Annotated in this window: 176 protein-coding genes, 4 tRNA genes, 3 pseudogenes and 1 riboswitch (1 of these 184 running past the window's edge); of the genes and pseudogenes, 85 read left to right on the forward strand and 98 right to left on the reverse strand. The window is 70.9% G+C overall.

The annotated features are described in order from the left end of the window. Both ACGFIM_RS14270 and ACGFIM_RS14275 read left to right on the forward strand, forming a co-directional pair. On the forward strand, positions 1 to 892 hold the 3' end of the coding sequence (locus tag ACGFIM_RS14270) for a tetratricopeptide repeat protein (protein ID WP_393200008.1). The gene continues 1,256 nt to the left of window position 1, outside the view; the window shows 892 of its 2,148 coding nt (coding positions 1,257-2,148); its start codon lies off the left edge, out of view; it ends in the stop codon at positions 890 to 892. Between the two features lies 1 nt (position 893). Then, entirely contained in the window at positions 894 to 2,399 is a 1,506-nt protein-coding gene (locus ACGFIM_RS14275; RefSeq protein WP_393200010.1) for a DUF2207 domain-containing protein, read from the forward strand. On the opposite strand, the gene ACGFIM_RS14280 is transcribed toward ACGFIM_RS14275, so the two are convergent. Further along, on the reverse strand, positions 2,396 to 3,304 hold the full coding sequence (locus ACGFIM_RS14280; RefSeq protein WP_393200012.1) for an asparaginase: 909 nt from the start codon (positions 3,302 to 3,304) through the stop codon (positions 2,396 to 2,398). The genes ACGFIM_RS14275 and ACGFIM_RS14280 overlap by 4 nt on opposite strands. Positions 3,305 to 3,366: 62 nt before the next feature. Here ACGFIM_RS14280 and dtd point away from each other — a divergent pair, with 62 nt between their 5' ends. Continuing rightward, the gene (gene dtd, locus ACGFIM_RS14285) at positions 3,367 to 3,792 is read left to right on the forward strand and encodes a D-aminoacyl-tRNA deacylase (RefSeq protein ID WP_393200014.1); all 426 of its coding nucleotides are present in this window, start codon (positions 3,367 to 3,369) and stop codon (positions 3,790 to 3,792) included. Between the two features lie 69 nt (positions 3,793 to 3,861). On the opposite strand, the gene ACGFIM_RS14290 is transcribed toward dtd, so the two are convergent. The 4 genes from ACGFIM_RS14290 to ACGFIM_RS14305 all read right to left on the reverse strand — a co-directional run bounded on the left by ACGFIM_RS14290 (position 3,862) and on the right by ACGFIM_RS14305 (position 6,405). After that, positions 3,862 to 4,800: a YgfZ/GcvT domain-containing protein gene (locus ACGFIM_RS14290; protein ID WP_393200016.1), complete on the reverse strand. Its 939-nt coding sequence runs from the start codon at positions 4,798 to 4,800 to the stop codon at positions 3,862 to 3,864. Positions 4,801 to 4,907: 107 nt separating this feature from the next. After that, complete coding sequence (locus ACGFIM_RS14295; protein ID WP_393200018.1) at positions 4,908 to 5,321, reverse strand: Fur family transcriptional regulator; 414 nt, start codon at positions 5,319 to 5,321, stop codon at positions 4,908 to 4,910. A gap of 297 nt (positions 5,322 to 5,618) precedes the next feature. Then, complete coding sequence (locus ACGFIM_RS14300) at positions 5,619 to 5,915, reverse strand: DUF2470 domain-containing protein (protein WP_393200020.1); 297 nt, start codon at positions 5,913 to 5,915, stop codon at positions 5,619 to 5,621. Position 5,916: 1 nt separating this feature from the next. Then, positions 5,917 to 6,405 carry an FABP family protein gene (locus ACGFIM_RS14305; protein ID WP_393200022.1) on the reverse strand — a complete coding sequence of 163 codons (489 nt, stop codon included), beginning with the start codon at positions 6,403 to 6,405 and terminating at the stop codon, positions 5,917 to 5,919. Between the two features lie 50 nt (positions 6,406 to 6,455). Between ACGFIM_RS14305 and ACGFIM_RS14310 the strand changes: the two genes are divergently transcribed. After that, positions 6,456 to 6,818 (forward strand): DsrE family protein, encoded by a 363-nt coding sequence (locus ACGFIM_RS14310; protein ID WP_393200024.1) that lies wholly within the window; start codon positions 6,456 to 6,458, stop codon positions 6,816 to 6,818. A gap of 108 nt (positions 6,819 to 6,926) precedes the next feature. Here the strand turns inward: ACGFIM_RS14310 and ACGFIM_RS14315 are convergent, their stop codons facing one another. From ACGFIM_RS14315 to ACGFIM_RS14330, 4 genes are all read right to left on the reverse strand, one after another. Further along, positions 6,927 to 7,646 (reverse strand): type 1 glutamine amidotransferase, encoded by a 720-nt coding sequence (locus ACGFIM_RS14315; RefSeq protein WP_393200026.1) that lies wholly within the window; start codon positions 7,644 to 7,646, stop codon positions 6,927 to 6,929. Continuing rightward, on the reverse strand, positions 7,636 to 8,865 hold the full coding sequence (locus ACGFIM_RS14320; protein WP_393200028.1) for a MurT ligase domain-containing protein: 1,230 nt from the start codon (positions 8,863 to 8,865) through the stop codon (positions 7,636 to 7,638). The genes ACGFIM_RS14315 and ACGFIM_RS14320 overlap by 11 nt, the downstream gene beginning before the upstream one ends. 271 nt (positions 8,866 to 9,136) lie before the next feature. Further along, positions 9,137 to 12,061, reverse strand: a complete 2,925-nt coding sequence (locus ACGFIM_RS14325) for an ATP-binding protein (protein WP_393200030.1) — start codon at positions 12,059 to 12,061, stop codon at positions 9,137 to 9,139. A gap of 167 nt (positions 12,062 to 12,228) precedes the next feature. Beyond that, positions 12,229 to 14,175, reverse strand: coding sequence for a hypothetical protein (locus ACGFIM_RS14330; RefSeq protein WP_393200033.1), 1,947 nt, complete (start codon positions 14,173 to 14,175; stop codon positions 12,229 to 12,231). A gap of 170 nt (positions 14,176 to 14,345) precedes the next feature. On the opposite strand from ACGFIM_RS14330, the gene ACGFIM_RS14335 reads away from it, so the two are divergent. The 3 genes from ACGFIM_RS14335 to ACGFIM_RS14345 all read left to right on the forward strand — a co-directional run bounded on the left by ACGFIM_RS14335 (position 14,346) and on the right by ACGFIM_RS14345 (position 18,800). After that, entirely contained in the window at positions 14,346 to 15,011 is a 666-nt protein-coding gene (locus tag ACGFIM_RS14335) for a hypothetical protein (RefSeq protein ID WP_393200035.1), read from the forward strand. After that, positions 15,008 to 15,658, forward strand: coding sequence for a hypothetical protein (locus ACGFIM_RS14340; RefSeq protein ID WP_393200037.1), 651 nt, complete (start codon positions 15,008 to 15,010; stop codon positions 15,656 to 15,658). The genes ACGFIM_RS14335 and ACGFIM_RS14340 overlap by 4 nt, the downstream gene beginning before the upstream one ends. 2,134 nt (positions 15,659 to 17,792) lie before the next feature. Beyond that, positions 17,793 to 18,800, forward strand: coding sequence for a hypothetical protein (locus ACGFIM_RS14345; RefSeq protein WP_393200039.1), 1,008 nt, complete (start codon positions 17,793 to 17,795; stop codon positions 18,798 to 18,800). A 103-nt stretch (positions 18,801 to 18,903) separates the two neighbouring features. On the opposite strand, the gene ACGFIM_RS14350 is transcribed toward ACGFIM_RS14345, so the two are convergent. The 10 genes from ACGFIM_RS14350 to ACGFIM_RS14395 form a co-directional block, all read right to left on the reverse strand. Then, positions 18,904 to 20,145, reverse strand: coding sequence for a hypothetical protein (locus ACGFIM_RS14350; protein ID WP_393200041.1), 1,242 nt, complete (start codon positions 20,143 to 20,145; stop codon positions 18,904 to 18,906). Between the two features lie 246 nt (positions 20,146 to 20,391). Continuing rightward, positions 20,392 to 20,691, reverse strand: a complete 300-nt coding sequence (locus tag ACGFIM_RS14355) for a DUF1416 domain-containing protein (RefSeq protein WP_393200043.1) — start codon at positions 20,689 to 20,691, stop codon at positions 20,392 to 20,394. After that, positions 20,691 to 21,530, reverse strand: coding sequence for a sulfurtransferase (locus ACGFIM_RS14360; protein WP_393200045.1), 840 nt, complete (start codon positions 21,528 to 21,530; stop codon positions 20,691 to 20,693). Before ACGFIM_RS14360 ends, ACGFIM_RS14355 begins: the two co-directional genes overlap by 1 nt. After that, entirely contained in the window at positions 21,527 to 21,943 is a 417-nt protein-coding gene (locus ACGFIM_RS14365) for a DUF4395 family protein (protein ID WP_393200047.1), read from the reverse strand. Before ACGFIM_RS14365 ends, ACGFIM_RS14360 begins: the two co-directional genes overlap by 4 nt. Before the next feature lie 61 nt (positions 21,944 to 22,004). Next, positions 22,005 to 22,088 (reverse strand): putative leader peptide, encoded by an 84-nt coding sequence (locus tag ACGFIM_RS14370; protein ID WP_350668905.1) that lies wholly within the window; start codon positions 22,086 to 22,088, stop codon positions 22,005 to 22,007. Positions 22,089 to 22,160: 72 nt separating this feature from the next. After that, a complete protein-coding gene (locus ACGFIM_RS14375) occupies positions 22,161 to 22,478 on the reverse strand; it encodes a thioredoxin family protein (RefSeq protein ID WP_393202548.1) in 318 nt (105 codons plus the stop codon). 266 nt (positions 22,479 to 22,744) lie between these two features. Beyond that, positions 22,745 to 23,665 (reverse strand): zf-HC2 domain-containing protein, encoded by a 921-nt coding sequence (locus ACGFIM_RS14380; protein ID WP_393202550.1) that lies wholly within the window; start codon positions 23,663 to 23,665, stop codon positions 22,745 to 22,747. Beyond that, entirely contained in the window at positions 23,665 to 24,177 is a 513-nt protein-coding gene (locus ACGFIM_RS14385; protein ID WP_393200049.1) for a sigma-70 family RNA polymerase sigma factor, read from the reverse strand. Before ACGFIM_RS14385 ends, ACGFIM_RS14380 begins: the two co-directional genes overlap by 1 nt. Before the next feature lie 37 nt (positions 24,178 to 24,214). After that, positions 24,215 to 24,880 carry a DUF2993 domain-containing protein gene (locus tag ACGFIM_RS14390; protein ID WP_393200051.1) on the reverse strand — a complete coding sequence of 222 codons (666 nt, stop codon included), beginning with the start codon at positions 24,878 to 24,880 and terminating at the stop codon, positions 24,215 to 24,217. Positions 24,881 to 24,964: 84 nt separating this feature from the next. After that, on the reverse strand, positions 24,965 to 25,216 hold the full coding sequence (locus ACGFIM_RS14395; protein ID WP_393200053.1) for a MoaD/ThiS family protein: 252 nt from the start codon (positions 25,214 to 25,216) through the stop codon (positions 24,965 to 24,967). 175 nt (positions 25,217 to 25,391) lie between these two features. Between ACGFIM_RS14395 and ACGFIM_RS14400 the strand changes: the two genes are divergently transcribed. The 3 genes from ACGFIM_RS14400 to ACGFIM_RS14410 all read left to right on the forward strand — a co-directional run bounded on the left by ACGFIM_RS14400 (position 25,392) and on the right by ACGFIM_RS14410 (position 30,723). Further along, on the forward strand, positions 25,392 to 26,099 hold the full coding sequence (locus ACGFIM_RS14400) for a response regulator transcription factor (protein WP_393200055.1): 708 nt from the start codon (positions 25,392 to 25,394) through the stop codon (positions 26,097 to 26,099). Positions 26,100 to 26,250: 151 nt separating this feature from the next. After that, entirely contained in the window at positions 26,251 to 29,703 is a 3,453-nt protein-coding gene (locus ACGFIM_RS14405; RefSeq protein ID WP_393200057.1) for a tetratricopeptide repeat protein, read from the forward strand. 651 nt (positions 29,704 to 30,354) lie between these two features. Next, a complete protein-coding gene (locus tag ACGFIM_RS14410; protein ID WP_393200059.1) occupies positions 30,355 to 30,723 on the forward strand; it encodes a hypothetical protein in 369 nt (122 codons plus the stop codon). Here the strand turns inward: ACGFIM_RS14410 and ACGFIM_RS14415 are convergent. Beyond that, a complete protein-coding gene (locus tag ACGFIM_RS14415; protein WP_393200061.1) occupies positions 30,701 to 31,378 on the reverse strand; it encodes a hypothetical protein in 678 nt (225 codons plus the stop codon). The genes ACGFIM_RS14410 and ACGFIM_RS14415 overlap by 23 nt on opposite strands. 81 nt (positions 31,379 to 31,459) lie before the next feature. On the opposite strand from ACGFIM_RS14415, the gene ACGFIM_RS14420 reads away from it, so the two are divergent. The 5 genes from ACGFIM_RS14420 to ACGFIM_RS14440 all read left to right on the forward strand — a co-directional run bounded on the left by ACGFIM_RS14420 (position 31,460) and on the right by ACGFIM_RS14440 (position 38,266). After that, positions 31,460 to 32,071 (forward strand): dienelactone hydrolase family protein, encoded by a 612-nt coding sequence (locus ACGFIM_RS14420; RefSeq protein ID WP_393200063.1) that lies wholly within the window; start codon positions 31,460 to 31,462, stop codon positions 32,069 to 32,071. A gap of 120 nt (positions 32,072 to 32,191) precedes the next feature. Beyond that, positions 32,192 to 32,833 (forward strand): ATP-binding cassette domain-containing protein, encoded by a 642-nt coding sequence (locus tag ACGFIM_RS14425; protein WP_393200065.1) that lies wholly within the window; start codon positions 32,192 to 32,194, stop codon positions 32,831 to 32,833. Next, positions 32,817 to 34,049: a hypothetical protein gene (locus ACGFIM_RS14430; RefSeq protein ID WP_393200067.1), complete on the forward strand. Its 1,233-nt coding sequence runs from the start codon at positions 32,817 to 32,819 to the stop codon at positions 34,047 to 34,049. The genes ACGFIM_RS14425 and ACGFIM_RS14430 overlap by 17 nt, the downstream gene beginning before the upstream one ends. A 66-nt stretch (positions 34,050 to 34,115) precedes the next feature. Then, positions 34,116 to 35,831: an ABC transporter permease subunit gene (locus ACGFIM_RS14435; protein ID WP_393200069.1), complete on the forward strand. Its 1,716-nt coding sequence runs from the start codon at positions 34,116 to 34,118 to the stop codon at positions 35,829 to 35,831. Then, entirely contained in the window at positions 35,828 to 38,266 is a 2,439-nt protein-coding gene (locus ACGFIM_RS14440; RefSeq protein WP_393200071.1) for a hypothetical protein, read from the forward strand. The genes ACGFIM_RS14435 and ACGFIM_RS14440 overlap by 4 nt, the downstream gene beginning before the upstream one ends. A gap of 151 nt (positions 38,267 to 38,417) precedes the next feature. On the opposite strand, the gene ACGFIM_RS14445 is transcribed toward ACGFIM_RS14440, so the two are convergent. Beyond that, positions 38,418 to 39,116 (reverse strand): zf-HC2 domain-containing protein, encoded by a 699-nt coding sequence (locus tag ACGFIM_RS14445; RefSeq protein ID WP_393200073.1) that lies wholly within the window; start codon positions 39,114 to 39,116, stop codon positions 38,418 to 38,420. A gap of 34 nt (positions 39,117 to 39,150) precedes the next feature. Next, positions 39,151 to 39,648 carry a sigma-70 family RNA polymerase sigma factor gene (locus ACGFIM_RS14450; RefSeq protein WP_393202552.1) on the reverse strand — a complete coding sequence of 166 codons (498 nt, stop codon included), beginning with the start codon at positions 39,646 to 39,648 and terminating at the stop codon, positions 39,151 to 39,153. Positions 39,649 to 39,859: 211 nt separating this feature from the next. Between ACGFIM_RS14450 and ACGFIM_RS14455 the strand changes: the two genes are divergently transcribed. Together ACGFIM_RS14455 and ACGFIM_RS14460 are read left to right on the forward strand one after the other, a co-directional pair. Then, positions 39,860 to 43,999: an FtsK/SpoIIIE domain-containing protein gene (locus tag ACGFIM_RS14455; protein ID WP_393200075.1), complete on the forward strand. Its 4,140-nt coding sequence runs from the start codon at positions 39,860 to 39,862 to the stop codon at positions 43,997 to 43,999. A 144-nt stretch (positions 44,000 to 44,143) separates the two neighbouring features. After that, entirely contained in the window at positions 44,144 to 44,269 is a 126-nt protein-coding gene (locus ACGFIM_RS14460; RefSeq protein WP_393200077.1) for a hypothetical protein, read from the forward strand. 41 nt (positions 44,270 to 44,310) lie between these two features. Here the strand turns inward: ACGFIM_RS14460 and ACGFIM_RS14465 are convergent, their stop codons facing one another. The 4 genes from ACGFIM_RS14465 to ACGFIM_RS14480 are packed head-to-tail and all read right to left on the reverse strand — an operon-like array spanning position 44,311 to position 47,770. Then, a complete protein-coding gene (locus ACGFIM_RS14465) occupies positions 44,311 to 45,552 on the reverse strand; it encodes a hypothetical protein (RefSeq protein WP_393200079.1) in 1,242 nt (413 codons plus the stop codon). A gap of 54 nt (positions 45,553 to 45,606) precedes the next feature. Further along, positions 45,607 to 46,020: an NUDIX domain-containing protein gene (locus ACGFIM_RS14470; protein WP_393200081.1), complete on the reverse strand. Its 414-nt coding sequence runs from the start codon at positions 46,018 to 46,020 to the stop codon at positions 45,607 to 45,609. After that, entirely contained in the window at positions 45,996 to 47,036 is a 1,041-nt protein-coding gene (locus ACGFIM_RS14475; protein ID WP_393200083.1) for a sulfotransferase family protein, read from the reverse strand. Before ACGFIM_RS14475 ends, ACGFIM_RS14470 begins: the two co-directional genes overlap by 25 nt. Next, entirely contained in the window at positions 47,033 to 47,770 is a 738-nt protein-coding gene (locus tag ACGFIM_RS14480; protein WP_393200085.1) for a hypothetical protein, read from the reverse strand. The genes ACGFIM_RS14475 and ACGFIM_RS14480 overlap by 4 nt, the downstream gene beginning before the upstream one ends. A gap of 355 nt (positions 47,771 to 48,125) precedes the next feature. Here ACGFIM_RS14480 and ACGFIM_RS14485 point away from each other — a divergent pair, with 355 nt between their 5' ends. Then, entirely contained in the window at positions 48,126 to 48,857 is a 732-nt protein-coding gene (locus tag ACGFIM_RS14485; RefSeq protein ID WP_393200087.1) for a class I SAM-dependent methyltransferase, read from the forward strand. On the opposite strand, the gene ACGFIM_RS14490 is transcribed toward ACGFIM_RS14485, so the two are convergent. The 5 genes from ACGFIM_RS14490 to ACGFIM_RS14510 all read right to left on the reverse strand — a co-directional run bounded on the left by ACGFIM_RS14490 (position 48,839) and on the right by ACGFIM_RS14510 (position 51,665). Continuing rightward, positions 48,839 to 49,522 (reverse strand): HIT family protein, encoded by a 684-nt coding sequence (locus tag ACGFIM_RS14490; RefSeq protein ID WP_393200089.1) that lies wholly within the window; start codon positions 49,520 to 49,522, stop codon positions 48,839 to 48,841. The two genes, ACGFIM_RS14485 and ACGFIM_RS14490, sit on opposite strands and share 19 nt — an antisense overlap. 229 nt (positions 49,523 to 49,751) lie before the next feature. Beyond that, the gene (locus ACGFIM_RS14495; protein WP_393200090.1) at positions 49,752 to 50,054 is read right to left on the reverse strand and encodes a WXG100 family type VII secretion target; all 303 of its coding nucleotides are present in this window, start codon (positions 50,052 to 50,054) and stop codon (positions 49,752 to 49,754) included. 7 nt (positions 50,055 to 50,061) lie between these two features. Beyond that, positions 50,062 to 50,649, reverse strand: coding sequence for a hypothetical protein (locus ACGFIM_RS14500; protein WP_393200092.1), 588 nt, complete (start codon positions 50,647 to 50,649; stop codon positions 50,062 to 50,064). Continuing rightward, complete coding sequence (locus ACGFIM_RS14505; protein WP_393200094.1) at positions 50,642 to 50,932, reverse strand: hypothetical protein; 291 nt, start codon at positions 50,930 to 50,932, stop codon at positions 50,642 to 50,644. Before ACGFIM_RS14505 ends, ACGFIM_RS14500 begins: the two co-directional genes overlap by 8 nt. Beyond that, positions 50,925 to 51,665 (reverse strand): hypothetical protein, encoded by a 741-nt coding sequence (locus ACGFIM_RS14510; RefSeq protein ID WP_393200096.1) that lies wholly within the window; start codon positions 51,663 to 51,665, stop codon positions 50,925 to 50,927. The genes ACGFIM_RS14505 and ACGFIM_RS14510 overlap by 8 nt, the downstream gene beginning before the upstream one ends. 197 nt (positions 51,666 to 51,862) lie before the next feature. On the opposite strand from ACGFIM_RS14510, the gene ACGFIM_RS14515 reads away from it, so the two are divergent. Next, the gene (locus tag ACGFIM_RS14515; RefSeq protein WP_393200098.1) at positions 51,863 to 52,468 is read left to right on the forward strand and encodes a hypothetical protein; all 606 of its coding nucleotides are present in this window, start codon (positions 51,863 to 51,865) and stop codon (positions 52,466 to 52,468) included. 3 nt (positions 52,469 to 52,471) lie between these two features. Here ACGFIM_RS14515 and ACGFIM_RS14520 read toward each other — a convergent pair. Further along, positions 52,472 to 53,422, reverse strand: a pseudogene (locus ACGFIM_RS14520) (DNA polymerase domain-containing protein). A gap of 48 nt (positions 53,423 to 53,470) precedes the next feature. After that, positions 53,471 to 53,566: riboswitch (TPP riboswitch) on the forward strand. Between ACGFIM_RS14520 and thiD the strand changes: the two are divergent. The 6 genes from thiD to ACGFIM_RS14550 all read left to right on the forward strand — a co-directional run bounded on the left by thiD (position 53,554) and on the right by ACGFIM_RS14550 (position 59,680). Beyond that, positions 53,554 to 54,363 carry a bifunctional hydroxymethylpyrimidine kinase/phosphomethylpyrimidine kinase gene (gene thiD, locus ACGFIM_RS14525; protein ID WP_393200100.1) on the forward strand — a complete coding sequence of 270 codons (810 nt, stop codon included), beginning with the start codon at positions 53,554 to 53,556 and terminating at the stop codon, positions 54,361 to 54,363. Its footprint overlaps the riboswitch before it by 13 nt. Before the next feature lie 39 nt (positions 54,364 to 54,402). Then, entirely contained in the window at positions 54,403 to 55,077 is a 675-nt protein-coding gene (gene tenA, locus ACGFIM_RS14530; RefSeq protein WP_393200102.1) for a thiaminase II, read from the forward strand. A 210-nt stretch (positions 55,078 to 55,287) separates the two neighbouring features. Next, a complete protein-coding gene (locus ACGFIM_RS14535; protein ID WP_393200104.1) occupies positions 55,288 to 57,306 on the forward strand; it encodes a GxGYxYP domain-containing protein in 2,019 nt (672 codons plus the stop codon). A 94-nt stretch (positions 57,307 to 57,400) separates the two neighbouring features. Beyond that, on the forward strand, positions 57,401 to 58,132 hold the full coding sequence (locus ACGFIM_RS14540) for a Clp protease N-terminal domain-containing protein (protein WP_364062866.1): 732 nt from the start codon (positions 57,401 to 57,403) through the stop codon (positions 58,130 to 58,132). A 450-nt stretch (positions 58,133 to 58,582) separates the two neighbouring features. After that, on the forward strand, positions 58,583 to 59,050 hold the full coding sequence (locus ACGFIM_RS14545) for a Clp protease N-terminal domain-containing protein (RefSeq protein ID WP_393200107.1): 468 nt from the start codon (positions 58,583 to 58,585) through the stop codon (positions 59,048 to 59,050). Positions 59,051 to 59,077: 27 nt separating this feature from the next. Then, positions 59,078 to 59,680 (forward strand): hypothetical protein, encoded by a 603-nt coding sequence (locus ACGFIM_RS14550; RefSeq protein ID WP_393200109.1) that lies wholly within the window; start codon positions 59,078 to 59,080, stop codon positions 59,678 to 59,680. Between the two features lie 28 nt (positions 59,681 to 59,708). Here ACGFIM_RS14550 and ACGFIM_RS14555 read toward each other — a convergent pair whose 3' ends face one another. After that, on the reverse strand, positions 59,709 to 60,293 hold the full coding sequence (locus ACGFIM_RS14555) for a TetR/AcrR family transcriptional regulator (RefSeq protein WP_393200111.1): 585 nt from the start codon (positions 60,291 to 60,293) through the stop codon (positions 59,709 to 59,711). A gap of 76 nt (positions 60,294 to 60,369) precedes the next feature. Here ACGFIM_RS14555 and ACGFIM_RS14560 point away from each other — a divergent pair, with 76 nt between their 5' ends. Both ACGFIM_RS14560 and ACGFIM_RS14565 read left to right on the forward strand, forming a co-directional pair. Further along, a complete protein-coding gene (locus tag ACGFIM_RS14560) occupies positions 60,370 to 60,876 on the forward strand; it encodes an FBP domain-containing protein (RefSeq protein WP_393200113.1) in 507 nt (168 codons plus the stop codon). A 218-nt stretch (positions 60,877 to 61,094) separates the two neighbouring features. Continuing rightward, entirely contained in the window at positions 61,095 to 61,298 is a 204-nt protein-coding gene (locus ACGFIM_RS14565) for a hypothetical protein (protein WP_393200115.1), read from the forward strand. Positions 61,299 to 61,471: 173 nt separating this feature from the next. On the opposite strand, the gene ACGFIM_RS14570 is transcribed toward ACGFIM_RS14565, so the two are convergent. Continuing rightward, the gene (locus ACGFIM_RS14570; protein ID WP_393200118.1) at positions 61,472 to 62,266 is read right to left on the reverse strand and encodes an inositol monophosphatase family protein; all 795 of its coding nucleotides are present in this window, start codon (positions 62,264 to 62,266) and stop codon (positions 61,472 to 61,474) included. A 247-nt stretch (positions 62,267 to 62,513) separates the two neighbouring features. Here ACGFIM_RS14570 and ACGFIM_RS14575 point away from each other — a divergent pair, with 247 nt between their 5' ends. Together ACGFIM_RS14575 and ACGFIM_RS14580 are read left to right on the forward strand one after the other, a co-directional pair. Continuing rightward, positions 62,514 to 63,755, forward strand: coding sequence for an MFS transporter (locus ACGFIM_RS14575; RefSeq protein WP_393200120.1), 1,242 nt, complete (start codon positions 62,514 to 62,516; stop codon positions 63,753 to 63,755). A 31-nt stretch (positions 63,756 to 63,786) separates the two neighbouring features. Then, positions 63,787 to 63,987, forward strand: coding sequence for a GNAT family N-acetyltransferase (locus ACGFIM_RS14580; protein ID WP_393200122.1), 201 nt, complete (start codon positions 63,787 to 63,789; stop codon positions 63,985 to 63,987). Positions 63,988 to 64,013: 26 nt separating this feature from the next. Here ACGFIM_RS14580 and ACGFIM_RS14585 read toward each other — a convergent pair whose 3' ends face one another. The 3 genes from ACGFIM_RS14585 to ACGFIM_RS14595 all read right to left on the reverse strand — a co-directional run bounded on the left by ACGFIM_RS14585 (position 64,014) and on the right by ACGFIM_RS14595 (position 65,573). Next, entirely contained in the window at positions 64,014 to 64,394 is a 381-nt protein-coding gene (locus ACGFIM_RS14585) for a VOC family protein (RefSeq protein ID WP_393200124.1), read from the reverse strand. A gap of 371 nt (positions 64,395 to 64,765) precedes the next feature. Beyond that, positions 64,766 to 65,227, reverse strand: coding sequence for a hypothetical protein (locus ACGFIM_RS14590; RefSeq protein WP_393200126.1), 462 nt, complete (start codon positions 65,225 to 65,227; stop codon positions 64,766 to 64,768). Positions 65,228 to 65,499: 272 nt separating this feature from the next. Next, a tRNA-Gly gene (locus ACGFIM_RS14595) sits at positions 65,500 to 65,573 on the reverse strand. A 98-nt stretch (positions 65,574 to 65,671) separates the two neighbouring features. Between ACGFIM_RS14595 and dcd the strand changes: the two genes are divergently transcribed. The 3 genes from dcd (at position 65,672) to ACGFIM_RS14610 (ending at position 68,132) form a co-directional block, all read left to right on the forward strand. Further along, the gene (gene dcd, locus ACGFIM_RS14600) at positions 65,672 to 66,247 is read left to right on the forward strand and encodes a dCTP deaminase (RefSeq protein WP_393202554.1); all 576 of its coding nucleotides are present in this window, start codon (positions 65,672 to 65,674) and stop codon (positions 66,245 to 66,247) included. Between the two features lie 251 nt (positions 66,248 to 66,498). Beyond that, on the forward strand, positions 66,499 to 67,116 hold the full coding sequence (locus tag ACGFIM_RS14605) for a DUF47 domain-containing protein (protein ID WP_043625094.1): 618 nt from the start codon (positions 66,499 to 66,501) through the stop codon (positions 67,114 to 67,116). A gap of 8 nt (positions 67,117 to 67,124) precedes the next feature. Continuing rightward, entirely contained in the window at positions 67,125 to 68,132 is a 1,008-nt protein-coding gene (locus ACGFIM_RS14610) for an anion permease (RefSeq protein WP_393200128.1), read from the forward strand. Between the two features lie 29 nt (positions 68,133 to 68,161). Here ACGFIM_RS14610 and mshD read toward each other — a convergent pair whose 3' ends face one another. Beyond that, a complete protein-coding gene (mshD, locus tag ACGFIM_RS14615; protein ID WP_393200130.1) occupies positions 68,162 to 69,061 on the reverse strand; it encodes a mycothiol synthase in 900 nt (299 codons plus the stop codon). Between the two features lie 108 nt (positions 69,062 to 69,169). On the opposite strand from mshD, the gene ACGFIM_RS14620 reads away from it, so the two are divergent. Continuing rightward, positions 69,170 to 70,957, forward strand: a complete 1,788-nt coding sequence (locus ACGFIM_RS14620) for a bifunctional metallophosphatase/5'-nucleotidase (protein WP_393200132.1) — start codon at positions 69,170 to 69,172, stop codon at positions 70,955 to 70,957. Positions 70,958 to 70,991: 34 nt separating this feature from the next. On the opposite strand, the gene ACGFIM_RS14625 is transcribed toward ACGFIM_RS14620, so the two are convergent. Both ACGFIM_RS14625 and ACGFIM_RS14630 read right to left on the reverse strand, forming a co-directional pair. Beyond that, on the reverse strand, positions 70,992 to 72,083 hold the full coding sequence (locus ACGFIM_RS14625; RefSeq protein ID WP_393200134.1) for a sensor histidine kinase: 1,092 nt from the start codon (positions 72,081 to 72,083) through the stop codon (positions 70,992 to 70,994). A gap of 114 nt (positions 72,084 to 72,197) precedes the next feature. Beyond that, the gene (locus ACGFIM_RS14630; RefSeq protein ID WP_393200136.1) at positions 72,198 to 73,598 is read right to left on the reverse strand and encodes an MFS transporter; all 1,401 of its coding nucleotides are present in this window, start codon (positions 73,596 to 73,598) and stop codon (positions 72,198 to 72,200) included. A 263-nt stretch (positions 73,599 to 73,861) separates the two neighbouring features. Between ACGFIM_RS14630 and ACGFIM_RS14635 the strand changes: the two genes are divergently transcribed. Together ACGFIM_RS14635 and ACGFIM_RS14640 are read left to right on the forward strand one after the other, a co-directional pair. Then, positions 73,862 to 75,295 (forward strand): purine-cytosine permease family protein, encoded by a 1,434-nt coding sequence (locus ACGFIM_RS14635; RefSeq protein WP_393200138.1) that lies wholly within the window; start codon positions 73,862 to 73,864, stop codon positions 75,293 to 75,295. 4 nt (positions 75,296 to 75,299) lie between these two features. Further along, on the forward strand, positions 75,300 to 75,785 hold the full coding sequence (locus ACGFIM_RS14640) for a hypothetical protein (protein ID WP_393200140.1): 486 nt from the start codon (positions 75,300 to 75,302) through the stop codon (positions 75,783 to 75,785). A gap of 26 nt (positions 75,786 to 75,811) precedes the next feature. On the opposite strand, the gene ACGFIM_RS14645 is transcribed toward ACGFIM_RS14640, so the two are convergent. After that, positions 75,812 to 77,614: an alkyl/aryl-sulfatase gene (locus ACGFIM_RS14645; protein WP_393200142.1), complete on the reverse strand. Its 1,803-nt coding sequence runs from the start codon at positions 77,612 to 77,614 to the stop codon at positions 75,812 to 75,814. A gap of 95 nt (positions 77,615 to 77,709) precedes the next feature. Here ACGFIM_RS14645 and ACGFIM_RS14650 point away from each other — a divergent pair, with 95 nt between their 5' ends. The 3 genes from ACGFIM_RS14650 to ACGFIM_RS14660 all read left to right on the forward strand — a co-directional run bounded on the left by ACGFIM_RS14650 (position 77,710) and on the right by ACGFIM_RS14660 (position 79,363). Continuing rightward, entirely contained in the window at positions 77,710 to 78,348 is a 639-nt protein-coding gene (locus tag ACGFIM_RS14650; protein ID WP_393200144.1) for an HAD family hydrolase, read from the forward strand. A gap of 172 nt (positions 78,349 to 78,520) precedes the next feature. Beyond that, positions 78,521 to 79,027 carry a hypothetical protein gene (locus ACGFIM_RS14655; protein WP_393200146.1) on the forward strand — a complete coding sequence of 169 codons (507 nt, stop codon included), beginning with the start codon at positions 78,521 to 78,523 and terminating at the stop codon, positions 79,025 to 79,027. 123 nt (positions 79,028 to 79,150) lie between these two features. Next, positions 79,151 to 79,363: a hypothetical protein gene (locus tag ACGFIM_RS14660; RefSeq protein ID WP_393200148.1), complete on the forward strand. Its 213-nt coding sequence runs from the start codon at positions 79,151 to 79,153 to the stop codon at positions 79,361 to 79,363. Here ACGFIM_RS14660 and ACGFIM_RS14665 read toward each other — a convergent pair. Next, positions 79,350 to 80,165: an SDR family NAD(P)-dependent oxidoreductase gene (locus tag ACGFIM_RS14665; RefSeq protein ID WP_393200150.1), complete on the reverse strand. Its 816-nt coding sequence runs from the start codon at positions 80,163 to 80,165 to the stop codon at positions 79,350 to 79,352. The two genes, ACGFIM_RS14660 and ACGFIM_RS14665, sit on opposite strands and share 14 nt — an antisense overlap. A gap of 10 nt (positions 80,166 to 80,175) precedes the next feature. Here ACGFIM_RS14665 and ACGFIM_RS14670 point away from each other — a divergent pair, with 10 nt between their 5' ends. After that, on the forward strand, positions 80,176 to 80,904 hold the full coding sequence (locus ACGFIM_RS14670; RefSeq protein WP_393200152.1) for a nucleotidyltransferase domain-containing protein: 729 nt from the start codon (positions 80,176 to 80,178) through the stop codon (positions 80,902 to 80,904). A 99-nt stretch (positions 80,905 to 81,003) separates the two neighbouring features. Beyond that, complete coding sequence (locus tag ACGFIM_RS14675) at positions 81,004 to 81,639, forward strand: maleylpyruvate isomerase N-terminal domain-containing protein (protein WP_393200154.1); 636 nt, start codon at positions 81,004 to 81,006, stop codon at positions 81,637 to 81,639. A gap of 52 nt (positions 81,640 to 81,691) precedes the next feature. On the opposite strand, the gene ACGFIM_RS14680 is transcribed toward ACGFIM_RS14675, so the two are convergent. The 6 genes from ACGFIM_RS14680 to ACGFIM_RS14705 form a co-directional block, all read right to left on the reverse strand. Beyond that, positions 81,692 to 82,696, reverse strand: a complete 1,005-nt coding sequence (locus tag ACGFIM_RS14680; protein ID WP_393200156.1) for an ABC transporter ATP-binding protein — start codon at positions 82,694 to 82,696, stop codon at positions 81,692 to 81,694. Next, positions 82,693 to 83,670 (reverse strand): ABC transporter ATP-binding protein, encoded by a 978-nt coding sequence (locus ACGFIM_RS14685; protein WP_393200158.1) that lies wholly within the window; start codon positions 83,668 to 83,670, stop codon positions 82,693 to 82,695. Before ACGFIM_RS14685 ends, ACGFIM_RS14680 begins: the two co-directional genes overlap by 4 nt. Next, on the reverse strand, positions 83,667 to 84,548 hold the full coding sequence (locus tag ACGFIM_RS14690; protein WP_393200160.1) for an ABC transporter permease: 882 nt from the start codon (positions 84,546 to 84,548) through the stop codon (positions 83,667 to 83,669). Before ACGFIM_RS14690 ends, ACGFIM_RS14685 begins: the two co-directional genes overlap by 4 nt. Next, complete coding sequence (locus tag ACGFIM_RS14695) at positions 84,545 to 85,597, reverse strand: ABC transporter permease (protein WP_393200162.1); 1,053 nt, start codon at positions 85,595 to 85,597, stop codon at positions 84,545 to 84,547. Before ACGFIM_RS14695 ends, ACGFIM_RS14690 begins: the two co-directional genes overlap by 4 nt. After that, the gene (locus ACGFIM_RS14700; protein WP_393200164.1) at positions 85,594 to 87,408 is read right to left on the reverse strand and encodes an ABC transporter substrate-binding protein; all 1,815 of its coding nucleotides are present in this window, start codon (positions 87,406 to 87,408) and stop codon (positions 85,594 to 85,596) included. Before ACGFIM_RS14700 ends, ACGFIM_RS14695 begins: the two co-directional genes overlap by 4 nt. Positions 87,409 to 87,558: 150 nt before the next feature. After that, complete coding sequence (locus ACGFIM_RS14705; protein ID WP_364062761.1) at positions 87,559 to 88,398, reverse strand: helix-turn-helix transcriptional regulator; 840 nt, start codon at positions 88,396 to 88,398, stop codon at positions 87,559 to 87,561. Between the two features lie 88 nt (positions 88,399 to 88,486). Here ACGFIM_RS14705 and ACGFIM_RS14710 point away from each other — a divergent pair, with 88 nt between their 5' ends. Beyond that, the gene (locus ACGFIM_RS14710) at positions 88,487 to 89,194 is read left to right on the forward strand and encodes an SDR family NAD(P)-dependent oxidoreductase (protein ID WP_393200167.1); all 708 of its coding nucleotides are present in this window, start codon (positions 88,487 to 88,489) and stop codon (positions 89,192 to 89,194) included. An 8-nt stretch (positions 89,195 to 89,202) separates the two neighbouring features. Here ACGFIM_RS14710 and ACGFIM_RS14715 read toward each other — a convergent pair whose 3' ends face one another. Then, the gene (locus ACGFIM_RS14715; RefSeq protein WP_393200169.1) at positions 89,203 to 89,478 is read right to left on the reverse strand and encodes a heavy-metal-associated domain-containing protein; all 276 of its coding nucleotides are present in this window, start codon (positions 89,476 to 89,478) and stop codon (positions 89,203 to 89,205) included. 119 nt (positions 89,479 to 89,597) lie between these two features. On the opposite strand from ACGFIM_RS14715, the gene ACGFIM_RS14720 reads away from it, so the two are divergent. Both ACGFIM_RS14720 and ACGFIM_RS14725 read left to right on the forward strand, forming a co-directional pair. Next, positions 89,598 to 90,146 (forward strand): type 1 glutamine amidotransferase domain-containing protein, encoded by a 549-nt coding sequence (locus ACGFIM_RS14720; protein ID WP_393200171.1) that lies wholly within the window; start codon positions 89,598 to 89,600, stop codon positions 90,144 to 90,146. A gap of 139 nt (positions 90,147 to 90,285) precedes the next feature. Further along, positions 90,286 to 91,818, forward strand: coding sequence for an amino acid permease (locus ACGFIM_RS14725; protein ID WP_393200173.1), 1,533 nt, complete (start codon positions 90,286 to 90,288; stop codon positions 91,816 to 91,818). Between the two features lie 58 nt (positions 91,819 to 91,876). On the opposite strand, the gene ACGFIM_RS14730 is transcribed toward ACGFIM_RS14725, so the two are convergent. The 3 genes from ACGFIM_RS14730 to ACGFIM_RS14740 all read right to left on the reverse strand — a co-directional run bounded on the left by ACGFIM_RS14730 (position 91,877) and on the right by ACGFIM_RS14740 (position 94,799). Further along, positions 91,877 to 93,403, reverse strand: a complete 1,527-nt coding sequence (locus ACGFIM_RS14730) for an alpha/beta fold hydrolase (RefSeq protein ID WP_393200175.1) — start codon at positions 93,401 to 93,403, stop codon at positions 91,877 to 91,879. Between the two features lie 121 nt (positions 93,404 to 93,524). Next, positions 93,525 to 94,160 (reverse strand): lipoyl(octanoyl) transferase LipB, encoded by a 636-nt coding sequence (gene lipB, locus ACGFIM_RS14735; protein WP_378786023.1) that lies wholly within the window; start codon positions 94,158 to 94,160, stop codon positions 93,525 to 93,527. Between the two features lie 54 nt (positions 94,161 to 94,214). Beyond that, positions 94,215 to 94,799 (reverse strand): TetR/AcrR family transcriptional regulator, encoded by a 585-nt coding sequence (locus tag ACGFIM_RS14740; RefSeq protein ID WP_364062740.1) that lies wholly within the window; start codon positions 94,797 to 94,799, stop codon positions 94,215 to 94,217. Positions 94,800 to 94,882: 83 nt separating this feature from the next. On the opposite strand from ACGFIM_RS14740, the gene ACGFIM_RS14745 reads away from it, so the two are divergent. Together ACGFIM_RS14745 and ACGFIM_RS14750 are read left to right on the forward strand one after the other, a co-directional pair. Next, complete coding sequence (locus ACGFIM_RS14745) at positions 94,883 to 95,107, forward strand: hypothetical protein (RefSeq protein WP_393200178.1); 225 nt, start codon at positions 94,883 to 94,885, stop codon at positions 95,105 to 95,107. 15 nt (positions 95,108 to 95,122) lie between these two features. Beyond that, the gene (locus ACGFIM_RS14750; protein ID WP_393202556.1) at positions 95,123 to 96,103 is read left to right on the forward strand and encodes an MFS transporter; all 981 of its coding nucleotides are present in this window, start codon (positions 95,123 to 95,125) and stop codon (positions 96,101 to 96,103) included. Here ACGFIM_RS14750 and ACGFIM_RS14755 read toward each other — a convergent pair. From ACGFIM_RS14755 to ACGFIM_RS14765, 3 genes are read right to left on the reverse strand one after another with little or no spacing between them, the layout of a single operon-like run. Continuing rightward, positions 96,066 to 96,257 carry a PspC domain-containing protein gene (locus ACGFIM_RS14755; RefSeq protein WP_364062734.1) on the reverse strand — a complete coding sequence of 64 codons (192 nt, stop codon included), beginning with the start codon at positions 96,255 to 96,257 and terminating at the stop codon, positions 96,066 to 96,068. The genes ACGFIM_RS14750 and ACGFIM_RS14755 overlap by 38 nt on opposite strands. Positions 96,258 to 96,314: 57 nt before the next feature. Continuing rightward, positions 96,315 to 96,830: an HAD domain-containing protein gene (locus tag ACGFIM_RS14760; protein ID WP_393200180.1), complete on the reverse strand. Its 516-nt coding sequence runs from the start codon at positions 96,828 to 96,830 to the stop codon at positions 96,315 to 96,317. Beyond that, positions 96,827 to 97,747: an AraC family transcriptional regulator gene (locus ACGFIM_RS14765; RefSeq protein ID WP_393200182.1), complete on the reverse strand. Its 921-nt coding sequence runs from the start codon at positions 97,745 to 97,747 to the stop codon at positions 96,827 to 96,829. The genes ACGFIM_RS14760 and ACGFIM_RS14765 overlap by 4 nt, the downstream gene beginning before the upstream one ends. A gap of 318 nt (positions 97,748 to 98,065) precedes the next feature. Between ACGFIM_RS14765 and ACGFIM_RS14770 the strand changes: the two genes are divergently transcribed. Then, positions 98,066 to 98,896, forward strand: coding sequence for an undecaprenyl-diphosphate phosphatase (locus ACGFIM_RS14770; protein ID WP_393200184.1), 831 nt, complete (start codon positions 98,066 to 98,068; stop codon positions 98,894 to 98,896). Here ACGFIM_RS14770 and ACGFIM_RS14775 read toward each other — a convergent pair. Further along, positions 98,865 to 100,010: an MFS transporter gene (locus ACGFIM_RS14775; protein WP_393200186.1), complete on the reverse strand. Its 1,146-nt coding sequence runs from the start codon at positions 100,008 to 100,010 to the stop codon at positions 98,865 to 98,867. The genes ACGFIM_RS14770 and ACGFIM_RS14775 overlap by 32 nt on opposite strands. A gap of 92 nt (positions 100,011 to 100,102) precedes the next feature. Between ACGFIM_RS14775 and ACGFIM_RS14780 the strand changes: the two genes are divergently transcribed. Genes ACGFIM_RS14780 through ACGFIM_RS14790 form a run of 3 tightly spaced genes read left to right on the forward strand, consistent with a single transcriptional unit; the run spans position 100,103 to position 103,630 of the window. Next, entirely contained in the window at positions 100,103 to 100,471 is a 369-nt protein-coding gene (locus ACGFIM_RS14780; RefSeq protein WP_393200188.1) for an ArsR/SmtB family transcription factor, read from the forward strand. Between the two features lie 34 nt (positions 100,472 to 100,505). After that, positions 100,506 to 102,986, forward strand: a complete 2,481-nt coding sequence (gene hrpB / locus ACGFIM_RS14785; protein WP_393200190.1) for an ATP-dependent helicase HrpB — start codon at positions 100,506 to 100,508, stop codon at positions 102,984 to 102,986. Further along, positions 102,938 to 103,630 carry a hypothetical protein gene (locus ACGFIM_RS14790; RefSeq protein ID WP_393200192.1) on the forward strand — a complete coding sequence of 231 codons (693 nt, stop codon included), beginning with the start codon at positions 102,938 to 102,940 and terminating at the stop codon, positions 103,628 to 103,630. The genes hrpB and ACGFIM_RS14790 overlap by 49 nt, the downstream gene beginning before the upstream one ends. A 122-nt stretch (positions 103,631 to 103,752) precedes the next feature. Here the strand turns inward: ACGFIM_RS14790 and ACGFIM_RS14795 are convergent, their stop codons facing one another. After that, positions 103,753 to 104,928 (reverse strand): pyridoxal-phosphate dependent enzyme, encoded by a 1,176-nt coding sequence (locus ACGFIM_RS14795; protein WP_393200194.1) that lies wholly within the window; start codon positions 104,926 to 104,928, stop codon positions 103,753 to 103,755. Between the two features lie 56 nt (positions 104,929 to 104,984). Between ACGFIM_RS14795 and ACGFIM_RS14800 the strand changes: the two genes are divergently transcribed. Next, positions 104,985 to 106,424, forward strand: coding sequence for an amidase (locus tag ACGFIM_RS14800; protein WP_393200196.1), 1,440 nt, complete (start codon positions 104,985 to 104,987; stop codon positions 106,422 to 106,424). Positions 106,425 to 106,491: 67 nt separating this feature from the next. Here ACGFIM_RS14800 and ACGFIM_RS14805 read toward each other — a convergent pair whose 3' ends face one another. From ACGFIM_RS14805 to deoC, 4 genes are read right to left on the reverse strand one after another with little or no spacing between them, the layout of a single operon-like run. Next, positions 106,492 to 107,337, reverse strand: coding sequence for an aldehyde dehydrogenase family protein (locus ACGFIM_RS14805; protein WP_393200198.1), 846 nt, complete (start codon positions 107,335 to 107,337; stop codon positions 106,492 to 106,494). After that, on the reverse strand, positions 107,330 to 107,527 hold the full coding sequence (locus tag ACGFIM_RS14810) for a hypothetical protein (RefSeq protein WP_364062700.1): 198 nt from the start codon (positions 107,525 to 107,527) through the stop codon (positions 107,330 to 107,332). Before ACGFIM_RS14810 ends, ACGFIM_RS14805 begins: the two co-directional genes overlap by 8 nt. Beyond that, positions 107,517 to 108,941: an aldehyde dehydrogenase family protein gene (locus ACGFIM_RS14815; RefSeq protein WP_393200201.1), complete on the reverse strand. Its 1,425-nt coding sequence runs from the start codon at positions 108,939 to 108,941 to the stop codon at positions 107,517 to 107,519. The genes ACGFIM_RS14810 and ACGFIM_RS14815 overlap by 11 nt, the downstream gene beginning before the upstream one ends. Before the next feature lie 3 nt (positions 108,942 to 108,944). Further along, positions 108,945 to 109,874: a deoxyribose-phosphate aldolase gene (deoC, locus tag ACGFIM_RS14820; RefSeq protein ID WP_393200203.1), complete on the reverse strand. Its 930-nt coding sequence runs from the start codon at positions 109,872 to 109,874 to the stop codon at positions 108,945 to 108,947. Positions 109,875 to 110,103: 229 nt separating this feature from the next. Between deoC and ACGFIM_RS14825 the strand changes: the two genes are divergently transcribed. Continuing rightward, a complete protein-coding gene (locus ACGFIM_RS14825; protein ID WP_393200205.1) occupies positions 110,104 to 110,250 on the forward strand; it encodes a hypothetical protein in 147 nt (48 codons plus the stop codon). Positions 110,251 to 110,395: 145 nt separating this feature from the next. Continuing rightward, positions 110,396 to 113,245, forward strand: coding sequence for an ATP-binding protein (locus ACGFIM_RS14830; protein WP_393200207.1), 2,850 nt, complete (start codon positions 110,396 to 110,398; stop codon positions 113,243 to 113,245). Positions 113,246 to 113,251: 6 nt separating this feature from the next. On the opposite strand, the gene ACGFIM_RS14835 is transcribed toward ACGFIM_RS14830, so the two are convergent. From ACGFIM_RS14835 to ACGFIM_RS14885, 11 genes are all read right to left on the reverse strand, one after another. Then, entirely contained in the window at positions 113,252 to 113,818 is a 567-nt protein-coding gene (locus ACGFIM_RS14835; RefSeq protein ID WP_393200209.1) for a TMEM165/GDT1 family protein, read from the reverse strand. A 408-nt stretch (positions 113,819 to 114,226) separates the two neighbouring features. Then, positions 114,227 to 115,261, reverse strand: a complete 1,035-nt coding sequence (locus ACGFIM_RS14840; RefSeq protein ID WP_393200211.1) for a UDP-N-acetylmuramate dehydrogenase — start codon at positions 115,259 to 115,261, stop codon at positions 114,227 to 114,229. Positions 115,262 to 115,272: 11 nt separating this feature from the next. After that, positions 115,273 to 116,352: a hypothetical protein gene (locus tag ACGFIM_RS14845; RefSeq protein WP_393200213.1), complete on the reverse strand. Its 1,080-nt coding sequence runs from the start codon at positions 116,350 to 116,352 to the stop codon at positions 115,273 to 115,275. Positions 116,353 to 116,633: 281 nt separating this feature from the next. Then, positions 116,634 to 117,062 carry a MaoC family dehydratase gene (locus ACGFIM_RS14850; RefSeq protein WP_393200215.1) on the reverse strand — a complete coding sequence of 143 codons (429 nt, stop codon included), beginning with the start codon at positions 117,060 to 117,062 and terminating at the stop codon, positions 116,634 to 116,636. Position 117,063: 1 nt separating this feature from the next. Next, a complete protein-coding gene (locus ACGFIM_RS14855; RefSeq protein WP_393200217.1) occupies positions 117,064 to 117,513 on the reverse strand; it encodes a MaoC family dehydratase N-terminal domain-containing protein in 450 nt (149 codons plus the stop codon). A 695-nt stretch (positions 117,514 to 118,208) separates the two neighbouring features. After that, a complete protein-coding gene (gene rpmG, locus ACGFIM_RS14860) occupies positions 118,209 to 118,373 on the reverse strand; it encodes a 50S ribosomal protein L33 (protein WP_101786011.1) in 165 nt (54 codons plus the stop codon). 71 nt (positions 118,374 to 118,444) lie between these two features. Continuing rightward, a tRNA-Met gene (locus ACGFIM_RS14865) sits at positions 118,445 to 118,518 on the reverse strand. A 1,167-nt stretch (positions 118,519 to 119,685) separates the two neighbouring features. Then, positions 119,686 to 119,761 (reverse strand) — tRNA-Thr (locus ACGFIM_RS14870). Positions 119,762 to 119,800: 39 nt separating this feature from the next. After that, complete coding sequence (locus ACGFIM_RS14875) at positions 119,801 to 120,067, reverse strand: transposase (RefSeq protein ID WP_393200219.1); 267 nt, start codon at positions 120,065 to 120,067, stop codon at positions 119,801 to 119,803. A gap of 75 nt (positions 120,068 to 120,142) precedes the next feature. After that, complete coding sequence (locus ACGFIM_RS14880) at positions 120,143 to 120,664, reverse strand: C40 family peptidase (protein WP_393200221.1); 522 nt, start codon at positions 120,662 to 120,664, stop codon at positions 120,143 to 120,145. A 20-nt stretch (positions 120,665 to 120,684) separates the two neighbouring features. Next, positions 120,685 to 121,689 carry a GH25 family lysozyme gene (locus tag ACGFIM_RS14885; protein ID WP_393200224.1) on the reverse strand — a complete coding sequence of 335 codons (1,005 nt, stop codon included), beginning with the start codon at positions 121,687 to 121,689 and terminating at the stop codon, positions 120,685 to 120,687. 163 nt (positions 121,690 to 121,852) lie between these two features. On the opposite strand from ACGFIM_RS14885, the gene ACGFIM_RS14890 reads away from it, so the two are divergent. The 3 genes from ACGFIM_RS14890 to ACGFIM_RS14900 are packed head-to-tail and all read left to right on the forward strand — an operon-like array spanning position 121,853 to position 123,012. Beyond that, positions 121,853 to 121,996 carry a hypothetical protein gene (locus ACGFIM_RS14890; protein WP_393200226.1) on the forward strand — a complete coding sequence of 48 codons (144 nt, stop codon included), beginning with the start codon at positions 121,853 to 121,855 and terminating at the stop codon, positions 121,994 to 121,996. Positions 121,997 to 122,020: 24 nt separating this feature from the next. Next, on the forward strand, positions 122,021 to 122,431 hold the full coding sequence (locus tag ACGFIM_RS14895; RefSeq protein ID WP_393200228.1) for a hypothetical protein: 411 nt from the start codon (positions 122,021 to 122,023) through the stop codon (positions 122,429 to 122,431). Positions 122,432 to 122,463: 32 nt separating this feature from the next. Further along, on the forward strand, positions 122,464 to 123,012 hold the full coding sequence (locus ACGFIM_RS14900; RefSeq protein WP_393200230.1) for an NUDIX hydrolase: 549 nt from the start codon (positions 122,464 to 122,466) through the stop codon (positions 123,010 to 123,012). Here the strand turns inward: ACGFIM_RS14900 and ACGFIM_RS14905 are convergent. Beyond that, positions 122,934 to 123,638 carry a flavin reductase family protein gene (locus ACGFIM_RS14905; RefSeq protein ID WP_393200232.1) on the reverse strand — a complete coding sequence of 235 codons (705 nt, stop codon included), beginning with the start codon at positions 123,636 to 123,638 and terminating at the stop codon, positions 122,934 to 122,936. The two genes, ACGFIM_RS14900 and ACGFIM_RS14905, sit on opposite strands and share 79 nt — an antisense overlap. A 68-nt stretch (positions 123,639 to 123,706) precedes the next feature. Beyond that, positions 123,707 to 124,759 carry a serine hydrolase domain-containing protein gene (locus ACGFIM_RS14910; protein WP_393200234.1) on the reverse strand — a complete coding sequence of 351 codons (1,053 nt, stop codon included), beginning with the start codon at positions 124,757 to 124,759 and terminating at the stop codon, positions 123,707 to 123,709. Between the two features lie 129 nt (positions 124,760 to 124,888). On the opposite strand from ACGFIM_RS14910, the gene ACGFIM_RS14915 reads away from it, so the two are divergent. Further along, positions 124,889 to 126,520, forward strand: a complete 1,632-nt coding sequence (locus ACGFIM_RS14915) for an AMP-binding protein (protein ID WP_393200236.1) — start codon at positions 124,889 to 124,891, stop codon at positions 126,518 to 126,520. A gap of 125 nt (positions 126,521 to 126,645) precedes the next feature. On the opposite strand, the gene ACGFIM_RS14920 is transcribed toward ACGFIM_RS14915, so the two are convergent. Beyond that, on the reverse strand, positions 126,646 to 127,200 hold the full coding sequence (locus ACGFIM_RS14920) for a dihydrofolate reductase family protein (RefSeq protein ID WP_393200238.1): 555 nt from the start codon (positions 127,198 to 127,200) through the stop codon (positions 126,646 to 126,648). 201 nt (positions 127,201 to 127,401) lie between these two features. On the opposite strand from ACGFIM_RS14920, the gene ACGFIM_RS14925 reads away from it, so the two are divergent. The 5 genes from ACGFIM_RS14925 to ACGFIM_RS14945 all read left to right on the forward strand — a co-directional run bounded on the left by ACGFIM_RS14925 (position 127,402) and on the right by ACGFIM_RS14945 (position 132,916). Continuing rightward, entirely contained in the window at positions 127,402 to 128,118 is a 717-nt protein-coding gene (locus ACGFIM_RS14925; protein ID WP_393200240.1) for a hypothetical protein, read from the forward strand. A gap of 211 nt (positions 128,119 to 128,329) precedes the next feature. After that, complete coding sequence (locus ACGFIM_RS14930) at positions 128,330 to 129,814, forward strand: tannase/feruloyl esterase family alpha/beta hydrolase (RefSeq protein WP_393200242.1); 1,485 nt, start codon at positions 128,330 to 128,332, stop codon at positions 129,812 to 129,814. A 118-nt stretch (positions 129,815 to 129,932) separates the two neighbouring features. After that, positions 129,933 to 130,877, forward strand: coding sequence for an acyltransferase domain-containing protein (locus ACGFIM_RS14935; protein ID WP_393200244.1), 945 nt, complete (start codon positions 129,933 to 129,935; stop codon positions 130,875 to 130,877). 165 nt (positions 130,878 to 131,042) lie between these two features. Further along, entirely contained in the window at positions 131,043 to 131,585 is a 543-nt protein-coding gene (locus ACGFIM_RS14940) for a VOC family protein (RefSeq protein WP_393200246.1), read from the forward strand. A gap of 140 nt (positions 131,586 to 131,725) precedes the next feature. Beyond that, positions 131,726 to 132,916, forward strand: coding sequence for an NAD(P)/FAD-dependent oxidoreductase (locus tag ACGFIM_RS14945; protein ID WP_393200248.1), 1,191 nt, complete (start codon positions 131,726 to 131,728; stop codon positions 132,914 to 132,916). A 58-nt stretch (positions 132,917 to 132,974) separates the two neighbouring features. Here the strand turns inward: ACGFIM_RS14945 and ACGFIM_RS14950 are convergent, their stop codons facing one another. Continuing rightward, positions 132,975 to 133,856, reverse strand: coding sequence for an RNA polymerase sigma-70 factor (locus ACGFIM_RS14950; protein ID WP_393200250.1), 882 nt, complete (start codon positions 133,854 to 133,856; stop codon positions 132,975 to 132,977). Between the two features lie 467 nt (positions 133,857 to 134,323). Here ACGFIM_RS14950 and ACGFIM_RS14955 point away from each other — a divergent pair, with 467 nt between their 5' ends. Then, positions 134,324 to 139,051, forward strand: a complete 4,728-nt coding sequence (locus tag ACGFIM_RS14955) for a hypothetical protein (RefSeq protein WP_393200252.1) — start codon at positions 134,324 to 134,326, stop codon at positions 139,049 to 139,051. Continuing rightward, positions 139,048 to 139,665: a hypothetical protein gene (locus ACGFIM_RS14960; RefSeq protein WP_393200254.1), complete on the forward strand. Its 618-nt coding sequence runs from the start codon at positions 139,048 to 139,050 to the stop codon at positions 139,663 to 139,665. Before ACGFIM_RS14955 ends, ACGFIM_RS14960 begins: the two co-directional genes overlap by 4 nt. Positions 139,666 to 140,001: 336 nt before the next feature. Here ACGFIM_RS14960 and ACGFIM_RS14965 read toward each other — a convergent pair whose 3' ends face one another. Both ACGFIM_RS14965 and ACGFIM_RS14970 read right to left on the reverse strand, forming a co-directional pair. Further along, positions 140,002 to 140,802 (reverse strand): hypothetical protein, encoded by an 801-nt coding sequence (locus tag ACGFIM_RS14965; protein ID WP_393200256.1) that lies wholly within the window; start codon positions 140,800 to 140,802, stop codon positions 140,002 to 140,004. Further along, on the reverse strand, positions 140,799 to 141,794 hold the full coding sequence (locus ACGFIM_RS14970) for a transglycosylase SLT domain-containing protein (protein ID WP_393200258.1): 996 nt from the start codon (positions 141,792 to 141,794) through the stop codon (positions 140,799 to 140,801). The genes ACGFIM_RS14965 and ACGFIM_RS14970 overlap by 4 nt, the downstream gene beginning before the upstream one ends. 310 nt (positions 141,795 to 142,104) lie before the next feature. Between ACGFIM_RS14970 and ACGFIM_RS14975 the strand changes: the two genes are divergently transcribed. Genes ACGFIM_RS14975 through ACGFIM_RS14995 form a run of 5 tightly spaced genes read left to right on the forward strand, consistent with a single transcriptional unit; the run spans position 142,105 to position 147,408 of the window. Further along, positions 142,105 to 142,386 carry a hypothetical protein gene (locus ACGFIM_RS14975; RefSeq protein WP_393200260.1) on the forward strand — a complete coding sequence of 94 codons (282 nt, stop codon included), beginning with the start codon at positions 142,105 to 142,107 and terminating at the stop codon, positions 142,384 to 142,386. After that, complete coding sequence (locus ACGFIM_RS14980) at positions 142,383 to 143,243, forward strand: hypothetical protein (RefSeq protein WP_393200262.1); 861 nt, start codon at positions 142,383 to 142,385, stop codon at positions 143,241 to 143,243. The genes ACGFIM_RS14975 and ACGFIM_RS14980 overlap by 4 nt, the downstream gene beginning before the upstream one ends. Further along, positions 143,243 to 144,406, forward strand: coding sequence for a hypothetical protein (locus ACGFIM_RS14985; protein WP_393200264.1), 1,164 nt, complete (start codon positions 143,243 to 143,245; stop codon positions 144,404 to 144,406). The genes ACGFIM_RS14980 and ACGFIM_RS14985 overlap by 1 nt, the downstream gene beginning before the upstream one ends. Then, positions 144,393 to 145,889: an SCO6880 family protein gene (locus ACGFIM_RS14990; protein WP_393200266.1), complete on the forward strand. Its 1,497-nt coding sequence runs from the start codon at positions 144,393 to 144,395 to the stop codon at positions 145,887 to 145,889. The genes ACGFIM_RS14985 and ACGFIM_RS14990 overlap by 14 nt, the downstream gene beginning before the upstream one ends. A 28-nt stretch (positions 145,890 to 145,917) precedes the next feature. Further along, entirely contained in the window at positions 145,918 to 147,408 is a 1,491-nt protein-coding gene (locus ACGFIM_RS14995) for an ATP/GTP-binding protein (RefSeq protein ID WP_393200268.1), read from the forward strand. 83 nt (positions 147,409 to 147,491) lie between these two features. On the opposite strand, the gene ACGFIM_RS15000 is transcribed toward ACGFIM_RS14995, so the two are convergent. The 4 genes from ACGFIM_RS15000 to ACGFIM_RS15015 form a co-directional block, all read right to left on the reverse strand. After that, the gene (locus ACGFIM_RS15000; protein WP_393200270.1) at positions 147,492 to 147,806 is read right to left on the reverse strand and encodes a hypothetical protein; all 315 of its coding nucleotides are present in this window, start codon (positions 147,804 to 147,806) and stop codon (positions 147,492 to 147,494) included. 264 nt (positions 147,807 to 148,070) lie between these two features. Next, positions 148,071 to 148,967, reverse strand: a complete 897-nt coding sequence (locus ACGFIM_RS15005; RefSeq protein WP_393200272.1) for a hypothetical protein — start codon at positions 148,965 to 148,967, stop codon at positions 148,071 to 148,073. Then, entirely contained in the window at positions 148,964 to 150,007 is a 1,044-nt protein-coding gene (locus ACGFIM_RS15010; protein WP_393200274.1) for a CU044_5270 family protein, read from the reverse strand. The genes ACGFIM_RS15005 and ACGFIM_RS15010 overlap by 4 nt, the downstream gene beginning before the upstream one ends. Then, complete coding sequence (locus tag ACGFIM_RS15015) at positions 150,000 to 150,617, reverse strand: RNA polymerase sigma factor (RefSeq protein ID WP_393200276.1); 618 nt, start codon at positions 150,615 to 150,617, stop codon at positions 150,000 to 150,002. The genes ACGFIM_RS15010 and ACGFIM_RS15015 overlap by 8 nt, the downstream gene beginning before the upstream one ends. A 123-nt stretch (positions 150,618 to 150,740) precedes the next feature. On the opposite strand from ACGFIM_RS15015, the gene ACGFIM_RS15020 reads away from it, so the two are divergent. Beyond that, complete coding sequence (locus ACGFIM_RS15020) at positions 150,741 to 154,004, forward strand: S8 family serine peptidase (RefSeq protein ID WP_393200278.1); 3,264 nt, start codon at positions 150,741 to 150,743, stop codon at positions 154,002 to 154,004. Between the two features lie 293 nt (positions 154,005 to 154,297). On the opposite strand, the gene ACGFIM_RS15025 is transcribed toward ACGFIM_RS15020, so the two are convergent. Beyond that, on the reverse strand, positions 154,298 to 155,125 hold the full coding sequence (locus tag ACGFIM_RS15025) for a helix-turn-helix domain-containing protein (protein WP_393200280.1): 828 nt from the start codon (positions 155,123 to 155,125) through the stop codon (positions 154,298 to 154,300). A 173-nt stretch (positions 155,126 to 155,298) separates the two neighbouring features. Here ACGFIM_RS15025 and ACGFIM_RS15030 point away from each other — a divergent pair, with 173 nt between their 5' ends. Next, the gene (locus ACGFIM_RS15030; RefSeq protein WP_393200282.1) at positions 155,299 to 156,318 is read left to right on the forward strand and encodes an aldo/keto reductase; all 1,020 of its coding nucleotides are present in this window, start codon (positions 155,299 to 155,301) and stop codon (positions 156,316 to 156,318) included. A 40-nt stretch (positions 156,319 to 156,358) separates the two neighbouring features. Here ACGFIM_RS15030 and ACGFIM_RS15035 read toward each other — a convergent pair. Continuing rightward, positions 156,359 to 156,649 (reverse strand): annotated as a pseudogene (locus ACGFIM_RS15035) (alpha/beta fold hydrolase); the annotation flags it as partial. 388 nt (positions 156,650 to 157,037) lie between these two features. On the opposite strand from ACGFIM_RS15035, the gene ACGFIM_RS15040 reads away from it, so the two are divergent. From ACGFIM_RS15040 to ACGFIM_RS15055, 4 genes are all read left to right on the forward strand, one after another. Beyond that, positions 157,038 to 157,892 (forward strand): RDD family protein, encoded by an 855-nt coding sequence (locus tag ACGFIM_RS15040; RefSeq protein ID WP_393200284.1) that lies wholly within the window; start codon positions 157,038 to 157,040, stop codon positions 157,890 to 157,892. A gap of 6 nt (positions 157,893 to 157,898) precedes the next feature. Continuing rightward, positions 157,899 to 158,081, forward strand: a complete 183-nt coding sequence (locus ACGFIM_RS15045; protein WP_393200286.1) for a hypothetical protein — start codon at positions 157,899 to 157,901, stop codon at positions 158,079 to 158,081. A 4-nt stretch (positions 158,082 to 158,085) separates the two neighbouring features. Further along, positions 158,086 to 158,349, forward strand: coding sequence for a hypothetical protein (locus ACGFIM_RS15050; RefSeq protein WP_393200288.1), 264 nt, complete (start codon positions 158,086 to 158,088; stop codon positions 158,347 to 158,349). 1,358 nt (positions 158,350 to 159,707) lie between these two features. Further along, positions 159,708 to 159,938, forward strand: coding sequence for a hypothetical protein (locus tag ACGFIM_RS15055; protein ID WP_393200290.1), 231 nt, complete (start codon positions 159,708 to 159,710; stop codon positions 159,936 to 159,938). Between the two features lie 108 nt (positions 159,939 to 160,046). On the opposite strand, the gene ACGFIM_RS15060 is transcribed toward ACGFIM_RS15055, so the two are convergent. The 3 genes from ACGFIM_RS15060 to ACGFIM_RS15070 form a co-directional block, all read right to left on the reverse strand. After that, a complete protein-coding gene (locus tag ACGFIM_RS15060) occupies positions 160,047 to 160,346 on the reverse strand; it encodes a hypothetical protein (RefSeq protein ID WP_393200292.1) in 300 nt (99 codons plus the stop codon). Positions 160,347 to 161,119: 773 nt separating this feature from the next. Beyond that, the gene (locus ACGFIM_RS15065; RefSeq protein WP_393200294.1) at positions 161,120 to 161,752 is read right to left on the reverse strand and encodes a 2'-5' RNA ligase family protein; all 633 of its coding nucleotides are present in this window, start codon (positions 161,750 to 161,752) and stop codon (positions 161,120 to 161,122) included. Continuing rightward, entirely contained in the window at positions 161,749 to 162,891 is a 1,143-nt protein-coding gene (locus tag ACGFIM_RS15070; RefSeq protein ID WP_393200296.1) for a hypothetical protein, read from the reverse strand. The genes ACGFIM_RS15065 and ACGFIM_RS15070 overlap by 4 nt, the downstream gene beginning before the upstream one ends. A 212-nt stretch (positions 162,892 to 163,103) precedes the next feature. On the opposite strand from ACGFIM_RS15070, the gene ACGFIM_RS15075 reads away from it, so the two are divergent. The 8 genes from ACGFIM_RS15075 to ACGFIM_RS15110 all read left to right on the forward strand — a co-directional run bounded on the left by ACGFIM_RS15075 (position 163,104) and on the right by ACGFIM_RS15110 (position 169,841). After that, a complete protein-coding gene (locus tag ACGFIM_RS15075) occupies positions 163,104 to 163,499 on the forward strand; it encodes a hypothetical protein (RefSeq protein ID WP_393200298.1) in 396 nt (131 codons plus the stop codon). After that, a complete protein-coding gene (locus ACGFIM_RS15080) occupies positions 163,496 to 163,768 on the forward strand; it encodes a hypothetical protein (protein ID WP_393200300.1) in 273 nt (90 codons plus the stop codon). Before ACGFIM_RS15075 ends, ACGFIM_RS15080 begins: the two co-directional genes overlap by 4 nt. Before the next feature lie 1,952 nt (positions 163,769 to 165,720). Continuing rightward, positions 165,721 to 166,197 carry a GntR family transcriptional regulator gene (locus tag ACGFIM_RS15085; protein ID WP_393200302.1) on the forward strand — a complete coding sequence of 159 codons (477 nt, stop codon included), beginning with the start codon at positions 165,721 to 165,723 and terminating at the stop codon, positions 166,195 to 166,197. Beyond that, on the forward strand, positions 166,194 to 167,102 hold the full coding sequence (locus tag ACGFIM_RS15090) for a phosphotransferase (protein ID WP_393200304.1): 909 nt from the start codon (positions 166,194 to 166,196) through the stop codon (positions 167,100 to 167,102). Before ACGFIM_RS15085 ends, ACGFIM_RS15090 begins: the two co-directional genes overlap by 4 nt. Positions 167,103 to 167,349: 247 nt before the next feature. After that, positions 167,350 to 168,294, forward strand: a complete 945-nt coding sequence (locus tag ACGFIM_RS15095; RefSeq protein ID WP_393200306.1) for a hypothetical protein — start codon at positions 167,350 to 167,352, stop codon at positions 168,292 to 168,294. A gap of 85 nt (positions 168,295 to 168,379) precedes the next feature. Then, positions 168,380 to 168,736: an RDD family protein gene (locus ACGFIM_RS15100; protein WP_393200308.1), complete on the forward strand. Its 357-nt coding sequence runs from the start codon at positions 168,380 to 168,382 to the stop codon at positions 168,734 to 168,736. A 6-nt stretch (positions 168,737 to 168,742) separates the two neighbouring features. Next, a complete protein-coding gene (locus ACGFIM_RS15105; RefSeq protein ID WP_393200310.1) occupies positions 168,743 to 169,561 on the forward strand; it encodes a hypothetical protein in 819 nt (272 codons plus the stop codon). A gap of 4 nt (positions 169,562 to 169,565) precedes the next feature. Then, on the forward strand, positions 169,566 to 169,841 hold the full coding sequence (locus tag ACGFIM_RS15110; RefSeq protein ID WP_393200312.1) for a hypothetical protein: 276 nt from the start codon (positions 169,566 to 169,568) through the stop codon (positions 169,839 to 169,841). Positions 169,842 to 170,302: 461 nt separating this feature from the next. On the opposite strand, the gene ACGFIM_RS15115 is transcribed toward ACGFIM_RS15110, so the two are convergent. Continuing rightward, positions 170,303 to 170,384, reverse strand: a tRNA-Tyr gene (locus ACGFIM_RS15115). A gap of 461 nt (positions 170,385 to 170,845) precedes the next feature. On the opposite strand from ACGFIM_RS15115, the gene ACGFIM_RS15120 reads away from it, so the two are divergent. Both ACGFIM_RS15120 and ACGFIM_RS15125 read left to right on the forward strand, forming a co-directional pair. Beyond that, on the forward strand, positions 170,846 to 171,346 hold the full coding sequence (locus ACGFIM_RS15120; protein ID WP_393200314.1) for a YajQ family cyclic di-GMP-binding protein: 501 nt from the start codon (positions 170,846 to 170,848) through the stop codon (positions 171,344 to 171,346). A 164-nt stretch (positions 171,347 to 171,510) separates the two neighbouring features. Continuing rightward, the gene (locus tag ACGFIM_RS15125; protein ID WP_393200316.1) at positions 171,511 to 171,975 is read left to right on the forward strand and encodes an NUDIX hydrolase; all 465 of its coding nucleotides are present in this window, start codon (positions 171,511 to 171,513) and stop codon (positions 171,973 to 171,975) included. Between the two features lie 5 nt (positions 171,976 to 171,980). Here ACGFIM_RS15125 and htpX read toward each other — a convergent pair whose 3' ends face one another. The 7 genes and pseudogenes from htpX to ACGFIM_RS15160 all read right to left on the reverse strand — a co-directional run bounded on the left by htpX (position 171,981) and on the right by ACGFIM_RS15160 (position 181,279). Then, positions 171,981 to 172,832 (reverse strand): zinc metalloprotease HtpX, encoded by an 852-nt coding sequence (gene htpX / locus ACGFIM_RS15130; protein WP_393200318.1) that lies wholly within the window; start codon positions 172,830 to 172,832, stop codon positions 171,981 to 171,983. A gap of 136 nt (positions 172,833 to 172,968) precedes the next feature. Continuing rightward, positions 172,969 to 174,432: an NADH-quinone oxidoreductase subunit N gene (locus ACGFIM_RS15135; protein WP_393200320.1), complete on the reverse strand. Its 1,464-nt coding sequence runs from the start codon at positions 174,430 to 174,432 to the stop codon at positions 172,969 to 172,971. After that, positions 174,429 to 176,156, reverse strand: a complete 1,728-nt coding sequence (locus ACGFIM_RS15140) for a NuoM family protein (protein ID WP_393200322.1) — start codon at positions 176,154 to 176,156, stop codon at positions 174,429 to 174,431. The genes ACGFIM_RS15135 and ACGFIM_RS15140 overlap by 4 nt, the downstream gene beginning before the upstream one ends. Further along, complete coding sequence (locus ACGFIM_RS15145; RefSeq protein WP_393200324.1) at positions 176,153 to 178,045, reverse strand: NADH-quinone oxidoreductase subunit L; 1,893 nt, start codon at positions 178,043 to 178,045, stop codon at positions 176,153 to 176,155. Before ACGFIM_RS15145 ends, ACGFIM_RS15140 begins: the two co-directional genes overlap by 4 nt. Positions 178,046 to 178,578: 533 nt before the next feature. Then, a pseudogene (gene nuoK, locus ACGFIM_RS15150) lies at positions 178,579 to 178,875 on the reverse strand (NADH-quinone oxidoreductase subunit NuoK); the annotation flags it as partial. Then, on the reverse strand, positions 178,875 to 179,855 hold the full coding sequence (locus tag ACGFIM_RS15155; RefSeq protein ID WP_393200326.1) for an NADH-quinone oxidoreductase subunit J: 981 nt from the start codon (positions 179,853 to 179,855) through the stop codon (positions 178,875 to 178,877). The gene ACGFIM_RS15155 and the pseudogene nuoK, both read right to left, overlap by 1 nt. After that, on the reverse strand, positions 179,852 to 181,279 hold the full coding sequence (locus ACGFIM_RS15160; protein WP_393200328.1) for a 4Fe-4S binding protein: 1,428 nt from the start codon (positions 181,277 to 181,279) through the stop codon (positions 179,852 to 179,854). Before ACGFIM_RS15160 ends, ACGFIM_RS15155 begins: the two co-directional genes overlap by 4 nt. Positions 181,280 to 181,488: 209 nt before the next feature. Between ACGFIM_RS15160 and ACGFIM_RS15165 the strand changes: the two genes are divergently transcribed. Next, positions 181,489 to 182,733 (forward strand): serine/threonine-protein kinase, encoded by a 1,245-nt coding sequence (locus ACGFIM_RS15165; RefSeq protein ID WP_393200330.1) that lies wholly within the window; start codon positions 181,489 to 181,491, stop codon positions 182,731 to 182,733. Positions 182,734 to 183,509: 776 nt separating this feature from the next. Here the strand turns inward: ACGFIM_RS15165 and nuoH are convergent. Genes nuoH through ACGFIM_RS15180 form a run of 3 tightly spaced genes read right to left on the reverse strand, consistent with a single transcriptional unit; the run spans position 183,510 to position 185,525 of the window. Further along, entirely contained in the window at positions 183,510 to 184,451 is a 942-nt protein-coding gene (nuoH, locus tag ACGFIM_RS15170; RefSeq protein WP_393200332.1) for an NADH-quinone oxidoreductase subunit NuoH, read from the reverse strand. Next, positions 184,444 to 184,998 (reverse strand): NADH-quinone oxidoreductase subunit C, encoded by a 555-nt coding sequence (locus ACGFIM_RS15175; protein ID WP_393200334.1) that lies wholly within the window; start codon positions 184,996 to 184,998, stop codon positions 184,444 to 184,446. The genes nuoH and ACGFIM_RS15175 overlap by 8 nt, the downstream gene beginning before the upstream one ends. Beyond that, the gene (locus ACGFIM_RS15180; protein WP_393200336.1) at positions 184,995 to 185,525 is read right to left on the reverse strand and encodes an NADH-quinone oxidoreductase subunit B; all 531 of its coding nucleotides are present in this window, start codon (positions 185,523 to 185,525) and stop codon (positions 184,995 to 184,997) included. Before ACGFIM_RS15180 ends, ACGFIM_RS15175 begins: the two co-directional genes overlap by 4 nt. Positions 185,526 to 185,663: the final 138 nt, after the last annotated feature.

Consider the following 185,663-nt stretch of genomic DNA (forward strand, 5'->3'; position numbering starts at 1 on the left):
GATGTCGGCGCGCAACAAGCTCGGCCACTTCCTGGAGACGAGGAAGGAGGCGGCGAAGGTCGTCGAGGAGTACCGGGCGCTCGGCCACGAGCTGCACCCGGGGTGCCTCGACGCCATGATGGTGCAGGCCACGGCTCTGATCATCACCGATTACCCGTCGCACGAGAAGAAGAAGAACGAGGCTGCGGCCATCACGCTCATGGAGTGCGTCCACCGGGCTCGCAAGGACGTGCTCGGCCGCGACAACCCGCACACGCTCGCGGCGGCGGCCATGTACGGCCGCACGCTGGTGCGGGCGGGGCGCACGAGCGCGGGCCTGGCGGTCCTAGGAGAGGCGGCGGCCGGGCTGAAGCGGCAGTTGGGGACGGGGCACCCCGTTCTGCTCGACGCTCTTCATTGGTATGCGCAGGGGCTTCTCGAGGACAACCAATACAAGCGGGCCGCCGAGATCTTCTCCGATGTGCTGGAAGGCCGCCGCCGCATCCTCGGCGAGAGCCATGTCGACACCTTGGCCACCCAGTGCCGGCTGGCGATCTCGACGGCGCTGCAGGGACGCCGGGCGACGTTCCGCGCCGTGCGGATCGCAGGTGAGGCGCTGATGAGGGCGGTCAAGGGCGGTTACCGGTACCGGTGGGACCTGCTCGGCGAGGGAGGCCTCACCCTGCTCAGCTCTACTGTTTTCGCTCCGGTCATGCAGTTCTTCAGCATCGCACAGCCACGCCTGCACCCGCCGACCTGGCAGGACGCGAGCGACGAAGACAAATCAACACGAACCGATACCATGTCCCGCCATGACGGGTTTCAGACTCACGATGGCCGCCCTGGCGGCCACCGCTCTGACGTTGACCACCGCGCCGACCGCGGTAGCGGCCCAGGCAGGGATCACGGATGAGGTGACGCTGACCCTAGGCAAGAACGGCACCCTGCACGTGGTCGAGAAGATCGGCGGGGCGTCGGGAGAGCTCAAGCGCACGTTCATCACCAAGACGCGCTACGACGACACCAACGACCGCCTCTACCAGATCTCGAACGTCAAGGGCGGCACGCTGTCGGGCGACGTGCTCACCGTGACGGGCCAGACCGTCGAGTACGACGTCAAGGGCGCGGTCACACCGTCGGGCGACATCGAGGAGCTGCGCTGGTTCGCGGTCAGCGGCTGGAACCAGCCGGTCGCCAAGGCCACCGTGCACGTCAAGGGCCCCGGCCAGGTCCAGAACCTGTCGTGCTTCGCCGGTGCGCTGACCTCGGCCATCGGCTGCACCTCCGCCTCGATGGACCACGAGGCGATCCAGGCCGACTTCGAGCAGGAGGACCTCGCCCCCGGCGAGGCGCTGACCGTCGTCGTCGGCTACCCCAAGGGCGCGACCGGCGCCGAGCCCATCCTGGACCGGCGGTTCTCGCTGTCGGCCGCCTTCACGCTCAACGCCGTCACCGGCGGCGCCCTGGCCGGCCTGCTGGTGCTGCTGCTCGGCGGCGTCGGCCTGCTCTACTGGACGCGCGGGCGCGACGCCAGGGCGGCGAGCCACGAGGGCGCGGTCAACCCCGTGCAGAACGGCCAGTTCGCCCCGCCCGAGGGGGTGCGGCCGGGCCAGATCGGCACGCTGGTGGACGAGCAGGCCGACGTCATCGACGTCACCGCCACCATCGTGGACCTCGCCGTCCGCGGCTACCTGCGCATCGACGAGCAGCCGCGGCAGGCGTACGACGCGCCGGACTGGATGCTCGTCAGGCTGCACAACGCGCCGGTCGACGCGCTCCTGCCGTACGAGCGGGCGCTCTACGACGCCATCTTCGAAGGCCGCGACGCGGTGCTGCTGTCGCAGCTGTCCGGCACGTTCGCCAGCCACCTGGGCAAGGTGCGCGACGCGCTCTACACCGACGTGGTCAAGCAGGGCTGGTTCGCCCGCAGGCCCGACACCGAGCGCACCCGCTGGACCACGATCGGCGTGGTGCTCATGGTCGTCGGGCTGCTCGCGACCGCGGCGCTGGCCTGGTTCACCACGTACGGGCTGCTCGGCCTGGCCGTCATCATCGCGGGCGGCGCGCTGGCGGTCGGCGGGCAGTACATGCCGGCCAAGACCGCGAAGGGCTCGGCCGCGCTCGCGCAGACCCTGCGGTTTCGCGAGTTCCTGTTCTCCGGCGAGCTGGGCAACGTGCCCGAGCAGCACCGGGTGGAGCTGTTCTCCCGCTACCTGCCGTACGCGGTGATCTTCGACGGGGTCGAGCACTGGTCGCGCGTGGTGGCCTCCGTCACCGGGAACGGGCAGCAGGCCGACAACCTGTACTGGTATCACGGGCCGGCGGAGTGGGACCTGTCGAAGTTCGCCGGATCGATGCGCACGTTCACCGCGACGACGTCGGGCGCCATCTCCGCCACCCGCCAGTTCCGCAGCCTCTAGCGCACCCTCAGCTCGCCGACCGGCCTCCCGCCGCCCAGCACGGCGGGTGCGCCCAGCTCGGCCAGCTCGGGCGCGTCCAGGCCCACCGAGCGCAGCGCGGCCACGGTGACCGGGGTGCGGGCGCGCGCGTGCCCGTCCTCCACCTTGATCGCCCCGGCCCGGCCGTCCTCGAACGCGAACGCCTCGAACGCCTCGGCCCCGGCCTTCACCATCAGGCCGGGCAGGGCGCGCATGAGCTTGGCCTCGGGCCGGTCGGTGCCCGATGTCCACTCCGGGTAGGTGCGCATCGCGTCGAAGATCTTGCGCTCGTACGAGTCGGGCGACGACAGCGGGAACGCGCGGAACGCCTTGACCACCCCGAGCATCGAGACGAAGAACAGCGGCGCGCCGCAGCCGTCCACGCCCGACGCGGCGACCCGCTCGCCGGTCAGCTCCTCCACGGTCTCCCTGATCGCCCGCTGCAGCGGGTGCGCGGGCTCCCGGTACGTCTCCAGTGGCCAGTCGTTGACCACGCAGGTGGCCAGCATGGCCGCGTGCTTGCCCGAGCAGTTCATGTAGACCCGCCCGCGCTCGGTCACCGCCCGGTCGAACGGATAGTCCTCAGGGCACTGCAGCGCCGACTCGTCGAGCCCCGCGTCCGAGAGGATCTTCCTGACGCCCTCCACGTGGAACGGCTCGCCCGAGTGCGACGCGCAGGCCAGCGCCAGCAGCTCGTCCTCCAGGCGCAGCCCGGCACGCAGCATGGCGAGCGCCTGGAGCGGCTTCATCGACGACCGTGGCGAGGCGGGAACGTGCACCGCACCTCTGGTCTCGACCGGGCGCGCCTGCGCGTCCACGGTCAGCACACGGGCCAGATGCGTGGACTCCACGAACCCGGACCGGACGACTTCCACAATCATCGACATGTTCACAACCCCTTTCGACACGAGTCTATGGAGGGGTTTGTCCTGGTCCAGAATGGGTGCCCATGCGAGCAGTCGTACAGAGAGTCAGGTCGGCCTCGGTCGAGGTCGAGGGGCGCACGGTCGGAGCCATCACGGAGCCCGGCCTGCTGGTACTGGTCGGCGTCACGCACACCGACACGCGGGCCGAGGCCGCCAAGCTCGCCGCCAAGCTGTGGGGGCTGCGCATCCTGCACGGCGAGAAGTCCTGCTCCGACGTGTCGGCGCCGCTGCTGGTGGTCAGCCAGTTCACGCTGTACGGCGACGCGCGCAAGGGCCGCAGGCCCACCTGGCAGGCCGCGGCCCCCGGCCATGTCGCCGAGCCGCTGGTCGACGCCGTGGTGGAGGAGCTGCGGGCGCTGGGCGCGCACGTGGAGACGGGCGTGTTCGGGGCCGACATGCAGGTGTCCCTGGTCAATGACGGCCCCATCACGGTCATCCTGGAGATGTGACCCCTTCCGGGGGCCTGGGGCGGCTCACGGACGCTCTCCGCGGCCGTGCACGGCGAGCCGGCCGGGAAGCTAGCGGATGCGGCGGCGCAGCGCCGGGTCGATGGTGACGTTGCGGCCCGCGTCCGGCGGCACCACGACCTCCTGCGCGGCGGCCACCCCGCCGGCCAGGAGCTGCGCGTCGACCGGCACCGTACGCTTGATCACCGCCAGCGCGATCGGCCCCAGCTCGTGGTGGCGGGCCGACGAGCCCACCACGCCCACCTCCTGGCTTTCGAAGATCACCGGGGCGCCGTGCGGCGGCAGCGTGTCGACGCTGCCGTCGAGGTGGAGGAAGACCAGGCGGCGCGGCGGATGCCCGAGGTTGTGCACCCGCGCCACCGTCTCCTGCCCGCGGTAGCAGCCCTTGCTGAGGTGGACGGCCGTGCCGATCCAGCCCACCTCGTGGGGGATCGTCTTGTGGTCGGTCTCGAAGCCGAGCCGCGGCCGGTGCGCCTCGATCCGCAGCGCCTCGTACGCCCACAGGCCGGCCAGCGGCCGCCCCATGTGCTCTGCCAGCTCGGACCTGGGCACCAGGAAGTCCTCGTTCGCCGTGGACAGCACCGCGAGGTCGTCGGCCCGCGACACCTCCACCCGCAGCATGAACCGCATGCGGTCGAGGTAGTCGATCAGGCTCTGCGCGGTGCCGGGCTCGACGTGGGCGAGCACGCTCTCGCCGTCGTCCACCAGCGTCAGGTGGTGTTGCACGCGGCCCTGCAGGTCGAGGTCGAGCGTCTGCGTCCACTCGCCGGGCCGCAGCGTGTCTAGCTTCTGCGAGGTCAGGTCGTTGAGCCATTTCAGCCGGTCGGCGCCGGAGATGCGGACCACCTCGCGGTTGCTGCGGTCGACGATCGCCTCCCCCTTGGCCAGCGCGCGCTGCTCGGCGAACAGGTCGCCGTAGTGGGCGGCTACGTCGGAGTCCGGCGCGTCCGCGGGGACCGCGCCGGGAAGATCGAGCAGAGGGCTACGCATGCCTTCCAGGCTATCCGCACCGCAGATCGCGCCGCCGCCGCCCCGGCGTGCCGGCGGCGGTCTGTCCGGCGGCCTGGTCAGCCCGGGCGTCGGCGGGGCGGCCGGGGTCAGCGGCAGTCGCTGCAGCGGCCGAACACCGTCAGATGGCGGACGTCGGCCACGAACCCCATCTCCTTGTCGAGCCCCTCCACCAGCCCGTCGGCCAGCTCCGGGCGCACCTCGAACACCTGCTCGCACCCCCGGCACACCAGGTGAACGTGGTCCGCCTCGGCGGCGAGGTGGTAGGTGGGCGCGCCGTGGCCGAGATGGGTGTGGGTCACCAGGCCGAGCTCTTCGAGCAGCTCCAGCGTGCGGTAGACGGTCGAGATGTTCACGCCGCGCGCCGTCTCCCGCACCTTGACGCAGATCTCCTCCGGCGTGGCGTGCTCCAGCGCTTTGATGGCCTCGAGGACGAGCTGACGCTGCGGGGTGACCCGGTAGCCCTTGGCACGGAGTTCTTCGTGCCACTGCGTCTCCGTCATGACCCGAGTCTATGCCGCGACGATATTCGCTTGCCCCTTTCGCGCAGGACCACATAGCTTCTGGGGTACGCGGAAAGGAGGTGGTCCGAATAATGAGTAGTCATAATCGGGCTAGCGAGGTGGTTGTCCGCTGACCTCGCGGACTGTTGTCTCGTGACGTCAGCGAATACGAGGCAATCACCGGGGCCCCTGGCAGCCGGAGGGCGGGACGTCGTTCCCGTCCGTAGCCCAGCCGGCCCGCCTGCACCGCAGGCGGAAAGTTGCCCGGGGCCCTTTTTCATGCCCGCGAGAGCGGGGTCAGTGCTCGCCGCGGGCCGGGACGCCGAGCCGGGCGCACGCCTCGCGGTAGAGGCGTACGACGGCCTTGCGCACCTGGGCGCGCTCGGTCAGCGTCTCGCCCCACGGCACCCGCACCCGCTCACCGCCGTCGATCGTGAACGTGATCGCCTCGGCGTCCACGTCGCTCGTGACGGCGCCGGCGGCATCCGGCCTGCCGCCCAGCGCGCGCACGATGAGCAGGGCGTCCTCGGCGTGGTCGTCGTTCATGTGGCGCTTGATCGCCTCGACCGCGTCGGGGGTGAACGGCGTGCTCACCTCAGGCGACCTTCTTCAGCTCGGCCGACATGTGGTCGCTGAGCGGCTGGCCCATGGCGGCCATCTCGTACGCCCACATGAGGTTGCCGTTGACCAGGCCGTAGAGACGGTGGCCCGCGGTGTACTCCTTCGCCGACGCCGTACGGGCGACCACGTCGGTGCGCAGCTCGATCTTGTGGAAGACGACCTCGCCGATGTAGATCTCGACGATGCCCGTCGGATGGGAGAGCACCACCTCGATCTGCCGATCGGGCTGGGGCCGCCAGTAACCCGACTCCGTGGCGAGCGGCCTGACGCGGTTGCCGGCCTCGTCGAGCAGCCAGGTGCGGCTCACGTAGGTCAGGAACGGCTTGCCGTTGTGGCTGAACTCGATCTCCTGGCCGAAGTTGAAGCTCTCGATCGTGGGGTAGCCGCCGACGCCCGCGCCTTCCCAACGCCCCAGCAGGAACGCGATCGGCTCCAGGTCGGGGTGCACCTCAGGTTCTTCCATGGTGTCCAAGACTAGTGGCGGTGGAGGACCGGGGCGTTAGGGTGGCGAGCATGGCACGATCACTGGTGATCAAGGTGACCGCCGGGGCCGACGCCCCCGAGCGCTGCAACCAGGCGTTCACGGTCGCGACGGCGGCGCTCGCGAGCGGCGTGGACGTCTCGCTCTGGCTGACCGGCGAGTCGGCCTGGTTCGCGCTGCCGGGCCGGGCCAAGGAGTTCAGCCTGCCGCACGCCGCGCCGCTCACCGACCTGCTCGACGCCCTGCTGGCGGGCGGCCGGGTGACGCTCTGCACGCAGTGCGCCGCCCGCAGGAACATCACGGCCGACGACGTCATCGAGGGCATCCGCATCGCGGGCGCGCCGGCGTTCGTCGAGGAAGTGACCGCGGAGGGCGTGCAGGCGCTCGTCTACTGACTAGGCGCCCGGCGGCAGCGGCCGGCCGGTCTCCGGCAGGGTCTTGAGGCTGGAGACGATCTCCGGCCGGCCCCGGCCGACGCCGGGCCGAGCAGGCACGGAAAAGGGTCAGCGCTGCTGTTCGAGCACCGTGGTGAGGCGTTCCTGGCGGAGGGCCTCGTAGCGGGAGTCGTCGAGGGGCGGGAGGTCACCCACGCGCCACGACAGCAGCAGGTCGGCCAGGGCGGGGTTGCGGGCCAGGGCGGGGCCGTGGAGGTACGTGCCGACGACGTGGCCGGCGTAGCAGCCTTCGAAGCCGTCGCCGTTGCCCACGCCCACGACCGTCTTCGACAGCGGCTTGACGCCGGGACCGAGGTGGGTGACGCCCATGTGGTTTTCGAAGCCGGTCAGCGTGGGGATGTTGAGCGCGGCGTCGACCTCGGCGACCAGCTCGCCGACGGCGCGGGCGGGGCCGCGCGAGCTGCTGATGTCGAGCAGGCCGATGCCCTCGACCGGCTGCCCCTCCTCGCCGCCGAACGTGCTGCCCATGATCTGGTAGCCGGCGCACACCGCGAGCACCGAAGCACCGCGCGCGACGGCGCGGTGCAGGCCGCCGTCCTTGCGCAGGCGCCCGGCGGCCAGGATCTGCGGACGGTCCTCGCCGCCGCCGATGAGGTAGATGTCACCGGTCTCGGGCACGGGGTCGGCCGAGCGTACGTGGATCGTCTCGGTCTCGATGCCACGCCGCCGTGCCCGCGCTTCGAGCACCAGGACGTTGCCCTGGTCGCCGTACGTGCTCAGCAGGTCGGGATAGATCCAGACGATGCGAAGGGCGCTGTCAGACGGCACGGCCGAACTCCGATCGGATGTGCTGGAAGGCGGTGTAGTTGGCGATCACGTCGACTCGGCCCGGCGGCTGCATCGCCAGCGCCTCGTTGAACGTCTCGCACAGCGTGAACGCCACCTCGGCGACGTCGAGCCGCAGCGCCAGGTCGAGCCGGCGCTCGCCGGTGACGAACACCGGGCGCCCGCGCAGGATGCGGTAGTCGACGTCCCACAGCCACGAGGTGTCGCGGCCGTCGGGGCCCTGGGCGTTGACCGACAGGATGACGGGAAGCTGCGGGTCGGCGACGTCGAACGCCTCGAGCCAGCCCGCGGGGTTCTTCGCCAGCAGCAGGCGGGCGTGGCGGCCGTCGCGCTCGACGGTGGTGTAGCGGCCGGCCACCGAGGTGACCTCGCGCAGCCGGGGCAGCGCCCGGTCGGCCGTCACCCCGAACGCCTCGGCCACGGCCAGCGCCATCACCGCGTTGGAGCGGTTGGCCTGGCCGGGAAGCTGGATGTCGAGCAGCCACCGCCGGCCCTGCGGGTCGATCGCGGAGTCGCCGTCGACCGCCCACTGCGGCTCGGGGCGGTGGAAGGTGCACTCGCGGCAGGCCCAGTCGGCGTCTTTGCGGTCGAGCGGGCCGCCGCACTCGGGGCAGCACCAGGAGTCCTCTTTCCACCGCTGGCCGCCGGCCACCCAGGTGACCTTGGCGGCGGTGGAGGCGGCCCAGGTGACGAGCGGGTCGTCGCAGTTGGCGATGACATGGGTGGGCCTGCCGGACAGCGCCTTGCGCCACTTCTGGGCGAGCAGCCAGATCTCGGCGGCGCGGTCCATCTGGTCGCGGCTGAGGTTCATCAGGCAGACGACGCCCGCGCCGGTGGTGTCGAGCACCTGCGGCAGGTATTTCTCGTCCACCTCCAGCACGCCGTAGGGGGCGCGCTTGTGCTGGGCGAGCGCCGAGACGTGACCGGCCGGCATGTTGGCGCCGAACGCGTTGGTGGCGACCTCGCCGAGCTCGAGAAGGGCCGAGGTGATCAGGCGGGTCGTGGTGGTCTTGCCGTTCGTCGCACTGACCAGAGCCAGCTTGCGGTCACGGGCCAGCTGGCGCAGCAGGTCGGGTTCGAGCAGCAGACCGATCCGCCCGCCGATCACCGATCCGTCACCGCGCCCGGTCATCCTGGACAGCGTGGCGGCGCTGCGTCCCAGGGCGCTGGCGAGCTGGGCCCGCAGAGGAAGCTGGGTCATGAGCATGGATCCTAGTCGGGGTTGCCGCCTGCTACGCAGGAGCACGCGGAAACGCCGTCCGGTTTGCCACCTCGTGCGAAGCTTCACGTGGGCGGATCCCCGATGTTCCGCGAGCGAACGCCCGGCCGCCCTCACACGGCCCCGGCCACCGCTCGCCGGCTCCCCGGCCCGGCCGCCACTTGCCGGCACCCCGGCCCGGCCGCCCTCACACGGCTCCAGGCGCCACTTGCCGGCTCCCCGGCCGGGCCGCCCTCACGTGGCCACGACCGCCTTACGTGACCGGGGTGCTGTAGGCGGGCGCCGCGTTCACGGGTGCCGGCGGCGGCTCGGCGAAGGCGATCTCCGGCGCTCCGCCCTGCTCGAACGGCAGCACGAACCGGCGCGGCCACGACAGCACGCCCTCCAGCCAGCCCGCGCCCATCGTCTGCCCCACGTGCCGGATCCTGGCCGCCGCCTCGACCCCGATGGCCACGGTGAGGATGTCGCGCTGCACGCTCTCGCTCTCGTCGTCGCCGAGGATGACCCGCCAGGCCAGCTCCCTGTTGTGCTCCACCTCCATGGACAGCGGGTGGTGGCGCAGCGCCTTGGCGCGGTGGCCGAGCAGCTCGGTGTGCCCCAGGTCGCCGGCGGTGCCGGGGGTCTGGCGGAACAGGGCGTACTCCATGGGCGGTGCGGGGCTGCGCGGATTCGGCGCGGGGTGACCGTACGGGAAGAGTCTCTCCACCTCGTGCAGCCAGCGCACCTGCGGGATCACCCACGACGCGCCGGGACGCTCGCCGCCGCTGTCGAGGCCGTTGAGCAGGCGGGTGGCGATCTCCGCGGCCTTCTCGGTCAGCAGCGACGGGTCGAACCACGTGCGCAGCGACCAGGCGCGCCGCTGCACGCAGCGCTCGATGAGGGTGGCGAGCAGGCACTCCCTGCGCCGGGCCGGCAGCTCGTTCCAGGCGGCCGACAGCGCGCGCGGCACGCCGGGCAGCGGGCGGTTGGTGACGAAGGCGAGCACGACCGTGTCGCACCAGATGCGCAGCCAGGCCCACTCCTGCGCCCCCGCGAGCACGTCGGCCTCGCGCAGCTCGACCAGCGTGCACGCCTGCCCGGTACGGCACTGCGCCCCGCACGCGGCCGACCTGCGCCCCCTGATGGGCGGCGGCGGCCCCGGCAGCACCTTCTCCCGCGACTCCCCCAGCGGCACGCGGACGCGCAGCGGCCGGTCCATGCCGTCGGCGAAGACCGCCGCCGCGCCCGGCTGGAGCGAGACCACGTGGCGTGACTGCTCGTCGCTGAGGTTCATGGCCGCGCCGACGAGCCTCCTGTCGTCCTCGGCGGGCAGCCGGTGCACCACCTTCAAAGCGGTGTTCTTGACCACGTCGGTGACGAGCTTGGTGGGGATCTGCTCGGCCACCACGATGCCCTCGCCGTACGCCCTGATCTCGGCGAGCAGCCCGGCGAGCAGTTCGACGGCGTGCGTGGAGGCCCGGCCGTGGCCGCGGTCGCGCAGCAGCCGATGCGCCTCCTCGATGACGATGACGTGCCGCAGCCCGGTGGAGCGCTCGCGGCGGGCGCGCATGCGCAGGTGCTCGACGATGCGGATGATCAGCGTGCCCATGAGGAACGCCTTGTCCTCGTCGTTGGCGACGTCCTCGATGGCCAGCACGACGTTGCGTTCGAGCAGGCCGCCGATGTCGGCGGGGTGCCCGCCTTCGAAGAAGCGCCCGGCCGAGCCGACGCGCAGCGAGCGCAGCCGCAGCGAGATGAAGCCCTCGACGTCGGCCTGCACCTCGCGGCCGTAGCCGATCTCCTTGATGACGTCCATGGCGTGCTGCTGGAGCTGTTCGAGCGTGGGCACGCTGGGCGGGACGTCGGAGCCGGGCACGGCGCCGCCGGTGACGACGTCCCAGCCGGTGGCCTCGTAGACGCGCTGCAGGGCAAGCGACATGATCTGCGGGAACGGCTCCTCGGCGTCGAAGGCCGCCATGAACAGCGCCCTGACCATGTCGATGTGGGCCTGGACGGGGTAGCCGGGCTCGGGTTCGAGCGGGTTGACGCTGAACGGCACGCCGTCGGGGGCCGACGGGTTGATCACGGTGACCGGCTCGGTGACCCGGCCCGCCATGGCGGCGTACTCGGACTTGGCCGGCTCGATCGCAAGCCACGGGATGCGGGCCCTGCTGAGCTGCTCCAGCATGTGCCGCACGGTCTGCGACTTGCCCGAGCCGGTCGCGCCGGTGACGAACGCGTGCCGGTTGAGCGTGGCAAGCGGCACGCGGAACGAGCCGACGCCGCGGTCCTGGCCGTCCAGGATCTCGCCGAGCAGCAGCTCCCCGCCCTCGCCCGCGGTGTTCCCCGGGCCGTCGGACTCGGACGTCACGTCGAAGAAGCCCGAGTCGAGCACCCGTACGCCGGGCACCTCGCGGCGGGGCAGCCCGGCCAGCGCGGCCAGCGCCCCCGCCGTGGCGGCGAACGGGGCGGCGGCGCCGTCGGCGGGGTCCTGCATGGTGATGGCGAGCGCCTCGGTCAGCGCGTACGCGGCCCCGTGCGAGCTGCGCAGCCGGTACGGGTGGTGGCTCATCTCGACCGACCCGACGAGCACCGGGGCGATCTGCCGCAGCTCCTCGGCGGTGGCGCCGCCGGCCAGCACGCGCACGTTCCACAGGCCGGCCTCGCGGAAGGCGTCCAGCTCCTGCATGCGCCGCTCGGCGCGCTCGGCGTCGAAGCGGGAGCGCTCGGAGGCGTCGCCGTACTGGCGCAGCACGTTGAGCTGGGTGCGCAGATGCGCGACCTCGGCGTCGAGCAGGTCGGTCGGCTCGGCCACCACCAGCCAGCCGAACGGCCGCGACATGAGCGTCACCAGCGTCGACTCGAACAGCGTCGGCCGCTTGAGCTCGTCGGGGTCGAACTCGCGCCCCTTGCTGCCCAGCGGCGGCGCCTGGCGTCCCGGGCACGGGGTCCACACCAGGTCGGCCAGATCCGCCAGGTACTCCTCATCGAGCCGCACGCCGCGCGCGCCCCCCGGGAACAGCAGCGGCTGCGGCCCGCTCGGATGGTCGGGCAGGTCGGTGGACCTGCGCGGCTGGCGCGGCGGCGACAGCGGCCCGGCATTGGTGATCAGTTCAAGAGGCGCTCCCGATCCGCGCGACAACCAGCCGATCACGAACGGCCGGTCGCGTTGCGCCGCCGACAACACCGCGGGAAGCACGGTGACGAAATCCCATTCCGCCGACGAGCTTCGCGAGGGTGCTGCGATCGACTGAATTCGATACCAGGGCCCGCTCAACGAGACGCTCGGCTGCATTTCATTCCCCCACAGACGGTTCTTTGCTAAATTCCGCCAACCGTCAGCTCGTCACCTTGACATTGACCATGTCATTGCCTGCCCTTGCGCCAGTCCAGGCGCGGCGGTGGCGGCCCGAGATTCGGCGGCGGCTCGCCGTCTCCGTCGCCCGCCCGGGGGTCGAGCGACAGCACCGCGTCCTTGACCTCCTCGAACTCGCCGAGCGTCGTCTTGGGGAAGGTGAGGATGGCGGGGTTCGCGTCCGCCAGGCGGACCCGGCGCCCCTGCGCGGTGGCGTCCGTGACGATCACGGACGTGGTGGGGAGCTGCTGGAGCTGGTGCGGCTCGACGAGGAACTCGCGCGAGCGCTGCAGCACCCGCTCCTTCTCGGAGATCTTGTCGGCGGTGCGCCCCCATTCCGTGGACTCGGTGATGTCGCCCTTCAGGTCGGGCGCGTGCTCGCCGTGGGCCTGCGCGCCGTCCTCGACCTGCGCGATCGTCGAGGTGTAGCCGCCGTCGAGGCCCGGCAGCGTCTCGCTGATCGTCTCGGTGAGCTGGGCCAGCTCCAGGCGGTGCTCGGTGCCGACGTGCTCGCTCGCCACCCTGGCGTCCTCGGCGTTGCCGAGCCGCATGAACGCCACCGCCGCGTGCCCCCTGCCGAGCCGCTCCCTGACCGTGGGGGTGAGCGACCGGTAGGTGAGGACGAGTCCCGTACGGGAGGTCTCGCAGGCGTCCATGAGCCGGTCGAGCACGTCGCCGCGCAGCTTCTCCGCGCCCGCCACGATGATCGTGTGGTACCAGGGCCGGTCGGACGCGGGCGACTGGCGCAGGATGTGGGTGAGGGCGGTGGCCACGTACGTGCCGAGCACGCGGTTGCCGAACACGCCCGCCTGCCGGTCCATGCTCACCACCCGCAGCCTGGCGGGCGGCAGCCGCACGGCCTCCGTGCCCAGCGACTCCAGCTTGCGCAGCTGCGACTCCAGCGCCCAGGCCCGCTCGATCACCACCCGGTCGCTGACCCCGCGGCCGAACAGCGTGCCGATGCGTTCGAGCTGGGTGGCGGTGATCAGGCCGAACCGCAGGTCGTCGCGTGGGTCGCCCACCTGCGCCAGGGCCCGCAGCGCCGCGGTGACCTGCCTGATCGTGGCGTTCTCGCCGAGCACCTCCAGCACCCGCTCCAGGATCGCGTTGTCGAAGCTGAGGTCCCGGGTGGTGTGGTTCTCCTCGCTGACGCTCACCACGTGCGCCAGCACGTCCGCGAACGCCTCGGGCTTGAGCGTGGCGCCCAGGTCCAGCCTGGGCAGATCGACCGGCAGCACCCACACCAGCGGGTCGTCGCCGCCCTTGCGCGCCAGCTCGATCAGGTCCTTGGCGATCGCGCCCTCCGACAGGTCGAGCACGGTCAGATGGCCGCCGCTGTAGAGCCGGGTCGCCCCGATCAGCGTGATCAGCGCCGACCAGCCGGGTAAGGTGCCGCCCGCCACGTCGATGCGGTCGATCTCGTCGGGCACCGCCACCGCGTACCAGGTGAGCTGCTTGTCGTGGCGCTCCTTCGACTCCTGCCACTCGCGGTAGCGCTGCGCGTGCTCCTCCTGCGCGCGGAACAGCTCCTTGTCACGTTCCTGCCGCCGCCGCTCGTCGCGCGCCTGCTGCTCCATCACCCGGTACCTGACCGCGCGGTCGCCCTGGAACAGCGCGTAGCTGCAGAAACCTGCGACGCCGCCGGTCGCGATCAGCCCCAGCGCCGCGAACGACCAGGCGAGATAGCCGGTCAGCGCGGCGCCCACGATCACGATCGACAGCACCAGCATGGCCATGCGGACGTGGCGTACCGGCCGGTTGAGCATGTCCTCGAGCTGGCGCTCCCGGCGCAGCAGATCGGCGGTGGCGGGGTCGGGCTGCTCCTGCGCGGACGGCTCCTCGACCGGCGAGGGACGTTTGGGCGGCGGTCCTGGGTCGGGATGGAGCAGGATGTACTGCCAGCCCAGGTAGATGCGGTCCGCCTGGAGCTGGGCATGCTCGGGATGCACGTCCGCCACGTGACCCTCCGGCCGCCGATATGTCATTAGGTGTAGGGCTCAGCCCATTCCCGCTCCGTGACAGCGTATGAGCTAGAACCACCGTAGCGGCAGGGTTCTCGGCAATTTGACCGGTCCGATGGGAGCATTGCGACAGATGGGGCAAGCGAGAGCTATTACCATCCATACCCATGACGGAACCCTCCGGCGACCGCAGCGACAAGCCGAGACGCCCGGTAGTGGTGCCCGCAATCGCCCTGACGGCGCTCACCGTCATCGGCATCACCGCCCTGCTCGGCGGCCTCGACGAAGCCCCCGATGAGGTCGAGCCCCTCGGCCAGGGCGCCGTGCTCGACCAAGGGCTGTACGACACCAAGTTCGTCGAGTCGCGCGTACGGGTCGAGCGCGCCCAGAACGACTTCGACCAGGACAAGCGCTTCCTCGAAGTCGTCTTCAACGTCACCAACAAGGGCGACGAGACGATGCCCGTCGGCGTGCCGCCGGACAAGCTCGAGCACGCCTTCACCTCCACCACCTTCGCCGGATCCCTGGTCAAGATCACGCCCGCCTTCGACAAGGACTCGGGGCCGTTCACGTTCGCGCTCAGCAAGGGCGGCGAGACCCGGCAGCTCCACCCCGGCGTGCCCAGCCAGGTCATCCTCCGCTACCGGCTCAAGGACGGCCAGCAGCCGCCCGACAAGGTCACCCTCGACGTGGCCTCCTTCGAGGAGACCGAAGGTTTCAACAACGGCGAACTCGAATGGGGCATGGTCGCCGAAGAGGCCGGCGAACGGTCGTACCTGCCCGTCGTCAAGGCACGTGTCACCCTGCCGGTCAAGAAGGGCGGCACGTCATGACCGTCACAGAACAACGCTCCGAGATCGCCCCCTCCCGCCGGCCGCGCCGGGGCAACCGCCGCAGGAACGCCGGGACCGGCGCCGTCGGCGTCATCGCCGGGCTCGCCATGCTCACCGCCGCCGTCCTGCTGCAGACCAAGGCGCTCGGCGAAGGAGCGATGAGCGACCCGCTCAGCTACACCGGGACCAAGGGCGAGGCCGTCGACGCCCGCCGGTTCACCGTGCGTCTCGACTCGTTCACCACGGCCAGGAAGATCAAGAAGTCCGACACCGAGACCATCGAGACCGGCAACCTCTTCCTCATCGTCAAGGCGTCGGCCAAGTCCAGCATGAAGCCGTACCACCTGGGACAGCCCGACCTGCTCACCGCCGACGACAAGCGGTTCGCCGCCACCGACCGGGTGGACAGGCAGCAGACCATGGCCAACGTCTGGGTGCAGCCCGACATCTGGGTCAGCGGTTCGTTCTTCTTCGAGATCCCGCCCGACGCGCTGCCCGGGGCGCGGGTGGTCTTCAAGCTGCCGCCGCAGGCGGGGCCGCAGGAGCCGTACCGGCCTGAGGTCGAGATCGATCTCGGCCTGGACGAGGCGGGGGCGCGCAAGCTCGCCGACTCGCCGCAGGACGTCTACTCGATCGTTAAGAAGTGATCTCAGGATGAGCACGAACGAGCGTGACTGGTTCTCGCCACGCGTGAACCCGACGCCTGCCCCCGACCCCGCCTCCGGCGCCCAGGACGGCGCTGCGGCCGGCAGCGGGAACGGCTCTGGGGGCGCGTACGGCGCCGGCGCCGAAGCCGGGACCGGATACCGGGCCGGTAGCGAGTTCGGCGCCCGCGACGGGGCCGGTGCCGCGTTCGACGCCCGCGACGGGGCCGGTGCCGCGTTCGACGCCCGCGGCGGGGCCGGTGCCGCGTTCGACGCCCGCGGCGGGGCCGGTGCCGCGTTCGGCGCCGATGCCGAGGCTGAGGGCGAGGCGCCGCCGCAGTCCGCTCACGAGCAGGTGCCGGGCAAGGGGCTCCCTCCCGGGCCCGGGATGCGCGGTGGCCTGCCCGGCCGCCCACCCGCGCAAAGCACCACCTCCGCGTACGACTGGACACCGTCAGCACACGACTGGTCCCCCACGGACGCTCCCGCCCCCGCGGCGGGCACCGGCCGCACCCCGGGACCGGCCATGACACCGCCCCCCGGCCGCCCCTCGGCACGCCCCGCCACCCCGACGGGACCCGGCGCCCCCGCGAGGTCCGGCACCGGCGCGGAGGCAGGCCGCCGCACGGACGCGGGCCACCACACGGAGGCAGGCCACCGGACGGAAGCGGGCCGCCGCACTGAGGCAGGCCGCCGCGCGGAAACGGGTCACCGCGCGGAAACGGGCCGCGCTGGCGAGCAGCCGGGCGGCGAGACGCCGCACGCCTGGCCGTCCGTCGCGGGCGGGCAAGCCGACCAGGGCTCCACGCCCCCGCCCCGCCGCCGCCACGCCGCCCCGGCCTCGGAGGCCGGGACCTACGGCTCGTCCGGCCACTACGACCCGAGCCACGGCCGCCCCACTCAGCAGCGGGGCTGGGACGCGAGCTCCCAGCCGGCCCGAGACGCCGACCCGCAGCAGGGCTGGGCCGCCGGCCGCGAACCCGGCCCGCCCCCGGGCTGGGGCAGGCCCTCCGAGCCTGCCGCCGACCCCGAGACCACCTACGACTACAAGCGCAATCTGGAACCAGGCCACAACGGCCCCCACGCCGCCGCCGACCCCGCCTACACGCGCGAGAGCAGCCACAGCGGCCCCCACACCGCCGGCGGGTCCGACTACGCCTCCGGGCAGGGACACGGCGGCCAACACTCTGCCGGCGGACCCGGCTACACCCCAGAGCGAGAGCACAGCACCCCGCCCACCGCCGGAGGTTCCCGCTACACGCCCGAAACCGGCCACAGCGGTCCGCAGGCCGGTGAGCCCGGCTACGCGTCCCAGCACGGACACCGTGCCCCGGACACCGTCGCGAGCCGCTACGGCGCTGAGGGCGGCCACAGCGGTCCCCACGCCACCGCTGGCGACCTCGCCTTCGGAACCGGTCACGGTCCGGGGCAGGCCGGCGACCCCCTGTTCGGGGGTGGGTCACCGCGCGGCCAGGCTGCGGCGGAACGGCCCGAGGCCGAGCGTGGACAGGCACAAACGGAACGGCCCGAGGCCGGGCGCGGACAAGCACAAACGGAACGGCCCGGAGCCGGGCGCGGACAAGCACAGGCGGAACGGCCCGAGGCCGGGCGCGGACAGGCACAGGCGGAACGGCCCGAGGCCGGGCGCGGACAGGCTCAGGCGGAATGGCCCGAGGCCGGGCGCGGGCAAGCTGGGCCGGAGTGGCCAGGAGCCGCCGGGCGTGGGCAGGGGCGGGCCGAGGAGTCCTCGTTCGGGGCCGGGCAGAGTGGCGGTAGGCACTCGAGTGGCCCCGCATACGACGAGCAGGCGCCGACGACGCCCTTCGGTTCCGTCCCCGGGCCTGGACCCGACGCCCCCCTCGGACCCGACGCCCCCCTCGGACCCGGCGACACCTTCGGACAGGCCGGCGAAGGCACCGGCCCAGGGCGGCTCGCCGGCGGCCACGGCGCCGGGCCGCAGCCCGCTGATGGCCGCGGTCACGGGCAGCCCGGCGAAGGCGGTGCTTTCGGACGGCACGGCGGCGGCCGTGGTGCTGGGCGGCGTGGCGAGGGTCGTGCTGCTCAGCATGGGGCTGAAGGGCGGGCGCGGCCGGTCGCGACCGATCAGCAGGTGTGGCCGCCCGCGCCCAAGGAGCCGGTGAACAGTGCGACTCAGCCCATGCCCGCCGTCAGGGCGGGCGGCCCGCCGCCTCCTTACCGGCCGGGTGGCGTGGGGCAACCGGGCGACCCGATGCGGCCCGGTGGTCCGGGCGCGTACGACCCGTCCGCACAGCCCGGCGGTCCAGGACCGTACGACCCGTCCGCGCAACCCGGCGGTCCAGGACCGTACGACGCCTCCGCCCAGCCCGGTGGTCCGGGTGCGTACGACGCCTCGGCGCAGCCCTCGACCGACGAGACGGGTTTTCATGCTTTTCCGGTGCCGCCCGGCGGGGCCGCCTCGCACATGCATGACCGCTCGGCGCCGTACGACGGTCCCGGCTCGTACGGCCTCCCCGGGCAGGCCCCCGTAGGTGGACCGGGTGCGTCCGGGGGCCAGGGCGGGCCGCCCTCCGGTGAGGCGGGCGGCGGCACGGGCGGGTCGAAGCGCCGTACGGCGCTGGTGGCCGCCGCGGCCGTGCTGGCATGCCTGCTGACGACGGCCGCGCACACCTACGACGGCCACGTCTTCTATGAGAAGGTCGCCGAGGAGGAGACCAGGGAGACGGTCGTCCCCGCGGGCCAGGCGGGCAAGGTGAACGGCATCGAGTGGCGGGCGGCCGTGGAGCGGATGAAGCCGCCCGCGAGCAGCACGCACGGCCCCGAGGTGACCTGGCTGAAGGTGGACATCACCAAGAAGGCCGTGGACGAGAAGAGCGTCACGATGGTGGCCGAGCCGCGCGACGTCCAGGTGCAGGACCGCTCTGGCCGGACCTGGACGGTGCCGATCGAGCCGGTGGGCGACCGGCCGACCGACAAGCTGGTGGTCGGCAGGGAGTACAAGATCCAGGGCGCGGCGATCGTGCCGACGGCGGTGGCGGACGAGGTGGAGCTGTCGTTCCGGCCGAGCAACTACCGTTCGGACACCCCGGTCGACGACCTGTTCACCCGCGAGGGCGCCGAGAAGCTGGTGCCGGACGTGGACGTGCTCCGCTTCAAGCGCCGCTGACGCCGCGCAAGGCGGGCGGCCAAGCAACAAGCGCCGCCATGCCGCAGGGCGTGCGGCCGAGCACAGCTCGGGGCAGGCGCCGCGAGACCGGCGGCCAGGCGGGTCAGATCTCGTCGAGCGGGCGGCCGGCGTGGCGGGCGCGGGTGGCGGCGATGTCGTACGTGGCCGCGAGCAGCGCCATGGTGAGCACGGTCACCACCAACTCGCGCACGAACGCGACCGGCTGGGCCTGGTAGATGGCGACCCAGTCGTCACGGGCGCCGATGAGCATCATGATGCCGCGCTGGGCGTACTGGCCGCCGATCTGGAGGACCGAGTAGCACAGGCACATCATGCCGAAGAGCGGCAGCCCCCCGTTGAAGATCATCCGGAGGGCGTTGGCGAGCGGCACCCAGCGCTCGCGGAAGCCGCCGGTGACCCGGTCGAACGACTTCTGCGTGAGGTCGTGGCTGCTCTCCAGCCTGTCGAGGCCGCGTTCGAGCCGGGTGCCCCTGAGGAGGGCGCGGGTCTCATCGGAGTAGACGCCGAAGACCAGCATGGCGACGGTGAGCCAGGCGAGCGGCACGGCGACGCCGTCGATGACCAGCGGCCACACCTCGCCGAACCAGTCGGTGATGTCCTCCCACAGCGGCACGCTCTCCTTGGCCTGGGTGAGCAGTTCCTGGGTGCCGGCGACGGCTCTGCGGTGCTCGATCCACTCCGAGCGGGCGTCACCGAAGGCGACCGTGGCGTTCAGTCCGTAGAAGACGAAGGCGAACTCGGAGAAGGCGGCGAGGAAGCCGTAGAACCTGCCTTTGCCCTGCTCGACGAGCCTGGCGAAGAGCCACTTCAGGCCGAACATGACGGCCATGGCGCCGAGCGAGACGCGCCAGTCGAGGTCGATGAGGCCGCGCCCGACGTCGCTCTCCTCGCCGAACCAGGACGCCTCGGTCTGGTCGAAGTAGTGATGGAAGATGTCCATCTGGTAGACGTCTCTGGCGTCCTCGGTCTGGAAGCCCCAGGCGAGGTAGAGCACCGCGAAGGTGGGGGCGACCCGGTCGAGGGTGCGGAAGAACGGTTCGTCGGGTATGCCCTCGCGGGTCCTGACGCGCATCTCCCACAGGGCGCCGCGCAGCGCGTGCAGCATGCCGGTCGCGACGGTCATCGCGGCGAGCACGATGAGCGTGAGCAGGGTCATGACGCCGACGTAGCGCACCTGCTTGAAGTCCCCGTACGGGACCTCGCTGGCCGCGTAGAGCAGCACGAAGCGGACGAGCTCGCCCGCGGCGAACCAGAGGATCAGCGGCAGCGCGCTCTTGCCCGCCACGCGGAGGGTGTGCAGGGGCAGTGAGTACGGCGACGGCATCTGTTGAGCCGGCGCAGGCCCTGGTTGCGGGGGCGGCGCCATCACACCTGTCGAACCGGACATCTGTGGAATCGTAGCGTTCTGTCCCTCGTGACGCAGCCGCAACCCCCGAAAACGCTCCGCGATCAAGCACAGGTGAACGGGCACGTGAGCTGGGGCGGCGACAAGGGCCCCAGCCGCTCGGCGTCGCGGCATGCGAAAGGGCCCGCGTCCGGAGGGTGGACGCGGGCCCCGACGTGTCGCCTGTCAGACGGCCACGGCGAGCTGGGCGACCTCGCCCAGCTTGGCGTGGACCTTGACGTCGCGGGTGACGCCGCCGCCCGCGATGATGCGGACGGTCCAGTCGCCCGGCGCGGCGAAGAAGCGGAAGATGCCGTCGTCGGAGACCACGACCTCGCCGGTGAACTCACCGGTGTGGTCGAGCAGCCGCGCGTACGCGGTGCCGGCGCCGGTCACGACGCCCTGGATGACGGCCTGGTTGGACAGATCGATACCGGCGGGGAGCGTCACGGTCTGCTCCGGCGCCCCGCAACCCTGAGCGGTCATCAGCGGGCCTCCCCCAACTCGATCGGCACGCCCACGAGCGAGCCGTACTCGGTCCACGAACCGTCGTAGTTCTTGACGTTGGGCTGCTCGAGCAGCTCGTGCAGCACGAACCAGGTGTGCGCCGACCGCTCGCCGATGCGGCAGTAGGCGATGGTGTCCTTGCTGAAGTCGACGCCGGCCTCCTGGTAGAGGGCGCGCAGCTCCTCGTCGGACTTGAACGTGCCGTCGTCGTTGGCCGCCTTGGACCACGGGATGTTGCGGGCGGTCGGCACGTGGCCGGCGCGCTGCGCCTGCTCCTGCGGCAGGTGGGCAGGGGCGAGCAGCTTGCCGGTGAACTCGTCGGGCGAACGCACGTCGACGAGGTTGAGCTTGCCGATCGCCGCCACGACGTCGTCGCGGAAGGCGCGGATGTTGGTGTCCTGCTCCTTGGCGACGTACTGGGTCTTGGGCCGCTGCGGCACCTCGGTCACCAGCTCGCGGGAGTCGAGCTCCCACTTCTTGCGGCCGCCGTCGAGCAGCTTGACGTTCTCGTGGCCGTAGAGCTTGAAGTACCAGTAGGCGTAGGCGGCGAACCAGTTGTTGTTGCCGCCGTAGAGGACGACGGTGTCGTCGTTGGAGATGCCCCGGTCGGACAGCAGCGCCTCGAACCCCGTCTTGTCGACGAAGTCGCGGCGCACCGGGTCCTGCAGATCGTTGCGCCAGTCGACCTTGACCGCGCCACGGATGTGGCCCTTGTCGTAGGCGCTGACGTCTTCGTCGACCTCGACGATGACGACCCCGGGCGTGTCGAGGTTGGCTTCGACCCAGTCGGCGTCCACCAGGGCGGCGGAGCGGCTCATTGAGATACCTCCATGTTGGCGGCGGGCAGTAGTCGGCGAATGAGCAGGTACATCGCGCAGCCAAGGCAGATACCGAAGGCTGCGATGAGGAAAGCGGCGAGGAAAGCCGCAGCCGTGGCCATGGGGGCCGCCGGCATGATTCCGGAGGCGGATCCGGCCACGCCCGCAACCGCGACTGCAGGCCCGATCTCCGGCCGGAGCCGGAGCGAGCCTTGCGTCCTTCGGTCTTTCCGCTCCTTCAGCGCACTAGCGGCGAGCGCCGAGCCGAGCATCGCGTGCGGCCTGCGCGAGAACGCGCCCAGCATGCGGTCGGGCACCCGGACGGCGAGCAGCCGGCGGCTCTCGGTGACCGGGGTGGGGACGACCAGGGTGGCTGCCGCGCCGAAACGCGGCGTTCTGGGATAGGCACGCATCGCGGGATGCTCCCTGAAGGGTCGATTTGGGGCGGATGGCGAGATCCGCGCGAGATCGTCCTCAGGCAGCGCGACAGAGCGCGGTGGCGACGCGGCAGAAGTCGACCGCGCGCCGCTTCGTGAGCAGCTCTGTCGATGGGTTCATGAGCAAGACACTACTCGGCGTCTCGTCATCTGTCACATCTCGTCCGGTTAGTGAGACAGCGTGTGAGACGGCTCACGCTCCGGGCTCGGGTACGGCCAGCGCCAGCGCGGCCAGCACCTCGTGCTTGCGCGGCAGGCCGGAGGCCCTTTTGACCACCGCGCCCTCCGGGTCGAGCACCAGCACGGTGGGGGTGCCGGTGATCTCGAGACGGCGTACGAGATCGAGCCGCGACTCGGCATCGACCTCGATGTGACGCACGCCCGGCACCAGAGCGCTGACGTCGGAGAGGACCCGCCTGGTGGCCCGGCACGGCTGGCAGAACGCGGTCGAGAAGTGCACCAGAGTCGCCCGCTCGCCCAGGCGCTCCGTCCCCAGCTCCCCCGCCGACAGCCTCTCCCCCGCAGGGGCGCGCCCGGCGGCGATGTCAGACGCGCCGCCCCCCGGCCGCTCGGGGGCGGCGGGTCGCGCGCGTCCGTCACGAGGCTCGGCGGCGCGTCGCGCGCTGTCGTCGGGGCGCAGGTGGATCACCTCGTCTCAGTGTGCCGGGGCGCCGGTGCCCCGCCGGCGCCGCCCATCCGGTCGTCCACCCCGGTGCAACCGCGCACGCCCGTGTTTGCTTCCCGCACACCGGATCCACCGGCGGCGCGGGCGCGCGGTCACTTCCGCACCGGGACCTCGACCAGCAGCCTGCCCGACGCGTCGAGGATCTCGAACCGGGCGATCTCGTCCATCGCCATCGACGTCCGCCGCGAGAAGACGGTCTTGTCGCGGTAGGTGTCGGGGCCGATCGTCCAGCTCTCGGTGGCCTCGCGCCGCCCGTCGCCGCCGACCGCGACGAGGGAGCAGGTGGTGCCGACCGGGATGCCGGTGACGCGCACGCCAAGCTCGGTGCCGCCGTCGCCGGGCAGTGCCTGCACCGTGGCGCCGTAGCCGTCGGCCTTGTTGGCGCCGCTGAACTCGCGGCCCTCCATGGCCTTGCGCCGCAGCGGCGACGCGCTCTTCTCGGCCTGCTCGGGCGCCGGCGTGGCGGCCTGCCCGTACGGCTGCTCGGTCGGGGCGGCGCGCGACGGGCTGGGCCGCACGTTACGCGGCTCTGCGGAGCTCGGCGCGCCGGCGTCGCGTTCCGCGCGGCCGGACTCGGGCGCGTCCTGCTCGGCGAGCACCCGGGGCGCGGCGTCACCGGGCTCGGCGGACTCCGCGGACCGCTGGGACTGCGCCACCGGGTGCGCGGCGGACGTCTCGGCCGCCTGCCGGGCCTGGACCGCCGTCCAGACCGTGCCGCCCACCACGAGCACCGCCGCGCAGGCCGCGACCGCGGCCAGGATCCGGCCGCGGCGCGACCGCTTGGCGCGGTCGTTCAGCAGCCGGTCGAGCACCTGGCGCGGGGGGCTGCTCACCACCTCGACGTCGCGCTCGGACACCTTGCCGAGGAACGTCGTCACCCCCGCGAGCTCCTCCAGCTCGGCGCCGCACGCCTCGCAGGTGGCCAGGTGGTTGTCGATCTCCAGCGCCTCCTCCGGATCGAGCGCGCCCAGGGCGTGCGCGCCGAGCGCGATCCGGACCTCCTCGCAGGTCATCACGGTGCGAGCCCCCGTTCTTCGAGCGCCAGCTTCAGGGCGCGCAACGCGTAGTACGTACGGGACTTGACCGTGCCCGGCGGAATGCCCAGCGTCGCCGACGCCTCCTTCACCGATCGCCCCCGGTAGTAGACCTCCAGCAGCACGTCGCGGTGCTCGGGCCGCAGCGCGGCGAGCGCCTCGGCCACCGCCCACGACTCGACCGCGCGCTCGAGCTCGTCGTCGGCCGGCAGGACGGAAAGCGCCTCGTCGCCGGTCTCCGGCGGCCTGGCCTTCCTGGCGCGGTGCTGGTCCACGACGAGATTACGGGCCACCGTGAACAGCCACGCCCTGATCGACCGGCCCGACATGGCCTCGGGATGCCGCCAGGCCCGGAGCAGGGTCTCCTGGACGACGTCCTCGGCCCTGCCGGAGTCGCCGGTCAGCCGCAGGACATAGCCGTAGAGCGGCCCAGCGTGCTCGTCGAAGAGGGTCCTCACGAGTTCCTCGTCGGCGGTGTCCGCTGCTGTCACGTCCTCATCACGTACGCGGGGGCGCGACGGTTCACGCTCATCCACGGATCGGCACGTTCGTCGCTTCCGCCGAGAGCCTGAGCCCGTCCGGCACGCTCTCGACGCTGGTCACCTTCACGTCGAAGGGCAGCTTCCCCTTGAACGGGATCGTGTAGGAGACCATGCGGGCGACCTGGTCGGGCACACCCTCGATCTTCTCCGCCTGGACCCTGATGCCTCCGTCCGCCAGCTCGACCCGCACCTCGGCGTTGAACTTCACCTTCTGGACCCCCACCGTCACCTCGCCCGACGCGGTGAGCCTGTCGCCGTTGCCGCCGATCTTGACGCCCTGGGGTGCGAACTTGTCGATGGTCGCCCTGCTGATCGTGCCGGTGACGGCGACGCGCCCGGCCCTGATGTCGGGGCGGTTCTGCAGGATCCCGGCCAGCGGGGCCGTCACGTCGTACGCCGCCCCGTGCAGATTCCTGATCGGCACGCCGCCGTAGGTGAACGTGCCGAGATCGAACTCGACCTCGGGATAGCGGCCCGAGAACGCCTGAGTGAGAAAGGGGATGCCCTTAATGGTCACCGTGGGGGTGCCGGACAGGTCGGCGGAGGCGGCGATCCTGTTGGCGAGGTCGCGCTCGACCCCTGCGACCGCGACCCTGTCGGCGGCGACAAGGAGAATGATGAGCACGATCAGCGAAACGATCAGCTTGCGCATGGGGCTCCTTGTCGCGAGCGGGGGTCAAGAGCCTACCGATCCGATTTGACTCATTCCCTCGACGAGCACGCGTTCACGTGCGGATCAGCCGCCGGCGAAGGGCGGCAGCACCTCGACGGTCGCGCCGTCGGCGAGAATCACCTGATCGTGGGCGCGCTTGCCCACCGGAGAGCCGTCCACCAGGAAAGAGCAGCGGCGGACCACCCGCGCCAGTTCGGCACGATTCTGTGTGATTTTCGTCATGAGTTCACCAAGAGTGACCGCGTCGAACGGCTCTTCCGCGACGCCCGCGGCATCCTTGGCCGCCGCCCAATAACGTATCTTTCCTGTGGCCATGCCTTCCTCACAATCGGTTCAATCTAATTGTGCGCCGCCCTTAACGAGCTTGTTTCAGGAGACGCGCTGTTCACCTGTTGGACGCGCAATGGACGCGACTTACTCGTGGGATATCCTCACCTACAGGACTCGGGCGACGTAGCCCCCGGGTCCTTGTGTGTTTGAGGAGGCCGTAATGAGCAACCTGCTCCTGCTGACCAACGCCCTCGAGCCGTCCTCCGAGGTGCTTCCGGCGCTGGGGTTGCTGCTCCACTCGGTTCGCGTCGCGCCCGCCGAGGCCTCCGCGCTCATCGACACGCCGCCCGCGGACGCCGTTCTCGTGGACGCCCGCAAGGAGCTCGTGCAGGCCAAGAGCCTGTGCCGGCTGATCCGCACCACCGGCATCGACTGCCCGCTCCTGGTCATCGTCACCGAAGGCGGACTGGCAGCGATGACCGCCGAATGGGGCGTTGACGACGTGCTGCTCGACAGCGCGGGCCCGGCCGAGGTGGAGGCCCGGCTGCGCATGGCCACCGGCCGCATCTCGCAGCAGGCGGCCGAGGATGTGCCCGACGAGATCCGCAGCGGCGACCTGTCGATCGACGAGGCCACCTACACCGCGCGGCTGCGCGGACGCGTGCTCGACCTCACCTTCAAGGAGTTCGAGCTGCTGAAGTACCTCGCCCAGCACCCCGGCAGGGTCTTCACCCGCGCCCAGCTGCTGCAGGAGGTGTGGGGCTACGACTACTTCGGCGGCACCAGGACGGTCGACGTCCACGTGCGGCGGCTGCGCGCCAAGCTCGGCACCGAGTACGAGTCGCTGATCGGAACGGTCCGCAACGTCGGCTACCGCTTCGTGCCCGACCGCGCCGAGAACGACAAGGCCGAGTCGGCCAGCGTCTGATCGCCCGGGTCTGACTTTCCGGATCATCCCCGCAGATCCGGATTGACAGCGGCAGCACGCTGTCGTCAACTGATGTGACAGGTCGTCGCGCAGGCTGTTGCTGCCTGTCATGTCGGGGACACCGCCGTCCCATCCGGGGTGTGGTGTCACGGTGGGTCTGTTCGAAGCGCTGGTCGACGAGGGCGCCCGCCCGCACGTCTTCCACCGTAACGAGACGATGTGCTCGCCGTTGCGGCCCGCCCACTGCGTTTACCTGATCGACTACGGCTACGCCCGCGAGTACATCCCGGCCGGAGAGCGCGAGGTCGTCCACGACCTGCGCGGCGGCGGCGACCTCGTCGGCGAGCTGGCCTTCTGGAGCCCCGCCGACCGGGTCAAGGCGGACGCGCTCACCGAGGTCCGCGCCTGGCCCATCGACCTGCGCCGGCTGCGCGAGCAGGCCGCGGCGGCCCCCGCCGTGGCGACCGCGCTGGTGCAGGAGCTGTTCGCGCGCAACCTCGCCGCCCGCAGGCACGAGGCGCTGGCCCGCGCGCCGGTCGCCGCCCGGCTCGCCGTCTGGCTGCTGCATTTGGACGAGCGCTACGGGCTCGCGTCGGAGTCCGCGCCGCCGCTGTCCATGGAGACGCTGGCCGACCTGGTGGGCAGCTCGTCCGACGTGGTGCAGCGCCAGGTCAACCAATGGGTGCAGCGGCGCTGGCTGGTCAGGACCGGCTACCGCCGGCTGCACATCGCCGACCCGGTCGCGCTGCGGGCCGCCGCCGGCAGCTGGGAGCACCTGTCGGCGCCCTGGCGGGGGCGGGTGACGCCGTTCCTGACCCGGCCGGGCGGTCCCGAGCCGGGCAGCCAGATCCCCGTACGCGAAATGCCCAAGCCGCGCCAGCTCCCCGCCGACGTGCCCGACTTCACCGGCCGGCAGCAGAGCCTCGACCTGCTGACCGAATGGCTCGACCGGCCGCGGCGCCCCAACACGATGGTCGTGCAGGGCCTCCCTGGCGTCGGCAAGACCGCGCTGGTGACCCACTGGGCGCACCTGCACGCCGGCCGGTTCCCCGACGGGCAGATCTTCATCGACCTGCGCGGCCAGTCGCCGAGCCAGCCGCCGATGACCGTCGCCGAGGCGCTCGGGCAGATCCTGCGCTCGCTCGGCGTCGGCGAGCACATGCCGGCCTCGGACGAGGCCGAGCTGATGCTGCTGTATCGCAGCAGGATCGCCGGGCGGCGGCTGCTGCTCGTCCTCGACAACGCCGCCGACGCCGCCCAGGTGCGCGCGCTGCTGCCGGGCAGCAAGGACTGCGTGGTGCTGGTGACCAGCAGGACGCGGATGGCGCCGCTGCGCGCCACCGGCCACGCCGACCTGCTGGATCTGCAGGTGCTCGACCCGGGCAACGCGGTGGCGCTGCTGGTCGCCGTGCTGGGCGAGGACTCGCCGCAGGCGGCCGACAGGGACGCGCTGGCCGAGCTGGCGCGAGTGTGCTTCTACCACCCGTTCGCGCTGCGGATCTCGGCCGCCAAACTCGCCGAGAACCCCGGGCTGAGCGTGCGCGGGCGGGTCGAGGAGCTGCGCAAACCCGACCGGCTGCTGGTGGGCGACCCCGAGGAGGCGTTCAGGTCGGCGCTCGACCTCGCGTACGAGTCGCTGAGCCCGGCGCAGCGGCGGGCCTTCCGCCACGTGGGGCTGCTGCCGGGGCGCGACTTCACGCCCGAGGTGCTGGCGGCGGCGCTCGGCGTGCCGGTGGACGAGGCGGTCGCCGCGCTGGCCGGGCTGCACCGTGCGTACCTGGTCGAGCCGCTGCCCGGATCGCGCTACCGGGTGCACGACCTGGTCAAGCGGCTGGCGCGGGAGCTGGGCAGGCACGCCGAGGCCGGCGTGCGCGAGGCCAGGGCGCGGCTGCTCGACCACTACCTGGCGGTGGCCTCCGACCCGGACACGCCCGCCGAGTGGTTCGAGGCCGAGCGGCGCTCGCTGGTCTCCGCCGTGCGGTTGGCCGGGGAGAGCGGCGCGCACGGCATGGCCTGGCGGCTGGCGGCCGCGGTGTTCGAGCCGTTCAGGCGGCTGCGTTACTACGAGAACAACCTGGAGGTCCAGCAGGGCGGGCTGGCCTCGGCCATGCAGGTGAGCAACCGCGCGGCCATCGCGCTCATGCGCGGCAACCTCGGCTCGATCCACCGCGACATCGGGCCGTCCACGCTCGCGGCCAGGTTCATCGGCGAGGCCCTGGCCGACCACGTCGCGCTGGGCGACCGCGAGGGCCAGGCGCGGGCGCTCAACGACCTGGCCGAGGTGCACGGCATCGCCGGCAACAGCGAACAGGCGCTGCGCCACGCCGCCGAGGCGCTCGCCCTGTACATGGAGATCGGCGACCGGTCGGGGGTGGCGAAATGCCTGCACACGCTCTCCCGGCTGCACCTGTCGCAGGAGCGCTACGAGCTGGCGCTGCAGTACGCGGGCCAGGCCCTCGACGTACGCGAAGAGCTGGGCGACCGGCGCGGCACCGCGCAGAGCCTGATCATCCTGGCCACCGTGCAGCGCAACCTGGACGAGCCGAACGCCGCGCTGTCGGAGGGCCTGGAGGCGCTGTCGATCTGCCACGACTTGGGCGACGAGCACGCCGAGGCCGAGACGCTGCTCTGCCTCGCCGAGATCTACGACCTGCTGCGGCTGCCGCACGACGCCAGGCGCGACGCCGAACGCGCGCTCGCCGGCTACACGGCGACCGGCGACCAGTACGGCTGCGGCCGCACCCTGTGCGCGCTCGGCCGCATCGCGCGCAACGGCTCGCGCTACGACGAGGCGCTGTCCTACTACGAGCAGGCCCTGACCGTGCAGAACGAGCTGCACCACGAGCAGGGCAGGGCCGAGACGCTCGGCGAGATCGGGCTCGTCCACTGGCGGCTCGCCGACTACCGGCGCGCCGACGACTACCTCAACCAGGCGCTGGCCATCAGCAGGATGATCAGGGACGAGCCGGTCGAGGCGCGCATGCTCAACCGTCTCGCGCGGGTGCGGCGGCGGCAGGGCAAGCCGCAGGTGGCGTTCACGTACGCGCTGGAGGCCCTCGACATCGTGCAGGGCAAGAACATCCGGCGGGCCGAGGCCGACGTGCAGGAGACGCTCGCCTACACGTACCTGTCGCTGGGGTTGCACCGGTACGCGCTGCGCGCGGCCGAGTCGGCGCTGGCGATCAGGGAAGAGCTGCGCGACAACCGGGCGAGCGCGCTGCTGTCGGTGGCGCAGGCGCTGCACGCCGCCGGACGGCCCGCCGCGGCGCTCGACCCCGCGCGGGAGGCCGTCGAGCTGCAGCACGAGAGCGGCACGCGCGACCGCTGGGCGGCGGCCCTGACCACGCTCGCCATGATCCTGCTCGACCTCGACCGGGCCGAAGAGGCGCTGCCGTACGCGCGCCAGGCCAGGGACGTGCACCAGGAGTGCGGCACGCGGCGCGACCTCGGGTGCGCGGCGCGGGCGCTCGGCCTCATCGCCGCCCGGATGGGGCGGCAGGAGGAGGCGGTCAGGTACCTGAAGGAGGCCGTGCACACGCTCGAAGAGGTCGGCGACCTGGTGGAGGCGCACCGCGCCGCCGAGGAGCTCCGGCTGCACGCCTGACCCCTCGGCCCAGCACCACCTGCGCCCCGCCCACCCGGGTGACCTCGCACCCCCGCTCGCAGCGCCCCCCGCTTGCAGCACCTCACACCTTCGCGGCCCCCACGACCGCCGCGACCGCGCGCGGGTCTCCGCTCTCGCCTCCGCATCGCGCGCTGCGCCACGCGCCCCCGTGCTTTCGCCTTCCGCGCCACGCGTCTCCGCACCTCACCGGCACCATCGCGGGCGTTGGGCGAGGAGGCGTGGACGCGAGGCGCCTCACAGGTAGGAAAGCGCGCGAAGTGCGGCGCAAGGCACGGGGCGCAAGACGCAAAAGCGCGAGGCGCGCCGTGGGGTGCGAGGGGCGGGGCGCGGAGTGCCACGCAAGGCACGGGGCGCAAGACGCAAAGGCGCGAGGCGCGGGGTGCGAGGGGCGGGGTGCGAGGGGCGGGGTGGGCAGGGGGTGTGGGGGGCGGGTGGAAGTTGTGGGGGTTCTGACGGGAGGTGGCATGGCTTCGGTGCGGGCGAAGTCCGGCTTTGGACGGGAATCGCTCCGGCTTCAACCCGAAATACCGACAAAAGTCGGAAAATCGCCGTACTAAGGTCGCAGATCTTCCTCTGAGCTTGTCGTTACCTGGACTCACCGGCCGAATCGACGACACGGAGGTGATCCGGATGCTCAAGAACCATCTGCGGCGCGACCTTCAGTGGCTCAAGCGACAGGCGCGTAAGGACCGGCGGATCACCGTCGCGATGCTCGCCGGGCTGCTCGCGGCCTGGACGTACCAGCTCTCCGGCGGGCCGGGCGCGTCGCCGTCGCCGCTGCTGCTCGCGCTCTCGGCCGCGCTGATCTTGGGGTCGGGGGGCGCGTGGCTCGTCTCGGCGTACTTCGTCACGAGGACGCTGCGGGCGCGCCGGGAGCCGGCCGAGGAGCTGCGCTGGGTCGCGCGGATCAGGCTGGGCAAGGAGTGGGCGTTCGCCTCGCTCAGCGCGTACGTGGCCTGGCACCTGCTCCACTTCGTCATCGGCCTGGTGATGAGGTGAGCGGGGCGAGCTCCAGGCGGTCGACCCTGATCGCCGAGCCGGTGTGGACGTACTGGACGATCTCCGCCGCCGGCAGCTCGGCCAGGCCGACGTCGGCGTCCGCGTGGGCGTCGCACCAGGCGACGATCTCCTCGGCGTTCGTCAGGGGCGCGGCGAAGTGGACGAGGCTGATGTACCAGCGGTCGCGGACCCGTCCGTGCTCCAGGTCGCGCACGCCCCGCGACGCAAGGTTCGCGGCGAAGCGCTTGTGCAGCGTCTCCAGCGTCTCGTCCACGGGGTGCGCGCCCACCAGGACGCCGCCCCGGTGCGGCGCGACGCCCGCGAGGTAGACCCAGGCGGGCGGCAGCCCGTCGGCGGCCTCGGCCAGCGCCTCGCCGTACGCGCGACGCAGCGGGTCGTCCTGCGGGATCACGCTCCGGTACGGCTCCAGCGACCTGAGCGTGACGTGCAGGGCGGGGCCGCCGTGCACCCAGTGACCGGGGGCATGCACGGTGGCCGCCAGCTCCGTCAGCCGCTGGACGACCTCACCCGAGGGCCGCAGCACGGCCGCCGCGCCCCAGCGCTGCCGCCCCTCCGTCATGGGCACGTCATGGGTGGCCTCGCCGGCCAGCAGAGCGGCCCTCCCCCGCTCCCGGAACTCCGCGAAATCGGACATCCGCCCAGTATGCCAACGTACGGGGCGATAGAGCCGGGTGTAACCGGGTAGCGGCAGGTCGCGGTGAGGGGAGGGTGAGAGATGACGGGGGATCTGGTCGTTCCTGACGCCGCCCTCGGCGTGGTGGTCTTCGTCCACGGCAGCGGCAGCAGCCGGCACAGCCCGCGCAACCGGTACGTGGCCGGGGCGCTCAACGAGGGCGGCCTCGGCACGCTGCTGTTCGACCTGCTGACTCCGGAGGAGGAGTTCGACCGGGCGAACGTGTTCGACATCGAGCTGCTGGCGGGGCGGCTGCTCGAGCGTACGGCGCGGGTGCGCGAGCAACCGGAGACGGCGGGGCTGCCGATCGGCTACTTCGGCGCGAGCACGGGAGCGGCGGCGGCGCTGTGGGCGGCGGCCGAGCCGGGCAACGAGGTCGCCGCGATCGTCTCGCGCGGCGGGCGTCCCGACCTGGCCGGCGACCGGCTCGCCGCGGTGCGCGCCCCGACGCTGCTCATCGTGGGCGGCCGGGATCCGGTGGTGGTGGCGCTGAACAAGGAGGCGCAGCGGCGGCTGCGCGCCGAGAACCGGATCGTGGTGGTGCCGGGGGCCACGCACCTGTTCGAGGAGCCGGGCGCGCTGGACGCGGTGGCCGATCATGCACGCGAGTGGTTCGTCACGCACTTTCGCGCTGTTCGGCCCGCCAGCAAATGAAAGATTTCCGGCGTTCAATCGCAAACACCAGCAGAAGCCGCGTTGGTTCGTTGAAGTAGATCGTTGTTTATGCGAACGTCAGGGACGGATCACTTCCCGACCTGACGAACGGTTACAGACGTGTCCCTGCTGGAGATCGACGGTCTCATCTGGGAGGCCCACGGAGTCCGGCGACGCCTGTCACCCGATCCGCTGAAGCTCAACGAGAACAAGGCGGCGGTCGTGGTGGCCCGCGACTCCGAGGAAGGCGAGGCGTTCACCGACGTCCTGCTCGGGCTGGCAGAGCCGGTCGCCGGCCGGATCCTTCTCGACGGCGAGGACATCACCGGCATGCCCACGGCCGAACGCGAGATCGGGCTGGTGCCCGCGGGCGGCGGCCTGCTGCCGCACCTGACGATCAGGCGCAACCTGGAGCTGGCCGCACAGGCGCGCAGGGAGCTCGCGCCGCTGTCGCACGGCCGTGTCGGCTTCGTCAGCAAGAGGCTGCACATCGACGGCCGCATGGACGACAAACCACACCAGCTCGGCCACGAAGACCGGCTGACGGTCGCGCTCGCGCGGGTCCTGTGCCGGCCGGTGACGACGAAAGTGGTGGTGATCGAGGACCGTACGGGGGTCGAGCCGTGCCACGGAGCGGTCAACCGGGCACTCAGTGAAGATCACCGGCTGACCGTGCTCATCGTCACCGACGACCGCACGCGGGTGGCCAGCCTCGCCTCGTCATCGGACTTGCTGGAGATCACCGATGCCGATCAGTCGTAGGGCGTTCCTGCTGGCCGTGCCGGCCGTGGCCGCCGCGGGCTGCGCCGGCCAGCCGCCGCTGCGGGTCGCGGTGGTGTGGAGCGGCGACGAGTTACAGCGCTTCCTGCGCGTGGTGGACGCCTACGTCGCCCATTCCCGCCGGCCGGTGAGCGTCTACTCGGCCGGCGACAACATCAGCGCGCTGCTGCGCGGCCCCGCCGAGAACGTCATCCCCGACGTGGCCGTCATCCCCCGGCTCGGCCTGCTGTTCGACCCCGTCGTGCGCCCGCGCATCCAGCCCAGGGAGTTCGGGCACGTCCAGCCGGAGTTCTGGCGGCGGCTGGTGACCCCCGAGGAGGGCGGGCCCGAGCTGGGCGCCTGGTTCAAGCTCGCCTACAAGTCGCTCGTCTGGCACCGCAAAGGCGAGCGGCACGCCCCCGCGAGCCTGACCGCCTGGCATCCCCGGCCAGGAACGGTGGCCATCGGCGCGGCCGACGGGTGGGTGCTCAGCGACTGGTTCGAGAACGTCCTGCTCTCCATGGCCCCCGAGGTGTACGACGGCCTCTTCGCCTCGGCGACGCGCGGCGATCCCGACTGGTGGGCGAGGCGCGAGGTGTCCGACGCGCTGGAGACGCTGGCCTCGCTCTGGCGCGAGGCGTTCACCCCCGAGCAGGGCAGGCGCGCGCTGACCCTGCAGTTCCACGACTCGATACTCGACGTCTTCCGCTACCGCACCGCCGACGTCGTGGCCGCGCCCGACTTCGCGCTCCCCGTCATCCAGCGCTACGCCGGCCTCGACGTGGCCGGCCACTTCCGCTTCCCCGGCGACGCGGGCGGGCCGCCGCCCCTGGTGGTCGGCGGTGACGTCGCGGTGGCGATGAAGCGGGGCGGGCGCGACGCGCTCGACTTCGTGGAGTGGCTGACCAGACCGCGCGGTAACACGCGCGACGCGCTGACCGAATGGGTGGACGAGGGCGGCTTCCTGACCCCGTACCGCGACCCGACGCAGCCGCTGCTGCGCGAGCCCGCGCTGGCACTGCGGCGCAGCGAAGGCCTGCGCTACGACCTGTCCGACCGGCTGATCGGCCGCCTGGAGGGCGGCGACGGGCGCGGGCTGTGGCGGGTGCTCACCGAGCTGTTCAGCGACGTCGCCGCGGGCACGGCCACGCCGCGGAGCGCGGCCCTGGACGCGCGCGAGAAGATCCTGACCGGCCTCGCGAAGGGCTCGGCCCGATGAGTCCGTATGAGGTGACCGCGTGATGACCGACGAAGGCAACGCCGTCCAGTGCGAGGTGAACGCACGATGAGCGTGAGCGACAACGCCGGGCCTGACGCCTTCCTGTTCGAGGTGGCCCCGCACCCCGACGCCGGGGTGCCGGTGAAACCGCAGGGCATCAGCCGCTGGCGTGCGGTGCTCTACCTGCTGCTCGCGGTGCTGCTGTCGGCCGGCGTGATCCTGATCCCGCTGATCGCGACCGTGCTCATCAGCTTCTCCCGGCCCGGCGCGTGGCAGGAGGTGCTGACCGACGCGGGCGCCTGGCAGGCGATCGGCAACATGCTCATCTGGTGGCTGCTCGTCGTGGTGGTGTGCGCGGTCGGGCTCGGCCTGGCCTGGCTGGCCAGGAACGCGGGCCCCGCGCTCGGCCTGGTCATGCGGATCATCCTGGTGCTGCCCGCCGTCGTGTCACCGCTCACCACGGGCGCGGTCTTCCGGCTGCTGTACGACACCAGCCACGAGCGCGGCGTGGCCGCCGCCCTGCTCGGCCAGGACATCGCCTTCCTCGGGCCCGGCTGGATCTGGCTGGTGCTCGGCTCGGCCTTCGTCTGGCAGTACGCCGGGGTCGCGTTCCTCGTCTTCCACCAGGCCCTGAGCAGGCTGCCGGCGAACCTGCTGCGGGTGGCCAGGGCCTTCGGCGTGAACCGGTGGGGACGGCTGTGGACCGTGGCGCTGCCCACGCTGGCCCGCCCGGCCTCGCTCGCGTACCTGTTCGCGCTCGTCTTCGCGGCCCGCGTGTTCGACCTGGTGCTCATGGGCGCGCCGGGCTCGATGCAGGCGCTGGTCGAAGGCGGCGGCCTCTACTGGTGGCGGCACAACGACGACCTGGGCTACGCCGGGGCCGCCGCGCTCGCCGTGCTGATGTCCCTGCTGGTCGCCGCGCTCGCCGCGCCCGCGCTGTTCGGCCTGCGCGGGCGGGTGACCTGGGGCGACTCCGCTCCTTCCCGGCGTCCGTCCGCCCACCGGGCCCGGTGGCTCTGGCCGCTCGGCGGCGCGGTGTCGGTGCTGTGGCTGCTGCCGTTCGCGGCGCTGCTCATCACCTCGCTGCGCGACCCGGTCGCGGCGGCGCAGACCGGGTGGTGGAACGGCGAGCCGTGGACGCTCGGCTCGTACACGGAGGCGCTGACCGACAGCGCGTTCACCGGCGCGCTCGGCACCACGTTCGTGCGGGCCGTCACCGTGGTCGCCGTGGTGCTGCTGGCCGCGGTGCCGGCGGCGTACGTGCTGGCGCACGAGCACCTGCTGCCCCGCCGCACCTGGCAGATGGTGCTGCTGGTCGCGGTGGCGCTGGCGGTGCTGCCGCCGCAGGCGTTCGCGGTGCCGCTGCAGCAGGTGCTGAGCCCGATCGGCACGGTGCCGGTGCTGACCGTGGTGCACGCGGCGCTGGTGCTGCCGCTCGCGGTGGTGGTGCTGCACAACGCGTTCGTCCGGGTGCCCGCGCCGATGCTCGCGCGGGACCGGTGGGAGCTGTTCCACTACGTCCGCGAGGCCCGCCCCGCCGTGGTGCTGGCCGGGGTGGTGGTGTTCGTCCTGGTCTGGAACGACGCGGTCGTCGGCCTGCTGCTCAACTGGCCGTCCGGCGACCATCTGCCGCTGATCCTGCTGGAGCAGGCCCGCCACTTCATGAGCGCGGTGAGCCCGCTGGCGGCCCAGGCGGTGCTGGCCACGGTGGTGCCGGTGCTGGTCGTCGCGGTGACCGCGCGCCTGCTCTACCAGGGGCTCACGCGAGGAGTGCGGCGATGACGGAGCTTTCGCGCTGGGACCGCTTCAGCGCCTGGACCGCGCGGGTCCGCAGGAAGGCCGCCGCGCATCGGGCCGAGCTGGGCGTCGGCGGAGCCCTGACGGTGAGCGGCACGATCCTGATCCTCCAGGAAGAGCTGATCAAACAGCTTCTCGGCGGGCTGCCGACCGGGGTGCTGATCGCGCTGATGGCCGTGTCCGTGGTCGTGCTGCCGGTCGCGGCCGGGGCGATCAAGGGCCGGATGCGCCGCAGCCGCATCGACCCGTCGCAGCAGGAGGACTCCCTGGTCCCCGAGCCGGTGGAGGAGCTGGTGGGCCGGGACGCGGATCTGGAGCGGCTCACGAGGCTGGCGGCGACGAGAAGCATCCTCGGCGTGCACGGCAGCGTCGGGATCGGCACGTCCGCCGTCGCCGTCAGGGCCGCGTGGGACCTGGCGGAGAAGGGAAGCGAGCCGCTCTACGCCGACCTGCGCGGCGCCGACAAGGACCGCCCGGAGACTCCGTTCAGCGTGGCCCAGCGCGTGCTGCGCATCCTCGGCCTCAAGCCCGGCGAGATCCAGGAGGCGTCCGACGCCACCGAGAAGGTGGCCAACGCGCTCAAGGGCACGCATCGCGTCCTGCTGCTGGACAACGTCAGCTCGTACGCCCAGATCGCCTGGCTGCCGCAGCGGGTGCCGGAGGCGTACATCATCGTCGCGGGGACGCTCGCGGGCATTCCGTCCGATGCGCCCGTCGCGTACATCGAGCTCGAACCGCTGGACGAGCGGGCCAGGCAGGCCCTGCTGGCCAGGCACATCCGCGACGAGCGGGCCCGCCGCGAGCCGCAGGCGCTGGAAGTGCTCGCCAATGCCTGCATGGGTCACCCGCGCGAGCTGGTCAGGGTCGGCTCCTGGCTGGCCCGCAACCGCCGCATATCCCTGCAGACCATCGTGAACGACTTGCAGGGGCTGGACATCGCGGAGACTCTCGATTTCGTGCTCAAGCGCAGCTTCGACCAGCTCAAGCCCACGGCCAAGCAGGTGTTCGCGCTGCTGGCCGAGCTCCCGATCGCCGAGCTGGACTGCGAGGCCGTCGCGGCGCTGCTCGGCGTGCCGTCCGCCGACGACGCGATAGACGAGCTGATCGACATGGGCCTCGTGGAGCAGGTGCGGCGCAAGCGCGTACGGGTGCTGAGGACGTTCCGCGACAGCGGCGTGGCCGAGGCGGCGGGGCGCTCGCCGAGCCAGGTGGCGGCGTGGCGGCGGCTGGTGGAGCACTTCGCCGGGCACGCCGCCGAGAACGCCCGGCGGCTGCCCGACGCCCAGGACGCCAAGGACTGGTTCGCGGTGGAGGACCAGGTGCTGCAGCAGGTGCTGGAGTCCAGGACGCCGGACCCTGAGACCGCCGGCGCGCTGGCCACGATCGGGGACGCTCTGGACACCTGGTACCGCTTCGAAGGACGCCATCAGGACCGGCTGGAGACGGCGCAGCTCCTGGCCGAGGCCGCCGAGACGCTCGGAGACGAGCAGCTGCAGGCGACGGCGGAGCTGCGCCAGTGCTCGCTGCTGCTCGCGGTCGGCAAGGTGCGCGAGGCGCAGCAGCACTTCAACAAGGCGGCGCAGCTGCACGGCGGGGCCGAGCAGGGGCCCGCGGAGCAGCATCTGGCGTACGCGACGCTGCTGCTGGCGGAGGGCGACGACTACCAGACCGTCGAGTCCAGGCTCGTCCAGTACGGCCAGGCGCTGGGCCGCAGCGACGTCCTGGGGCAGGCCGTCCGGCTGACCAACGTGGCCGCGCTGCTCATGCGCAAGGGACAGACGCGGGTCATGCCGGGCGTGCCGGGTGCCGAGCAGCCCGAGGACGACGGCGACGCCCAGGAGCCGGTCGATCGCGAGGCCGAGCAGGCCGCCCGCGAGGAGGCCGCCGCCGAGGCGCGGCGGCTGTACATCAACGCCAGGATCGTGCTGTACCAGGCGCTCAACCTGGCGCAGCAGGCCCGCGACGAGGGGACGCAGGCGCACGCCCACGAGCTGCTCGGTCTCGCCCACCACTTCCTCGGCCAGCGCCACGACGCCGAGCAGCACCTGCTGGAGGCCGAGGCGCTCTACGGGAAGTCGGACGAGAACCCGCTCATCGGTGAGAGACGCGACCGGAAGGTGGACAGGACCGGGCTCGGGCGCTGCAAGGTGCACCGGGCCGGGTTCCTGCTGGAGGACCCGAAGCACAAACCGGCCGAGGTGGCGGCGCTGCTCGCGGAGGCGCTGAAGGATCTGCCGCCGACCGGGGTGAGCAGGGCGCTGGCGCATCTGCACCTGAGCAGGTTGCAGCCGGAGCAGGCGGGCGAACACCGCGAGAAGGGGGTGCAGGCCCTGGCGCCGTGGCAGGGGGCCGCGGAGCCCCAGCAGGTCAAGGTGCTGCGCGAGCTGCTCGAACCCAGGGAGGCCGCGGAGGGCCCGTGACCGGGCGGCACCGGCCGGGGCCCGGCCGGTGCCGCCCGGTCACGGCTCACGAAGTCCTCCGACGACGCGCTCGCCCCTTGCCGGTGACCGGCCCGGCGGCGACGGCCTTACGACCGGCCGTGGATCGTGTGCCTGACGCGGGACATGACGGTCAGACCGGCACCGTTGCCAGCGTCCTGCCGTCGAAGGTCTGGATGGTGAAGTGGTTGATGTCGTCCTGGGGCAGGCTGGTGGCGCCGTGCAGGAGCAGCGGGTCGGGCGCGCCGGGCACGCCGTACCCCTTCTCCGGGACGCCCCAGCTCGCCACCACCTCGGAGCGGCCGTCGTCGCCCACCGCCATGAGCCGGCACTGCAGCGGCCCCTTGACGCCCTTCAGCTCCAGCGCGACGTGGGTGCCCCAGCCCTTGTCCTCCAGGCCGACGACCCCGGACACGCCGGTGGCCGGGTCGGTGACGGAGTACGTCTTGCCGGTCATGAGCAGCGCGCGGGCCGGGCTGTGGATGCTGTCGGGATCGGGGCCGCTGCCCACCGTGGCGTTGAAACCGAGATAGACGCCGGCCGCGACGAGCACGCAGGCGGCGGCCGTCATGAACGCGCGGTGCAGGCTCCTGCGGCGCCGCTCGGCGGCGGCGCGGCGGACGAGGAGCGATTCGACCTGCGGGTCCGGCGGCTGCGGCAGCAGGTCGTCCGGATGGACCCCCCTGATGAGCTCCCCCATGGCGGCGAACGAGTCCACCTCGGCAGAACAGATCCGGCAGCCGAGCAGATGGCGTTCGAAGGCGTCCCGCTCGTCCCCTTCGAGCAGGCCCAGCGCGTACGCGGCCACGTCCTCGTGATGTACCTCAGTCATGGCGCCACCCCCCTGTCATCGTGACGCACCTTTGTCACGGCAGCGTCACCCCCCTTTCCTCCAGCGCGACCCGTAAGGCGCGCATGGCGTAGTACACGCGGGACTTCACCGTGCCGACGGGCACGCCGATCGTCTCCGCCGCCTCCTGGAGCGAGCGGTCCAGGAGGAACGTCTCGGTGAGGACCTGCCGGTGCGCCGGGGAGAGCGACATCATCGCGTCGGTGATCACGATCTCTCTCAGCAGCCGCTCGTCCTCGGCGGCCACGGGCTGGGCGCGATCGGAGATGTCCTCGACGGTGTCGAGGGGGCGGGCGTTGTTGCGGCGCCGGTCGTCGATGACGACGCGCCGGGCGACGGTCGCGAGCCAGGGCATCAGCGAACCGGATTCCGTACGCAGATCGTGGAGGTTGCGCCAGGCCCGTACGAGCGTCTCCTGGACGACGTCCTCGGCCCAGCGGCGATCGCCGCCCGTCAGCCTGATGGCGAACGCCATGAGGGGGGCGCCGTATTCGCGATAGAGGGCTCGGACCATGGCCTCGTCCGTTACGCGGTGATTCACCACGGGCGGGCTCCTAGCGCTGCGGATATCATGAAATACCGCACTCGGTACGCCGATATTGGGAAATATCACTCTAGCGACGGAGCGGCGCCCAGGTCAGGTAAATTGCAAACCTCGCCGCATAACTAGATTAATCCGCTAAATCGTGCTTCAGTCCCCTGGAGAGGGGATTATGATCATTCGCTTGACGATCCGCGATCCAGCGGCCGGCACCGCCGCCGACGTCGAGGTGACGGCGGAGCCCGAGACCCCCATCGGCTCACTGCTGCGGGCGCTGCCCTTCCCCATCAACGGCCGGCCCTGCTACGTGGGCAGCGGCAAGCTCGACCCCGACGCCACCGTCGCCGACAGCCCGCTCGTGCCCGGGGCCACGATCAGCGTCGGCGAGCCCGAGCGTACGCAGCCGTGGCGGCCCCTGTCGGCGGCGGGCGCGATCCGCGTCTTCGCCGGCCCCGACGCCGGACGGGTGGTCTGGCTGACCCCGGGCAGCCACCTGATCGGCCGCGAGCACGCCGACATCGACCTGCCGCGCGACGCCAAGGTGTCCGGGCGGCACGCCCGCATCGACGTCTCGTGGACCGGCGAGGCCACGGTCGTCGATCTCGGCTCGCGCCACGGCACCCGGGTGGACGAGGTGGACGTGCGCGGCCCGGTCGCGCTGCGCCCCGACGGGGTGCTCCAGGTGGGCGACGACCGGCTGCGCTGGGCGCCGCTGCCGCCCGCCAGGCTGCGCACCACCCGGGCCAGGGACGGCCGCGTCGACTTCGACCGGGCCTTCTCCCCCGCCCCCGCCGTGCCGGCCGCGCGCATCACGATGCCGCGCGACGACGTGCCGCAGCGCAATACCGCGGTGGCGCTGCTTTCCTCGCTGCTGCCGCTGCCGATTTCCGTCGCGATGGCGATCCTGTTACAGAGCCCGTATTTTCTGCTGTTCGGAATTCTCACGCCGATCACGTTCTTCGCCACGCAGTGGGTGGAGGGGCGGCAGCGCAGAAAGAAAGAGCGCGAGTTCGACCAGCGCAAACGCCACACGATGGAGCTGATCAGGCGGCACGTCATACGCGAGCAGTGGCTGCGCCACGTGGTCGCCCCCGACGAGGTGGACCTGACGTTCGCCGCCACCCACGAGGGCCCCGGGCTGTGGCCGCGCAACGCCGACTCCCCCGACGGGCTGACGCTGCGCGTGGGGGTGGCCGACGAGCCCGCCACGATCGCGTTCGACGGCGAGCCGTGGCCGGGCTTCGTCCCGCCGGTGCTGCGCGGCGTACCGGTGACGGTGGACCTGCGGGAGATCGGCGTGCTGGGGGTGATCGGCCCGCCCGATCCGGTGGACGCGCTGCTGCGCTGGCTGCTGGTCCAGCTCGGCACGTTGCGCGCGCCCGACGAGCTGCGCGTGGTGCTGATCACCGCGTCCGGCGGCGAGCATTTGGCCTGGGCGCGCTGGCTGCCGCACCTCAACGTGGACGGCCCCGTGCCCTGCCTGGTGGGCAACACCCCGCAGACCAGGGCGGAACGCGTCGAAGAGCTGAAGGACCTGGTCACCGAGCGGCTCAAGGCGAGGGAGCGCCGCTTCGCCGAGGAGGTCGTCGTGATCCTCGACGGCGCGCGGGCGCTGCGCGACATCCCCGGCATGAAGGAGGTGCTGCGGCAGGGCCCGTCGGTCGGCGTGTACGTCATCTGCGCCGACCAGCGCAGCCTGAACGAGTGCCGCGGCGTCTGCGAGCTGGACGGCACCGGCATGCTGCTGACCAGGGCCCGCCGCGGCCTGCCGGTGCCGGTGCAGCCCGAGGGGCTCGGTATGCGGTCGGCCGAGCGCATCGCCCGCGCGGTGGCCCCCATGCGCGACCGGCTCACGCTGGCCAGGGCGGACAGCGCCGTCCCCGCCTCCGTACGCCTGCTCGACGTCCTGGGCCTGCCGCACCTCACCGCCCGCGACGTGCTCGCGCGCTGGGCCGCCGCGCCCGGCCCCACGACCGAGGTGTGCATCGGCGCCGACGGCTCCGGCCCGGTCACGGTGGACCTCGCCGCCGACGGGCCGCACGCGATGCTCGGCGGCGCGACCGGCGCGGGCAAGAGCATCCTGCTGCAGACCCTGGTCACCGCGCTGCTGCTGGCCAACCGGCCGGACGAGCTGAACCTGGTGCTGGTCGACTTCAAGGGCGGCGGCGCGTTCCTGCCGTTCGAGCGCTGCCCGCACGTGGTGGGGCTGATCCGCTCGACCGGCGACACGGCCGCCGACGTGTTCGACGAGAGCGCGGCGCGGCGGGTGCTCGCCTCCGTACGCGCGGAGGTCCGCCGCAGGGAGTCCGTCCTGGCGCGGTACGGCGGCGAGATCGACGCCTACTGGCGGGCGGGCGGCCGGCTGCCCCGGCTGGTGATGGTGTTCGACGAGTTCGCCCGCGTGCTGGAGACCTCGCCGGACTTCCTGCGCGAGCTGGTGAACGTGGCCGCCAAGGGCCGCTCCCTGGGCATGCACCTGGTGCTGGCCACGCAGTCGCTGCAGGGCAAGCTCTCGCCCGAGCTGAAGAACAACATCGCGCTGCGGATCACACTGCGCCAGAACGAGCCGTCCGACAGCGTCGAGGTGCTGGGCGTGCCCGACGCGGCGGGCATCCCGTCGCGGCTGCGCGGGCGGGGAATGATCATGCGGGTGGGCGGCGAGCAGCGCACACCACAGCTCTTCCAGACCGGCTACCTCGGCGATCCGCCGCCCAGCGGCCCGCCGCCGGCGACCGCGCGGCTGCTGCCGTGGCCCGCCGTGGGGCTGCCCCGGCCGGAGGTCAGGCAGGCGCCGCGCGCCGGGCGTACCGATCAGGACCTCGCGATCGAGGCGGTGGCCGAGGCGGCGCGCGGGCTGCGGGCCGAGCCGCCGTTCCGCCCGCTGCTGCCGCCGCTGCCCGCCGCCCTCCACTCCGACGTCCTCGACGGCTTCCCCGGGGTGCCGTACGGGCTGGCCGACGACCCGCACCACCAGGCGCAGCCCGCGGCGGCGCTGGACCTGGGCGGGACGGAGCGGCTGATGGTGGCCGGCGGGCCGCAGTCGGGCCGCACGACGTTCTGCCGCACGCTGATCTCCAGCCTGGCCGCCCGCTGCTCGCCCGACTACGTGTGGCTGTACGTGATCGAGCACCGGCCCGGGGGCCTCGCCGCCTACGCGGACCTGCCGCACTGCGGCGCCGTCGCCGGAGGAGACGAACCGGACCGGATCCGGCGCATCGTGACCTGGCTGGCGGCCGAGGTGGAGCGGCGCCGCACGGCGCGCACACCGGACGATCCCGCGATCGTGCTGGTGATCGACGGCTGGGAGTACTTCGAGAACCGCGGCGACCCCGACTTCTTCGAGACGCCGCTGCTGGCCACGCTGCGCGGCATCGTGGCGGGCGGCCCGCCGGTGGGCGTGCACACGGTGGCGGCGGGCGGGCACGACATGCTGCGCGGCAAGACGCCCGACCTGTTCTCGCGGCGGCTGCTGCTGCCGTTCCCGCGCGAGGAGACGCGGCGGGCGTACCTGTCGCCGTCCATGGTCTCGCCACCGATGCTGCCGGGGCGGGCCATCGAGGCGTCGTCGGGCCTGCACGTGCAGATCTGCCTGCCGCCCGACCGCATCCCGGCCCGGCACGGCCGTTCCTCTGCGCGCGCCTTCCCTCCGCTGCCCGCGCACGTCGCTCCCGGCGACCTCCCGGGGACGGCCGTCGGCGTGGGCGGTCCGGACGTGACGCCCGTCGAGCTGGACCTGTTCGGCGCCGGGCCGCACCTCGTGCTGGTGTCGGGCCCGCCTGGGTCGGGGCGCAGCACGGCGGCGCTGGCGATCGCGTCGATGCTGCTCGGCCAGGGCATCCCGGTGCTGGCCCTCGCCCCGCCCCGCTCACCGCTCGTCCGGCTGCCCGGGGCCAGAGCGCTCACCGGCACCACGTTCGCGGACGCCGACCTGCGCGAGGCGGTGGCGGGACTCGACCGGTACGCCGTCGTCGCCGACGACCTCGACCAGCTCACGATCACGGCCGCGGAGCAGGGCTTCGACACGCTGCCCACGCTGCTGCAGGACATCCTCGCCCCCTCCGAGCTGGGCCGCCGCGCGCTGGTGCTCGCCGGTGACGCGACCCCGCTGCTCGAAGGCCACCGGCGCTCCCTGGCGGGCGAGGTGACGGAGATGCTGCGCTCGGGCGTACGGATCCTGCTGACGCCCGCGAACCGGGTGCAGGCCCGCGAGCACGGGATCTCGCTGGAGCCCGACCAGTTCTTCACCGGGCCGTCCGGCCGTGGCTACCTGGCCGTGGCCCGCCGCGTGGAGCTCGTCCAGCTCACCGCGTTCCCGCACCCGTGACACCCTTTTCCCGGCACAATCCGGAAACGCAGATTTTTCCACGACATTCTGTCCGGGCGAGTGATTTTTTGTTATCAAGGGGGAAGCGAAGGGAATCATACCGTCGCCCCCGCTGTTTCCCCGATCCGCCCGGTAAGGAGTGCCATGAACAACGCCCCTGCCCAGCAGATTCAGCAGGACCGTGAACCCGCCGGCACGATCACCGTCCGCCGCCTGACCAGGGCCGAAACCCCCCGGGTCATGCACCCCAGCCACGGCAACTCCAACTGACCGTCCAGGCCGTTCAAAATTTTCAGCCGTACGACGAACGCCTATTGATGCGGCATTGGACGGTGGTGCCTCGATCGCCTCACCTGAAGCTCGAATCTTGCGGCGATGATGAGCAGGACTTCGGCCAGCAGATTCGGGGCCAGTTCACCGAAAGACCGGTCCGGGCTGTTCAGCCATTCGACGAGTGATCCCACCGCGATGGACACGAGCAGAAAGTACGTGAGCACTCCGACGAGCCGGCTGGACAGCACGCGGGTCACGGCCGCCACCGTACGGACGACGACGTGCGGGAGAGGCTGCCTGAGGTTGAAGTCGAGAATCTCCTCGATGGCCTGCCAGATGCACGCATAGGTCCTCGTGGACAGATATCTCCCCGACGCTTCGTACCTGAACCCGGACGGAGATGAGACCGCTGTGGCGACATCCAGCATCTTCCGCTGGATTGCGAATCCGTTGAACCTCGTCAGGGGAAAGAGCTTGGCGCACGACTGGACCAAGTAGATCTGCCAGGGTATGCGCACGTAATCCTGTTCACCGTACCGGGTGTACTCGTGGTTCGCCTCTGAGTGACCGTCGAATGCCGGGGCAAGCGCCGAGAAAAGCTCCTTCCAGACAGATTGCAGCTGTTTTCGCTCGATCTCGCGGTCGTAGGTGGCGAGCACCAGCAGTACGAAACAGCGGATGTAGGTATTGTCGCCGTTGACCAGATAGTCGCGAAGGTAGCGCCAATCCTCACTTCTGGTCGGCAGGTTGTTCGCGGCCAGGCAACGTACCGCGTGCGCGGTGGCGAGCGGGTCCGGCTCGCCGCCTTCGTTGCCCACCGCGTATCCCGCCGGATCGGTCCGCGCGTCATCAACCGCCTTGCGCACCATGTTCAGCGCCTCGGACCGCAGTGCGATCGCCGGGCTCACGTAAGAGAGCGCGAAGCCGACATCCGCCATCCGGAACACGTCGCTCTTCTGCAGCCGGATTCTTCTCCCGACCAGGTCGCGATAGACGGTCGGGCTCACAGTGGCCTTCTCCACCTGGATTCGGTTGACCACGTAATAGATCAGCTTGGCCACCTGCTCCTGCGCCACCGGATCCGTGGTGGTGTGGCGGGCCAGCATGTGGATCGTCGCCGCGGTGCCGTAAAGACCTCGTTGATCGAAGTCAGGGTGATCGAGGTACTGACCTGAGGCGAGGGCGTTGCCGGGCAGTCTCCCTGCCTCCTGTCGTAACCGCAGCTCGATACGCCGCTTCATCTCCGACTGAGCGGTCATGAGAATCTGACGCGTCAGCACCTACATCATCCCTGACCCGCGCGTTCGCGCGCCTCATTCAGTTGTGCCGTTCTTCTACAGGTGCGCCAAAACCGCCTCCATGGCGTGTCTGGCGTCGGGGATGAGATCCAAGTCGAGGATCTCGTCCTTTTCGAACCATCCGTACTTCTCGATGAAGTCTTCTTCGTCGTTTCCGCTCATGTCCACGTTGTCATCGGAGGTCGTGCAGAGCCGCGCAACGGCGACGACGGTAGGCGTCTTGTGATCCTCGAGGCGCCACCACCAGAGAGCCAGTGGACGTCCGGGGAGCACGTCCAGGCCCACCTCCTCACGGACTTCGCGGACGAGCGCTTCATCGGGGTTTTCACCGCTTTTCAAACGCCCCCCTGGAAGCTCCCACCGCCCGGGTTGATAGGGGTCGTCGTCGCTTTTCTTGATCAGCAGCAATCGGCCCTTCCACTCGATCACTGCTTTCTGCGCGAACTGCACGCACATCCGATCCTCCCGACATCGTTCCGCGGACTCGCCGTCTTGAGACCTTCCAGGAAATGGAGTCTTCTGAGGTGTACCGCCTCTGCTTCCGGATCTCGGGACGCCGCCAGCTCGGCACGCATCCGACGATCACGAATGAGTGCCTCATGCTCTTCTTCCGCACTGATGACAGTGGGCGCGGTGACGCATTCGGGCAGGTAGCCGAACGCGGACATGACCTCGTAATCGATGCTCTCGACAGCCATCAGCAGAGCAGCGTCAGAAGATCTTTTATATGCGGATGCGCGATCGCGTTGAATCGGCCGGTTGAGATTGTTCCACAGCTCGGAGATCGATGCAGCCATATGCGCTTCTTCACCAAGATAGAAATCGAGAGCGGCCGGTGACCACGAGACCCCTAATCTCGTACACAACGGATTGAGAGTATTTTCCGGATCTGCCACGAGATCTTCGTAACGTATGGTCAGCCAGCCATTCTCACCGATCACGCCGCGCGCCTCCAACGCGGCCTTCTGATCGGATAACCAGCGCAAGGCGATCGCTTGAGGATCCTTCGGACCGATGGGTGCCCTGGAGAACGAAAGGGCGACATCGCGCGGGTCGCGGACAAGGTGTACGTAGAGTACGGGCAGCTCGGTAGCGACGAGCTGATCAATGAAGTGAACATTTTCCAAACACTTGCTCACCCAGATTTGCTTCCCCAGATATCGGGCATGCCCGTCGTAGAAGGCCAAAAAGGCATGGGCGAGCGACGATCCCCGCATCTCCTCCAGAACGATGCGGGTTCGATCTCCGACAGAGGGCCACGGGAGAGCGTTCAACTCGACGAGCTCGGCCATGTCGGCGATCAAGCGCTCCATGTTCAGTGGCTCACCGTACCGGGGCAGCAGTCCTTGGAAGTCCCGTAACTTGTGCGCCGAGGGCGGGGCGAAGACGCCGGGCAGAGACCCCAAGAGCAGACGGAGCAAGTTGGAGCCGGAACGCTGGGTCCCCACAATCTGCACCCGCTTCATTTCGGACACCTTCGCGCTTGCGGCAGAGCCTCGCGGAGAATGTGAGCGGCCGTCTCGGGGAGCAGAGGGTTGAGGTAGACGCCCAGACCCAGCTCCATGCCTCCTGGCCGCTTGAGCGTCGTCTCGTCCTTGTGCAGCGGCACGAGTTCCACTCGCAGGTGGTGGGACGCGTCGCCTTTCGGCGCCTGCATCACATTGATCAGGTAAGGCGGCATCTCACCGCCGTACGTCGACCGGCATAACCGCAGACCGGTGTGCAAGCAGCCGGCCACCGCCGTGAGCTCATCCGAACGCAATGACGTGAGGTCCGGCCGATGCGATAGGGGGAAGATGATCATCTCGAACGGCAGTCTTGACCACGGCGGCACCTGGATGAAGGCGTGCTCGGACGCCATCACCGCGAGGTCTTGGCGCGTGACGCAGTCACAGATGGCGCACGACGCGCCGGCCTGCCCGAGCGTCAGCCTCCTTGGGACGAAGGGCAGCCCGACAAGCTGCCCGTGCGGATGGGCCACCGTGGGCCCGAAGTGGTCTCCTACGGATTCGAAGGCGAAGACGGCCTTCACCGAGGGGCGCTCGAAGAGACAGGACGTTGCGCGAGCGATCGACTCCAGGAAAGCCCGGGTGACCGCGAGGGGCAGGTCGGCCAGCCGCTCCGCATGGGAGTCGCCGTAGACGATCACCCAGTGCAGCCGCTCCCCAGCAGACGGGCCCGACCCCACCGTGCCGATCATGGGGTGCTTACTCGGCACGAGCCGGACGCCGCTCCCGATCCACTCTCCGTCTGTGCCAGCGCAGAAAGGACACACATTATTCGACTTTTCGTGTGCCCGAATGTCGGCCTGAGGGGCCAGATTCCGCCGTCCCGGCACGCGGAGAACCCACTCCGTTTCGACTGGACTCCACGTCGCCGTCGGGTCGCTGGACATACAAAGTCCCAAGCATTCCGGCTATGGCCGTAGTAGCAACGACAAAGGACAGTGTGGTGCTTTTGCCAGTCTAGCAGCCGACCGGCCACCCACGTAAAGAAACTTTTCGAAAACTCCCGCACATCTCGCTAAGGAGGATCCCGTCTTGGTAAGGTCAGCTATGACCCAGCTGATCAGGCACTCAGCAGCCGGCATCCGGGCTCAGGAAACCAATCATGCGCTCAGCACGACGCCACTCCCCCTGCCTGCAGATGTCGATCAGATGCGCCTCTGGGATGAACATCATCGAAAATACTGGCACAGCGAAGAGCGTATGAAGCCGACGCCGCTGGCCTATCTCCTCGCCGATCGATTGAAGCCCGGTCAGCGAATACTCGAACTGGGCTGCGGCAGCGGCAGGGACGCCGTTCACTTGCAGAGCCTCGGGCACACGGTCACCGCATCCGACTTCTCCGAGTACGCCATCCGCGAGAACGCACGCCTGCAGCGAGCATCCGGCGTGCGCTTTCTCCTCCAAGACCTGCGAATGTCTCTGGCCTTCGCCGACGGCGTCTTCGACGTCGTCTACGCACGGCTCTCTTTGCACTACTTCCCTGACCCCGTCACTCGCGACATCTTCCGCGAGATACATCGGGTGCTACGCCCTGGCGGCATGGTCCTGTTCAGCTGCAGGTCGGTCTATGACCCGCTCTATGGCCGAGGTGACGAGCTAGGGCCGCAGCTGTTCCTCAGCGATGGGCAGATCCGGCACTTCTTCAGCGAGAGCTACACGCGACAAGTCCTGACCGACAGCGCCCGCTTCACGATCGACGACCTCGTGATCCATGACGAGCTGGTCTATGGAAAGCGGGCGAACGTCGTGCAGTGCCTGGCTCACCGCGGGGAAGGCTGACCGAGAAGCTTGGTCCTGGCGGCGAGCAATTGCTCCCGCACTCCCAAGGCGTCGGCCCAGCGAACGGCGTCACGCCAATTCCATCCGGCCTGAGGCTGGGTCTGGCGGGCCACCAGACGTCGGAGGTATTGCGTGACACAGACCGGGGCGGACGCGCCGTAAACTCTGCCGGCCTGCCTGCCGAACATCACGTAGGCGCCTCCCGCGAGGCCGTCGAGAGCATCGCCATAGGACGCGAAGACCCGGACGTCCGGATAGTCGCGAGCGACATGGGGCAGGAGATCGGCGTCTCCTGGCACCAGATGAAGATGCGCGTGGTCGATGCACGCTCCGGCGTGCCGGCCGCGGCTCTCCGCCCCATGCTCGAAATATAGGACCGGCCCGTAAACCTCTTTCAACATCGATTCGACCACATGTTTCACATCCTGAAGTTCGTCGCGTTCCGGCTCCGGCAGGCTCGCAAGAGCGGTCACGTGACGGTCAGGAATGATGAGCAAATGCCCCTCCGCGAGCGGCGCGGTGTCGAGGACGGCCAGAAAGGAGGAGGATTCCAAGATGACCTCATCACCGTTTTCAGCCGGAAACAAATGGCTCCAGACCGGCGAACGGCCTTCCGCCGTCAGCACACAGAAGGGGCAGTCGAAAGTCCGGCCGAAAAGGCTCATGCGTCACCACCTATATCCAGTCACAGCCGCAGGCTCGGCTGCCGGAGCCCCCCCTTTCTCTCATACGGGAAATTCTCCATGAGTAACACTGCCAGAATGGCCATTCTCTTGTGACGGGCCGCAGATAATGTGGTCCTTATCGGACACGGCCGAGGAAGTGCGGTCAGGCTTCCTGAGCGGCGGCCGGACAGCGTCACCGCCGCCCATCCTCGTCATCGAAAGGCCGGACTCAGCCGCTCGCGCCGCCGCTCAATGAGGCGTCGAGTTCGCGGTGCTTGGCGATGGCGGTCTTGAGGAACTGGCTCATGCCCTCCAGGCCCTGCATGACCTGGCGGGCGCCGTTGTTCCACTGATCGTAATCCTGCTGGAATCTGCCCGAGGCGCGCTCGGTGACGAAGTCGCTGCTCACGAGCTGGTCGATCATCGCCTTGAGCTGGGTCAGCCGGGTCTCGATGTCCTCCTTCTCCTTGCTGAGGCGGTTCGCGCCGCTCTCCACCTGCGGGAAGCTGAGGTGATGGGTTCCTGCCGGCATGGCGGGTTCACTCTCCTTCGGGTCCGGACCAGGCCAGGGTGGCGCTGATCGCGTCGAACAGGTCGAGCATGGGCTCGGCCAGGCTCGGGTGCGGGCTGGTGAGCACCAGGTCGAGCACGCCGTGCCCGCCGGGGATCGGTACGAGGGTCTGCATGGTGACCGAGTCGAGGTCGCCGGTCTCGACGCCGCGCACGCGTACGGCGCGGCCCGCGGCCAGCTCCACGATCGAGACCTCGCGCCAGGCGGGCGTGCCCGGGCGGGGCGGCACGGCGGTCACGCCGGAGGCGATCGTCTCCACGGTGTCGCCCGCGCGGCCGGGGGTGTGCAGGGCCAGCAGCGTCGCCAGCACGGTGCCGGCGTTCTCCACGTGGTCGGTCATCACCGCGCCGAACAGCGCGCCGTGCCGGGCCGCCACGGCGGCGGCCTCGCGCAGCGTCTTCAGCAGCACCGGCCGGTGCGGGGCCAGCTCGGGGGCGGCCGCGACCCGGGCGTCCACCAGCCGGGCCAGGTCGCCGGTACGGCCGGCGCGCGCGACGTCGAAGGCGTACCAGGAGTCGGGCACGCGGACGGCGAACCCGTACGGCAGGTCAGCCATGGGACCACTCCGAGAGCGCGCCCGCCAGCGAGCCGTCCAGCGCGCCCGTGCCCTCGACCAGGGCGTCGAGCAGGCCGGCCGCGCGTTCCAGCAGCCGGTCCATGCGTTCGCGGTTGTCGGAGGACTCGGCGAAGAAGCGGCGCAGCGCCTCGTCCACCTTCGCCGAGCCGGTCCGGGGCTCCCGCGCGCCGGTCAGGCCTGCTTCGAGTGCGGCGCGGATCGCCTTGAGGTCGCTCGCCACGCGCGCGGCCTCCCCGCGGTCTGCGGAGAACTCGTCAGCCATCGGGAGCCTCCGTGCCCTCGTGGCCGTCCTGCGGCGTGATCGCGTACGGCGAGCTCTGGGCCCGCATGGAGGGCTGGGCGTCATCCCGCGACAGCGCGGCCACGGCGCCGGCCGCGACGGCCACGGCCAGCACGCCGATCGTCAGCCCGGCCGCGTACGGGTGCCTGCGCCACAGCGGCGGCGGTGGCGGCGGTGGCGGCTCGGGCGCGTCCTGCTGGGGCGGTGCCGTCCGCCGCTCGGCCTCCATCAGCAGCTCGTGCACCGACCCGCCGCGCCCGGGGCCGGTACGCCCGAGCAGGATGCGCACCAGGTCCACCGCCGTCGGGCGGGCGCCGAGGTCGGGGCGGCGGCACTCGTCGATCACCGCGCGCAGCGCGGGCAGCAGCCGGTCGAGGTCGGCGCCCTCGTCCGGCATCGTCCCCGTCGCCGCGAACACCACCACGTCCGCCCAGTCGCCCACGTCGTGCGCGGGGAACAGGCAGTCCCGGGGTCCCGGCGCGATGAGCGCCTGACCCTGCGGCGAGATCAGCACGTTCGCCGGGCTGAGCCGCAGCCCCGCGATGCCGCCGAGGTGCAGCCTGGCGAGCGTGGCGGCGCTGCCGAGGGCGAACAGGTGCAGCCGTTCGCCGGTGAGCGGTCCCCTTGACCTGACGACGGCGGCCAGCGGCTCGCCCGTCCCCAGGTAGTCGCGCGGCCTCAACGCCAGGCCGCCGCTCCATGCCTGAAAGTCCATCGCCGTCCCCGTTGTGGCCGATCAGCGCGGGCGGCACCGCCGGTGATCCGGCCCCGGTGCCGCAGGTCCGACAGGGGGTACGCCGGGGCCGCCGGCCGCGTTCAACCCATACCGATCGGGTCTTGACCTTGACGCGACGTCAACGTGTCCCATGGGCGGTGCAGGCCGCAGGGAGGCGCAGAGAGGAAGGAACGCGCATGGTCACAGCCGCGCTGCGCATCGTCGGGTTCGAGCTCAAGGGCCTGGCCGCCATCGCGGCGTGGCTCGTGCGGCGGCGGCACGGGGTGCCGGACGGGGCGGTCGCGCTCGCGTACGGCAAGGAGCAGTCGTTCATGATGGGCCTCATGGCGTTCGCCATGGCGGTCGAGACCGTGGTCGTGGACCTGCTGCTCGCCGCCCTCGACGTCCCGGACCTGCTGCGTCACGGCGTGTTGATCGCCGACCTGTACGGCCTGCTGTACGTCCTCATGCTGACCGCCGCCTGCGCGACCAGGCCGCACGTCGTCACGGCGGACGAGCTGCGCGTCCGGTACGGCGTCCACCTCGATCTGCGGGTGCCCCGCGAGCTGGTGACGGTGGTGCGGACCGGGCGGGCGTACCACCAGGGCGGCATGATCACCGTCGCGGGCGGGCGGCTGACCGTGGCGGTCTCCTCGCAGACGAACGTGACGGTCGAGCTGGCCCGGCCGGTCACCGTGGTGCGCCCGCTGGGCCGCCGCGCCGAGATCACCTCGATCCGGTTCTTCGCCCAGGATCCCGAGGCCGCGGCCGCCGCGCTCCGGGAGGGCGCCGGCACCGGCTGACCGCTACTCCCCGCGCCGCTCCCGCGCCCGCCGCTTGCCCTCGTGCATCGCCTGGACCCGCGCCACCGGGATCGTGTGCCCCTCCTCGACGAGGTCGGTGGGCAGCGGCTGCGGCGGCGGCATGTGCTCGGCCCACGGGTCGGCCCCGCCGAGCCGTGCGATCGCGGTGCGGATGGTGAAGTCGCCGGGGCGCACGCCGTCGAGGTCGTCCCACGCCACCGGGTACGAGACGGGCACGCCGGGGCGGATGCGCGGGCTGTAGGCGGCGGCCACGGTGGCGCCGCCCACCCGCGTGGAGTCGATGAACACCTTGCCCGCGCGGTCCTCCCTGATGAACGCGGTGGTGGCGAGCGCCGGGTCGAGCCGCTCGGCGCGGGCGGCGAGCGCGCGGGTGGCGGCGGCCAGGTCGTCCATCGCGGTGTCCGGCGGGACGGGCACGAAGACGTGGACGCCCTTGGCCCCGCTGGTCTTCACCGCCCCGGCCAGCCCGGAGTCGGCCAGCGCCTGCCTGACGAGGTGCGCGCCCCGCACGGCCAGCGCGAAGGAGTCCTCGGGCGGGTCGAGGTCGAGCACCATGTGCGTGGGGTGCTCGCCGGCGTACAGGGCCGGGTGGTATTCGACGGCCCGCTGGTTGGCGAACTACAGCAGCGTCCTGCGGTCGTCGCACAGCGCGTACGTGACCTGCCGCTGCGAGGAGCCCGCCCACACCCGCACCGAACGCACCCAGTCCGGGGCGTATCTGGGCAGGTTCTTCTGCATGAACGGCTGCTGGCCAGGGCGGACCCGCATGACGGAGAGCGGGCGGCCGCGCAGGACGGGGATGATGCGGCCGGAGACGGCGTCGAGGTAGTCGACGAGGTCGCGCTTGGTGGCGCCGGCGCCGTCGAAGAGCGGCTGGTCGAGGTTCGTCAGGGAGACGCCGTCGCGCGTCTCGTCAGCGGCCACCCGCCCCACGATGCCGATGCGCGGACGTGTGGTCAACGACCCGGGCTGTTAGAGTGAGCGTTTGACGCGGGGTGCCCGAAATGCCGGGCTGAGATCACACCCGTCGAACCTGATCTAGTTCGCACTAGCGAAGGGACGTCATGGCCGCTGACGCCGTACCCAAAGTTCTGACCATCGCGGGCACCGATCCGAGCGGCGGCGCCGGCATCCAAGCCGACCTCAAGGCCTTCTCCGCGCTCGGTGCGTACGGCATGACGGTCATCACCGCGCTGGTGGCGCAGACGACCACGGGCGTGACCGGCATCCACGAGGTGCCCGCCGACTTCGTCACCCAGCAGCTCGACACGCTGCTCACCGACGTGCCCGCCGACGCCGTGAAGATCGGCATGCTGGGCGACGCCGACCTGATCAAGGCGGTGGCGGCGGCGCTCGACACCTACCGCCCCACGTACGTCGTGCTCGACCCCGTCATGGTCGCCAAGAGCGGCGATCGGCTGCTGCCCGCCGACGCGGTGAGCGAGCTGCGCCGCACGCTGCTGCCGCGCGCCGACCTCATCACCCCCAACCTGCCCGAGGCGGCCGACCTGCTGGAGGAGCCGCAGGCGCGCGACCTGGCCGAGATGCACGAGCAGGCGGCCAGGCTGCGCGCGCTCGGCGCCCGCCAGGTGCTGCTCAAGGGCGGCCACCTCGACGGCGAGACCTGCGTCGACGTGCTGGCCACCCCCGAGGGCACGATCGAGCTGTCCGCCCCGCGCGTGCACACCACGAACACCCACGGCACCGGCTGCACGCTCTCCTCGGCGATCGCCGCGCTGCGGCCCAGGCACGACGACTGGCCGAGCGCCGTACGCGCCGCGAAGGACTACCTCACGGAGGCGCTGCGCGCCGCCGACTCGCTGGGCGTCGGCCACGGCCACGGCCCCGTGCACCACTTCCACAACATCTGGTAACGGCCCCCGCCGGGCAGGCCCCCTGTCGAAAGAGACGCGATGTTCTGCGATGACATCTGGCAGCGCACGTCCGACCTGATGCGCGCCATCCACGAGCACCCCTTCGTCACGGCACTCGGCGACGGCTCGCTCGACCGCGACACCTTCGTCTTCTACATGGTGCAGGACGCCCGCTACCTGGAGGCGTTCTCGAAGGCGCTGGCCGCCGCATCCGTACGCGCCGACGACTCCGCCGACGCGGCCTTCTGGGCGCAGAGCGCGCACACCGCGCTGGTCGCCGAGCGCGAGCTGCACTCCGGCTACATCGACGAGCTGGGCGATGCCGCCAAGGGCATCGCGACCTCGCCGACGTGCCTGGCGTACTCGTCGTTCCTGCAGGCCACGGCGCTGTCGGAGCCGTATCCGGTGATCGCGGCGGCGGTGCTGCCGTGCTTCTGGATCTACCAGGACGTCGGTACGGCGCTGCTCGCCAAGGCCGGCGACGACCCGGCGCACCCGTACGCGAAGTGGATCTCCACCTACTCCGACCCGGAGTTCGCCGCCTCCGTCGAGCAGGCCAAGGCGATCACCGACCGGCTGGCCGCCGCCGCGTCCCCGGAGACCCGCGAGGCGATGGCGCGGGCGTACGAGCGGGCGGCGGCCTACGAGTGGATGTTCTGGGACAGCGCGTGGCGGCGCGAGGGCTGGCCCACCGCCGAGTGGCTGGCTCCCTGAGCCCCGGCTCGACGGCTGTCTCGACCTCGCCATCGGCCCCTTCTCCTCGCGGATGGCGATGAGCCCGTTACGGCGGCACCGGCCGCCGTAACGGAATCCTCGCCTCATTTACACCATAGACAACAAACCTTCACATTGTTACGTTGCCTAGCGACGCGATGACAACGCTGTCATTCCTGGTCTCCCCCCGACGAGGAGCAGTGAACGCCGATGGTGTCCCGACGTGAATTCCTCCTGGCGAACGGCACGGTCCTCGCGGCCGGCGCGCTGGGACTCGGGTTCCCCGCCGCCCCCGCCTCCGCATCCGCGCCCGCTACGGCCCCAGTCCTGCCCGGCTTCGGCCGCCCGACCCGTCTCGACTACGCCGACATCGCCACCCTGCACGGCAACGACCAGCTGCTTCTGACCACGCTGCAGGGCGTCGTCAACCGCCGCCGCCCGCGCCTGTACTTCAACTACAACAAGGAGGGCTTCGACGAGCGCTGGCTGTCCAGCACCGGCGCCGCCGTCACCCGCCACGAGCAGCCTCTCGACCTCGTCGCCCGCTACCGCGGCGAGGTGCGCGGCGCCATCCTGATCGACCCCGACGTCCCCGACTCGGTGAACGTCGCCACCACCCTGGCCGGCCTGGAGAACGCCGTCGCCGCCACCGCCGAACAGGCCGAGGAGTACCGGCTGAAGGTCATCACCGACCTGCGCGGCCGCTTCGACCCCGACGACGTGCTCGCCACCTACCGCTGGCAGCTCGACGAGCTCTTCCCCCGCTGCACCAAGGCCCTGCTCAGCGGCCTGCCCCCGACCAGGACCGTCTCCGTCGAGGGCGTCCAGTGGCGGGAGATCGCCAGGGAGACCGAGCGCATCAGGGACACCTCCAACCGGGCGGTGCGCACGTTTGACCTCAGCCAGGAGCTGTCCGGCGAGGAGGGCGTCTTCCTGCGCTTCCAGGACTCGCTCGGCGACGACGGCTGGGGCGCGTCCGTCGGCTCCGTGGTCGTGAAGGCGGACGGCACCGAGATCGCCTCCTTCACCCCAGGCACCGACGCCGAGAAACCCTTCCTCTTCGACGGCGTCAACTCGGCCATCGGCGGCGACTCCAACCGCTTCGCCGACGGCGGCGGCTACTTCATCTACCGCTTCACCCCGCCCGCCGGGACCCGCGAGCTGCTCGTCGACGTGGACCTGTGGAACCAGTACCTGGTCACCGCCACCACCACCGCCCCCACCCGCGTCGAGCCGTTCCCCTACTTCCGCGACTACACCGTGGCCAGCCGCGCCATGGTCTTCTGGCTGCCGCCGGCCGGCGAGACCGGCAAGCTGCTCGACGAGATCTTCAGCAAGGTCAAGCCGACGACGCCGTACGCGGGATGGTTCTCCAACGACGTGGCCGGCGAGTGGGGCGGCGTCGACCGCGCCTCGCAGCACGCGGTGGAGGTCGTGCCCGCCGACTACTACATGAACGGCACCGTGCACGCCGGCGTGCCCGCCAAGGTCTCCGACCGCGTACGCCCGCGCCCCCGCGCCACCCTCCGCAACCGCGTCTACCTCACGCTCACCGTCGGCGAGGGCGACAACATCCAGTACTGCCAGCGCCGCATGCGGCAGATCTGGGACGACCCGGCGCGCGGCCGCGTCCCCACCAACTGGACGGTCAGCCCGCTGCTCGCCGACATCGGGCCCGCGCTGCTGTCCTACTACCAGCGCACCGCCACCGACAACGACCTGCTCATCGCCGGCCCGTCCGGCGCCGGATACACCTACCCGGGCTCCTGGCCGGAGGACGCCCTGGACGCGTACACCAAGCTCACCGGCCGCTACATGCGCCGCACCGGCATGGACCTGGTCTACGCCTACAACCACCGCAACGCCGAGGACAATGGCTGGGTCGCCTACGACGAGCGGATCGCCTCCTCGTACCGGAGACACACCCCGGTGCGCGGCATCATCCAGTCGTGGGAGACCGGCGACCTCCAGGCCCATGTGGGCGGGCTGCCGCTCATCGGCAACCTCTACCCGCAGGGCAAGGCGCAGGAGTACCGCGACGGGCTGCTCAGGCACATCGAGGGGTGGGACGGCTCGACGCCGCTGTTCATCGCCGGCGCCGTGAACGCGTGGAACTGGACGCCGTCCGACATCGCCGAGCTGGGCGAGCTGCTGGACGAGCCGTTCGAGATCGTCCGGGGTGACGTGTTCTTCCACCTGCTCAACGAGCACCTGACGAAGGAGCAGTGAGGATCCGCCCCCGCCTTGGCCGCCCCGGCACTCGGGGCGGCCTTTTCGTCAACCGGCGGTTGACCAGGAAGAGGCGTCAACCTATGGTTGACGCATGAGCACGAGCCCCGTCCGCCTGGACGACCTCATCACCACGATCAAGAATCGTCACCCCGACGGCGACCCTCTGGGCCAGCTCTCCGACGCCGTCGCGCTCGCCGAGCACATCGGCGAGGTCGCAGACCACCTCATAGGCCACTTCGTCGACCAGGCCCGACGCTCCGGGGCGTCGTGGACGGAGATCGGGCGCAGCATGGGCGTCACCAAACAGGCCGCGCAGAAGCGGTTCGTCCCCAAGGAAGGCAGCAGCCCCAGGTCGATGGCCCAGGACCTGCGGACGTTCGCCCGCTACACCGACCGCGCCCGCGTCGTCGTGGTCAAGTCGCAGGAAGAGGCCCGTGCCACGGGGCACGCGCAGATCGAACCCGGCCACCTGGTGCTGGGCCTCCTGCACCAGCCCGACACCCTGGCCCCGACCACGATGGCCGCGCTCGGCGCGCCCGTGGAGACGGTCAGGAACGCGATGACGGCGGCACTCGGCACCGGCCCCGGCAGCGGCGAGCCGGTCCTGCCGTTCGCGGCGCAGAGCACGAAGGCCCTCGACCTGGCCGCCCGCGAGTCGCTGCGCCTCGGCCACGACTGGATCGGCACCGAGCACCTCCTGCTCGGCATCCTGTCCCTGGACGACGCTCCGGTGGTGGGCGTGCTCTCCGGCCTCGGCGTCACCAAGGACCCGGCCGAGCAGCACATCCTGCGGACGATCGACGCGATCCGCAGCCAGTCCTGACCGATTCGATCAGCAGGGCGAGCAGCCGCCTCTGGCGTCGCGTACCGGGTGGCCGCGGCGCCGCATGAGGCCGAAGGCCGCCGCGAGGTCGGCGGCCGGCGCCTCGGCGGAACCCGGGCGCCGGCAGCAGGAACACCGCCTGCTCCGGCCGCACCAGCAGCAGCGCCAGCTCGCGGGGCAGCGGGCGGAAGTCGTCCACCGGCACCGGCCGGTCGGCCGGCAGCGCCAGCGGGTCCTCGACCACGAACCCGGACGTCTCGCCGTGCAGGCTCGGCATCGCGCGGAGACCGTGCTCTTCCCGCTCCCGTCCCGCCCGCGACCCACCGCACGTGCGCCGGCTCGGCAACCCCCACGGCGCCTCCTCGCCACCGGCCCTCTCATGATCGGGCGTAGCATGGGCGGCACCGAACAACGGTTCGCATAGTCAAGGAAGGCAGCGAGACCAGACCGATGGCCCAGGACCTGGGGACGTTCGCCCGCTACACCAAAGGCGCCCGCATCGTCGTCGTCAAGGCGCAGGAGGAGGCCCGTGCCACGGGGCACGGCCAGATCGAGCCCGGCCACCTGGTGCTGGGCCTGCTGCACCAGCCCGACATGCTCGGCGTCACCACGATGGCCGCGCTCGGCGCGTCCGCCGAGACGGTCAGGCGCGTCATCACGGCGGCGCTCGGCACGGGTCCGGGCAGCAGCGAGCAGTTCCTTCCGTACGCGCCCATGACCGCGAAGGCCCTCGACCTGGCCGCCCAGACCGCGCAGCGCCTCGGCCACGACTGGATCGGCACCGAGCACCTCCTGCTCGGCGTCCTGTCCCTGGACGACGTCGTCACGGTGGGCGTGCTCTCCGGGCTCGGCGTCATGAAATCAGCGGCTGAGCAGTACATCGTGCGTAGGATCGAGGAGATCCGCAACGGCGGCTGACCCCGCCCTGGCCCATTCGGAGGGCCCGTGTCGTACAGCAGGGCGATCGTCGAGGCGAGCAGCCGCGTCTATGAGGGCCTGCGCAGCGGCGGCCTCGGCTACGAGACGCTGCTCGACCTCGCGATCGTCCTCGACGACCACGGCGTGAGCACCCCCGCCGTCCGGGAGCTCCTGACGTCCGAGCCCGCCGACCTGACCCGGGCGGCGGAGGCGGTGCTGCGCGAGACGTCGTTCGAGCCGACGTTCGAGCTCGAACCCGGCTGGTGGCGGGCTCTGGAGGACGCGCTCGCCGTCGTCGAGCGCGACGCCCGCGCCACCGGCGTCACCGGCCCGCTACGGCTCGTCGTCCCCGAGTGGGAGGAGTACGGGCGGGCGTGGGTGGAGTTCCGCGGCTCCTTCCAGGGCAACGGCCTGCCGCCCTCGACCGGCCGCGACCCCCGCACGGCGCTCACCGCCGTCGCCGACGCCGCCCAGGAGGTCATCGTGGAGGTGATCTGGCGGGCCTGGCCGGTCTGCGCCGAGCACGACCGCGGGCTGCGGGCCGCGATCGCCGGCGAGACGCCGTCCTGGGTGTGCTCGGCCGCCGGCACGCACCCGTTCGCCCCCATCGGCGGGCTTCCCGCGGCCTGACCCGCTCCCCGCACCTCTGCGGGCCTCCTCACGAGCCCCCGGCGCCGGGCTGGGGCCAGTTGCGGAGCACGGCGTCCAGGGCGTCGAGCGTCCGTTCCCACGACTCCTCCACCGAGCGCGGCGTGTGCCGGAACCCGCCCGACATCTCCAGGCTGACGTACCCGTGGAAAGTGCTGTGCAGCATCCGTACGGCGTCGGTCTGGGCCGGGTCGGGCAGGTCGTAGCCGCGCAGGATCGCCCGCGTCATCTCCGAGTGCCGCGCGGCCGCGCTGTCGACGGCCGTCTCGTAGTCGAGCTCGAGCTGCGCGGCGGCGTACCGGCCCGGATGCTCCTTGGCGTAGCCCCGGTACGCGTTGGCGAACGCCACCAGCGCGTCCTTGCCCGACCGCCCGGCCAGCGCGGTGGCGGCCCGCTCCGCCAGCTCGGCCAGGGCCAGCTTGGCCACCCGCACCCGGAGGTCCTGGATGTCCTTGACGTGTGAGTACAGGGCCGCCGGCTTCACGCCGAACGCGCGCGCGAGCGCCGAGATGGTGACGTTGTGAAAGCCGATCTCGTCGGCCAGCTCCGCCGCCGCCTGGGTGAGGCGTTCCGCGGTCACTCCCGCACGTGGCATGCGCTGCCTTTCATCCTCTTGCTACGCTATTTAATCAGTTGCTTACGACCTTTAAGAAGGACTAGCGTCCCCGCTCATGCGACCGCTCAGCGAACACGACATCCGTACATCTTTCATCAACTGCTCCAAGGGCGAGGCCAAGCGGCTCGGCGTACCCAAGGATCTCGCCGACCTTCCGTGGGACGACCTCGACTTCCTCGGCTGGCGCGACCCCGGCGCACCCGACCGCGCCTACCTCGTCGCCGACCGCGACGGCGCGCTCACCGGCGTCGCCCTGCGCGTCACGCCGGGGGCGACGGCGGCGCGTACGTTCACCTCACGCAGCATGTGCTCGCTCTGCCTCACCACGCACACCAGCGGCGGCGTCGCGCTGATGACCGCCCGCCGCACCGGCGAGGCCGGCCGCCAGGGCAACACCGTCGGCCAGTACATCTGCACCGACCTCGCCTGCTCCCTCTACACCCGGGGCAGGAAGCAGGCGCCGGGCGACGGCGCGCTCATGGACGAGTCGCTGACCGTGGACGAGAAGATCGCCCGCGTGCAGGCCAACCTGGAGACGTTCCTGGACAAGGTGACCGCCTGATCAGCCGCCCAGGAGCCGCTCCCCTCAGGCTCAGCCCCTTCAGGCAGGCGCCCATCCTCGCCCGCAGGCCCTGAGCAGCCGCCGGATGAGACCCCGCGCGTGGGCCTGCTGTCCCGCGATCGTCCGCGGCGTGCCGCCCGCCTCTCCTGCCGCCCCCGAAGAGCCGTGACGTTGCCGGACCGTTCGTTCACCCCACCTGAACGCCTAACCTGCCCTCTGTGCCGAACAATCCCGAACCCACCGAACCGGACAGGGAGCGGGCCCTGGGGCGGGTCGCGCTCTGGCTCGATCCCGACGACCTCCGCTGGCTCGCCGACCACTGCTGCTGCCCCGCCGACGCCACGGAAGAGACCCGGGACCGCTGCCTCCGCCTGCGCTTCCGCGCCGGCGCCGCCCTGCACAAGGCCGGCCTGAAGCGGTGACTCGGCCGGCGCCCCCGGGGAGCCGTCACGTCCGTGGCACCGCGCCACGAGGGTCGGCCCCGGCCCTGCCGGGCAAGGCCGGGCAGGCGGCGGCGAGGTCACCGGTCCGTTCGCGGCCGGAGCCGAGGTCTGCGATCAGCCTGCGTGATCGCTTCGTTCACCAGGGGATGACCCTACGCGTGAGCCGCGGCGATGAGCCGCACGAGGTCGGGGATGAGCCGGGGGCCCGCGGCGATGGTGGCCTGGGCGGTCATGGTGTGCGGGCTGCCGTCGAGGTCGATCACCGCCGCCCCCGCCTCGCGGGCGATGATGACGCCCGCCGCGGTGTCCCACGGGTTGTTGCTCAGCATGATCATGGCATCGACCCTGCCGTGCGCCACCCAGGCGAGGTCGATCGCGGCCGAGCCGAACATCCGTACCCGCTGGACACGAGCGGCGAGCTCCCGCGTCAGGGCGAGCCGCGGCCGGTTGCGCTCCTCGGCGTCCTCCCCCACCGCGTAGTCGCCGAACGCCACGATCGCGTCCCCCAGCCCGCCGACCTCGCTCACCCGGATCGCGGCCCCGTTGGCGACGGCGCCGGCCCCTTCGGCCGCCGCGTAACGGAGGTCGAGGAACGGGAAGTCGATCACGCCGAGCGTGGGCACGTTCCGCTCGACCAAGCCCAGGGAGACGCCGCACAGCGGGATGCCGTGCAGGAAGTTGGCCGTCCCGTCCACGGGGTCCAGCACCCACATCGGGCCCTCGCCGAGGCGCGTGCCGCCCTCCTCCTCGCCGAGGAAGCCGATCTCCGGCGTCTCGCGGGTCAGGAACTCCCGTACGGCATGCTCGACGGCGTAGTCCACCTCCGTCGCCATGTCGCGGTCGCCCTTGGCCGTGACGGCGCCGGGCGCCTTCGTACGGACGATCTCACCGGCGATCGACACGGCGCGCTCGGCGATGGGGAGAAGGGTGTGGGCATCGATCGGCATACAGGTTCACTCCGCTGCGTGGGCGTTCTCCGTCGACGGCCACGGTAGGCGAAGCGGCATCGAGCGCCCGGCCCGGGGTGGCGGTTTCGCAGGTCACCCTTCGACCTGTGCTGAAACGTTCCGCGCCGAAGATCGGGAGCATGGCGCAGAGTTCCTCCAGGCTGCCGCTGATCCTCGCGCTGTGCAGCGGCTACTTCCTCGTCCTGCTCGATGTGACCGTCGTCAACGTCGCGCTCCCCGGATCGGCGTGGAGCTGCACGCGGGGAGCGGCGGGCTGGCGTGGACGGTGGACGCGTACGCGGTGCCCCTGGCGGCACTCCTGCTGGCCTCCGGGGCGATCGGCGACCTGGTCGGGCACCGCAGGGTCGTCCTGCTGGGTCTCGCCGGGTTCGGCGAGGCGTCCGTGCTGTGCGCCCTCGCACCGAGCGTCGGCGTGCTGGTCGCAGCGCGCGCGGTCCAGGGCGTCGCCGCGGCGCTCGTGCTGCCGGGCACGCTCGCGCTGCTCGTCGAGAGCACCCCGGACGATGCCGCGCGCACCAGGCTCGTCGGGGCGTGGGCGGCGATCGGCGGGGCGGCGCTCCCTGCGGGTCCCGTCGTCGGCGGGCTGCTGGTCCAGGCCGCGGGGTGGCGGGCGGTGTTCTGGCTGAGCGTTCCGGTCGTCGCGCTCGCGCTCATCCCGGTCGTACGGCTGCCACGAGCCTCGGCACGCCGGGAGCGGTCCGCGCGGAACGTGGACTGGACGGGCGCGGCGCTGCTCGTGGCCGCGCTGGGCGGCTTCGTCACCGCGATCATCGAGGCTCCCGCCGGGCTGTGGTCGGCGGTGCCGCCCGGGGCGCTCGCGGTCTGTGCGCTCGCCGGCTTTCTCGTGGCCGAACGCCGCGTGCCGCGGCCGCTGCTGCCCGCCGTGCCGCGCGAGTCCCGGCGTCCGCTGGGGCTGGCGTGCCTGGTCGCCGGGCTCATGAACCTGTGCGCGCTCGGCGGGCTGTTCGTGCTCACGCAGGTCTTCCAGACCGTGCACCGGCTGGATCCGCTGGCCGCCGGCATGCTGACGCTGCCCGCGATGCTGCCGCTTCCGCTTCTCGGAGCACCGGTGGGGCGGCTCGCGACGCGCATCGGCGTGTGGCGTACGGCCGCCGCCGGCCTGCTCGCCGCCGCCGCAGGAATGGCCGTGATCGCCGCCACCCTCACCACCACCGGCCCTCTCGTCGTGGCCCTGCTGCTCTGGGGCGCCGGCATCGGCGTGCTCACCCCGGCGGTCGTCGCGGCGGCGCTGCGGGCCACACCCGATGCGCCCGGCCTCGCCTCCGGCGCGAGCAACACCGCCCGGCAGACCGGCGGGGCGCTCGGCATCGCGGTCTTCGCCGCCGTCGCCGGGTCCGCGACCGCGCCCGGCTTCGTCTCGAACGCCACCGCGCTGTTCGGAGTCGCGGCGGCGGCCTTCGCCCTCACCGGCCTGCTCTGTCTCACCGGCGCACGAGCCGTCACGTGATGGACCGGAGCCTGTAGCGCGATCATGACGCGTGGCCCGCGCCCTCACGGCGCCGACCGGGTGGGCTCTCGGCGCGATCGGCTTCCACCGGCCGGAGCTGGAGCACTCGACGCGCAACGCGGCATCCTGCAGGGTCGCCGCGAAGCGCGGCTACCTCCTAGAGGGTACGAAGCGGAGCGCCGCCGTCCACGACGACGGCCGGCACGACATGCACCTGCACGCCCCCACGTAGCGTGGATGGGCGAGAAAAGCCCCGGCTCAGCGCGTGAAAAGGCAGAACGGATGTCCGGCGGGGTCGAGGTAGACCCGCACATGTTCCTGGGGCTGGTGGTCCGCGAGCGTCGCCCCCGCCGCGACCGCATGCGCCCCGGCGGCGTCCAGATCGTCCACCTCGATGTCCAGGTGCATCATCATCTGCTGATCGCCGGGCCCGGCGGGCCAGACCGGCCGGACGTGATGCGGCTCGGTCTGGAACGACAGCCCGGCCCCTCCGCCGGGCGGGCGCAGCATGACCCAGTCAGGCTCGTCGTGGGTCACCGTCCAGCCGAGCAGCCGCTGGTAGAAGGCCGCCAGCGCGCGGGCGTCCGGCGCACCCAGCACGGTCGCCGACAATGCCATCCGCGGCGGTTCGTCGTCCACGGTCTCTCCTCGCATCGGATCGTACGGGAGTAAGGCGTACCCGACCGGCCCCCGCACACCCTTGAACCTCCCGGATCGGACTTCGGTCCGTACGAGCCTCAAGCAGTGGTGATGCCGGGCGGGCGCCGGCGCCCGGCGAGGGCGCATCAATGCGAATTCCCGGCGCTCAGCGGGCTTCCGCTCATTCGGGTTCCCCAGCCCGCCACGCGAGTTCCCGTCGGCCATGCCGTACGGGAAGCCGACATGTTGATCACCGAGGCGATCGACGAGCGCCTCATGGCGCGCGAACGGGCACGGGACGACTACGAGAACGACCCGTCTGGCGTGCTCGTCCCCGCCCGGGTGATCACCAGCCTCTGCCGGCACGGCGATCAGAGCTCGGCGCTGGGTGTGGTGTCGGCCTCGGCGGCGATGGTGCGGAGGCGCTCGATCTCGGCGAAGATCTCTTGATCGCTGAGCACGGACCGGGCGGCGGATCCTTGCGGCCCGGGTTCGGTGCGGCACGTGCCAAGAGAAAAGGAGAGGCCGGCTCGGAGGTCTGCCAGTTCCCTGCGGAGCGCATCGCGCTCGCTGATCAGCTCTTCCACGTCGTCCATGGTGAAGAGCGTCTTGGAGGGGCCGTTCATGGTCCACCCGTGCTCGCCGGGTTCCCAGAAGATCTCGACCTCGGTGCCTTCGTGCGGATCCCCGCCCTTGGTCACGTCTTGTGCAGTCGTGACCTTGACGCTTTCGACGCGAAGCGACCAGTTGTCACCGTCGTGGACATCGATCACGAACGGGGTCGTGTCCGGAAGCCCTTCGAGGTAGTCGCGAAGTGCACGCGCGGTCAGCATGGCCGCAGGAGGGCATGACATTGGGCGCCTGCGCACGCCAGGCCGGTCTGATCATCCATCTACCAGCACGCCGTCAGAGGAGCGGACGAGATGATCACCCCTGCCAACGATCGGCGGCCGAGCGCCCCCACAGAAGACGATGACGCGGGCGAGGCGGGCACGCTGACCCCGTATGGCGCTCATGGCCCGTGGATGGCCCGCGGAGATCGACAAGCCCGGACAACAACGAAGCCCAGGCGCCGGATCCACCGGCTTGCCTGGGCTTTCACACTTGGAGCGGGTGACGGGAATCGAACCCGCGCTGTCAGCTTGGGAAGCTGATGTTCTGCCATTGAACTACACCCGCATGCGACCGAAGGTCGCGCCCCTACTCTAGCGGAAACTTGGGCCACAACAGCAATCCCCGAGCCCGGACTTCCGTCCAGGACCGGTAAGTTGCTCACCGTGCTGCTATCTGACCGTGACATCCTGGCGGAGATCGAGGCCGGGCGGTTGTCGCTGGATCCGTTCGATCGGGAGATGCTACAGCCGTCGAGCATCGATGTCCGGCTTGACCGTTTCTTTCGGGTGTTCGAGAACCATCGCTATCCGCACATCGATCCTTCGGTCGAGCAGCCGGATCTGACGCGGCTGGTGGAACCCAAGGGGGATGAGCCGTTCATCCTCCATCCGGGGGAGTTCGTGCTCGCCTCCACGTACGAGGTCGTCACACTGCCGGACGACCTGGCGTCGCGGCTGGAGGGGAAGAGTTCGCTGGGCCGGCTGGGGTTGCTGACGCATTCGACGGCGGGGTTCATCGATCCGGGGTTCAGCGGGCATGTGACGCTGGAGCTGTCGAACGTGGCGACGTTGCCGATCAAGTTGTGGCCGGGCATGAAGATCGGGCAGTTGTGCGTGTTCCGGCTGAGCTCGCCGGCGGAGTATCCGTACGGGTCGAGCAAGTACGGATCCCGCTACCAGGGCCAGCGGGGCCCGACCCCGTCGCGGTCGTTCCAGAACTTCCACCGCACCAAGATCTGAACTTAGGTGAACAACAGATGAACATCTGAGGAACAGGTAGGTGAACGGGACGGGTCGAGCGGCCATCATGAAGGCGTCCTGAGCGGTTGCAACGCCGGTCCGCGCCGCACGGATGCCCCTACAACCAGCGGCTTCGCCGGTGTCGGCATACGAAGAGCGGGTAGCCATTAGGCGAAGGGGACATGAAGCTCGCATTTCGCCTGGTAAGCCATACTCTTCCACGGACCATCCCCGCACATCTGGAGAACGACGTGCGCCTGCGTCTCACGCCACGTGAGGACAGCTACTACGACCTGTTCGCCGACTCGGCGAACAACCTGGTCACGGCATCCCGCCTGCTGGTGGAGATCATCAGCGATGGCTCGGACAGGGAGGCCCTGGCCGAGAAGATGCGCGCCTGCGAGCACGCCGGTGACGAACGCACCCACGCGATCATGAACCGGCTCAACGAGAGCTTCATCACTCCGTTCGACCGCGAGGACATCTACCGGCTGGCCTCGAACCTCGACGACGTGATGGACGCCATGGAAGCGGCCTCCGACCTCATCGTGCTCTACCAGCTCGACCATCTCCCCAAGGACGTCGTACGCCAGGTCGAGGTGCTGGAGCGGGCGGCCGAGCTGACGGCAGAGGCCATGCCGCGCCTGCGCTCGATGAAGAACCTCAACGAGTACTGGATCGAGGTCAACCGCCTGGAGAACCAGGGTGACCAGGTCTACCGGAGGTTGCTGGCCAAGCTGTTCAGCGGCGAGTACGACGCCCTGACCGTGATGAAGATGAAGGAGGTCGTCGACGCCTTGGAGGAGGCCGCCGACGCCTTCGAGCACGTGGCCAACACCGTCGAGTCGATCGCGGTCAAGGAAAGCTAGGCCCGGCAGTGGACCTTACGCTTGGCCTCGTCATCGGCGTGGTCGTCATCGCGTTGGCCTTCGACTACACCAACGGGTTCCACGACGCGGCTAACGCGATCGCGACCTCCGTCTCGACCCGGGCCCTGACCCCCAGGGCCGCGCTGTTCATGGCGGCGGCGATGAACTTCATCGGCGCCCACCTCGGCACCCAGGTGGCCCAGACCGTCGGCAAGGGCATCATCGACGCGCCCGACGGCTCGCACGGCCTGGTCATCGTGACGGCCGCGCTGATAGGCGCGATCGTCTGGAACCTCATCACCTGGTATTTCGGCCTGCCGTCCTCCTCCAGTCACGCCCTCATCGGCGGTTTGGTGGGCTCGGCGCTGGCCTCAAGCAGCGTCGTGCACTGGGACGGCGTCGTCGAGAAGGTCGTCATCCCGATGGTGCTGTCGCCGGTGATCGGGTTCACCCTGGCCGCCGCGATCATGATCGCCATCTACTGGATCTTCCGCAACAGCCAGCCGGGCAAGACCAACAGGGGCTTCCGGTACGCGCAGACCGTCTCGGCCGCGGCGATGGCGCTCGGCCACGGCCTGCAGGACGCGCAGAAGACCATGGGCGTCATCTTCCTGGCGCTCACGGTCGGCGGGTTCGCCCAGCCGACGGACCCGATCCCGCAGTGGGTCATCGTCGCCGCCGCGGGGGCGATCTCGCTGGGCACGTACGCGGGCGGCTGGCGCATCATGCGGACGCTGGGCCGGCGCATCATCGCGCTGGACCCGCCGCAGGGGTTCGCGGCGGAGTCGGCGGCGGCGACCGTGCTGTACGGTGCCGCCATCGGGTTCGGCGCGCCCATCTCCACCACGCACACCATCACCACGGCGATCATGGGCGTGGGCGCCACCAAGCGGCTCAGCGCCGTGCGGTGGGGCGTCGCGGGCAACATCGTGACCGCGTGGGTCCTCACCATCCCGGCCGCGGCCATCGTGGCGTCCCTGTCCTACCTGCTCCTCCACGCCATCGTGGAAGGCTGATCCCCTTCGCGGGCGAGCGCCCCCGTGCGTCACTGCGGGGGCGCGTACATCACGTCCACGTCGTACCGGGTGAAGCCGAGCCCCTGATAGAGGCGGACCGCCGCCGTGTTAGCCTCGTCCACGTACAGCATGGCCTGGGCGATGCCGCGCGAGCGCAGGTGGTCGAGCCCGGCCAGGGTGAGCGCCTTGCCGAGGCCGGTGCCCTGCTGCGAGGGGTCGACGCCGACGACGTAGACCTCACCGAGCGCGTCCTGCGCAGACGGTGCGTCGTGCACCTTCGTCCAGTGGAAGCCGACGACCCGGTCACCCCGTACGGCGAGGAAGAAACCGGACGGGTCGAACCAGGGTTCCTGCTCGCGCCGCAGCAGGTCGTCCATCGTCCACGCGCCCTGCTCGGGGTGGTGGGCGAAGGCGGCGGCGTTGACCTTGAGCCACGCCTCCTCGTCCTGCCCGGGGACGAACGTGCGCAGGCTCACCCCTTCGGGCAGCCGGGCGGTGGGCAGCGGCTCGGCCAGGGGGCGGCGCATCTGCCAGAGCGAGCGGACGCGTTCGAGCCCGAAGCGGGCGGCGAGCGCGGCCACTCCGGCGTGGTCGCCGTGGGCCCACAGGCGGGGGCGGCCGCCGGCGGCGTCGATGACGGCGCGCAGCAGGCGGGCGCCGTGGCCCTCGCGGCGGTGCGCGGGGTGGACAACCAGTTCGGCGCTGGGGCTCTCGTCGCCGGGGTCGACGTGGGCGTATCCGGCGAGCTCGTCGCCGGCGTAGAGCAGCAGGAGAGTGGCCCCGGGTTCGCCGCCGTAGCGGAGCTGGAGCATGGCCTGCTCGTTGAGCGGGCGGACGCCGTCGGCCTCCGCCGCCGCCTCCACCAAGCCGAGCACGTCGGTGATTTCCTGGTCAGAGAGCCGTTGCCGGTTTTCCACGCGCACGTTCACAGAACGAACTCTAGGCGTACGACTGGCAAATAACGCCATAGGCCACCCCGGCAAATCGTTACCTTCGCGACATTGGCTGCATAGCTAACCGCCGTAACGTCTTAGGCCATGACGTCTGGTTCTCTCCTCCGGCTGGCGCTCGCCGGAGCGCTCGCCTCGGGCGCGGTGCTCACCACCGCGATCCCGGCGAACGCCGGCAAGGCGCCCAGGACGGTCCCCGTCCGCCTCCTGGCGCTGAACGACTTCCACGGCAACCTCGAACCCCCGACCGGCTCCTCCGGGCGCATGGTGGACGAGCAGGGCAACACGGTCGAGGCCGGCGGCGCGGCCTACATCGCCACCCACATGAAGGCCCTGCGCGACAAGAACACGATCGCCGTCGCCCAGGGCGACCTCATCGGGGCGACGCCGCTGATCTCGGCCGCGTACCACGACGAGCCGTCGGTCGAGTTCATGGGCAAGCTCGGGCTCAAGGTGGCCGCGGTCGGCAACCACGAGTTCGACGAGGGCTACCAGGAGCTGCGCCGCATCATGAAGGGCGGCTGCCACCCGGTGGACGGCTGCTCGCCCGCGGGCAAGTGGAAGGGCGCCTCGTACGACTACGTCGGCGCGAACGTGCTGTTCAAGAACCGGTACGAGAAGACCGACGCGCTGGCCGCGCTCGGCGGCGCGAACAACCCCAAGATCAAGAAGCTCCTGTCCGACTGGGGCGTGCCCGCGCTGCCACCGGTCAGCATCAAGATCATGAACGGCGTGCCGATCGGCTTCATCGGCCTCGTCACGCAGACCACTCCGAACATCGTCACGACCGAGGGCGTCAAGGACCTCAAGTTCGTGGACGAGGTCAAGGCCGCGAACGTCGCCTCCAAGCTGCTCAAACTGGTCGGCGTGAAGGCCCAGGTCGTGCTGGTGCACGAGGGCGACCAGGCGGAGGCCGACCAGTCGCCGGACGCCTGCAGCGCGACCCCCGGCGCGGGCAGCCGCATCGCCACCCAGGTGGACCCCGAGATCGACATCGTGCTCAGCGGCCACTCCCACCAGGCGTACGTGTGCAAGGTCAAGGACCCGGCGGGCAAGGACCGGCTCTTCTCGCAGGGCGGCTCGTTCGGGCGGGTCATCACGCAGGTCGACATGAAGGTGGACGTGCGGACGCGCGACATCGACCGCGCCTCCGTCGTGGCCGACAACCACGTGGTGACGCGTACGGTGACGCCGGACCCGGAGATCTCCGCGTTCGTGCAGACGTGGAAGGACCGGGTGGCCCCGGTCGCGAACCGGCAGGTCGGCACGATCACCGCCGACATCCCGAACACCGAGGCGCCGTCCGGTGAGACGCCGCTCGGCAACCTCATCGCCGACGCCCAGCTCGCCGCCACCCGGGAGGGCGGCAACGCCGAGATCGCGCTGATGAACCCGGGCGGCGTGCGGGCGCCGCTGTCGTACGCGAGCTCGGAGGCCGGCGAGGGCGACGGCGTGGTGACGTACGGCGAGGCGTTCACCGTGCAGCCGTTCAACAACCTCATGCAGGTCGTCACGCTCACCGGCGCGCAGCTCAAGACGATCCTGGAGCAGCAGTTCACCGGCGGGCCCAACGACCAGGCGTTCACCAAGATCCTGCAGCCGTCGTCGAACTTCACCTACACCTACAGCCAGAGCGCCCCGTGGGGCTCGAAGGTGTCGGACATGAAGATCGACGGCCGGCCGGTGACGGACACGCAGACGATCCGGGTCGCCGCGAACAACTTCCTCGTGGGCGGCGGCGACGCGTTCCTCGGCTTCACCGAGGGCACGGACCTGTGGAGCGGGCCGCTGGACATCGACGCCTTCGTCGACTATCTCGGCCAGAACAGCCCGATCGCGCCTCCTGCCACCGACCGCATCACCGTGGTCCCCTAGCGGGGATCAAGCGCGGGCCCGTCCCGAGCCCACGTCAGCCCGTCTCAGCGGGCGGGCCCGCGTGCAGGGGCAGGACGGCGACGAGCCGCGCCCCAGAACGGTGGTCGGCGGCGATCAGCGAGCCGCCGTGCGCCACGGCGATCTCCCTGGACAGCGGCAGGCCGAGCCCGCTGCCGCCGCCGTCCTTGGCCCGCGCGCTCTCCAGCCGGGTGAACCGCTCGAAGACCCGCTCCCTGTCCTGCGGCGGGATGCCGTCGCCGTCGTCGGTCACGGTCACCACCACCTCGCTTCCGCGTACGGCCACGGACAGGTCGATGCGGGTGGCGGCGTGCCTGGTGGCGTTGTCGAGCAGGTTGGTCAGCAGGCGGTCGAGCTGCACCGGCGAGCCGAGCACCGGGGCGGGACCGCCGAGCCGCAGGTGGACGGGCACTCTGGCGCCCTCGCGGCGGCGTGCCTGCTCCTCGGCGAGCGCGCACATGTCCACCACGCGCCGGAGCGTGGCCGCGCCCGCGTCGAGCCTGGCCAGCATGAGCAGCTCGTCGATGAGGCAGGTCAGCCGGTCGGCGGCGGCCAGGGCGCGGGCGGAGGCGAGCGCCCAGTCGGTCTCGGCGGGGTGGCTGCAGGCCACCTCCAGCTGCGCGCGCAGCGCGGAGATGGGGCTGCGCAGCTCGTGGGAGGCGTCGGCGACGAAGCGGCGCTGGGTCTCGGCGGAGCGTTCGAGCCGGTCGAGCGTGTGGTTGGTGGTGATCGCCAGCCCGGCGATCTCGTCACATCCATCCGGTACGGTCACCCGCCGGCTCAGGTCCTTCCCGGTGATCTCGGCCAGCTCGGCGCGGATGCGCTCGATCGGGCGCAGCGCGGACCTGGCGGCGCTCCAGGTGACCCATCCGGCGGCGGGCAGCACGAACGGCAGGGCCAGGGCCGCCCACAGCAGCGCCCTGCGCTCCCCGGCGACCGGGCCGGGAACGGCGGCGAGCGCCAGCATGGCCCCTGCGGTGAAGGCGGCGGCCGCGACGAGCGCCGCCACCGTGGTCAGCCGCGCCCGGATCGAGCGCGGCGGCAGCCGTACCGAGAACGCGCCCATCCGGATCGAGCGCGGAATCAGCGGAACCAGCCGAACCGCCATCCCATCCCACCCCTCCACGTTCACTGTCGGTGACTTTACCCTCCGTTGACGTTCTCTCTAACCTGGGGTCTCATCTGCACGGATGCCGAGATCCGGCATCTCCGGCGAATACCGTCAGTGAGCGTTTCTGCCGGCGCCGATCAGGTCGAGCAGCGCCGCCAGCAGCGCGATGCCGACCGACGACGCCACCACGATCAGGCCGTGGCGGAACGCCGTGGCCCAGCCGTCGCCGAGCGAGCCGAAGAAGGTGGAGCCCGCCGCCGCGATGCCGATGGCCGAGCCGAGCCGCTGCCCGGTCTGCAGCACCCCGGCGGCGCTGCCGCCGCCCGCCACCGGCACCTCCGACAGCGTGACGGCCTGGTTGGGCGAGATGGTCAGGCCGCTGCCCAGCCCCGCGAGCAGCAGCGGCAGCGCGGTCGCAAGGCCGGTGCGCGGCCCGGGGACGAGCGTCACGGCGACCATGGTGGCGAGCAGCCCGGCGATCACCATGCACAGCCCGGCGGCCACCACCCGCCGCCCCATCCGGGAGACGAGGTGACCGCCGAGCACGGCGGCCGACGCCGAGCCCAGCGCGAACGGCGTGATCGACAGCCCGGCCAGCAGCGGGCTGTAGCCATGTCCGGCCTGGAGGTAGAGGGTGAAGATGAAGAAGATGCCCGTGAACCCGGCGAAGTAGAACAGCGCGATGGCCGTGCCCAGCCGGTACGACCGCTTGCGGAACAGCGACAGGTCCACGAGCGGCTCGCGGGGGTAGCGGCGCTCCCAGGCCACGAACGCGGCGAGCAGGACCAGCGCGGCCACCACGAGCGGCCACGTGACGGGCGCCTCCCACCGGTGCCGTTGGATCGCGGGCACCAGCAGGCCCGCCACGCCGAGCCCGAGCAGCAGCACGCCGACCGGGTCCATGCTCTCGCGCCGCCGGCGGGCGGGCTCGGGGCGCGGCAGCACCCGCCCGGCCAGCGGCAGCAGTGCGATCCCGATCGGCACGTTGACCAGGAACACCCACCGCCAGCCCAGATCCGGCTCGAAGGCGGTCACCAGCGCGCCGCCGATGAGCGGCCCCGCGGCCGTGGAGAGGCCGATGGTGGCCCCGAGCGCGCCGAAGGCCCGGCCGCGCTCCGCGCCCTGGAACATCTGCTGGATCAGCCCGGACACCTGCGGGTTCAGCAGGCCGGCCGCGAGGCCCTGCACGAGCCGCGCCACGATGAGCACGGGCATCTGCCAGGCGAGCCCGCAGCAGGCGCTGGAGAGCGTGAACAGCGCGACGCCCCACAGGAAGACCGTGCGGCGGCTCCGCGCGTCGCCGAGCCGCCCCGCGGGGATGAGGAGCAGGCCGAACGTGAGCGCGTAGCCGGAGACCGTCCACTGCAGCGCGTCGTCGCCGGCGTCCAGGGCCTCGCGGATCGACGGCAGCGCCACGTTGACGATGCTCACGTCGAGCCCCGTCATGAACGCGGAGGTCAGGCATACGGCAAGGGCGCGCCGTCGCACGTCGGAGCCGAACGCGCCGATCACCTCCTCCGCCGCACGCTCACCACCCCCACCGGACCGGCTCCGCCGGCCTCCTGCCGCCGGATCGACCGCCCCCTCGGAGCGCCATCCCTCGGCGGCACCGGCCTTCCTCCGCCGGACCGAACACCCCCTGCGGAGCGGTGCCCCTCGGGCGCGCGGCGGGTTTCCCGCCGGGCCGAGCTGAATGATTCCCCTGGAGATCCGGAGATATCGCTCAACTCGATTTATCTTTGCCCATACCGCCTCCCCGCGAGTACCGTCCGATCATGAGCACGATGGCGGTCGAGCAGAACGGCATCAACGCCGTTCCGGAGAACGAGCGGCGCGGCCGGCCGCGCGACCTGTTCTGGCCCTGGGCGGGCTCGAACCTGTCGCTGTTCGGAGTGGCGTTCGGCGTCTACATCGTGGGCCTGCAGCTCGGCGTGGTACCCGCGATCATCACCGGCGCGGTGGGGTACGTGCTGTCGTTCCTGCTGGTCGGGCTGGTCGCGGTGGGCGGTGCGCGTTCGGGCGTGCCGACGATGACGCTCGGGCGGGCGCCGTTCGGCTACCACGGCAACAAGCTGCCCACCCTGTTCTCCTACATCTCGAACGTCGGCTGGGAGATCGTGCTGGTCACGCTCTCCGCGCAGAGCGGCGCCGAGATCATCGGCCGCCTCGCGCCCGGCGTCTCCACCACGACCACCACCGCCGCCTGCTTCGCCGTCGCCGCGCTCGTGGTGATCGCGGTCGGCGTGTACGGCCACGCGATGATCATGGTGGTGCAGCGCTACCTCACGTACGTGTTCGTCGTGCTCACCGTCGTCTACATGGTGCTCATGGCCCCCAACCTCGGCGTCTCGCTGGAGACCACGGCGGGCCCGGGCGGCTGGGTCGGCGGCGTCATCTTCGCCATGACGCTGCTCGGCCTCGGCTGGGTCAACTGCGGCGCCGACTACTCCCGCTATCTGCCCGCCACCTCCTCCCCGCGCGCGGTCACCCTGTGGACGACGCTCGGGGGCGCGCTGCCGCCGATGGTGCTGCTGGTGTTCGGCGTGCTGCTGGCCGGCGGTGACCCGCAACTGGCCGAGGAGGCGGGGGCCAACCCGGTGGCGGCGCTCGCGGCGGCGCTGCCGACCTGGTTCCTGCTGCCGTACCTGCTGACCGCGATCGGCGGCTTCCTGGCCGGGGCGATCATGGACATCTACTCGTCCGGCCTGTCGATGCTGGCGCTCGGCGTGCCCATCAGGCGGCACTGGGCGGTGCTCATCGACGGGCTGCTCATGGTGCTCGGCGGCTACTACCTGCTGTTCGTCTCCACCAGCTTCCTGGCCACCTTCCAGGCGTTCCTCGCCATCGTGGGCGTGGTCATGGCCTCGTGGGCGGCGATCTTCCTGGTCGACATGTGGCGGCTGCGCGGCGGCGGCCGTTCGTACGACGAGCGGCTGCTGCGGGCCGGCGCGCCCGCGCTCAACTGGGCGGGGCTGCTGTCGCTGGTCATCGCGTCCTTCACCGGGATCGGGCTGATCACCTCGGCCGACCCCTACATCGCGAACGTCGTCGGGTTCCTCATGAGCGACGAGCTCGAGGGCGGCACGTTCGGATCGGCGAACATCGGGGTCGTGATCGCGCTGGTGCTGGCCGGGATCCTCTACTTCGCGCTCTCGTCGGTGCCTCGCCTGCGCACCCACGTGCGCAGCCGAGCCCTGGAGTTACGCTGAGTGCGTGACTTCTGACCTTCCGTACCGGCTGTTGAGCTGGACGGTGCGCGCAACGGGGCTCGGCGTGCTGGCGGTCGCCGTCGCCGGCACCTGGCAGGAGGAGCGGCCCGCGGTCGCGTCGGGCGGGGTGCTGCTCGGCCTGCTGTACGCCGCCGCGCCCGCCGCCCCCGGCCCCGGCGGGGCGGCGTGGCTGATGCTGGTGACCGCGGGGTGGGCGGTGCTCGCCTGGGCGGCGCCCGCGTTCGTGTGGCCGGCGTTTCCGCTGCTGTTCGCGTACCTGCACGTGCTGCCGCTGTGGGCGGCCATGTTCGGCGTGTCGGCGCTGACCTCGGCGGCGGTGCTCGCCGCCGCCTGGCACGCCGGCGAGCTGACGCTGCCGCTGCTGGTCGGGCCGTGGGTGGCGGCGTCCGTCGTGACGCTGCTCGCGCTCGCCTGCAAGGCGCTCGGCGCCGAGCTGAGCGAGCGCGAGACCGGGCCGGACGGGCGCTAGGCCGGTCATCGGGGGACCACCGGGTGTCAGGCCGTCACGATCGCGAAGTCCGGCACCGGATGGTCGAGCACGGAGACCAGCCGGCGCAGCGCGTCGATGTCGCCCTCGCGTTCGATGCCCTCCACGCCCCTGCCCGACAGCAGGCCGATGAGCTGGGCGCGGGTCAGCCGCAGGGTCAGGTCGGCCGCGTCGTCGTCGCGCGGGTCGGGCTGCTGGACGAGCACGCCGTTCGACAGCGTCGTACGGTGCCGCAACCCCAGGTCGGTCAGGTGCCAGTCGATGGTGAGCCGCTCGTTCCACGCGCGCGGGCCGTCCACCCTGATGGCGATCGAATCGAAGATCTGCTCCAGCGTGAGCGCGGCGAAGAAGTCGGGCGACGGCCGGTCCGTCCCGGCGGGGACGATGCCGTCGGCCAGTTCGAGCGCGCCCATGAGGTAACAGTTGCGCCAGGTGGCGTTCTCCGCGCCGTGGCCGAGCCGGGTGTAGACCTCGGCGAGCAGGTCGCGCGCCTCCTTGTTGCCCTCGTCGGCGAAGACCGCGTGGTTGAGGAGCTGGGCGGCGAAGCGCAGGTCGTTCTCGTCGATGTAGCGGCGGGCGAAGGCGACCACGGCCGCGCCGCCGCCCAGGCACTCGACGTACCGGATCGCGCTCTCCTTCGGCGGGTGCTCCCACAGGTGGGCGGGGTTGCCGTCGAACCAGCCGAGATAGCGCTGATAGACGGCTTTGACGTTGTGGCTGACGCTGCCGTAGAAGCCGTGCGTGTGCCAGGCCTGCTCCAGCTCGGGCGGGAACTGCATCACCTCGGCGATCTCGGCCGCCGTCAGGCCCTTGTTCATCAGGCGCAGCGTCTGGTCGTGCAGGTAGGCGTACATGTCGCGCTGCTGGGTGAGGAAGCGCTCGATGCGCTCGCGGCCCCAGGTCGGCCAGTGGTGCGAGGCGAAGGCCACGTCGGTGTCGTCGAGGAAGAGCGCGATGGCCTCGGTGAGGTAGCGGGCCCAGGCACGCGCGTCGCGGACGATCGCGCCGCGCAGCGGCAGGATGTTGTGCTGGCTGTGGGTGGCGTTCTCGGCCAGGCAGAGTGCGCGGTGCCCGGGGAAGTGCACGTTCATCTCGGCGGGGGCCTCGGCGCCGGGCGTGAGCTGGAAGACCATCCGCACGCCGTCCACGACCTCCTCCTGGCCGGTACGCGCGATCTCCAGCGTCGGCGGGATCAGCGACATCGTGCCGGTGGAGACCGTCATGCCGAGGCCGGAGCCGATCTGGCCCTCCGGGGAGCGGGGCAGGGCGGGGCCGTACATGTAGACGGCGCGGCGGGCCATGGCGGGGCCCGCGTAGACGTTCTCGGTGACGGCGTGCTCCATGAACCCCGCGGGCGCGAGGATCGGCACGCCGCCGGCCGTGACCCCGCGCACGCCGCCGAAGTGGTCCACGTGGGCGTGGGTGTAGACGACGCCGGTGACCGGGCGGTCGCCGCGGTGGGCGCGGTACAGCTTGAGCGCGGCGGCGGCGCACTCGGTGGACAGCAGGGGGTCGATCACGACGACGCCGCGCTCGCCCTCGGCCAGCGTCATGTTCGACAGGTCGAGACCGCGTACCTGGTAGATGCCTTCTGTGACCTCGTACAGGCCCTGGCGGGCGCAGAGCTCACCCTGCCGCCACAGGCCGGGGTGGGCGGTGCTCGGGCAGTCTCCCTGGAGGAAACCGTAGGAGTCGTTGTCCCACACGACGTCGCCGTCCACGGATTTGATGACGCCGGGGGTGAGTGCGGCGATGAAGCCCCGGTCGGCGTCCTCGAAGTCACCACGGTCGTGAAACGGAAGGTCTGCCATGGAAGCCGAATGCCCGATAGATCAGACATATAGCTCAATAGATGGACTAAAGAGGATGAACCTCCGGCAAGCCGGGATGTGATTGGCTGGTGCGCGTGGAAGCCTGTGTTTTCGATCTCGACGGTGTGCTGGTGGACTCCGAGCCGGTGTGGGAGGAGGTGCGGCGGGCGTACGTCGCCGACCATGGCGGCACCTGGCAGCCCGACACGCAGACCAGGCTCATGGGCATGAGCACCGCCGAGTGGGCGTCCTACCTCCACGAGCTGGGCGTCCAGCAGACCCCCGACGAGATCGCGCGCGGCGTGATCGACGAGATGGCCGCCCGCTACCGCGACGGCGTGCCGCTCATGCCGAAGGCCGTCGAGACCGTCCGCCGCCTGTCGGAGACCGTCACGCTGGGCCTGGCCAGCTCGTCCCCGCGGCGGCTGATCGACGTCGTGCTCGACACGGCCGGGCTGACCGAGTGCTTCGCGGCCACCGTGTCCACGGAGGAGGTGGAGCGGGGCAAGCCCGCCCCCGACGGCTACCTGGAGGCGGCCCGGCGGCTGGGCGCCGACCCGCGCGGCTGCGTGGCGGTCGAGGACTCCAGCAACGGGCTGCGCTCGGCGTACGCGGCCGGCATGCACGTGATCGCCGTCCCGCACCCGCGCTACCCGCCCGCACCCGACGCGCTCGCCCTCGCCTGGCGCGTCCTCCCCTCCCTCGACGCCCTCACCCCCGAACTGCTGCGCTGACCCGCACGTGGCTCGGCACCCCCACCCCCACCACCGCACCAGCCCACGCCTGCACCCGACGCCCCACCCCCAACCGCTGCGCCACGACCCGCGCGTGCGCTCGGCACCCCCACCCCACTACTGCGTCGCTGACCCGTGCGTGGGCTCCACGCGGGCGGATAGGGTGATCGGCATGATCGTCCGGCTGATCGGCGCCAACCCCGGCCTCACCCTGTCCCTCGGCGGCGAGCGGGTCGCCTTCGCGTCCGTGTGGCGAGTCGACTGGTCAGAACGCGGCAAGGGCAACGCCCTGGTGCTGTGGCACCGCGGCACGACCAGGGTCGTCGCGGAGGACCTTGAGCTGGGCGCGTGGCTGGCCGGCGACTTCACCCGGCACTTCCCCGAGGTGCGGGGCCTGGCCTGGCCGGCGCCCGAGCTCACGAAGGCCCCCGTCGATCTGGAACTCGACCTGGACGAAGGGCTGCGGGCCACGGCCGCCGACGTGACGGTCGAGATCCCCGGGCCGCCCCGCGAGCGGCGGGCCGTACGCGTCCCGGAGTTCGACCTCGGCGGCCGCCCCCATCTGCTCACCAACGTCTTCATGCCGTGCGAGACCGGCACCGTGACCATCGGCGGCACGCCGGTCGCCGCCGACTCGGCCACCGCGTTCCTGGCCGACGCCGAGGTGTGGAGCGCCTGACCGGCCCCGGCGACTCACCCTCCTCCGTCGTCGTCTCCCCCGACCTCGGCAACGCCAAGGAGGCCGCGCAGTTCGCGCGCCTGCTCGGCACCGGCGTCGCCATGGGCGCCGAGCAGCGTACGCGTGGCCTGCACGCACGGCCTGTTCGCCGACGGCGCGCTCGAGCGGCTGAGCGCGCTGCCCGAGGCCGAGGAGATCGTCTGCACCGACACCGTGCCGCCCCCTGCCAAGGGCGGCGACAAGCTGACCGTGCCGTCGATCGCGCCCGCGCTCGCCGAGGCCATGCGCCGCATCCACGACGGCGAGTCGGTCAGCGCGCTGTTCAGTACATCTTGATGACCTGACCCGTCACCCTGCGCCCCTGGTGCGAGGCCAGGAACGTGATCACCTCGGCCACGTCGTCCGGCTGCGCCACTTCGGGCAGCACGCCGCCGGCCGCGTGGGCGCTCGCGACCTTCTCGTTGATCCAGCCGGTGTCGGTGACGGGCGGGTGGACCATGTTGGCCGTGATGCCGTGGCGGCCCAGCTCGCGGGCGGCCGACATGGTGTAGTTCTCCTGGGCCGCCTTCGCCGCGCCGTAGCTGACCTCGGTGGGGAAGCCGTCGGGGCCGCCCGAGGTGAGGCCGATGATGCGGCCCCAGGTGGCGCCCCGCTCCAGGTGGCGGCGGGAGAACTCCGAGATCAGCAGCGCGGGCGCGCGTACGTCGATGGCGAACTGCCGCTCGTAGGTCACGGCGTCCACGCGGCGCAGCGGGCGGCCCAAGGAGTCGCGCTCGGCGGCGGCGAAGGTGTCGCTGAGCCAGCCGCTGGCGTTGTTGACGAGGATCTCCACCGGGCCGAACGCCTTCTCGGCCGCGTCGAACAGCGTCTTGGGCGTCTCGGGGTCGGCGAGGTCGGCCTCCAGCGCCTCCGCCGTGCCGCCCGCCTCGCGGATGCGGGCCACCACGCCGGAGGCGTCGGCGGAGCGTGCCTGGTCGTAGGCCGCGGGGTAGACCGGGTCGTTGAGCGGCGGCAGCCGCTTGTACGTCAGGAAGACCGCGACGCCCTCCGCCGCCAGCGCGCGGGCGATCGCCGCCCCGATGCCGTGATTGGCGCCGGTGATCAGCGCGACCTTTCCAGACAGCCGGGTATCGATCATAGTTGCCATCATGGACGCAGCGACGGAACGCCTGCTGAAGGTTTTTCTCGAGGGCGTGGAGCCGGCCGTTCCCCTGGTCGCGCTCTGGGCCCACGGCTCGCTCGCGGACGGCGACTACCAGCCGGGACACAGCGACCTCGACCTGGTCGCGGTCCTCGACGGCGCCCCGACCATGGAGCACTGGCGGCGGATCAAGGCGGTGCATCGGCGGCTGCGCCTGCCTCTTGCGGAGCGGCTGCACTGCTCGTACATGGCCAGGCAGGAGCTCGACGACCTCGGCGCCGAGCACATCACGTGGGCGCACCAGCGCATCTTCCGCCAGCCGGTGACGGCGGTGACCCGGCGCGAGCTGCACGAGGGCGGCAAGGTCCTGTACGGCCCACCACCGTCCGAGCTGCTGCCTCCGGTGTCGGACGAGGAGCTGGCCCGCTTCATCCGCTCCCATCTGCGCGACGTGTGGCTCGTCCGGGCGCAGGGCCGGCGGCCTTGGCTGCAGGACGTGTGGGTGGACCACGGCATGGTGACGGTCGCCCGCGCCACGGTGACGCTGCGGGACGGCCGGCTCATCACCAAGCGGGAGGCTCTTGAGGTGCTGCACGAGATGGGCGCGCCGGGCGTGCTGATCGCCGACATCCGCGCCCGCCGCTACGGCGCCGAGCCGCCGGTGCTCAGCCGGTTCAGGAGGGGCCGGCTGGCCCGCGCGTTCGTCAGGTCGGCCATCAGCCGCGCGCTGGCCTGACCCGCACGCTGCTCCGATCCCCGGGATGGCAATGTGACGGCCGGTTGTTAGTGGTGTGTGTCAACGCTGCAACCACCTGACCCCGGGAGAGAGCGATCTATGGGCGAGACCAGGCAGTCCTACCTGCTGGCGGCGGAGTCGGCGGTGAGGCTCCTCGGCCACCCGGCCGTGGCGGCGTCATGGGACAAGCCGAGCGCGCTGGTGGAGTTCAGCGTCGCGGGCCTCGCGGGACACCTCGCGCACCAGCTCGTCAGGGTCGGAGACGCGCTGGCCCCGAACGGTCCCGTCCAAGAGCCCATCTCGCTCCTTGAGCACTACATGCGGTCGCCGTGGGTCCAGGCGGGGCTCGACCACGAGAGCAACCTGAGCATCCGCCGTGGCGGCGAGGCCGCGGCCGCCGCCGGTCCCGCCCTGCTGCTCGAACGCAGCCAGGCGCTGCTCGACATGCAGCGCGCGGCGCTGGCGTCCGAGCCGGCCGACCGGGTCGTGATCACCCCGGCCGGCTGGTCGCTGAAGCTCGACGACTTCCTGCTGACCCGGCTCGTCGAGCTGGTCGTCCACTGCGACGACCTGGCCGCGAGCGTCGGCGTGGACACGCCCGCGCTGCCGTCCTCGGTGATCGACCCGGTCGTGGAGCTGCTGGCCCGGCTGGCCGTCCACCGCCACGGCCCCACGGCCGTCATCCGCGCGCTGAGCCGCGCCGAGCGCGCCCCCGCGACCATCAGCGCCTTCTGATCCCGTTACGCCGTCAACCGGCCCGTCCGCGAAACCGCCCCGGGCCGGTCGATCAGGAGACCGCCTCGGCGTAGTGGCAGGCCGCCTGGGCGTCCGGCACGGCGGGCAGGATGTCCAGGAGCTGCGTGCGGCAGCGTTCGGCCACCCCGGCCTCCTCCGCCTTGCCCGACGCCAGCACGTGGCAGCGGGCGTGGAAGCGGCAGCCCGTGGGGATGCGGGTCGGGTCGGGCGGCTCGCCGGTCAGCACGATCCGCTCGGGCGACTCGGGCAGCACCGACAGCAGCGCCTGCGTGTACGGGTGGCGCGGCGCGGTCAGCACCTGCTCGACGGGCCCCGACTCGACGATCCTGCCGAGGTACATCACGGCCACCCGGTCGGCGATGTTCCAGGCCAGGCCGAGATCGTGGGTGACGACCAGGGCCGACAGGCCCAGCTCCTCGCGCAGCCTGAGCAGCAGCGCCAGGATCTCGCCGCGTACGGAGGCGTCCAGCGAGGCCACCGGCTCGTCGGCGATGAGCACCTTCGGGTTCAGCGCCAGCGCGCCCGCGATGACCACGCGCTGGCGCTGCCCGCCGGACAGCTCGTGCGGGTAGCGCTGGAAGAACCGCTCGGGCGGCCGCAGCCCGGCCCTCGACAGGGCGGTGGCGACGATGTCGCGCTCGCCGGGCAGGTCGTGGATGCGCGGGCCCTCCGCCACGGCCTCGTACACGGTGTGGCGGGGGTTGAGCGAGCCCGTCGGGTCCTGCAGGACGAGCTGCACCTGCCTGCGGTAGGCGCGCAGCGCCTTGGTGGTGTAGCCGAGGCTCGCGCCGTCGTAGCGGACCTCGCCGGAGGTGGGGCGTTCGAGGCCGAGCAGGGTGCGGGCGAGCGTGGTCTTGCCGCAGCCGGACTCGCCGACGAGCGCGACGATCTCGCCCTGCCCGATGGCCAGGTTCACGCCGTCGACGGCGCGGGCCCTGCGCCCCCTGGAGGCGAACTCCACGTGCAGGTCGCGGGCCTCCAGCAGGGTGGCGCCTGTCGTGCCGACCTGCTCGGCGGCGGTGCTCGTCTCGGTCATGAGCCGACCTCCTCCTCGACCCTGGCGTGCACGCACGCCGCCGTACGTCCTGGACCGGCCGGCCACAGCCGCACATCGAGCTCGGCGCACGTGTCGCGCGCGACCGGGCAGCGCGGGTGGAAGGCGCAGCCGCTCGGCAGGTCCATCGGGTCGGGCGGGTCGCCGCCCAGGCCCTTGGGCGCCATGCGCGAGGCCGGGTCGCCGACGGTCGGGAAGGCCGCGGCCAGCGCCCGGCTGTAGGGGTGCTTGGCGTCGTGGAACACCTCGTGGGACGGGCCGTGCTCGACGACGCGGCCCGCGTACATGACCGCGAGCTGGTCGCAGACGTCGGCGAGCACCGACAGGTCGTGCGAGATCATGATCAGCGAGATGCCGCGCTCGGCCACCAGGTCCTTGATCAGACTGAGCACCTGGGCCTGCACCATCACGTCGAGCGCGGTGGTCGGCTCGTCGGCGATGATCAGGCGCGGCGAGCAGGCCAGCGCCATCGCGATCATGACGCGCTGCCGCTGGCCGCCGGAGAGCTCGTGCGGGTAGCTGCGGGCCCGCCAGGCGGGCAGGCCCACCGCGTCCAGCAGCTCGGCGACGCGTGCGCGGGCGGCGTCGGGCTTGGCGAGGTTGTGCACGAGCAGCGGCTCGGCGATCTGGTCGCCGATCCTGCGTACGGGGTTGAGCCCGTGCTGGGCGCCCTGGAAGACGATGGACGCCTCGGCCCAGCGGACGGCGCGCATGCGCCCCCACTTCATGGTGAGGACGTCCTCGCCGTCGAGCAGGATGCGCCCGCCGATCTTCGCGTCCTTGGGCAGCAGCCGCAGCAGCGCCATGGCCAGCGTCGACTTGCCGGATCCCGACTCGCCGGCGACGCCGAGCGCCGCACCGGCCTCGAGCGTCAGCGACACCCCGCGCACGGCGGGCACCTCACCCGAGGCGATGCGGTAGGTGACCGACACGTCGTCGAGTTCGAGCAGGCTCATGCGGCCCTCCTCAGCCTCGGGTTGAGCACGGCCTCCAGGGCCCTTCCGACCAGCGTGAACGCCATGACCACGACGAGGATGGCAAGGCCGGGGATGAGGATGTACCACCAGGCGCCCTGGGTGGCGGCGCCCCAGTCGTAGGAGGCACGGAGCATGGTGCCCCAGGAGGTGCGGTTGGAGCTGACGCCGAGGAAGGCCAGCGTGGACTCGGTGACGATGGCGCTGGCCACCTCCAGGGTGGTGCTGGCCAGCAGCAGCGGCGCCACGTTCGGCAGCACGTGCCGGGTGGTGATGTGCCAGTGTCCGGCGCCGAGCGCCTTGGAGCGCTCGATGTACGGCCTGGCCTCGACGGCGAGCGTCTGCGCCCGGATGAGCCGGGCGGTGGACGGCCAGGTGGTGATGCCGATCGCGGCGATGATCGTGAACGTGCTGCCGCCGAGGATGGCGGCGAGGACGAGCGCGGTCACCAGCGAGGGCAGCACCAGGAACCAGTCGGTGACACGCATGAGCGCGGCGCCGACCCAGCCGCGGAAGTGGCCCGCTGTGATGCCGACGACCAGGCCGATCACGATGCTGAGCAGCGCGGCGAGGAACCCGATGAACAGCGAGGTGCGCGAGCCCCACCAGACCATGAGCAGGATGGACCGGCCTGACTCGTCGGTGCCGAACGGCTCGGACAGGCTCGGCGCGGCCCACCGCTGCCCGGTGTTCTGGATGACGCTGGTGACCGACTCGTCGATGAACAAGGGCGCGATGAGTGCGAGCACGACCGCGATCGCGAGGACGGCCAGCCCGGCGACGCCGCCGCGGTGCGTGCGGAACCCGGCCCAGAAGCGGATCAGCGCCTGCTTCCTGCGGGCCGTGGCGACAGCCGTCATGCGGACCTCACCCTCGGGTCGAGCACGTGGTAGACCACGTCGGCCAGCGTGTTCATGACGATGACCGCGACGGTGATCAGCATGAACGTTCCCTGCATGAGCGTGAAGTCGGGCACCCTGACCGCCTCGTAGAACAGCTGTCCGAGCCCCGGCCAGGTGTAGATGGTCTCCACGGTGACGGCGCCGCCGACGACGAAGCCGATGCGCATGAACACCAGCGTGACCGTGGGCAGCAGCGCGTTGGGCACGGCGTGCTTGCGGCGCACGTCGTCGTCGCGCAGGCCCTTGGCCCTGGCCACGGTGACGTAGTCCTGGCCGACCTCCTCAAGGAGCGAGGAGCGCATGATCAGCAGGTACTGGGCGTACACCACGGCGACCAGCGTCAGGCAGGGCAGCACCATGTGGGAGGCGACGTCCAGCACGTACGCGAACCCGTCGGGCGCGTCCACGCTCTCGATGCCGCGGAACGGGAACAGCCCGGGGATCGGCCCGATGCCGACGCCGAAGACCATCATCAGCAGCAGGCCGAGCCAGAACGTCGGCACCGACCACAGCAGCAGCGACAGGCCGGTGGAGAACTTGTCGAAGCCGCTGCCGTGCCGCCAGCCGGCCCTGGTGCCCTGCCAGACGCCGAGGCTGACCGCGATGACCAGGCCGGTCCCCGCGAGCAGCAGCGTCGGGCCGATGCGCTCGCCGATGAGGTCGATGACCGGCCGCTTGTACTCGTAGGAGGTGCCGAGGTCGAGCCTGAGCGTGTCGCCCACGAACTGGAAGAACTGCTCGATGAGCGGCTTGTCGAGGCCGAGCCGGTGGCGTTCGAGGTCGAGCTGGGCCGGGGTCATGTTCCGGCCCTGGGCCAGGTTGCGTACGGGGTCGCCGGGGAGCAGCCGGAACACGAAGAAGGTTCCGACGATCACCATGGCGATACTGAACAGCGCCCCACCGGCCTTGGCCAGCGCGTACTGCAGCGTGCCGCGGCGGGTGGGGCGCTCGTCACCAGGGCCCGCCGCCTGGGCGGCGGGCTCTGCTGCTTCGAGCGGTGTCGTCATTCGCGTTCGTCAGCGGTGCTCTTGCGCCGCCTGCTCAGGAGGAAGCCCGCCAGGGCGATGACCACCACACCGCCCACGACTCCGAGGATGACGCCGGTGCTGGAGCCGCCTTCGGAGCTCGCGCCGGACGCGGACGTCTCCACGGCCTCCACGGTGTAGAACGGCCAGTAGCTGCTGCCGCCGTAGAGGATGCCGTTGTCCTCGGGGATCGGGGTGATGCTGGCGATCCGGTCCTTGCGGTAACCCTCAAGGTCGTTGGTGTAGTAGATCGCGATGATCGGGGCGTCGGTGTAGAGACGCTCCTGCATCTTTTTGATGATCTCGGCGCGCTTGGCCCGGTCGAGCTCCTTCTGCTGCTCCTTGTAGAGCTTCTCGAAGGTCTCGTCGCAGTAGAAGGACTCGGTGCCGCCGCCCTCACCGGTCGGGCTGGGCCGCCGGCTGCACAGGTGGGTGGCGAGGACCTCCTCCGGGTCGGGGTTGACCGACCAGCCGCTGATCGCGATGTCGAACAGGCCGGTGACGCCGGTCTCCTCGGTGAACTTGCTGGAGTCGAGCTTCTTGGTGGTCAGCGAGATGCCGATCTCCTTGAAGAAGCCCGTCAGGTACTCGGCGAGCTTGTCCTCGATCGGGGTGTCGGTGTGGATGCTGAAGCGGAACTCCAGCTTGCGCTTGCCGTCGGGCATCGTACGGATGCCGTCGGGGCCCTTCTTGTAGCCCGCGTCGTCGAGGATCTGGTTGGCCTTGGCCGGGTCATAGGTGACCTTGGTGTCGCCGGTGGCCTCCCAGAAGAAGTCCTGGTACATCGGCGGGACGATCGAGCCGTCGGCGGGCTTGGCCAGGCCGTTCTGCACCTCGTCGACCAGCTTCTGCTTGTCGATGGCGTAGTGGAGCGCCTGGCGGACCTTCTGGTCCTTCAGCGCCGGGTGGCCGTCACCGACGGGCTTGCCGTCGCTGGTGGTGGCGCCGTGGTTGATCTGCAGGTACGCCGAGCGGCGGCCCTGCTGGTTCCAGGCGACGATGTTCGGGTCGTTCTGGATGGCCTCGAACTCCGGCGGGGACATCCGGCCGAGCAGGTCGATGTCGCCGTTCTTCAGGCCCGCGATGGCGGCCTGCGGGTTGTCGTAGAAGATGACCTGCAGCTCGTCGATCTTGGGCTTGCCGCGCCAGTAGTTCGGGTTGGCCTGCAGCTTGACGTACTGGTCCTTCTTGTGCTCGACCGCGAAGTACGGGCCGCTGCTGACCGTCGGGTACACCTCGGCGTCGTAGTTGGCCATGTCGGTGACCTTCTCCCAGACATGCTTGGGCATGATCGGGACCGGGTTGTCCAGCATGCTGGCCTGCGGCGCCTTGAGCTTGATGATCAGGTCCTGGCCGTTGGCGGTGACGCTCTCGAAGTTCTCCACCGCCGGACCGTTGGCGGTCTTGGCGGCGTCGTCGGTCATCATCTTGTTGAACGTCCAGGCGGCGTCCTCGGCCGTGATCGGCTGGCCGTCGGACCACTTCGCCTGGCGGATCTTGAACGTCCAGGTGAGCCCGTCCTCGGACGTGCTCCACGACTCGGCCAGGTCAGGGCTCGGCGCGAGCGTCTTGGAGTCGGGGACCGTGAGGAACCCGTACATCCAGCGGTGGATCGACGTCGAGATCAGACGGACCGCGAGGAACGGGTTCATCGAGTCCATCGACTGCGTCGCGCCGACGCGTATGATCTTCTTCCCCGCCGCGGGCTCCTGTGCGAGGGCAGCCGTCGTGCCCTGACCGGCCACTAATAGCGCGACGCCCAGCGCTGCCAGGCGTGCGAACCATTTCCTCATACGTGCCTCACCTTCAGGCGGGGGTTCTCTGTGTAGAAGAAGGCACACCATATGGAGACCGCATGTCAACGAGTGACGGAAAATTGTTTCATCTTCGTTTCCAACAGCGGTGTAAATTTTCAGTGGTCCTGGCAGCGCCGTGAGCTGGCGTCACGTCTCCGCGGGCGCCATCGACCGCCGGGCGAGCCGGGCGAACCGCTCGGCGTCGGGAGTGCCGGGCTCGGCGGTGTAGACGATGATCCGGAGATCGCTGCCGGCCACGCTGAGAATGTCGCAGTCGAGCGTCATCGACCCCACCTCGGGATGGTCGAACGTCTTGCGCCCGCCCACCTGACGGTCGACCGTGCCCGAGTCCCACAACTCGGCGAAGCGCGGGCTGCCCGCCCGCAGCTCGGCGATCAGCTCCTTCAGCGCGCGGTCGGCGGGGTAGCGGCCCGCCGTGGTGCGCAGGTCGCCGGCCAGCGCCTCTTCGAAGTCGGCCTGCTCTTCGGGCGAGCGCCTGACCAGGGTGGAGCCCGTGCCCATGAAGACGCGCCACACGGCGTTGCGCTCGCGCCCGCGCCACTGCGCCGCATCGGGGACGAGTGCGGTGTACAGGGGGTTGGCCAGCAGCAGCGTCCAGGCCGCGTCGTGGACGGCGACAGCGGCGCCGTCGAGCCGGTCGATCATCCGCAGCACGCTGGGCGGGATCCTGACGGGCACCATGTCGGGCCCGGGCGGGGCGAGGCCCGCGGACTCGTACAGGTAGGCGCGCTCCTCGTCCGACAGGTGCAGCGCCCGCGCCAGCGCCTCGACGATCTGCGGCGAGGGGTTGGTGGCGTGGCCCTGCTCCAGGCGGACGACATAATCGACGGAGATGCCCGCGAGCGTCGCGAGCTCCTCGCGGCGCAACCCCGCGGTGCGGCGGTGACCTGTCGCGGGCAGCCCCACCGCCTCCGGTCGTATCCGCTCCCGCCAGCGGCGCACCGCCTGCCCGAACTCCTTCGCCATGGTGTCCAGTCTGCCCCTTCCTGGTACCGCGAGTCCCAGGAAAATGAGGGCTCTGGCTGCTCAGGAGCCGCGGACGCAGACTGTGAACATGACAACGACACTGATCACAGGAGCCAACAAGGGTCTCGGTTACGAGACCGCCCGCCGCCTCATCGAGGCCGGCCACACCGTCTACGTCGGCGCCAGGAACGCCGAGCGGGGCCGCCAGGCCGCCGAGCGGCTCGGCGCCCGGTTCGTGCAGATCGACGTGACCGACGACGACTCGGTCGCCAAGGCCGCCGCCGCCGTCGAGGCCGACGGCGGGCTCGACGTGCTCATCAACAACGCGGGCGTCGAGGAGCGCAAGCCGGACGGCGGCATCTACACGCCGGCCGAGGTGACCGGCGACATGATGTACCAGACGTTCAACACGAACGTCTTCGGCGTCGTACGGGTTCTCCACCACTTCCTGCCGCTGCTGCGCCGCTCGCAGCACCCCGTCGTGGTGAACCTGAGCAGCGGCCTGGCCTCGCTGACCACCGCCACCACCCCCGGGACGCCGGTGCACGCCTACCCCGGCGTGGCGTACCCGGCGTCCAAGGCCGCGGTCAACATGATCACGGTCCAGTTCGCCAAGGCGTTCCCCGAGATGCGGATCAACGCGGTCGAGCCCGGCTTCACCAAGACCGACCTCAACCACAACACCGGCATCCTGAGCGTCGAGGAAGGCGCCGAGATCATCGTGAAGATGGCGCAGGTGGGCCCCGACGGCCCGACCGGGGGTTACTTCAGCGCCAAGGGTCCGCTGCCCTGGTGACCCTCGGGTCAGCCGCAGGCGCAGGCGCCGCCGCCGCAGCACCCGCCGGCCATCGGCAGCAGCTCGACGGGAGCCGCCCTGCCCACCAGCTCGTAACCGGCCTCCGTCACGGCGGCGTCGATCAGCGCGTCGTCCACGGGGGCCTGGCTGGTGACGGTCACCGCCCCCGAGGCGACGTCGACCTCGACCGCGCTCACCCCGGCGATGGCGCTCACCTCCTCGGTCACGGCGCTGGCACAATGACCGCAGGTCATGCCCTTGACCTGGTACGTGGCCACGGTCATGCGAACACTCCTTCCTCATCGTCTCCTTTGACGGCACTCTATACCCCCTAGGGGTAAAGACGCATACATGGGTCCCCCACGGAAAGAGGGGTGGAAACACGCCGCACAAGGGGGTTCTCATGCTGGACGGCAAGACCATCGCCTTTCTGGTGGCACCCGAGGGAGTCGAGCAGGTGGAGCTCACCGAGCCGTGGAAGGCGGTCAAGCAGGCCGGCGGCACGCCCAGGCTGGTCTCCACCCGCCACGGCCGGATCCAGGCGTTCCACCACCTGGACAAGGCCGACCACTTCGCCGTCGACGAGATCGTCACGGAGGCCGATCCCGCCACCTACGACGGCCTGGTGCTGCCCGGGGGCGTCGCCAACCCGGACTTCCTGCGCCTGTCGCCGGAGGCCGTGGGCTTCGTCCGGGCCTTCGCCGAGGCGGGCAAGCCGGTGGCGGCCATCTGCCACGCGCCGTGGACGCTCATCGAGGCCGGCGTCGTACGCGGGCGCACGCTCACCTCGTGGCCGAGCCTGCAGACCGACCTGCGCAACGCCGGGGCGACGTGGGTGGACAAGGAGGTCGTGGTCGACACCGAAGGTCCGGGACCGCTGGTGACCAGCCGCAAACCGGACGACCTCAAGGCGTTCTGCCAGGCCGTCACCGACGTGTTCGGCGAACGCTGACCGGCCGCCGGGGGTGGCCCGCCCGCGCGGAAGGGCCGCCCCGGGCGAGGTCGAAACCGTCTCGTAACGCCTTGTCCCCTGGGGGGAAATGGTCTAGACGTAGACCATAAGGAGCGTCCTCCGCCCCCAGGGAGAGCTCATGACAACAGAAGAGGATTCCAGGAGGCTGGCCGAGCTCGGCTACAAGCAGGAACTGGCCCGCACCTGGAGCGGTTTCTCCAACTTCGCGATCTCCTTCTCGATCATCTCGATCCTGGCCGGCTGTTTCACGACCTTCGGGCAAGCCTGGAACAACGGCGGCCCCATCGCCATCTCCTGGGGCTGGCCCCTGATCTCCCTGTTCATCCTCATCATCGGCTTCTGCATGTCGGAGCTGGTCTCGGCGTACCCGACGGCGGGCGGCATCTACTGGTGGGCCGCCAAGCTCGGCGGGCCGGTCCACGGCTGGTTCACCGGCTGGCTCAACCTCATCGGCCTCATCGCGGTCACCGCGTCGGTGGACTACGGCTGCGCCACGTTCCTCAACATCACGCTCAACCGGCTGACCGGCGGCGCGTGGGAGGGCACGCTCCCCCAGGCGTTCATGCTCTTCGTGATCGTCCTGGCGCTGCACGCGCTGATCAACATCTTCAGCCACAGGCTGATCTCGCTGCTGCAGAACATCTCCGTCTGGTGGCACGTGGCCGGCGCCGCGATCGTCGTCGCCATCCTCGTCTTCGCCCCCAGTGAGCACCAGTCGGCGGGCTTCGTCTTCTTCGGCACCAACAACACCTCGGGCTTCGGCGACGGCTCGACCGGCCTGACCTTCTGGCTGTACGTGCTGCCGCTCGGCTTCCTGCTCACCCAGTACACGATCACCGGGTTCGACGCCTGCGCCCACGTGTCGGAAGAGACGCAGGGCGCGGCCAGGACCGCCGCGCGCGGCCTGTGGCAGTCGATCTTCTACTCGGCGATCGGCGGCTGGATCCTGCTGCTCGCGTTCCTGTTCGCCGCCACCGACGTGGACGAGCTGAACGCCCAGGCCGGCTTCGTCGGCGCCATCTTCGAGACCGCGCTGTCCTCCCCGGCGGCCACCGCGATCTTCGCGATCTCCACCATCGGGCAGTTCTTCTGCGGGATGAGCTGCGTGACCTCGATGTCGCGCATGACGTACGCGTTCGCCCGCGACGGCGCCGTGCCCGGCTGGCGGCTGTGGTCGAAGGTGGACCGCAACCGCACCCCGGTCAACGCCATCGTGGCCGGGTGCACCGTCGCCGCCCTCATCACGCTGCCCGCGCTCTACGCGCCTCCCGGGCTGACCACGCCCGTCGCGTTCTACGCCGTCGTCTCGATCGCGGTCATCGGCCTCTACCTGGCCTTCCTCATCCCGATCTGGCTGCGGCTGCGCATGGGCGATGCGTTCCAGCCGGGCCCGTGGACGCTGGGCCGCAAGTACAAGGTGCTGTGCTGGATCGCCTGCGTCGAGATCGTGATCGTCTCCGTCTACTTCATCATGCCGTTCTCGCCGGAAGGCGTGCCGGGCGATCCCGCGTTCACCTGGACCTCGGTCAACTACGCGCCCGTCGCGGTGGGCATCGTGCTCATCGGGATCGCGCTGTGGTGGGCGCTGTCGGCCCGCCACTGGTTCACCGGGCCGCGCCGCACGGTGGACGACGAGAACCTCGTGTCCTGACATGAAGACGCCCGGGAGCCATCGGCGGTCCCCCGGGCGTTCCCCGTTCAGCTGCGGCTCAGCCGGCCCAGCTCAGCCGATCCGTCGGCCACAGGCGGGTGTCCGCCTCGCGCTTGAGCACGTTCTCCTCAGGCGTGCCCACCGCGCAGCGGGTGCCGTGCGGCGGAACCTTCAGCGAGATCAGGTACTCGTCGAAGATGTCCGTCTGGCACTTGTCCTTGCCGTAGATGCGGTGGCCCCATCCCTCGTACGTGAGCAGCACCGCCTTCGGGCCGAGCTGGCGGGCCGCGTTGGCCGACCAGATCCACGGCGTGGCGGGGTCGTGCAGCGAGTTGCCGAGCAGCAGCGGCGCGTCACCCGTGTACCGCAGCTCGTGCGGCGGGTTCGTCGTCTTGTAGTTCATGCAGATCGGCAGGTCGTCGATCGGGTACGGGTGGTACCGCGTGTCGGGCGCCAGCGCGTTGGAGGCCTTCATCAGCGCGGCGTACTCGGCGTAGTTGCGCACCCGGAGGTTGTAGTCCTGGCACAGGATCGTGGTCGGCAGCTCGGCCACGTCGCCCTCCACCGGCCCCCGGCCGGGCAGCGGCGGCACCCAGTCGGGCTCGGGCCCGCCGTTCAGCCAGTTGATGGTCTGGCTGAGCGTCACCCAGTCGGGCCCCTCGTTGCCCAGCGCGGCGTTGTAGATGACCTGCAGCTCCGTCATCTTCGTGCCGGTGCTCGGGTAGATCAGCTCGCCCCGCTGAGCCTTCTCCCGCAGGTTCTTCCAGATCGCCCGGATGTCCTGGCCGTGCAGGACGCAGCTCGGCTCCTGCTCGCACCAGCCGACGAACTGGTCGAAGGCGTCCTCGACGGCGACGGCCTCCGTCGCCAGGAAGCCCGCCACGTCGAGGCTGTGGTCCATGTTGCTGTCCAGCCCCAGCGCGCGGACGCGGTCGGGGAACAGCTCGGCGTACATCTGGCCGATCAGCGTGCCGTAGGAGATGCCGTAGTAGGTGAGCTTCTCCTCGCCGAGCGCCTCGCGCAGGGCGTCCATGTCGCGGGCGACGTCCGTGGAGTCGACGTGGTCGTACAGCGGGCCGGTGCGCTCACGGCAGTCCTGGTGCAGGCGCTTGGTGAAGGCGTCCCACGCCTCGAATTCGGCCTGGCTCTTGATGACCGTGTGCGGCATCTGGTTGTAGACCGACGCCGAGCAGATCACCGGGTGGCTGCGGCCCACGCCCCGGGGGTCGAAGCCGACGATGTCGAAGTGGCGCTGGAGCTCCTCGGTGTAGGAGCCGGGGGCGCCGTACACGGCCTCGACGCCCGAGCCGCCGGGGCCGCCGGGGTTGATGACCAGCGAGCCGATCCTGGCGTCGGGGTCGGTGGCCTTGCGGCGGGCGACCGCGATGTCGACGGTCGGGCCGTCCGGCTGCGACCAGTCGATGGGCACGGTCAGCGTGCCGCACTCGGCAGACGGCTCCTCCTCGCACGGAGCCCAGGTGATGGTGCGCGCTGGCTGCGTCACCTCGGCACTGGCGGCCGGGACGGGCGACAGCGTCGCCACCGCCACTAAGGCGGCGGCGAGCAGGGTGAACCTTCTTCGCACGATGCTCCAATCTTCGATCGATCCCCCGTTGGGGCGTGCGACGAAGATGGATCATCGCGGATTTGGCGTTATGTGCGCGACGAAATTACCGAAGTTCCCTACTTCGTAATGACTTATCGCGTCAAGAGGCTTCGAATGCCTCTGCCACCACCTTGCGGACCTCGTCCATGTCCGCGCTGCCCATCTCGCGCTTGAGCGAGGTCATGTCCACATCGGGCATCCCGCACGCGACCGCCCAGCTCCACGGCGTCAGGTCGCCGTCGACGTTGAGCGCGAACCCGTGGCTGGTGACGCCCCGGCTCTGGCGCATGCCGATCGAGATGATCTTGCGTCCGGTCTCCACCGTCCACACGCCGGTCAGCAGCTCCGAGCCCGGCGGCGTGTCGCGGCGCTCGGCCGGCAGCCCGAGCTTGCCCAGCGCCTCCACCAGCCGCAGCTCCACCTCGCGCACGTAGTCGACGATGCCCTCGCCCTCGTCCAGCTTGACGATGAGGTAGCCGACGAGCTGGCCGGGCCCGTGATAGGTGAGCTGGCCGCCGCGACCGGTCTCGACCACGGGGATGCCGTGGGAGGGGTCGGGCAGGTGCTCGGCCGGGGTGCGTCGCCCGATCGTGTAGACGGAGGGATGGCTCAGCAGCCAGAGCGTGTCCGGCCGCTCCTCCCGTTGGCGCTGCCCGACGAGGTCGGTCATGCGCTCCATAGCCTGGTCGTATTCGACGAGCTCATCCTGGATGAGCGTCAGCGGCCTTGCCCTCATGTTTCTGAGGATATGCCCGGCCCTTGACTGGCGACGCCGCAGGTAGGCCCGCTTTTACCCGCTGTGGGCCGCCACCCACTCGTCCACCAGCTCGCAGAGCCGGTCCAGCGCCTCTTCCACCCGCTCGCGCTCGCCCGTGGTGAGGAAGTCGATCTGCAGCCCGGTGTACGCCGAGTTCGCCAGCGTCGAGATCCGCGTCGCCTCCGGCTCCGGCACGCCGCGATCGCGCAGCAGCCCGGCCACGAACTCCGACCGGTCGGCCAGCAGCCTCGGCACGTGCCCGCGCAGCTTGCCTGCCGCCGCGAGCCCTTCGATCTCGTGGATGAGCCGGGCGATCGGCACGTTCTCCTCGCGGGACTGCCAGTCCCACGTACGGCGGATGATCGTGCCCACGCTCTCGGAGCCCGACCAGCCCGGCAGACCGCGCAGCCAGGCGCGGTGGCGCTCGTCGAGGCGCTCCATGGTGGCCGACAGCAGCTCTTCCTTGTCGGCGAAGTGGTGGGTGAGCACGCGGGTGGACTTGCCCAGGTGCTGGGCCAGCGGGCGCATGGACAGCGTGGAGAGGCCGTGGTCGGCCAGGTAGTCGATGATCTGGTCGAGCAGCTCGCCGCGGCGGTGCGGATCGGCGGTCCTGGCCATGGCTGTTTCCCTTTGACGCCATTGAGGTGACGACTGTTACCCTACCGGGGAAACGACTGTTACCTTTATTCCGGGGGATACCCATGTCCATCGGCGTACGCCGGCGTGCCCTCCTGCCCGCGTGGCTGCTCGCGCTGACCTTCACCACCTTCACGTTCGCCACCGACGACTACGTGATCGCCGGGGTGCTGCCCGCGCTCTCCGCCGGACTCGGGGTGAGCGAGGCCATGGGCGGGCAGCTCGTCACCGCCTTCTCGCTGGCGTTCGCGCTGGCCGCCCCCGTGGCGTCGGTGGTGACCGCCACCTGATCGAGGCGGGCGCTGCTGGCCTGCGCGCTGAGCCTGTTCGCGGCGGCCAACGCGGCGGCGGCCTTCACCGGCTCGTACGCGGTGCTGCTCGGCCTGCGCGTGCTGGCCGCCGTGGCCGCCGCCGCCGTCGTTCCCGCCGCGTACGCGATCGCCACCTCCGCGGCCCCCGAGGGGCGGCAGGGGAGCTACTTGGCGCTGGTGATGGGCGGGCTGACCGGGTCGCTGACGTTCGGCGTGCCGCTCGGCACGTGGGTGGGCGGCGCGTTCGGCTGGCAGGCCACGTTCGGGCTGGGCGCGGTGCTCGGGCTCGCCGCGCTGGCGGCGGTCATGGCCACGCTGCCCGACCTGCCGCCGCAGCCCGCCATGCCGATCAGGCAGCGCCTCGCCCCGCTGGCCCGGCCTGAGGTGCTGCTCGGCCTGCTCGGGATCGTCGCGATCGTGCTGGGCAGCATGATGGTGCTGAGCTATCTCGCCCCGTTCCTGCGCGACCTGGCCGGCGCCGGGCCGGTCGAGATGGGCTGGGTGTTCGTGCTCGCCGGTCTGGCCGGCCTCGCCGGCGGCCGGCTCGGCGGCAGGGCGGCCGACCGGTGGGGCGCGAGCCGGGCGATGACCGCGGGCGTGGCCGCGTTCGCGGCGGTGATGGCCGCCCTCACCTTCTGCCAGATCCTGCGGCCGGTGCCGCTGCTCGCCCTGCTGCCGCTGCTGCTGCTCTGGGCGGGCGCGTCGTGGTGGATCCCGCCGCCCGCGCAGGCCCGCATGATCGCCCTCGCCGGCCCGGCGGCGCCGCAGGCGCTCGCGCTCAACAGCAGCGCCGTCTACGTGGGCGTGTCCTGCGGTGCCGCGCTCGGCGGGCTCGTGCTGGAGACGTACGGCAGCGGCTGGTTGCCCGCCGCCGCGGTCTGCGTGGAGCTGGCCGCGCTCGCGCTCTTCCGCGCGGCCGACCGCGGGCGCGCCGGCGCTATGCCGCCCGGTAGCCCTTCGGCTCCTCGGGGATGAGGATCCACATGGCGACGTAGACGACCCAGAGCGGGCCTGGGATGAGCGACAGCAGCAGCCAGAGAATGCGGACGAGCGTCGGCGGCAGGCCCAGCTTGTCGGCGATGCCGCCGCAGACGCCGGCCAGGATCCTGTGCTCTCGTGAGCGGTACATGGTGTGTTCCTTCGTCGTGGTGTGTCGTCCTACGTGAGAAACGGACGGCAACGCGGATCAGATCCTCTCAGGACCCTGAGAAAACCCTGACAGGGTCAGCCACTTCTCTGCCATGCCCAGATGGCGGCTGGTCAGACCCTCCGCCGGGTCCACGTGAACGAGGAGGAAATTCTCCAGACCCTGATGGACCCTGAGGTACTCCTCGTCCTCCGCCCACACCTGATCGTCGAACCAGACGAAAGGCCGCCGCCCGACGTACGCGGCCACATGCGGCGTCTTGAACATCTCCCCGTGCTCGCTCGGCGCGTCGGGGCTCATCGGAATCATCGGAAGCGTGGGCAGCCCGATGCGCGGCGCGATCCACTCGTTGGCGTGGTGCTCCCACGTGGTGGCCCACACCAGCTCGGACCCGGTGTTCAAGGCCAGCTCCAGCAGGCGGCGGCCGTGGGCCGGGTTGAGGTGCACGGTGTAGACCTCGGCGCCGATCGTGCAGCGGTATCGGCGGTAACCGGCGGCGGCCGGGCCCATGGGGTTCAGCACGCCGTCCACGTCGAGCAGCAGCAGTGGCTTCACGACGCCGCTCCCGCCCTGTGCTGCTGGGGGCTGACCCCGCGTACGCGCTTGAACGCCGCGCTGAGCGCGAACGGGCTGCCGTACCCGACCTTCCTCGCCACGGAGCCGATCGTCGCGCCGGGCTCGCGCAGCAGGTCGGCGGCCAGGGCCAGCCGCCAGCCGGTGAGGAACGCCATCGGCGGCTCGCCCACCAGCTCGGTGAAGCGCCGCGCCAGCGAGGCCCGCGACACGCCGACCTCGGCGGCCAGCGAGGCGACCGTCCACGGGCGGGCCGGGTCGTTGTGCAGCAGGCGCATGGCCTTGCCGACCACGGGATCGCCCATCGCGCGGTACCAGCCCGGCGCCTCGTTCGCGGCGAAGTGGGCCCGTACCACCGCGATGAGCAGCAGGTCGAGCAGCCGGTCGAGGACGGCCTCCTGGCCCGGCTCGTCCTTGACGATCTCGGCGCCCATCAGCGTGGCCAGCGGGCCGCCCGGCTGCACGATGAGCCGGGGCAGCGCGTCCAGCAGCCGCCTGCTGACCTCGCCCTCCATCGTGTAGGTGCCGGTGAGCAGCACGGTCTGGCCGTCGCGGTCGTTGCCCCACGTGCGCACGCCGAGGTCCATGGACTGGTAGAGGGCTTCACCGTCGACGGTGGTGCAGCGCTGGCCGGGGTGGATGACGATCTGCGGCGCCGTCGCCGGGTCGTCGGCCACCGTGTACGGCTCGGGCCCCCGCACGACCGCCACCTGCCCGGCCTGGAGGCGTACGGGCTCGGCGCCGTCGAACGTGATCCACGACTCGCCCCGCACCTGTGTGACCACCGACAGCGGAGCCTCGTCCTGGATGCGCAGGGACCACGGCGGGTCGAGGATCGAGCGCAGGAGGAAGGCGCCGCGAGCTCTGGGGCCGTCGAGCAGCGCCGCGAGCTGATCCATGGGTCAAGACGATGGCACAAGCGTTTGTGCCTGCTCAACCAAAGGGGCCGCGGCCGGCATGGCCGCCCCCGGCGGCCTGCGCGAGGGGCGCCGCCCCGGCTTCGGCAGGACGAGCGGGCGCTCCGGCCGCCGGGCGAACGCGAGGCGGCGAGCGGGCCCGACCGAGGCGAACACACGGACAATTCTGGGTGAACAGTGCGTATCACCATCGCTGCGACGTGCGATCCCCGCAGGTCAGAGCGCCGCGAAAGCGATCACGCGGCCCCCGATTCCGCTAGCCTCACCCTCACACTCGCAGCGTCCACGGAAGGTGTCGTCGTGATCGGCTGGCTGGAAGCGGTGGTTCTGGGGCTGGTCCAGGGGCTCACGGAGTTCCTGCCGATCTCCTCCAGCGCTCACGTCCGCGTGGTCTCCGCTTTCGCCCAGTGGCCGGACCCGGGGGCGGCGTTCACGGCGGTCATCCAGCTCGGCACGGAGGCGGCCGTGCTCATCTACTTCCGCCAGGAGATCTGGGAGATCATCTCCACCTGGACGCGCTCGCTGTTCGTCAAGGACCTGCGCGGCCACTGGGCGGCCCGCATGGGCTGGTACGTCATCGCCGGCACCATCCCCATCGCCGTGCTCGGCCTGACGCTCAAGGACCAGATCGAGACCACGTTCCGGGACCTGCGGCTGGTCGGCACCACGCTCATCGTGTTCGCGATCATCCTGTGGTTCGCCGACCGCACCGCGCGCAACAAGCTGACGCTGGAGAAGCACCTCAACGTCACCCACGCGGTCATCTACGGCTTCGCCCAGTCGCTCGCCCTGATCCCCGGCGTCTCGCGCTCCGGCGGCACCGTGACCGCCGGCCTGCTGCTCGACTACCGCCGCGAGGACGCGGCGAAATACTCGTTCCTGCTGGCCATCCCCGCCGTGCTGGCCTCGGGGGCGCTGGAGCTGACCGAGATCGGCGAGGGCCCGGCCCCCGACTGGGGGCCGACCATCCTCGCCACGCTCATCTCGTTCGGCGTCGGCTACGCGGCGGTCGCCTGGTTCCTGCGCTACATCAGCACCCACCGCTTCACCGGGTTCGTGATCTACCGCATCGTGCTCGGCTTCTTCGTCATCCTGGCCGTCACGCTGGGATGGATTCCCGCTCAGGGCTGACCGCCGGGCGGTAGGTGGCCAGCGTGAAGAGCGCCGCGACCAGACCGATGCCGACCGCCAGCACGATCACGCCGGTGCGCCCGTACGCCTCCAGCGCCACGCCGCCGGCCAGCCCGGCCACCACCAGGCCGAGGTACTGCGCCGACGCCAGCAGGCCGAGCCCGATCGAGACGTTGCCCGGCACCACCGCGACCGTCCTGAACTGCTGGGCGGGAGCCACCATCCAGCCGCTCACGCCCCACAGGAAGCCCCACACGAGAGCGACGGGCAGCGCGAGGTTCGCGACGGGGATCAGGGCCATGAACACCAGGACGGCGGTCATGCCCGTGAAGACCATGCGGCGCGGGCCGTACACGTCGGTGAGCCGCCCGCCGAGCATGTTGCCCGCGATGCCGCCGAGTCCCCACGCCCACAGCACGGCGGGCAGCGGCAGGTCGAGCAGCGAGCCGATGTAGGTGTAGGCGGTGAACCCGGTGCCGAACACCAGCAGCTGCGTCACCAGCACCGCCACGACCCGGCGGTCGCGCAGCGGCCGCAACCGCTCGCTCAGCCGTCCCGACGCCTCGATACGGACGTCGGGCACCAGCGCCGCCACTCCGGCCAGGCCGAGCACGCCGAGCCCGGCGACCGCCCACAGCGTGGCCCGCCAGCTCACCGCCTCGCCCAGCCACGTGCCGAGCGGCACGCCCAGGGCGGACGACACGGTCAGCCCGCCCATCACCAGCGCGAGCGCCCGGCCTCGCCGCTCGGGGGTGCTGAGCGCGCTGGCGACGGCCGACGAGGTGGGCGTGAAGACCGCCGCCCCCGCCGCGGCCACCACCCTGGTCAGCAGGACCAGCGGGTACGTCGGCGCCAGCGCGGCCAGCGCGCTGCCCGCCACGAACACCGCCATGGCCAGCAACAGGAGCGTCCGGCGCGACATTTTCGCGGTCAGCGCGGCCAGCACGGGGGACAGCACGGCGTAGGCGAGGGCGAAGACCGTCATGAGCTGCCCCGCCGCCGACCGGGGCACCTCAAGGTCGGCGGAGATGGGCGCGAGCAGGCCGGCGGTGACGAACATGCCGGTCCCGATGGCGAAATTTCCGGCGGCCAGTGCGTAGAGCCGTGAACGCATAGGGGCCTCCTGCACTACGAAAGTTGGATGCCCATCAAACTGACGTATAGTTGGATTGTTGTCAAACCATGCGATGGAGGTAGGGTTTTCCCATGCGCCTGCTTCCTCAGCCCGCCGCGGAGAACATCCAGCTCACCGAGGTGCTGCGGGCGCTCAGCGACCCCGTACGCCTGGAGATCGCGGTCCGCCTGGCCGCCGCCGGTCAGATGAGCTGCACCGTCGCCGGCGACTCCCTCGGGATCCACAAATCGACCGCCTCGCACCACTTCCGCACGCTGCGCGAGGCCGGCGTGATCAGCACGGAGCGCGACGGGCGGCAGAAGGTCATGAGCCTGCGCTGGGACGACCTGGAGGCCCGCTTCCCCGGCCTCCTCCCCGCCATCCTCGCCGCCGCCTCGCTGACCACCCACCTCGGCGGCCCCGCCGCACCCGCCCGGGGCGAACCCGCCGTATCCCGCTGACGAGCCACCGCACATGCCCGCTTCCCACGCAGCCATGACAGACCTGCCGATCAACGGCGTGCTGCCGGAACTGCTGAGCGTCCTCGACCGGCACGGCAGCGCGGTGCTGACCGCGCCGCCCGGCACCGGCAAGACCACCGTGGTGCCGACGGCGCTGGCGGAGGCGGGCCTGCGGGTCCTGGTGGCCGAGCCGCGCAGGCTCGCCGTACGCGCCGCCGCCCGCCGCATGGGCGTGAGCTACACGATCAGGGGCGAACGACACAAAGGCGCCAACCCCATGGTCGAGGTCGTCACCACCGGCGTCCTGCTCCAGCGCCTCCAGCGGGACCAGGAGCTGTCCGGTGTGGACGCGGTCATCCTCGACGAATGCCACGAACGCCACCTCGACGCCGACACCGCGCTCGCGTTCCTCCTCGACGTACGCGACACCCTCCGGCCCGACCTGCGGCTGCTGGCGACGTCCGCGACGGCCGACGCCGGGCCGTGGGCGCGGCTGATCGGCGGCCCCGTCGTCGCCGCCACCGGCGTCACCCACCCCGTGGAGACGATCTGGGCACCGCCGCCCCGCCCGGTCGCCCCGCCCCACGGCCTGCGCGTCGATCCCGTGCTGCTCGCCCACGTGGCCTCCGTGGTCCGCAGGGCGCTCGCGGAACGCGACGGCGACGTGCTGTGCTTCCTGCCCGGCGTGGCCGAGATCGCCAAGGTCGCCGGGATGCTGGCGGGCGACGCGGCGCAGGTGCTCCAGGTGCACGGCCAGGCGCCCGCCCACGTCCAGGACGCCGTGCTGTCCCCCGGCACCGGCCGCCGGGTGGTGCTCGCCACGTCGGTGGCCGAGTCGAGCCTGACCGTCCCGGGGGTGCGCGTGGTGGTGGACTCCGGGCTGGCCCGCGAACCCCGTACCGACCATGCGCGCGGCCTCGGCTCGCTCACCACGGTCAGGGTCTCGAAGGCGGCGGCCACCCAGCGCGCGGGACGCGCCGGCCGCGAGGCCCCCGGCACCGTCTACCGCTGCTGGAGCGAGGCCGACCACGCCCGGCTCGCCGACCACCCCCGCCCCGAGATCGCCCTCGCCGACCTCACCGGCTTCGCGCTCCAGGCCGCCTGCTGGGGCGACCCCGACGCCTCCGGACTCGCCCTCCTGGACCCGCCACCGCCCGCCGCGATGTCCGCCGCCACCCAGGTTCTCCACGCCCTCGGCGCCCTCGAACCCGCAACGTCCGCCGGCCCGGGCGCGCAGGCCGGCGGGGCGGCGCCGGGGAAGGCCGCTTGGCGGGTGACCGGGCGAGGGCGGCGGATGGCGCTGGCCGGGGTGCATCCCCGGCTGGCCCGCGCCCTGCTCGACCTCGGGCCCGACGCCGCCGACGTGGTGGCCCTGCTCTCGGAGCAGCTGCCCCGCGACGCCTCCGACGACCTGGTGGACGTCTGGCGCGCGGCCCGGCGCGGCGGCACCGGCTTCGCCGCCCGCTGGCGTCAGGAGGCCCGCCGCCTCCAGCGCACCGCCGCCGAGGCCCGACGCGCCGCCGGCCGGACCGGCGAAGGCGACCGGCCCGGCCACGAGACCAGGGGCAGGTCCGAAGACGAGGTGGCCGGGCTGGCGGTGGCCCTGGCGTTCCCCGAGCGGGTGGCGCGGCGGAGGGGCGGCGGGTACCTCATGGTGTCGGGCACGCAGGCACAGCTCCCCGAAGGCTCGAGGCTGCAGAGCGCGGAGTGGCTGGCGATCGCGGTGGCCGACCGCCCGACGGGCTCGGCGTCGGCGCGCATCAGGCAGGCCGTGGCGATCGACGAGACCATCGCCCGCCTGGCCGTGAGCACGACGGTCGAGGACGAGGTCGCCTGGCGGGTCCCGCCGGGCGAGCGGCGCGGCGACGTGTCGGCCCGCCGGGTGGAGCGGATGGGCGCGATCGAGCTGTCCGCCGCCCCGCTCAAGGACGCCGACGTACGCGAGGCCATCCTGTACGGCCTGCGCACCGAAGACGTCCTCACCTGGACGAAAGCCGCCGAAGACCTCAGGGACCGCCTGACGTTCTGCCACCGGGCGATCGGCGACCCCTGGCCGCCCACGGGCACCATGCAGGACCTCATCGACCTGGCCGACCAGTGGCTGGAGCCCGAGCTGTCCCGGGCCCGCCGCCGCGCCGACCTGGAGCGCATCGACGTGGCGAACGCGCTCAAACGCCTGATCCCGTGGAGCGAGCGCCTGGACCAGGTCGCCCCCGAACGCATCGAGGTGCCCAGCGGTTCGAGGATCCGGGTGGACTACTCGGGCGAGCAGCCGGTGCTGGCGGTGAAGCTGCAGGAGCTGTTCGGCTGGCAGGAGACACCGCGGATCGCGGGCGTGCCGGTGCTCGTGCACCTGCTCTCCCCCGCGGGCCGCCCGCTGGCGGTGACGGCGGACCTGGCGTCGTTCTGGCGCGAGGGTTATCGCCACGTACGTGCGGAAATGCGGGGCCGATACCCTAAGCACCCATGGCCGGAAGACCCCCTGACCGCCCAGCCGACGCGCCGTACGAAGTGATCGCGGCGGTCCGCGACAACGCCGCCTGGTGCGACCTGATGTGCCGGGCGCACGGCAGGCCCGGCACGTTCACGGACATGGCGTGGACCAGTCCCGTGCGCACGCCGCCCTACTACCCCGACGCGGTCACGCGCTCCCCGCTCGCCACGGCCGGCGACGTGCTGCCGCACATCGACGCCGGGCCCGGCGCGTCCGTCAAGGACAGCTTCGCCACGCTCGACCTGCCGGGCTTCGAGGTGCTGTTCGAGGCGCAGTGGATCCATCGGGCCGCGCCCGAGCCGGCCGGGACGTCCTGGCAGGTGGTCGAGGACGCCGCCACGCTCGCCGCCTGGGCGGCCGCCTGCGACCTGCCCGGCCTGTTCCCTCCGTCCCTGCTGACGCTCTCCACGGCCGGGACGACGGCCACCATCGTGTACGGCCGCACCGGCGACGCCGTCACCGAGGGCGCGGTGCTCACCGCGACCGGCGGCGTCGTCGGCGTCTCCAACGTGTTCGGCCCCGCCTCGGCCTGGGCGAACGTGATGGCCATGGCCGCGCGCCTCTTCCCCGGCCGCCCCCTGGTCGGCTACGAGAGCGACCCCTCAACCGCCCTCGCCCACGGCTTCACCACGACCGGCCCCCTCCGCGTCCTCCTCAAACCCTGACGATCCGGCCGCCTCACGCCCGCAGCCGCCCGGCTCGACAACGCGGGCAGCCACTCCGACGACACTGGCCGTCACAGCCGGGCGGCCTGCCCGGTGGCGCGGGCGAACGGTTCGGGGGCGGGTCAGGGGAGGAGGTCGTCGAGGGTGGGGTCGGTGAGGACGGCGTACCGTTCGCCGCCCACCCCCACGTCCTTGAACCCGCTGGACGTGGCGATGCACACCACGGGCCCGTCGAAGTCGCGCCGCAGCCGGCGCTGCCCGGCGAGCCCGGCGGCGCCGGACAACTCCTGCCACAGCCCGGCCCGCGCCAGGTCGCGCTGTGCCTTGCGCAGATCTTCGTCGGTGACGAGCACCGCCTCGCCGCCGCTGTCGCGTACGGCCACCACGCCCCGGTGCCCGCCGACCGGGCACGCCACCCCGTACGCGTCGGTGGGCCCGATCTCGACGATGGCGGCGGGCAGCCCGGCGGCCAGCGCTCTGGCGTGCGGGCCTCCGGCGGCGGTCTCGCAGGAGAACATGCGCGGCGTCCGGTCCGTCATCCCGAGCAGCCGCAGCTCGGTGAAGCCCTTCCACACGCCGTACAGCAGCTCGGCGTAGCCGGTGGGCGAGAACACGGCCGCGGGCACGGTGCCGAGCTGCAGGAACAGCTCGTACGCGATGGTCTTGTAGCCCTCGGGCCCGAACGGGTGCCCGGTGTGCGTCACGGTCTGGTTGCTGACGGGGTGGTAGCCCAGCTCGTCCACCACCTGCCGCAGCAGGGGCCAGCGCTTCTCGACGGGCACGGCGACGACTTTGGCGCCGTACGACCGCACGAACGCCTGCACGGCGGGCGGCGCGTCGCCGGTGAGCACGATGGCGGGCAGCCCGGCCCTGGCGGCGTAGGCGGCGGCGGAGGCGCCGTGGTTGCCGGAGGAGGCGACGACCACGCCGGGCGCGCCGCAGGCGACGGCGGCGCTGACGGTGACCCGGTTGAGCCGGTCTTTGTGCGACCAGGTGGGATTGCGTGACTCGTCCTTGATGTAGACGTCACCGAACTCGATCAGCGGTGTGCCGCCCTCGCCCAGGGTGGGCGCGTCGAGCGGCGGCAGCAGCGGCGACCAGCGCGCGATGTCCGGGCCCGGCTGCTGCTCGAAGAGGCTCCTGTCCACCTTCGCGTAGTCGTAGTCGACCTCCACCGGATAGGCCAGCTCGGCGGTGCTGGTCTTGGGGCACCCGCGGGTCAGCGGCGGGAAGAGCGGGAATTCGGCGGAGGGGTCGCCCAGGGAGCGCTGGCGGCGGGCAAGCGAAGGTCCGTTCACGGGCAAGGACCTTACCGAGCCTCGCAACGATCAGTGAAAAGCTGCACACTCTAGTCATGGTGTGGGCAGGAAGGTCCGCCACCGAGATCGCGGCGGCCGTCAGAAACGGCGATGTCAAGGCCACGACCGTGGTGGAGGAGCACCTCCACGTCATCAGCGCGCGCGACCCGGGCATCGGGGCGTTCCGGCTGGTCAGGGAGCAGGCCGTGGACGAGGCGCGCGCCCTGCAGAAGCGGAGGGACCTGGCCGAGCTGCCGCTGGCGGGGGTGCCGGTGGCGGTCAAGGACAACCTGGAGGTGGCGGGCGAGGCCACGCGGGGCGGCTCGACCGCGACGCCCGACGTCCCCGCACCGCACGACCACGAGACGGTGGCGCGGCTGCGCGCGGCGGGCGCGCTGATCGTCGGGCTGACGAACCTGCCGGAGCTGGGGCTGGTGGCGCTGAGCGACAGCGCGTACGGCGTCGTCCGCAACCCGTGGAACCCGGCGCGCACGGCGGGCGGCTCGTCGTCGGGCAGCGCGGCGGCGGTGTCGGCCGGCATGGTGCCGATCGCACTCGGCAACGACGGCATGGGCTCCTTACGCATCCCCGCGGCCTGCTGCGGCGTGCTGGCGATCAAGCCGGGCCACGGCCTGGTGCCGCCGCCCGCGAACGACTGGGACCGCCTGACCGAGAACGGCCCGCTGGCGAGGACCGCCGCCGACCTGGCACTCGCGCTGTCCGTGCTGGCCGGTGACCCGGCGCTGGCCGAGTCGTGGCGCTCCGGCCGCCGCGTCGAGCCGCCGCGCATGCTGCGCTCGGTGTGGGCGGACGACGACGTGGTGTGGCGGCCGCAGCCGCCGCCGGACGCCCCTGAGCCGTTCGATCTGCGGGTGGCGTACGCGCCGCAGCCGCTGCCGCCGGGGATGCGGGTGGACGGCGAGTTCAAGGCCGCGGTACGCGCCGCCGCCGAGACGCTGCGGGTGGCCGGGCACACGGTGGTCGAGCACGAGCGGCCGCTGCCGTTCTGGCTCGGCCCGGCGACGATCGCGACCTGGCTGGTGCGGGCCGCCGAGTCGGCCGAAGGGCTGGACCGGCACCGGCTCCAGCCGCGGACGAGGGCGCTGGCCAGGGCGGGCCGGGCGCTGGCCGCGCTCAAGCTGGACGGCGTCAAGGGGCGGGAGCGCTGGAGCGGCTACGGCGCCGACCAGTGGTTCGGCCGCGCGGACGCGCTCATCACCCCCGCGCTGGCCGCGATCCCGCCCAGGGCCGACCGCTGGGGCGAGCGCGGCTTCCTGCGCAACGCCGTCACCAACGTCACGTATGCGCCCACGGCCGGGCCGTGGAACATGTGCGGCTGGCCCGCCGTGGCCGTGCCGCTCGCCACACACTCCAGCGGGCTGCCGATCGCAGTGCAGATCGTCGCGCCGCCGGGCGGCGAACCCCACCTACTGGGGCTGGCCGCCCAGCTCCAGGCCGCGCACCCGCCGCTGCGCCCGCCCGGTTACGCGTTCTGACCCCACCGCTTCAGCGAGATCTGGCGCTGAGAGCACGCGCGGGCCACCGGTGCGGCCCCGCAGGACCTCAGATGCCGACGGGGTGCCAGACGGTCTTGGTCTCCAGGAACCGGGTCATCCGCCCGATCCCCGGGCCGGCCGTCCAGTCCTCCCGCACCGGCCGCGCGACCCGCTTGAGGTTCTCCGCCGCCGCCTGCTCGGCGCTCAGCGCGAGGTCGGGGTCGGTGACGCCGGTCAGGTCGATGCCGTTGACGTCCATGTGGGCCGCCAGCGGCGGGACCAGCTCGGCGCGCCGCCCGGTGAGGATGTTGACGACGCCGCCGGGCAGGTCGGAGGTGGCCAGCACCTCGGCCAGGGTGATCGCGGGCAACGGCGCGGGCTCGGAGGCCACGACGACGCAGGTGTTGCCGGTCACGATCACCGGGGCGACCACGGACACCAGCCCGAGCAGCGGGTCGTCGGGCGCGACCACGGCGACCACGCCGGTCGGCTCGGGCGTGGACAGGTTGAAGTACGGCCCGGCGACGGGGTTCGCGCCGCCGTGCACGGATGCGATCTTGTCGGACCAGCCCGCGTACCAGACCAGCCGGTCGATGGCGGCGTCGACCTGGTCGAGCGCCCCCTTGCGAGCGCCGCCCAGCTCGTCGGCGAACTGCGCGCGCCGGCCCTCCAGCATCTCGGCGATGCGGTAGAGGATCTGCCCCCTGTTGTACGCGGTCGCCCCCGACCAGCCGGGGAACGCCTTGCGGGCGGCCACGACGGCGTCGCGGGCGTCCTTGCGCGAGGCCCGCGAGGCGTTGGCGAGGAACTCTCCCTTGGCCGAGGTCACCGGGTAGGACCTCCCACTCTCGGAGCGCGGGAATGCCCCGCCGATGTACAGCTTGTAGGTCTTGCGGACGGACAACCTACTCATCGCCGCGCCCCCTCCACGTGGACTCCTGCGACATCTGGACGGGCACGAAGACCTGGCCGCACCTGCTGACGCCGCAGCGGTGTGCGTACCACCCGGTGCGCACGGGACGCCCGGCCCTGGCGTAGGCGTGGCCCCTGGTGGCCTGCGCGCGCAGCTTCCTGCGGCGGGACCTGCGGTGTTCACACGTCAAGGTAGGCCTCCAGCCCGTGACGCCCGCCCTCGCGGCCGTAGCCCGACTCCTTGTAGCCGCCGAAGGGCGAGGCAGGGTCGAACCTGTTGAACGTGTTGGCCCACACCACGCCGGCGCGCAGCCGGTCGGCCAGCCAGAGAATGCGCGAGCCCTTCTCGGTCCACACGCCGGCCGACAGCCCGTACGGGGTGTTGTTGGCCTTCTCGACCGCCTCGGCCGGGGTGCGGAAGGTCAGCACGGACAGCACCGGGCCGAAGATCTCCTCCCTGGCGATGCTGTGGGACTGCGCGACGCCGGTGAAGACCGTGGGCGGGAACCAGTAGCCGCGCTCGGGCAGCTCGCAGGCGGGCGACCAGCGCTCGGCGCCCTCGGCCTCGCCCAGGTCGCTGAGCCTGCGGATCTTGGCGAGCTGGTCGGCGGAGTTGATCGCGCCGATGTCGGTGTTCTTGTCGAGCGGGTCGCCGAGCCGCAGCGTGCCGAGGCGACGCTTGAGCGCGGCCAGCAGCTCGTCCTGGATCGACTCCTGGACCAGCAGCCGGGACCCGGCGCAGCAGACGTGTCCCTGGTTGAAGAAGATGCCGTTGACGATGCCTTCGACGGCCTGGTCGATGGCGGCGTCGTCGAAGACGATGTTGGCGGCCTTGCCGCCGAGCTCCAGCGTGAGCTTCTTGCCGGTGCCCGCGACGGTGCGCGCGATGATGCGGCCGACCTCGGTGGAGCCGGTGAAGGCGACCTTGTCGACATCGGGGTGCGCGACCACGGCGGCGCCGGTCTCGCCCGCGCCGGTGACGATGTTCACCACGCCGGGCGGCAGGTCGGCCTGGCGGCAGATGTCGGCGAAGGCCAGCGCCGTCAGCGGCGTGGTCTCGGCCGGCTTGAGCACGACCGTGTTGCCGCAGGCCAGCGCCGGGGCGATCTTCCAGGCCAGCATGAGCAGCGGGAAGTTCCAGGGGATGACCTGGCCGGCCACGCCGAGCGGCTTGGGCTCGGGGCCGAACCCGGCGTACTCCAGCTTGTCGGCCCAGCCCGCGTAGTAGAAGAAGTGGGCCGCGACGAGCGGCAGGTCCACGTCGCGGGACTCGCGGATGGGCTTGCCGTTGTCGAGCGTCTCCAGCACGGCCAGCTCCCTGGCGCGCTCCTGGATGATCCGCGCGATGCGGAAGAGGTATTTGGCCCGCTCGGTGCCGGGCAGCGCGCTCCAGACGCCGAACGCCTTGCGCGCGGCCTGCACGGCGCGGTCGACGTCGTCGGAGGTGGCGGTGGCGACCTCCGCGAGCGTCTCCTCGGTGGCGGGATTGACGGTCTTGAACGAGGGGCCCGAGCCGTCGACGAACTCACCGTTGATGAACAGCCCGTAGGAGGACTTCAGGTCAACGATGTCGCGCGACTCGGGTGCGGGTGCGTATTCGAACATCGTCTAGTCCAGGGTGAAGTAGTCGGGGCCCGCGTAACGGCCGGTGGCCAGCTTCTCGCGCTGCATGAGCAGGTCGTTGAGCAGCGAGGAGGCGCCGATCCTGAACCAGTCGGGGGTCAGCCAGTCGTCGCCGGCGGTCTCGTTGACCAGCACCAGGTTTCTGATCGCGTCCTTCGCCGTGCGGATGCCGCCCGCCGGCTTCACGCCCACCTGGCGGCCGGTCGCGTCGCGGAAGTCGCGTACGGCCTCCAGCATGATGAGCGTCACCGGCGGCGTGGCGGCCGGCGACACCTTGCCCGTGGAGGTCTTGATGAAGTCGGCGCCGGCCAGCATCGCCAGCCAGGACGCCCGGCGCACGTTGTCGTAGGTGGACAGCTCACCGGTCTCGAGGATCACCTTGAGGTGGGCGGTGCCGCAGGCCTCCTTCACCGCGGCGATCTGCTCGTAGACCTTCATGTACCGCCCGGACAGGAACGCGCCGCGGTCGATCACCATGTCGATCTCGTCGGCTCCGGCGGCGACGGCGAGCTTGGTGTCGCTCACCTTCACCTCCAGCGAGGAGCGCCCGCTGGGGAACGCGGTGGCGACGGAGGCGACCTTGACGCCGGTGCCCTTGAGCGCCTCGGCCGCGACGCCGACGAGGTCGGGGTAGACGCAGACGGCCGCGACGGAGGGCGCGTCGCCTCCGGGGCGCACGGCCTTGGTGCACAGCGCGCGCACCTTCCCGGCCGTGTCGGCCCCCTCGAGGGTGGTCAGGTCGACCATGGAGATGGCCAGGTCGATGGCCTGCGCCTTGGCCGTGGTCTTGATCGATCGGGTGCCGAGCATCGCCGCGCGCTGGTCGGCGCCGACCCGGTCGACGCCGGGCAGGCCGTGCAGGAATGCTCGCAGCGCCGCGTCGGACGAGGCGACGTCGGCAAGCGAGGTAGTCACAGTTGACACCTAGACAGCATCGCCGACCAGGGCCGCCACCTCCAAACCGGGCCGCCTTAGGCCGCGCGGATCCTGGTCCTAGGTATGTCCGAGGCGGCGGGGCGGGCGGTCTAGGTATCCCGGGCGCGGCGGAGTGACGGAGATAAGGCATCCACCCGATGTGGGAGGCAGGGCCTTAGGAGGAGTCTTGAAGATGTCAGCGAAAGACACGACTTTCAGGAGATTTTCCATGCATCCCGAGATCGAGTTCGAGCTCATGAAGAACCATGCGAACGAGCTGCGCAAGGCCGCCGCCGACCACCGGCGGGTACGCGACGCCGAGCGTCACAACAAGGCCGAGCGCCGCTCGGTCTTCGGCCGCCGCCGTTCCGCATGAGCACCGCACGAGAGCCCGGCCGCTCCCTCCCACGCGGCCGGGCCTTCGTCCCCATTTGATGACATCCGCCCTCTTCCCGGGGACATGCCCGATACCCGACTAAAGACGTCGAAAACACCGGATGTGGCGTGACATGCTGGACGACATGCGGGGACGATCTGTCAGTCCCGTCTTCGTCGGGCGGGAAGAGGAGCTGGCGACTCTTTCTGAAAGCCTCGACGACGCCAGGAAAGGCACCGTGACCGCCGTCCTGCTCGGCGGCGAGGCCGGGGTCGGCAAGACCCGGCTCGTGCACCGCTTCGCCGAGCAGTGCGCCGCCGACGGCGCCCACGTGCTCTTCGGCGGCTGCGTGGAGCTGTCGACGGAAGGCCTTGCGTACGCGCCGTTCACCGCCGCGCTGCGCCAGCTCGTCAGGGAGCAGGGACCCGCCGCCGTGACCGGGCTGCTGCCCGACGGCGCAGAACGCGACCTCGCCCGCCTGCTGCCCGAGTTCGGCGAGCCGAGCGGCGACGGCGAGACCGAGACCGGACGGGCCCGGCTGTTCGAGCAGTTCCTCACCCTCCTCGAACGCCTCTCGGAGAACCGCCCCACGGTCCTCGTCATCGAGGACATCCACTGGGCCGACCGCTCCAGCCGCGACCTCATCGCGTTCCTCAGCCGCAACCTGCACACCACGCAGGTGCTGATGGTGATGACCTACCGCTCCGACGACCTGCACCGCCAGCATCCGCTCAGGCCCGTGCTGGCCGAGCTGGGCCGCGTCCAGGGCGTGCTGCGCCTGGAGCTGCCCCGGCTGTCGCGGGACGAGGTCGCCCAGCAGATGACCGCCATCCTCGGCACGACCCCCGAGTACTCCAAGATCGAGAACGTCTACGAGCGCAGCGAGGGCATCCCGCTGTTCGTCGAAGCCCTGCTGGAGAACGGAGAGTGCTCGTTCCCCGACTCCATGCACGACCTCATCCTCGCCTCCGTCGAACGCCTGCCCGAGGAGACCCAGCGGGTGCTGCGCGTCGCCGCCGCCGGCGGCAACCGAATCGGCCACGCGCTGCTCGCCGCCGTCAGCGGCCTGTCGGACGTCGAGCTGGAGGCCGCGCTGCGCCCCGCCATCGCGCGCAACGTCCTGCAGATCGCCGACGGCCGCGCCTACGCCTTCCGCCACTCGCTCATCCGCGAGGCCGTGCACGACGAGCTGCTGCCCGGCGAGCACCAGCGGCTGCACGCCAGGTACGCGGAGGAGATCTCCAAGGACCGCACGCTCGTGCCGCCCGGCAGGGCCGCGGTCGAGCTGGCGCACCACTATTACGGCGCCCGCGACGACCGCGGCGCGCTGCTGTCGGCCTGGGAGGCGGCGCAGGAGTCGTTCAAGACCTTCGCCTACACCGAGGCCGTGCCGCTGCTGGAACGCGTGCTCATGCTCTGGGACCGGGTGCCGGAGGCGGCCACGCTGATCGGCGCCGACCACACCGGCGTGCTGGAGCGCGCCTCCGAGGCCGCCAACGCCGGCGGCGACGTGGACCGGGGCGTCAAGTTCGTCAAGGCGGCGCTGGCCGAGCTGGACGAGAGCCGCGAGCCCGCCAGGGTGTCGCAGCTCATCGTGCGCCGGGCGGCGTTCAAGAACTCCAAGGGCCAGCCCGGCGTCATCGACGACCTCAGGCACGCGCTGCGGCTCGTCCCCGAGAACACCCCCGAATGGGCCGAGGTCATCACCCCGCTCAGCCGCCAGCTCATGCTGCGCGGCGAGATCGAGGAGGCCGACCGGCTCCTCGCCGAGGGCCTGCGCTGGGTCAGGGAGCACGCCGACCGCTGCCTGGAGGCCGAGCTGCTGATGAACCAGGCGCTCGGCCACTCGCTGCGCGGCCGGCTGGCCAGCACCCTCGCCATCAACGAACAGGCGCTGCGGATCGGGCACGAGGAGGGCAACGTCCGCGTCATCGCACGCGCCCTCGGCAACAACATGGACACGCTCATCGAAATGGGCCGCGCCGACGAGGCGCTGCGCCTGGGCGAAGAGGGCTGGCGCATCACCAAGAAGTACGGCAGGACGCGCGGGAACGGGCTGTTCATCCTCAACAACCGCGCCGAGGCGCTGGAGTCGCTGGGCCGCTGGGACGAGGCCATCGAGACCGTCGAGACGGCGCTCAGCCTCGGCCCGGTGCTGCGCACCCGCTACGCCCTGCTGCGCGTCCGCGCCGACATCGCGCTGGCCAGAGGCGAGATGCAGCTCGTCGAGGGCCTGCTGACCGAGATCGGGCTGTTCTCGGCGCGCCAGGAGGAGTTCGTCCAGGACGTCATCAGCAACGCCCGGCTGCTCATCGGCTGGCACCTCACCCGGGGCGAGCCCGCCGCCGCGCTGGCCGCCGCCGAGCGGATCCTCACCCAGCCCAAGCGGTCGAGCAAGGCCATGCTGAGCTGGCGGCTGCTGTCGCTGCTGCGCACGGTCTGCGACGCGGCCCAGGAGGCCGAGCCCGAACGGACGGCCGCCGTGCGCCGGCAGGCCGCCGAGGTGGCCGCGGAGCTGACCGTGGACGGGCCGGTCGTGGAGGCGTACCGGCTGTCGTACCTGGGGGACTTCGACGCCGCCGCGGACGCGTGGGAGCGGCTGCACCGCCCGCACAACCAGGCCAAGGCCCTGCACAGGGCCGCCGTCGCGGCCGCGCGCGGCGGCGACAGGGAGGGCGCGGCGGCCCGGCTCAAGGTGGCGCTGCCGCTGGCCGAGGCGCTGCGCGCCACCCCGCTGGTGGAGGAGATCGAGACGCTGGGCCGCCGGGTCGGCGGCGTGGACGTGACACAGGAGCCGTCGGACCTGCTCACACCGCGCGAGCTGGAGGTGCTGCGCCTGGTCACCCAGGGGCGTACGAACCGGGACATCGCCGCCGAGCTGTTCATCTCGGCGAAAACGGTGAGCGTGCACGTGTCGAACATCCTCGCCAAGCTCGGGGTCACCACGAGGGGCGAGGCGGCCGCCGCGGCGCACCGCCTGTCGCTGCTGTCCTAGCCCGCGTCAGAGGAGCGCCTCACCGATCATCACCAGGCCGAAGATCGCGAACGCGGCGGCGGCGCCGTACTTGATGATCCGCTCGGGCAGGTGCTTGCCCAGCATCCGGCCGACCACGATGGCAAGGGCGTCGGCGGCGACCATGCCGACCGTCGAGCCGATCCACGTGCCCAGCCAGTCGTGCTTGGTGGCGAGCGTGATCGTGGCCAGCATCGTCTTGTCGCCCAGCTCGCTGAGGAAGAACGCCACGGTCACCGCGATCAGGGCGTTCCTGGTGGTGCGGCGGGCCTTGCTAGCCTCCTCCTCGGTCAGCTCGTCGCCGCGCAGCGTCCACAGCGCGAAGCCGATGAACGCGATCCCCGCCACGATCGAGATGGCCGTGGTGGGCAGCGCGGTGCCGATCAGCCCGCCCAGCGCGACGCTGGCGAGGTGGACGGCGGTGGTGGCGATCGTGATACCGGCCAGCACGGGCCAGATCTTGAACCGGGTGGCGAACGTCATGGCCATCAGCTGGCTCTTGTCGCCCAGCTCGGCGATGAAGATCGCACCGAGACTGATCCAGAACGCTTCCAAAGGGGGTCCCCTTCCGCGCGACCGGACCGGAAGCGCGGCACCCAGGGGATTTCGGGCACGACTTCGGCCCGGCAGCGCCTCGTCGAACATGGCTGCCAGGCCGAAGGTCTCGTCCGCCCGCTAGTGGCCCGCGTGACCGGGCGCCCGAGGACGCCAGTGTGTCGATCACGCGATTGGGACTACTCCCCTTCGGTAACTCAAGACACCTTAACAGCTCGGCCGGCATGGCCATTCCGCGAGGCCGCCCGGCCTCGGCCGGCACAGCCGCTCGCCGAGGGCCTGCGACTCGACCGGGCCGGCCACGTTGCGAGCGCGCGGGACCCGGCCGGGCCGGCCACGCTCCGAACGCGCAGGACCCGGCCAGACGGCTACCCCGAGCGCGTGCGGCCTGACCGGCCGGCGCGGTCATCAGTCGAGGGCGCAGCCCACCATCACCGGCTCGTTGACCAGCGTGACCCCGAACTTCTCCCGCACGCCGTCCCGCACCTCCCTGGCCAGCTCAAGCAGGTCGCGCGTGGTGGCGGTCCCCGTCGGGTTGGTGAGCGCGAGCGTGTGCTTGGTGGAGATGCGTACGGGGCCGCGCTCGTACCCCTTGGGGAAGCCCGCCTGCTCGATCAGCCACGCGGCCGGCACCTTGATCAGCCCGCCCGGCATCTCCCAGCGCGGATGCCCCGGAGCCCTGACCGCCAGCTCCGCCGCCTGCTCGGCGGTGAGTACCGGGTTGGTGAAGAACGAGCCCGCGCTGCGCGTGTCGGGGTCGCCGGGGTCGAGCACCATGCCCTTGCCCCTGCGCAGCGCCAGCACGGCCTCACGGGCCCGCCCCAGCGGCACCCGGCCGCCCGCCTCGGTGCCGAGCCTGCGCGCCAGCTCCTCGTACGCGAGCGGCGCCGACAGCTCGGACACGTCGAGCGCGTACGTCACCGCGAGCACCACGTAACGCCCGGGCTCCCGCTTGAAGACGCTGTCGCGGTAGGAGAAGCCGCACTGCCGCGCCTCCAGGTCGGCCACCTGCCGGGTGCGCCGGTCGTAGGCGCGCACGCACCGGATCGTCTGGGCGACCTCCTGGCCGTACGCTCCGACGTTCTGGATCGGCGTCGAGCCGACCTGACCGGGAATGCCCGACATGCACTCGATGCCCGCCCAGCCCTCGCTCACCGCGCGGGACACCAGCGCGTCCCAGTCCTCGCCCGCCTCGGCGGTCACGACCACCTGCTCGCCGTCGCGCGAGACCGTCACGCCCTCGGTGGCGACCTTGATGACCAGGCCGTCGAAGCCCTCGTCGGCCACCACGAGGTTGCTGCCTCCGCCGAGCACCAGTGTGGGGGTCGAGGTCCGGTCGGCCTCCGCGATCAGCGACACGAGCTGCTCCGCCGTGGTGGCCTCGGCGAAGTCGCGGGCGGGACCGCCCAGGCGCAGGGTGGTGTACGGCGCGAGCATCTCCATGACCGACAAGCTTATGAGGCGTGCAGCGCGCGCAGCACCTCCTCGTAGTTGCGGCGCGACTCCCGGTCCGCGTACTCGCCGGGCACGTCGTGCGAGGACAGCGGCAGCACCGGCGCGTGCCCGTGGGGGACGACCAGCTCGCCGGGCAGCGCCAGGGAGAGCCGCAGGTCGGCGTGGCGGCCGTACGTGGCGTCCTCGGGCAGCGCGGCCAGCGCCTGCGCCCTGCGTACGGCGATGATGCCGCCCGTGAGCGCCCGCACCTCGCCCGGGTCAGCCTCCACCCACGTATCGCCGGACGGCTCCGCACCCCGCCACCCGGCCGCGACCGCGCCCTCGTTGACCGCCGCCACGAGCGGGGTCAGCGCGTCGCCGCGCAGCTCCAGGCCGGTCTCCATGAGGACGTGCACCTCGGAGTCGTCCAGGTGCAGCAGCTTCGCCCGGCTCTCGCCCCAGGTGGCCGTGCCGCCCCGCCAGTGCGGCGCCTCGGCCACGTGCCAGACCGCGATCCGCTCGGGATGCCGCTCGGCCAGCACGTCCAGCACGTCGCCGGCCCCCTCCACGTTCCCCAGGTCGAGGACCAGCACCCGGGCGCCGGTGTGCTCGATCACCGACTCCACGCACCGCCTGACGTCCTCCGGCCAGCCGTCCACCAGCAGCCCGACGCAGGCCGTCACGTCCCGGGTCTCCACGCGCTGCCGCTCGGTGTTCACGCCCAGGTCGTCCAGGCGGTTGGTGGCCAGCGTGGCGTCCCAGGTGCGCTGGGCGTGCAGCATGCCGTCACCCTGGTCGCCGTGCTGGCCGGGGTCGCCGGAGAAGCCCAGCTCGGCGGCGGGGTTCATGCGGGCGCGGGCGCCGCGCGGGCGGGCTCCCGCCGTACCGACACCGGACGCCCGCCTGGTGTGCTCGGCGCCCGCCGTGTCCCGCCCGGCGCCGGTGTGCGCGCCGCCCGCCGTGTCCCGCCCGGTGCCGCTGACGCCCGCGACCTGCTCGATCCGCGCGGCCTTGAGATGGCCCGGCGGTCTGGCGTCGGTGACGGCGGAGACGGGGATCGATCGTACGGTGGGCCAGACGTGTCGCGCTGCTGTGGTCATAACCGAACCCGCTACCCAAGACCCGCCCGCCCTATCACGCCCACCGAAACCCCGACCGCCCCATCACTCCCACCGAAACACCCGACCGACCGGAAACGCTCTCCAGTCAGGAACGCACCTGACGAGGAGACGTCAGGGGTGGGAGATGGTGTGGCGAGGGGACATCAGGGGCGGGAGACGAGGTGGTGAGACGGACATCAGGGGCGGGAGACGAGGTGGTGAGAGGACGTCAGGGGCGGGAGACGAGGTGGCGAGACGGACATCAGGGGCGGGAGACGAGGTCAGGAGAGCTGGACGACGGCCCGTGCCTTGGACAGCACCTTGGTGTCGCCCGCCATGGCGGTGAGCCCGATGACCACCCGCTTGTCGTCCAGCTTGTCCTCGACGACCCCGCTGACCGTGATCGTCGCACCCTTGTCATCGTCGGGCACGACCACCATCGACGAGAACCGCACCCCGAAGTCCACCACCGCGCCGGGATCGCCCACCCAGTCGGTGACGAACCGCCCGGCCTGCGCCATCGTGTACATGCCGTGCGCGATCACATCGGGCAGCCCGACCTTCTTGGCGAAGCGCTCGTTCCAGTGGATCTGGTTGAAGTCGCCGGACGCGCCCGCGTACATCACCAGGTCCAGGCGGCGCACCCGGTAGTCCACGGCCGGGATCTCCTGCCCGACCTCGACCTCGTCGTACTTCACCGTCGCGCCCATCTCAGCCCGCTCCTCCGCGCTCGATGATCGTGTTGTAGGTGACGCAGACCGGCTCGCCCTCGACCGTGCGCACGTCGCTCCTGACCGTCAGCAGCTCGTTACGCCCGGCGGTGCGGATGTCGGTGATGGTGGAGGTCATGACGAGCTCGTCGCCGGCGTGGATGGGGCGTACGTACTCGAAACGCTGCTCGCCGTGGACGACCATGGCGAGGTTCAGCCCGAGGTCGGGATCGACCAGCGCCTCGCCGCCGCTCTGGAGGCTGAACACGATGGGGAACGTGGGCGGCGCGATGACGTCGGGATAACCGGCGGCCCTCGCGGCCTCGCGGTCGCGGTAGAGCGGGTTGTGGTCACCGATGGCGGCCGCGAACTCCTTGATCTTCACCCGGCTCACCTCGTACGGGGCACTGGGCGGGTACGTTCTGCCCACGAAGTCACGATTCAAGGCCATCGTTGCTCCCTCGGATGTCTCCGTACCGGCGTCGATGAGCGAGACGCTAACAGAACAACGTTCGGCTGTCCCTGCGATGAAAACCTTTTTGCCGAGCAGACAAGGCACCCGGCGCAGGCCGAATGAGCGTACGTCAGAGACCCCGCCCACAAGGCCCCCAGCAACAACAACCCAACGCCAAGGAAAGCCCCCCCACAACTCACCCGCCAACCGCCCTTGCCAGCGTGACCCGCACGAACCCGCCACTGGCACCCACACGAACCCGCCCCTGGGCACCCGCACCGGGAGGACCCCACCGACGGCTCCGACGGGATCCAGCCGAATGGCGCCGGCAGCGACGGACAGAGGACGCCTACGGAAACACAGCAAGCCGGCGACCACTACGGGACACCGGCCTGCGAAGCACGCCGAAGCGCGGCAGACGGCCTACTAGGCGCCGAAGCGCGGGAGACGTACCTGCTGGGCGCCGAAGCGCGGGAGACGTACTTGCAAGGCGCCGAAGCGCGGGAAACGGCCTCCTAAGGCGGCAGACGGACCTGAGAAGAACTACTAAGGCGGCAGACGGCCTACAAACCGCCCCCAAGAAGCGACCTGGCTGAGGCAGACGGCCTCAGACACGACAAACCGGCGCCCTACAGCGGGACGCCGGCTGTGCGTTATTGGAGATATTGAGACAGAAGCCCTGCCCGGAGAACCTATCGGGTCTCGCGGTGCGCGCGGTGCGTGCGGCAGTTGGGGCAGTACTTCTTCAGCTCAAGCCGATCCGGGTCGTTGCGCCGGTTCTTCCGCGTGATGTAGTTGCGGTGCTTGCACTCCTGGCAGGCCAGCGTGATCTTCGGCCTAACGTCGGTGGCAGCCACTTGGGAGTGCCTTTCTACGTTCGGGACATGGACACGCCCATACCCAGGTCGGTGGACCTGGGATCGGGCAGTAGCGGAGGCCGGACTTGAACCGGCGACACAACGATTATGAGCCGTTTGCTCTACCTGACTGAGCTACTCCGCCTTTGAGCCGGTAACGACCCGGCCCGTAGAGGATACCCGAAGCGGCGAGCACGTACGTAACTCACCCGATCGGGTGGGGTGCTTCCAGTATGCCTCAGGAACCCCCGTCAACCATAATCGTTAAGCGGCATCCCCCGACCGCTCCACGCGAGGGTGATCAGCGTAGCAGCGCCCCCGGCCTACAGCGAACCCCACCGCCCACCGCGTCCGCAGCTCTCAGCCCTTGGCGACCGCCCGTAAGGCCGCGCCGGCACCGAACAAGAGCTCACCGGTGGCCACCCGCGAACCCGCCTCCGCGCCGTCCACGAGCCCGCCCCGGCCGATGGACCACGAGCCCTCCCGCGCCGCTCCTGAGCCCACCTCGATGCGCGGAGTCGTGCTGAACCACGGCAGCGGCCCCTTCCGGACGTGACCTCACCGGGGCGCGCCGCACCAGGCCAGGTGGCCTTTCTGTGCGCAGCCTCGCCAGGGCGTGCCGGACCACGTCGGTGGGGTCCTTCCGGTCCTTCCGGACGTGACGTCGCCAGGGTCGCGTCGGACCAGGTCAGCGTCTCGAGACACCGCCCGGCCTCTGCGGGCGGCGGCGAGCCCCCCTGCGCGGTCGCACGCGGCCCTCCCGCATCTCCTCGAGTCCGGTATCGCGCGCCGCCTCACACCCGGCCCTACGGCGGCCCCGCACCCGCCCTGCACGCCGCCTCACACCCGGCCCTGCACACCGCCCCGCACCGGTCCTACGCGCCGCCTCACACCCGCCCCTACGCGCCGCCTCGAGCCGCAGTCGGCTTGTTGTGGCCCAACTGGTCGGTCTGTGCCCCGCCGGCGCACGATCCTCGCTCGCGATCGGGGGTGGCGACTTCGGGTCGGGCTGCTCAGGCGGACTGTTGCTGTACGACCAAGCGAACTGGCCGCACGGCCAGACGGACTGTCGCCGCACGGCCAGGCGGACGTTGCCGCACGGCCAGGCGGACTGTCGCCGCACGGCCGGGGGACATTGCCGCACGGCCAGGCGGACTGTCGCCGCACGGCCGGGGGACATTGCCGCATGGCCAGGAGGAACGTCGGGATGGTCGGCGCCGTGGTCGTCCGGCTGCGCGTTCCAGCGGGTGTGGCTGGGCAACGAAAAACGCCCGGCTCCGGAGTTCGGAGCGGGCGTTGACTTGGTTTCTCGTGGAGCCCCCAAACGGAATCGAACCGTTGACCTTCTCCTTACCATGGAGACGCTCTGCCGACTGAGCTATAGGGGCCTGTCCGGCGCTGCGGACAGGTGTAACCATACACGGCACTCACCGATGATGCGAACTCGATCGCGTCCTCTCGCCGGAGTCCGGCGCAGAAGATCCGGCGGTGGCCGGGGAACGGCGGGCGGGGAAGTCGATGACCTCGCACAGATCGGCCAGATCGACGAGCGCGGCGACCTCGGCGACGGACGTGCAGTCGGCGACCACCCACCCGTTTCTGCGCACCCGGAGCACCTGGCGCCCCCTGCGTACGGCTCCGACGACCTCCCAGCCGTCGAGCCCCACCCAGCGCCTTGCCATACGCCTGTCCATAGCGGCTCAGATTAGCCGTGGGGTCTCTCAATTTCCGTGGCGCACCACGCGTTACCGGCATACCGGATCGGTACGTCAGTAGCGGTAGAAGCCGGCGAAGTCCTTCTTGGCGGCGATGGAGTCGACGCGCACGGTGGCCCCGGTCTCCGGGGCGTTCATCATCCGGTCGCCGCCGAGGTAGATGCCGACATGATGGGTCTTGATCCGCTTCTTGCCGATCTTGCCGAAGAAGACCAGGTCACCGGGGCGGGGCTGCTTGACGCGGCGCATCCTGCGTACGTGCGCGTCGGTGTTGCCTGGCCCTAACACGTCACGCCCGTACGCGAGCGCGTAGACCCAGCGGGTGAAGCCGGAGCAGTCGAGGCCGCGCGTCCGGGCGGCGGGGCAGGGTTTGATCGCGCCCTGGTAGCCCAGGCAGGTGCCCTTGGACGGCCCCGGGGTGGGCCCGTGGCCGCCGCCCCAGGAGTAGGGGATGTCGCGCCGCTCGATCTCGTACGCGATCCGCACGGTCAGCGGCGGCAGCGACAGCCCCTGGGGCACCGACGCCGTGGCGGCGAGCAGGAGCAGGGAAGCCGCCACGGCCACCCGCCGCCGCATTTCGCCCCCTTGAAGCCGATTTATCGGGCTTTAAGGGTAAGTTTCACCGATCCCACGGTCACGGACATCCCGACCGCGCCCTTCGCCTTCCGCGGCTTGGTCGTGAACGTGAACGTCGCCTTGCGCCCGCGCGGCAGCTCGCCGACCACGCATCGCACGGCGGTCCCGCTGAACGTGCAGCCCGGCGCCTTCACCACGCGCTGGCCGCCGAAGGCGCGCCCCGACAGCCTGACGTTCGTGACCGGGTGCGGCCCGGTGTTGGAGATCGTGACCGAGTACGACGTCCGCCCCTTGGCCCGGCCCGACACCCGCACCTCGGCCGGCGGGTTGGCCAGCTCCTTCAGCGCGGACTCCGAGCCGTTGAACGCGTTCTGGCCGCCCACCAGCGGCCCCTTCTCCGCCGACTGCCAGAACGTGTGCTTCTTCCAGCTCTTCGGCGGCTCGCCCGGCTCGCTCCCCCAGCGCGCCAGCCAGAGCGGGTGTGCGGCGAACTTCGTGGAGTCGCCCGTGCACGTACGCCACCAGCTCGTGGTCGTGTAGATGATCGCCCGCCGCCCGGTGGCCTCGTAGTACTTCGCGGTGAAGTCCTTGATCCAGGCGACCATGTCCTTCACCGACAGGCCGTAACAGGCGTTCTTGCCGTTCCTCTCCTCGTACGGGTTGTCCTCCAAATCGAGCACTCCAGGAAGCGTCATCCCGTCGCTCACCCAGTTACCGCCGTTCTGCAGGAAAAAGTCGGCCTGCGCGCTCCCATCGGATTCGTGCGGTTGCGCGAAGTGATATGCGCCGCGGATGAGACCCGCCGCCGCGGCGCCGCCGTACTGGGCGTCGAAAAGCGGATTTCGATAGTCCGTACCCTCGGTGGCCTGCACGAACGCGAATTTCCCGCCACCGGCGGCAACGGCCGGCCAGTCGATTTCGCCTGTCCAGTTGCTGACGTCCACACCGGGCAGGCCGTCGGCCGCGTGGGCGACGCCGCTCATGCCGGCCGACGCGATCGCCGCGAATAACAGGAGACGTTTCACGCCGGTGATCCTTCCGGAGCCATGCATCATTTCGCAAGCTCGGAAATATCTCCTTTCCGGGTGGTATCGACGCGGCGGACCGGCCCCAGGCCCAGCGGCCGCGTACCGGCCGCAGGGGCGCGAGCCAGGGGCTCTCCAGCACCGCGCCGGGTCCGGCGGTGGCGTGCAGCGTCCACATGCCCTCCTGCGGCTGCGGGCCGCCCAGGCCACGGCCGCGCTGCCCGGCTGCCTGCGGGCGCTCGACGCCGCCGGCATCAAGGTCATCACGGCCGAGACCACCCGCCCACCCTCGACGACGTGTTCCTGACCCTGACGGGGAGAAGCATCCGCGATGACGACGTTCCTGCGTGACGCCACCACCGTCTTCGCCCGCGACGTGCGGCCGAGCCTGCGCAACCCGGCCGGGCTGCTGTTCGGCATGGGGCTCCACGTCGTCGCCCGATCGGTGCAGTTCCCGCTGCTGCTGAGCGGGGCGCTGCCGCCGCTGGAGACCGCGCCCGGCCGGCTGCGGACGCTCGGGCGGATCAACCCGGTCACCTACATCGTGGACGCCCAGCGCGCTCTTCGCCGGCGACCTGACCGCGCCCAGCGTCCTGTACGGCACCGCATGCGGCCTGCGCCGTCGCCGCGATCGGCCTCTACCTGGGCGACCGGGCCATGCGCCAGGGCCTGTGAAACCGCTCTGACAGCCCCGCTTCGACAGCACCGCTCTGACAGCACCGCTTTGACAGCACCGCTTTGACAGGGCCGCGGGGCCGCGACCACAGTGAGCCGGTGACTTCCGTGCTGGCCACTATGACCGTTCCGTGGATCCCGGTCGCGCACCGCCTCGAGGTGATCGAGACCGTGGGCCTGCCCGACGGGCGGGTGACGTCGGCGTTCGCGTTCGTCTCCGACGCGGACGGCCGGACGCTCATGACGTGCGTCGACCGTGAGGGCCGCGGCTGGGACATCCCGGGCGGTCACCTGGAGCCGGGCGAGGACCCGGTCGAGGCGGCGGCCAGGGAGCTGTACGAGGAGACCGGGCTGCGCCTGCCGCCGTCCGCCCTGTCGGTCTTCGCCTGGCAGCGCATCGAACTGCTGGAGCCGCCGCCCGCCGGCTACCGCTATCCGCGGCTGGCGTACATGGTGATGTGCCGGGCCACGCTGCCGGGGCCCGGCGCGCCCACCAGCCCGCCCGCCGGGTCGGAGAGCACGCGGGCGGCCTGGCTCACCAAAGACGAGATCGACCGCCTCTGCGGGCCTCAGACCTGGTCGATGCTGCTTGAGGCGGTGCCGCTTGAGATCGTGCGGGCCCGTTCCAGGTCGGCGTCCGGCCGGTAGAGGCGTTCGGGGACGGTGGCCAGCGTGGAGCGGTGAACCCGGGGGCCGAGGCCGTACAGGTGCTGGAAGCTCATGATGAGCGGCCGCCAGGCGTCCGGGTCGATGCGATCGGCGGTGCCGGTCATGCGGACGTCCTCGTGCACCCAGACGCGCTGCACCCGCACCTCGAACGCGAGCACGCCGCCGTCATCGACGGGGTGGTGGCGCTCCAGCACGGCCTCCATGGCGACCGGGCACTCGGCCGCGCGGGGCGGTGCCACCGTCTCCGACCCGACCGGCGTGAGCCCGGCCCGGCCGAACTTGTCGCGGACGGTCCGGTAGCCCCGCCGCCGCTTGCCCTCAGGCACGGGGTCGGAACCGGTGGTGAGGGCCAGCCGGTCCACCGCGCCCGCGAGCGCGTCCGACGGCAGGTTCAGCACGCATTCGCGGGTCCGCAGCAGGTTCTCCGCGGTCTTGGCGCGCCGGCCCAGGCCGAGCACGGCCCGCCAGCCGAGCCAGAACGCCGACGACATGGGGGCCAGGTTGGGCGTGCCGTCCTCGTTCAGGGTGGAGATCAGGACGACGGGCGTGCCGAAGTACAGAATGTTCGGCTCGATCGCGGTGTGGGATCGGACGAGAGTGCTCATGGTCGCCCACTGTCGTACGTGCTCGCGCCGCGCGCTGGCGGCCATCGGACCTCGCGTTTCCGGGCTCGTCAGCCGCAGAACGTCTTGACGGCGATGCCCATGACCTCCTCCGTCGTCGGGTTGCGGGTCGAGGGGTTGAACGCCATGGTGAGCGACTTGCCGGAGTCGGAGCGGAAGGCGAACGTCAGGTAGCCGATCAGCTCGCCGCTGTGCCCCCACACGGTGCCGCACGGCAGCGTGTAGGCCTGCAGCCCCAGCCCGTAACCGAACCCGGCGCCCGTCTCGACGGTCGTGCGCATGGCGCGCAGCGACTCGGCGCTGGTCAGCCTGCCGCCGAGCAGCGCCGCCAGGAACCGCTCCAGGTCGGCCGCCGTCGAGATCATCTCGCCGGCCGCCCAGTCGAGCGAGGGGTTCATGCGGGTCGCGTCCACCAGCGTGCCGTTCACCGGCTCGTATCCCTTGGCGTGCGGCGACGGCAGGCCCGCGCGGTTCCCCGGCACCAGTGTGTGCCGCAGGCCGAGCGAGCGCAGGATGCGGCGCTCGATCTCCTTGCCGTACGGGCGTCCCGTCAGCTTCTCCACCAGCAGGCCGAGCACCACGTAGTTGGTGTTGGAGTAGTGCCACGTGCCGTCGTCCGGCAGCTTCTTCGCGAAGGCCACCTTCAGCAGGTCCTTCGGCCGGTACGAGCGGAACCTGGCCGCGCCGCGCCACCGGTTGGTGGAGTAGCCGGGCTCGCTCATGTAGTCGTACAGGTGGCTGGTGTGGTCGAGCAGCGCGCGGACGGTGATCTTCTTCCCGCCGGGCACCAGGCCGGGCAGATGGCGGTCGATGGGGTCGTCGAGGCGTACCTTGCCCTCATCCACGAGCTGGAGCACCACGGTGGCCACGAAGGTCTTGGTCACGCTGCCGATCCGGAAATACCCGTTCGGCGACACCTTGCCGCCGCGCCGCACGTCGCGCACGCCGGCGGCGCCCGTCCAGGTCTTGCCTCCGGCCGTGACACGGGCGAGCGCGGCCGTCGCGCCCTTGCCCTCGACGATCTTCTCCAGGTCGGCGCCCACCCCCGGGTTCGCCGTCGCCACGGTCGCCGCCACCAGCACGTTCATCAGCGTCTGCATCATGGGCCCCCACGCTAGGGACGGCCGGCTTGCGGCAGAATGCGGTGCGCCGTCCACTTCTCCTGCGGAAAACCGCAGGACGTGCCGCCGTCAGGGGCTGGCGCGGCCGCCCCCGCTGACGGATGCTCGGGCATGGGTGACTCACTGCTCTCGTACGCGTCCGGCGTCTCCGACGTGCCCCTGCTGGGCGAGACGATCGGGGCGAACCTGGAACGCACGGTGGCCCGGCATCCCGATAGGGAGGCGCTGGTGGAGATGGCCACCGGGCGGCGGTGGACGTACGCGGAGTTCGACGCCGCCGTGAACGAGGTGGCGCTCGGCCTGCTGGCGCGCGGCATCGCCAAGGGCGACCGGGTCGGCATCTGGGCGCCGAACTGCGCCGAGTGGGTGCTCACGCAGTACGCCACCGCCAAGATCGGCGCCATCCTGGTCAACGTCAACCCGGCGTACCGCGGCCACGAGCTGGACTACGTGGTCCGCCAGTCCGGCCTGCGGCTGATGATCAGCGCCGTTTCTCACAAGAGCAGCGACTACCGGGCGATGCTGGCCGAGATCGGGTTCGAGGCGGTGGTGTTCATCGGCGAACCCGGCTGGGACGAGCTGGTGGAGACGGGCCGCCGCGCCGATCCGGCCGCCCTGCGCGAGCGCGCCGCCACGCTGTCGTTCGACGACCCGATCAACATCCAGTACACCTCGGGCACGACCGGCTTCCCCAAGGGCGCGACGCTGTCGCACCACAACATCCTCAACAACGGCTACTTCGTCGGCGAGGGCGTCGGCTACACCGAGGCCGACCGGGTGTGCCTGCCGGTGCCGCTCTACCACTGCTTCGGCATGGTCATGGGCAACCTGGGCGCCACCTCGCACGGCGCCTGCATAGTGCTGCCCTCCGCCGGCTTCGACCCGGAGGCGACGCTGCGGGCGGTGCAGGACGAGCGGTGCACCTCCCTGTACGGCGTGCCGACCATGTTCATCGCCGAGCTGGGCCACCCGCGCTTCGCCGAGTACGACCTGTCGTCGCTGCGCACCGGCATCATGGCGGGCTCGCCGTGCCCGGTCGAGGTGATGAAGCGGGTGATCGGCGAGATGCACATGAGCGAGGTGGCGATCTGCTACGGCATGACCGAGACCTCCCCGGTGTCCACGATGACCCGGCGGGACGACGGGCTGGCCCGGCGTACCGAGACGGTCGGGCAGGTCATGCCACACCTGGAGGTCAAGATCGTGCATCCGGAGACGGGCCTCGCGGTGCCCCGGGGCGAGCCCGGCGAGCTGTGCACCCGCGGCTACTCGGTCATGCTCGGCTACTGGGACGAGCCGGACAAGACCGCCGAGGCCATCGACTCCGCCCGCTGGATGCACACCGGCGACCTCGCCACCATGGACGAGGAGGGCTACGTCAACATCGTCGGCCGCATCAAGGACATGGTGATCCGCGGCGGCGAGAACATCTACCCGCGCGAGGTCGAGGAGTACCTCTACACGCATCCGGACATCGAGGACGTCCAGGTGATCGGGGTGCCGGACGACAAGTACGGCGAGGAGCTGATGGCCTGGATCGTGCTGCGCCCCGGCGCGCCGCCGCTCACCGCCGAGGCGGTCAGGGAGTACTGCGCCGGGCGGCTCGCGCACTTCAAGATCCCCCGGTACGTGCACCTCGTGGACTCCTTCCCGATGACCGTCACCGGGAAGATCCGCAAGGTGGAGATGCGGGAGCAGGCGGTGAAGCTCCTCGGCCTGAGCGACGGCCACGTTTCCCGCTGACCCTCGGCCCGCCCGGACGCCCCGCCCCGCCGCTCCCGCCGGGCCCTGCCCGCTTCCGCCGGCACGTCCCCCTCGCTTCCACCGGACCCGCCCCCGCTCGCCGGGCCGGCTTCCGTCCGGCGCTCTCAGGCGGCGGTGTCCGTGTCGGGGGCGTAGCTGGTGAGGACGACGCCCGACGGCCAGACCTCGGACCTGATCAGCTTGAGCGGGTGCGCCGGCGTGTCCTCGAACAACCGCTGCCCCCGCCCGACCACGATCGGGTGGACGAGCAGATGCAGCTCGTCCAGCAGGCCGTTGGCGAGCAGCCACCGCACGGTCGTCGCCGACCCCGACATCTGCAGGTCGCCATCGGTCTGCTCCTTGAGCTCGCGCAGCCGGGCGGCGACGTCGCCGGAGATGATCGTCGTGCCTGCCCAGTCGGCCTTCTCCAGGGAGTTGGAGACGACGTACTTGCGCGCCGAGTTGAAGATCTCGGCGATCTCCTTGTCGGTGTCGGTGGTCGTCCAGTAGCTCGACCACTCGTCGTACAGCTTGCGGCCCATCAGGAACCCGGCCGCACTCTCCATCCCGGCCTGCACGAACGCGCCCATCTCATCGCTCCAGTACGGGAAGTGCCACTGGTCCGGCGACTCGACCACGCCGTCCACCGAGATGAAGAAGCTCGACACGATCTTGCCCATGGTCAGCCTCACTTCTGGTCAAGGGAAATCGTCGGTCCGGACGTACGAGGAGGCTAGGCGCTCCCGACCTGCCCGGTCTTGTACAGAAACGACAGCGCGCCGAGCCCCAGGTTCTCACGCGTGCGGACGGCACTTGACAGGAGTCCACCTCTTATGGCTCGATCAACTCGAACACAAGTTCGATTCATGCGAAGGGATTCCATGCGTTCCTCATCGTCGCGATTAATCCGGCTCGCCGCCCTGCCCTGCCTGGTCGCGGCCGTCGTGCTCGGGCTGCTCGCGCCGGCCGCCACGGCGGCCGCGAAGGCCAAGTCCACGATCAGATGGACGCTCCCCGCGAGCCCCACCGCGCTCGACGCCTTCACGCTGACCGGCCGCCTCAACCTGCCGGGCCTGGAGACGACCGGCCCCCGCCAGATCGTTATCTCGCGGGGGCTGCCCGGCGGCGAGCAGACGCCGATCGCCGAAGTCACCACCGCCGACGACGGCACGTTCAGCGTCACCGACGCGCCGCCGGTCGGCGGCTTCCTCTTCTACAGCGCGCGCTGGGCGGGGGACGACCTCTTCTTCGGTAGCGCGCGGACGATCGAGGTGCCGGTCTACCACCGCCGATCGGGATTCGTCTTCTCCGGCCCCGCTCAGGCCGTCGCCGGGCAGCCGTTCGAGATCTCCGTACGGCTGGACGGCTCGGGCCACGTGCCCACGTCGAACCCCACGGTGTGGGTGTACCGCGCCATCGACGACCTGCCGGTGGCCTCGCTCGGGACCGTGACGGTGGCGGACGACGGGACGTTCGCCATCACGGACACGCCCGAGATCGCCGGGCAGTACTCGTACCGGCTCAAATGGGGCGGAGACGCGACCTTTTCCGCCGCGATCGGCTCGCACGCGGTGACCGTGACGGAGCCGGCGGGCTGACCTCCGGCCGGGGCGGAACCGCCGTCACCACGACCACCGCGCTCGTGCGCGGTGGTCGTGCATGTGCCGGGGGCGCGGATGGTGACTAAGCGCATAGTCACCTCGTAGACTGCTCGTACGAGGACACTCGCGGCAGGGCCCCGACCAGGGGGCCGGCGGGCACCGCGGGCGGCATCGATACCACGCACTCGGAGGGGGGCGAGGGTCGCGGATGGCCCGACGGCAGGCCCGATTCACCGCGCAGGACTTGGCCGACGATCCCCGGCTGCGCGACCACTCGCCCGAGCTGTGGCGGCCGGACCTCGGGGAGGTGCAGCGCGGCCTGCTGTCGTCGGCGGTGCGCTGCTTCGCCGCCAACGGCTTCCACGCCACGACCACCCGCGACATCGCCGAGTGCGTGGGCCTCAGCCCGGCCGCGCTCTACGTGCACTTCCCGTCGAAGGAGCTGGTCCTGTTCGAGGTGATCAGGGCGGGGCACGAGCGGGTGCTCGAGCACATCAGGGACCCGGCGATCATGGAGATCGAGGGCTCGGCCGAGCGGCTGCGGGCGATCGTGTCGGCGTACACGGTGTGGCATGCCCGCCACCACGTGACCGCGCGGGTGTGCCAGATGGAGCTGAACCACCTGACGCCCGAGCACCACGACGCCCAGTTCGTCATCCGGCTGCCCGAGACGTGGAACGGCGGGCTGGTCGTCGCGGGCGCGCCCGGCAACCGCCGCCAGTACGCCAACGACTTCACGATCTCGGACTACGTGCTGGCCAAGGGCTACGCCTACGCCTCCACCGACAAGGGCAACGTGGACGCCGGCTTCTACCACGACGGCAAGCGGCCGGGAGACGCCATCCTGGAGTGGTACCGCAGGATGACCGAGGTGACCGTCGCCGCCAAGGCCACCGTGGCCCGCCACTACGGCAGGCAGCCGCGCAGGACGTACGCGATGGGCATCTCCAACGGCGGCCAGCTCGTCCGCTGGGCGCTGGAGAACCACCCCGAGCTGTACGACGGCGGCGTGGACTCCGAGGGCACCTACTGGCCGCCGGACAAGCGGCAGCGGAACGCGCTGACGTACCTGCCGGTGGCGCTGCGCGAGTACCCGAGATACCGGGACACCGGCGACGAGCAGGCGCACGCGGCGATGCTGAAGGCGGGCTTCGCCCCCGGCTCCGAGTTCCTGTGGGAGTTCAACTACACCGCCTTGTGGGACGACACCCAGCGCCGCTACCGCGAGGAGGTGGACCCGGGCTTCGACGGCGACCTCGACGCGGGCATCCCGTACTGCGAGAGCGGCACGCCCCACTGCGACGCCGACTACGACTACGCCTCCCGGCCGAAGAGCGTGCACGACGCGGTGAAGCGGGCCTCCCACTCGGGCCGCATCGGCAAGCCACTGCTCACCGTGCAGGGCACGCTCGACACGCTGCTGCCGATCGAGGTGCACGGCGACGCCTACGCCGACGCGATCCGCAAGCCGGGCCGCGGCGCGCTGCACCGCTACTACCGCATCGAGGGCGCCTCCCACCTCGACCTGGAGTACGACATGTTCCCCGACCGCATGCGGCCGCTGCTGCCGTGCATGCGGAGCGCGTTCGAGGCGCTGGAGCGCTGGGTGGACGGTCACCGGCAGCCGCCGCGCAGCGCCACCGTCCCCCGCCAGACCACCGGCGACGTGGTCAACACCTGCCCGCTCGGCTGACCAGCCCGTCCGCCACCGGCGCCGGCCCCGGTGCCGGTGGACCTCAACCCGCTGGGCATCACCGGCGGCCTCATCCTGCGCGGCCGAGCCCGCGGTACGGCCGAGTAGAGTCGGCGGCGTGGATCTTGCCGACACCTCCTCCCGGCTCGGGGTCCCGCTCGCGGACGTCGAGCGTGTGCACCGTCTCGCCGCCGACCTGCCCTCGGCGCCGCTGCCCGACAAGGCCCGCGCGCCGGAGCTCCTGGAGCGCCTCGCCGTACGCCCCGACGACGCCGCCGAGATCATGGAGGGCTGGCCCGACCCCGGTTCCCCGCTGTGGACCCCGGAGCTGCGCTGGCTGCTCGACCGCACGATCGCCCTGGTCCGCGCCGACCTCGGCGGCTACGGCTGGCTCGTGCCCGGCCCCGAGCTGCCCCGCGATCGCGGGCCCGCCTGGCGGCACCTGTACGTCTACGCCTACCTCGCCCTGGTCGGCGTCGTCCTCGACTACCACCGTGACCACGGCGTCCCCGAGCAGGTGTCCTGGACGACCCTCGCCGACCTGGGCCGCAACCTCGCCATCGACCGGCGGATGAACCGCGAGGGCTGGCCGGTCATGCAGGCGTGGCTGACCCTGCACGTACGCGGTGCCATCTACGAGCTCGGCAGGCTGCAGTTCCACCGCGGCGACGGCGCCATCAACCTGCACATCCCCGAGTCGGGGCCGCTGACGCCCGAGGCGGTGGCCGCCTCGCTCGACGAGGCCAGGACGTTCTTCCCGCGCCACTTCCCCGACGAGCACTACACGTCCTTCACCTGCGGCTCGTGGCTGCTCGACCCGCAGCTTCGCGAGTACCTTCCCGAGGACTCCAACATCGTGCGGTTCCAGAGCATGTTCGAGCTGGAGCCGTACAAGGAGCCCGAGGGGCTGGACGCCGACGTCGAGGTGATGCGGTTCGTGTTCCGCACGCTGAGCACGCCGCTCGACCGGTTGCCGCGCCGCACGGCGCTGCAGCGCGCGGTCATCGACCACCTCAAGGCCGGCCGCCACTGGCAGTGGCGCACCGGCAACTTCCCGATCTGAACCTGCGGGCGCCCGTCAGGTTACGAGGCCGTCAGGCGATGCGAGCGACCCTTGCGGCCGATTGAGGCCGTCACATGGCCGCAGCGGTGGAGAGCATGCGTGCATCCCGTCATCAGGGCCGGTCCTTCCGGCGAAGGGCCGGCCCCCGCAGGAAAAGGACGCACCATGACCGCGACCCCCGACGCGCCGGCCGGCGCGAACACCGTGAACCCGTTCATCATCACCGGCGACGCCGCCACGGTGATCGGCTTCATCGCCGACGTGTTCGGCGCGGAGGACGTACCCGAGGCCCGCACGCTCGACACGGACGGGCTCATCCTGCACTCCGAGCTCCGCCTGGGCGACTCGCTGCTGATGGTGGCCGACCGCAAGCCGGGCTGGCCGTTCACGCCGGCGTTCACCCGCGTGTACGTGGACGACGTCGAGGCCACCCTGGCCAGGGCGCAGGCGCGGGGAGCGCGCATCGTGACCCGCCCCACCGGCTTCTTCGGCGAGACGCTCGCCCGCTTCCAGGACCCCTCGGGGAACCTGTGGTGGGTGTGCCGGCACGACCCCCCCGGGGAGGATTCGTGGAGCGCGGAGTCCGGCGACGGCGCGGAGGACTGGTCCGGTTCCGGCACGCCGGAGCTGGAGTACGTCCACCGGACGCTGGTGGACACCATGAGCTCGCTCCGCGAACCCACGACCGGATGGCCGCGCCCGCTGTAGGGCGCAGATGCCGAAGATCGGCCGCCATCACCGCCTGCCCGGCGCCGTCCATGTGATCGACCTCACACCTCCCAGGGCTCACGCCCGGCGGCGGGCCTTCCGTCCGTGACGGTGTAAGCGCCCGGACAAGGGAGGACGAGATGGCATCCACGAAGCAGACGATCGTCGTGCTCGGCGGCGGATACACCGGCGTCATGTGCGCGATCCGGCTGGCCAGGCGCACGCGCCGCACCGGGGCCCGGGTGGTGCTGGTCAACCCCACTGATCGGTTCACCGAGCGGCTGCGGCTGCACCAGCTCGCCACCGGGCAGGAGCCGGCCGACCACCGCATCCCGGCGCTGCTGCGCGGCACCGGCGCCGAGTTCGTACGCGGCCGGGCCGTGCACATCGATCCTGACGAGCGCGAGGTGCGCATCGCGGACGGGCAAGGCGAGCGGACGCTGGGCTACGACTACCTGGTGTACGCGCTGGGCGGCGTCACCGACACCGGCGTGCCGGGGGTGGACGCGCACGCGTACACGCTGGACACCGCGGAGACGGCGGGCAGGTTCGCCGAGCGGCTGGCCGAGCTGGACCGGCGGGGCGGCGGCACGGTGGCGGTGGCCGGGTCGGGGCTGACGGGCGTCGAGTCGGCGGCCGAGATCGCGGAGAGCCATCCGAGGCTCCAGGTGGTGCTGCTCGGACGCGACGAGCCGGGCTCCATGATGGGGCCGAAGGCGCGGGGCTACCTGCGGCGGTCGCTGGACCGGCTCGGCGTGCAGGTGCGTACCGGGGTCAAGGTGACGAAGGCGCTGCCCGATGCGGTGGAGCTGGACGGCGGCGAGCTGCTGCCGGTGGACGCGCTGCTGTGGACCGCCGGCGTGGTGGGCGCGCCGCCGGCGCGCGAGTCCGGCCTGGAGGTCGACGCGCGGGGCCGGGTGGTGGTGGACGCGACCCTCGCCTCGGTCTCGCACCCGTCGGTGTACGCCGTCGGCGACGCCGCCGCGGTCCGTCAGTCGTGGGGCGAGCTGCACGGCACCTGCCAGAGCGGTCTCCCCACGGCCGTGCACGCCGCCGACGCCATCGCCCGCAGGCTGCGCGGCGGGAAGCCGCGGGCGTTCCGGTTCGGGTACCTGCATCAGCCCACCAGCCTGGGCCGCCGCGACGCGGTCATCCAGTTCACCCGCCCGGACGACTCGCCGGGCCGGTGGTACCTGACGGGGCGGGTGGCGGCGGCGTACAAGGAGGCGGTGACGAGCAGCCCGGCCAAGATCTACCGCCTGTCGCGGTGGCTCACCATCCCGGCGCGGGCCATGTCCCGCACCGGCGGCCGCGCCAACCGGCCTCGCTGACGGGCGTGAAGGGCGTGCGCGGAGATCGTAGGGACGACGATCCCGGCGGCGCCGCCTGTCACCTTCCAGGGACCAGCCCGGCGAGCTTGTCCGGGTTGCTGATGAGGTGGATCGTGTGGACGGCCCCGTCCACCAGGTGGAGGGTGACCGCGGCGACCGGCGTCGTGCCCGAGTAGATGACGATGCCGGGGCCGCCGTTGACGTCCGCGATCTCCGAACGCGGGTCGGGCGGCATGCGGCCCGCGAACGTCACCAGCGCGCGTGCCACCAGCTCCAGGCCCACGATGGCCTTGCGCGGCGCGGGCGCCTTGCCGCCGCCGTCGCTGACCAGCGTCACCTCGGGCGCGAGCACGGCCATGAGCCCGGCCAGGTCGCCGCCCGCCGCCGCGGCGATGAAGCGCTGGGTCACCTCGACCATCCTGGCCCGGTCGGTGTCGTATTTGACGCGCCGCCGCTCGACGTGCTCGCGGGCGCGGCGCGCGGTCTGGCGTACGGACGCCTCACTGCGCCCGACCATCCCCGCGATCTCCGTGTACGGGTACCCGAACGCCTCGTGCAGCACGAACACCGCCCGCTCCAGCGGCGACAGCGACTCCAGCAGCACCAGCACGGCCGTCGAGACGGTGTCGTCGAAGGCGACCTTCTCGGAGACGTCGGGCGTGGTGAGCACGGGCTCGGGCAGCCAGGGCCCGACGTACTCCTCGCGCCTGGCCTGAGCGCTGCGCAGCCGGTCGATCGCCACGCGGGTCACCACCCGCACGAGGTACGCCTCGGGGTCGGCCACCTCGCCGGGGTCCACGGACGACCAGCGCAGCCAGGCGTCCTGCACGACGTCCTCGGCGTCGCCGACCCGGCCGAGCATGCGGTAGGCGATCGCGAAGAGGCGGCCGCGATGCTCGCCGAAGACCCGGCCCGCCTCGGACAGGTCGGCCTCGGTCACCTCAGACGCCTCCGCTCACCAGAGCCGGACATGTCGCTCGACCCCTCGCCTTCGAGGTCGGAGCCCGATGCTAGTGCATGCGCCGGCCACGAACGCACCAAGCCCGGGTGCGTATATCAGGCAAGGTAAGACGCCCGTATCACGACGCGAACTTCTGGGTCACGCACTGCGATCTTCGGCGGGTCGGGTGGGGCGGCAAGATCCGCGCCCATACCCTGGCCAGGCGGCATCGCCAGGCGTGTGGCCGGGACGTCTCGGGGGCGGCCATGTAGCGGGCGATGTAAGCGGTCATTCTCCCCCCTGGCCGGACCTCTTCACGATCCCCCGGGGGACAGACCACTCCGTGGTCAGTCGGTTGGAGGATGCTTGAACGCGCCGTACACCGATTTCCTACCGCTCCTAGTACTGGCCGTCGTCGTGGCGGCCTTCCTCACTCGAAATCCCGGCAGAAGACCTGGCCGATCAGGGTGCTCCTGGTCACCGCCGCCGCGCTGTGGATGGCCCTGGCCGGCGGGTCGATGTGGATGATGAGCGAGGCGATCGCCCAGCGATTGCCCGACGTCCAGCAACCGACCCGGCATCCGTGCGCGGGGAAGAAGTGGAGGACGTTCGACGTATCGCTGATCAACCTGCCGCTGTTCCTCAACCGGTTCGGCGACGTGGTGCCCGAGGGACGCATGTACGTCCTCGACGAGAACATCGACGAGGTGCGCCGGACGTACACGCAGGCGGCGAACCCGATGCAGGGCGGGCTGCGCGACCTCATCGAGCCGCTGGTCCTGCGCGCTAACCAGGGCGACTGCATCAAGGTGAACTTCACCAACCGGCTCAACGAACCGGCGCCGCCGCTGAACGAGGAGATCCGCAACAACGCGATCTTCACGCTGCCGGGCGAGCGGCTGCTGCCTCCGGGCACGGTGACGCCGAAGCCTCGCGAGTTCGCCCCGGCGCTGACCGTACCGCAGATCGAATTCGACCCGGCCAAGGCGCCGAACGCCTCCATGCACTTCGACGGCCTCGACTACGACGTCAAGCGCGCGGACGGCACCGTGGTGGGCAACAACCCGGACTCCACGGCGCGTCCCGGCGAAACGATCACCTACCGGCTGCACGCCGCCATACAGGGTGAGTTCCAGTTCAAGGACGGCGCCGACTGGACCTCGGTGTCGACCCGCCCGATCGATCGCAACGGCGACGTGCGCTTCATCGGCTCGCACGCGTTCGGCGCGTTCGGCGCGTTCATCATCGAGGAGCCCGGGGCGACCTGGGTGGATTCGCGCACCGGCGAGCCGCTGGAGTCCGGCACCCAGGCCGTCATCATCCGGCGGCACGGCAAGGACTTCCGCGAGCACGTGCTGTTCATGCACGACGAGGTGCAGGCGGAGCCCGGCATCCTCACGCGGTTCTGCCGCAACGACGACGAGGAGGCCGACGCGGGTGACGCGCAGCCACCCGAGGGCAGGTCGTGCATCGAGCCCACCAGGCAGCAGCTCAGGCTGCTGACCGCGGGCACGCTGCCCGGTCTCGGCGGCGGCGACGCCGACGCGCTGGTGCAGGGCGAGATCCCGATCACGCTCCAGTGGTTCGCCTTCAACTACCGCTCCGAGCCCGGCTTCAACCGCGAGGAGGTCGGCTGCCCGGCCGCCAGGCGAGAGGAGCAGGGGTTCGACGCCGAGCGCTGCATCGGTGAGGAGACCTCGCTCTCCTCGTGGGCGTTCGGCGACCCGGGCGGCGGCGACCTGGTGATCGGCAACTACCGCGGCGAGCCGACGCAGGTCCGGCTGCTGGCGCCCGGTGAGGAGGAGACCCACACCTTCCACTGGCACGTCAACCGCTGGATGTTCGACCCGAACGACGAGGGCGGCATCGACAACATCAGCGATCCCGCCAACGTGACGAGGAAGACCAACCTCCTCGACGTGCAGGCGGTCTCGCCGGGCGCCCACTACCCGCTCATCATCCAGGGCGGCGCGGGGTCGGCGAGCTCCGGCAAACCGGCGTCGTTCGGCGACATCATCTTCCACTGCCACCTGTATCCGCACTTCGCGGACGGCATGTGGGGGCTCAACCGCACGCTGGAGACGCTGTCGGACGGTACGCGCAGGCAGCCGGACGGCACGCCTTCCCTGCCGCTGTTCCCGCTGCCCGACCACGACTACCAGCCCGATGTCCCTGGCGTGAACCCGCCGCCGGCGCCGACGCCGGAACGGCCTGGCTTCCCGTTCTTCATTCCCGGCGTGTTCGGCTTCAAGGCGCCCAAGCCGCCGCTCGGCGTCGCCGCGCGGACGGAGGACGGCGTCTTCCCGCCGACCCCGCTGGAGCGAGCGGCGGCCGACCCCGGCGGGCTCAAGCCGGGCGCGTTCTTCCAGGACCCGTGCCCTGTGGGCATCGGAGTGAACAAGGTCTACAAACTCTCGGCCATCCAGCTCAGGCAGGTGTACAACCCCAAGCTGAAATGGACGATCCCACAATCACGGATCTATGTCCTGAACCGCGACAAACGGGCGGTGCTGAACGGTAAGAAACCCGAGCCGTTCGCACCCATCCTCAACGTCGGCGACTGCGTGGAATATCGGCTGACCAACGAGTTGCCCCGGGTCTTCGGCGGCAACGTCTTCGACAGGAAGCAGGAGACCAACGAGGTCGGCATCCACCAGCACATGGTGCACTTCGACGTGCTGACCTCCGACGGCGCCGCCAACGGGTGGAACTACGACCAGGGCGCCGACCCCGGCGACACGATCATCTACCGGACATTCGTGCAGGAGAACACGAAGACGAACTCGTTCCACGATCACTTCTTCCCGAACGTGCATCAGAAGAACGGGCTCTTCGGCGGCTCGACCATCCACCCGGCGGGCTGCGTGCCCGATGTGCCGGGCGCCAGGACCCGCGCGGTCGTGGGCACGATCTTCGACGTGCACTGCGAGCCGACCGTCGACTACAACGGCATGCCGACGGACGGCGTCGACTACCGCAACGTCGCGCTGTTCATCGAGGACCACGTCCCGCTGTTCCAGCCGAACGACCCGCGCAGGCGGGACGACGACAAGTTCGAGACCCCGGACGGGGTGCCGATCTTCCCTGCCAAGTTCCCGTCGAGCCACGACGACCAAGGCGGCATGGGGATCAACTACCGGCTCGAACCGTTCGAGGCCCGCAGAAACCGGGATCCGTCACTGCTGTTCAACTCCAAGGTGCACGGTGATCCGTTCACACCGCTGATCAAGGCGTACCGCGGCGATCCGGTGAAGATCCGGCTCTTCCAGCTCTCGCAAGAGGAGTCACACGGATTCAACCTCGACCATTTCCGATGGCGGCGCGAACCACAAGATCCCGGATCGAACGTCATCAGCGCCCAGCACATCGGCATGCTCGAATACTTCGATCTCGACCTGTCGCAAGATCCGCCACCACCGCCGACACCCGATCTGGAGGTGGACGACTACGTCTACGCCTACGCGGGCGCGGACGACTGGTTCCTCGGCGACTGGGGACTGTTCCGCCTGTTCTCGTGCTCCAACCCGCGCAACGGCAAGGCGCCGATTCCGGAACTTCCGGACTTCCCACGCGACACCTGTACGCATGACAAGCACCATCGCCATACCGAGCTGGCGATCGACGAGGACGGGGCGCGCGCCGGAATGTTCGGGTCCGACGCCAGTGCGGGAGCCGGTGCCGGCGTGGGCGCCGGTGCAGGCGTAGGCGCCGGCACCGGTGCGGGCGTGGGGGCCGGCAGGCTGCAGAGCCGCCCCGTGACACCGTGCCGGACCGGCCAGAGCCGCACGTTCAACGTCATCGCCATGAACAGGGACATCGTCTACAACAAGAACGGCGATCACGATCCGAACGGCCTCATGTACGCGCTCGCGGAGGACGAGCAGGCGATACGCGAAGGGAGAAAACAGCCAGAGCCCCTCGTGATCAGGGCGAACGCCGGTGACTGCGTGACGGTGAACCTCACCAACAAGCTCGACCCACGCAAGATGCGGCCGCACTGCCACGAGGCGATCGAACCGGGACAGCTCGGCTTCAGGGAGAACGTGCTGCGCTTCCCGCAGTGCCTGCAGATCCCGCCCAGGAACGAGCAGAACGTTCCCGGCTTCAGGCCGTTCCCGGTGAGCTCCAAGGTATCGATCAGCGCCCAGCTCATCCCAGGGAAGCCGCCCAAGTCGGTGGGGCCGGGAAAGACCATCCAGTACCACTGGAACCTGCCCAGGGACCTGACCGGCATGGCGATCCTGCGTGACTTCGCCGATGTGCAGAACCACCTGCACCACGGCCTGTACGGTGCACTGATCATCGAGAAGCCCGGATCCGAGTACCTGGATCCGAAGACCGGCCGGCCGCTCGCCAGCGGCACCAGCGCCGTGATCACGCATCCCGACAAGCCGGACTTCCGGGAGAACATCATCCTGATGAACAGCGACCTTTCGCTGTTCCGCAGGAACGGCCAGCCCGTGCCGGACAACCTCGACCTCGTGCTCCAGCCGAGCAGGCAGGCCGACGACCCGGAGGATCAAGGAGAGTTCTCGATCAACTACGCCAACGAACCCTGGGTCTGGCGCTACCTCAGGAACCAGGACATCACGAAGATCTTCAGCTCGCGGGTGCACGGCGACCCGGCGACGCCGATCTTCGAGGCGTACGCCGGTGACAGGACGGTCTTCCGGGTCGGACAGGCCGTGGGCGATCCACGCTCCACGAGCTTCTCCTTGCACGGGCACGTCTGGCGCCGGTCGCCCAACGATCCGGAGTCGGAGATCACGGCCTCGCAAGGGAAGTTCAACCCGGGCAGCGTCTACAACGTCGTGCCCGGCGTGGTGGACGACTTCATGGTCGACCCGAGCAGCACCGGCGGTGCCGGCGGGTTCCGCCACCGTCCTGGCGACTACCTGTACCGCTCCGGCGTGCTGGTCCGCCATCTCAACCAAGGTCAGTGGGGCATCTTCCGGGTGTACGGCAAGCTCCGGCCGGACCTGATGCCGCTGCCGGACGGGCCGATGGGCGACAGGTTCCGTGCGCCGGGACAGGATGAGCGCGCGCCCGTACAAGATGACCGCGCGCCCATGCTGGACGAGCGCGAGCCCGTCCGGGATGAGGACGAGCGTCCCATCGAGCCGCCGGTGCCGTACGCGTGGTTCGGCGCGGCCGGCCAGAGCGGGCGGTCCAGCCACGGAAGGCGGTCGCGATGAGCCTGCTCAGCAAGCTCAGGACGGCCCAGACCGACCGGCAGCCGGCCGGGGTGCCGCAGGTTCCCGGCCCGCGCCGGACTCCGGGCCGGCCCAGGAAGGCGCGTAAGCCCGAGGGGCTGACGCCGTTCCGGCAGGGCCTGGTGATCGGTGGATGCGTCGGGATGACGCTCGCCCTGAGCATCGGGGTGATCGGCTTCCTCATCACGCGGCCGACCATCCCGGCTCCGGCGACCGGTGGTCATGCGGCCGGCGGGCACCCGTCCCACCAGACGCCCGGCCCGGCGAGCGGCGGGCATCCGCAGGCGGCGATCGACATCACCGCCGAGCACGTCGGCAACCTCCAGGTGCGGATCATGGCCCGGGTGAGCGCGCCCGGCAGCTACGACCCGATCACCAGAGCGGAGGTCGTCGCCTACACCGACATGGTGTCCATGCCGATGTCGCATCGGCAGGGACCCATCGTGATGACCGAGGTGCCGGGGCAGCGTGGGACGTACCAGGCGCTCACGCAGGTGGCGATGGTCGGTGAGTACAACATCACCGTCGAGACGCGCCGGCCGATGGCGTCCAAGGCCGACAAGCGGCTGGAGGTCAAGGAGGTGAGCAAGAGCTAGGGCCCCGCACGCCAGACGACGCCGTGGCCGGTTCCGCGAGGAGCCGGCCACGGCTTTTTCATGACGTCGGTACGTCGCTTCGGCCCGAGCGCCTTCACGCCCGAGACCGGCTCCCTGACCGAAGCACCTCCGCACCCGAGCTGCTCTCCGACCGGAGCGCCATCGCAGTGCAGGCGACGCTTCGCGACACGAGCGCTTCACAGGGCGAGCGGCTGCTGCGACCGCAGGCAGAACCACAACCCGAGCGGCTGCTGAGTCCGTGGGCGGATTCGCGGGCCGGCGGCGGGGCGGTTCCCTCCCCTGCGCGGGTTCCTGTGCGAGGGCCCGCGGCCGGGGTCAGCGGAGGGTGACGGAGGTGACGCGCCAGGGGGCGCCGCTCCCCCGCCGCTGCAGGCTGACGAACGCGGTCATGACGAGCGGCCGCCCGCGCCAGCCGTCCGCGCCGATGGGAGTGACGGTGAGCTGCCACTGCCGGTCGGCGTGGGTCGCGCTGTCGGGCGGGCGCGTGTCGCTGCCCACGGTCAGGGCCGGGCGGGTGCGCGCGCGGTGGGCGGCCCACGTGGTCCAGTCGGCGTCCGTGCCGGGCTGCGGGCCGTCCCGGAGCTCGGCGAGGTACTCCGGGCTCAGCCAGCCGGCGGCGCGCAGCGCGGCGTCCCTTTGGTCCCGGTCGACGGTGGTGTCGATGGTCCACATGGTCGTCAGTACGGCGGTGCCGACGGCGTCCGCGTCGCGCTGGTCGATGGATCCCGGCTCGGGGGTGGGCAGGGGCGAGGCGGTGGTCGCGGGGGCCGCCGATGGCCGCGCCCCCTGGCCCTCCTCGGCGGGCGTGCCGGTCGATGGGGTGGCGGTCGCGGGCCCGAACATCACCGACCCGCCGGACGGCTGCCCCGGCCCCGCCCCGGCCCCGGGTGAGGACCCGCCGGAAGCCGCCGGTCCCGGCACGGCGGCCCCCGTCGCCGCGCCCTCACCCGCCATCGGCGCCGCGCCCCCGCCTGGCGGAGCCGTCGTTCCGGAGCTCGCGGGCTCGGCGGGTGGCGGCCCCAGGGCGACGCACCCCGCGAGCGCGGCAGCGGCGGCGACGGTGCCGGCGGCGAGAGTGAGTGCCGTGGCGAGGGCCGCCGGTGGTCGCGGGCTCATGCGTACCTCCGGATGGTCCAGTCGGCGGAGGAGAAGGCGGTCAGCGGGGAGATGCGGACGACATCCCCGGTCTGCGGCGCGTGGACGACCTGGCCGCGCCCGATGTAGATGACGATGTGGCTGATGCCGCGCCCGTCGCGGTGGTCGATGCCGATAACGTCGCCGGGCAGCAGCCGGTCGCGGGGCACCGGGACGCCGTGCTCCGTGACCTGGGTGGCGGCGAGGTGCGGGAGCTGGACGCGTCCGCCCGATGCGGCCCAGACGGCGTGCAGCACGAGGCCGCTGCAGTCGAAGCCGACGACGTCCGCCGCCCTGCCGATGCCAGGGGTCGGGCCGCCGGGGCCGCCGCCGCCCCAAGCGTACGGGGTGCCGAGCCAGCGCAGCGCGGTGGCCACCACGGCCCCGCCGAAGCCGGTGGCGCCGAACGCGGTGACCGAGGTGTCGGTGTAGTGGGCGACGCGGGCGAGGACGCGACGTACGTACGCCTGAGTCTCCGGGTACGGCGGGACGCCCCTGTGCCGCTGGACCGCGCCGGGCCCGGCGTTGTACGCGGCGAGCATGTTGGACGTCGTGTCCCCGGGCAGCCGGGCGAGCCTGCGGGCGAGGGAGCAGTCGTAGCGCGCCATGGCCATGATCGCGTCTTCGGGGTCGTCGGGGCTGGCGACGCCGTCGCCGTCGGCGTCCCTGCCGTAGCTCGCCCAGGTGGCGGGCATGAACTGCGCCATGCCCTGCGCCCCCACGCTGGAGCGCGCCTTGGGCCGCCAGCCGCTCTCGGCCTCCACCTGCGCGGCGATGAGCGGCGGGCTGACGTGCGGGCACATGCGTCCCGCCCGGCTGAGCCACGCCTGGTAGGCGGCGGGGACGCTGCCGGGGCGGAGCGCGATCACCGGCGCCGCTCCCGGCGGCCGGCCGCTCGCCAGCAGCACCAGTCCGATCAAAAGAGCCAGAAATGTGGCCGTCGCCACCATGACCAGCTTTCCACCCTTATTCATGACGAACGCGTCCCAATGCCTCTCTTGTCGCCGCCATTTACATTTGCCGAAGCCGTATCATTCGCTGCACACAGCCCTTGCGTGAACCGCTTCCAGAAAGGTGTCGATAGTGGCCGTACGCGATTTCGCACAGTAAGGTTTTACCTGGTCAACGGCCGATGCTGCGAGATATTCGGATGGCGTCAGCCGCACAAATAACGGTTCCCGAGAAATAAGGCGGTCCTTGTCATTTCCTTTACCGGAAGATGCCCCGGAGCTTTGTCACGGGGCCGGCGATCCACCCAGCGACTGATCACACCGGAGGACCCACATGACGCGTTTGCTGGCTGATGTGCTCGTGCTCGCCGGCGTCCCCGACCCGGGCATGGGGACGCCGCCGCCCGGTTCAGAGAAGCTGCTGACCGCGCTGGGCTGGGCGACGTGGATCGTCACGGGCTTGTGCGTGGCCGGGGTGATGGGGGTGGCCGCCCGCATGGCGCTGATCCATCACCGCGGCGAGGGCGGCAGGCACGCGATCGGGCTGGCCTGGGTGATGGCCGCCTGCGTGCTGCTCGGTTCGGCCTCCGGCCTGGTGAGCGCTCTGCTGACATGACGTCGACCAGCCGGCGGTCCGCCGAGCCGCCCGATCTGTCCACCCCGCCGCCTCCGAGCGAGGCGGCCGCGCCACGGTCCCCGCGCGGCGCGGCGTTCTGGGCGGCGGCCGTCTTCGTCGCGCTGACCGCGGCGCTGGCCGTGGCGGTGCTCGTACGCACGGAACGGCATCCCGCCGCCGACCGGCCGCCGCCGCGTGCGCCCGTTCCTTCACCGCCGCCGGCTCCGGCGGCCGCACCGCCGGTCCCCTCGCTGCCCTCGCTGCCCCTGATGTCCTCCACCCCATCCCCGACGCGATCCGCCGCAGGGCCAGGCCGGTGCCCCGCCACACCGGGCACGGCCTCCCAGGAGCTGCCCGAGCAGCCGCCCGCCGACGTCACGTGGACGGTCTTCCACGGCGTCGCCGAGCCCGTCTCGCGCGAGCACGGCCCGCACCGCAAGGAGGCCGGCGTGCACCGCTGCTACGCGCGTACGCCGACCGGCGCGCTGATCGCCGCCTGGCAGATCGCCACCCGGTTCGTCCTGGCCGACGACTGGCGGCGCGTGGTCGAGACGCAGGTGATGCCGGGCCCCGGCAGGGACGCCTACGTGGCCCAGCGCCGGCAGGTGCGCACCGGCCTCGACACTGGCGGCAAGGGCCAGCTCGCCGCGTACGCGATCGCCTCGTACACACCCGAGGTGGCGACCGTCCAGCTCGTGTCCCGGTTCGCCGCCACCGGGCGGCTCCAGGTGAGCACGGTCACCGTGGTGTGGAGCGACGGCGACTGGCGGCTGCGGCTGCAGCCCGACGGGTCGGTCAGCCCGAGCGTGCAGGCGGTGACCTCACTGGCCGGGTTCGTGCCGTGGAGCGGGGTGTGATGAGGACCGTACGGATGCTGTCACCGGAGCCCGGGACGAGCCTGTGCGACGTGCCCGGATCGGACGTGGTCTGCGCGGGCACCGGCGGCGCCGCCGATGGTGCGGCGGGCGGCGGGGTGATCCAGGAGCTGGCCGAGGCGCTGCAGGAGGCCCAGGTCAAGGTCCTGAGCATGATGGCCGAGTTCTCGGGAAGCAGCGCCGCCGCGCCCGTGCTGTCCGACAGGGTCGGCCCCGTGGCCTGGCTGCAGGAGCGCACGCACTGGTACGTCGGCCTGCTCGCGGTGCTCGGCCTGGTCATCGCCGCCGGGCGGCTGGCGCTGCGGCGGCGGGCCGAGCCGGCGATGCGGGCCACGGCGGGCCTGCTCACGCTCGCGGTGGTCACCGGCTGCGGCACGGCGGCGATGTCGCTGCTGGTCGAGGCCGGTGACGCCTACTCCGGCTGGATCATCGGCCAGGCGCTGGACAGCGCGGGCCTCGGCTACGACTTCGGCACCGCGATCACCCGGCTGGCCGGCCTGCAGAGCGTGACGCTGCCTCCCGGGCTGATGATCGTGCTGGCGCTCGCCTCGATCATCTCCTGCATCCTGCAGATCACGCTCATGCTGGCGCGCGTCGCACTGCTCGGGCTGCTGGTCGCGATGCTGCCGATGGCGGCGGCGCTGAGCGGCACCGAGGCAGGGCGCGCCTGGCTGGCCCGCATTGCCGTCTGGGCGCTCGCGTTCGCCCTGTACAAGCCCGCCGCCGCGACCGTCTACAGCTACGCCTTCCTCGCGATGGGCGCCCCGTCGTCGGAGCTGGCGCAGATGTCCGGCCTGGTGGTGATCATCCTGGCGGTGGCGGCGCTGCCCGCGCTGATGCGGCTGCTCGCCCCGGTGGTCGGCGCGGTGAGCCAGGGCGGCGGCGACTCCGCTCCCGCGATGGCGTACGCGGGCGTCGCCACGGGCGCCCGTCTCCTGCCCGCCCTCGGGCGGAATCACGCCGCCGTACCCGGCATGGACGCGGGCAGGACGGCGCGTCCGGCGGGGCCGACGGGCGCCCTGCCCACCACCGACCCCCGCGACTCCCGGGGCACGTCCCCGGGCGCCCCGACGATCAGGAAGGCGGCCGCCGCCACCGCGGCCGGCACACCCCTACGAGAAGGAGAACCGGATGGCGACCGCTGACTCCGAGCGCACCTACGGCAACTGGCGCCGCCCGGCCAGCCCGGGGATCGGCGAGCTCGGCCTGCTGGGCACCCTTCTGGTGCTCGGCGGCCTGGTGGCGTGCGTGATCACCATGATGGTCTCGTTGCGGGCCGCGCTGATCCTCGCGGCCGTACTCGCGTTCGTGTTGGCGCCGATGCTGCTGCTGCGCGACCGGCACGGGCGCACCGGGCTGCAGATCGCGGTCGCCCGCCTGTCGTGGCTGCGCGGCCGTAGCAGCGGGCGGCACCTGTACCGGTCGGGGCCGCTCGGCATCACCCACAAGGGCGCCTTCCAGCTTCCCGGCCTGGCCGCGGCCTCGCACGTCCTGGACGCCACGGACTCACGCGGGCGGGACTTCGGCCTGATCGTCGTGCCGGCGACCGGGCACTACACGGCGGTGTTCGAGGCGTCCGTCGAGGGGGCGGCGCTGGTGGACGGCGACCAGGTGGACACCTGGGTGGCGCACTGGGGGCAGTGGCTGGCGGGCCTTGCGTACGAGCCGTCCCTCGTGGCCGCGACCGTCACCGTCGAGACCGCCCCGGACCTCGGCACCCGTCTGCGGCGCGAGGTGGCCGACAACCTCTCGCCCGACGCCCCCGACCTGGCAGCGACCGTTCTGAACGACGTCGTGCGGACCTACCCCGCCGGTTCCGCGCAGGTCTCCACCAGGATCGCCGTCACGTACGCTGCCAACCTGCGCAGCGGCGGCCGGCCGCGCAGTGCAGAGGCCATGACCCGCGAGATCGCCACCCGCCTGCCCGGACTGACCGCCGGGCTCAGCATGGCGGGCGCGGGCGCCTGCCGCCCCATGACCAGCGCCGAGATCGCGGAGGCGATCAGGATCGCCTACGACCCCGCGAGCCACCGGGTGCTGGAGGCGGCCAGGTCGGGCGGCGAACCGGTCGCCCAGCCACGGGACCATATCGGCCCGGCCGCCGCCCAGGAGTCGTGGGACCACTACCGCCACGACTCCGGCGTCTCGGTCACCTGGGCGATGAGCGAGGCCCCCAGGGGCGAAGTGCTTGCGCCGGTGCTCACCGACCTGCTCGCCCCGCACCGCGACGTCACGCGCAAGCGGGTCTCGCTGCTGTACCGGCCCTACGATCCGGGCAGCGCCGCCAGGCTCGTCGAGCGCGACCGCAAGGACGCCCGCTTCCGCATCGGCGGCGCCAACGCGGCCGCCCGCGACACCGTGGCGGTGGCCGCCGCCGACCAGAGCGCCCGCGAAGAGGCCAAGGGCGCGGGCCTGGTGCGCTTCGCGATGCTCGTCACCGCCACCGTCCCGCGCTTGGAGGACCTGCCCGCGGCCGTCGCCGCGATCGACACGCTCGCCCCGTCGGCGCGGGTCCGGCTGCGCCGCATGTACGGCGCCCAGGCCGCCGCGTTCGCCGCCGCGCTGCCGCTCGGCCTGGTGCTGCCCGACCACCTGCGGATCCCCGCGTTCGTCAGGGAGACCATGTGACCGCCCCCGTCTCTGGAGGGAGCTGACCATGCCTCGGAGGACTTCCGCCTCACCGCCGCCGATCCGGCGCCCCGGCGCGCGCGGGTACGCGGGGCGCGGCGGCGGCCGCGTGCCGTACGTCGAGGCGCCGCCCGAGTGGCGCGGTACCACCGTGCAGGTGTGCGGGCTGTGGCCGTTCGGGGTCGGGTCCAGCACGCCCGCGATCGGGGTGCCGCTCGGGCGTGAGCTGACCGGCGGCGCGACCCTGTGCTGCGACCCGATCTCCTGGTTCGCCCGCGCCGGGCTCATCCACAACCCGTCGGAGCTGGTGCTCGGCAAGCCGGGGCTGGGCAAGTCCACCCTGGTACGCCGCCAGATCGTCGGCCTGGCCGGCTACGGCGTGATCCCCCTCGTGCTCGGCGACCTCAAGCCCGACTACACCGACCTCATCGCCGCGATGGGCGGGCAGATCATCAAGCTCGGGCGCGGGCTCGGCGCGCTCAACGTCCTCGACCCGGGCGAGATCGGCGCCGCCGCCGCGCGGCTGTCCGGCCTCGACCGCGAACGGCTGCTCGCCGACGCGCACGGCCGGCGGCTCAACACCGTCTCGGCCCTCATCACGATCGTGCGCGGCCGTCCCGTCGCCGACACCGAGCGCACCATCCTGTCGGCGGCGCTGCGCGTGCTGGACGAGCGCCACCCGGGCGTACCCGTCCTGCCCGACCTGATCCACGTCATCGACGTCGGCCCCGACCCGGTGCGCGCGGTCACCCTGGCCCGCGGCAGCGAGGAACGCTACCGGCAGGTCGTCGATCCCCTGCACGCCTCGCTGCTCGGGCTGCTCGATGGGCCGCTCGGCGACGCGTTCGCCCGCGACACCACCACCCCGATCCGGCTGGACACCCCTGCCGGCGCCTGCATCGACATCTCCGGCATCGACGAGGCCGACCAGGAGCTGCAGGCGGCCGTGCTGCTGGCATGCTGGTCGGAGGGGTTCGGCGCGATCGAGGCCGCGCACGCCCTGGCCGACGCCGGCCTCGCCCCGCAGCGGCGGTTCTGGGTGGTGCTGGACGAGCTGTGGCGGGTGCTGCGGGCCGGGCGCGGCCTCGTCGACCGGGTGGACGCGCTCACCCGCCTGAACCGGCAGCGCGGCGTCGGCCAGGCGATGATCACCCACACGATGAGCGACCTGCTGGCCCTGTCGGAGGAGGCCGACCGCCTCAAGGCCCGCGGCTTCGCCGAGCGCGCCGGCATGATCATCTGTGGTGGGCTGCCCGAGGCGGAGATGGCCGCGCTCACCCAGGTCGTCCGCATGTCCGCCGCCGAACAGCGCATGATCGTCGACTGGTCCACCCCGCCGAGCTGGGACAGCGCCCGCGACCGCGACGGCGAACCGCCCGGCCGCGGGAAGTTCCTGGTCAAGGTGGGCGGCCGTCCGGGCATTCCCGTCCACATCGACCTCACCGCCGCCGAGCTCGCCGTCGACCGCACCAACAAGCGCTGGGCGCTCCCCGAGCCGCGACCCCCCAGGGACACCTGAGCTCGGCCCCGGCCCGCCGAGGCCACGGCCGGCGGATCAGCCGGGTACGGTGAGACGCTGCGTGCCCACTACCGAGATCAGCCTCAAAGCCTCCTCATCCGGAGAGCCGGGCTCAGCCGTATGATCACGACCTGCTGATCCCGATCGGAGATGTCGAGCACGTTGCAAGTGAGGGTGATCGGCCCCACCAGCGGATGGTGCAGGGCCTTGCGCATGCTCGGCTCAGGTGAGACCTCGTGCGCGGCCCACAGCTCGGCGAACGCGGCGCTCCCGTCCAGCAGCTCGGCCTCCAGCTCCGCCGGCACCTCACGAGACGGGCGCGGGGCGCGCGCCTGCTCCAGCCGCTCGTAGTAGTCACCTGTACGCCGCCGAGCGGCGGGGCCGAACTCGCGCCCCATCCACGGGCGACGCCACCCCTGACGGGGAGGCCGCATCGCCTTATGGCTGGGCGGCGAGGCCCTGTCCATGCTGGGCGACCAGGTCTTCCACGTCGCCCTCAGCTGGACGGCCACCCAGTCGTACGGCCCGGAGGCGACCGGTCAGGTGCTGCTGATCGGCGCGCTCCCGCAGATCGCGCTCATGCTGATCGGCGGTTCCCTCGTGGACCGCGTCGGCGCGTTCCGCGTGGCGCCGGCCGCCGACGTGGCACGGGCGGCGGAGGGTCAGCTCGCGTCCGGCACGGCGGGCTTGTCGTCCGTCCAGCCCACCTTGTACGTCGTCACGCCCGACTTCCCGAGCACCGGCTTGCCGTTCTCGGTGAGGTCGGTGTACTCGGCGAGCAGCGTCATCGTCGCGGTGTCCACCAGCACCTGCTCCTTGAGCACCGTCCCCTTCCCCGACACGACGGGCAGGGCGAGCTTGTGGCCGGCGCGGCCCAGCGGGTCCTTGCCGCGGCCGAGGTCGCCGACGCCCTTGGTGGTCTTGAGCACCTGGTACGCGGCCGCCCTGACCTTGCGGGGCACGGGGTCGGCGTACAGGAGCTGGACCGCGTGCTCGGCGATGTAGCGGTCGGCGTTCACCAGCCAGTCCTGCTTCGTGGCCTTGGGAGCGGTGGTCTTCGCTTCTTTCGCGGCCTCGTCGATCCAGGCGCGGACGTCGGCGGACAGCCGCCGCCTGAGCGCGTCGGCGTTCGACGGCAGCGCCTGGAGCTGCTGGTAGGTGTAGGACTTCGCGCCCAGCTTGAACGTGCCGGGCCAGTCGTCGTCCCGCTTGACCCAGCCCTTGCCGGGCTTGGTGGACAGGCGGAACTTCATGCCTTCCGTGCGGTACGCCCAGGTGGTCGGCGACCCGTCGGCGCGCCAGGCCGCCTCGTCCTTCTTGGTGGCGGGCTTGGCGCCCAGCTCGCGGAAGGCGGTCCACCTCTCGCCCTTCGGCGACAGCCAGTCGGTGCTGACGCTGCGCTCGGTCAGGTAGTAGCCGCTGCCGACGGGGTGCGGGTGGGTCTTGGTGAAGGTCTCCTCCACCCGCCAGTACGCGCCCTCCGGGGCGCCGGCGGACGCCGGGGCGGCGGCCACACCGGCGACCAGCAGGCCGGCGGCGACGGCAAGGGTGAATCTCATCGGTGCTCCTTCAACGGGTTGGAGTCCGCCCAGCGGCTGTCCTTGATCGCGATGTACGTCAGGAGCGTGCCGTCGGCGGCGGATCGGATTTCGATGGAAAGGGGCCTGCCGGAGGCCGGGTCGATCACCAGGCGGGTCCTGGTGACCCCCCGGTAGTCCGGCGGCGCGAGCTCGCTGGAGTCGTACTCGACCGCCTGCCCGGTCCGGCCGAGCACGTCGGTCACCTGCCCGGCCGCGCTGACCCCGGGCAGGGAGGCGAGCAGTCGATAGGCGGCGGCTCTCGTTCCGCTCGTCACGGGAGCGAAGAACAGCAGCCGCGCCGCGGTGTCGATGGTCGTGCGGTCGTCACCGGCGATGTACGCCTTCAGCCCCTCTGGGGTGTCGGGCACCTCGCTCATCTTGGTCAGCGGCTTGCCCGCGGTGAGGATGCGGAAGTCCCAGTCCTCGGTCGACCAGGTGCGCTGCTCGCCGGGCTCCGACCGCACGACGCCGCGGTGCCCGACTTCGGAGGGTTCGTCGTACGTCCAGGACGTCGGCTTGCCGTCGGCCTCCCACGCCGCCTCGTCCTGGGGCGTCGCGGGCCTGACGCCCTGCGGGGTCCGGCGGTACCAGGTGAGCCCTTCGGGGTCCGCCGGGATCCAGACCTCGGTCGCTTCGCTCTCGCGCAGGACGTACCGCCCGCCGGGTTCGTGGAACTGCCGCCCGCTGATCTCCGTACTGCCCCACCACGCGCCCTCGTCCGGCATGGCGGCCACGGAGGCGGCCGCGACCAGCAGGAACCGCTTGTCGTCGGCCTGGACGGCCGCTCCGGTCGGTGCGGGCACGCCGCCCGGCGCGACGTACGCGATGGCGATCGACGCCGCGGCGGCGGCCCCGGCCAGGCCGAGCGCCAGCGCGGTCCAGCGGGAGGTTCGGACGCCCCGCCGGGCCCGCCGTTCCCGGGCGAAGGCGGCGGCCAGCCGTTCCCGCCCGGCCCGCTCGACCTCGGGCGACAGCGGCGGCGGGGGCAGCAGGTCCCGAACCGCCTGGTATTCATCCATCAGAGCCTCCACGCAATGGATTGACGCCGCCCAGGGCGGCACGGAGCTTCCTGCGCACCCGGGACAGACGCGAGCCGACGGTGCCGTACGGAATGTCGAGCGCCTGGGCCACCTCTTCGTGGCTCAGCTCGCCCAGCGCGCTCAGCAGCAGCACGTCCCTGTCGCCGTCGGGCAGCGCGCGCAGCTCGGCCGCGAGCCGCCCCTGTGCGCTCGCGGCGTCCACGCGGGTGACCACGCGATCTTCGTGGCCCTGCTCGCGGTCGCCGCCTGTGCCCGCGCTGCGCTGCAGCGCCGCCAGCCGCCGGGCCTCGGCGCGCCGGTGCAGGGCGATCACATTGCTCGCGAAGCCGTACAGCCAGGGACGGACCGCGCCGCGCCGGGCGTCGAACGTGCCGCGCTTTTTGAACGCGGCCAGGAACACCTCGGCCGTGAGATCGTCAGCGGCCTGCCGGTCGAGCCGCCTGCCCAGGTAGGCGTGGATCTCGCGTACGTACCGGTCGTAGATCTCGCCGAAGCGCTCGGGGGTGCGGCGCGACAGCTCGACGAGTGCCTCGTCGCTGAGCGTCCCCGGCGGATCGGCGAGATCCGAAGCCGTCGAATTGGCAGTCACGTCCCCTACTCATCCGATGAGGCGCTCCGCTTTCACGCCCGGTGAAAGCAGCCGGCCCTTCCGGCGGAGTACGGGCGGCCCGCCATGCACGGCGGGCCACAGCGACACCGGCTGGAAGAGGATATGAAGAGCAGACTGTCGTTATTGGTGGGGGCCACGGCGCTGGCGCTCGCCGCATCCACCCTCGCCGCACCGGCGCCCGCGGCGGCCGGGACGCCCGGGGCGCCCGCGGCGGCCGGAGGAGCGCCCGCCGGCTCCCCCGTCACGGTCACCCTGATCACCGGCGACCGGGTGACGGTGACCCCTGGAGGCGGCTATCACGTCGAGCGGGGCGCGGGACGTACCGGGATCTCCTTCGCCATCGACGAGCAGGAGGGCCGGCTGCGCGTGGTGCCCAGCGACGCGGCCTCGCTGGTGCGGCGGGGACGGCTCGACCCGCGCCTGTTCGACGTGACGCGGCTCATCGAGTACGGCTACGACGACCGCCGCGGCGACCTGCCGCTCATCGTCACCGGCTCGAGGCAGGGGCTCGCGAGCGGGCTGCGCCAGTCGATGACCGCGGGCGGTGCCCAGGTGACGCGCGAGCTGAGCGCCGTGCGGGGCCTGGCCGTACGGGTCAGGAAGCAGGACGTGACCGGCTTCTGGAACCGCGTCCGCGACGGCGCGCGCACCCTGTCCGGCGGCAAGGAATCGTCCGGCGATCCGGACGGGATCTGGCTGGACGGCCTGCGCAAGCCCGCGCTCGACACCAGCGTCACGCAGATCGGCGCGCCCGCCGCGTGGCAGCGGGGGCACACCGGCGCCGGAGTGAAGGTGGCGGTGCTGGACACCGGCGTGGACGCCGCCCACCCCGACCTGGCCGGCCGGGTGGCCGCGCAGGCCGACTTCACCGGCTCCGGCGATCCCACCGACCACGACGGGCACGGCACCCACATCGCCTCCACCATCGCCGGGAGCGGCGCCGCGTCCGGCGGGACGTACAAGGGGGTCGCGCCCGGCGTGAGCCTCCTGGCCGGGAAGGTGTGCGTGATCTCCTGTGCGGACTCGGCGGTGCTCGCGGGCCTGCAGTGGGCCGCCGAGCAGGGCGCGAAGGTGGTCAACCTGAGCCTGGGCGGCGAGGACACCCCGGAGCTCGACCCGCTGGAGTCGGCGGTGGAGACGCTGACCGAGCGCTACGGCATGCTGTTCGTGGTCAGCGCGGGCAACAGCGGCAGGCAGCGATCGGTGGAGTCGCCGGCCAGCGCCGACGCGGCCCTCGCGGTGGGGGCGGTCACCAAGTCCGGCGATCTCGCAGAGTTCTCCAGCAGGGGGCCGCGCGCCTACGACTCGGCGCTCAAGCCGGAGATCACCGCGCCCGGCGAGGACATCGTCGCCGCCCGCTCGAAGGACGCCCGGGACGGCGAAGGATCGTACGTCTCGATGTCCGGCACCTCCATGGCCGCCCCGCATGTCGCCGGGGCCGCCGCGATCCTGGCCGGGCAGCACCCGGACTGGAGCCCCGCCATGCTCAAGGCGGCGCTGATGGGATCGGCGTCCCCGAACCCGACGCTGGGCGTCTTCGACCAGGGCGCCGGCCGGGTCGACGTGGACCGGGCCACGGCCCAGGCGGTGATCGCGGAGCCCGGCGGCGTCGGGTTCGGCGTGCAGGAGTGGCCGCACGACGACGACAAGCCCCTCACCAGGCAGGTCACCTACCGCAACCACGGCACCGCGCCCGTGACGCTCGCCCTGTCCGTGGAGGGCGGGTCGGGGGCGTTCACGGTGAGCCCCGCGACCGTGACCGTGCCGGCGGGCGGCCGGGCGGAGGTCTCGGTCACCGCCGACACCAAGGCGGCCCCGGTGGGATTCCTCGGCGGCCACCTCGTCGCCGCCGGCGGCGACGTCCGGGTGAGCACGCCGCTGGCGGTGGAGATCGAGCAGGAGGCGTACGCGCTGACCTTCGAGCACACCGGCCGTGACGGCGCCCCGGCCACCGATCACCTCACCACCCTGCACAGGATCGACCCCTCCGGCCTCGTCCAGGAGATCACCTTGCCGGACTCCGGCGATGGCCGGGGCACCCTCCGCCTGCCCAAGGGCCGCTACGTGATCCGGAGCACGCTGTTCGAGGGCGACCACGCCACCCAGCTCGTCCACCCCGGCCTCGATCTCACCGAGAACCGGACCCTCCACCTGGACGCCCGCCTGGGCAAGCCGATCACGGTCGGCGTCCCCGACGCCTCGGCCGCGCCGGTGAGCGCGCAGGTCACCTTCAGCGACGGCCGGGTCGTCTATCCCCTGGTCTCGGAGCGTTTCGAGAACCTGGCGACCGCGCAGCTCGGCCCCGAACGCTCTTACGACGAATCGAGGACCCAGATCAGCGGGATGTGGGCGCGGCCGGCAGGCTCCCGCGTCTACCAGCTCGCCTGGTTCCACGAGGGCGGCATGGTCACCGGGTTCCGCCGCCAGGTGTCCGAACGCGACCTGGCGACCGTGCGCACCGCCTATGCCGCCCACGTGACCGGCGGCCAGGGCCGCGCCGCCGTCGCCCCGCAGCCGCCGGACGGGCCGATCTCCGAGCTGCTGACCGAGATCACGTTCCCCATGCCGTCCACGATCACCGAGTACGTCAACGCGGACGGCGGGGTGACGTGGCGGCGCTCCTTCTGGGAGGACGGCCCTGAGGGGCGGGCGACCTCCCTGGAGTCCGGCCCCGCCCGCTACGCGCCCGGCCGCACCTACCAGGAGTCGTGGAACACGGGCGTCTTCTCCCCCGTCCTGGCGGCGGGCGAGGAGGGCTACGGGGTCACCCGTTCCGGCGACGCCATCGCGGCGAACCCGTCCCTCTACGGCGACGGCGCCGGCCACCCCGGCTGGTCCGTCATCACCCGGGCACGCGTCGCGCTCTACCGGGACGGTGTCCTGATCGGTGAAAGCGCGCAGCCGGGCAGGATAGGCTTCCGCGTCCCGCCAGAGGACGCCGGGTACCGGCTCGTCGTGGAGACCGAGCGCGGCGCGCCCGCCACCCTCACCACCCGCAACGCGGTCACCTGGACGTTCCGCTCCGGCCACACCGAGGCCGCCACTCCGCTCCCGGTTTCCGTCGTCCGCTTCGCACCCGCCCTGGACGCCGCGAACACCGCGCCCAGCGGGCGGACGTACCGGATCCCCATCCGCGTGGAGCGGCAGCCGGGCTCGGCCGCCGGCGACGTGCGAGAGCTGAGCGTGGAGGTCTCCTTCGACGACGGCGCCACCTGGAGCCCGGCCCGCGTCCACAGGGGCCAGGTCACGGTGCACCACCCGGCCGCCGCCGGGTTCGTCTCCCTGCGCGCCCGCGCCACCGACAGCGCGGGCAACGCGGTGGAGCAGACGGTGATCCGCGCGTACCGCATCACACCCCGGACCTGACCACCGACCGTCTGAGCCCGGTCCGGGCGACCGCCCGGGCCGGGCCCTGCCCGCTCAGCAGTAGTCGCCCGTCACCTGATCCCGGAACGCCTCCGCCGCGCCGACGCTGATGACGGACGGCAACGACGACTCCAACGGGACCTCCTGGCGAGCGAAGCCCCCCCGCATCTCCGAGAACGATGGCCCCCTGCGGAGCCCGTGACCGACGCCGCACAACGCCCCGCATGCCCCCTCCACCCGCCTGAGCAGAAGGCCCCACCGCCTTGAGCGGCCCCGCGCCGACTCATCACCCGTCAGACCTGGACGCCGACGACCTCCAGCAACCGCAGCCGCTCGGCGGTCTCGCTGCCCTCCGCCGCCGTGAAGGCCATGATCCGCAGGTCGGTGCCGAGCGCCGCGAGGATGTCGCAGTCGAGGGTGAGCTCGCCGACGCTCGCGTGCCGGACCGTCTTGGTCAGGGGCTCGTGCACGCCCACCACGCCGGAGTCCCACAGCGCCGCGAAGTCACCGCTGCGGGCACGGAGCTCTCCGATCAGCGCGGCCAGCCCGGCGTCCTTGGGGTAACGGGCGGAGGCCGCTTTCAGGTCGGACACGAACGCGGCGCGGTGGCCCGTCTCCCTGCTCACCGCCTCGGGGTATCCGGCGGGCGGTTCCACGAAGGACCACCACACCGCGTTCCTCGCGAAGCCGCGCGACGCGGGCGGCCTGCCGAACAGCGCGGCCCACAGGCGGTTCCACGTGATGAGGTTCCATGCGGCGTCGTACACGCTCAGCGGCGTGCCGGTGAGCCGGTCGAGCAGGCGCTGGACGCCGGCCGGCACGTGGTCGGAGATCTGCCCGGGGCCCGGCGCCGCCTGACCGGCGAGCACGAACAGATGCTCGCGCTCGGCCGCCGTCAGCCGCAGCGCCCGCGCCAGCGCGGACAGCACCTGCGGGGACGGGTTCGTCGACCTGCCCTGTTCGAGCCGCACGATGTAGTCGACGGACAGGCCGGCGAGCTGGGCGAGCTCCTCACGCCGCAGGCCGGGCGCGCGGCGGCCTCCGTCGTCCGGCAGGCCGACCTCGGCGGGTTTCGTACGATCCCGCCAGGCGTGCAGCGCCCTGCCCAGATCCGTGGTCATCTCCCCAGTATGGGCATGCGGCCGCGTTCCGTCGTGGTACTGCGGGTCCACTGGCTGTGGCGGGCACTGGCTGATGCCCGCGGCTCCCCGGAAGGTGGAGGCACCGGCCGTCGGACGGTGGCCGGCGGGGACCGCTCGCCGGTCGGGACCTTCGGGACCGAAGGAGCACGTTCATGAAATATCGCAATCTCGGGCGTACCGGGATCAAGGTCAGTCCGTACGGGCTGGGCACGCTGATGTTCGCCAGCCAGATGGGCAACGACCCGGACGAGTCGGTCCGGATCATCCACAAGGCGATCGACGCCGGGATCAACCTCATCGACACCGCCGACCGCTACGCCGACTCCGAGGACATCGTCGGCAAGGCCCTCAAGGGCCGCCGCGATCAGGTGGTCCTGGCCACCAAGGTCGGCATGCCCATGGGCGAGGGCCCGAACCAGCAGGGCGCCTCCCGCCGCTGGATCACCACCGCCGTCGAGAACTCCCTGCGCCGCCTCGGCACCGACCACATCGACATCTACCAGCTCCAGCGGCCCGACCCGGACACCGACCTGGAGGAGACGCTGTCCGTTCTGACCGACCTCGTCAGGGCGGGCAAGGTACGCGTGATCGGCTCCTCGACGACGCCCGCCTCGATGATCGTCCAGGCCCAGTGGACCGCCGAACGCGCCGGGCTGCAGCGTTTCCGCACCGAGCAGCCGCCGTACTCGATCCTCAACCGCGGCATCGAACGCGAGGTCCTGCCGCTCGCGCAGCAGTACGGCATGGGCGTCATGGTGTGGGGCCCGTTCGGCCAGGGCCTGCTGACCGGCCGGGTGCGCAAGGGCGGCGAGAACGACCTCAAACGCGTCCGGTTCTCCCGCCACCTGTCCGACGAACGCCGCATCGAGGTCGTCGAACAGCTCATCCCGCTCGCCCAGGAGGCCGGCCTGCCCATGACCCACCTGGCCATGGCGTTCACCATCGCCCACACGGGTGTCACCGCCGCGCTCCTCGGCCCGCGCACCATGGAACACCTCGACGACCTGCTGGCCGGGGCCGACGTCGAGCTGTCCGACGACCTCCTCGACCGGATCGACAAGATCGTCCCGCCGGGCACCGACGTGACCGCGCTCGACCAGGAGTACAAGCCCCCGGCGCTCCTCGACCCCACCCTCCGCCGCCGCCCCGCCGGGCACCGGTCGGCGGCCTGAGTTCGAGGTCCTGCCCTGGCGGCACGAAGTACCTGCCGTACTCCAGGAAGTCATTCCCTGGCTTGCCCGCCTCGACGTACTGATCGGCGGGCGTCGTCAGCTGACCTCCAGCGGTACGCGGCAGACGAGGCAGCTCGGAGGAGAACAGCGGAGGGTCCTCCAGAAGGAGTCCGGAGACGAGGTCCCGGCGCTCGGCGGCGATCCACAGAGCGAGCAGCCCGCCGGAGGAGTGCCCGGAGACGATCGCGGGTCGGCCGACCGCCTGCTCCATGAACGCGGCCAGTAGCGCACCGACCCGGGCGTTGGAGTAGCCGTTCGGGTCGAGCCGGTCGGAGCCGCCGTGCGTAACTGCAGATGACGACCTGGCTCATGCAGAACATCAGCGAGAACCAAGCCATCGCGCAGGAAATCCGCAACCGCATGCACTCACTGCGGCACCCTGAAGCACCCCGGCACTGGGCGCACTTTCTGTACGTCCTATAAATGCTCGATCGACGCACCCGGAATACCGCGTACGCAGCAATCGACGCGAAGGTTGAATTCCATACCACTTAAGCACTGATGATCTCTACCGCCACCCACCCATCCGCCGGACCTCCAGGTCAGGACACTCACCGCGACGCCGAAGCCACGCGACGATTCGCCATATCAACGTTCGTCCATATCGCCGATACATACCTTACTCACATATTCGCGACCTCAGTTATACCTTCATTCCGATGAATCCCGTCGCGACGAAAACGAATCAAGCCCGGAGCCTGACAGCCGCTGCCGAGGTCCCGGGCGGAGCGCTCATGATCCAGGGCGGAGATTTTGGGAGCGCCACAAAGCCGAAGTGCAGGCAGCTCATCGCAGAAATGCTCAAGGCGCGGAAAATCCAAGACCTCTACAAGCAGCCGCGGCAATGGCAGCAAACACCGTCCGCCACGCTGGGGCGTCGGACCATCCCTGGCTCGGGCTTCTTCAAGAATCCTCAAGGGGTCGCATGTGCCGCCCTCCCGGCGGCCGTCATCTCCTGCACCAATCTGCTCGGCAGTCGGGCCTGGGACAACCTGGGAGACACCATCAAGGCGGGCGCAGGAAAGACCTGCAAGGCGTTGACGACCTCATCGAGAAGATCGAGTTTTGGCGATCCCCTTTCGAAGTGCGGAGGCATCGTGACGACAACTGAAGTTCCGCCTCGTGCGAGCAGCAACCGCCGCATCATTCCACCCAGCGTGGACGCTCTGCTCGCGTTGCTGACCGGTATCATCACGGCCGGCCCATACAGGGAAACCCTCGTCTACTGGCCGATCTTCATCGCAGCACTGCTCGTGATGTCCTTCTTCAACCACGTGCTCCTGACGATCGCATTCGGCGGAAGCATCGGCAAGCTGCTGACCGGCCTGCGAACCATCCGTATAAGCGACCTGGAAAAGCCGACCCTCGGCCAGGCGACCCGCCGATGGCTGTGGGGCTTCTTTTACATCTCGTACATCCCCATCATGATCCTCACCGGCACCGACATGGACCACCATGACATCGCCGGCCTGCGGATCGTTCGGCGAGTCGACGTCCGCCGCTTGAAAGGCTGATCGACGGTGGACGTACGCCTCGACATGGAACTGGACCAGTTCCGCACACAGATCAGCGAGGACCTGACCGACACCGGCACACCATCACTGCACGCACCAACCGGCATCACCGCCAGGTCAGTCAGCCACACCGGCCTCTCGGCCTCCCTCGCCGACATGCTCAAAGACCGGAAAGCCGACCATGCCTGACCGCTTGAGCGAATGGCAGGCGGACATGCGCCTCATCACCAAGGCCACCGACGGCATCGAACGAACCCTGCAAGCAGTAGACGCCACCTGCCACAGCAACATCTGGGCCGGCCCCGCCGGCGACCGCTTCCGAGAACAATGGGCCCAGCGACGCGCAGCCCTCAACGACGTCAGACCCCAGCCACAGCAGATCACGGCAAGAGTGAAGCGCGAAGAAGAGCAACGCCTCACGGGCGGCCCGAGCGGCCCACACGCAAGCACGTACTGAACAGCGATCATCCAGCCTTCTCACCCGCGGTCACACGCACGCCGCCTCCGCAGCTGATTACGGCGAGCACCACCCTCGAACCGACGGCCTCACCCCAGAGTCGACGGCCTCCGACACGAAGATCAGGGTGCATTCTGAGCTACGGAGGTCGAGTCCGCACAGCTCAGCGCTCAATACCCGACATAGGCAACCACGCTGACGAGCGCTTCCAGCTTGGCCTCCTGCTCTCCAAGCACCTTCTTGACCTCAGGCCGATGGCATACCTGATCAGCCGCAGCCGTGGACGGCCGGACACAATGAGAGAGGCCCGTCACCGCGTTTCCGCTGGTGACGGGCCTCTTCCCGCTGGTGTGGCAGGTGCAAGGTTCGAACTTGCGTAGGCTGAGCCGACGGTTTTACAGTCCCTCTGCGATCATGTGTTGACCTGGGCTTGCACTGACGACCACCCCGACTTAGCCGCGCATTGGCCGTGATCTTTTGACAGACCGAGCTGACTTCGATCCTCTCGGGAGGCACTACGGCCTCAGAGCAGTCCATTACCGCAAGCTTCGGGAGGGCCACAGCTCGGAGACCCCAGCCCTGCCGTTTAGCTCCGGCCGCCGGCGAGTGCGGCCACGGCAAGGAGACGAAGGAACAGCCGCTGCAAGTTGACGACCATGGGAAGGACGCCTGCTATCTGGTCGCTGCGCTGGACCTGGTGGGGGCGGCTATGGTGCGGTCGCCGGCCAGGGTTGCGCTCACGGGCCGTGAGTCTAAGGCAGCGGCGAGGTACGGGCGCCCGGTCGCGGACCCGGAGTGAGGCGTTGACGGCAACCACTCGAGGCGGTAGCCCGGGTGCCAGCGTAGTCGGCGGACGAGCTTCGCTAAGTCGTGCGCCGAGGTGCCCACTCTACTGGTGGCGATACATGGAAGTCGCGGCCCGGCCCTGGCGTAGGCCCGTCGTCAGGCTAACCCGTCAGCCGCGCGCATGGTCCCCTTGGTATAACATGCTGTCTGACAATCAGTCGCTTAAGGCCCATCTGGATAGGCAAACCAGCAGATCGACTACAGAGCGACCAGCGGGGCGACTGCAAAACACACACTGAAGCTCCGACAACGACGGCAAATGCCACCGAGGTGTCGGCTCACCGTACTATCGTAGGAATGACAAAGCCCCGGCCATGCAGTGACAGTGCATGGGCAAGGGCTTGGTCATGCCCAACAGCCGAACCACTACAGGTGGCCCGCTCTGTAGGTGCTACAGCAACTGCATAACTCACCATACAGCAAGCGGGCGTGATGCGGTACGCAATACACATCACGCATCTATGACCTGCACCTCTGTTGTTCGGCTGATCGTCAACTGCAGAGGAGGTCAGGTGTTCAAACGAACGCCGTCTGATCCGTCCCCGGACCAGAACAAGCCCAACGCCACGGGCCCGACGCCGGAGTCTCCTGACGATGGCGGGCTTCGCATCTCGCAGAACGCTCTTCGCACTCTCGCAAAGTGTGCCGTCTTGATCGTCTCGATCTGGGCGGCCGTGGAGCTAGCCAAGCAGGGCGTTGATCCGGCGGTGCTTGGGCTCATCCTGAAGAACTTCAGGGTGTGACCTGGAGTATCCCCGTCGGTGCCGCCGGCGGGTCGTCCCTCAGGGGCGGCCCGCCGGCGATCCGCTTTGGCCACCGAGTCCGTCCCCCGACGCCGGCCGGCCGAGCGCCTACGGCAGCGGGTAAATCATGATCGGGTCGTTCGGGCATCCGGCCGCGAGGAAGGTCATCGTCTCTTTCTCTGCGGTCGCGGTCAGATGCGCCCGACCGCCAGCCCGACCGGATCCGCTCCGGCGCTCCACCAGCACGATCCGCACCTCGGACAGAATCTTCCGGTGATGCGACACCGTAGACTGCCCCACCCCGGAGGCCGACACGATCTGGATCCGCGTCGCGTCGGCCAGCGCCTTGAACTCACTTGCGTACTCCTTGGCCTCCGCACGCGGAAGAGGACCCTTATCGTCATTCATCGAATATCGACGATTTAACGATCAAGGTAGCCGAGGGAAGAGCGTCCCCGAATTACGCTGTCGGCGGACGGCCGAGACCTGTCCGAAGAGTGACCAGCTCAATCACCGAGAATCTCTCGGCCATGCCTCAGTCAAGGCGGCAACGAGTGCCGTACGGGCGTAGTCGGACCCAGGCGTCGGGCAAGCACTTCGGCGACTCTGGGGGCGACCATGCACGACCTTCCACCATCCGCATTCCTGCGCCGGTCACCATCCGACCCGAGACACGGGTACGGCCCGGTTTGGGTTGCCCTTGCACTCGCCGTCAGCGCCGCGTGCGGCTTCCTCCTCGGTCAGGACAGGCAGGAGCCGCAGACCGCTCTGCCCCCGGTGGCCGTCCATGTCGCCGTGACGCCTCCATCGCCCGCTCCTCCCTCGCAGCCCGCGACTGCACCCACCTTGCGAGTCCCACAAGATAAGAACGTGCCGTTGAGCTCCAGAAGGGTCGATAAGCCCCGCACGACCGCACAGGCGAAGGCACATGAAAAGACCCGGCTCCACGCGGGACATCCCCGCCTGTGCGCCAAACTGAAGGCGGTCAAGGCGCGCGTCTGCAGGGCCCTCTTCAGTCGGTGACCGCAACCTCGATCCGCACAATCCGCAGAATGGACCTTACGAGGCGTCCGTACAGGTCACAGCTTGCCGGCACTGGCAAAGACCGAAGCTGCGCCCGATCAGCAGATTGCCGCGGTATCCGCAAAATCGCCACACGCCGATCAACACGGAGCGGTTGGTCAGGAACGCCCAAGCTGTACTTGGGCCAGTGAACGCCAGTCCCAAACGGTCTCCGGGCCGTCCTGATTGACGATGTGGATGCTGCGAATGATGATGTCCCGATCAGGAAGTCGCTTACCTAACGCCCTGATGATGGGCTCCGCCGGTCCCTCAGCACTGCTGTAGGCCACGGTGACATGAGGCATCCAAGCTGTATGAGCGAGAGCACCCTCACTGCCGGTGGCGGCGAGTGTCGCGGACTTGGCCGCTTCTAGCAGGGGCAGTAGACGATCCGCCGGCCGAGCCTCAAGGACGATCGCCTCGGGGTGGTAGAGCACCCGTCCTAGCGTGACCGTGATGGGCGGAACCTGTCCGAGTAGTGCGGCTGCCGCCTCCGCCATGACGTCCACTTGGTGATCGGTGATCTCATGCGAGTAGCCGGCGACTAACGTAGTGAGGTGGATGTACTTCTGCGGCACGAGGTCGAGGCCGGGCAGGCCGGCCAGCCGGTCGTGAGCCTCCTGCACGATGGCCCGCGCTTCGTTGTCCTCTCCTAAGAGGACGTGCCAGTAGATCCTGCCCTGCCCTGGCGGCAGCATTAGCGCTCGTCGGTTCTCCCAGCGGTTCACCATCCGCGTCGGTAGAGGGCTCACGCATCCTCCTCTACAAGGGCGGGCAGAGCCCGAGCAGAGTTGAATATCTTGATCTGCTCGCGCAGCGTGGTCACCATATCCGAGCCACGAAAGCGTGGGGCGGCGAGCTGCGCATCCATCCGCACCAGGTAGTTGGTGATCGTGGACAGCCGGTGCTCCGGTGGCAGGGATAGGGCGGGCGTCACCTGCTCCAGGGCGCCGTCCAGGTCGTCCATCATCACGCATGCGATGCCGGCGCCGAAGCGGACCTGCGCCCAGGTGCCAGCCACCCAAGGCGCGCCGGCGGCCCACGCAGCATCGGCTGCCGCTGCGGCCCGCAGTGCCGCGGCATGGTCCTTAGCCTGGAGAGCCACGGACAGGGCATACAGCGCCTGCCTCGACGGCGGGCATGACCAGGGTGTCAGGCCAGAATCGCCAGCTACGGAGTCGGCTGCTTCGCTCGCACGAGCAAGAGCTTCCCTGGCTCGTGGGAAATCGCCGAGCAGGCTTGCGGCGTTCGCTTCCTGGCTAGCCAGGAGCACTCGTAGAGGTGTGGCCGGGCTGCATTCGTAGCCGCGTCTGGCCGCATCAGCGGAGATCGCGTAGCGGCCTCGCCAGCGCTCGGTCTTTGCCTGAGCGCTCAACGCCGCTGCCTCGCTCACACCTGCTTCTTGAGCGGACAGCAGAGCCGCCCTGGCGTAGACGATGGCCGATTCGTCGTCGTACAGGTCGCCCAGCAAGATGCAGGCGTGTGCGAGTAGTTCGGCGTCGATCCGGAACAGCTCGCGTGTCTGGTGGAGCCGCTGTTTTCCGCCACGCAGAAGCCCCACAACTCGTCGGTGCAAGCGCAGGACGCCGGCGAGCATGGGGGCTGGCGGGGTCTGCGTGTGGCGCTCAACCAGGCTGTAGCGGCATTCCTCGATCATGGCGATGGTGGTGTCGCCAACGTTGGTCTGCTCGATCCAGAAGGTGTGATCAAGCAGGTCGTCGCTTATCGACGCCGTCACAACCCCACCCCCACGGCCGAAGAAATCGGCCTCGTCCATGCCGAATACCCGGCAGTACAGCAAGGGGTAAGGGTCTTTCGGACGGCTCTTGCCCGCTTCGTGATCTTTGATCCTTCGGACCACCGACTCGAACTCCGGCAAGGTGATCTCCACGCCAGCAGCCTGGAACAGGTGCCTGGCCAGTTGCTTCTGAGACCAGCCGCGCCGACGTCGCTCATCCCGTATGCGTTCGGCCCACCGAGGCGTCTTGGGCGGTTCCAGCATGGCGTCACACCTCACCACCGAGTAGGGGGACACGGTCGCCGCCCCCAGTGTCCCCCAACCGCATCTGTCTACGCTCTATTACTCAGCGTTGTGATTGTTTCGTGTACTGGGACGCGAATGACCTGAACTCCAGCGCTGAACCCGGGCTCGAAAGGTTCCTGGCTGTCATGGCTCGGAGCACCGGCCGAAACACCCCTGTAGCGCTCGCGGAGAACTTGCGGGAGCGCCAGCTTGCCGTGCTGCGCGGCACCTATCCGGCTTGGGATATCGCCCAGGAACACGACTGGACGGGGAAGTTGTGGTGGACCGCCGTTCCAAAGCAGTCTCTGACCGTCGAGCTGGTGGCCGCGGGGGTCGTACGCAAAGTCCGATGTGAGGACCCCATCGCGCTTGCAACCGCCCTGGCTTGGCGGTCAGCTCTCATCTGCGACGTCGAGAACTCGGACCTGGCCCGAAGGGCCTGTCTGGCTCAGCCAACGCAGGAGCTGCGGGCATGACCTCGACGCAGCGGCAGGCAAACGACCTTGATCTGAGCGGGGCGTTCAGACGCTTCTACGTCTGGCGTGACACCGCTGGTCTCTGGCGCGCGAGACCGCTGCCCAAGCTGACGGCCGGTGAACTCGCTTATGGCGTCCTGCCGGAGCTGGTCGCCGACTCTCCGTTGCAGCTCGCCTACAAGTGCACCTGGCAGCGGAGCCGGCGCAAGGTCTACTGGTACCTCAAGAGGTATGGCGCGGAGGAACGGGAGAATGGCCCGGCTTCCTGACCACCCCGAACACGTGTGGGAGCCGTACCTGCGCCCTCCGAAGGACCGTCTCCGAATCACAGAGACATCATGTTGCGGCGCCTACGAGTGGGCCTGCCAAGGCGGGGAGTTCCTCATCCTCCGGCGCACCTCCACCGATCAATATGAGGAAACCGCAAGAGGCTTGTACGCCCCTGCACGGCAGGTGTGGCAGGCGCTGCTGGCTCTGCATAACGAGGAGCATCAACAAGAGGCCCTCACCCAGGTAGCCACTCATCCCAAGCAGCGTAGGAGGACATTGCCACGGAAGCCTGTCACGTGAGACGCCGCCGTAGCCATCCTTGTCCCGGATGGTATAGGGCCGCTTCGGCACGAGACAACTCAGCGAGAGGCGTGAGCGATGAGCTGTCAAGCCCGAGGTGAGTGCACGGTTCAGGCGCTCTTGCCCGTCTCACTTTGGTACAGCAGAGCCGACAACCCATCCTTTGCATCGGCTACGCGATCACGGATCCTGCTGGCACGCCGTTCCGCCGCCGCGCGGCTCCTGACCCCCAGGGGACCGGCTAAGTCCGACCAACGAGCGTTGAGCTTGCGGGCTTCCGCGATCGCCTCCGCCTCTACCCGATCGAGACTCGACCGCAGTTCCCGGACGAGAGACAAGATGCCTAGCAATGCTTCGACACTTGGTGTTGCGTGATATACATCCGCCCGCCCATCGCTGACCCTACGGCAGAGAGATATCTCGTTGAGGATGTAAGTGATACCGACGGACATGCTGTCCAGGTCCTCGTACCCGTGTCGCGGCGGCATTAAATCGTACAATCCACGCACGCGCGTACTCAGTTCATAGGCGCATGCGGGCCTCCTCGGCCCAGAACTCGCTACAGACATAACCACAAGTATGGCGACACCAAGAGATCAGGTCATACATATGACGACATGATCATGCTGCCAGATGAAAGCCACTAATCCCTTAGGTGTGTTCTAACACCACCCAGTAGGTAATATCTCACTCTCCCCCGATTCGACTGGCTTGTGCTAGACGCGATAAGGCTTCTACTGTGGTTCACGGCTGAAGCGATTGTTGCAAAAGCCCTACTTCTCCCCGGAACGTCCGGGCGGATCCGTCGGGCGATCATGAAACCGGCGGAGAAGGGAGCTGCTGCTTGAACCGCAGACGCCAAAGTCGGAAGAAGAATAAGCACGACCGCAAGGGTCATCTAGCCCTTAAAGTCGCCCAGCTTATTCTCTGGGTGATTTGGATGGTTTTCACCTCCGACAGAGGATAGGGGAAGGGTCTCCTGCCGTACTGCCAACCTGCTGGGGGCGGGCAGGAGACCCTGTCCCATAAAATCTAAACTGCAGGCGGAGAGCGCGAAGCCACTTTCGCGTTAGATCTCCACCGCCAGCGTAAATTTCTGCACCTGCAGTGCAAAATTTCACCCCCTGCCAGATTCACTTAGGCGTTGTTACTGCTGAGCGCTTCGCCAAGTGAACCGTCTCCCTGCACTTTGCTCAGCGACGCTCGCCCTCCATTACTTGCAGCCACGCTCACTCCTTCCATCCTTCGTTCGAGGCCCTTCTGCAAGCGCGCCGACGTACTGCAGGCGTCACGGAGCCCACCCGCGCGCCCGGGGTGTAGGAAGCCTGCTCCGAAGAACGCAGTGGTAATCAAGCCGCCTGGGTTCCTCCGAGCAAAGCGCGGGCTTCTGCGGCATAGCGCGGATCTCCACCGGCGCGTACGCGGGCACCCACCACCCCGAGCCCGTACACACCCCACCCGGTTCTGCGGATTACGCGGCCGTACCCGACGCAAGATCGCAGCTCATCGCCGTGTGGCGACAACCTCCTGCCGCTCCGCGTCCGGCACCCTCATGACGGGAAGGGAACAGAGGGACGCAAGGCCGATAACCCCAGCCGGCCGCGCGTGCCCGCCCTACCCTAGAGACACTGTGCCTCGGCGAGGGAGCGCGATGAGCAAGGCGACGGATGCCCCTACTTACCTTCGGATAGCCCAGGACATCCGCAGCCGCATCCTCCAGGGCGACCCGCCCGCCGGCGCCATGCTCCCCTCCGAAGCGACGCTCGCCCGCACGTACGGCGTCGCGCGAGGAACGGTCCGCCAGGCGGTGGCCGAGCTGGAACGTTCGGGGCTGGTGGCGAGCGAGGCCGGCCGGGGCCGGCGCGTCCTGGGCAGCGACCCGGCGACGGTCGTCCGCGCCGCGGCCACCCAGTACGAAACGATCGCCGAGACGCTCCGCAAGCGCATCGACAGCGGCGACCTCACAGCCGGCCGGCAACTCCCCGGTGAAGCGGCCATCGCGGAGGAGTTCGGGGTGTCGAAGGGTACGGCCCGCCAGGCGCTGCAGCTCCTGGCCAGCGAAGGGCTCATCGCGGCCGTGCTTGGTATGGGCCGCGTCGTCAAAGCACAAGCCAAAGGTGACACGTGACCGTATCCCAGACGCCCCCGATCCCCTTCACCACCCCCGAAGCCCTGGCGACCCTGCACGAGACCTGCGCGACCGCAGGACTGTCCGGCCGGGACGCCCGCCTGATCCACCTCGGCGAGAACGCCCTGTACGTCCTCCCCGCCGAGCACGTGGTCGTGAGGATCGCCCGCAGCGTCGAGGTACTGGACGACGTACGCAAGGAAGTAGCCGTCTCGGCCTGGCTCAACGACTCCGGCATACCAGCCGCCAGAACCACGTCCCACGACCAGCCCCTCATCGTCAGAGGCCACCCGGTCACGCTCTGGCACCTCATCCCTGACAGCGGCTCGCCCGCCACTCTCGACGACCTGGCCGGCGTCCTGCGCGAACTCCACAGCCTGACCGTCCCCGCCGACCTGGGCCTGCCGCCCCTCGACATCCTCAGCCGCGTCTCCGAACGCATCCACGCCGCCCCCGACCTCACCGACGAGGACCGGGACTTCCTCCTGGCACGGCGGCACGAGCTGCAAAGTGCGTACGACGCCCTGACCTTCCCCCTCACCCCCTGCGCCGTCCACGGCGACGCCCACAACGAGAACCTCATCAAGACCACCGACGGCACGGTCCTGCTCATCGACTTCGAACGCTTCGCCTTCGGCCCACCGGAAACGGACCTCGCCGTCACCGCTGACGAACACTCCGTCGGCTGGGGGACGCGCGCCGACTACGACCGGTTCGCCGAACGGTACGGCTTCGACGTCCTGGCCTGGGAGGGTTACCCGGTGCTCAGGGACATCAACGAGCTGAAGATGACGACCTGGCTCATGCAGAAGGTCAGCGAGAACGAAGCCATCGCGCAGGAGTTCCGCAACCGCATGCACTCACTGCGGAACCCCGACGCACCCCGGCGCTGGCGCGCTTTCTGAACGTCCTATAAGCGCTCGATTGGCGCGTCCGGAATACCGTGTACGCAGCGATCGACGCGAAGGTTGATTGTCATACCACTTCAGTACTGGATTTTCCTGCCCCGGCCTGCCCGTGTGCCGATTTCCCAGGTAGGGGCACTCCTGACACTGGCACGGATGCGCGCCGCTTCGCCGCATCCACTTCCTGCCATATCGCCGATATATGCCTTACCCGCATATTCGTAACCTCAGTTATACCCTCATCCCGATGAGTCTCGTCGGGATGAAAACGGATCAAGCCCGGAACCTGGCAGCCGCTGCCGAGGTCGCGGGCGGAGCGCTCATGGTCCAGGGCGCGGTGATCCGGCGGCTGCTTGAGCGCTGGAACGGCGACGTCAGCCGGGTGGCCTCATTTCCGACGCACGCTTCATGGGCGCAAGACCAGGCAAAAGATATCCGGCGCCGCGCAGGCCAGCTTGAGCAGGACCCGGAGAGCGACTGGGCGGACGCGGCGATGACCAAGCTCCTGAGATTTTGGGAGCGCCACAAAGCCGAAGTGCAGGCAGTGACCAAGCCGCTCAAGGTGATGTCGATCCTGAGCGGTGTGGATGCCGCTGTTCAACTACAGCAACGCTGGGTTCAAGCCAGAAATGTGGCCAGCGCCCGTGCCATCTATGAGGTCCGCCGCTACATGGGAGCCCTCCCCGGCAACCGCAAGCTCTCCGAGCTCATCTCGGAAATGCTCAAGGCGCGGAAAATCCAAGACCTCTACAAGCAGCCGTGGCAATGGCAGCAGACGCTGTCCGCCGCCTTGAAGCGCTGGAATCTCCCTGGCTCGGGCTTCTTCAAGAATCCTCCGGGGGTCGGCACTCTCGCACGTGTCACCCTCCCGGCGGCCGTCATCTCTGGTGCCAAAGAAGCGGTGGCGCCCACGCACGACGGTGCGCAGGGCTGGGTGGACCGCGGCATGGGCGCGCTCCAAGCGGGCGGTGCGATCGCGGTCATGGGTGGCGCCGGGATCGCCACCGCGCTCGGTGCGTCGGCAGCGGTAGCAGCCGCCGTACCCGTGGCCGGATGGGTTGCGCTCGGCGTAACCGGCGCCTATTTCCTCGGCAGTTGGGCCTGGGACAACTGGGGAGACACCATCAAGGCGGGCGCAGGAAAGGCCGTGCAAGGCGTTAAAGGTCTCATCGAGAAGATCAAGTTCTGGTGATCTGTTCTTGAGGTGCGGAGGCATCGTGACGTCAACTGAAGTTCCGCCTCGTGCGAGCAGCAACCGCCGCATCATTCCGCCCAGCGTGGACGCTCTGCTCGCGTTGGTGGCTGGGATACAAGCCAGCGAGCCGCTATACCCGACCCTCGCCTACTGGCCGGTCTTCATCGCAGCGCTGCTGACAATGTCCTTTTTCAACCATGTGCTCCTGACGATCGCGTTCGGCGGAAGCATCGGCAAGCTGCTGACCGGCCTGCGAACCATCCGTACGAGCGATCTGGAAAAGCCGACCATCGGCCAGGCAACCCGCCGATGGCTGTGGGGCTTCTATTACATCGCCTGCATCCCCATCATGATGCTCACCGGCACCGACATGGACCACCTGGACATCGCCGGCCTGCGGATCGTTCGGCGAGTCGACGTCCGACGCTTGAAAGGCTGATCGACGGTGGACGTACGCCTCGACATGGAACTGGACCAGTTCCGCACACAGATCAGCGAGGCCCTGGCCGACGGCGGCACACAATCACTAATCCGATTGACCGACGAAGAGCTCGCCGTCCTCGACCCCGAAGAGACCCTCATCCCCAAGCCTCACCTGGCCGCCATGGACGCCCAGCAGCGCGAATGGGCCATGGCCACCGCTCTACGATCCCTCGTCGCCCGCGAGACCATCGAAATCCACAACATCGAGGAACTCGCCGCCACCCTGCACGGCGCCCCGGAAGCCGCAGTGGACATGCGCATCAGAGTGGACGTCGACCTCGCACTCACCCTGCGCCGTACCGCGGACCGAGCCCTCGCCGTCAAACAGCACAGCGCCGCCGGCACCGCCTACGCCCACGTCCACATCCACGCCCCGAACCTGCTCCTCATCGAGCGCATCACGGCGGGCGGCATGCACCTGTTCACCCTGGCCGACAACGTGCCAGACGCAGTGAACCTCATACAGCCTCTGCTCGACCCGTTCGGCGTGGCCGACCGCAACGGCCCCATCATCACCCTGGATCCCACCGCCCTGGACCGCGAGCACGTCGGCCCGCTCGCCACAGTGATCGACAACGCTCAAATCGTCTGCGAACTCGTGCTCCTCAGCGACCCACCCGGCCCCATGATGACCACGTACGCCACCGACCGCGCAGTCTGGGCCGTGACCGTGGACAGACCGCACGCACCGACCGGCATCACCGCCAGGTCAGTCAGCCACACCGGCCTCTCGGCTTCCCTTGCCGACATGTTGAAAAACCGGAAAGCCGACCATGCCTGACCGCTTGAGCGAATGGCAGGCGGACATGCGCCTCATCGCCGAAGCCGCCGACGGCATCGAACGAACCCTGCAAGCAGTGGACGCCACCTGCGACACCAGCATCTGGGCCGGCCCCGCCGGCGACCGCTTCCGCGAAGAATGGGCCCAGCGACGCGCGGCCATCCGCGCAGCCCTCAACGACGTCAGAGCCCAGACACAGCAGATCACGGCGAGAGTGAAGCGCGAAGAAGAGCAACACCTCATGGGCAGCCCGAGCGGCCCACGCGCAAGCGCCTACTGAACAGCGATCATCCGCCTGTGGTTGCAGGCGTGCTGCCTCCTGCGGAGCACAGGAGCACTTACCCTCGAACCGACGGCTTCACCCCAGAGCCGAGGGCCTCCGATGCTGAAGTTCAGACAGCATTCTCGGCCGCTCGCTCTAGCATGGCCAAGGAGCTCCCCACGCACGTGGGGGTGACCCGGACGACTACCCCTGGCTGGCCCGGATCCGCGTGTTCTCCCCACGCACGTGGGGGGTGACCCGAAGCAGCAGATCTTGGAGAGGGCACTGATGGGGTGCTTTCACGCACGTGAGGCTGGTCACGGGCCAATCCCCTGTGGGCACCCCACACACCTTGATCGTTTGGGAACGTATTGGGAACGATCAACCGTAGTTCCCCGGTGTCAGCCGTGGACGGCCGGACAGAACGAGAGAGGCCCGTCACCGCGTTTCCGCTGGTGACGGGCCTCTTCCCGCTGGTGTGGCAGGTGCAAGGTTCGAACTTGCGTAGGCTGAGCCGACGGTTTTACAGACCGCTCCCTTTGGCCACTCGGGCAACCTGCCTTGTCTTCCGCTCTCGCGGCGACAGAAAGAAGGATAGCGGACTTCGGAGGTGTACGTGACACCGGTTTGTCCCAGAGCCGGATCTCATCTGGTCTAGACGGTCCGGACGCCGCCCCGAGCGGCCCCCGACGCCCTCGGCGGGGCGCCACAAAGCATCCCCGTCCGGCATCACACACCCACGCGGCCGGCCCCTCGCGGCCGGCCCCGCGCGACGCCGCGGAGCGCCCTCACGCGCCCCCGCGCCGGCACCCCGGCCAGGAGCACCAGGCCGGGCCGCAAACGGCCCGGGATCGGCGGTCAGGGCCAGAGGTGGGGAACGGGAGGGTCAGGGCGTACGGGAAGGTTCGCCGTACGACATGACCAAGGGGATGCGAACCTGCACGGCGGGCCGATGCTGGCTAGGCTCGTGCGCTGGGTCCGTACGTTCGAACGGCCGGGCCGGTTTCACCGCAGCTGAGAGGATGGGTGCTTTGGCCGATTCATCTTTCGACATCGTTAGCAAGATCGACCGGCAGGAGGTCGACAACGCGCTCAACCAGACGGTCAAGGAGCTGGGGCACCGCTTCGACTTCAAGGGTACCGGGGCGAGCATCGCCTGGTCCGGGCAGAACAACATCGAGCTCAAGGCCAACAGTGAAGAGCGCGTCAATGCGGCGTACGACGTGTTCAAGGAGAAGGTGATCAAGCGCGGGCTGTCGCTGAAGATCCTGGACGCGGGTGAGCCGAAGCTGTCCGGCAAGGAGTACCGCCTGCTGGTGAGCCTCAAGGAGGGCATCGACCAGGAGCACGCGAAGAAGATCTCCAAGATGATCCGCGACGAGGGTCCGAAGGGGGTCAAGGCGCAGATCCAGGGCGACGAGCTGCGGGTCAGCTCCAAGAAGAAGGACGACCTGCAGCAGGTCATCGCCATGCTCAAGAGCAAGGACCTGGACATCGCCCTGCAGTTCGTGAACTACCGCTGAGCCGGTCCGCGGGCATGCTGCGCCGGCTCGTACGATCGCGGAGAGCGTATTCGGGGCACGCGGCGACCCATCGCGCCGTGTGCCCCGAGCCGCCCCTTGGCTCTCGCGCGGCGTCCCGGGCCTTCGCATAACGATCCGGTAAGCGGTGCGTATGCTCCATAGACGTGGCGAAGATTCCCCTGCGCCGGTTCACGGCACGCGTGCTGCCCATCGATGAAGACGACCGCGTTCTCCTCCTGCACGGTCTCGATCCGGCCCAGCCGGACAAGCGGTTCTGGTTCACCATCGGCGGGGCGCGCGAGGACGGTGAGACGCTCCAGGAGGCGGCGGCGCGCGAGCTGTACGAGGAGATCGGCGTCAGGGCGCGGCCGGAGGAGTTCACGGGGCCGCACGCCGAGGCGCTGGTCGAGTTCGAGTGGAGCGAGTACGCCTTCACCCAGGATCAGGCGTTCTTCGCGATCCGGCTGGGCGGGCAGGCGGCCGTGTCGTTCGATCACATGGAGCAGATCGAGAAGGACACGACGCTCGGGCACCGCTGGTGGAGCGCCGAGGAGCTGGAGGCCACCGACGAGATCGTCTACCCCGAGGACCTCGCGGTGATCCTGCGGAAGATCACCGCGGGCCCGTAGAGGCGTCAGCGGCGGTAGCCCGCCATCCGCTCGAGGCGGGCCACCCGCTCGGAGGTGGGCGGGTGGGTGGAGAACAGGCGGCCGAAGCCGGAGCCGCTGAACGGGTTCGCGATCATCATGTGCGAGGCCGAGGTCAGGCGGCTGTTCTCGGGGAGCGGAAGGCGACGCGCGCCCATCTCGATCTTGCGGAGGGCGGAGGCCAGCGCGAGCGGGTCGCCGGTGAGCATGGCGCCCGATTCGTCCGCCTGGAACTCCCGCGTACGGGAGATCGCCATCTGCACCATGCCGGCCGCCACCGGCCCCAGCACCATCATCAGCAGCGCGCCGACGAAGCCCGGCCCCTCGTCGTCATCGGAGCCGCCGAAGAACACCGACACGTAGCTGAGCCAGGTGATCATCGTGGCGAGCGCGCCCGCCACCGAGGAGATCAGGATGTCGCGGTTGTAGACGTGGGACAGCTCGTGCCCGATCACGCCGCGCAGCTCGTCCTCGTTCAGCAGCTGGGTCAGCCCGTACGTGACGCACACGGCCGCCTTGCGCGGGTTTCTGCCGGTCGCGAACGCGTTGGGCTGCACCGTCGGCGAGATGTACAGCCGCGGCATCGGCTGCCTGGCCTGCGTGGACAGCTCGCGGACGATCCGGTAGAGGGTGGGCTGCTCGACCTCGCTGACCGGCCTGGCGCGCATCGCCGATAGAGCGATGCGGTCGGAGAAGAAGTACGCCACGCCGTTGCTCGCCAGGGCGAGCATGAGCGCGATCCGCACACCGGTGCCGCCGCCCAACCACGCGCCCACCGCGAGAATCAGCGCCGACATACCGCCGAGCAACACGGCGGTGCGCAGACCGTTGTGGTGCAAGGTCCCCCCCTTCATGGTCCGGGTTCCACCACGTCCAACGTCGATGACCCGGCTCTTCGTTCCCCAATGTGCTCACGCGGAGGCGCAGCGCGACGCGCCCGGGGCCGCCACGGCGAGGGCTCGGACAGGGCCCAGGTCAGGTCAGGGAGGCCATGTCGAGGACGAGCTGTGGCGCGAGCGAGAACAGCACGGCCGCCACCAGGGCCACGCCCATGGCGTACCAGGCGGTGGCGGGCCGTGAGAGCGGCGCCCGGCTGCCGGGGGCGAACAGGCGGGCGGCCCAGACGGCGTAGTAGTAGAGGCCGATCACGGTGTTGACGGCCATGACGAGCGCCAGCCACCCGGCGCCGCCGGCGACGATCTCGCGGAAGACGAACACCTTGGCGAACAGCCCGGCCAGCCCCGGCGGCAGCCCGGCCAGGCAGATCAGGCAGAACGCCAGCGCCAGCCCGGCCGCCGGGCGCCGGAACGCCAGGCCGCGGTAGTCGTCGAGCCCGGTCTTGGAGACGAGCATGACGACGGTGAACGCGCCGAGGTTCATGGCGGCGTAGATGACGAGGTACGCGATGGACGAGCGCACCGCGGCCATGCCCGTGACCGCGAGCGGCGCCAGGATGTAGCCGGACTGCGCGACCGAGGACCAGGCGAGCAGGCGTACGACGTTGCGCTGGCGCAGCGCGAGGAGGTTGCCCGCGGTCATGGTGAGCGCGGCCACGATGCCGGCGATCGGCGCCCAGGTGTCCGCCTGCCCGCCGAGCGCGGCGACCAGGACCAGGATCAGGCCCGCGAAACCGGACGCCTTGGAGATGACCGAGAGCAGCGCGGCGACCGGGAGGGGCGCGCCCTGGTAGACGTCGGCGGCCCACGAGTGGAACGGCACCGCGGCGATCTTGAACGCGAACCCGGCGACCACCAGCACCACGCCCACCGTCACGACCGCGGGCAGGCCCTCGGGGGCCCCTGGAGCCGCCACCTGGCCGCTGAACACTCCCGACAGGCGGGACAGGTAGACCGTGCCCGAGATGCCGTACAGGAGCGACACGCCGAACAGCATGATCGCGGTCGAGACCACCGAGACCACGAACAGCTTCACCGCCGCCTCCGAGGCGCGGCCGTCGTAGCGTTTGAGCGCGGTGAGGGCGAAGACGGGGAGCGAGACCAGCTCGAGCGCGACCACGAGCATGATCAGGTCGCGGGAGGCGGGCAGCGTGACCGAGCCGACGAGGGTGCAAAGGAGGAGGAAGTACCACTCGCCGATGGGGATGCCGCCTCCTGCCAGCTCGGCCATCGACATCAGCACGACCACCGCGGCGGCCACCAGCACCAGCCCGGCGAAGATCAGCGTGAACCCGTCGGCCACGAACGAGCACGTCGCCGCCGTGCCGCCGAGCCGCTGCGGCACGCAGAACGTCGACCTCGGGCCCGTCCCCGCCGCCTGGGCGACCACGAACCCGGCCGCGACCGCGATCCCCGCCAGCGCGAGCCCCCCGCTGAGCACCGGGCGGGCCGGCAGGAAGGCGTCGAGCAGCAGCACCAGGGCCGCCGACAGCGCGAGCGCCAGCGGGGGCGCGATCACGAAGTAGTCGATCTGCTGGATCATGACAGTGCTCCCAGCAGCGCCCGCACGGGGGGTGTGGTCAGGGAGAGCAGCAGGCCGGGCCAGAGGCCGAACAGCAGGGTGAGGACCACCAGCGGGGTCCAGGCCAGCCACTCGTTGGGCTTGACGTCGGTCGCCGCGCCGGGCGGGAGCACGGCCGTACGCTCCTCCGCGACGGCGACCACCGCACCGCCGCCTCCGCCTTCCTCCGCGACGGCGACCACCGCACCGCCGCCCGCGCCCGCCCCTGCCTCGGCTCCCGAACCGGTAGCGGGCTCGTCGCCGGTGACCGGCGGGGCGATCGGGCGTTCGTCCGGGACCGCGCCGGGCATCGGGCGGACGTCCGCGCCGGTCTCCACCGCGCGCGGCCGTCCGTGGGTGACGCGCGACAGCATGACCAGGAAGTACGCGGCCGTCAGGACTGCGCCCAGTCCCCCGATCACCATGTACGTGAGGAACAGCCCGCGCGGCAGCTCGCCGCCCGGCTGGAACGCCCCGAGCAGGGCCAGCATCTCGCCCCAGAACCCGGCCAGCCCCGGCAGCCCCAGCGAAGCGATCGCCGCGAACGTCAGCAGCGAGCCCAGCCTGGGCAGCCGCGCCAGCAGGCCTCCGCCCAGGGCGGGCATGTCGGCGGTGTGGTGGCGTTCCTTGATCGCGCCGGCCAGGAAGAACAGCAGGCCGGTGATGAGGCCGTGGGCGACGTTCGCGAAGAGCGCGCCGTTGACGCCGACCGGGGTGAGCGTGGCGAAGCCGAGCAGGACGAAGCCCATGTGGCCGATCGACGAGTACGCGATCATGCGTTTCAGGTCGCGCTGGGCCAGGCAGGCCAGGGCACCGTACACGACGCCGACCACCGCGAACGCCCCCAGCCACGGAGCCGCCGCCTCCGCGCCCTCGGGCAGGACGGGGATGGCGATGCGGGCGAAACCGTACGTGCCCATCTTCAGCAGCACGCCCGCGAGCAGCACCGACCCGACGGTGGGCGCCTCGGTGTGCGCGTCGGGCAGCCACGTGTGCAGCGGCCACATCGGCGTCTTCACCGCCAAGCCCGCCCCGATCGCCACGAACGCCAGGATCTGTACGGACCTCGACATCCCGGCCCCGTGAGAGGCGTTCAGCGCCACGATGTCCAGCGTGCCCGCCTGTGCCCACACCAGCAGCAGGCCGAGCAGCATGACGACCGAGCCGAGCAGCGTGTACAGGATGAACTTGATCGACGCCGTCCTGCGCCCGTCCCCACCCCAGATGCCGATGAGGAAGTACATCGGGATGAGGACGATCTCGAAGAAGACGAAGAACAGCAGCAGGTCGAGCGCCAGGAACGTGCCGATCATGCCGATCTCGAGCACGAGCAGCGTGAACACCAGCGCCCGCGGCCTGGCGTTCGCGAACTCGCGCGCGGTGCCCCGCCCCCCGCACAGATAGACGAAGCACAGGAACGTCAGCAGCGCCGTCAGCGTGATCAGCGGCAGCGAGATGCCGTCGACGCCGAGGTGGAACCGCATCCCCAGGCCCGGCACCCACGGCAGGTCCAGCTCGTACTGGATCGCGGCGGGACGCCCGTAGTCGAAGGCCGCCACGAGCACGAGGCTCGCGGCCAGCGTGACACCCGACAGGATCAGCCCGTACGGGCGGAGCACGGGATGCAGGGCGCGCGGCGCGACCAGCAGCAGGACGGCTCCCAGCAGCGGCACGGCCAGAAGGACGACCGGGATCCACGCCGTCATGTGAACACCACCGCCCCCACTGCGATCAGCAGGACCCCGGCCAGCAGGCCGCTCACGTAGAGCTGGACGTTGCCGTTCTGGGCCAGGCGCAACACCCCCGACAGGCCGCGGGCGGCCCTGCCCGACCCGCGTACCGCGCCGTCCACGACCGTGTCGTCCGTCCTGCTCACCCCGGTGGACAGGGCCAGGATCGGGCGGACGACCAGGGCCGCGTACCCGGTGTCGATGAAGAACGCGCGCTCGCACGGCGCCCGCAGCGGACCCAGGAGCCGGGCCGGGTCGGCGAGGGGGTCGCCGCGCCAGACCGCATAGACGACGCCCGCGCCCAGCACCGCGAGCACCACGCTGACGGCGGCCACGCCGAGCTCGACGTGCAGGTCACCCGCGAACCCCAGCAGCAGAGCCGGCACGGCCAGGACCGCTACGGGGACGAGCATCGTGCGCGGGGCCTCGCGGGCGGTGCCGGGCGTCTGGTGCTCCGTGGCTCTCGGCTCGCCGAAGAACACGCGCAGCCAGGCTCTGGTGGCGTACGCGCCGGTGACGGCCACGGTCGCGAGCGCGCACCCGTACAGCAGGAGCGCCGCCGCGTCGGTGAGGCCCTGGCCGGACAGAGTGCGGTCCATCGCGGACAGCAGGCCGTCCTTGCTGAAGAAACCGCTGGCCGGCGGGAGGCCCATCAGGGCGGCGAACCCGATCGTCATCGCCACGAACGTCACCGGCAGCTCCCTGCGCAGGCCGCCCATCCGCGTCATCAGGTTGGAGCCGGCGTGATGGATCACCACCCCCGCGCACAGGAACAGCAGCGCCTTGAACGCGCCGTGCGTCAGCAGATGAAAGACGGCCGCGGTGTCGGAGCCCGCCGCGAGACCGCCGGCCATGTAGGCGAGCTGGCTGACCGTGGAATAGGCGAGCACGCGCTTGAGGTCGTCCTGGGCGAGCGCGGCCAGCGCGGCGCCCAGCATGCCGAGGGCCGCGAGAACGGCGAGCACGTCGAGCGTGGGCCGCGCGGCCGCGAACGCCGGGAACAGCCTGGCCACGATGAAGATGCCGGCCGCGACCATCGTGGCGGCGTGGATCAGCGCGCTGATCGGGGTCGGGCCCGCCATGGCGTCCGGCAGCCACGTGTGCAGCGGCACCTGGGCGCTCTTGCCCGCGACGCCCGCCAGCAGCAGCATCGTGGCCGTCACCAGCGTCGCCGCGGACATCTCGGGCACCTTCGCCAGCACGTCCGCGATGCGGAAGCTCCCTGCCCCCATTCCCAGGACGAAGATGCCGAACAGGAAGCCGACGTCGCCCAGGCGGGTCACGAGGAACGCCTTCACCGCGGCGCGCGAGTTGCCGCGATCCTCCCACCAGTGGCCGATGAGGAGGTACGAGCAGAAGCCCATGATCTCCCAGCCCACATAGAGAACGAGGAGGTCGCCCGCGTAGACGACGAGGAGCATCGCACTGGTGAACAGGCTGACGAAGGCGCTGTAGGAGGGGTAGCGCGGGTCGCCTTTGAGGTAGCCGACCGAGTAGACCTGCACCGCCAGCGCCACGAGCGTCACCAGGACGCCCAGGACGGCGGAGAGCGCGCCGGCCTGCAGCGACAGGGAGATCGGGACGCCGCCGGTGACGATCGTGCCGTAGGTCTGGCCTGTGGGTGGCGGGTGCTGGGCCCCCGTGAAGTAGGCGAAGCCCGGCGTCCACGCCAGCCAGACGGCCAGGACGGCCGAGGCCGCAGTCGGGACGACGGCGATCCACGCCGCCCTCCGAGCGCCAACGAGATCCGCCGCACCGGAGCCGGCCGTGTCGGAGCCCGCCACACCGGAACCGGCCGCACCAGAGCCCGCCACACCGGAACCGGCCGTGTCGATGGTTCCGGTGGTGCCGGCCGTGTCGACCACGTGGGCCGCGCGTGCGCTGCCTGTGGAGCCCGCCGGTGGCCTGCCGGGCCGCCAACGGGAGAGCAACAGACCGGCCGCCGCAGCGACGAACGGCAGAACCACGGCCAGCAACGGGAAGTGCGTCATCGATCACCACCGCCTCGGTTGACGCGGTGCTCGGAGTCCTCCGGGAGGCGCTCGGGAGACTGATCCTGCAGGCCCCGCTCGACAGGCTGATCCGCCCGTGCACCGCGCTCGGCAGACTGATCCGCCTGCGCGCCGCGCTCGACAGGCTGAACCGGCTGCGCGCCGCGCTCGGCAAGCTGGTCCGCCTGCGCGCCGCGCTCGACGGGATGAGCCGGCTGGTCGTCAGAAGCACCGCTCGGCTTATCGGACGCCTTCGCAACATCGGGTCGCCGGGAAACCACGCCCGGCGCCGAAGCCGGCGCGGACTCCGGTCGCGGAGAAGAGCCGGCGGACCCGGACGGCGTTTCTGCGGGGTCGAGGGCCGCTGAGCTCGTAGGCGTGCCGGTGGGGTCGAGGACGGGTTCGGTGAGGGCGCGGAGGCGGTCGATGTCGATGGTCTGGCGGTTGCGGAAGAGCGCCAGGACGATCGCCAGGCCCAGGCCCACCTCGGCGGCGGCGATGACGATGACGAAGAGGGTCAGCACCTGCCCGCTGTGCAGACGGTCGCCCAGCCACACGTCGAACGCCACCAGATTGAGATTGACCGCGTTGAGCATCAGCTCGACCGACATCAGCACGAGGATCGTGTTACGCCGTGCGAGCACGCCGTAGACGCCGATGGAGAACAGAAGTGCGGAGACGACCGCCGGGTAGACGATGTGCACTATTGCCTCCCGGTCTCGTCGGGAGGTTGGCTCCGGGTCTGGTCGGGAGACGCGCCGCCAGCGGTACCGTCGGCCGACGACGGCTCTGCGCTCCCATCAGGCGGCGAGGCAGCCTGACCGGGCCGTGAGGCGGCCTGGTCGGGCGATGAGGCAATCTGGGCAGGCGGTGAAGCGGCCTCAGCACGCGGCGAGGCGGCCTGGCCACGAGGTGAACCCGCCTCACCCGGCGGCGAGGCGACTTGGTCGGGCGGTGAAGCAGCCTCAGCACGCGGCGAGGCGGCCTGGCCACGAGGTGGACCCGCCTCACCCGGCGGCGAGGCGACCTGGTCGGGCGGTGAAGCAGCTGGGGGCTCGCCCGGGGGCGGCGTGCTGTGTGGGTTGAGGCGCGCCGTGCCGGAAGCGCCCCCGTCCGGTCGCTCACCCGATATGCCGCCCGAGGCGGGTACGGGGCCGCGGATGTCGGTGCGGGAGAGGACGATCGCGCCGATCAGGGCGGCCAGCAGCAAGACGGACAGCGCCTCGAAGGGCAGGACCCACGTGGCGAAGATGCCGGCGCCGAGCTCTCCTGCCGCGCCGGAGCCCGGGGTGAGGGGTGTGTACGCCGTACGGAAACCATCGATCACGACCGTGACGAGGATCGCCGCGGTCGCCACGGCCACCACGGCGGCGACCACCTTATTGCCGCTGTCGAGGTCGGCCGAGCGGCCGATGGGCGCCCGGGTGAGCATGAGGCCGAACAGCAGGAGCACGATGATCGCGCCCACGTAGATGAGCACCTGGACCCAGGCCACGAACTCGGCCGTGAGCACAAGGTAGCCCCCCGCGAGCGCGCCGAAGCACACCACCAGCCACAGGGCCGCGTGGACGATTTGCCTGGTCATGACGACGAGCAGCGCCGATCCAACCGCTACCGCTCCCAGCAGCAAGAAGACGATCTCTTGCCCGGTGGGTGACAGGTAGGAGGGCACCGCCTCGGTCACGACTCCTCCTCGGACTCCCTCGGCTCGTCAGGACCGAGCCGCCCTGGGGGCCTGATGGACCGTGGATCGGCCATCCTGCGCCGGCGGGGGCTCGCGGCAGCAGTCTGCCCTGGCTGATCGGGCTTCGGCGGCGGCTCGCCCTCGGCTGTGGACAACTTGCCTGGAGGTGGGTCGCCTGTGGATGAAGCCCCGTCTTGATCTTGCGTTACGGGCTTGTCTTGGGTTGTGAGGTTGTCGCCTTGAGCTGTGTCGTTGTCCTGAGTTGTGTCGTTGCTCTGAGTTGTGTCGTTGTCCTGGGCTGTGTCGTTGTTCTGAGCTGTGTCGTTGTCTCGAACGGCCTCGTTGTCCCGAGCGGGGGCTTCCTTCACCTCTTCGGCGGGTGCCTGGGGCCGGGTGACGGCAGGGGTGTCCGGAGTCGGCAGGGAACCCGGAGGGCGGATGCCCCGTACGTTCGTCATCACACGGCGAGCACGGCCGCCCGGACGGGACGGCCTGGTCGCGGGGCCCGGCTCGGCGGACGGGGCGCCCTGGGCGGTTCCGGCGCCGGACGCCGGCGTGACGTCCCCACCTGCGCCGGACAGGGGCCTCGTCTCCCCGGAAGCGCCGGACGGGGAGCTGGTTTCCCCCGTGGCGCCGGACGGCGGCGTCCCGGCCTGGTCACCGGAGGACGGCGGTGTGGTCCCCTGGCCGGCGCCGGGCGGCACCGCTCCCGTCCCGGTGCCGGACGTCGGCACACCCCTCTGCCCGGTTCCGGACCTCGGCACGGCACCCTGCTGGGCCCCGGAGGTCGGCGCGGCACCCTGCTCGGTCCCGGACGTCGGCGCGGCACCCTGCTCGGTCCCAGACGTCGGCTTGGCGCCCTGGCCGGCGCCGGGCGCCGGAATGGTTCCCAGGCTCGTTGCCGCTGCCTGGTCCGTACCGGAGGCACCACGTGGCCGGGCCGCGGGCTGGTCGCCGGCCGGGCGGGGACGGGGCGTGCGGGCGGGGCGGCGGGCGGCCGTCAGCTCCTTGGGCGGTTCGGCGCCGGGGTCGTGGGCGGGCGGCGGAGGGACGGTCTGCACCCAGGCGCCCAGTCGCTCCTTCTCGTGGAGAAGGTCACGGATGTCGCCTTCGGCGTACTCGAACTCCGGAGACCAGAAGAGCGCGTCGAACGGGCAGACCTCGATGCAGATGCCGCAGTACATGCACAGCGAGAAGTCGATCGCGAAGCGGTCGAGGACGTTGCGCTGCCTGGGGCGGCCGCCCTCGGGGGCCGGGATCGTCTCCTTGTGCGAATCGATGTAGATGCACCAGTCGGGGCACTCCCGGGCGCAGAGCATGCAGGAGGTGCAGTTCTCCTCGACCAGCGCGATGACCCCGCGGCTCCGGGGCGGCAGGGCGGGCTTGACCTCGGGATATTGCTGCGTAACCGACTTACGCAGCATGTGGCGAAGGGTGATGGACAACCCCTTCACCAGTCCCACTCCCGGCATCCGCCCCATGTTCAACATCATGGCGCACTTGGGGGCCGACGTGAATGCGGGAGCCGGTTGTCCCCAGGTTTTCCACAGCTATCCACAGACTGGGGGCCAGTTATCCACAGACTGTGTGCATGCCCGGAATGAACCGATGGCAGGGCGATAGTCTCTCGGCCATGCACAGCGATCCGACCCGGCCGAGTGGCCTGCGATGGGCGGCCGCCATTGTGTGGGCCTGCCTGCCGCTGGTCACCTGCGGCGTCGCGACCCCGGTCACGATGGGGATCGCGGCGATCTGGCTGCGCAACGTCTGGCATGGCCTCGCGGCCTGCGTGTACGCGGCCGGCATCGGGTCGTTCGTGCTGACCGCGCTCACATACGAGTACGAGGACGCTCCCACGGAGCTGTCCGTGCTCGTCACCCTCGGGCTGGTGGTCAGCTGGATCGGCGGGACCATCCACTCGGGGATCCTGGTGCCGTTCATGGTCAAGGCGCGGCTGGCCCCCGCCCCACCGGTCCATGCTCCGCTGCCGTCCGCCGACGTACGGCACCACCCCGCCGAGATGCGGCACACACCGCCCCCCGACATGCGGAACACCCCTCCCGACGTGCGGCAACGCACCACCGCACCCTCCCAGCGGCGGCCGCCTGGGCAGCCGGAGTGGATCGGGCACTACCGCGTGCTGCGCCGGCTCGGGCGCGGCGGGCAGGGGGCCGTCTACCTCGCCATGGCGCCCAACGGGACACAGGTGGCGGTGAAGGTGCTGCACGACCTGGTGGACGAGGTGGCCAGGGCGCGGTTCGCGCGGGAGGTCGAGTCGGCGCGGCGAGTCGCGACGTTCTCCACAGCCCGGGTGCTCGACGTGAACATCGGGGGGCAGCACGCGTACATCGTCAGCGAGTACGTGGACGGGCCCTCGCTGGAGCAGCTCGTCAGGACGCACGGACCCAGGGACGAGGACAGCCTGACACGGCTGGCTTTATCCACAGCCGGGGCGCTGGCGGCCATCCACAAGGCCGGGGTCGTGCACCGGGACTTCAAGCCGAGCAACGTGCTGATCGGGAACGACGGGCCGCGCGTCATCGACTTCGGCATCGCACGGGCGCTCGACCAAATGACGATGACCTCGGGAAAGATGGTGGGCACTCCGCCGTACATGTCGCCCGAGCAGCTCAAGGGCGAGCCTGTGGGGCCGCCGTCCGACGTGTTCAGCTGGGCGGTGACGATGGTGTTCGCGGCGACCGGGCGGCCGGCGTTCGGGGAGGACACGGTGCCTGCCGTGTTCAACCGGGTGCTCAATCACGAGCCCGATCTGTCGGCGGTGCCGCCTTCCTTACGCGGCATCGTGGGCGCCTGCCTCAGCAAGCAGCCTGTGGATCGTCCGTCCGCATCGGACGTGATGCTGTCGATCGTGCGCTGAGCTCCGGCGGTCCGCGGCCCTCGTGAGAGCTCAAGCGGCCGTTGTCGGTGGAGCTCTGGCCGTCCGGCCAGGCGCCACTGGTGGCGGGGACGGGAGGGTTGCGGAGCGCTCAGCAACGGGCGGGGCCTCGGCGATCGCGACGGCCCCGAGGCACGGCTACTGCGGGAATCGCGGAGGGGATGGGGCTACGAGCTTCCGGCGATCGCGACGGCCCCCAAGGGCACGGCGACTACGGGAATCGCGGAGGGAGTGGGGCTACGAGCTTCCGGCGATCGCGAACGGGACGCGGGCTGCGAAGATGTGTCGGCTGCAACGGCGCGAGGGTCGCGGGAACCACAGGTCACAACAGCACAGCGATCGCGGAACCCACAGGTCACAACGGTGCTGCGGTCGCGGGAACCGCGGGTCGCGAGGGTGCGACGGTCACGGCCTTGAGGCGGCAGAGCCGTGCGAACGCAGGGGCGGCGGTGCAGAGTCGCGCGGATGCCGAGTCGCGCGGATGCGGAGTCGCACGGATACAGGCCGCACGGATACAGGCCGCACGGATACAGGCCACACGGGTGCAGGGCCACAGCAGGTGCGGCTGTAAGGGCGCAGCCCCCGGTGCACCTCGCAGCTACGCAGGGGCCACGGGGGCACAGTTGCCGGTGTGGTTCGTGCTTTGCAGCTCACGTAGCGGTCGCGGGGGGCGGTCGAGGTTGCGTTAGGCGAGGCGGTCGTGGACTGCTTTCGGGTCGTACGCGGTCAGCGTCGCGTGGGGCGGAGGGCGGGCGGTGTCAGGTGAGGACCTTGACGAGGCCGGTGAGGGCGAGCTGGACGAGGGCCAGGGGGACGAGGACGGCCCAGGCGAGCTTCTGGAGCTGGTCTTCGCGGAGCCGGGGGAAGGTGACGCGGAGCCAGATGACGACGAACGACAGGAAGAAGACCTTGGCCAGCGTCCAGATCCAGCCGGGCAGGAAGGGGCCCTGCCAGCCGCCGAGGAAGAGCACGGTGGTCAGGAACGACAGGACGACGATGCCGACGTACTCGGTGAGCATGAAGAGCGCGAAGCGCATGCCGGTGTACTCGGTCATCGGGCCCATGATGATCTCGGATTCGGCGATGGGCATGTCGAACGGCGGGCGGCGCAGCTCGGCCAGACCGGCGAGGAAGAAGACGACGCCGCCGATGGCCTGCCAGGGCAGCCACCACCACTGCCAGGCTTCGACGATCCCGGGGAGTGACAGGGTGCCCGCCGCCATGGCGACCGAGGAGGCGGCGAGGACGAGGGGCAGCTCGTACGACATGAGCTGCGCCGCGGAGCGCATGCCGCCGAGCACCGAGTATTTGTTGGCCGACGCCCAGCCGGCCATGATCGAGCCGAGCACGCCGACGCCCATGACGGCGAGGACGAAGAACAGGCCGAGGTCGAGGTGGACGGCCACGAGGCCGCGGTCGAGCGGGATGACGATCAGGACGACGAGGTACGGGATGAGCGCCACGCCTGGGGCGATCATGAAGATACGGCGGTCGGCCGCGGCCGGGATGACGTCCTCCTTCTGGGCGAACTTGACGCCGTCGGCGATGAGCTGCGCCCAGCCGTGGAAGCGTCCCGCGTACATGGGGCCGAGCCTCGACTGCATGTGGGCCATGACCTTGTGCTCCGTCTGACCGACGATCAGCGGCAGCACCAGGAACACGACGAGGATGACGGCGAAGCTCAGCACCACGTCAAGCATCAGGAGGCCCCCAGTCGGCTGGAACTCCGGGCGGAAGGGTCTTGCGGCGGCTCGGGGCGCCGTGTCCTGACTCGCCGGGCTCCTTGGCACCGGGCCAGGGCTTGGCGACGCGGGCGGCGAGGATGAAGTCCTTGCGCAGCGGGTGGCCTTCGAAGCCGTCGGGCAGCAGCAGCGGGACGAGGTTGGGGTGGCCGTCGAAGATCACGCCGAACATCTCGTACGTCTCGCGTTCGTGCCAGTTCGCGCCCCGGTAGATGGGCACGGCGGTGGGGAGGTGGGGGTTGTCGCGCGGTACGCGGGTGCGCAGCAGCAGCCTGCTGCCGGCGCTCGGGCAGTAGACGTGGGCCACGACCGCGAACGCGTCCGGCGGCTCATCGACGCCGGTCAGCCAGTCGAAGAAGGCGTAGTCGAGGGTGTCGCGGACGAAGCGGAGGAGGTCCGTCCAGCCGGACGGCTCCACGTCCACCGTCGTGTCGCCGTAGGACTCCGTGACCTGGACGCGGTCGCCGAAATGGTCCGCAAGCCGGGCGGCGTGGTCGGCGTTCACGCCTGCTCCCCGCTCGCGGGCGGCTCGTCCGCGTGGGGGCGCGACCAGACGTAGCGGTCGGTCAGCTTCTCGCCGGCGATCTTCTCCTGGAGCTTGGTGATGCCGTACAGCAGGGACTCGGGGCGCGGCGGGCAGCCCGGGACGTAGACGTCGACGGGGATGATCTGGTCGACGCCGTTCGTGACGCAGTAGGAGTCCCAGTACGGGCCGCCGCTGTTGGAGCAGGCGCCGAACGAGATGACGTACTTGGGGTCGGGCATCTGCTCGTAGAGGCGCTTGACCGCCGGGGCCATCTTGTCGGTGACCGTGCCGGAGACGATCATCAGGTCGGCCTGGCGCGGGCCGTTCGCGAACGGGATCACGCCGAACCGGATGAAGTCGTGGCGGCTGGTGGAGGCCGCGATGAACTCGATGGCGCAGCAGGCCAGCCCGAAGTTGAACACCCACAGCGAGTAGCGGCGGCCCCAGTTGAGGATGAAGCGCATCGGCTTCGGCGCCAATCGCGAGACCGGGCCCACTGTGGGCATCGGGAGGTCCGTTGCTGCCATATGGCCATTCTTGCGCGGATCAGGAGGGAGGCAAAGAAAGGTGGGCGGGGTGCCGGTGCGGCCAGGGCAGCGCGGGGGCCGCAGGAAGTGGGAACCGAAGCGCGGGTGGGGGCGCGG

The organism is Nonomuraea sp. NPDC049309 (assembly GCF_043196965.1).
In the GTDB taxonomy this organism is placed as follows: domain Bacteria; phylum Actinomycetota; class Actinomycetes; order Streptosporangiales; family Streptosporangiaceae; genus Nonomuraea; species Nonomuraea fastidiosa.

Coding starts and splice junctions, on each gene's coding strand:
- ACGFIM_RS14280 (WP_393200012.1), bottom strand. CDS start 3,304: ATGTCGATGATTGTGGAAGTCGTCCGGTCCGGGTTCGTGGAGTCCACG.
- dtd (WP_393200014.1), top strand. CDS start 3,367: ATGCGAGCAGTCGTACAGAGAGTCAGGTCGGCCTCGGTCGAGGTCGAG.
- ACGFIM_RS14290 (WP_393200016.1), bottom strand. CDS start 4,800: ATGCGTAGCCCTCTGCTCGATCTTCCCGGCGCGGTCCCCGCGGACGCG.
- ACGFIM_RS14295 (WP_393200018.1), bottom strand. CDS start 5,321: ATGACGGAGACGCAGTGGCACGAAGAACTCCGTGCCAAGGGCTACCGG.
- ACGFIM_RS14305 (WP_393200022.1), bottom strand. CDS start 6,405: ATGGAAGAACCTGAGGTGCACCCCGACCTGGAGCCGATCGCGTTCCTG.
- ACGFIM_RS14310 (WP_393200024.1), top strand. CDS start 6,456: ATGGCACGATCACTGGTGATCAAGGTGACCGCCGGGGCCGACGCCCCC.
- ACGFIM_RS14320 (WP_393200028.1), bottom strand. CDS start 8,865: ATGACCCAGCTTCCTCTGCGGGCCCAGCTCGCCAGCGCCCTGGGACGC.
- ACGFIM_RS14335 (WP_393200035.1), top strand. CDS start 14,346: ATGACGGAACCCTCCGGCGACCGCAGCGACAAGCCGAGACGCCCGGTA.
- ACGFIM_RS14340 (WP_393200037.1), top strand. CDS start 15,008: ATGACCGTCACAGAACAACGCTCCGAGATCGCCCCCTCCCGCCGGCCG.
- ACGFIM_RS14350 (WP_393200041.1), bottom strand. CDS start 20,145: ATGCCGTCGCCGTACTCACTGCCCCTGCACACCCTCCGCGTGGCGGGC.
- ACGFIM_RS14355 (WP_393200043.1), bottom strand. CDS start 20,691: ATGACCGCTCAGGGTTGCGGGGCGCCGGAGCAGACCGTGACGCTCCCC.
- ACGFIM_RS14360 (WP_393200045.1), bottom strand. CDS start 21,530: ATGAGCCGCTCCGCCGCCCTGGTGGACGCCGACTGGGTCGAAGCCAAC.
- ACGFIM_RS14365 (WP_393200047.1), bottom strand. CDS start 21,943: ATGCGTGCCTATCCCAGAACGCCGCGTTTCGGCGCGGCAGCCACCCTG.
- ACGFIM_RS14370 (WP_350668905.1), bottom strand. CDS start 22,088: ATGAACCCATCGACAGAGCTGCTCACGAAGCGGCGCGCGGTCGACTTC.
- ACGFIM_RS14380 (WP_393202550.1), bottom strand. CDS start 23,665: ATGACCTGCGAGGAGGTCCGGATCGCGCTCGGCGCGCACGCCCTGGGC.
- ACGFIM_RS14390 (WP_393200051.1), bottom strand. CDS start 24,880: ATGCGCAAGCTGATCGTTTCGCTGATCGTGCTCATCATTCTCCTTGTC.
- ACGFIM_RS14395 (WP_393200053.1), bottom strand. CDS start 25,216: ATGGCCACAGGAAAGATACGTTATTGGGCGGCGGCCAAGGATGCCGCG.
- ACGFIM_RS14400 (WP_393200055.1), top strand. CDS start 25,392: ATGAGCAACCTGCTCCTGCTGACCAACGCCCTCGAGCCGTCCTCCGAG.
- ACGFIM_RS14410 (WP_393200059.1), top strand. CDS start 30,355: ATGCTCAAGAACCATCTGCGGCGCGACCTTCAGTGGCTCAAGCGACAG.
- ACGFIM_RS14415 (WP_393200061.1), bottom strand. CDS start 31,378: ATGTCCGATTTCGCGGAGTTCCGGGAGCGGGGGAGGGCCGCTCTGCTG.
- ACGFIM_RS14420 (WP_393200063.1), top strand. CDS start 31,460: ATGACGGGGGATCTGGTCGTTCCTGACGCCGCCCTCGGCGTGGTGGTC.
- ACGFIM_RS14430 (WP_393200067.1), top strand. CDS start 32,817: ATGCCGATCAGTCGTAGGGCGTTCCTGCTGGCCGTGCCGGCCGTGGCC.
- ACGFIM_RS14435 (WP_393200069.1), top strand. CDS start 34,116: ATGAGCGTGAGCGACAACGCCGGGCCTGACGCCTTCCTGTTCGAGGTG.
- ACGFIM_RS14440 (WP_393200071.1), top strand. CDS start 35,828: ATGACGGAGCTTTCGCGCTGGGACCGCTTCAGCGCCTGGACCGCGCGG.
- ACGFIM_RS14445 (WP_393200073.1), bottom strand. CDS start 39,116: ATGACTGAGGTACATCACGAGGACGTGGCCGCGTACGCGCTGGGCCTG.
- ACGFIM_RS14450 (WP_393202552.1), bottom strand. CDS start 39,648: ATGGTCCGAGCCCTCTATCGCGAATACGGCGCCCCCCTCATGGCGTTC.
- ACGFIM_RS14460 (WP_393200077.1), top strand. CDS start 44,144: ATGAACAACGCCCCTGCCCAGCAGATTCAGCAGGACCGTGAACCCGCC.
- ACGFIM_RS14475 (WP_393200083.1), bottom strand. CDS start 47,036: ATGAAGCGGGTGCAGATTGTGGGGACCCAGCGTTCCGGCTCCAACTTG.
- ACGFIM_RS14480 (WP_393200085.1), bottom strand. CDS start 47,770: ATGATCGGCACGGTGGGGTCGGGCCCGTCTGCTGGGGAGCGGCTGCAC.
- ACGFIM_RS14485 (WP_393200087.1), top strand. CDS start 48,126: ATGACCCAGCTGATCAGGCACTCAGCAGCCGGCATCCGGGCTCAGGAA.
- ACGFIM_RS14490 (WP_393200089.1), bottom strand. CDS start 49,522: ATGAGCCTTTTCGGCCGGACTTTCGACTGCCCCTTCTGTGTGCTGACG.
- ACGFIM_RS14495 (WP_393200090.1), bottom strand. CDS start 50,054: ATGCCGGCAGGAACCCATCACCTCAGCTTCCCGCAGGTGGAGAGCGGC.
- ACGFIM_RS14500 (WP_393200092.1), bottom strand. CDS start 50,649: ATGGCTGACCTGCCGTACGGGTTCGCCGTCCGCGTGCCCGACTCCTGG.
- ACGFIM_RS14505 (WP_393200094.1), bottom strand. CDS start 50,932: ATGGCTGACGAGTTCTCCGCAGACCGCGGGGAGGCCGCGCGCGTGGCG.
- ACGFIM_RS14510 (WP_393200096.1), bottom strand. CDS start 51,665: ATGGACTTTCAGGCATGGAGCGGCGGCCTGGCGTTGAGGCCGCGCGAC.
- ACGFIM_RS14515 (WP_393200098.1), top strand. CDS start 51,863: ATGGTCACAGCCGCGCTGCGCATCGTCGGGTTCGAGCTCAAGGGCCTG.
- thiD (WP_393200100.1), top strand. CDS start 53,554: ATGGCCGCTGACGCCGTACCCAAAGTTCTGACCATCGCGGGCACCGAT.
- tenA (WP_393200102.1), top strand. CDS start 54,403: ATGTTCTGCGATGACATCTGGCAGCGCACGTCCGACCTGATGCGCGCC.
- ACGFIM_RS14535 (WP_393200104.1), top strand. CDS start 55,288: ATGGTGTCCCGACGTGAATTCCTCCTGGCGAACGGCACGGTCCTCGCG.
- ACGFIM_RS14540 (WP_364062866.1), top strand. CDS start 57,401: ATGAGCACGAGCCCCGTCCGCCTGGACGACCTCATCACCACGATCAAG.
- ACGFIM_RS14545 (WP_393200107.1), top strand. CDS start 58,583: ATGGCCCAGGACCTGGGGACGTTCGCCCGCTACACCAAAGGCGCCCGC.
- ACGFIM_RS14555 (WP_393200111.1), bottom strand. CDS start 60,293: ATGCCACGTGCGGGAGTGACCGCGGAACGCCTCACCCAGGCGGCGGCG.
- ACGFIM_RS14560 (WP_393200113.1), top strand. CDS start 60,370: ATGCGACCGCTCAGCGAACACGACATCCGTACATCTTTCATCAACTGC.
- ACGFIM_RS14570 (WP_393200118.1), bottom strand. CDS start 62,266: ATGCCGATCGATGCCCACACCCTTCTCCCCATCGCCGAGCGCGCCGTG.
- ACGFIM_RS14590 (WP_393200126.1), bottom strand. CDS start 65,227: ATGCTGACCGCGCGTGCACTTCGCGACTACCTCGAAGGGCTTCCGGAC.
- ACGFIM_RS14620 (WP_393200132.1), top strand. CDS start 69,170: ATGACGTCTGGTTCTCTCCTCCGGCTGGCGCTCGCCGGAGCGCTCGCC.
- ACGFIM_RS14625 (WP_393200134.1), bottom strand. CDS start 72,083: ATGGCGGTTCGGCTGGTTCCGCTGATTCCGCGCTCGATCCGGATGGGC.
- ACGFIM_RS14635 (WP_393200138.1), top strand. CDS start 73,862: ATGAGCACGATGGCGGTCGAGCAGAACGGCATCAACGCCGTTCCGGAG.
- ACGFIM_RS14645 (WP_393200142.1), bottom strand. CDS start 77,614: ATGGCAGACCTTCCGTTTCACGACCGTGGTGACTTCGAGGACGCCGAC.
- ACGFIM_RS14655 (WP_393200146.1), top strand. CDS start 78,521: ATGATCGTCCGGCTGATCGGCGCCAACCCCGGCCTCACCCTGTCCCTC.
- ACGFIM_RS14665 (WP_393200150.1), bottom strand. CDS start 80,165: ATGATCGATACCCGGCTGTCTGGAAAGGTCGCGCTGATCACCGGCGCC.
- ACGFIM_RS14670 (WP_393200152.1), top strand. CDS start 80,176: ATGGACGCAGCGACGGAACGCCTGCTGAAGGTTTTTCTCGAGGGCGTG.
- ACGFIM_RS14675 (WP_393200154.1), top strand. CDS start 81,004: ATGGGCGAGACCAGGCAGTCCTACCTGCTGGCGGCGGAGTCGGCGGTG.
- ACGFIM_RS14680 (WP_393200156.1), bottom strand. CDS start 82,696: ATGACCGAGACGAGCACCGCCGCCGAGCAGGTCGGCACGACAGGCGCC.
- ACGFIM_RS14685 (WP_393200158.1), bottom strand. CDS start 83,670: ATGAGCCTGCTCGAACTCGACGACGTGTCGGTCACCTACCGCATCGCC.
- ACGFIM_RS14690 (WP_393200160.1), bottom strand. CDS start 84,548: ATGACGGCTGTCGCCACGGCCCGCAGGAAGCAGGCGCTGATCCGCTTC.
- ACGFIM_RS14695 (WP_393200162.1), bottom strand. CDS start 85,597: ATGACGACACCGCTCGAAGCAGCAGAGCCCGCCGCCCAGGCGGCGGGC.
- ACGFIM_RS14700 (WP_393200164.1), bottom strand. CDS start 87,408: ATGAGGAAATGGTTCGCACGCCTGGCAGCGCTGGGCGTCGCGCTATTA.
- ACGFIM_RS14705 (WP_364062761.1), bottom strand. CDS start 88,398: ATGGCGAAGGAGTTCGGGCAGGCGGTGCGCCGCTGGCGGGAGCGGATA.
- ACGFIM_RS14710 (WP_393200167.1), top strand. CDS start 88,487: ATGACAACGACACTGATCACAGGAGCCAACAAGGGTCTCGGTTACGAG.
- ACGFIM_RS14715 (WP_393200169.1), bottom strand. CDS start 89,478: ATGACCGTGGCCACGTACCAGGTCAAGGGCATGACCTGCGGTCATTGT.
- ACGFIM_RS14720 (WP_393200171.1), top strand. CDS start 89,598: ATGCTGGACGGCAAGACCATCGCCTTTCTGGTGGCACCCGAGGGAGTC.
- ACGFIM_RS14725 (WP_393200173.1), top strand. CDS start 90,286: ATGACAACAGAAGAGGATTCCAGGAGGCTGGCCGAGCTCGGCTACAAG.
- lipB (WP_378786023.1), bottom strand. CDS start 94,160: ATGAGGGCAAGGCCGCTGACGCTCATCCAGGATGAGCTCGTCGAATAC.
- ACGFIM_RS14740 (WP_364062740.1), bottom strand. CDS start 94,799: ATGGCCAGGACCGCCGATCCGCACCGCCGCGGCGAGCTGCTCGACCAG.
- ACGFIM_RS14745 (WP_393200178.1), top strand. CDS start 94,883: ATGTCCATCGGCGTACGCCGGCGTGCCCTCCTGCCCGCGTGGCTGCTC.
- ACGFIM_RS14755 (WP_364062734.1), bottom strand. CDS start 96,257: ATGTACCGCTCACGAGAGCACAGGATCCTGGCCGGCGTCTGCGGCGGC.
- ACGFIM_RS14765 (WP_393200182.1), bottom strand. CDS start 97,747: ATGGATCAGCTCGCGGCGCTGCTCGACGGCCCCAGAGCTCGCGGCGCC.
- ACGFIM_RS14775 (WP_393200186.1), bottom strand. CDS start 100,010: ATGCGTTCACGGCTCTACGCACTGGCCGCCGGAAATTTCGCCATCGGG.
- ACGFIM_RS14780 (WP_393200188.1), top strand. CDS start 100,103: ATGCGCCTGCTTCCTCAGCCCGCCGCGGAGAACATCCAGCTCACCGAG.
- hrpB (WP_393200190.1), top strand. CDS start 100,506: ATGACAGACCTGCCGATCAACGGCGTGCTGCCGGAACTGCTGAGCGTC.
- ACGFIM_RS14790 (WP_393200192.1), top strand. CDS start 102,938: ATGGCCGGAAGACCCCCTGACCGCCCAGCCGACGCGCCGTACGAAGTG.
- ACGFIM_RS14800 (WP_393200196.1), top strand. CDS start 104,985: ATGGTGTGGGCAGGAAGGTCCGCCACCGAGATCGCGGCGGCCGTCAGA.
- ACGFIM_RS14805 (WP_393200198.1), bottom strand. CDS start 107,337: ATGAGTAGGTTGTCCGTCCGCAAGACCTACAAGCTGTACATCGGCGGG.
- ACGFIM_RS14815 (WP_393200201.1), bottom strand. CDS start 108,941: ATGTTCGAATACGCACCCGCACCCGAGTCGCGCGACATCGTTGACCTG.
- ACGFIM_RS14825 (WP_393200205.1), top strand. CDS start 110,104: ATGCATCCCGAGATCGAGTTCGAGCTCATGAAGAACCATGCGAACGAG.
- ACGFIM_RS14830 (WP_393200207.1), top strand. CDS start 110,396: ATGCGGGGACGATCTGTCAGTCCCGTCTTCGTCGGGCGGGAAGAGGAG.
- ACGFIM_RS14840 (WP_393200211.1), bottom strand. CDS start 115,261: ATGGAGATGCTCGCGCCGTACACCACCCTGCGCCTGGGCGGTCCCGCC.
- ACGFIM_RS14845 (WP_393200213.1), bottom strand. CDS start 116,352: ATGACCACAGCAGCGCGACACGTCTGGCCCACCGTACGATCGATCCCC.
- ACGFIM_RS14850 (WP_393200215.1), bottom strand. CDS start 117,062: ATGGGCGCGACGGTGAAGTACGACGAGGTCGAGGTCGGGCAGGAGATC.
- ACGFIM_RS14855 (WP_393200217.1), bottom strand. CDS start 117,513: ATGGCCTTGAATCGTGACTTCGTGGGCAGAACGTACCCGCCCAGTGCC.
- ACGFIM_RS14875 (WP_393200219.1), bottom strand. CDS start 120,067: ATGGACAGGCGTATGGCAAGGCGCTGGGTGGGGCTCGACGGCTGGGAG.
- ACGFIM_RS14880 (WP_393200221.1), bottom strand. CDS start 120,664: ATGCGGCGGCGGGTGGCCGTGGCGGCTTCCCTGCTCCTGCTCGCCGCC.
- ACGFIM_RS14895 (WP_393200228.1), top strand. CDS start 122,021: ATGACGACGTTCCTGCGTGACGCCACCACCGTCTTCGCCCGCGACGTG.
- ACGFIM_RS14905 (WP_393200232.1), bottom strand. CDS start 123,638: ATGAGCACTCTCGTCCGATCCCACACCGCGATCGAGCCGAACATTCTG.
- ACGFIM_RS14910 (WP_393200234.1), bottom strand. CDS start 124,759: ATGATGCAGACGCTGATGAACGTGCTGGTGGCGGCGACCGTGGCGACG.
- ACGFIM_RS14915 (WP_393200236.1), top strand. CDS start 124,889: ATGGGTGACTCACTGCTCTCGTACGCGTCCGGCGTCTCCGACGTGCCC.
- ACGFIM_RS14920 (WP_393200238.1), bottom strand. CDS start 127,200: ATGGGCAAGATCGTGTCGAGCTTCTTCATCTCGGTGGACGGCGTGGTC.
- ACGFIM_RS14925 (WP_393200240.1), top strand. CDS start 127,402: ATGCGTTCCTCATCGTCGCGATTAATCCGGCTCGCCGCCCTGCCCTGC.
- ACGFIM_RS14930 (WP_393200242.1), top strand. CDS start 128,330: ATGGCCCGACGGCAGGCCCGATTCACCGCGCAGGACTTGGCCGACGAT.
- ACGFIM_RS14940 (WP_393200246.1), top strand. CDS start 131,043: ATGACCGCGACCCCCGACGCGCCGGCCGGCGCGAACACCGTGAACCCG.
- ACGFIM_RS14945 (WP_393200248.1), top strand. CDS start 131,726: ATGGCATCCACGAAGCAGACGATCGTCGTGCTCGGCGGCGGATACACC.
- ACGFIM_RS14960 (WP_393200254.1), top strand. CDS start 139,048: ATGAGCCTGCTCAGCAAGCTCAGGACGGCCCAGACCGACCGGCAGCCG.
- ACGFIM_RS14965 (WP_393200256.1), bottom strand. CDS start 140,802: ATGAGCCCGCGACCACCGGCGGCCCTCGCCACGGCACTCACTCTCGCC.
- ACGFIM_RS14970 (WP_393200258.1), bottom strand. CDS start 141,794: ATGAATAAGGGTGGAAAGCTGGTCATGGTGGCGACGGCCACATTTCTG.
- ACGFIM_RS14975 (WP_393200260.1), top strand. CDS start 142,105: ATGACGCGTTTGCTGGCTGATGTGCTCGTGCTCGCCGGCGTCCCCGAC.
- ACGFIM_RS14980 (WP_393200262.1), top strand. CDS start 142,383: ATGACGTCGACCAGCCGGCGGTCCGCCGAGCCGCCCGATCTGTCCACC.
- ACGFIM_RS14985 (WP_393200264.1), top strand. CDS start 143,243: ATGAGGACCGTACGGATGCTGTCACCGGAGCCCGGGACGAGCCTGTGC.
- ACGFIM_RS14990 (WP_393200266.1), top strand. CDS start 144,393: ATGGCGACCGCTGACTCCGAGCGCACCTACGGCAACTGGCGCCGCCCG.
- ACGFIM_RS14995 (WP_393200268.1), top strand. CDS start 145,918: ATGCCTCGGAGGACTTCCGCCTCACCGCCGCCGATCCGGCGCCCCGGC.
- ACGFIM_RS15000 (WP_393200270.1), bottom strand. CDS start 147,806: ATGGGGCGCGAGTTCGGCCCCGCCGCTCGGCGGCGTACAGGTGACTAC.
- ACGFIM_RS15005 (WP_393200272.1), bottom strand. CDS start 148,967: ATGAGATTCACCCTTGCCGTCGCCGCCGGCCTGCTGGTCGCCGGTGTG.
- ACGFIM_RS15010 (WP_393200274.1), bottom strand. CDS start 150,007: ATGGATGAATACCAGGCGGTTCGGGACCTGCTGCCCCCGCCGCCGCTG.
- ACGFIM_RS15020 (WP_393200278.1), top strand. CDS start 150,741: ATGAAGAGCAGACTGTCGTTATTGGTGGGGGCCACGGCGCTGGCGCTC.
- ACGFIM_RS15025 (WP_393200280.1), bottom strand. CDS start 155,125: ATGACCACGGATCTGGGCAGGGCGCTGCACGCCTGGCGGGATCGTACG.
- ACGFIM_RS15030 (WP_393200282.1), top strand. CDS start 155,299: ATGAAATATCGCAATCTCGGGCGTACCGGGATCAAGGTCAGTCCGTAC.
- ACGFIM_RS15040 (WP_393200284.1), top strand. CDS start 157,038: ATGAATCCCGTCGCGACGAAAACGAATCAAGCCCGGAGCCTGACAGCC.
- ACGFIM_RS15060 (WP_393200292.1), bottom strand. CDS start 160,346: ATGAATGACGATAAGGGTCCTCTTCCGCGTGCGGAGGCCAAGGAGTAC.
- ACGFIM_RS15080 (WP_393200300.1), top strand. CDS start 163,496: ATGACCTCGACGCAGCGGCAGGCAAACGACCTTGATCTGAGCGGGGCG.
- ACGFIM_RS15085 (WP_393200302.1), top strand. CDS start 165,721: ATGAGCAAGGCGACGGATGCCCCTACTTACCTTCGGATAGCCCAGGAC.
- ACGFIM_RS15095 (WP_393200306.1), top strand. CDS start 167,350: ATGAGTCTCGTCGGGATGAAAACGGATCAAGCCCGGAACCTGGCAGCC.
- ACGFIM_RS15120 (WP_393200314.1), top strand. CDS start 170,846: ATGGGTGCTTTGGCCGATTCATCTTTCGACATCGTTAGCAAGATCGAC.
- ACGFIM_RS15135 (WP_393200320.1), bottom strand. CDS start 174,432: ATGATCCAGCAGATCGACTACTTCGTGATCGCGCCCCCGCTGGCGCTC.
- ACGFIM_RS15140 (WP_393200322.1), bottom strand. CDS start 176,156: ATGACGGCGTGGATCCCGGTCGTCCTTCTGGCCGTGCCGCTGCTGGGA.
- ACGFIM_RS15160 (WP_393200328.1), bottom strand. CDS start 181,279: ATGCTGCGTAAGTCGGTTACGCAGCAATATCCCGAGGTCAAGCCCGCC.
- ACGFIM_RS15165 (WP_393200330.1), top strand. CDS start 181,489: ATGCACAGCGATCCGACCCGGCCGAGTGGCCTGCGATGGGCGGCCGCC.
- nuoH (WP_393200332.1), bottom strand. CDS start 184,451: ATGCTTGACGTGGTGCTGAGCTTCGCCGTCATCCTCGTCGTGTTCCTG.
- ACGFIM_RS15180 (WP_393200336.1), bottom strand. CDS start 185,525: ATGCCCACAGTGGGCCCGGTCTCGCGATTGGCGCCGAAGCCGATGCGC.